The sequence below is a fragment of the Mesorhizobium sp. WSM4904 genome (assembly GCF_029674545.1).
Classification (GTDB): Bacteria; Pseudomonadota; Alphaproteobacteria; order Rhizobiales; family Rhizobiaceae; genus Mesorhizobium.
Genome location: NZ_CP121354.1, coordinates 1,290,044 through 1,520,729 on the forward strand (window position 1 = coordinate 1,290,044; position 230,686 = coordinate 1,520,729).

Annotated in this window: 168 protein-coding genes and 35 pseudogenes (1 of these 203 only partly in view); 128 read left to right on the forward strand and 75 right to left on the reverse strand. The window is 58.0% G+C overall.

Going from position 1 to position 230,686, the window contains the following annotated elements:
- The first annotated feature begins 5 nt into the window (after positions 1–5).
- Both QAZ47_RS06095 and QAZ47_RS06100 read left to right on the forward strand, forming a co-directional pair.
- A complete protein-coding gene (locus QAZ47_RS06095) occupies positions 6–1,040 on the forward strand; it encodes an LLM class flavin-dependent oxidoreductase (RefSeq protein WP_063169375.1) in 1,035 nt (344 codons plus the stop codon).
- Positions 1,041–1,294: 254 nt separating this feature from the next.
- Positions 1,295–2,497, forward strand: a pseudogene (locus QAZ47_RS06100) (IS3 family transposase).
- On the opposite strand, the pseudogene QAZ47_RS06105 reads toward QAZ47_RS06100, so the two are convergent.
- Positions 2,492–2,633: pseudogene (locus QAZ47_RS06105) on the reverse strand (transposase); the annotation flags it as partial. The pseudogenes QAZ47_RS06100 and QAZ47_RS06105 sit on opposite strands and share 6 nt — an antisense overlap.
- A 369-nt stretch (positions 2,634–3,002) precedes the next feature.
- Here QAZ47_RS06105 and queC point away from each other — a divergent pair.
- From queC to QAZ47_RS06240, 27 genes and pseudogenes are all read left to right on the forward strand, one after another.
- Positions 3,003–3,701 (forward strand): 7-cyano-7-deazaguanine synthase QueC, encoded by a 699-nt coding sequence (queC, locus tag QAZ47_RS06110; RefSeq protein ID WP_063170389.1) that lies wholly within the window; start codon positions 3,003–3,005, stop codon positions 3,699–3,701.
- Complete coding sequence (gene queD / locus QAZ47_RS06115) at positions 3,701–4,057, forward strand: 6-carboxytetrahydropterin synthase QueD (RefSeq protein WP_063169374.1); 357 nt, start codon at positions 3,701–3,703, stop codon at positions 4,055–4,057. The genes queC and queD overlap by 1 nt, the downstream gene beginning before the upstream one ends.
- Positions 4,058–4,062: 5 nt before the next feature.
- Positions 4,063–4,788, forward strand: a complete 726-nt coding sequence (gene queE, locus QAZ47_RS06120) for a 7-carboxy-7-deazaguanine synthase QueE (RefSeq protein ID WP_164548811.1) — start codon at positions 4,063–4,065, stop codon at positions 4,786–4,788.
- A gap of 770 nt (positions 4,789–5,558) precedes the next feature.
- Complete coding sequence (locus QAZ47_RS06125) at positions 5,559–6,311, forward strand: carbonic anhydrase (RefSeq protein WP_063169372.1); 753 nt, start codon at positions 5,559–5,561, stop codon at positions 6,309–6,311.
- Between the two features lie 160 nt (positions 6,312–6,471).
- A pseudogene (locus tag QAZ47_RS06130) lies at positions 6,472–6,668 on the forward strand (7-carboxy-7-deazaguanine synthase QueE); the annotation flags it as partial.
- A 1,097-nt stretch (positions 6,669–7,765) separates the two neighbouring features.
- The gene (gene nifH, locus QAZ47_RS06135) at positions 7,766–8,659 is read left to right on the forward strand and encodes a nitrogenase iron protein (RefSeq protein WP_024505261.1); all 894 of its coding nucleotides are present in this window, start codon (positions 7,766–7,768) and stop codon (positions 8,657–8,659) included.
- Positions 8,660–8,746: 87 nt separating this feature from the next.
- Positions 8,747–10,249 (forward strand): nitrogenase molybdenum-iron protein alpha chain, encoded by a 1,503-nt coding sequence (gene nifD, locus QAZ47_RS06140; protein ID WP_024505262.1) that lies wholly within the window; start codon positions 8,747–8,749, stop codon positions 10,247–10,249.
- A 129-nt stretch (positions 10,250–10,378) separates the two neighbouring features.
- Positions 10,379–11,920 (forward strand): nitrogenase molybdenum-iron protein subunit beta, encoded by a 1,542-nt coding sequence (gene nifK, locus QAZ47_RS06145; protein ID WP_024505263.1) that lies wholly within the window; start codon positions 10,379–10,381, stop codon positions 11,918–11,920.
- A gap of 61 nt (positions 11,921–11,981) precedes the next feature.
- Entirely contained in the window at positions 11,982–13,466 is a 1,485-nt protein-coding gene (nifE, locus tag QAZ47_RS06150; protein WP_024505264.1) for a nitrogenase iron-molybdenum cofactor biosynthesis protein NifE, read from the forward strand.
- Positions 13,467–13,474: 8 nt separating this feature from the next.
- Complete coding sequence (gene nifN / locus QAZ47_RS06155) at positions 13,475–14,827, forward strand: nitrogenase iron-molybdenum cofactor biosynthesis protein NifN (RefSeq protein WP_024505265.1); 1,353 nt, start codon at positions 13,475–13,477, stop codon at positions 14,825–14,827.
- On the forward strand, positions 14,824–15,321 hold the full coding sequence (nifX, locus tag QAZ47_RS06160; RefSeq protein WP_063169371.1) for a nitrogen fixation protein NifX: 498 nt from the start codon (positions 14,824–14,826) through the stop codon (positions 15,319–15,321). Before nifN ends, nifX begins: the two co-directional genes overlap by 4 nt.
- Positions 15,322–15,337: 16 nt before the next feature.
- The gene (locus tag QAZ47_RS06165; protein WP_024505267.1) at positions 15,338–15,817 is read left to right on the forward strand and encodes a NifX-associated nitrogen fixation protein; all 480 of its coding nucleotides are present in this window, start codon (positions 15,338–15,340) and stop codon (positions 15,815–15,817) included.
- A gap of 107 nt (positions 15,818–15,924) precedes the next feature.
- Positions 15,925–16,629, forward strand: a complete 705-nt coding sequence (locus QAZ47_RS06170) for a response regulator transcription factor (RefSeq protein WP_224571202.1) — start codon at positions 15,925–15,927, stop codon at positions 16,627–16,629.
- A 95-nt stretch (positions 16,630–16,724) separates the two neighbouring features.
- Positions 16,725–17,597 (forward strand): universal stress protein, encoded by an 873-nt coding sequence (locus QAZ47_RS06175; protein ID WP_063169369.1) that lies wholly within the window; start codon positions 16,725–16,727, stop codon positions 17,595–17,597.
- 842 nt (positions 17,598–18,439) lie between these two features.
- The gene (locus QAZ47_RS06180) at positions 18,440–19,738 is read left to right on the forward strand and encodes a SidA/IucD/PvdA family monooxygenase (RefSeq protein ID WP_063169368.1); all 1,299 of its coding nucleotides are present in this window, start codon (positions 18,440–18,442) and stop codon (positions 19,736–19,738) included.
- 13 nt (positions 19,739–19,751) lie between these two features.
- Positions 19,752–20,129, forward strand: a complete 378-nt coding sequence (locus QAZ47_RS06185; protein WP_024505270.1) for a hypothetical protein — start codon at positions 19,752–19,754, stop codon at positions 20,127–20,129.
- Positions 20,130–20,401: 272 nt separating this feature from the next.
- Complete coding sequence (locus QAZ47_RS06190; protein WP_063170388.1) at positions 20,402–21,547, forward strand: TlpA disulfide reductase family protein; 1,146 nt, start codon at positions 20,402–20,404, stop codon at positions 21,545–21,547.
- A gap of 320 nt (positions 21,548–21,867) precedes the next feature.
- Positions 21,868–22,311, forward strand: coding sequence for a DUF269 domain-containing protein (locus QAZ47_RS06195; RefSeq protein WP_224571203.1), 444 nt, complete (start codon positions 21,868–21,870; stop codon positions 22,309–22,311).
- A gap of 90 nt (positions 22,312–22,401) precedes the next feature.
- Positions 22,402–22,560, forward strand: coding sequence for a CCE_0567 family metalloprotein (locus QAZ47_RS06200; protein WP_224571204.1), 159 nt, complete (start codon positions 22,402–22,404; stop codon positions 22,558–22,560).
- Positions 22,557–22,872, forward strand: a pseudogene (fdxB, locus tag QAZ47_RS06205) (ferredoxin III, nif-specific). The gene QAZ47_RS06200 and the pseudogene fdxB (QAZ47_RS06205) overlap by 4 nt, the downstream one beginning before the upstream one ends.
- A gap of 79 nt (positions 22,873–22,951) precedes the next feature.
- On the forward strand, positions 22,952–23,143 hold the full coding sequence (locus tag QAZ47_RS06210) for an exopolysaccharide production repressor protein (RefSeq protein ID WP_127230899.1): 192 nt from the start codon (positions 22,952–22,954) through the stop codon (positions 23,141–23,143).
- A gap of 236 nt (positions 23,144–23,379) precedes the next feature.
- Positions 23,380–24,393 carry a 1-aminocyclopropane-1-carboxylate deaminase gene (locus QAZ47_RS06215; protein ID WP_024505903.1) on the forward strand — a complete coding sequence of 338 codons (1,014 nt, stop codon included), beginning with the start codon at positions 23,380–23,382 and terminating at the stop codon, positions 24,391–24,393.
- Between the two features lie 599 nt (positions 24,394–24,992).
- Positions 24,993–26,150, forward strand: a complete 1,158-nt coding sequence (locus tag QAZ47_RS06220; RefSeq protein ID WP_063170386.1) for a TlpA disulfide reductase family protein — start codon at positions 24,993–24,995, stop codon at positions 26,148–26,150.
- 324 nt (positions 26,151–26,474) lie between these two features.
- Positions 26,475–26,911, forward strand: a pseudogene (locus tag QAZ47_RS06225) (DUF269 domain-containing protein).
- A 46-nt stretch (positions 26,912–26,957) separates the two neighbouring features.
- Positions 26,958–27,161, forward strand: coding sequence for a CCE_0567 family metalloprotein (locus tag QAZ47_RS06230; RefSeq protein ID WP_063169367.1), 204 nt, complete (start codon positions 26,958–26,960; stop codon positions 27,159–27,161).
- Entirely contained in the window at positions 27,158–27,475 is a 318-nt protein-coding gene (gene fdxB / locus QAZ47_RS06235) for a ferredoxin III, nif-specific (protein WP_174800308.1), read from the forward strand. The genes QAZ47_RS06230 and fdxB (QAZ47_RS06235) overlap by 4 nt, the downstream gene beginning before the upstream one ends.
- Positions 27,472–27,678, forward strand: a complete 207-nt coding sequence (locus QAZ47_RS06240) for an exopolysaccharide production repressor protein (RefSeq protein ID WP_082826584.1) — start codon at positions 27,472–27,474, stop codon at positions 27,676–27,678. The genes fdxB (QAZ47_RS06235) and QAZ47_RS06240 overlap by 4 nt, the downstream gene beginning before the upstream one ends.
- A 597-nt stretch (positions 27,679–28,275) precedes the next feature.
- Here QAZ47_RS06240 and QAZ47_RS06245 read toward each other — a convergent pair.
- Positions 28,276–30,078 (reverse strand): ABC transporter ATP-binding protein, encoded by a 1,803-nt coding sequence (locus tag QAZ47_RS06245; RefSeq protein WP_063169366.1) that lies wholly within the window; start codon positions 30,076–30,078, stop codon positions 28,276–28,278.
- Here QAZ47_RS06245 and QAZ47_RS06250 point away from each other — a divergent pair.
- Both QAZ47_RS06250 and QAZ47_RS06255 read left to right on the forward strand, forming a co-directional pair.
- A complete protein-coding gene (locus tag QAZ47_RS06250; RefSeq protein ID WP_127262113.1) occupies positions 30,058–30,360 on the forward strand; it encodes a hypothetical protein in 303 nt (100 codons plus the stop codon). The two genes, QAZ47_RS06245 and QAZ47_RS06250, sit on opposite strands and share 21 nt — an antisense overlap.
- Positions 30,361–30,714: 354 nt before the next feature.
- Positions 30,715–31,461, forward strand: coding sequence for a LuxR family transcriptional regulator (locus QAZ47_RS06255; protein ID WP_063169365.1), 747 nt, complete (start codon positions 30,715–30,717; stop codon positions 31,459–31,461).
- A gap of 16 nt (positions 31,462–31,477) precedes the next feature.
- On the opposite strand, the pseudogene QAZ47_RS06260 reads toward QAZ47_RS06255, so the two are convergent.
- Positions 31,478–31,713: pseudogene (locus tag QAZ47_RS06260) on the reverse strand (transposase); the annotation flags it as partial.
- 719 nt (positions 31,714–32,432) lie between these two features.
- On the opposite strand from QAZ47_RS06260, the gene QAZ47_RS06265 reads away from it, so the two are divergent.
- From QAZ47_RS06265 to QAZ47_RS06295, 7 genes are all read left to right on the forward strand, one after another.
- Positions 32,433–33,149 carry an SPASM domain-containing protein gene (locus QAZ47_RS06265; RefSeq protein WP_224571099.1) on the forward strand — a complete coding sequence of 239 codons (717 nt, stop codon included), beginning with the start codon at positions 32,433–32,435 and terminating at the stop codon, positions 33,147–33,149.
- A gap of 1,064 nt (positions 33,150–34,213) precedes the next feature.
- A complete protein-coding gene (gene ectB / locus QAZ47_RS06270; protein WP_063169362.1) occupies positions 34,214–35,470 on the forward strand; it encodes a diaminobutyrate--2-oxoglutarate transaminase in 1,257 nt (418 codons plus the stop codon).
- Positions 35,463–36,302: a hypothetical protein gene (locus tag QAZ47_RS06275; RefSeq protein ID WP_063169361.1), complete on the forward strand. Its 840-nt coding sequence runs from the start codon at positions 35,463–35,465 to the stop codon at positions 36,300–36,302. Before ectB (QAZ47_RS06270) ends, QAZ47_RS06275 begins: the two co-directional genes overlap by 8 nt.
- Positions 36,303–36,468: 166 nt before the next feature.
- Positions 36,469–37,770 carry a diaminobutyrate--2-oxoglutarate transaminase gene (gene ectB, locus QAZ47_RS06280; protein ID WP_063169360.1) on the forward strand — a complete coding sequence of 434 codons (1,302 nt, stop codon included), beginning with the start codon at positions 36,469–36,471 and terminating at the stop codon, positions 37,768–37,770.
- 463 nt (positions 37,771–38,233) lie between these two features.
- Complete coding sequence (locus tag QAZ47_RS06285) at positions 38,234–40,063, forward strand: IucA/IucC family siderophore biosynthesis protein (protein ID WP_063169359.1); 1,830 nt, start codon at positions 38,234–38,236, stop codon at positions 40,061–40,063.
- Between the two features lie 390 nt (positions 40,064–40,453).
- Positions 40,454–41,020, forward strand: coding sequence for a GNAT family N-acetyltransferase (locus QAZ47_RS06290; RefSeq protein ID WP_158515808.1), 567 nt, complete (start codon positions 40,454–40,456; stop codon positions 41,018–41,020).
- A gap of 282 nt (positions 41,021–41,302) precedes the next feature.
- Complete coding sequence (locus QAZ47_RS06295) at positions 41,303–43,033, forward strand: GMC family oxidoreductase N-terminal domain-containing protein (protein WP_224571100.1); 1,731 nt, start codon at positions 41,303–41,305, stop codon at positions 43,031–43,033.
- Between the two features lie 81 nt (positions 43,034–43,114).
- Here QAZ47_RS06295 and QAZ47_RS06300 read toward each other — a convergent pair.
- Positions 43,115–43,258, reverse strand: a pseudogene (locus QAZ47_RS06300) (transposase); the annotation flags it as partial.
- A 456-nt stretch (positions 43,259–43,714) separates the two neighbouring features.
- On the opposite strand from QAZ47_RS06300, the gene QAZ47_RS06305 reads away from it, so the two are divergent.
- Complete coding sequence (locus QAZ47_RS06305; RefSeq protein ID WP_063170383.1) at positions 43,715–44,644, forward strand: 2-oxoglutarate and iron-dependent oxygenase domain-containing protein; 930 nt, start codon at positions 43,715–43,717, stop codon at positions 44,642–44,644.
- A 476-nt stretch (positions 44,645–45,120) separates the two neighbouring features.
- On the forward strand, positions 45,121–45,561 hold the full coding sequence (locus tag QAZ47_RS06310; RefSeq protein WP_158515807.1) for a GNAT family N-acetyltransferase: 441 nt from the start codon (positions 45,121–45,123) through the stop codon (positions 45,559–45,561).
- Positions 45,562–45,703: 142 nt separating this feature from the next.
- Here QAZ47_RS06310 and QAZ47_RS06315 read toward each other — a convergent pair.
- From QAZ47_RS06315 to ectB (QAZ47_RS06355), 9 genes and pseudogenes are all read right to left on the reverse strand, one after another.
- A pseudogene (locus tag QAZ47_RS06315) lies at positions 45,704–45,934 on the reverse strand (IS3 family transposase); the annotation flags it as partial.
- 117 nt (positions 45,935–46,051) lie between these two features.
- A complete protein-coding gene (locus tag QAZ47_RS06320; protein WP_063169356.1) occupies positions 46,052–47,221 on the reverse strand; it encodes a Xaa-Pro peptidase family protein in 1,170 nt (389 codons plus the stop codon).
- An 81-nt stretch (positions 47,222–47,302) separates the two neighbouring features.
- The gene (locus QAZ47_RS06325) at positions 47,303–48,571 is read right to left on the reverse strand and encodes an acetyl-CoA carboxylase biotin carboxylase subunit family protein (RefSeq protein WP_082826583.1); all 1,269 of its coding nucleotides are present in this window, start codon (positions 48,569–48,571) and stop codon (positions 47,303–47,305) included.
- Positions 48,572–48,884: 313 nt separating this feature from the next.
- Positions 48,885–49,328 carry an aspartate 1-decarboxylase gene (panD, locus tag QAZ47_RS06330; RefSeq protein ID WP_063169354.1) on the reverse strand — a complete coding sequence of 148 codons (444 nt, stop codon included), beginning with the start codon at positions 49,326–49,328 and terminating at the stop codon, positions 48,885–48,887.
- Between the two features lie 986 nt (positions 49,329–50,314).
- A pseudogene (locus tag QAZ47_RS06335) lies at positions 50,315–51,508 on the reverse strand (IS256 family transposase).
- A 756-nt stretch (positions 51,509–52,264) separates the two neighbouring features.
- Complete coding sequence (locus QAZ47_RS06340) at positions 52,265–52,732, reverse strand: transporter substrate-binding domain-containing protein (protein ID WP_224571101.1); 468 nt, start codon at positions 52,730–52,732, stop codon at positions 52,265–52,267.
- Positions 52,710–53,078, reverse strand: coding sequence for a GNAT family N-acetyltransferase (locus tag QAZ47_RS06345; protein ID WP_063169352.1), 369 nt, complete (start codon positions 53,076–53,078; stop codon positions 52,710–52,712). The genes QAZ47_RS06340 and QAZ47_RS06345 overlap by 23 nt, the downstream gene beginning before the upstream one ends.
- A gap of 328 nt (positions 53,079–53,406) precedes the next feature.
- On the reverse strand, positions 53,407–54,867 hold the full coding sequence (locus QAZ47_RS06350; protein WP_063169351.1) for an aldehyde dehydrogenase family protein: 1,461 nt from the start codon (positions 54,865–54,867) through the stop codon (positions 53,407–53,409).
- 225 nt (positions 54,868–55,092) lie between these two features.
- Positions 55,093–56,409 (reverse strand): diaminobutyrate--2-oxoglutarate transaminase, encoded by a 1,317-nt coding sequence (ectB, locus tag QAZ47_RS06355; protein WP_063169350.1) that lies wholly within the window; start codon positions 56,407–56,409, stop codon positions 55,093–55,095.
- Between the two features lie 621 nt (positions 56,410–57,030).
- On the opposite strand from ectB (QAZ47_RS06355), the gene QAZ47_RS06360 reads away from it, so the two are divergent.
- From QAZ47_RS06360 to QAZ47_RS06395, 8 genes are all read left to right on the forward strand, one after another.
- A complete protein-coding gene (locus QAZ47_RS06360) occupies positions 57,031–57,495 on the forward strand; it encodes an Lrp/AsnC family transcriptional regulator (protein WP_063169349.1) in 465 nt (154 codons plus the stop codon).
- 523 nt (positions 57,496–58,018) lie between these two features.
- Positions 58,019–59,656 carry a GMC family oxidoreductase gene (locus QAZ47_RS06365; protein WP_244514238.1) on the forward strand — a complete coding sequence of 546 codons (1,638 nt, stop codon included), beginning with the start codon at positions 58,019–58,021 and terminating at the stop codon, positions 59,654–59,656.
- A 770-nt stretch (positions 59,657–60,426) separates the two neighbouring features.
- Complete coding sequence (locus QAZ47_RS06370) at positions 60,427–61,548, forward strand: alpha/beta hydrolase (RefSeq protein WP_063169347.1); 1,122 nt, start codon at positions 60,427–60,429, stop codon at positions 61,546–61,548.
- Between the two features lie 224 nt (positions 61,549–61,772).
- A complete protein-coding gene (gene ehuB, locus QAZ47_RS06375) occupies positions 61,773–62,645 on the forward strand; it encodes an ectoine/hydroxyectoine ABC transporter substrate-binding protein EhuB (protein ID WP_082826582.1) in 873 nt (290 codons plus the stop codon).
- Positions 62,646–62,704: 59 nt separating this feature from the next.
- Positions 62,705–63,376 carry an ectoine/hydroxyectoine ABC transporter permease subunit EhuC gene (gene ehuC, locus QAZ47_RS06380; protein WP_063169346.1) on the forward strand — a complete coding sequence of 224 codons (672 nt, stop codon included), beginning with the start codon at positions 62,705–62,707 and terminating at the stop codon, positions 63,374–63,376.
- A complete protein-coding gene (gene ehuD / locus QAZ47_RS06385; protein ID WP_063169345.1) occupies positions 63,373–64,041 on the forward strand; it encodes an ectoine/hydroxyectoine ABC transporter permease subunit EhuD in 669 nt (222 codons plus the stop codon). Before ehuC ends, ehuD begins: the two co-directional genes overlap by 4 nt.
- 119 nt (positions 64,042–64,160) lie before the next feature.
- Positions 64,161–64,937, forward strand: coding sequence for an ectoine/hydroxyectoine ABC transporter ATP-binding protein EhuA (ehuA, locus tag QAZ47_RS06390; RefSeq protein WP_063170381.1), 777 nt, complete (start codon positions 64,161–64,163; stop codon positions 64,935–64,937).
- Positions 64,938–65,499: 562 nt separating this feature from the next.
- Positions 65,500–66,168, forward strand: coding sequence for a hypothetical protein (locus tag QAZ47_RS06395; protein ID WP_176477193.1), 669 nt, complete (start codon positions 65,500–65,502; stop codon positions 66,166–66,168).
- A gap of 248 nt (positions 66,169–66,416) precedes the next feature.
- On the opposite strand, the pseudogene QAZ47_RS06400 reads toward QAZ47_RS06395, so the two are convergent.
- A pseudogene (locus QAZ47_RS06400) lies at positions 66,417–67,487 on the reverse strand (IS5 family transposase).
- 715 nt (positions 67,488–68,202) lie between these two features.
- On the opposite strand from QAZ47_RS06400, the gene QAZ47_RS06405 reads away from it, so the two are divergent.
- The 8 genes and pseudogenes from QAZ47_RS06405 to QAZ47_RS06440 form a co-directional block, all read left to right on the forward strand.
- The gene (locus QAZ47_RS06405; protein ID WP_063170379.1) at positions 68,203–69,882 is read left to right on the forward strand and encodes an ABC transporter substrate-binding protein; all 1,680 of its coding nucleotides are present in this window, start codon (positions 68,203–68,205) and stop codon (positions 69,880–69,882) included.
- On the forward strand, positions 69,879–70,868 hold the full coding sequence (locus tag QAZ47_RS06410; RefSeq protein WP_063169344.1) for an ABC transporter permease: 990 nt from the start codon (positions 69,879–69,881) through the stop codon (positions 70,866–70,868). Before QAZ47_RS06405 ends, QAZ47_RS06410 begins: the two co-directional genes overlap by 4 nt.
- On the forward strand, positions 70,865–71,797 hold the full coding sequence (locus QAZ47_RS06415) for an ABC transporter permease (protein WP_063169343.1): 933 nt from the start codon (positions 70,865–70,867) through the stop codon (positions 71,795–71,797). Before QAZ47_RS06410 ends, QAZ47_RS06415 begins: the two co-directional genes overlap by 4 nt.
- Positions 71,794–72,804 (forward strand): ABC transporter ATP-binding protein, encoded by a 1,011-nt coding sequence (locus QAZ47_RS06420; RefSeq protein WP_063169342.1) that lies wholly within the window; start codon positions 71,794–71,796, stop codon positions 72,802–72,804. The genes QAZ47_RS06415 and QAZ47_RS06420 overlap by 4 nt, the downstream gene beginning before the upstream one ends.
- Positions 72,797–73,798, forward strand: a complete 1,002-nt coding sequence (locus QAZ47_RS06425) for an ABC transporter ATP-binding protein (protein ID WP_063169341.1) — start codon at positions 72,797–72,799, stop codon at positions 73,796–73,798. The genes QAZ47_RS06420 and QAZ47_RS06425 overlap by 8 nt, the downstream gene beginning before the upstream one ends.
- Positions 73,799–74,031: 233 nt before the next feature.
- Positions 74,032–75,765 carry a CocE/NonD family hydrolase gene (locus QAZ47_RS06430; RefSeq protein ID WP_244514363.1) on the forward strand — a complete coding sequence of 578 codons (1,734 nt, stop codon included), beginning with the start codon at positions 74,032–74,034 and terminating at the stop codon, positions 75,763–75,765.
- Between the two features lie 498 nt (positions 75,766–76,263).
- A complete protein-coding gene (locus QAZ47_RS06435) occupies positions 76,264–78,033 on the forward strand; it encodes a CocE/NonD family hydrolase (RefSeq protein ID WP_063169339.1) in 1,770 nt (589 codons plus the stop codon).
- An 88-nt stretch (positions 78,034–78,121) separates the two neighbouring features.
- Positions 78,122–78,459 (forward strand): annotated as a pseudogene (locus QAZ47_RS06440) (IS110 family transposase); the annotation flags it as partial.
- Positions 78,460–78,503: 44 nt separating this feature from the next.
- Here the strand turns inward: QAZ47_RS06440 and QAZ47_RS06445 are convergent.
- The 7 genes and pseudogenes from QAZ47_RS06445 to QAZ47_RS06475 form a co-directional block, all read right to left on the reverse strand.
- Positions 78,504–78,696 (reverse strand): annotated as a pseudogene (locus QAZ47_RS06445) (transposase domain-containing protein); the annotation flags it as partial.
- Positions 78,697–78,724: 28 nt separating this feature from the next.
- Positions 78,725–80,788: a recombinase family protein gene (locus tag QAZ47_RS06450; RefSeq protein WP_063169338.1), complete on the reverse strand. Its 2,064-nt coding sequence runs from the start codon at positions 80,786–80,788 to the stop codon at positions 78,725–78,727.
- Positions 80,775–81,077 carry a hypothetical protein gene (locus QAZ47_RS06455; RefSeq protein ID WP_063169337.1) on the reverse strand — a complete coding sequence of 101 codons (303 nt, stop codon included), beginning with the start codon at positions 81,075–81,077 and terminating at the stop codon, positions 80,775–80,777. Before QAZ47_RS06455 ends, QAZ47_RS06450 begins: the two co-directional genes overlap by 14 nt.
- A 49-nt stretch (positions 81,078–81,126) precedes the next feature.
- Positions 81,127–82,444: pseudogene (locus QAZ47_RS06460) on the reverse strand (IS66 family transposase); the annotation flags it as partial.
- A 69-nt stretch (positions 82,445–82,513) separates the two neighbouring features.
- Positions 82,514–82,866, reverse strand: a pseudogene (tnpB, locus tag QAZ47_RS06465) (IS66 family insertion sequence element accessory protein TnpB).
- Entirely contained in the window at positions 82,863–83,243 is a 381-nt protein-coding gene (locus QAZ47_RS06470) for a transposase (RefSeq protein WP_199489649.1), read from the reverse strand. The pseudogene tnpB and the gene QAZ47_RS06470 overlap by 4 nt, the downstream one beginning before the upstream one ends.
- 419 nt (positions 83,244–83,662) lie before the next feature.
- A pseudogene (locus QAZ47_RS06475) lies at positions 83,663–84,867 on the reverse strand (IS110 family transposase).
- A gap of 209 nt (positions 84,868–85,076) precedes the next feature.
- Between QAZ47_RS06475 and QAZ47_RS06480 the strand changes: the two are divergent.
- A complete protein-coding gene (locus tag QAZ47_RS06480; RefSeq protein ID WP_063169335.1) occupies positions 85,077–85,316 on the forward strand; it encodes an IS110 family transposase in 240 nt (79 codons plus the stop codon).
- A gap of 48 nt (positions 85,317–85,364) precedes the next feature.
- Here the strand turns inward: QAZ47_RS06480 and QAZ47_RS06485 are convergent.
- From QAZ47_RS06485 to QAZ47_RS06495, 3 genes and pseudogenes are all read right to left on the reverse strand, one after another.
- Positions 85,365–85,645, reverse strand: a pseudogene (locus tag QAZ47_RS06485) (integrase core domain-containing protein); the annotation flags it as partial.
- A 188-nt stretch (positions 85,646–85,833) separates the two neighbouring features.
- Positions 85,834–86,841 (reverse strand): ATP-grasp domain-containing protein, encoded by a 1,008-nt coding sequence (locus QAZ47_RS06490; RefSeq protein WP_063169333.1) that lies wholly within the window; start codon positions 86,839–86,841, stop codon positions 85,834–85,836.
- Between the two features lie 771 nt (positions 86,842–87,612).
- Positions 87,613–87,942 (reverse strand): ATP-binding protein, encoded by a 330-nt coding sequence (locus tag QAZ47_RS06495; protein WP_272482847.1) that lies wholly within the window; start codon positions 87,940–87,942, stop codon positions 87,613–87,615.
- A 2-nt stretch (positions 87,943–87,944) separates the two neighbouring features.
- Here QAZ47_RS06495 and QAZ47_RS06500 point away from each other — a divergent pair, with 2 nt between their 5' ends.
- A complete protein-coding gene (locus tag QAZ47_RS06500; protein ID WP_164548505.1) occupies positions 87,945–88,250 on the forward strand; it encodes a hypothetical protein in 306 nt (101 codons plus the stop codon).
- Positions 88,251–89,058: 808 nt separating this feature from the next.
- Here QAZ47_RS06500 and QAZ47_RS06505 read toward each other — a convergent pair.
- From QAZ47_RS06505 to QAZ47_RS06515, 3 genes are all read right to left on the reverse strand, one after another.
- Positions 89,059–90,492 carry an amidase gene (locus QAZ47_RS06505; protein WP_063169332.1) on the reverse strand — a complete coding sequence of 478 codons (1,434 nt, stop codon included), beginning with the start codon at positions 90,490–90,492 and terminating at the stop codon, positions 89,059–89,061.
- A 79-nt stretch (positions 90,493–90,571) separates the two neighbouring features.
- Entirely contained in the window at positions 90,572–91,759 is a 1,188-nt protein-coding gene (locus tag QAZ47_RS06510) for a M20 aminoacylase family protein (protein WP_063169331.1), read from the reverse strand.
- A 409-nt stretch (positions 91,760–92,168) separates the two neighbouring features.
- Entirely contained in the window at positions 92,169–92,636 is a 468-nt protein-coding gene (locus tag QAZ47_RS06515; RefSeq protein WP_063169330.1) for an Lrp/AsnC family transcriptional regulator, read from the reverse strand.
- 844 nt (positions 92,637–93,480) lie between these two features.
- Here QAZ47_RS06515 and QAZ47_RS06520 point away from each other — a divergent pair.
- From QAZ47_RS06520 to QAZ47_RS06560, 9 genes are all read left to right on the forward strand, one after another.
- The gene (locus tag QAZ47_RS06520; protein WP_063169329.1) at positions 93,481–94,659 is read left to right on the forward strand and encodes an aminotransferase class V-fold PLP-dependent enzyme; all 1,179 of its coding nucleotides are present in this window, start codon (positions 93,481–93,483) and stop codon (positions 94,657–94,659) included.
- Positions 94,660–94,695: 36 nt separating this feature from the next.
- Positions 94,696–95,844: a M20 family metallopeptidase gene (locus tag QAZ47_RS06525; protein WP_063169328.1), complete on the forward strand. Its 1,149-nt coding sequence runs from the start codon at positions 94,696–94,698 to the stop codon at positions 95,842–95,844.
- A gap of 401 nt (positions 95,845–96,245) precedes the next feature.
- Complete coding sequence (locus tag QAZ47_RS06530; RefSeq protein WP_063169327.1) at positions 96,246–97,424, forward strand: Xaa-Pro peptidase family protein; 1,179 nt, start codon at positions 96,246–96,248, stop codon at positions 97,422–97,424.
- A 973-nt stretch (positions 97,425–98,397) separates the two neighbouring features.
- On the forward strand, positions 98,398–99,876 hold the full coding sequence (locus QAZ47_RS06535) for an NAD-dependent succinate-semialdehyde dehydrogenase (protein ID WP_063169326.1): 1,479 nt from the start codon (positions 98,398–98,400) through the stop codon (positions 99,874–99,876).
- 13 nt (positions 99,877–99,889) lie between these two features.
- Entirely contained in the window at positions 99,890–101,293 is a 1,404-nt protein-coding gene (locus QAZ47_RS06540; RefSeq protein WP_063169325.1) for an aspartate aminotransferase family protein, read from the forward strand.
- A 145-nt stretch (positions 101,294–101,438) separates the two neighbouring features.
- A complete protein-coding gene (locus tag QAZ47_RS06545; RefSeq protein WP_224570030.1) occupies positions 101,439–102,332 on the forward strand; it encodes a polysaccharide deacetylase in 894 nt (297 codons plus the stop codon).
- Positions 102,333–103,071: 739 nt separating this feature from the next.
- Positions 103,072–103,269, forward strand: coding sequence for an SDR family oxidoreductase (locus tag QAZ47_RS06550; RefSeq protein WP_063169323.1), 198 nt, complete (start codon positions 103,072–103,074; stop codon positions 103,267–103,269).
- Positions 103,270–103,314: 45 nt separating this feature from the next.
- On the forward strand, positions 103,315–103,578 hold the full coding sequence (locus QAZ47_RS06555) for an SDR family oxidoreductase (RefSeq protein ID WP_199489661.1): 264 nt from the start codon (positions 103,315–103,317) through the stop codon (positions 103,576–103,578).
- Positions 103,566–103,772: an SDR family oxidoreductase gene (locus QAZ47_RS06560; RefSeq protein WP_199489648.1), complete on the forward strand. Its 207-nt coding sequence runs from the start codon at positions 103,566–103,568 to the stop codon at positions 103,770–103,772. The genes QAZ47_RS06555 and QAZ47_RS06560 overlap by 13 nt, the downstream gene beginning before the upstream one ends.
- Before the next feature lie 400 nt (positions 103,773–104,172).
- On the opposite strand, the pseudogene QAZ47_RS06565 reads toward QAZ47_RS06560, so the two are convergent.
- Positions 104,173–104,339: pseudogene (locus QAZ47_RS06565) on the reverse strand (IS21 family transposase); the annotation flags it as partial.
- Positions 104,340–104,920: 581 nt separating this feature from the next.
- On the opposite strand from QAZ47_RS06565, the gene QAZ47_RS06570 reads away from it, so the two are divergent.
- Complete coding sequence (locus QAZ47_RS06570; protein WP_063169321.1) at positions 104,921–106,576, forward strand: MFS transporter; 1,656 nt, start codon at positions 104,921–104,923, stop codon at positions 106,574–106,576.
- A 268-nt stretch (positions 106,577–106,844) separates the two neighbouring features.
- Positions 106,845–107,231, forward strand: a pseudogene (locus QAZ47_RS06575) (transposase); the annotation flags it as partial.
- Between the two features lie 505 nt (positions 107,232–107,736).
- On the opposite strand, the gene QAZ47_RS06580 reads toward QAZ47_RS06575, so the two are convergent.
- Together QAZ47_RS06580 and QAZ47_RS06585 are read right to left on the reverse strand one after the other, a co-directional pair.
- The gene (locus QAZ47_RS06580) at positions 107,737–108,954 is read right to left on the reverse strand and encodes a serine hydrolase (protein ID WP_063169320.1); all 1,218 of its coding nucleotides are present in this window, start codon (positions 108,952–108,954) and stop codon (positions 107,737–107,739) included.
- A gap of 447 nt (positions 108,955–109,401) precedes the next feature.
- Positions 109,402–109,686, reverse strand: a pseudogene (locus QAZ47_RS06585) (alanine dehydrogenase); the annotation flags it as partial.
- A gap of 458 nt (positions 109,687–110,144) precedes the next feature.
- On the opposite strand from QAZ47_RS06585, the gene QAZ47_RS06590 reads away from it, so the two are divergent.
- The 4 genes from QAZ47_RS06590 (at position 110,145) to QAZ47_RS06605 (ending at position 115,552) form a co-directional block, all read left to right on the forward strand.
- Positions 110,145–110,987 carry a transporter substrate-binding domain-containing protein gene (locus tag QAZ47_RS06590; protein ID WP_063169318.1) on the forward strand — a complete coding sequence of 281 codons (843 nt, stop codon included), beginning with the start codon at positions 110,145–110,147 and terminating at the stop codon, positions 110,985–110,987.
- A 60-nt stretch (positions 110,988–111,047) separates the two neighbouring features.
- Positions 111,048–112,022: an amino acid ABC transporter permease gene (locus tag QAZ47_RS06595; RefSeq protein ID WP_063170377.1), complete on the forward strand. Its 975-nt coding sequence runs from the start codon at positions 111,048–111,050 to the stop codon at positions 112,020–112,022.
- A 94-nt stretch (positions 112,023–112,116) separates the two neighbouring features.
- Positions 112,117–112,860 (forward strand): amino acid ABC transporter ATP-binding protein, encoded by a 744-nt coding sequence (locus QAZ47_RS06600; protein WP_135921822.1) that lies wholly within the window; start codon positions 112,117–112,119, stop codon positions 112,858–112,860.
- A gap of 352 nt (positions 112,861–113,212) precedes the next feature.
- The gene (locus QAZ47_RS06605) at positions 113,213–115,552 is read left to right on the forward strand and encodes a penicillin acylase family protein (RefSeq protein WP_063170375.1); all 2,340 of its coding nucleotides are present in this window, start codon (positions 113,213–113,215) and stop codon (positions 115,550–115,552) included.
- An 830-nt stretch (positions 115,553–116,382) separates the two neighbouring features.
- Here QAZ47_RS06605 and QAZ47_RS06610 read toward each other — a convergent pair.
- Both QAZ47_RS06610 and QAZ47_RS06615 read right to left on the reverse strand, forming a co-directional pair.
- Positions 116,383–117,839, reverse strand: a pseudogene (locus QAZ47_RS06610) (MFS transporter).
- A gap of 155 nt (positions 117,840–117,994) precedes the next feature.
- Entirely contained in the window at positions 117,995–118,150 is a 156-nt protein-coding gene (locus QAZ47_RS06615; protein ID WP_164548527.1) for a hypothetical protein, read from the reverse strand.
- A gap of 258 nt (positions 118,151–118,408) precedes the next feature.
- Here QAZ47_RS06615 and QAZ47_RS06620 point away from each other — a divergent pair, with 258 nt between their 5' ends.
- On the forward strand, positions 118,409–119,584 hold the full coding sequence (locus QAZ47_RS06620) for a Xaa-Pro peptidase family protein (RefSeq protein WP_063169317.1): 1,176 nt from the start codon (positions 118,409–118,411) through the stop codon (positions 119,582–119,584).
- A 2-nt stretch (positions 119,585–119,586) separates the two neighbouring features.
- On the opposite strand, the pseudogene QAZ47_RS06625 reads toward QAZ47_RS06620, so the two are convergent.
- Both QAZ47_RS06625 and QAZ47_RS06630 read right to left on the reverse strand, forming a co-directional pair.
- Positions 119,587–120,218 (reverse strand): annotated as a pseudogene (locus QAZ47_RS06625) (IS5 family transposase).
- 85 nt (positions 120,219–120,303) lie between these two features.
- Positions 120,304–120,474, reverse strand: coding sequence for a hypothetical protein (locus QAZ47_RS06630; protein WP_164548526.1), 171 nt, complete (start codon positions 120,472–120,474; stop codon positions 120,304–120,306).
- Positions 120,475–120,917: 443 nt separating this feature from the next.
- Here QAZ47_RS06630 and QAZ47_RS06635 point away from each other — a divergent pair, with 443 nt between their 5' ends.
- From QAZ47_RS06635 to QAZ47_RS06680, 10 genes and pseudogenes are all read left to right on the forward strand, one after another.
- Entirely contained in the window at positions 120,918–122,081 is a 1,164-nt protein-coding gene (locus tag QAZ47_RS06635; RefSeq protein WP_063169316.1) for a M20 aminoacylase family protein, read from the forward strand.
- Positions 122,082–122,143: 62 nt separating this feature from the next.
- Complete coding sequence (locus QAZ47_RS06640) at positions 122,144–123,250, forward strand: ABC transporter substrate-binding protein (protein WP_063169315.1); 1,107 nt, start codon at positions 122,144–122,146, stop codon at positions 123,248–123,250.
- A 190-nt stretch (positions 123,251–123,440) separates the two neighbouring features.
- Positions 123,441–124,529: an ABC transporter ATP-binding protein gene (locus QAZ47_RS06645; RefSeq protein ID WP_224570037.1), complete on the forward strand. Its 1,089-nt coding sequence runs from the start codon at positions 123,441–123,443 to the stop codon at positions 124,527–124,529.
- A gap of 20 nt (positions 124,530–124,549) precedes the next feature.
- Positions 124,550–126,328 (forward strand): ABC transporter permease subunit, encoded by a 1,779-nt coding sequence (locus QAZ47_RS06650; RefSeq protein WP_063169314.1) that lies wholly within the window; start codon positions 124,550–124,552, stop codon positions 126,326–126,328.
- Positions 126,329–126,352: 24 nt separating this feature from the next.
- On the forward strand, positions 126,353–126,595 hold the full coding sequence (locus QAZ47_RS06655; RefSeq protein ID WP_127273917.1) for a hypothetical protein: 243 nt from the start codon (positions 126,353–126,355) through the stop codon (positions 126,593–126,595).
- Positions 126,596–126,914: 319 nt separating this feature from the next.
- Positions 126,915–127,910 carry a succinylglutamate desuccinylase/aspartoacylase family protein gene (locus tag QAZ47_RS06660; protein WP_063169313.1) on the forward strand — a complete coding sequence of 332 codons (996 nt, stop codon included), beginning with the start codon at positions 126,915–126,917 and terminating at the stop codon, positions 127,908–127,910.
- A 453-nt stretch (positions 127,911–128,363) separates the two neighbouring features.
- Positions 128,364–129,617, forward strand: coding sequence for a methylaspartate ammonia-lyase (locus QAZ47_RS06665; protein WP_063170371.1), 1,254 nt, complete (start codon positions 128,364–128,366; stop codon positions 129,615–129,617).
- Between the two features lie 11 nt (positions 129,618–129,628).
- Positions 129,629–130,780 carry a CaiB/BaiF CoA-transferase family protein gene (locus QAZ47_RS06670; protein ID WP_063169312.1) on the forward strand — a complete coding sequence of 384 codons (1,152 nt, stop codon included), beginning with the start codon at positions 129,629–129,631 and terminating at the stop codon, positions 130,778–130,780.
- A gap of 133 nt (positions 130,781–130,913) precedes the next feature.
- Entirely contained in the window at positions 130,914–131,816 is a 903-nt protein-coding gene (locus tag QAZ47_RS06675; RefSeq protein ID WP_210326668.1) for a CoA ester lyase, read from the forward strand.
- Between the two features lie 24 nt (positions 131,817–131,840).
- Positions 131,841–131,965 (forward strand): annotated as a pseudogene (locus tag QAZ47_RS06680) (integrase core domain-containing protein); the annotation flags it as partial.
- A 55-nt stretch (positions 131,966–132,020) separates the two neighbouring features.
- On the opposite strand, the gene QAZ47_RS06685 reads toward QAZ47_RS06680, so the two are convergent.
- Both QAZ47_RS06685 and QAZ47_RS06690 read right to left on the reverse strand, forming a co-directional pair.
- Positions 132,021–132,395, reverse strand: a complete 375-nt coding sequence (locus tag QAZ47_RS06685; RefSeq protein WP_063169311.1) for a zinc ribbon domain-containing protein — start codon at positions 132,393–132,395, stop codon at positions 132,021–132,023.
- Between the two features lie 713 nt (positions 132,396–133,108).
- On the reverse strand, positions 133,109–133,456 hold the full coding sequence (locus QAZ47_RS06690; RefSeq protein WP_063169310.1) for a transposase: 348 nt from the start codon (positions 133,454–133,456) through the stop codon (positions 133,109–133,111).
- A 1,485-nt stretch (positions 133,457–134,941) separates the two neighbouring features.
- On the opposite strand from QAZ47_RS06690, the gene QAZ47_RS06695 reads away from it, so the two are divergent.
- The 10 genes and pseudogenes from QAZ47_RS06695 (at position 134,942) to QAZ47_RS06740 (ending at position 147,494) form a co-directional block, all read left to right on the forward strand.
- Complete coding sequence (locus QAZ47_RS06695; RefSeq protein ID WP_063169309.1) at positions 134,942–135,343, forward strand: hypothetical protein; 402 nt, start codon at positions 134,942–134,944, stop codon at positions 135,341–135,343.
- A gap of 167 nt (positions 135,344–135,510) precedes the next feature.
- Positions 135,511–136,437 carry a LysR family transcriptional regulator gene (locus QAZ47_RS06700; protein WP_063169308.1) on the forward strand — a complete coding sequence of 309 codons (927 nt, stop codon included), beginning with the start codon at positions 135,511–135,513 and terminating at the stop codon, positions 136,435–136,437.
- Between the two features lie 193 nt (positions 136,438–136,630).
- Positions 136,631–138,064: an NAD-dependent succinate-semialdehyde dehydrogenase gene (locus QAZ47_RS06705; protein WP_063170369.1), complete on the forward strand. Its 1,434-nt coding sequence runs from the start codon at positions 136,631–136,633 to the stop codon at positions 138,062–138,064.
- Positions 138,065–138,091: 27 nt separating this feature from the next.
- Complete coding sequence (locus QAZ47_RS06710; RefSeq protein WP_063169307.1) at positions 138,092–139,615, forward strand: fumarate hydratase; 1,524 nt, start codon at positions 138,092–138,094, stop codon at positions 139,613–139,615.
- Between the two features lie 493 nt (positions 139,616–140,108).
- Complete coding sequence (locus QAZ47_RS06715) at positions 140,109–140,606, forward strand: Lrp/AsnC family transcriptional regulator (RefSeq protein ID WP_063169306.1); 498 nt, start codon at positions 140,109–140,111, stop codon at positions 140,604–140,606.
- A gap of 1,402 nt (positions 140,607–142,008) precedes the next feature.
- Positions 142,009–142,869, forward strand: a complete 861-nt coding sequence (locus QAZ47_RS06720) for a DUF4231 domain-containing protein (protein ID WP_063169305.1) — start codon at positions 142,009–142,011, stop codon at positions 142,867–142,869.
- 9 nt (positions 142,870–142,878) lie between these two features.
- Positions 142,879–143,385 (forward strand): TIR domain-containing protein, encoded by a 507-nt coding sequence (locus QAZ47_RS06725; protein WP_063169304.1) that lies wholly within the window; start codon positions 142,879–142,881, stop codon positions 143,383–143,385.
- A gap of 483 nt (positions 143,386–143,868) precedes the next feature.
- Positions 143,869–144,289, forward strand: a pseudogene (locus tag QAZ47_RS06730) (transposase); the annotation flags it as partial.
- Positions 144,290–144,479: 190 nt separating this feature from the next.
- Positions 144,480–145,886, forward strand: coding sequence for an aminotransferase (locus tag QAZ47_RS06735; protein WP_063169303.1), 1,407 nt, complete (start codon positions 144,480–144,482; stop codon positions 145,884–145,886).
- Positions 145,887–146,756: 870 nt separating this feature from the next.
- A complete protein-coding gene (locus QAZ47_RS06740; protein WP_082826574.1) occupies positions 146,757–147,494 on the forward strand; it encodes a LuxR family transcriptional regulator in 738 nt (245 codons plus the stop codon).
- 175 nt (positions 147,495–147,669) lie between these two features.
- Here QAZ47_RS06740 and QAZ47_RS06745 read toward each other — a convergent pair whose 3' ends face one another.
- Together QAZ47_RS06745 and QAZ47_RS06750 are read right to left on the reverse strand one after the other, a co-directional pair.
- Positions 147,670–148,626 carry an IS481 family transposase gene (locus QAZ47_RS06745; protein WP_063169302.1) on the reverse strand — a complete coding sequence of 319 codons (957 nt, stop codon included), beginning with the start codon at positions 148,624–148,626 and terminating at the stop codon, positions 147,670–147,672.
- Positions 148,627–149,064: 438 nt separating this feature from the next.
- Positions 149,065–149,346 (reverse strand): DUF2285 domain-containing protein, encoded by a 282-nt coding sequence (locus QAZ47_RS06750; protein WP_063169301.1) that lies wholly within the window; start codon positions 149,344–149,346, stop codon positions 149,065–149,067.
- A 115-nt stretch (positions 149,347–149,461) separates the two neighbouring features.
- On the opposite strand from QAZ47_RS06750, the gene QAZ47_RS06755 reads away from it, so the two are divergent.
- Complete coding sequence (locus QAZ47_RS06755) at positions 149,462–149,695, forward strand: helix-turn-helix transcriptional regulator (protein ID WP_082826573.1); 234 nt, start codon at positions 149,462–149,464, stop codon at positions 149,693–149,695.
- Positions 149,696–150,133: 438 nt separating this feature from the next.
- On the opposite strand, the gene QAZ47_RS06760 is transcribed toward QAZ47_RS06755, so the two are convergent.
- Positions 150,134–150,400, reverse strand: a complete 267-nt coding sequence (locus QAZ47_RS06760) for a DUF2285 domain-containing protein (RefSeq protein WP_063169299.1) — start codon at positions 150,398–150,400, stop codon at positions 150,134–150,136.
- A 109-nt stretch (positions 150,401–150,509) separates the two neighbouring features.
- Here QAZ47_RS06760 and QAZ47_RS06765 point away from each other — a divergent pair, with 109 nt between their 5' ends.
- The 8 genes and pseudogenes from QAZ47_RS06765 (at position 150,510) to QAZ47_RS06800 (ending at position 157,340) form a co-directional block, all read left to right on the forward strand.
- On the forward strand, positions 150,510–150,728 hold the full coding sequence (locus QAZ47_RS06765) for a helix-turn-helix transcriptional regulator (RefSeq protein ID WP_029354714.1): 219 nt from the start codon (positions 150,510–150,512) through the stop codon (positions 150,726–150,728).
- Between the two features lie 684 nt (positions 150,729–151,412).
- Positions 151,413–152,330 carry a DMT family transporter gene (locus tag QAZ47_RS06770; RefSeq protein ID WP_245479914.1) on the forward strand — a complete coding sequence of 306 codons (918 nt, stop codon included), beginning with the start codon at positions 151,413–151,415 and terminating at the stop codon, positions 152,328–152,330.
- Entirely contained in the window at positions 152,327–154,309 is a 1,983-nt protein-coding gene (locus QAZ47_RS06775; protein ID WP_063169298.1) for an argininosuccinate synthase-related protein, read from the forward strand. Before QAZ47_RS06770 ends, QAZ47_RS06775 begins: the two co-directional genes overlap by 4 nt.
- Before the next feature lie 221 nt (positions 154,310–154,530).
- A complete protein-coding gene (locus tag QAZ47_RS06780) occupies positions 154,531–154,758 on the forward strand; it encodes an aminotransferase class III-fold pyridoxal phosphate-dependent enzyme (RefSeq protein ID WP_263485461.1) in 228 nt (75 codons plus the stop codon).
- Positions 154,719–154,967, forward strand: a complete 249-nt coding sequence (locus QAZ47_RS06785; protein WP_063169297.1) for an aminotransferase class III-fold pyridoxal phosphate-dependent enzyme — start codon at positions 154,719–154,721, stop codon at positions 154,965–154,967. Before QAZ47_RS06780 ends, QAZ47_RS06785 begins: the two co-directional genes overlap by 40 nt.
- 308 nt (positions 154,968–155,275) lie before the next feature.
- Positions 155,276–155,510 (forward strand): annotated as a pseudogene (locus QAZ47_RS06790) (aldehyde dehydrogenase family protein); the annotation flags it as partial.
- A gap of 68 nt (positions 155,511–155,578) precedes the next feature.
- Positions 155,579–156,234: pseudogene (locus QAZ47_RS06795) on the forward strand (IS630 family transposase); the annotation flags it as partial.
- Between the two features lie 977 nt (positions 156,235–157,211).
- The gene (locus tag QAZ47_RS06800) at positions 157,212–157,340 is read left to right on the forward strand and encodes a hypothetical protein (protein WP_263485462.1); all 129 of its coding nucleotides are present in this window, start codon (positions 157,212–157,214) and stop codon (positions 157,338–157,340) included.
- A 307-nt stretch (positions 157,341–157,647) separates the two neighbouring features.
- On the opposite strand, the gene QAZ47_RS06805 is transcribed toward QAZ47_RS06800, so the two are convergent.
- Together QAZ47_RS06805 and QAZ47_RS06810 are read right to left on the reverse strand one after the other, a co-directional pair.
- Positions 157,648–158,346, reverse strand: coding sequence for an OmpW family protein (locus QAZ47_RS06805; protein ID WP_063169295.1), 699 nt, complete (start codon positions 158,344–158,346; stop codon positions 157,648–157,650).
- Between the two features lie 38 nt (positions 158,347–158,384).
- Positions 158,385–160,547, reverse strand: a complete 2,163-nt coding sequence (locus QAZ47_RS06810; protein ID WP_082826571.1) for a prolyl oligopeptidase family serine peptidase — start codon at positions 160,545–160,547, stop codon at positions 158,385–158,387.
- A 217-nt stretch (positions 160,548–160,764) separates the two neighbouring features.
- Between QAZ47_RS06810 and QAZ47_RS06815 the strand changes: the two genes are divergently transcribed.
- Entirely contained in the window at positions 160,765–161,025 is a 261-nt protein-coding gene (locus QAZ47_RS06815; protein WP_095769041.1) for a hypothetical protein, read from the forward strand.
- Between the two features lie 93 nt (positions 161,026–161,118).
- Positions 161,119–161,319, forward strand: a pseudogene (locus tag QAZ47_RS06820) (SMC-Scp complex subunit ScpB); the annotation flags it as partial.
- A gap of 161 nt (positions 161,320–161,480) precedes the next feature.
- Here QAZ47_RS06820 and QAZ47_RS06825 read toward each other — a convergent pair.
- The 5 genes and pseudogenes from QAZ47_RS06825 to QAZ47_RS06845 form a co-directional block, all read right to left on the reverse strand.
- The gene (locus QAZ47_RS06825) at positions 161,481–161,717 is read right to left on the reverse strand and encodes a hypothetical protein (RefSeq protein ID WP_063169293.1); all 237 of its coding nucleotides are present in this window, start codon (positions 161,715–161,717) and stop codon (positions 161,481–161,483) included.
- A 116-nt stretch (positions 161,718–161,833) separates the two neighbouring features.
- Positions 161,834–162,517: pseudogene (locus tag QAZ47_RS06830) on the reverse strand (integrase); the annotation flags it as partial.
- Positions 162,518–162,760: 243 nt separating this feature from the next.
- Positions 162,761–166,294 carry an autotransporter domain-containing protein gene (locus QAZ47_RS06835; protein WP_082826570.1) on the reverse strand — a complete coding sequence of 1,178 codons (3,534 nt, stop codon included), beginning with the start codon at positions 166,292–166,294 and terminating at the stop codon, positions 162,761–162,763.
- A gap of 702 nt (positions 166,295–166,996) precedes the next feature.
- The gene (locus tag QAZ47_RS06840) at positions 166,997–167,629 is read right to left on the reverse strand and encodes a hypothetical protein (RefSeq protein ID WP_063169290.1); all 633 of its coding nucleotides are present in this window, start codon (positions 167,627–167,629) and stop codon (positions 166,997–166,999) included.
- Positions 167,626–167,904 (reverse strand): AlpA family phage regulatory protein, encoded by a 279-nt coding sequence (locus tag QAZ47_RS06845; RefSeq protein ID WP_063169289.1) that lies wholly within the window; start codon positions 167,902–167,904, stop codon positions 167,626–167,628. Before QAZ47_RS06845 ends, QAZ47_RS06840 begins: the two co-directional genes overlap by 4 nt.
- A gap of 975 nt (positions 167,905–168,879) precedes the next feature.
- Between QAZ47_RS06845 and QAZ47_RS06850 the strand changes: the two genes are divergently transcribed.
- Positions 168,880–170,811, forward strand: coding sequence for a potassium transporter Kup (locus tag QAZ47_RS06850; RefSeq protein WP_063169287.1), 1,932 nt, complete (start codon positions 168,880–168,882; stop codon positions 170,809–170,811).
- A gap of 307 nt (positions 170,812–171,118) precedes the next feature.
- Positions 171,119–171,579 (forward strand): annotated as a pseudogene (locus tag QAZ47_RS06855) (OB-fold nucleic acid binding domain-containing protein); the annotation flags it as partial.
- 512 nt (positions 171,580–172,091) lie between these two features.
- Here the strand turns inward: QAZ47_RS06855 and QAZ47_RS06860 are convergent.
- A pseudogene (locus QAZ47_RS06860) lies at positions 172,092–172,588 on the reverse strand (aldehyde dehydrogenase family protein); the annotation flags it as partial.
- Positions 172,589–173,199: 611 nt separating this feature from the next.
- Here QAZ47_RS06860 and QAZ47_RS06865 point away from each other — a divergent pair.
- Both QAZ47_RS06865 and QAZ47_RS06870 read left to right on the forward strand, forming a co-directional pair.
- Positions 173,200–173,538 carry a helix-turn-helix transcriptional regulator gene (locus QAZ47_RS06865; protein ID WP_063169282.1) on the forward strand — a complete coding sequence of 113 codons (339 nt, stop codon included), beginning with the start codon at positions 173,200–173,202 and terminating at the stop codon, positions 173,536–173,538.
- A complete protein-coding gene (locus QAZ47_RS06870; protein WP_063169281.1) occupies positions 173,528–174,844 on the forward strand; it encodes a HipA domain-containing protein in 1,317 nt (438 codons plus the stop codon). Before QAZ47_RS06865 ends, QAZ47_RS06870 begins: the two co-directional genes overlap by 11 nt.
- A gap of 569 nt (positions 174,845–175,413) precedes the next feature.
- On the opposite strand, the gene QAZ47_RS06875 is transcribed toward QAZ47_RS06870, so the two are convergent.
- The gene (locus QAZ47_RS06875) at positions 175,414–175,773 is read right to left on the reverse strand and encodes a hypothetical protein (RefSeq protein ID WP_126066776.1); all 360 of its coding nucleotides are present in this window, start codon (positions 175,771–175,773) and stop codon (positions 175,414–175,416) included.
- A 516-nt stretch (positions 175,774–176,289) separates the two neighbouring features.
- On the opposite strand from QAZ47_RS06875, the pseudogene QAZ47_RS06880 reads away from it, so the two are divergent.
- The 3 genes and pseudogenes from QAZ47_RS06880 to QAZ47_RS06890 all read left to right on the forward strand — a co-directional run.
- A pseudogene (locus tag QAZ47_RS06880) lies at positions 176,290–176,823 on the forward strand (IS21 family transposase); the annotation flags it as partial.
- Between the two features lie 10 nt (positions 176,824–176,833).
- Positions 176,834–177,147: pseudogene (locus QAZ47_RS06885) on the forward strand (ATP-binding protein); the annotation flags it as partial.
- A 192-nt stretch (positions 177,148–177,339) separates the two neighbouring features.
- Positions 177,340–177,969: a hypothetical protein gene (locus QAZ47_RS06890; protein WP_063169279.1), complete on the forward strand. Its 630-nt coding sequence runs from the start codon at positions 177,340–177,342 to the stop codon at positions 177,967–177,969.
- Here QAZ47_RS06890 and QAZ47_RS06895 read toward each other — a convergent pair.
- Positions 177,935–178,174 carry a tyrosine-type recombinase/integrase gene (locus QAZ47_RS06895; RefSeq protein WP_063169278.1) on the reverse strand — a complete coding sequence of 80 codons (240 nt, stop codon included), beginning with the start codon at positions 178,172–178,174 and terminating at the stop codon, positions 177,935–177,937. The two genes, QAZ47_RS06890 and QAZ47_RS06895, sit on opposite strands and share 35 nt — an antisense overlap.
- A 769-nt stretch (positions 178,175–178,943) precedes the next feature.
- Positions 178,944–179,255 (reverse strand): annotated as a pseudogene (locus QAZ47_RS06900) (IS256 family transposase); the annotation flags it as partial.
- A gap of 937 nt (positions 179,256–180,192) precedes the next feature.
- Between QAZ47_RS06900 and QAZ47_RS06905 the strand changes: the two are divergent.
- Positions 180,193–180,708, forward strand: a complete 516-nt coding sequence (locus QAZ47_RS06905) for a DUF2285 domain-containing protein (protein ID WP_224570032.1) — start codon at positions 180,193–180,195, stop codon at positions 180,706–180,708.
- Between the two features lie 784 nt (positions 180,709–181,492).
- Here the strand turns inward: QAZ47_RS06905 and QAZ47_RS06910 are convergent.
- From QAZ47_RS06910 to QAZ47_RS06940, 7 genes and pseudogenes are all read right to left on the reverse strand, one after another.
- Complete coding sequence (locus QAZ47_RS06910; protein WP_095769043.1) at positions 181,493–182,968, reverse strand: NAD-dependent succinate-semialdehyde dehydrogenase; 1,476 nt, start codon at positions 182,966–182,968, stop codon at positions 181,493–181,495.
- A 415-nt stretch (positions 182,969–183,383) separates the two neighbouring features.
- Positions 183,384–184,649 carry a pitrilysin family protein gene (locus QAZ47_RS06915; RefSeq protein ID WP_128311092.1) on the reverse strand — a complete coding sequence of 422 codons (1,266 nt, stop codon included), beginning with the start codon at positions 184,647–184,649 and terminating at the stop codon, positions 183,384–183,386.
- 9 nt (positions 184,650–184,658) lie between these two features.
- Positions 184,659–185,963 (reverse strand): annotated as a pseudogene (locus QAZ47_RS06920) (pitrilysin family protein); the annotation flags it as partial.
- Between the two features lie 1,950 nt (positions 185,964–187,913).
- Positions 187,914–189,242: a HAMP domain-containing sensor histidine kinase gene (locus QAZ47_RS06925; protein ID WP_063169275.1), complete on the reverse strand. Its 1,329-nt coding sequence runs from the start codon at positions 189,240–189,242 to the stop codon at positions 187,914–187,916.
- Entirely contained in the window at positions 189,239–189,898 is a 660-nt protein-coding gene (locus tag QAZ47_RS06930; RefSeq protein WP_024505389.1) for a response regulator transcription factor, read from the reverse strand. The genes QAZ47_RS06925 and QAZ47_RS06930 overlap by 4 nt, the downstream gene beginning before the upstream one ends.
- 619 nt (positions 189,899–190,517) lie before the next feature.
- Positions 190,518–190,950 (reverse strand): annotated as a pseudogene (locus QAZ47_RS06935) (helix-turn-helix domain-containing protein); the annotation flags it as partial.
- Between the two features lie 244 nt (positions 190,951–191,194).
- A complete protein-coding gene (locus QAZ47_RS06940) occupies positions 191,195–191,653 on the reverse strand; it encodes a response regulator transcription factor (protein WP_224570033.1) in 459 nt (152 codons plus the stop codon).
- 751 nt (positions 191,654–192,404) lie between these two features.
- Here QAZ47_RS06940 and QAZ47_RS06945 point away from each other — a divergent pair.
- Positions 192,405–193,526: a DUF418 domain-containing protein gene (locus QAZ47_RS06945; RefSeq protein WP_063169274.1), complete on the forward strand. Its 1,122-nt coding sequence runs from the start codon at positions 192,405–192,407 to the stop codon at positions 193,524–193,526.
- 1,543 nt (positions 193,527–195,069) lie between these two features.
- Entirely contained in the window at positions 195,070–195,282 is a 213-nt protein-coding gene (locus QAZ47_RS06950; protein WP_008874821.1) for a cold-shock protein, read from the forward strand.
- 228 nt (positions 195,283–195,510) lie between these two features.
- Here QAZ47_RS06950 and QAZ47_RS06955 read toward each other — a convergent pair whose 3' ends face one another.
- The 6 genes from QAZ47_RS06955 to QAZ47_RS06980 form a co-directional block, all read right to left on the reverse strand.
- Positions 195,511–195,981 carry a MucR family transcriptional regulator gene (locus QAZ47_RS06955; RefSeq protein ID WP_024505385.1) on the reverse strand — a complete coding sequence of 157 codons (471 nt, stop codon included), beginning with the start codon at positions 195,979–195,981 and terminating at the stop codon, positions 195,511–195,513.
- An 894-nt stretch (positions 195,982–196,875) separates the two neighbouring features.
- A complete protein-coding gene (locus QAZ47_RS06960) occupies positions 196,876–197,418 on the reverse strand; it encodes a tetratricopeptide repeat protein (protein ID WP_082826568.1) in 543 nt (180 codons plus the stop codon).
- A gap of 53 nt (positions 197,419–197,471) precedes the next feature.
- Positions 197,472–199,535 (reverse strand): type III secretion system export apparatus subunit SctV, encoded by a 2,064-nt coding sequence (gene sctV / locus QAZ47_RS06965; RefSeq protein ID WP_063169272.1) that lies wholly within the window; start codon positions 199,533–199,535, stop codon positions 197,472–197,474.
- Positions 199,536–199,767: 232 nt separating this feature from the next.
- Entirely contained in the window at positions 199,768–200,658 is an 891-nt protein-coding gene (locus tag QAZ47_RS06970) for a hypothetical protein (RefSeq protein ID WP_024505382.1), read from the reverse strand.
- A gap of 117 nt (positions 200,659–200,775) precedes the next feature.
- Positions 200,776–201,018, reverse strand: coding sequence for a nodulation protein NopA (locus QAZ47_RS06975; RefSeq protein ID WP_224570034.1), 243 nt, complete (start codon positions 201,016–201,018; stop codon positions 200,776–200,778).
- 71 nt (positions 201,019–201,089) lie between these two features.
- The gene (locus QAZ47_RS06980; protein WP_081714433.1) at positions 201,090–201,419 is read right to left on the reverse strand and encodes a hypothetical protein; all 330 of its coding nucleotides are present in this window, start codon (positions 201,417–201,419) and stop codon (positions 201,090–201,092) included.
- A gap of 1,348 nt (positions 201,420–202,767) precedes the next feature.
- Between QAZ47_RS06980 and QAZ47_RS06985 the strand changes: the two genes are divergently transcribed.
- Positions 202,768–204,882 (forward strand): hypothetical protein, encoded by a 2,115-nt coding sequence (locus QAZ47_RS06985; RefSeq protein ID WP_224570035.1) that lies wholly within the window; start codon positions 202,768–202,770, stop codon positions 204,880–204,882.
- Positions 204,883–205,407: 525 nt separating this feature from the next.
- Here the strand turns inward: QAZ47_RS06985 and QAZ47_RS06990 are convergent.
- The 12 genes from QAZ47_RS06990 to QAZ47_RS07045 form a co-directional block, all read right to left on the reverse strand.
- Positions 205,408–206,211: a hypothetical protein gene (locus tag QAZ47_RS06990; protein WP_024505378.1), complete on the reverse strand. Its 804-nt coding sequence runs from the start codon at positions 206,209–206,211 to the stop codon at positions 205,408–205,410.
- Positions 206,212–206,566: 355 nt separating this feature from the next.
- Complete coding sequence (locus tag QAZ47_RS06995) at positions 206,567–207,604, reverse strand: EscU/YscU/HrcU family type III secretion system export apparatus switch protein (RefSeq protein ID WP_024505377.1); 1,038 nt, start codon at positions 207,602–207,604, stop codon at positions 206,567–206,569.
- On the reverse strand, positions 207,601–208,419 hold the full coding sequence (gene sctT, locus QAZ47_RS07000; protein WP_063169270.1) for a type III secretion system export apparatus subunit SctT: 819 nt from the start codon (positions 208,417–208,419) through the stop codon (positions 207,601–207,603). Before sctT ends, QAZ47_RS06995 begins: the two co-directional genes overlap by 4 nt.
- An 8-nt stretch (positions 208,420–208,427) precedes the next feature.
- Entirely contained in the window at positions 208,428–208,703 is a 276-nt protein-coding gene (locus QAZ47_RS07005; protein WP_024505375.1) for an EscS/YscS/HrcS family type III secretion system export apparatus protein, read from the reverse strand.
- 2 nt (positions 208,704–208,705) lie between these two features.
- Positions 208,706–209,371 carry a type III secretion system export apparatus subunit SctR gene (gene sctR, locus QAZ47_RS07010; protein ID WP_029354851.1) on the reverse strand — a complete coding sequence of 222 codons (666 nt, stop codon included), beginning with the start codon at positions 209,369–209,371 and terminating at the stop codon, positions 208,706–208,708.
- Positions 209,364–210,392 (reverse strand): type III secretion system cytoplasmic ring protein SctQ, encoded by a 1,029-nt coding sequence (gene sctQ / locus QAZ47_RS07015; protein ID WP_095769044.1) that lies wholly within the window; start codon positions 210,390–210,392, stop codon positions 209,364–209,366. The genes sctR and sctQ overlap by 8 nt, the downstream gene beginning before the upstream one ends.
- A gap of 89 nt (positions 210,393–210,481) precedes the next feature.
- Complete coding sequence (locus tag QAZ47_RS07020; RefSeq protein WP_063169269.1) at positions 210,482–210,994, reverse strand: hypothetical protein; 513 nt, start codon at positions 210,992–210,994, stop codon at positions 210,482–210,484.
- Positions 210,970–212,328, reverse strand: coding sequence for a type III secretion system ATPase SctN (gene sctN, locus QAZ47_RS07025; RefSeq protein ID WP_063169268.1), 1,359 nt, complete (start codon positions 212,326–212,328; stop codon positions 210,970–210,972). The genes QAZ47_RS07020 and sctN overlap by 25 nt, the downstream gene beginning before the upstream one ends.
- Complete coding sequence (gene sctL / locus QAZ47_RS07030) at positions 212,325–212,948, reverse strand: type III secretion system stator protein SctL (RefSeq protein ID WP_024505371.1); 624 nt, start codon at positions 212,946–212,948, stop codon at positions 212,325–212,327. The genes sctN and sctL overlap by 4 nt, the downstream gene beginning before the upstream one ends.
- Positions 212,945–213,631 (reverse strand): nodulation protein NolU, encoded by a 687-nt coding sequence (locus tag QAZ47_RS07035; RefSeq protein WP_210326671.1) that lies wholly within the window; start codon positions 213,629–213,631, stop codon positions 212,945–212,947. The genes sctL and QAZ47_RS07035 overlap by 4 nt, the downstream gene beginning before the upstream one ends.
- Positions 213,576–214,439: a type III secretion inner membrane ring lipoprotein SctJ gene (gene sctJ, locus QAZ47_RS07040; RefSeq protein WP_024505369.1), complete on the reverse strand. Its 864-nt coding sequence runs from the start codon at positions 214,437–214,439 to the stop codon at positions 213,576–213,578. Before sctJ ends, QAZ47_RS07035 begins: the two co-directional genes overlap by 56 nt.
- A 9-nt stretch (positions 214,440–214,448) precedes the next feature.
- The gene (locus tag QAZ47_RS07045) at positions 214,449–214,958 is read right to left on the reverse strand and encodes a nodulation protein NolB (RefSeq protein WP_024505368.1); all 510 of its coding nucleotides are present in this window, start codon (positions 214,956–214,958) and stop codon (positions 214,449–214,451) included.
- Positions 214,959–215,145: 187 nt separating this feature from the next.
- Here QAZ47_RS07045 and QAZ47_RS07050 point away from each other — a divergent pair, with 187 nt between their 5' ends.
- From QAZ47_RS07050 to QAZ47_RS07105, 12 genes and pseudogenes are all read left to right on the forward strand, one after another.
- Positions 215,146–215,844, forward strand: coding sequence for a secretin N-terminal domain-containing protein (locus QAZ47_RS07050; RefSeq protein WP_024505367.1), 699 nt, complete (start codon positions 215,146–215,148; stop codon positions 215,842–215,844).
- Positions 215,845–216,145: 301 nt separating this feature from the next.
- Positions 216,146–218,080: an HrpF/NolX family T3SS translocon protein gene (locus QAZ47_RS07055; protein WP_024505366.1), complete on the forward strand. Its 1,935-nt coding sequence runs from the start codon at positions 216,146–216,148 to the stop codon at positions 218,078–218,080.
- Between the two features lie 1,056 nt (positions 218,081–219,136).
- Positions 219,137–219,481: a helix-turn-helix domain-containing protein gene (locus QAZ47_RS07060; protein ID WP_082826567.1), complete on the forward strand. Its 345-nt coding sequence runs from the start codon at positions 219,137–219,139 to the stop codon at positions 219,479–219,481.
- Between the two features lie 37 nt (positions 219,482–219,518).
- Positions 219,519–220,856, forward strand: coding sequence for a serine hydroxymethyltransferase (gene glyA, locus QAZ47_RS07065; protein WP_063169266.1), 1,338 nt, complete (start codon positions 219,519–219,521; stop codon positions 220,854–220,856).
- A 57-nt stretch (positions 220,857–220,913) separates the two neighbouring features.
- Positions 220,914–222,089 (forward strand): methionine adenosyltransferase, encoded by a 1,176-nt coding sequence (gene metK / locus QAZ47_RS07070; RefSeq protein ID WP_063169265.1) that lies wholly within the window; start codon positions 220,914–220,916, stop codon positions 222,087–222,089.
- A 100-nt stretch (positions 222,090–222,189) separates the two neighbouring features.
- Entirely contained in the window at positions 222,190–223,203 is a 1,014-nt protein-coding gene (locus tag QAZ47_RS07075) for an adenosine kinase (RefSeq protein ID WP_063170366.1), read from the forward strand.
- Positions 223,204–223,268: 65 nt separating this feature from the next.
- Positions 223,269–224,303 carry an L-threonine 3-dehydrogenase gene (gene tdh / locus QAZ47_RS07080; protein WP_063169264.1) on the forward strand — a complete coding sequence of 345 codons (1,035 nt, stop codon included), beginning with the start codon at positions 223,269–223,271 and terminating at the stop codon, positions 224,301–224,303.
- 714 nt (positions 224,304–225,017) lie between these two features.
- A pseudogene (locus QAZ47_RS07085) lies at positions 225,018–225,186 on the forward strand (transposase); the annotation flags it as partial.
- Between the two features lie 805 nt (positions 225,187–225,991).
- Positions 225,992–226,678, forward strand: a complete 687-nt coding sequence (locus tag QAZ47_RS07090) for a response regulator transcription factor (protein ID WP_063169262.1) — start codon at positions 225,992–225,994, stop codon at positions 226,676–226,678.
- Between the two features lie 71 nt (positions 226,679–226,749).
- Positions 226,750–228,171, forward strand: coding sequence for a type II and III secretion system protein family protein (locus QAZ47_RS07095; protein WP_063170365.1), 1,422 nt, complete (start codon positions 226,750–226,752; stop codon positions 228,169–228,171).
- A 12-nt stretch (positions 228,172–228,183) separates the two neighbouring features.
- Positions 228,184–228,744: a CpaD family pilus assembly lipoprotein gene (locus QAZ47_RS07100; RefSeq protein WP_063169261.1), complete on the forward strand. Its 561-nt coding sequence runs from the start codon at positions 228,184–228,186 to the stop codon at positions 228,742–228,744.
- Between the two features lie 83 nt (positions 228,745–228,827).
- On the forward strand, positions 228,828–230,686 hold the 5' portion of the coding sequence (locus QAZ47_RS07105; protein WP_063169260.1) for an acyltransferase family protein. It continues 13 nt past the right edge of the window; only the first 1,859 of its 1,872 coding nucleotides appear in the window; its start codon is at positions 228,828–228,830; its stop codon lies off the right edge, out of view.

The following is a 230,686-nucleotide window of genomic DNA, read 5'->3' on the forward strand; positions in this document are numbered from 1 at the left end:
ATTAATTGAAGAAAATTTCCGCTTCGGGCCTGACCTTCGGCATCTTCGATCATCTGGACGAAAACGGCGATGACATCGCACAACAATATGCAGATCGGCTGAGCCTAGCAGAAGCGTGCGATGGCTATGGCTTTTATGCGTATCATCTCGCCGAGCACCACTGTACGCCGCATGGCAGAGGTCCATCACCGAATTTGTTCTTAGCGAGCGTCGCCCAGCGAACCCGCAGTCTTCGTGTTGGTCCCATGGTAATGCTACTTGCGCTCTATCATCCGCTGCGTGCCTTCGAGGAGATCTGCATGCTTGATCAGTTGAGCGGCGGCAGGCTTGAACTCGGCATAGGGCGCGGCTCTGCTCCCACTGAATTGGGATACTTCGGGGTTGCTGTAGAAGCAGCACCAGAACAGTATGCGGAGGCCAGTGAGATTCTCATCAATGCGATGAAAGGCGGGACGCTTTCTTATCAGGGCCGCCACTTTGAGTTGAAAGATGTTCCGCTGACGTTGAGACCTCACCAATATCCCCGTCCGCCGACATGGATCGCCACCAATCGACCCGAGCCGGCTAGCTGGGCCGCTGCGAATGGGGCAAACATCGCCTGCGTCGGACCTTCCACTTCTGTTCGCAGCGTTACCGACGCGTTCCGCGCCGCCCGAATTCACGATGCTGACATTGGCCAGCAAGCGCCATTTCTTGGATTGCTCCGAATGGTGGTGATAGGGCGTTCTGAAACAGATGCGTATTTGCTCGCAGCACCTGCCTATGAACGATGGCTCAATAGCTTCAAATTTCTATACGAACTAAATGCCATTTCCACTCCACCAAACTTGCCTTTGAACTTCGATGCAGCAATTGAAAGTGAATTGTGCGTCGTGGGAACGGCAGATTCTGTCCGAAAAGCTCTCCTTGATCAGCTGGAAGAGGCAGGTGCTAATTATCTTCTGTGTCAACTGGCATTTGGGGATTTGCCGCTGGATGCCTCACTATACACCGCATCGGCCATTGGATCCGAAATCATGGCTCGAGTTGCCGCATCGTGAATCCGTCGTGTGATTGGAGGAGCAGCGGCAGCGCTGCTCCTCATTGCGAAACGGTTGTGGGGGCCGGACTCCTGTGTCAGGTGTAAACCATTGGAGCACGTCCTATCTGATCCAGGTCATATCCTGCGGCTTTGAAGTAGTTGGCACATTCGGCTGGGGTGAAGAGGTCGACGACCGCGCCGAGGCGTCCTGACCTTGCCCCTCTGATCTAATCCGGTTTGAAGTTCGTTCTGGCCCATCCAGAGGACCAGGACATGAAACGCAGCCGCTTCTCTGAAGAGCAGATCATCGGAATTTTGAAGAAACACGAGGCCGGGGTATCGGTTGGCGATCTGTGCCGCAAGCACGGGGTCAGCGACGCCTCGATCTACAATTGGAAGGCCCGCTTCGGCGGGATGGATGTCACCGAGGCTCGGCGACCTGAAGGCGCTGGAGGACGAGAACACGCGCCTGAAGCGGCTTTTGGCCGACGCCATGCTCGACAATGCCGCGTTGAAGGACCTTGTGGGAAAGAAATGGTGACGCCCGCCGCCAAGCGGAAAGCTGTCGCTCGCCTGAAGGAAGGCTTCGGGATGAGCGAACGGCGGGCGTGTAAAGCCATCGGCTGTTGCCGCATGACGGTTCGCTACCAGACCAGCAGGCCGGACGACCGCGAGGTTCGCGAGCGGATGAAGGCCGATCGCGCAGGAGCGTCGCCGGTTCGGCTACCGGCGTCTTCTCGTGATGCTGAGGCGGGAGGGCCTGGTCGTGAACCACAAGAAGCTGTTCCGGCTCTATCGGGAGGAGAAGCTCGCCGTCGCCGCCGTGGCGGCCGCAAGCGGGCGATCGGGACCAGGGCGCCGATGCTGGTGCCGCTGAGGCCCGACGAGCGCTGGTCGCTCGACTTCGTATCGGACCAGCTCACCGACGGGCGCCGCTTCCGCATCCTGGCCGTCGTCGACGACTGCACGAGAGAGTGCCTCGCACTCATCGTTGATACGTCTCTCTCGGGCATGCGGGTTGCCCGCGAATTGGACGGCTCATCACCGAGCGGGGCCGGCCCAGGATGATCGTCAGCGACAATGGCAGCGAGTTCACCTCGAACGCCATCCTCTCCTGGGCGGATCAGAACCGCGTCGAATGGCATTACATTGCGCCCGGCAAGCCGATGCAGAATGGCTTCATCGAGAGCTTCAACGGCCGACTGCGCGATGAACTGCTCAACGAGACGCTGTTCACCTCGCTGGCTCAGGCGCGCGTAGCCATCGCCCTGTGGCACGCCGACTACAACACCGCGCGGCCGCACTCCCCCCTGGCAGACCCCGGCCAAGTTCGCCAGCACCTTCAATCCGCGACGGTCGCTCGCGCTGCGCTATGCCAAAGGCTCCGCGCCAGCGCCCGTCGCTTCACCCGCCCAGCAGGGCACAACCCACGCCGGAAACGAACTCAAAACTGCTGGGGCAACGTCAGTCCCATAGAGCCTTGATGGTTATCTCGGCCTTTGCTCGCAGCAGCGCCTTAGGTTGGGCGAAGGCGTTCTCAATCGGATTGAAGTCGGGACTGTAGGGCGGCAGTTAGAGCAGGCTCGCCTGCGGCCTCAATCGCGCCGCGCAGGGTTCTCCAGGCGGATGTCGCCAATGTCAAATTTGCTGGCATCCATGTCGCCCTCGCCAACCGCACAAGCGAAGGCCAGAAAGCCAACATGTGTTCTGCGGCTTAATTAAGAGTCAGCCGATGTCGGCCGAACATCACCTTGTCTCGAAGTCGACGATCGGACAGCAGGTTGCGAAAGTTGGCGCGATGCGAAACAAACTGCTGAAGCGCTCAACTTTTATTGATCACGCGTGTTGGACGCGACGCACTCCCGTTCCAATCGGGCTGAGCGCAAATTCTCCCGGTTCACAAAACTGAGTCGCTGGAGTAGTGGGGGCGCAGAGAAATCTCCGGTCGCAGCCTTACCCGGTCAAAACAAGGATACCAATGATGAAGACTCTCGCCGTCTGCTCTGGCGGATTGGACTCCGTTTCCCTTGCTCACATGGTGGCAGCGGAGCACGAACTCACCGGCCTTCTATCTTTCGACTATGGCCAACGGCACAGGAAGGAATTGGGCTTCGCCGCTCTTTGCGCGCAGCGACTGAAGGTCCCGCACCAGATCATCGACATCGGCGAAATTGGCCGTGGCCTTTCCGGCTCAGCGCTGACTAGCAGTATCGACGTGCCGGACGGCCACTACGCCGAAGACACGATGAAGATTACGGTGGTGCCGAACCGCAATGCCATCATGTTGGCAATCGCCTTCGGTCTCGCCGCCGCCCACAGCGCCGAAGCGGTGGCGGCGGCCGTGCATGGTGGGGACCATTTCATCTATCCCGATTGCCGTCCGGCCTTCATTGAAGCTTTCCAGACAATGCAAGACCGCGCGCTCGACGGCTATGCGCAGATACGCCTCTATGCACCGTATGTGAATCTCGGAAAAGCTGACATTGTTGCGGATGGCGCAAGATACGGCACCCCGTTTGCTGAGACCTGGTCCTGTTACAAGGGCGGCGTGCGTCACTGCGGACGATGCGGGACCTGCGTCGAGCGGCGCGAAGCGTTCCATCTCGCCGGGCACGCTGATCCCACCGACTACGAGGACGCCGATTTCTGGCTTGAGGCGCTGCGCAGGAGGCGCGCGTAATGTTCCACATCAGCAAGGAATTCCACTTCTCGGCCTCGCATCAGCTCACCTCCTTGCCTCCCAACCATCAATGCGCGCGCCTGCACGGGCATAACTATGTCGTCGTAGTGGAGCTGTCGGCCAAGGAACTGGACGCCCACGGCTTCGTGCGCGACTATCACGATCTGGCGCCGCTCAAACGCTACATTGACGAGAGCTTCGACCATCGGCACCTCAACGACGTGCTGGGACATGAGAAGGTCACGGCGGAATGCCTGGCCAGACATTTCTATGAATGGTGCAAGGCACGTCTGCCGCAGACCGCGGCCGTGCGCGTTAGCGAAACACCGAAAACTTGGGCGGAATACCGTCCGTGACCGACATGCATCCCGCAATCCGTGTGAGCGAGATATTCGGGCCGACTATCCAGGGCGAGGGCGTGCTCATCGGCTTGCCGACGGTGTTCATCAGAACCGGCGGATGTGATTATCGCTGTTCATGGTGCGACAGCCTTCACGCGGTGGACAATCAGTATCGCCATGAATGGCTACCGATGCCGATCGATGCCGTGTGGCAAACCGTCCATGCGCTTTCCGGCGGCAGGCCGGTTATGGTCTCCTTGTCAGGCGGCAACCCGGCCATTCAGCCGTTCGGTCCCCTCATAGAACGAGGCCATCGCGAGGGCTATCGTTTTGCACTGGAAACGCAGGGTTCCGTGGTGAGGGAGTGGTTTGCGGATCTTGACGTGCTGACCCTTAGCCCAAAGCCGCCGTCCAGCGAGATGACGACCCGTTGGGCTGCGTTTGATGCATGCCTCGAAGCGGCGCAAGAGAAGCCGCAAATCGTGCTCAAGCTCGTCGTTTTCGACGAGAGTGACTATGCCTACGCCAAAGAAGTCGCGGCGAGATATCCGCACCTTCCGATCTATCTGCAACCCGGCAATCACACGCCGCCGCTCCCTGGCAGTGAAGACGCCTCTGTCGACTTGGACGGAATAATGATGCGAATGGAATGGCTTGTCGAAAGGGTGACTAGCGACAGGTGGTTCGAAGCCCGCGTGTTGCCGCAGCTGCACGTTCTGCTTTGGGGTAACAAGAGGGCGGTCTAGTCTGTGGCTTGCGTCGCACCGGAAGGCCGGGCTCCAACGGCTTGGCAGGCTCTCTTCGCGTGCCGAGTACAGCCGAGCTTTGTTCGCGTCAGCGGTCTCGCGATTGTGCGGCTGGAAACCGCCCGGACACCCCGCTGCCGGCGTGTGTCACCTTGACTCCGATGAGCTGTCGTCACGCAAAGTTGAAATCCGCAAGAACTGGCCTTCTCGCCCCACCTGCTCCGTCGCAAGCACGTCATCCCCTCATCCTTGTCCAGCTCTTATCGATGTATCTCATTGTCCGGCCTGACGCACGACTGTCAGCATGGGAATGCATCCATTGCGCAAATGCCTTCCATAAAGAAGATCGATTTCCTCATTGGCCCAACGTGAAATATAGCAACGTTTTCGTGGCGTGGGTCGGCTGCGTCGGGAGTAGCGATGAAAACGTATTGGGGTCGCCTGCGTCTCCTTGGGCAGCGAGTGTAAAGTATAGCGATGCGGCCTCCGGCGCGAACGGCAGCCGCGCAGTGATCACCTTCGCCTGTGCCTTTGCGGCGGGGGTCAAGCGCTGGTCTGCTAAAATTTTTTATCGTTTAGCTGGTTGAAACTGCCCCCGTTGCGGGCTGCAGAAGCCGGCCAGCCGAGAAACGGCAGCCGCACTTATGAAAGCACGCCAAGGCGTGCGGGCATCTATCAGTTGCAAAGGACAATACTGGCCGCGCCGATTGGCCATCACGCGTCCATTAGGGCAGCCACCAACATCAGTTCGCAAGAGGAGCAAAAGTAATATGTATCGTCGTCACCTGATCAAAGGGTTGGTTGCGCTCGGCGCATGCCGGATTTGCGTTCAAGCCGCCCAAGCGACCAGTGCCCATTGGGGGTACACCGGTCCGGTCGGACCGGAGCACTGGGCTGATCTGGATAAGGAAAATTTCGTATGCTCTGCCGGCACGCAGCAATCGCCGATCAATATCAACAGCGCGGTCAAGGCGGATATCCCGCATATCGCCATCGGCTGGCACAAGGGCGGCGGCAATATGGTGAACAACGGCCACACCATTCAAATCAATATGCCACAAGGCAGCACGCTGACCCGCGGCGATCGTGTCTACGAACTGGTACAGTTCCATTTCCATGCGCCAAGCGAACATCACGTGGCGGGCAAGAGCTTCCCGATGGAGGTGCATTTCGTTCACAAGGACACGCAAAGTGGTACTCTGGGCGTGCTGGGCGTCTTTTTAACGCCCGGCGCGACAAATGCCAGCTTTGCTGCCCTTGCTGCGGCCTTTCCCGAACTGCCGAATGGGGAGGTGACGATCGACGAGGTGAATCCCAACTGGCTTCTGCCAGCCTCGCTTGGCTATTGGACTTATGAGGGCTCACTGACGACGCCGCCGTGCACCGAAAACGTCGAGTGGATGGTGGCGATGGAACCGGTTGACGTTGATCCGGCAGACATCCAGCGATTTGCCTCACTCTACCCGTCGAACGCGCGCCCTATTCATTCACCCAATCGACGCTTCATCCTGCGCCAGAGTTGAGCGCCGCCCCAGCGGTTCCGCACGGTCCAACATTCTTGGCACAAGTTGGCGCGAAGCCTCCTCTTCCGGTCTGGCGGTCTGACGGCGCTCCCCAAGCTGGCTAGTCTAAATGATAGGGATTCGGTGCCGACACCACTCGTCCCAAATACGTCGCGGCGAGGTTTGTCTGCAACCCGGCAATCACACGCCGCCCCGCCGTGGTAATGAAGACGTCTCTGTCGAGTCCGACGGAATATGATGCGCATGGAACCGCTGGTAGAAAAGGTGACCAGCGACAGGTGGTTCGAAGCCCGCGTCTTGCCGCAGCTGCACGTTCTACTCTGGGGTAACAAGAGGGTAGTGTATACCTTCTCCTAGCTTCGCCGCCAACTACTCGGTTTTCCGAATTGCTCTCTATATTCTTGAAGACGATGCGTTCGTTAAAGACATGTGCTGCGCACCTGGTGTAAAAGCTGCTCTCATCATGCAGAGGTCAAGCCAGTCGGGCTCATCCGAGGCTATGGCCGTGAGCACTGTTCAGTTCGGCAGAGAGGGCGCTTTTGTACACACTTTGCGATCGTGGCGGCCCCGTGGGCAGATCTGCAAGCTGCCGCGACACTAACCTCTCGAAGCCCGCCCGCCCGCCTTTCGTGCAGCTTCCTCTGAACAAAACCACCGCTCGCCCTTCAATAGGTTGATGCGTGTCTCCCAGTAAGATTCCTGTCCAAGAACGTGATAATCTTCTTGCCAGTGTTGTAGCTGATGTTGCCCTTGATGCCGCAGCCTACCGCGGCGGGACCAAACTCAATGGCAAGCAGGCCGGCTAGGATCGTGCAGCCAGTCGCGAGCCTCGCCCACAACGGGGTCTCACGCGCATGAGGGCGCCGACCATGGGTTCGGCGGTTCATACGCGTATAACACGTATCTTTCTGAAAAAATCAATGCTCTCGGCTAAGCTACTGAATTATTTGGCTTCCATATAGCGCGTCGGCGGAACCAACTTGTAGACGGGCTATGAAAGGTTAAGCGCGGATGTCTATCGGCCGCCGGCGTTCCCGCTCTGTAAGCCTGCCTGAACTACCCGCGCCGCGGTCAAGCCCCAGGCTCCTGCTCATCCAGCGACCGCCCGATCAATGGCAGGCTGGAAAGACAAGAGCCGATGTCTTCCGATGGTCTCGCCATCAGCTTTGGGCTAACTTCCCCATTCTCCCGCTTCGAGCTCGACACACGGCGGTTTGGATGGCGCACGACAATCTGTGTCGGCTTTGTCGTGTCCGTGACAGACGCCTGAAAGGCCCGTTCGCGCGTTTTGCCGCCGTCTAAGCGGCTGGAATTTAATGACAAAGTTTCTTCTGGGATCGGCCGATCACGCTGGTACGCTTTTTGCGATGCTTGGTGTGAGGCGGCACGAGCTGCCTATCGGCACTTGTGTCGCGGGCAGTCGCGATAATTAGAACGAAGGAAGGAAAGCTATTATGTCAGGTCTGCGTCAGATCGCCTTTTACGGAAAAGGCGGCATCGGCAAGTCCACCACGTCCCAAAATACGCTCGCTGCCCTTGTCGACCTCGGGCAGAGAATCCTCATCGTAGGATGCGACCCCAAAGCCGATTCCACACGCTTGATCCTGAATTCGAAAGCTCAGGATACCGTCCTGGATCTCGCCGCACAGGAAGGCTCGGTGGAAGACCTCGAACTCCAGGACGTGCTCAAGGTGGGCTACAGAGGCATCAAGTGCGTGGAGTCCGGCGGCCCCGAGCCGGGTGTCGGTTGCGCCGGCCGCGGCGTCATCACCTCGATCAATTTCCTCGAGGAGAATGGCGCTTATGACGATGTCGATTATGTCTCCTATGACGTCCTCGGCGACGTGGTATGCGGCGGCTTCGCCATGCCGATCCGCGAAGGCAAGGCCCAGGAGATCTATATCGTCATGTCCGGCGAGATGATGGCGCTCTATGCCGCCAACAACATCGCCAAGGGCATCCTCAAATATGCCCATTCGGGCGGTGTGCGGCTGGGCGGGCTGATCTGCAATGAACGTCAAACCGACCGCGAACTCGATCTGGCCGAAGCACTGGCTGGCCGATTGAATTCCAAGCTCATCCACTTCGTGCCCCGCGACAACATCGTCCAACATGCCGAACTCAGGAAGATGTCGGTGATCCAGTACGCGCCGGACTCAAAGCAGGCAGGGGAATACCGCGCTCTGGCCGAGAAGATCCACGCCAATTCGGGCCAGGGTACGATCCCGACGCCGATCACCATGGAGGAGCTGGAGGAGATGCTGCTCGACTTCGGCATCATGAAGACCGACGAGCAGATGCTTGCCGAGCTTCACTCCAAGGAAGCGGCGAAGGCGGCGGCCCAGTAGTGACATTAGCGCTGCCATGAATCGGCGCGCCTTGCAGAGAACGGCGCCTATTCTTTGAGGCGTCACCCAACCTTGAAAGGGGGACTCATGAGCCGGGAATACGAGAATGACGGTGCTCTTCATGCGAAGCTTATCGAAGAGGTGCTGTCGCATTATCCCGACAAGGCGGCGAAGCGCCGCAAGAAGCACCTCAACGTCGCAAAGAGCGGCAACGAGGCTGGCGGGGAAAGCGAGGTCCTTTCCGAATGCGACGTCAAATCGAACATCAAGTCCATTCCCGGGGTGATGACGATTCGCGGCTGTGCATATGCTGGTTCGAAAGGCGTGGTGTGGGGGCCAGTCAAGGATATGGTCCATATCTCGCACGGCCCGGTCGGCTGCGGCCAATATTCTTGGTCGCAGCGCCGCAACTACTACGTCGGTACAACGGGCGTCGACACGTTCGGGACAATGCAGTTCACCTCCGATTTCCAGGAGAAGGACATCGTCTTCGGCGGCGACAAGAAGCTGGAACAGATCATTGACGAGATTGAAGTCTTGTTTCCGCTCAACAACGGCATCACCGTGCAGTCCGAATGCCCTATCGGCCTGATTGGCGATGACACCGAGGCCGTTTCTCGCAAAAAGACCAAGGAGTATGACAAGACGATCGTGCCGGTACGCTGCGAGGGCTTCCGCGGCGTCTCGCAGTCGCTTGGCCACCACATCGCCAATGATGCAATCCGGGATTGGGTCTTCGACAAAAAGGATGTCAAGTTCGAGGCCGGCCCCTACGACGTCAACGTCATCGGCGACTACAATATCGGCGGCGATGCCTGGGCCTCGCGCATACTGCTTGAGGAGATAGGGCTGCGCGTGGTTGGCAACTGGTCGGGTGACGCCACACTCGCAGAGATCGAGCGCGCCCCGAAGGCTAAGCTCAATCTTATCCACTGCTACCGGTCGATGAATTACATCTGTCGGCATATGGAGGAAAAGTATGGCGTCGCCTGGATGGAGTACAATTTCTTCGGTCCCTCCCAGATCGAAGCCTCTCTGCGCAACATAGCCAAGCATTTTGGGCCGGAAATCGAGGAGAAGACCGAAAAGGTCATTGCCAAGTACAGGCCGCTTGTTGATGCGGTCATCGCCAAGTACCTGTCGCGCCTGGAAGGAAATACCGTGATGCTCTATGTCGGCGGCCTGCGCCCCCGCCACGTCGTCACGGCCTACGAGGACCTCGGCATGGTCATCGTGGGCACCGGCTATGAATTCGCCCACAGCGACGACTATCAGCGCACCGGCCACTACGTGAAGAACGGCACGCTGATCTACGATGACGTGACCGGCTATGAGTTGGAGAAATTCATCGAAGGGATTCGCCCAAATCTGGTCGGCTCGGGAATCAAAGAAAAATACCCGGTGCAGAAGATGGGCATACCGTTCCGCCAGATGCATTCCTGGGATTATTCAGGCCCGTATCACGGCTACGACGGCTTTGCCATTTTCGCACGTGATGTGGATCTCGCCATTAACAACCCGGTCTGGGACCTATTCCACGCGCCTTGGAAAAGAAGCCGGGGCGATGAGCGGGCGATGGCTGCCGAATAAACATTTGCTTCAGCCCCAGTCTCCCACTGAGACGGTGAACTCCCGCGGCCTCTGATCCGCCGGAGCCTGGAACGTCTTGACGTCCTGAGCTGCCGTCCCGCGCAGCCAGATGCAAAAGAGGTAATCATCATGCCGCAGTCGGCTGAAAAAATTCTCGATCACGCTCCCCTGTTCCGCGAGCCGGAATACAGAAAGATGCTCGCTGAGAAGAAGCTAAACTTCGAATGTCCGCACCCCGATGAAATCGTTTCCGATCAGCGCGATTTCACCCAGACGTGGGAATACCGCGAAAAGAACCTCGCCCGCAAAGCGCTTGTCGTGAACCCGGCCAAGGCCTGCCAGCCGCTGGGTGCGGTATTCGCTGCCGCCGGCTTCGAGCGAACCATGTCCTTCGTCCACGGCAGCCAAGGTTGCGTCGCCTATTACCGCTCGCACCTGTCGCGCCATTTCAAGGAGCCTGCCGCGGCGGTCTCCTCCTCAATGACCGAGGATGCGGCGGTGTTTGGCGGCCTGAAGAACATGGTCGACGGGCTCGCCAACACCTACCAGCTCTACGACCCCAAGATGATTGCCGTGTCGACGACCTGTATGGCAGAGGTCATTGGCGACGACCTGCACAGCTTCATCCAGAACGCCAAGGACGAAGATTCAGTCCCGCGCGACTTCGACGTGCCCTTTGCCCACACCCCGGCCTTCGTTGGCAGTCATGTCGACGGCTATGACAACATGGTCAAAGGCATTTTGGAGCACTTCTGGAAAGGTCAGGAGCGTACGCAAATCGAAGGAACCATCAACATCATTCCGGGCTTCGACGGCTTCTGCGTCGGCAACAACCGGGAGCTCAAGCGCCTGCTCGATGTAATGGGCGTGTCCTATACATTGATCCAGGATGCCTCTGACCAGTTCGATACGCCTTCGGACGGTGAATACCGCATGTATGACGGGGGCACGAAGATCAACGAGGTGAAGAAGGCCCTCAACGCCGAGGCAACGCTTTCGCTGCAGCATCACAACACCCGAAAGACACTGGGCTATTGCGAGGAGGTCGGGCAGGCGACGGCCTCGTTCCACTATCCGCTCGGCGTTCAGGCGACGGACGAATTCCTGATGGAGGTCGCGGCGATTTCCGGCAAGGAGATTCCCGAGGCAATTCGCCTCGAGCGCGGCCGACTGGTAGACGCCATGGCGGACAGCCAATCCTGGCTGCATGGTAAGAAATACGCCATCTACGGTGATCCCGACTTCGTTCACGCAATGGCCCGCTTTGTCATGGAGACCGGCGGCGAGCCAACCCATTGCCTCGCCACCAATGGCACCTCGGCATGGGAAGCCGATTTGAAGAAGCTGCTAGCATCCTCGCCTTTCGGCAAGGCTGCCCAGGTTTGGGCGGGCAAGGACCTGTGGGCGCTGCGCTCGCTGCTCTTTACCGAGCCGGTGGACCTTTTGATCGGCAATTCCTACGGCAAGTACCTGGAGCGCGACACCGGAACGCCGCTGATCCGGCTGATGTTTCCGATCTTCGATCGGCACCATCATCACCGCTTTGCGCTCTTTGGCTACCAGGGCGCGTTGCGCGTGCTGACGACGATCCTCGACAAGATCTTCGACAAACTCGATCGCGAGACGAGCGAGACGGGTGTGACGGATTATTCCTATGACCTCACGCGCTAAGAGCCGTGGCCGGCTTTTCGCCGAGGCCATTCCTTGCCCAATGGACTGGGGAGGCTGAGCGATGTCCTCCCTCAGCGCCAAAATCAAGGACGCCTTCGATGAGCCCGCCTGCGATAAGAACCGTGGCAAAGATGCCAAGGCGCGCAAGGAGGGCTGCTCGAAGTCGCTGACACCAGGGGCGGCAGCCGGCGGCTGCGCCTTTGACGGAGCCAAGATCGTCCTGCAGCCGATCACCGACGTTGCGCATCTGGTCCATGCGCCGCTCGCCTGCGAGGGCAATTCTTGGGACAACCGTGGTGCGGTTTCGTCAGGGCCGACCTTGTGGCGGACAAGCTTCACGACCGACCTCACCGAACTCGACCTGGTGATGGGGCAGGGCGAGCGGAAACTCTTCAAGGCGATCCGCGAGATCAAGCACACATACGCGCCGCCGGCGATCTTCGTCTACTCAACTTGCGTAACGGCGCTGATCGGTGACGACATCGAGGCCGTGTGCAAACGCGCCACGGAAAAGTTCGGTTTGGCCGTGGTGCCGATCAATGCGCCTGGCCTGGCAGGCTCCAAGAACCTCGGCAACAAGCTCGCCGCCGAGGCGTTGCTCGATCATGTCATCGGCACGGTCGAACCCGACGACCCCGGGCCCTACGACATCAACATCCTTGGCGAATTCAACCTCTCGGGCGAATTCTGGCTTGTAAAGCCGCTCCTCGATCGGCTCGGCATCCGGGTGCGCGCCTGCATTCCCGGCGATGCGCGTTACCGCGACATTGCTTCCGCGCACCGCGCCCGGGCGGCAATGATCGTGTGCTCGACCGCGCTGATCAGTCTTGCCCGCAAGATGGAGGAGCGCTGGGACATCCCGTTCTTCGAGGGCTCCTTCTATGGCATCTCCGACACATCGCAAGCTCTTCGCAACCTTGTCAGGCTGCTGGTGAGGAAGGGCGCCGATCCGGAGATCCTCGAGCGCACGGAGACGCTGATCGCGCAGCAGGAGGCGATCGCGTGGAAGAAACTCGAATCCTACCGGCAAAGGCTCCAAGGCAAGCGCGTGCTGCTCAACACAGGCGGTGTGAAGTCCTGGTCGGTTGTCCGTGCGCTGATGGAGATCGGAATCGAGATCGTCGGCACCTCGGTCAAGAAATCTACGGTGCAGGACAAGGAGCGCATCAAACAAGTTCTCAAGCACGACAAGCATATGTTCGAATACATGGCTGCGCGCGAGCTGTACGCCATGCTCTCTGAACACAGGGCCGATATCATGCTGTCGGGCGGTCGCACGCAATTCATTGCGCTCAAGGCCAAGACGCCCTGGCTCGATATCAACCAGGAGCGCCAGCACCCTTATGCCGGCTATGCCGGCATGGTGGAACTCGTACGCCAGATCGACCTCGCCATTCACAATCCGGTCTGGTCTCAGGTGCGCCAGCCGGCCCCGTGGGATTGCCAGCCTGATCTAAAAGACGAACTGCCATGCACGAAGAAGGAGTCCGGGCACCTGTTCGATGAATTCGCCGGCGCGACGGCACACGAGTTCAGCGAGTGTTGAGGCGACCGATGGCCCGCATCCTTCCCCAGACCAAATCCGCGGCGGTGAACCCGCTGAAGTCGTCGCAGCCGCTGGGTGCCGCCTTTGCCTTTCTTGGGGTCGACGGCGCGATGCCGCTGTTCCACGGCAGCCAGGGATGCACAAGCTTCGCGCTCGTGCTCTTCGTACGGCACTTCAAAGAAACGATTCCATTGCAGACAACAGCGATGGATGAGGTGGCGACCATCCTCGGCGCTGCCGACCATCTTGAAGAAGCCATCCTCAACCTCAAGAACCGCACGAAGCCAAAGCTGATCGGGGTGTGCACGACCGCGCTGGTGGAGACGCGTGGCGAAGATTGCGCGAGTGATATTGCGAACATCAAGCTGAAGCACACGCAAGAGCTTGCGGGTACGGAGGTCGTGCTGGCCAACACGCCGGATTTTGACGGCGCGATCGAAGAGGGCTGGGCCAAGGCAGTCACCGCAATGATCAAAGGGATTACAGGCTCGGGCGAACGTGCGCGGCAGCCGAAGAAGATCGCGATCCTGCCCGGATGCAACCTCACTGTCGCCGACATCGAGCATATGCGTGACATGGTTGAAAGCTTTGGGCTCAAGCCGGTTATTCTGCCCGACATTTCAGGCTCGCTCGACGGTACGGTTCCTGACCGCTGGGTAGCGACCACATACGGCGGCACCAGCGTCGAAGACATTCGCGAGTTGGGCACGGCCATGCAATGCATCGCCATCGGTGAGCACATGCGCCGCCCGGCGAAAGCGCTGCACGGGTTGACCGGCGTGCCTTACGTGTTGTTCCAGTCACTGACTGGGCTGCAGGACACGGACCGCTTCGTGTCGCTGCTGTCTGCGATTTCGGGCGCGGCGGTACCGGCCCGCGTGCGCCGGCGCCGGGCGCAATTGCAGGACGCGATGCTCGACGGACATTTCCATTTCGGCGGCAAGAAAATTGCCATCGCTGCCGAACCAGACCAGCTGTTCCAACTTGCGACCTTCTTTGCTGGCCTCGGCTCCGAGATAGCCGCGGCCGTCACAACGACCGACAGGTCTAAAATTCTCGAGAAAGTCCCGGCGGTTTCGGTTCAGATCGGCGATCTCGGCGATCTGGAAAGTCTTGCCGTCGGTGCTGACCTGCTTGTCACGCATTCGCACGGGCGCCAAGCATCGGAGCGGCTCCGAATTCCGCTCATGCGCATCGGGTTCCCGGTCTTCGATCGACTAGGCAGCCAGCACAAGCTCGCAATTCTCTATCAGGGCACCCGCGACATGATCTTCGAGGTCGCCAGCATCTTCCAGGCCAACCAACACGCGCCCACTCCTGAGGCGCTTGATCCACTCCGTAATCGAGAAATATCACGATGAACGCTGTTCGCCGCCTCTCGCTGGTCAGTAGTGAGGTTTTCGCCCCGATGCCTGAACGACGTAAGGGCGCATTGCGCGTTGCGATCGCCACTCAGGACATGCAGGACCTCAACGCCCATTTCGGGTCGGCCAGGCGCTTTGCTGTCTACGACGTGACGCGCGAGGAATGGAATCTCGTAGAAGCCGTGGCCTTCGATGACGTGTCCGATGAAAGCGGGGAGCATCGGGCCGAGCGCGATGATCGCATCACGCCAAAGGTGGATGCGCTCAAGGGCTGTCAGATCCTGTTTTGTCTGGCAATTGGCGGCCCTTCGGCAGCCAAGCTTGTCGCGGCAAAAATCCACCCGATCAAAGTGGCGGAGCCCCAATCGATCCCACAGGTGCTCTTGCGCACGCAGATGATGCTCAGGACGTGTCCTCCGCCTTGGCTGCGCAAGGTGCTGGCGCGAGCGGGCATTGCCGAAAAGAAACCGTCCTTCGAGGACGAGGACTGAAAAGAGGAGGACGCCAATGCCTGACCCCGCAATCCCCCCAGCTGTCGCCGAAGACGAGGCGGCTCTTTGCACCCCGTTCGTCAAATGCCTCGTGCGGCTGATCCGTTCTCAGGATTCCTATGGCTCGTGGGAACGCAAAGCGGACGCTGAGCTGCTGGGCGACTTCATCATTACCAAGGAACAGCGCCGAGGGATCCCAATCATCGGAGATCCCGATCCCGACGTGCTGTGGAGGCTCGACAAGTACTACGCCGCCATCGGGCTTGCGATCGAGGAGCGCTGCGGCCTTATGGCATCGCCGATGATCCAGGTGAGCCATGAGGGTTTTGGTCGGGTGCTTTTCACGACCGGACGGCTGGTCGTTTTGTCCAAAACGCTGCGCGATGTCCACCGGTTTGGCTTCGAGACGCTCCTGAAGCTCGCCACGGCCGGTACGAAGCTGGTCGACGATGCGATTTCAGTCATCGAAACCTTTCCCCACGTGGCGCTGGCATGATGGGCGCGATTTTCGAGAAAGGCCATCATGACGGACCCGAGAAACTATGTTGGCCAGTCCCCTCGATCCAGGGACTCGAGGCCGACCAGGTTGTTGGGGTATCGCCGATGAAGAAGCCGCTGGTCCTGATCTGCTCGCAAGATGCCGAGTTCTATCTGCTCTACAGCCACATACTGGAGGTTGACGGTTTCAGCAGTGAGACGGCAGACGGCGCGAAGGCTGCGCTGGCCTTGGCCGAACAACGGGAGCTTCAGGCCGTAGTGCTGGATTGCGACCCAGCCAGCATAAACGGGTCCGCAATTTGCGCCCACCTCAAGCGGGAACCGCGCACCACCGACCTGCCTATCATCGCCCTGATCGCGCCTGGCGCCGAGCACCAGCACCTCGATCTCTTGAAGGCAGGCGTTGAGAGCTTTGTGCGGCCGGTGGCTCCGGCCAAGCTGCTCGACTGCCTGCGGGCGAGGCTCGGGCTGACCAAGCGTGGTCCGAACGGGGTTGAAAACGACAGTTGGATTTGTTGTGGAGGCCTGGAGATGAAGCTCGATGCCCATCGGGTTCGCGGTAATGGCCACGACATCCATCTCGGACGGATCGATTTCAACGTGCTGCGGCTTATGATTGAGGCCCCCGGCAAGGTCTTCAGCCGGGACGAGCTTATCGGGGCGGCCTGGCTGCCCAACATTCATGTCGGTGCACGCACCGTCGATGTCCATATCAGCCGAATCAGGAGGGCGCTGAAAACGGCCTTGCCCGGCAGCGTCATTCGCACCGTCAGGTCGGCCGGCTACTCGCTCGAGAAGCCGGACGACTGAAATCGGTGATCGAACGTGGTGCCGCTCTCTCTTCCTCCTGAGAGCGGTGTTGCCGCTTTGAGGCGCTCCTAACGAAGACCAGGAGAAGCAGGCAAATGGAATTTAAAAGCATATTCAGTGTGACGGGTGCTGATCATTCTGATGAGGACCTCACAACAGCTGCCGGACTGTGTGCCGAGGTCGGCGCGCACCTATCGGTACTCATTATACCGCCTCCATTGCTCTTGATGTCGTCTCCGCCCCCCGAATGGAATACAGGACGTGCACAGGCAATTGCAGTACCGAACTATCGATTTCAGCAAATCGAGAAATTTTCACAGGACGTGACCAGAATGGAAAGACGGTCCGCGGATATCCTCAAAAGGCTGAAAGCTATGTCGCTTTCCTGTGACGTTGACACCGACTATTGCGATCCGGCTAGCCTCGGTGAAGTGGCACGACAGCGGGCGCTCTGCGCTGACCTGACGATCGTTGGAGGAGACCTCCTCAACGATGAGACTCTCGGACCTCCTGTTGTCAACGGCTGCTTGTTCGATAGCGGAAAGCCGGTGCTCATCGTGCCGAAGGGCGTTAAGGCGACGCTGTCGCCTCGACGCGTGCTGGTCGGCTGGGATTCGCGTGTAGAGGCCTCGCGTGCGGTTCGGGAAGCTCTTAGTATCCTATCCGCTGCCAAGGAAGTCTGTGTCGCTATGGTCGATCCAAAGGCGCAAAACAACGGGAAAGGCGCGCAGTCTGGAGCTGACATCGCTGCCTATCTTACTCGGCACGGTGCTCGGGTCTCCGTTGACCTGCTTAAGAGCGCCGGCAAATCGGCGGGCACAGTGCTGACCCAGCACGCGAACGACATCTGTGCTGACATGATGGTTATGGGTGCTTATGGCAGCCGTGGGCTGCGTGAGCGGATTTTCGGCGGTCCGCCGAGCTGGAGCTTTGGGAAGACCACATTGCCGCTGTTTTTGGCTCGCTGATCAGCTCCGTAGGAACACCGATCAGGTCGTAGGACCGCCAACCAGTCCGAAGTCGTCGTCGGTTACCGGTCGGATTGCGGAGACATGGCTGGATCCGCGAACATCTTGCGACGCTTGTCAGAGCCAAACCGGACGCCTCGACTGCTTCACGACGCTCTCGTGAACCAACTCGTGCGAGATCGTCCGCAACGGGCAGTAAAGACGAACGGCTGCAGCAGACCGCAGCCAAGCCACAGGGCGGGTGTACCAGGAGACCCCGCCTCGTGCGCGAACCCTGTTGGAAGGCCCCTTATCAGTACCCGGACGCGCGTCAAATCGGCGGCTGTCCCTGTCAGCCTGCGGTGTGCAAGGGCCGCTGCCGCGGAGCTTCCCCTGCCCGATCGTCGGGCGTGCGACAATGTCGGATTCCAGACGAGCTGGAACTGCGCGAACTCGTTGGTTTGACAGGTCTTTATCCGGCACGCCGCATGCATGGGAGTCTCCGAAAGCATTAAGAGCCGTTATCCATGGTTACGCCCCTCGAAAGAAAGAGCCGCTTCCGTCGTGGCAGGGAAACAGCCACTCCTGGGGTGGAGGCCGGCGCTAGAAGCCGCCGTAAGATCCGGAAGAGCCGCGCGACAGCATCACACACTTTCCTTCTGCTCTTGGGTTCGGATCACGCCGCGCCGCTGTCGATGCCGCCGACATTGAGCCCAAGACCTGGAAGGCGGCACACGCTTTTGCTGTCCTCTCAGTCGGGACCGCGGCTCAAGCATGCCTGTGAGGTTCGCATTGCTCAATGCCCGGCAATCGACGTCAACATGCCGCTGAGTTGGAAAACACTCCTAGAGGAGTAAGGATAAGTGGACCTCTTTTGTATTGGTGTGGGTGCTGGACCATCTAATTTGAGCCTTGCGTGTCAGATACAGGAAGAGATTGCGCAAGGGGCACTGTTCCTGGACCGGGAGGTCGATTTCCGAGGACATCCAGGCAGCGCTTTCGATTGCGCGGAGCTCCAGGTCGGCCACTTCCAGGATCTGGTTACTCTGGTCAATCCGCGATCAGCCTACACATTCGTAAACTACCTCCACGAGAACGGGCGTCTTTACAATTTCCTCAATGCGCAATTTCACGGGGTGCTTAGAGCCGAGTTCGCCCAATATCTCAACTGGGCGTTCCAGAAGAATCCGCTTGTCCGTGGCGGCGAGGCCGTTCGCGAAATCCGCTTTGACGGCGAGTTTCGCGTGCGGACGGACAACGCGGTCCTTGATGCAAGAAACCTCGTCATCGACATAGGCAAGCAGGCGCAAATTCCGCCTCAGTTTCATGGCTGGACTGGACCCAACCTGTTCCACTCATCTGAGTTGGCCCACATCAATCCTGAGGTGCAAAAAAAGCATGTCTGCGTTGTTGGCGGCGGACAGTCGGGAGCCGAGCTGCTACTGCACCTTGTCGGCCGGCCGAAAGAACGGCGGCCCGCGGCGATCACATGGGTCTTGACGCGCGAGATGCCTTTCGACGACCACGCGTTCACAAACGGGCTGTTCACGCCATGCTTCTCGGATCGTTTTGCTGCGATGAGCGAGGTGCATCGACAGCTGTTCCTGCGGCGTTTCGCGCTTGCCTCCGAGGGCATTTCAGAAAGCAAGTTGCGCGCGGTCTATCAGGCGCTCTACCACCACGCCTTTCTCGAGCCACACCAATGCGAGATCACATTGCGGCCAAGTTGCAACGTGTCGCGCTGCATCAATGCCGGAGCAGGGCACAGGCTCACGCTGCAACGCGGCTTGGACAACATCGGAGAAGTAACCGCCGATATCGTCATCCTGGCCACCGGGTACGAGAAACCGCTGCCGGGTTTCCTAGAACCGATCGCAGATCGCCTCGAACAGATCGGCAATGAGCTCGCCATCGGCGAGGATTTTTCGGTGTACTGGGACGGACCGCGAGACCGACGCCTTTTCGTTCAGAACGCCTGCCTTGGACAGCGCGGGCTGGCTGATCCGAACTTTGGGCTGCTGGCCTGGCGAGCGCGCCGCATCCTTGACAGCCTTCTGCGGCGCGCGCCATGCGCCAATCCCGAGCATCTAGGGTTCATCAACCGTCCCTTGACGGAGTGCTGGCCCGACCTCGGAGTCGAACAAATGGGCAGCGGGATATGATTCGTCGATATTGATGATCGGCGGTGGCATTCAGGAAAGATTTCCGCCTCTGGCGGCAAAAGCGGGACGAGCAATATTCCTACGGCGTCAGATCGCTCTGCTCGCGCTTGAGCAAGGTAGCGTCGCGCGACTCCTGCTTGGCGTGAAACAGCAAAGGGCATTCAATCACGATGCAGCTTTACGTGCTGTCGGGCTCAACGCCACGTGGATCGAGCCCAACGCCGCCGTTGGCAACCGCGACGCGAATTATGACGCCGGGCCACATGCGGCGGTGGCTGCAAGGGTACCGAGCCTCTCCCGCACTTTCGACCCCATCGCCGAAGTGCGACTACTCCAGGACGCCGAAGCCGGTCTTATCGCCAGCGGGCCAGCCAAACTCTCACCTTCCTAAACGGCAGCCGCTAAGGTGAGCCGTCGAAAGCCGACATTCAGGTTAACGTCAGCTGGCCGTGTTAGGGCTCGCTTATTCAAGGCGGTACCGGCGCTTGCCGAAGCTAAGAAGGGTTGGCATGCCCTTTGCCGTGCTTGATGTGCGGCAACACGGTGAGAGCTCCGCTGAAGCAAGCGAGAGGGAGCAATGCCCTCGAGACCGTGTCCGATTTTGACTGGAAAATATTCCGCGACAAAAGAGACGAAAGGTGTGGAATGACTTTGGACACCAAGATGGAACTGCGTATGGGGTCCCCGGCTCCTGCGCTGAAAGTGGAGAACTGGCTGCGTGGCGAGCCCCTCACGAGCCTTCGGCCCGGCAAGGTCTACCTCGTTGAATTTTGGGCGACTTGGTGCCGACCATGTGTCCACGCCATGCCCCATTTGATCGAACTGCAGGAGAAATATAAAGACAGCGGATTTGAGATTATCGGAGTCGCAGCTTGCGAAAAGGCTGCAACCGCGGACGAAGCGCGGACCAACGTGGATGCCTGGCTGACCGAGAAGTTCCCGAATCTGAATTATCGGACAGCGTTCGATTGCACTGGCGAAATGAAAAAGCTCTGGCTGGAACCCAGCTCTTCGTTCGGGATTCCCACCTCGTTCGTGGTCGACCGCGACGGCCACATCGCTTATATCGGCCACCCGGCACCTCTCGATGACGTTTTGCCGAAAGTCCTTAACGGCAGCTGGCGCAGCAGCTATGAAGCGAAAGCCGTCGATGCAAAGCGAATCTCGCGTGTGCGCGAATCGTCGCTGAGTCAGCCGATATACGCCAAACTTGGGCCGGCGATGCAGGACGAGGATTGGGCAGCGGCACTATTGGCCATCGAAGAAGGCCTCGCCGTGATGCCAGACTCTTTTGATTTTCGGCGGGTTCATGCGGATATTCTGCTTCACAAGCTGCGCGACATCAAAACCGGCTTGCCGCTTATGCGCGAATTGGTCGAGGACGCGATCAACAAAAAGTTCGAAGCGATGTCTTGGGTGGTGATGGCGCTGAACCAACTCTTCCATCCCACGATCGACAACTCCCATCTTCCGCATGATGATCGCTTTGCGATGGGCAAGGAGCTCTCCGAACAGATCCTGGAACTTAATCCTCCGCAAGGCGATGGAGACTTTAAATTCGGGTGTTACTTTCCGGTCGCTCAGTATTATTACGAGAGCGGCAACAAGGACCGGGCGATCGAGTTGATCGAGGTGGCAATCAAATCGCTGGACCATTCGGAGCCAGTGCCGGACCAAACCAAACAGCGCTACCTCACCTCGTTGCTCCAAGCCCTGGCCAACTACACGGGTGAGCCTGCCTGTCACGCGGGTCTCTGTGTGGCTCCGCAAAACAAGACTTCCGAAACTCAAAACGCTGTCACTTCCTGAGCAAGGATCGCGAAGGGCATGACAATTGGAATTGAACACCGGCAAATCCGCCCGCCCAGGCGCACTTCGCAGCAATAACGTCGATGCCGCAAAAGTGCGCGGCTTGCGGCAGGTGGAATTTCCATTGCGTTTACCTCGGGTCGAACCGCGGCGCAGGCGTTCGCGCCGCGGTGAAAGGTCTCGCATTGGTGGACGTGCTCGAGGTCGGCCACGGGACACTGTTGCGTGGGATCGGCTCGCCCAAGCCATTCCCCGCCCACGCAAGCGCCCGAACCACACATCGCAGAAAAAGAGATCGTCCTTCAAGAGGAGTACTGAAATTGGGGAAAAGCGAAATTCCTCATGAACCGGTTGGCCCTGCTGTCCACGGGGACGACGAGGCCCTTGCTTCCCCGTTCGTCAAATGCCTCCTGCGGCTCATTCGTACTCAGGATTCCTTCGGCTTATGGGAAGGCCATTCGGATGCCGAGCTGCTGGCCGAGTTCATCATCACCAAGCAACAGCAACGTGCGGTACCCTTTGGCGGCGATCCCGATCCTGACGCGCTGTGGAGGCTCGACATGTTTTACACCGCCGTAGCGCTTGCGATCGAGGAGCGCTCCGGCGTGTCGACGTCGCCGACAATAGAAATGAAACCCGTGGGGGCTTCCGGCGGTTGGGCGTTCTGTCGAGACGTCCACCGGTTCGGCTTCGAGACTTTCCGCAAACTTGCTGAGGCCGGTACGAAACTGGTCGACGATGCGACTGCAGCCATTGAAGCCTAGCCCGAGATGGAGCGCATCAAGAAACCATTGTTCCAGGAAGGATCTATGTCAGACCTAGATAGGATGAGGAAAAAAGTCTGAAAGCTCCAGTTGCGTGCAGCTATTGCCAAGATGGCATTGCAGGACCTCGTCGAGGGTCTGCCGGGCAAGTGGGCCGACATACAGGAAGTCGCCGAGAAAACCCAAGCCGTTTATGCCGAGTTGGATGTTGCCAAGAGAGAACTCGCTTCAATGAAGAATTTAGGATGATGCGCACATTCACCACCCGTGACGGCTCCATTTGGATGCCGCCGTACCTGACCTCCATCGATAGCAAATCTGCATCGGCTGCTGCCGTTGTTTCAAGGTCTGCTCGCGCGATGTCATGCATCTTCACGGCGTTGATGATGCGGGTGAAATCCTCGCCCCTGCGATGACGAGGACGACGATTTCGACGGCAAGCTCAATCGCATGATCATGGTTGTCGATGATGCCGGCCGCTGCATAGGCTGCGGAGCCTGCGGCCGCGTCTGCCCCAAGAACTGCCAGACGCATGTTCCGGCCGACGAGCTCGCAACATGATCTGGCGAAAACCAGGGGAGCGGCGTGCACTTCATCTTTTTGTCGGCTCGTGGGGCTGGTCCTGTGCAGCAATGCGTCGATGGTTTACTTCGCTTTGGATTCGCTCCGTGTGGCAGTCGTCACGACGCTGGCCTGTTCGCTGCTGCTTCAGGCCGGCTACTTCGGCCGCGTGCTCTTTCTGATCTGGCAGTCCTCTAGCCGCGCTCGTGGAACTCGCCACAGGGGCCAGCATGCCGATGGTTACAGGAAAGCTCGGGTACCAGTCGTCTGACTCTGATCAACTGCGGAATGCAATTTTCAGCTGTGTCCCGGCTTGGTCGAATGCCCAGCATGTGCTGCTGCTTTGATGCGCGGATGACAGGATCAGTGCTCAGACCCACACCAATTTTGGTCACCCTCTGATGACTGAGCTGATCGTATAGGGAATCTGTGTTCGGCTAACACGCGACCATACCCCTGGGCTGACCGGTGCGTAGCAGGTTCAGGTACTTTTTTGCTGGAGATAGCATGCTGGAAAAATTCGAACGTTATCCGCTCACCTTTGGACCCACGCCGATCGAGAGGCTCGACCGCCTCGGCAAGCATCTGGGCGACAAGGTGGAAATCTACGTCAAACGCGAGGACTGCAACTCCGGTCTCGCGTTCGGCGGAAACAAGCTGCGCAAGCTCGAATACATTGTGCCCGACGCGATCGCGTCAGATGCCGATACGCTCGTCACAATCGGTGGCGTGCAGTCCAACCATACGCGCATGGTCGCTGCGGTCGCCGCCAAGATCGGCATGAAATGCCTCCTGGTCCAGGAGAGCTGGGTCCCACATGATGATGCTGTCTACGACCGGGTCGGCAATATCCTCTTGAGCCGCATCATGGGGGCAGAGGTGCGCCTGGTTGACGAGGGCTTTGACATCGGCATCCGCCGCAGCTGGGAAAAGGCACTTTATGAAGTCAAGGCAAGGGGCGGCAGGCCATATGCGATACCTGCCGGCGCCTCTGTCCACAAATACGGCGGCCTGGGCTATGTGGGGTTCGCTGAGGAGGTGCGTGCCCAGGAAGAGCAGCTTGGGTTTGCCTTCGACTATATCGTCGTCTGTACGGTGACTGGTTCAACCCACGGCGGCATGCTCGTCGGGTTCGCCAAGGATGGTCGACAGCGCAACGTGATCGGTATCGATGCCTCCGCCATGCCCGCCAAGACCAAGGCGCAGGTGCTTGGCATCGCCCAAAATACAGCGAAGCTCGTCCACCTCGGAGCGGAAATTGTCGAGGCAGACGTGGTGTTGTTCATGGACTACGCGTACCCGGGTTATGGCGTTCCATCGGAGGAAACCAAAGAGGCAATCCGTTTGTGCGCGCGGCTCGAGGGCATGATTACGGACCCCGTTTACGAGGGCAAATCGATGCAAGGGATGATCGACCTCGTCCAGAGGGGCTTCTTTCCACAGGGATCGAGGGTCCTCTACGCACATCTAGGCGGCGCACCGGCGATCAACGGGTACGGCTACACCTTTCGCAACGGCTGACGTTCGGCAGTCTGCGATTCCGCGGTCGCGCTCGAACGTGGGTAGGTAGCGTCGTTCGAGCGCTTGGCTGGAGAAGTGGAGGCAGCGACGGGCATCCACTAATTGGTACCATTACGTGCTGTCGGTGCTCAACGCCACGCGCATTGAGCGCATGCCGCCGTTGGCAACCGCGAGGCGAATTTTGACTCCGGGGCAAGAATCCACACGCGGCGGTGGCGGCACGAGGACCAAGCCGGCGAGTTCGCGCTTTCGAACTGGCGCCAAACTGCCACTGCTCGAGGGCCGAGGCCAGTCTAATCACAGGCGAGCCGTCCAAGCTCTCAAGAGTGATAGGGCGAAACCCGACAGCGGCAGAAGACATGTCGGGTTCACGACAATCGGCCGCATTTGGCCTCGTGGAGAATTTCAAAGCATTTCCCGCCGCTTACCGGAGCTGAGGGAATTGGCACCTCCGTTGCAGCTTGATGTGCGGCAACACGGTGAGAGCTTCGCTGAAGCAAGCCAGAGGGAGCGATGCCCTCGAGACCGTGTCCGATTTTGACTGGAAAATATTCCGCGACAAAAGAGACGAAAGGTGTGGAATGACTTTGGACACCAAGATGGAACTGCGTATGGGGTCCCCGGCTCCTGCGATCAAAGTGGAGAACTGGCTGCGTGGCGAGCCCCTCACGAACTTTCGGCCCGGCAAGGTCTACCTCGTTGAGTTTTGGGCGACTTGGTGCGGACCATGTGTCGACGCCATGCCCCATTTGATCGAACTGCAGGAGAAATATGAAGGCAGCGGATTTGAGGCGGTCGGAGTTGCCGCCTGCGAACAGGGTCCTACCGCAGACGAGGCGCGGACCAACGTGGATGCCTGGCTGACCGAGGAGTTCCCGAATCTGAATTATCGTATCGGGTTCGATTACATTGGCGAAATGAACAAGCTCTGGATGGATCCCAGCTCTTCGATTGGGATTCCCACCTCGTTCGTGGTCGACCGCGACGGCCACATCGCTTTTATCGGCCACCCGGCGGAACTCGATGACGTTTTGCCGAAAGTCCTTAACGGCAGCTGGCGCAGCAGCTATGAAGCGAAAGCCGCCGATGCAAAGCGCATCGCGCATAACCAACTTGCAGCGCGCGAAATGTCGCTTACCGGGCCGATATACGCCAAACTTGAGCCGGCGATGCAGGCCGAGGATTGGACGGCGGCGCTCTTGGCCATCGAAGAAGGCCTCGCCTTGATGCCAGACTCTTGTGAGTTCCGGCAGATTCATGCGGATCTTCTGCTTCACAAGCTGCGCGACATCAAGACCGGCATGCCGGTCATGCGAGAATTGGTCGAGGACGCGATCGACAAAACGTCCGACGCGGTGTCGTGGATGGCCTTGGCCCTCAACCAACTCTTCGATCCCACGATGGACAATTCCCATCTTCCGCGCGCGGAGCGCTTTGCGATGGGCAACGAGCTCTCGGAACAGATACTGGCACTCAATCCCCCGAACGGCGATGGCCCGTTTAAATACCTCCGGTACCTCCCGGTAGCTCAGTATTATTACGAGAGCGGCAACAAAGATCGCGCAATCGAGTTGATCGAGGTGGCACTGAAATCGGTGGACCGGCTGGGGCCAATTCCGGACCACACCAAACAGTACTATCTTACCCCATTGCTCGAAGCACTGGCCAACTACACGGGTGAGCCTGCCTGTCACGCGGATCTTTGTGTGGCTCCGCAAAAGAAGGCACCCGAAACTCAAAACGAAGTCACTTCCTGAGCAAGAATCGCGAAGGGACTGACAATTGGAATTGAACACTGGCCAATCCGCCCATCGAAGCTCTCTTCGCAGCAAGTATGTCGATGCAGCAGGGCGGCGGCTTGCGGAAGGTTGGATTTCAATTGCGTTGACCACCGGTCGGATCGCGGCGCAGACGATGTGCGCCGCGAATTCGCGCCGCAGGTCTCGCACTCGTGGACATGTCGAGGTCGGCCACGGGGCACTCTTGGGGTTGGCCCGCCCAAGCCATTCGTCGGCCACGCAAGCGGACCCGGAGTGGGCATCGCAGGAAAAGGAAATCGTACCTCGAAGACGAAGACTGAAATGACGAACAACGAAATTCCTCCGGTTGGCCCTGCTGTCAACAATGACGACGAGGCCCTTGCTTCCCCGTTCGTCAAATGCCTCCTGCGGCTCATTCGTACTCAGGATTCCTTCGGCTTATGGGAAGGCCATTCGGATGCCGAGCTGCTGGCCGAGTTCATCATCACCAAGCAACAGCAACGTGCGGTACCCTTTGGCGGCGATCCCGATCCTGACGCGCTGTGGAGGCTCGACATGTTTACACCGCCGTAGCGCTTGCGATCGAGGAGCGCTCCGGCGTGTCGACGTCGCCAATAATTGGAATGAAGCCCCTGCGGGCTTCCAGCGGTTGGGCGTTCTGTCGAGACGTCCACCGGTTCGGCTTCGAGACTTTCCGCAAACTTGCTGAGGCCGGTACGAAACTGGTCGACGATGCGACTGCAGCCATTGAAGCCTAGCCCGAGATGGAGCGCATCAACAAAACCATTGTTCCAGGAAGGATCTATGTCAGACCTAGATAAGATGAGGAAGAAAGTCCGAAAGCTCCAGTTGCGTGCAGCTATTGCCAAGATGGCATTGCAGGACCTTGTCGAGGGTCTGCCGGGCAAGTGGGCCGACATACAGGAAGTCGCCGAGAAAACCCAAGCCGTTTATGCCGAGTTGGATGTTGCCAAGAGAGAACTCGCTTCAATGAAGAATTTAGGATGATGCGCACATTCACCACCCGTGACGGCTCCATTTGGATGCCGTCGTACCTGACCTCCATCGATAGCAAGACCTGCATCGGCTGCTGCCGTTGTTTCAAGGTCTGCTCGCGCGATGTCATGCATCTTCACGGCGTTGATGATGCGGGTGAAATCCTCGGCCCCTGCGATGACGAGGACGACGATTTCGACGGCAAGCTCAATCGCATGATCATGGTTGTCGATGATGCCGGCCGCTGCATAGGCTGCGGAGCCTGCGGCCGCGTCTGCCCCAAGAACTGCCAGACGCATGTTGCGGCCGACGAGCTCGCAACATGATCTGGCGAAAACCAGGAGAACGGCGTTGCACTTCATCTTTTTGTCGGCTCGTGGGGCTGGTCCTGTGCAGCAATGCGTCGATGGTTTACTTCGCTTTGGATTCGATCCGTGTGGCAGTCGTCACGACGCTGGCCTGTTCGCTGCTGCTTCAGGCCTGCTATTTCGGCTGCGTGCTCTTTTTCGCGGACGTCGATGATCTGTAGAACTGTTCATTCGCTCCGCAGAGGGCCGGCGAATCCAATCTCTTCCTAAGCCCGTTGGCCGTAATCGAAAGACACGGGGCCGGCGAGTTCGTGCTCAGCTGCCACTGTGCTAGCAAGGGAACGGAATCCAATCCCGGAGCAGATGGCCAGAGTTGAGCGAAGACTGCGGTCGGAGCTCCTGCGCTTCCGGGTCTCCAAGGGGACGACTTTGCGAACCGAAGGGACTTTGAACCGTTGACGTGGCCAGCGTGCGGTAGGTTGGGCCAGCGACAGGGATCCCGGCCGGCCGGGAAGCACCGCCCTCTCAATGTGCGTTGACTTCGCTTCCTTTGGCGAAATGTGGGTAACGGCGAGGGCCGCACTCTTCCCGGGCCGTCGACATTCCCGCCCTTTTGGTGCGTGCGCCGTTAGGCGCGACAATTCGGTGCCCGCGTGTAACTGCGCGCATTCGCCGAAGCTTAGACGTGGTGCATTCCCGCTCGCCCGTTTGGCGGACAGTTCCGGCCGTGCTGGTTTTGCCGCCTAACGCCCGCCGCTCGTCACTGCCACACCCCTCTCCGGCAACGGCTCGGCGCATCGCGCAAGCCGGTTTAGCGATCAGGCCAGGCCCTTCGCGAGTTCCAACGCCTGCCGTTCGAAGAGGCGGCGGTAAATGCCACCATCGAGATTGATCAGGGCGGCATGATCGCCGTCCTCCATGATGCGGCCACGGTCGAAGACGAGCAGCCGATCGAGCGAGCGGACCGTCGACAGCCGGTGTGCGATGACGAGTGTGGTTCGGCCCACCATCAACCGATCCACCGCTTGTTGAATGAGCACCTCGGATTCCGAATCGAGGCTCGATGTGGCCTCGTCCAGAATAAGGATCGGCGCGTTCGCGAGGAAGGCGCGCGCGATCGCCACGCGCTGGCGCTCGCCGCCGGAGAGCTTCAAACCCCTTTCGCCGACCAATGTCCCATAGCCCTTCGGCAGGGGCGCGATGAATTCGTGGGCACTTGCCAGTCGTGCCGCTTGCTCGATCTCGGCCTGGCTCGCGCCAGGCCGGCCATAGGCGATGTTCTCGGCAAGCGACCTGTGAAACAGGATCGGCTCCTGCTGCACGATCGCGATCTGCGAACGAAGGGACTCTTGGGTCACCTCCGAGACGTCCTGACCGTCTATCAGGATCCGGCCGCCGCTCAGGTCGTAGAGTCTCTGGATCAGCTTCACGAATGTTGTCTTGCCGGAACCGGAGGGTCCAACCAACCCAACCCTTTCGCCAGCTTCAATCGACAGCGAACATTCGCTATAGAGCGGCAGGGGATGGTTGGCGTAGCGGAAGTGGACGTTCTCGAAATCGATACGGCCGTTCGTGATCCGGATCGGCTTGGCCTCTGGACGATCGGCAACATCCACCTGCTGATTGTGGATGGCCACCAGTTCTTCCATATCATTAACCGAGTGCTGCACGTTGCGGACATGCATGCCGGCATCACGCAGATAGCCCTGCAGGACGATGAAGGACGTGAGAACATATGCTATCTCGCCCGGCGTTGCCTGTCCATGCGACCACAGAAGCAGGGCATATCCGACCACCGCCACCCTGAGCGCAACCAAAGTTACGCCTTGGGTTGAGCCGATGATCGTTCCGCGCACCCAGCTCCGGCGCGCGCGGTGCCGCCATTTCGTCATGATATTTGCAAGCCGCTCGTCTTCGCGAACCTCTGCGCCGAAGCCCTTGACCACAGCGTTGCAACTGACCGCGTCCGCAAGCGCGCCGCTGAGCCTTGTGTCCCATCGGTTGGCAAGGCTCGCCGCTGGCGCGACATAGCCGAGCGACAGCGAAATCGAAAACGCAAGGTAGACGAGAGAGCCGCAAGCAAAGATCACGCCCATGACCGGCCAGTGCCAGCCGAGCAGCACCGTCGAGCCGATCAAGATGACAAACGACGGGAGCAGCGTGACGAGTATCGTGCTGTTGAGGAGGTCGAGCGCCCACATGCCGCGCGTTATCTTGCGCACTGTCGAGCCGGCGAAGCTGTTTGCATGCCAGTCTGTCGAAAAGCGCTGCACATGATGGAACGCTTCGGTCGCGACGTCGGAAATCATTTTCAACACCAGGTCGCTCAGGCCAATGAAGGCGACGTGGCGCATGGCAATGCCACCGAGTGCCAATGCAATCGGTACAGAGAATGCTGCAACAGCTGAATCCGAAGCTGGTGCTGCCGCATTAGCAGCACGAGAAACAGCGTCGATGAGTCGGCCAGAATAGAGCGGCATCAACACGTCAGCCAGCGTGGAGGCGAGCATCGCGGTCATGATGATCGCGAGCCGGGCCGGCTGCCTGTTCCAGAGGCGAACAGTGAAGGCGAAAACGTCGCGACAAGTGGCGCCGCGCCCATGGACGGGGAAACGTCTCATAGTTTCCAAGCGGGCGCATCAACACGCTCGGTCCCAAAGACGATAAAAGACAAAACTGGAATTTCGACCTCCCCCATAACAGCATCAATTTTGGCGGGCAGCTCTTGCCGCCTCACGACGGTGAGTTCAAAAGTCGTGCCAACTGAGCGGGAACATCCGAAGGACAAATTCAGCAGGTTACCGAGCCTGGAGAAAGTCAGCCGCCATCCAGTCGATACGATTGCTACGGCTGCTCAACTCGGGAGATTGGAAAAGAAGGTCGATGTATCGATTGAATTTTGAGCTTGTTCTTGCCTCGATCAAATAAGTACAGTTGCAATGCAGCTTTCTCAGGCCCGGCACTTAGGTGCTGATTTCAAAAGCGCGCCGCGAATACTTTCCTGCCCATATTCCGTCAATCGAATGCTCGACTGTCGGATTGTGCGCTCCCCGACACAGTGCTGTCGGTTCGCCTCCTGGGTACCTCCCCCGTCGATTGACGACCTGAAGGAGAAGCTTCGCTCGCAAGCTGGCACGACTCTTGAGGGTACTCCAGGTGGCGGAAGGAACTCCGGCTCGAGTCCCGTTGACTTCGGATGTTGCGAGGCTGGGTTGGAGCAAACTGTGCACCAATGAGAACGCAATGAAGGAGACATCATGGAACTCCGGCGGATTGCGGTGGAGTTAGACCTATTCCTCAAGATGACTGATGATGTCGCTCAATCCGAACAGTTGTTCGAACTGTTGTCTGCGTTTGCGCTGAATTTCGATTGCCCGTGGATTGCCTATGGGCCGCTCGCATCAGAGAGGGCTTTCAAGCCGAACCGGGAGGGTTCTGTGGTGATGTGGAATTATCCTGCTGAATGGCAGGAGCGCTACTCGAGAATGGGCTATGCCAAAATAGACCCCCTCATCAAGAAAGGTCGAAAGGAGGCGGGACCCTTTCGATGGAGCGAGGTGTATACTGATGAAAACATAACTGAAGATGGACGCCGCGTCTTGGACGAAGCAGCAACATTCGGCTTGAGGTCAGGCGTTACCGTCCCATTACATGGCCCTGGTGGCAGCTTTAGGTTTGTGAGTTTTGCTCAATCCTCGGACTGCGAATTGCAGAATAGAGCGATCACCTACCTGCAAATGGCCGCGCTGCGGTTTCATCGGATGGTTACGAAGTTCGACACTACGACTGCGTCGGAACGAGCTCATAACCTGTCTCCGAGAGAAATAGAGTGCATTGATTTGGTGTCACAAGGAAAATCATCTTGGGAAATAGGAACTATTTTAGGCAGATCACGAAATACGATAGATTTCCATTTAAAAAATGTAATGCGGAAGTTGGATGCGACCAGCAGAACGGTAGCTGTTGTAAAAGCTTTGAACCTTGGGATTATCCAACCGCCGTAGGTGCGCAGCTAGTTCTCCGCCCGTAGTAGCGCGCGTGATAGCCGAGACGCTCCGGCGTGCGCTCGCTCTTCGAAGCACCCAGCGCCTCGTCCATCTCGGCCTCGAGCACCTCCTGCATCACGGCGCGAATCACCTCGTGCAATCCATCCGGCTTCGAAAGCAAAATGTCGTTGACGCTGCTACGGCGGATTTATCTTCAGGCTTGGTCCTGGTGGCGATGCTGAGTTCGCTTCGCTGAGATTGGGCGGTCATGACAGGGTGGTGTTCAATGTCACCGATTCCTGGAAGAAATTACCATCCGTATTAAGCGACTGACGATGAGTGATGTGTGTCCAAAATCTGACAGCTGTCAGAAAACATTTCGGGTTCAATACAGCGGAGCGTCTTAGCCCTGTCGGGCTTTTCGAAGCCTATCTCGCAGTAACTGCGCGCCAGGCGCACTAGCTCGGCCTTTGCTGGTCGATGTGCGGCAATATAGTGTGAGGGCTGACCCGCATGAGAACACGGAACTCGCTCGATGAAGGATGATCGACGGCATCCAGAAAGCTTCTCTCCGGCGGGTTCGAGGGTGCTGCGCGCGCATCTCGGCGACGGGCCAGCGACCAACGGTTGAGGCTACATCTCCGGAGCGAGTGATGCCTCGAAAGATGCAATGCTGTCTCTGGTCCGACGCGCTGGAAGTTTGTGAAGGGTCGGCCCGGCAAATCGGTGAACCGGGCGGCTTAGGCTGCCAAAAAGGGTAGATGTCTGCGTTGCCTCGGTAGATCAGCAGGCGGTATCAGAAAGCCAAAGGCACACGCACACCATCGTGGCGCTTCGCAGGAAGTAGATGGGAGTAATCACCAGTGATTTTACCGGAACTTCGCTCAGCAAACACAGCCGGCAGGGTTTTGGAGATAACGACGACCACGGGATGCGTCGTAGGATGTTCATATTGTCCCCAGGACAAGTTCGCGGTCCGGCAAAGAAAAGTGTCTCATGCGAGTCATCTGGATCTTGAAGATTTCAAGCGGTGTCTGGCCCGCGTACCGACTTCCGTCGACATTGGTTTTGCGGGATACTCCGAACCTTGGCTCAATCCGGACTGTACCGAAATGGTGGAGCACGCCTTCGCCAAAGGCCATGGCATCAGGATTTTTACGACGCTGGTGGGAATGAACGGGCAGGACCTGCAGCGATTGCAAGCCTTGCGCTTGGGCGTATTCGTGGTCCATGTTTTCGATGACGGCACCTACATGAACAGCCGCCTGGTCGGAGACAAGTATCGCGATCTGGTTCGTCAACTCGTCGACGCGGACATCCCCTTGATCCGATTCGTGGCCTTGGGCGAGCCCCACCCAGATATAGCCGACATTATTCCTACCGAAGCCCTGATAAAAGCGCGGCCGGTGAGCAGTAGGGGTGGAAGCGTCGACCCTAAGATCGTTGCACCACGTCAGCCAGTGGTCGGAGCCCTAACCTGCGTGGACGCACGACAGTATCGGAATGTTCTTCTTCCAAACGGCGACGTTACCCTGTGCTCTATGGATTTTGAACGGCGTCACGTATTGGGCAACCTTCTATATGAGGGTTACTCCGCTCTGTTTGAAAAGCCAGTTTTTCGCGAAATCGTCGACCGCATGAATGGAGCAGATGGTTTTCTGCTTTGCAGGATGTGTGAATTCGCCGACCCAAACGACCGGACCTGAGTGCATGCCGGCCGAGAGGGCGTGCCTGGCAGTGCGGATGGCCCCACGACAGATGCACCTGCCCGCGACGCCATCGTGTTTTCACGTTACGCCAGTATGTTCCTGTAGGCGCGGCAGTGGGCCTCGAGCATTTCGGAGACGAGCTCATCGAAAGGTCTTCGCCTTCCAACCGAGCTTGTCGGCCTGCCTAGCTTGAGGTAACGCCGATCACAGGTCAACCATCGGTCGGATGGAAACAGTGTTAGTCGATCCCGATCAGAGCTTGATTGCTTACTCACGGCTCACCTCGTCAACGCCTTCACCCTCCCGGACGATCTCCTTTTCGACTCGCCTGAAGGCAGCAGCCCAGCTGCGGCCGGGGATGGTTGCCGTCGCGGTAGTGGACGTTCTCGAAACCGATGCGGCCCTTCGCCAGCGCGTCTCCCGGTTGCTTCCGCCTGGCCTACGAACGGGCTTTCCGTCAAGGGGGTCCACGGCGGCCCCGCCCTCTTGATCCGGCGGCTCGGGCCAGTCATCGCGCAAGAGATCGGAATCCGCATTCTTCTCAAAGAGAGCGTGGCTTTCGCTGTGTCATCGGTCATCAAATAGTTTCTTGAATCAGGTTGGTGTCCGCAGCCCGAGGTTGAACGGCGAATATTGATGACCGCCGCGAAGCCGCTCGCTCGCTACGGCGCTATTGAGGAGCGCGCTCGCGAGCGGCTTCGCTACCGCCGAGCGACACAACCTCTGGCGACGCGACCCTGCTGATCTCCTTGGACTCATTCATTTGTCCGGAGCGCTATGGGCAGCGAAGGGTGGGTACGTCAACTACCTGATGCCATAGTAGCGATGCTTTCGCGGAAGCTTTAGAAGCCATCCTGTTGCAGCACATTCGAAAGCATCCGAATGGAGGGCAACGCAACCCAACAATATTTGATGAGGATGCCGGCATCACCAGACCAAACCCAGACCAAACAAAGCTGCCTCCGGCATTCTGCTTCAACGTTAAGCGACGAACATCTGCCGCAAACCACTAGCCATTAAACAGCTCTCTTCTTTGAAAGACTATGTGCAGAGGACTTGATATGGACACCGACGCTTTCACGGCTCATGAATCTAACGTTCGTCGTTATTGCCGGGCGTTCCCCACCGTCTTTACGAAGGCCCTTGGGGCGACGATCTGGGACGAGACGGGTAAGCCCTTTATCGATTTCCTGGTGGGTTCCGGCGCACTCAACTACGGGCACAACAATCCGGATATTATGGCGCCAGCGATTGAATATCTCGTCGGTGAGAACATTCTTCTGTCGCTTGATATGCATACGGCGGCAAAGCGTGACTTCATTGAAGGGTTCGTCGATTGGATCCTGAAACCCAGAGGCCTTTCGTACAAGATTCAGTTTCCCGGGCCGACCGGCACGAACGCCAACGAAGCGGCGCTGGCGCTGGCGCGAAAATACACCGGCCGCTCGAGCGTCATGGCCTTTACGAATGCGTTCCACGGCATGTCGCTCGGCTCTCTAGCGGTGTCGGGCTCGGCCTCAACCAGGGAACTGGGAGGCGTCGCTCGCCACGATGTGATCCGTGTTCCCTATGACGGCTATCCGAGCCAAGCTTTCGATTCCGCCAGTTACATCGACAGCGTTTTGAGCGACCCGGGGAGCGGCATAGAAAAGCCTGCCGCAATCATTCTGGAGACCATCCAGGCCGAAGGCGGCATGAACGCCGCATCCGCAGCTTGGCTCACGGAAATTCAGCGCATTTGCCGTACGCACGGCATTGTTTTTATCGTCGACGATATTCAGGCGGGTGCGGGCCGAACTGGCGATTTCTTCTCATTCGAGTCCGCGAAAATCGAACCGGATATTGTGTGTCTTTCCAAGTCCCTAAGCGGTTCAGGTAGTCCGTTGTCCATCGTTCTGATTCGACCCGACTTGGACATATGGAAGCCCGGAGAACATAGCGGGACCTTCAGAGGCAACAATTTCGCCTTCGTGACGGCAGGAGCCATGTGCAAGATGTGGTCGGATAGGAAATTTACTGCAGGTGTCGAGCGGACAGCCGTCAGGCTGCAAACGCACCTCGATCGCCTGGTTGCGAAATTTCCAAGATACATCGAACAGAAGCGCGGCCGCGGTCTGATGGCCGGCCTGAAATGCCGTTCACCGGCAGTTGTCGGCCGCGTGCACGATGTCGCATTCGAAAATGGCCTTCTTATCGAATCCTCGGGGCCAAATCGCGACGTTATCAAAGTCCTCCCACCGATAACCATCACCGATGCCGAACTCGATCGTGGCATCACCATCCTTGAACACGCACTACAGGAGCAAGACAATGCCTAGTCAGATATCTCAAGTGCCAGCCATCTCGCCGGTTTCGATCAAAGAACGGACCGGGTCGATCAACACGGCGGAGATCATCTCGGTCCTGAAAGGTGAGCTCACCGCTCTGCACATCAAGCAAGCTTTCAGCACCGAAGTAGCCGAGGAGATCACTACGAACTTTATTGGAAGCTCTGGTCTCAGAGAGCGTAAAGATGGTGTGCCCGGACAATATGTCGGCGCATCTCACTACAGGAAGGATGCAGCCACCTATTTCGCAGACGCCGAAAACGCGCGGCCGTACGTCGATGCCCTTTTTAAGAATTTGGTTGACCCGGTTCGAGCAGTATTCAGGGCGTTGAAGCGAGAGCTTCACAACCAGGGAATCGAATTGCGGCTAGCCCGTTCCGAACACGGCCAGGCCAATGTTTGTCGCGGCCTCAGTTGGTCGGGCACAGGCACATTTTCCTTGGATCCCCACGACGACGTCGCTCAAGTCTTACGTGCTGGCGATGATTACGAGCTTTCTGCGGTGGCGCACAATACGGTCGCAGCGCTCAACCTCTATCCCAGCATGCCTGAGGAAGGCGGCAATCTGAAGCTCTGGAGCCACAAGCCGACGGTTGCGGACCGGATATCGCAAGGTGTGGAGACCACTGGATATCCCTATTCGGCAGCCTATCTGGAAGCCGTCCCTTGCCGCGAGTTCGAGCTCAAAACCGGGGATATCGCCCTAATCGATGGCGGCTTCGTTCACGGGGTTACCGGTCAATTAGGCGACGGAAAGCGTCGCCTAGTGCTGAATTGCTTTTTCGGATTTGCGCGGCCTGATCTTGTTCTCTGGTGGACGTGACGTTGGACCTCGCAGCGATCGACTGGCTTGGGCCGTGAGTTGGCGTGGCCAGGCGTGTGACTGCTCATGCTGCCGTCATACAAGCCGAACCTCGAACCGATTGAAATGGCCTTCGCCAGACAGTTTGGGCTGATGCCTTTGCAGGCTACAATTCAGGACTCGCCCTATGAAGAAGCAGTTTACTCCTACAAACGATGTAAGCCTCGCGATCTTTGATCGTCTTGAGTCTGAGGTGCGGAGCTACGTCCGTGCGTTCCCAGTTCTGTTCGATCGAGGCGTCGGCACTGCCCTCATAGCTACAGACGGTCGGGAATACATCGACTTCTTGGGAGGCGCGGGAGCCTTGAATTACGGGCACAACAACCCAGCCTTCACGCGGGCGTTGTTGGACTACATTGCGCGCGACGGAATTGTGCACGGGCTCGACCTTGCTACGACCGCCAAGAAGGCCTTCATCGAAGCTTTTGAGCAGTTTATTTTGAAGCCCCGCGGTCTGTCTTATAAATTGCAATTTACTGGCCCCACAGGTACGAACGCGGTCGAGGCGGCTCTGAAGCTAGCTCGCCAAGTGACCGGCAGGTCAAACATCGTTTCGTTTACGAACTCGTTTCACGGAGTCAGCGCTGGGGCGTTGGCGGCAACCGGAAACACGAAGTTCCGAGATGCTGTCGGCTTTCCCCTCGCGCACGTGACATCGTTGCCGTACGAGGGCTATCTCGGCGCTTCAGACACGATCGAGTATTTCGAGAAGCTTCTCGATGATCCTAGCAGTGGTCTCGGCAAACCCGCTGCGGTGATCCTAGAAGCAGTGCAGGGCGAAGGCGGTGTCAATGCTGCTACCGTTGAATGGCTGCAACGGCTGCGTGATCTGACCTCTCGGCACGAGATCCTGATGATCCTCGATGATATTCAGGCTGGTGTCGGTCGCACAGGGAAATTCTTCAGTTTCGAGGCGGCTGAGATCGTGCCGGACATCGTTACCCTGTCAAAGTCGTTGTCTGCAATTGGAACGCCTATGGCCCTTGTCCTCATGAAGCCTGAACTTGATGTCTGGACGCCGGGTGCGCACACCGGCACGTTCAGGGGCAACAACTATGCTTTCGTCACTGCTCGTGCGGCCCTTGAGACTTACTGGTCCGACTCCAAGTTTGAAGATGAGATTGCTCGCAAATCAGCCATCTTGGCTCAAGAACTCAAGTCGATCGCAGACGACTTCCCCAGCCTTGCTCTGAATGTCCGAGGCCGCGGCTTGATGTATGGACTCGTATCACCAAAGCACCACTCATTGCCGGGGCTCATTTCCCGGGAAGCTTTTCGTCGCGGCTTGGTGATCGAGATCGCTGGCTCGTATGGTGAGGTGCTCAAGTTCATGACAGCCCTTACCATAACCGAGGCTGAACTGCGCCGTGGTCTGTCGATCGTACGCGACAGCATTGGCGCGGTGCAGGACAGCATTTCAGCGGAGTAGGCATTCACTCAGTCCCCCCTACCCAGTCTGGGCTTATCAAGCAAAGGAAATTCCGCTTTAGACGTATGCGATTGTATGGAGACGGACAGCAAAAATGGACACTCGGAGAGCTCAAACAATGGACACCGACCGCTTGACGTGATCGAACGACAGTACGGCATGTGCAAATCAATACACACTTCTTGCTCGTTGCAAGATGAAGGACGACGTCCAGGGCCGGTGAAACCGGTATTCTAATATATTATATAAGTAAGATGGTAATATTGCTGGTTTATCACGAGCGAAGACGAACGGTACACAACACATTAGAAATTAACTTGTATAAGAGGTCCGGTATTTCTTATCCTTTCTGATGAAAAATAGAACGGATTTTGTGCGACGTCGAAGTTTGGCGAGACGAGTGTAAGGCGCGTTCGCGAACCTTACACCGTTACGTTCTGAAGGAGTTGAGATCGTGAGTGATATGACAGCCCGAGACGATGAGATAAGCCTAGCCGAACGCGTAACGCAGCATTTGAAACCGCATTTATGGGCAAAGGCCAACCGGCTCCTTATCCGTAAAGCAATCAGCGAATTTGCACACGAGTTGCTAATTGCTCCTCGACTCCAGCGAATGGAAGGCGACTGGGGGAAGTATGTGCTGGAAAGCGAGACCCCTGGGTTGGAGTATTGGTTCCAGGCTCGGCGCCTCCTGCTAGATCACTGGCAAGTGGACGCCGGCTCTCTGGAGAAAAGGATTGAGGGCAGGCCGGCCCCCCTGGATGCGCTTGATTTTGTTATTGAGTTCAGCCGCCATCTTGGCATAAAGGAAGAGATGATGCCGGTTTACCTGCAGGAGATCAGCAGCACGCTGTATGGCAGCGCGTACAAGCAGGCCAAAACAGAGATATCCGCCGCAGAACTGGCTTTTGCCGATTACCAGATCGTTGAGGCTGGCATGACGGAGGGCCACCCGACCTTTATCGCGAATAACGGTCGCATTGGCTTTGACGCGCTCGACTATAGTCGCTATGCGCCGGAGGTGGGCAGTTCGATAAGACTCATATGGCTGGCCGTCCATAAAGAAATGGCAACGTTTAAGTCCATTTCAACGCTCGACTACGACCTTCTCATGCACGAGGAACTCGGTCGACAGGCGCTGGAACAGTTCGACGCAGCGTTGCGTCAAAAGGGACTAAACTCGACCGATTACATCTATATGCCAGCGCATCCTTGGCAATGGTTCAATCGGCTCTCAACTATCTTCGCGGCGGATATCGCCAACCGGCACATTGTCTGCCTAGGCCAGGGGAAGGACATATATCATGCCCAGCAATCGATCCGCACACTTTTCAATATAAGCGATCCGCATAAACGGTACGTGAAAACGGCGCTGTCGATACTTAACATGGGGTTTATGCGCGGCTTGTCACCGACACACATGCTGGCGACGCCCGCCATCAACGAATGGTTGAAGAATTTGCTCGACAGTGACTCCTATTTAGCCGCCAACGGCTTCAGCATCCTTCGCGAGGTCGCGACGATTGGCTATCGCAATCGTTGTTTCAACACCGCCCTCAAGAAGGACTCCCCTTACAAGCAGATGCTTTCTGCGCTGTGGAGGGAAAGCCCCCTTCGGCAGTTGAAAGAAGGGGAACGTCTGATGACAATGGCGTCGCTGCTTCATGTCGATTACAATGGTGAAGCACTCGTGACAGCCCTCATCAATGCCTCGGGGTTAGACGCCGCCGCTTGGCTACGCCGCTATTTTGAATCTTATCTGGCGCCGCTTCTCCACTGCTTTTATGCTTACGATCTAGCGTTTATGGCACATGGAGAAAATATAATTCTAGTTATGAAAGATCACGCTCCGACGCGAGTTATCATGAAAGACATTGGCGAGGAGCTTCGTATTCTAGGCGGAGATCTCAACGTGCCGGAGGAGATTAAGAGGATCTGCATTCAAGTAAATCGCGACATGAAGCACGACTTCATTTTCACCGACGTTTTCGACTGCTTCTTTCGTTACTTGGCTGTAACACTCGAAGAACATCTTGATTTTCCGTCGACACACTTCTGGCAGCTCGTAAGCGAGTCCATCCTTGGCTACCAGACGAAACATCCGGAATATGACGAAAAATACAGGCAGCATGACCTATTCGCTCCAGAATTTCTGCGACGATGTATGAATCGACTGCAGATACAAAAAAACCAGCAAATGGTGGACTTCGGTGATCCGGGAGAATACCTGCACACCGTCGGCACGCTGAAGAACCCACTGGCGGGCATTCGCAAAGTGACCAGTGCAGGTTAAGCTTGAAGGAGGCGCGTATTTTAAATGAACAATGTAGTTAGCCGGTTTTGGGCCAATACCATACCCCCCCCTTGGGGTAAGCAACCCCTTGCGTAAACGCCGCCGCAGCATGTTGCGCGTATCAGGCGCCCGCTCACCAGCGCGTCGCCTGCTTCCATTCTGAAAGGAGGCGCCTAATTTTTTTATCGCCTTCGGGCCGGCTTTCCAGGTGCCGTCAACACTGACACGGTTAGGCGCCCAAAGCTTGATTTGTGTAGACCTCGCTACCTTAAGCATAAACCTCGTCGAACGCCTTCAATCAAGCACTGCGGCCTTGACGCTCATGCTAGGAGATCATGGCCGCGTTGGAGGTAAGTGCGGCTCTAACTTATGGCTAGAAGGGAGCTTCTCATGTACATTCTAGAAACGCCGCGCCTAATCCTAAGGCCACCGTCGCATAGCGACGAGCTTCTTCTACATGAGCTTCATAGCGATCCATTTGTGGTAAATGCCATGTGGGATGGAGTCTATCCGACCCGAGAGCAATCGAAAGCTAAACTACAACAGTTCATCCATCATTGGCAGAGCAATGGTTTCGGCTTATGGATGGTGTTCGTAAAAGGCGAAGGCCAAGTCGGAAAATTCGCAGGCTACTGTGGATTGATGTACAGTGGCCCGTATCTGCCCGAAGATCCCACTAATGTGGAAACCGTATCGTGCCTCCACCTTGCGTCTTCCGGTAAGGGGATCGCCGCAGAGGCCGGCAGGGCAGCGATCCAGTTTGCTTTCGAGAACCTAACGCTCGAGAAGGTCACTTCATTCATTCGCCCAACGAACACGCGTTCGCTTCGGAAAGCACCGAAAGTAGGCCTTCGCTATGTAAGAGACCGGGTCTACAATAACGTAGTTATGCGATATTTTGAAGTGACAGTCTTGACTGCTGTAAAAATCGAAAAAGTCGTCGTTATCTCTTGTTAGTATCATTGTTTCTCGGAAGACGGTGATGCAAGAAACCGTAGGCGAGCGCTGCTCTCGCCCTACGAACTTGCAATCATTCACACCGACGCACCGGCGTGTCCGGAGATGCATGTGCCCTGGAATTGAGAGCTTGTCGGTTCAGAGATAGTTCAGATGGGTCGCTCGGTCTCGCTTCGGGCATGCCCTCGACCGATTTGGCGATCAAATCGCTCCGTTACAGACGGCATGATGTGGAGCTGCCGCGCCGTAAGTGACCATATCTCAGGCGGTAGGAGGAGCGCTTTGCTGAAGAAGCCCATCACACTTGGTACCTTGATGGGGAGTTGCGTGGTTTTCGATTATATCGTCGTGGGTGGTGGCTCCTCTGGATGCGTGATGGCGAGCAGGCTCTCCGCCTATGGCGCTCGCGTGCTGCTCATTGAAGCTGGCCCTGATACGCCGCCGAATGCCATTCCTGACGACATCCAGGATGGCGACCCAACGCGTGCTTACCTTAATCCCGGTTATCGATGGCAGTCACTCCACGCGACAACGGTGCGAGGTGGCCGCAAGCCTGTCCATTACGAACAGGCGCGCGTCATGGGTGGCGGCTCCAGCATCAATGCCCAAGTCGCCAACCGCGGCGGGCCCGGAGATTACGATGAGTGGGCCTCAAGCGGTGCAACGGGCTGGGGTTGGGAAGACGTGCTGCCCTACTTCCGTCGTCTAGAATGCGATTTGGATTTCGGCGGGGAATTTCATGGCACGAACGGCCCCTTGCCAATCAAACGTGTGCGCCAATCAGACTGGTCGGGCTTCATCCGGGCAATCTCCGATGCTTACGATGCTTTGGGGCTTCATTTCAGGCCAGACTTCAATGGTGCATTCGGTGATGGCTATTCAGTTGTCCCATTGACCAACCGCAATGGTCATCGGGTCTCCTCCGCGATGGCGTACTTACCCGAAACCGTCCGCTCTCGCCGCAATCTAACGATTTTATCCGAAACGACAGTTGCGCGGCTGACCTTTTTGGGAACAACGGTAACGGGGGTCGAGACGGAGAACAAATCGGGCGTGCAATCGTATAGCGCTTCTTGCGTTATCCTGTGCGCAGGAGCACTCCATTCACCCGCCATATTGATGCGCTCCGGGATCGGCCCCGCGAAGGAATTAGTACAATTCGGAATCCCTATCGTTGCAGATTTGAAAGGTGTGGGCCAGAATCTTCAGGAACACCCCACGATTTGCGTTTCGGCCTATTTGAAGCCGGCCGATCGCTTGTCACCCGGCGTGAGCGAATATATTCAGATGCACGCCCGCTACTCGTCGGGTTACGAAGGCTGCCCGTCGACCGATATGGCAATATCGACTGTTGCCAAATCATCCTGGCACCCGCTGGGGAGGCGCCTCGGCACTCTCGCCGTGTGGGTCAATCGCAGCTACTCGACGGGAACTGTGGCGCTCAAGGGTAGTTCGCATAAAATAGAGCCGGAGGTCGATTTCAACTGGTTGAGCGACAAGCGGGACGCCGAGCGCCTCAAGCAGGGCTTTCGCTTCATAGTCCGCCTGCTGCAGCAAGATTCGCTGTCCTCTGTGGCGCTGGACCCGTTTCCGTCAGCGTTGAATGCGCGAGCGAAGCTGGTGAGCAAGGTCACAAGCACAAACTATGCACTCACGTCATTTCTGGCGCTGCTCATGGACGCGTCGCCGCGGCTGCGCCGTGGGCTGATTAGGCGCGTCATAACGGATGGGGATAGCATTTCCGATCTCGTCAACGACGAGAAACATCTGGATCGGTATATTCGCCAGAACGTCATCCCAAGTTGGCATCCGACGTCGACCTGCAGGATGGGGGCAGCCGCGGATCCTGGCGCTGTGACCGATCCGTCGGGACGCGTTCATGGTATTTTGGGTTTGAGGATCGCCGACGCTTCCGTCATGCCATTTTGCCCTCGGGCGAACACAAACATTCCGACGATTATGGTGGCTGAGAAATTGGCCGACACAACCTTGAGAGACGGCAGACGGAGCTAAATCGCTGCCTGCTTTGCTGCTCGGCTAGTCGTCTCGTCGAGACGGCGGATAACGTCGACAAGCGCTTCCTCAGCTCATGTGCTCCTTGGTGCCGCCAGGCAGAACGCCGAACCCGATGTAGATGGCTTTTTTGCGAACGAAGTCTTCGTCCCTGAGCTTGACCGCTCGACCCGGATAGCGTCGAAAAAGACTATGGGATAGGAAAATTTCGAGCGGTCGGTTTCTGCCATTCGGCCATCGTCCGGGACGGCGTGTGTGATGGACGAGCTCAGGTAGCTGGCGATACCTCGCGTCATAGAGCTCTTCGAGATGGCCGATCCTGCCATGAAACCCGGAGGTCGGCGCTGGTCTGGATTGAGCCTGGAAGTCATAAAGCAATTCAGAATTGTAAATCGCTCTTAGTATCTTGGCCGTGATAATGTTAAACTAACCGCGACGGATGTAACAATATATACAACTATATTAACATACAAATCGTTGTTATCTTCACCAGGAAGCGCTAGAGATCAATTGCTAAGACGGAATCACCGCCCAGCCATCGGCTTAGCCTTAGAATGGGACATCATGTCGACTTTCGTTATTATTGGAAGAGACGGCGCGTTGCCCACATCCAAGGAACTGTCGACTTTGAGAGCCGCGGCAAACACTAATCAACTTAAGCGCCCAAAAAGGGGATTGACTATGACCACGCTGCCGAAAATTTCACTTTCGAAATTGAGAGACGATGCAACGCGACGTGACGAGCGCCAGCGCCTGCAAATGGCATGCCAGGAATACGGGTTCTTCTACCTTGTCGAGCACGGCATCCCCGGGGAACAGATCGCGCAAGCCATTGAGGCTTCCCGGCGATTCTTCGCATTGCCACAGTCGGTTAAGGAACGCTACGGGCACGCCTTTCAGGACGTGTACCCCACTGCCGCCCGTGGATACAGTCCTTTACACGGCGAAATGCTACATCCTGAGGCCGGCTTCGATCCAAAGGAGGTATTCGACCTCGGAATTGAGAACGAAGGCGACCGGCGTCCGTTCTCCGGCCGCACGCGCCTTCCGGATGAAGCCTTGGCTCCTGGCTTCGCAAGAAACCTGCTTGCTTTGCAGGCTACCGTGCTCGCCGGGATTGTCCCCCAGATCGGGGATGCGCTGGCGGACCTGATAGGTATGGAAGAGGCATGGTTCCAACGCCATTTCAGCACGCCGACGCTTGGGCAACGCGTGATACGGTATCCAGCTCGCGGCGGCACTTGCGCAAAGCACACGGATCATGGCTTCTTCACGCTGCTGCTGCAAGAGGAACTCCCCCTGCGTTCCTTGCAGGTGTGGTTCCGCGGTCGATGGATGCCGGTGCCGAGCCTGCCCGATAGTCTCGTAGTCAATCTGGGCGACCTCCTTCAGGTCTTGAGCGACGGCCGCTTCAAGAGTACGCCCCACCAGGTCGTGCATAGTGGTCCGACTGATCGAATTTCGCTGCCCTTCTTTATTTATCCCGAGATCGACGCTCGCCTGACTTCGCGACAAGGGCAGCAAGTTAGTGTTGTAGAAATGATGCTGCGCAACGTTGAGTCAATATGGGTGACTGGGAATGGCGCCGGACGCGCGCGCGAACTGCAATGATTGTCTGCTTTTCTAAAGCATGCGCAATTATGGCGCCGACGCGGTGCAGATCTCCGTGGTAAGCTGGAAGAACTCTCGCATCCGCTAGATTGTCCCGCCGTCGCGCGTGTAGCGCGGCGGTCGGAAGCCCGCTTCGGGATGAATGCACCTATGGTGTCAGATTGTTTGCATCGTGTGGTCGCAGGGAAAGATCGCACTAGATCTGCACCGCTGTCGCAAACGTGCTGCGGGAAAACCTGAGGGAACTTGATCCCATGATAACGCTCGCCCAACTCGCGCTTGACGTATCGCGAACCGAGCTCCCGGGAACCAGTTCCAGCGCGACCACGACGCCGTCACAGGCGGAAAGATCTTATAACACCCGGCGGTCGCGTGCTGCACGTCTTGCGGGCCGGTGGCAGTTATCGCAAGCCGTCAACCTTTCAGGCCGAACACCTCGCGCCCTGGAGCCCATTCTCAGCCGGAGCCCGCCCCTCATGGAGATTCGTCTCGCAGGCACTGCCGACCGCGATGCATGGCGGTCCCTTTGGTACGCATATTGCGCCGACCAAGGTCTCAATTCATCAGAACAGGCGACAGATAGGATCTGGCGGCGCATCGAGCGCCCAGACGAACCGATTAACGCGCTGATCGCGGTCTCAGCAACTGGCGTTACCATAGGTTTTGCTACCTTTGTCATTCACCCGTATACTCTTAGCGATCGTCCGGTCTGTTTTCTCGCAGATCTCTATGTCGACGAGTCTTCGCGGCGCCAGGGGATTGGCCAAGCCATGCTCACGAATCTGGCCTCCTACGGTCGCGACCAAGGCTGGCTGAGAATCTATTGGAATACGGACAGATCAAATTATCATGCGCGGGCGCTCTATGACAAGATCGGTAAATTGAGTCCATACCTTACCTACTACTATGACCTGTAGACTTGCTCTGAGGTCGTAACGAAAGCGCATTGACCTGCCCCAGTCTTTTAAACAGTGGCGAGTAGACTAGAGGTGCAGCCATTTATGTTGCGCACATGGGCTTGCAGCGGAATGTATTTTCGGCGCGATGATCCATTGATCAGGCAAGGACCGTGTTCGAGGTAAACTCCGTGCGGTGGTCTGCGACGATCATGCCGGGCTTGCCGCGCTGGGCGATCAGGTCGTCAGTTCGCGAGCAACGCGGCGACCAGAGATCTGTGTCCGGAATCGCGTAAGGCATTCGCGCGTCACGTCGTCGACGAGTTGATCGGCCGCAGGAGAACTGGTCGTACAGCGACCAGCGTGCGTTCGGCTTCGCCTCGACACGGATCGGCCCCGCATGCCGACCGCCGCTCGCCGTCCGCACTTCAACAAGGTAGGCGACATCTCGTCGACCGGCAAGATCTATTCCGGACGTCCGCGCTGTCGTTATGACAAGCCATATTCTAATTTAGATCTCAAAAATCTTCCGGGGAGCAGTGGTCAGTACCTCGACGCCGGAGTCTGTGACACGGAACGTTTCGCTGATGACGTATCCAAAATCCTCCTCGATCCAATTACCTAACATCAGGTGAAAGGTCATGTTTGGTAGCAACTCTGTCATATCGCCATCCTTAAGGCTTGCGGTCGGCTCCAACCAACCAATGCCGTGTGCATAGCCGCAACGCGTCTCCTTTTTGAGGCCCCGCTTCTCGATGCTGCGATTGAAGGCGTTGGCAACATCGCTGCAAGTCGCTCCTGGCCGTATCGCATCAAGAGCGACCTCAAGGCCGGCGACTTGGATCTCATGCACGCGACGTAGACGATCGGAGGGTGAGCCGATCGTGTAAGTGCGCATAAGCCCAGCACAGTAACCATATCGCGCACCGCCGATTTCGAGATTCACCTGCGATCCATAGCGAAAAACGTCCTCGCTCCACGGAATGTGGCACGTTCCCGTTCGCGGTGATGAACACAAACTTATTCCCTCGATCCCGCTTCCTGGCTTACCGTTTGCGCCGCGCACCAACGTTGCCACAATTTCCGCGCACGCGTCTGCTTCACGCACCCCGGGGCGTATTACCTCAGCAGCGCGTCGAATCGCGGCGTCTGAGATTGCCGCCGCCTCCCGCATTACAGCTATCTCGAGATCTGACTTGATGAGCCTTTTCCAAGTGACCGCCTTAGTAGCATCGACGATCGTGGCACCAGGCAGGCGCATCCTAAACTTTTTCGCCGATTGCGATGGAAGGCAGCATAGCTCGATTCCTATGCCTCGACTCGCGAGGCCGACGTCCTCCAAGTAATCGACTACCGCGTCATAGCCATCCTTGTCAGGATTTCCAATATACGCTTCGGGGTATGCGACGATTTTGTCGCGCTCCATAAAACATTGATGAATGGCTGCCGGCGCATCACAGCGGCGCAGAATGAACGTCGGTTCCTCTTCTCGTATCGAAACCACAACGGCCTGAGGAACATAGGCTGATAGCGCGGTGTACCCCGTGAGATAGGTAATGTTATGTTGGTCGGAAACGACGAGCGCGTCGATATCGCACCGACCCATTTCGAACTTCACCGAGCCGAGCCGGCGAAGGTATTCACTTCTAGGGAATGCCTGGGGTCCCTTGGATATATTCATAAGTTTGAACTCCAGCTATGCTTTTGACAACAAGGCGAGCTATTGCGGGTAAGAGTTCTTATGCTGGCGACGGATCACCTCTCAGTTGGGGGGGAGTCGTGGGGCTGCAGATCGCTCCTGTTCGCCCGACGGCGGTGTGATAGACCAAGCGATTAAGTCGACAGCTCGTTGGAGTATCGCTTCGGTCTGAGCAAGGCTGGGTGAAACGGCGACGACATGTCCTATCCAGTCTCGAAAATCGCCTTTCCTGAAGATCGGCGCGTTGGGTTCAACATACAATTTGATTTCAGCGACACCTGGTACCGCGATCGCCTGACTGCCGCCATCGATCCAATCGAGGGTGCCGTCGCAATCAGCAACTAGGAACCGCGCGGCTGCGGTCTGCAAATGCCTTCTGCGCAAATCCCATTCCTCGCCGACGACAAGCTTGATGTGCTCGGTGACCAGATCGACACCGCTCGCCAGTTGGACCAGTTCAGGCTCAAGCGCACCAGCAAGACGCGGATTCACTTCGATTACAACCGGGCCATGATTAGTCAACCGGAGCTCGATGTTCGTTGGCCCCCAATTAAGGCCAAGAGCTTGCAAGCACCTCAGCGAAACATCAACGATACGGTCATGATCGTCTTCCGCAAGCGGGGCCGGGAAGGTCGTTTCACGGAAGACGAAATGCGGTGGGGGGCCGAAATCAACGGCGACAATCCCAATAACCTCATTGCCCATTATCTCCACGCTATAAAAAGGGCCGCGCGCGAATTCCTCAACCAATATCCTCGGCGAAGACGGCCAGATGTGCTTCCCACCCAACAGATAGGTCGTGTGGTCAGCTAACTCATCGGCGTTGCGGCACAATCGGACACCGATGCTACCGCTGCCGATTGCCGGCTTAACAATTACGGGAAAGCCGATCTCCGCGACAGCGCTTTCTACTTCTGCCACATTCAGCGCCATGCGATAAGCGGGTATCGGAACTCCGGCTTCCGCAAGTAGCTGGCGCTGAGAGAATTTGTCACAGCATCGTTCAATCAATTCGGGGTTGGGTCCCGGTAAGTCGAAATGCCGACATAGTTTGCCAACGGTTGCATAGACCGACTCGTCGATGCCCGAGAAGCCCGTGATACCAGCGATGTCATTGGTCTCACGCAGCCTGGAACATTCGCGAATCAAGGTATCAAGATTGGTTGTATCGACACGGATTGCCTCGCTTCTTTCCGCCGCAAGATACTCGTACTGTGTTGGATCAACTGATAGTGTAATTGGATGAAAGCCAAGACGCCGGGCCGCGTGGATGTATCGTATTCCATTACCTCTTGCATGGCCTTCAACCAGGATGAGAGCTTTCCTTGACATTGGCTGTTCTCCACTCTGCGTTTTTGTCGATAGGTCGTTTTGCCATCGTGGACCTCAGACTTAAAGACAACGATCCAAGGCCAAACATTCCGTGAAATTGGTCGCCTCTACCCGCAGCCGCTGGCTGAAGCTGAAGTTGCCTTTGGCGCAGCAAAATCGTCTTCCCAGATCTGGGCAGAACCGATTGGGCTTGATGGCAACTGACCGAATAGTGGCCGAGTGGGATAATGCACTGTATCGCGTACCAGAGTACTGGGGACGAGTACGCCCTTGACCGGGACCCGGCGCCACGAGCTGTCACCGAAAGGCCCTACTAGGGAGTGAGTTTTAGCGCGTTATCGCCGGGAGAGCCCTCGCGAATCGAGAACGTTATCCTTCCATCGTCGTCTATTGCACCCTCGTAGAACATGTGGTCGCAGATAGAATTATCCCGGTGGAAAGTCAGCACTCGCGGCTTGATCTCCACCATCTGATGCTCCTCGATGTATGCGGAGGAGCAAACGATTATTTCGTCCCCGACCTGACAGGTGCGAGCAGCGGCTCCGTTCAGCACGCAGCAACGAGAACCCCGCTCTCCATAAATCACGTAAGTGCTGATTCGAGCGCCCGATGATTTATTCCAGATTTCAACGAATTCCATTGGAAGGATGCCGGCTTCGTCGCAGTGATCTGGATCCAAAGTTATTGAGCCCCGGTAGTTCAAATTCGCGTCGGTCACAGTTATTCCATGAAGCTTGGCGGCAACAAATTTTCTCATCTACATTTCCTCTCGGCGGTGGGACACTGCGTCGACAAGCGATTGCTGTGTCTTGGTTTCAGGATGGATGGATGGACGTTCTGCGATTTGTCGTATTGTGGTTCTTAGGACAAAATTGATTACTCTGGCGTGGCCAGCACGAGACAGTCAGGCGAAGGCTGGTTGTGGTGGGCGGAGGCATTGCCGGCCGGCTGTCCCCCATTGGTAATGCCATCCGATACAGTTCCGACATGTTCCGTTCCTTTAATTAGTTGTGATTTCAGGTGACTGTGCCAATCGGCCCGTTCAACTGGATCGCACACAAAGTTGCAAACCTCGTGCCAAACTGGCTAATCAGGCCGGAAACAGAAATGCGTGATCTCTTTCAGCTATTTAGGTGAGCAGACCACGGATCGGATCAAGAAGGCACGTCGCGGACGCGACAAAATGTTGAGTGTAGGACGGGTTGAGGTGGCGCCCTTCTGCTGGTGGTCGTGCGGCCGATCTGGGCATCGTTGACTTCTGGCGGCGGGGATGTCGAGGACGCTCGGGTATTGGCTGTTCGGATCTTAGACGCGTGCAGCCTCATGCCTCGAATGCGGCCGTTTTACTTGTCCCAGTCGAGGCCTGCCTAAATGTTTGATCTCAGGTTTTGATGGGGCATCCTTATCTTCCGAATCAAAGGATGCACTATGGGCCAGGTTCTTCATGGGAGCGCCACGACGACAGAGGCGGTCCGTCGGGCGCCCGCTGATCAAGGGTTTGTTTTCAGCGATGGGATGGTCGCGGGGCTTACGCTCCTAAGGACGACCTTAAGAGCCCAGCCTCGCTACCGTGCCATGATCGCGCAAGGCGGCCCTCGCCGGAGGCGTACCCGAGGATCGCCCCTGACCAACAAGGAAAAGCCGGATCGACGCGGTCATGTATCCTCTAAGAGTTGTCATGACGCTTACCTCCTTCAGGTTGTGTGCGTCAAGTTCTGCAAAATGGGGCGGCCACGATGCTGGTCATGCGGCTTGGCGTAGAGCGAGCTTCTTGTGCTCGCGCAGATCGTCCATGTTGATGTAGCGGTTGGCCTCCATCCAGTTCTCGTTGGTCTCGCAGCCAGCGCCCTGACGAGGCGCAGGCAGCTTTCATTGGGGAAGATGCGCATGACATTGGTGCGCCGGCGGATTTCCTCATTGTGCCGTTCAAGCATGTTGGTGCTCTTGAGATGCTTGTGATGCTGGCGCGGCAGGCAAAAGAAGGTCAGCGTGCGCTCGATGGTCTCCTCCACCCAACTCGTCAGTCGCGGATAGCGGCCCGACCATTTGGACAGCCATGCGGCGAGATCGGCCTTGGCCTCGGCGAGATCGCGCCGGTCATTAGAGCCAGCGCAAGTCCTGCAGGCAGTCGGCGCCGTGCTTTCTCGGCAGGTGATCGAGCGCGTTCCTGAGGAAGTGGACGTAGCAGCGCTGCCAGGCGGCTTCGGGGATCACCTCGCCGATCGCCGCGACCAGGCCGGCATGATTGGCGGAGACAACCAGCTCGACGCCCTTGGGGCTGCGCGCCTTCAGCGCGACGAGGAAATCCCTCCAGGCCGAGCGGCTTTCGCGATTGGCCATCTCGACGGCCAGGATCTGGCGCCGGCCGTCCCAGTCGATGCCGACAGCGATCAGCACCGCCTGGCTCATGACGACGCCGGCCTCACGCACCTTCTCTTAGCGCGCATCGAGGATGAGGTAAGGAAACGGCTCTTGAAGGGGGCGCCTGGCAAAGGCAGCGAGGCTCTCGTCCAGCCGCTTGTTGATGGCCGAGATCGACGAGGCCGAGAACGCATGGCCGCACAGCTCTTCCGTGATCGCCTTGACCTTGCGGGTCGACACGCCCTGCACATACATCTCCGCAAGCGTCGCCACCAAGGCCCGCTCCGAACGCTGGTAACGCTCGAGAAGCTCGGTCGAGAAGCGGCCGGCCCGGTCCTGCGGAACCCGCAGCTCAAGCTTGCCGACCCGCGTGACAAGGGTGCGGCCGTAATAACCCGAGCGGTAGCCGAGCCGCTCAGGTGTGCGCTCGCTCTTCGAAGCCCCCAGCGCCTCGTCCATCTCGGCCTCGAGTACCTCCTGCATCACCGCACGGATCACTTCGTGAAGTCCGTCCGGGTCCGAAAGCAGAATGTCTTTGATGGCAGCGCTGCCGGTCTTACTTTCAATCTTGGTCATGGTGGCGTTCCTTCGCGGGAATCGGTGACGTGAACAATCACCAGCCTGCCATGACCGCCCTCTCTCAGCGAATTTGCAGAACTGTCAGCACACACCCTCCTTCATCACAAACCCAACCGAACAACTGGGCAGGTGTTCCAAAAAACGCCGAGTTCCAATAAGGACTCAGGTCCTGGTCCGCTATTGTCACCCCTTCCAAGTCGATGTGTTCGTCACAAATCTTGCGCAATTGAGAAAGGTCGCCCGGGCGTACAACTCTGATTTCCACAGTATTCTCCTGCTTCTCGTTCCGGCACACGTCAGGGGATTTGCTTGCGCAGTTGCCTGATGTGGCAGGTGAGCCAGCCCGCATATTGGCCGTCGTATTGTGGGCCGCGACGCTCACATGTGCGCACCCGATGAAGTGTAGATGTGTTTGTTTCAGGCAATGAGGCGCGTCTTGTGAGCACCGCCACGGTGGACCTGAAATCGCCTCACAGACGCTTGCCCACTGAACACGTCCCCGCCATGACCGGGGACGTGTTAAGGCACATTGCCTTCAGCCTCTGCAGAGGTCAGCGGTCTTGCTGCCGTCCGCAGGTTGTCTTTGCCGTAGCCGTATTTGCCGAATACTGCCATCATTTCGCCAGAGCCAACATAGTCCTGCATACGGCATTGAACGCGTCGACCGCAGCCTGCTCGTTGAGCTCGAAGGCGATAGCAGGATAGTTGGCTGGCGCGATGAACGAATCGGCCAGCTCAAGGCTGTGGTCCTTCTTAACAAGTCCAGTCGCTGTAAAGTAGTCGAGGGCACCGGCGGCGGCGCGACAGCCTGTCCGCCGGCGGTCCGGCGACCTGCATGATTTTGTCGTCGGCGATGCCTGACTTTTTCGCGTCCTGGACCGCGGTGTAGCCTGTATCACTGACGAAGGTGAGTCCCTTGTCACGCACATCCTCATAAGAATGCAGCCCTTCCGGGTTGCCCTTAGGCACCAGCAGTGCGCCTCTCTCCGTAGCGATCGGTTCGCTGAACAGCACGTTGCGGCAGCGCTCCGGCTTGATCCACATGCCGGCCGTGATGAAGTCGAAGCGGCTAGCCTGCAGGCCGGGGACAAGTGAGCCCCATTCGGTTACGACCGGCTCGATTCTATTCTCGTGTTTTTGCGCGACGCACGCAAATGCCAGACAATCCGATCCCCAAATTAATTCCCAGCACCGCAGGTTATTTGGTGTCCGCTTTTTCAACGAGACGCTCCATGAGCGTGCTGTAGGCGACAAAACCGGTGTGAGACCAGAAGGTCTTGCGGCCAGGATTGGTCTCCAGCACGTCGAGGAAAATCCTTGATTTGTTGTGGAAACGAGACCGAATAAGCAGCTCAAGGGTCCTGCAGCCAATCTCCGAACGTCGGTGTTGGCAGCTGACGTAGAATTGCCTCAAAAAGACGCGTTGCCCACTCGGCTCCGCATTGTCTGGCTCCAAACGATGAGTGGCGAGGCCCACAATCTCGCCGTTCTGGCTGAAGAGGTCGACCATCCAAATTTCGCGATTCACCAACTGAATAAACCGCTCCTTGAGTTCTGAAACCGTCATCGGGGTTTCGATGCTTCTCGGCCTCGATCAACTCGCGGTTCAACATTGCCAACTTGTCGAAATCTTCGGCGGCAGCTCTGCGAATCTCAATTGTCTCTGAAGCACTGTGATCCTCTCCTGACCCATGCGACCCACGCAGCGGGCTAGGCAATGCGCTCCTACATGTCCGTGGTGGGTAAAGCCCGTCCGCAGCCAAAAATCCTATGATTAGAGTTGTTCTCGATGACCTCCGATACGGATTCTCTCGCCGGGCTTATTTCGATTTGGTCGAGGTCATTGAATCCTGCATCGCCCGACAGCCGCGCCGTCGGTAGGGATCAGCAAGCGTTCAATTTCCAGATGGTGGCTGCGAGAGGCGGATACCAACGTTTCTCGTCTGAACGTAGCCGTCCAGCGCTTCCTGACCCTTCTCCCTGCCGTAGCCGGACTGGTTTATCCCACCGAACGGTGTTTCCACCCCGCCCACATACCACCCATTCACGTACACTTGACCGGCCCAAAGGCGGTCGGCGGTCCAGAGGGCCCGGTCAATATCCCGCGTGAACACGCCCGCTGCCAGACCGTGAACGGTGTCGTTCGCGAGATTGACGGCCATTCCCGGATTATCGAACGTGGTAACGGCAAGAACAGGACCGAATACTTCTTGCTGGAAGAGATTGCTGTCTCGCGCGACATCGGCAAACACCGTGGCCGCCATAAAGTAACCGCTCCGCTCCGAAAGCGCAGTCCCGCCGGTTACGAGTCGCGCGCCCTGCGAGAGGGCCGTCTGGCAGGCCCGCTCAACTCCTTGTCGTTGGTTTCGGGAGATCAACGGGGTGATGTCGCAGTTTTCGCGTCCTGGACCGACCGACAGTCCTTCGACGCAGACCCTCACTCTTTCCACCAGTTTGTCTGCAATAGAACGTTCCACAATAAGACGTGTAAGGTTGTTGCAATTCTGGCCTGCATTCAGAAAGGTCCCGACGCGTACCGCTTCCACAACGCAGTCGAGGTCGGCATCGGAATACACAACTGCAGCCGACTTTCCGCCCAGTTCCATTATGCAGGGCACGATCCGATCCGCTGCCGTCTTGAGCACCGTCCGCCCAGTAGTAATCGAGCCCGTGAAGACGATGTGGCGAACGTCGGGATGTTCGATCAGCGCCTGGCCTGCCGTTTGGCCGTATCCAGTGAGCACGTTGACCGCTCCGGCAGGCAGCCCCGCTGTCTCACAGGCACGCGCAAGTTCAACTCCGGAAAGGGGAGCTAGTTCCGGCGACTTCACCACGACTGAGTTGCCGGTTGCGATGGCGCAGGCCAGCGAGCGGGCCGTCAGTTCAAGTGGACCATTCCACGGAACGATCTGGGCGGACACGCCGAAGGGACTTCTGACTGTGTAGTTGACCAGGTTGGCCCCGCGCGGGATCGAGCGCCCTTCAAGTTTGTCGGCCAAGCCACCATAGTATCGCAGGTATCTGATGGCGGTCTGAACCTCGCCATCGGCAAGTTCCAATGCCTTCCCCGTCTCCGCGCAGTTAATGGCTGCGATCTCGTCGAAACGCGCTTCAAGGGCGTCGGCAACGCGAAACAACATGCGACCGCGATCATACGGATGCATGTCTATCAGCACGCGGTCGCGAAAAACGCGGTGAGCAGCAGTAACGGCAAGCTCGATGTCTTGGGGTCCTGCTTCAGCTACGACAGCAATCGTTTCGGCGCTCGCCGGGTCATCGACCTCGATGCGTGTGCCGGACACAGAATCCCGCCACTCGCCATCGATATAATTTTTGACTACGTCGTTGCTGGCCATCCAGTCCTCTTTCTTATCGCTCGATTTTCTTCGAATTGGCGCAGCGACAGTGGTCGGCGCCGCAGGAAGAACGGCAACCGTGGTATCGGTCCGGCAGTGAAAGCCCTAGTCTGCCGTTCAGCCGCTCCGAGTTCGCCCACTGCCACATGCCACGGAACGGCCTTCCCGTTCCGTGACTGCGAGCGGCCCGATTTTGGACCTGCTAGTGGCCCGGTGCTTTGTCGGCTAGCGAGCCGCGCCTCCACCGTCGAGGGTAGTCGCTACTGCGCCAATGCTGTCGCGAATGATGGACAGACCACGCCGAAGGTCAGCCTCGGCGATGGTGAGGGCAGTCATGAACTTAAGCACCTCACCGTATGAGCCGGCGATCTCGATCACCAAGCCCCGACGAAAAGCCTCCTGGGAGACCAGACCTGGCAAGGAGTGGTGCTTCGGTGAAACGAGTCCGTACATCAGACCGCGGCCTCGCACGCTCAGGCCGAGGGTGGGGAATTCCTCGGTAATCGCGTTGAGTTCTTGGACCAAGATCGCAGACTTGCGAGCGATCTCATCCTCGAACTTGGAGTCGGACCAGTAAGCTTCGAGGGCCGCACGAGCAGTGACGAAAGCATAGTTGTTGCCTCTGAAGGTCCCGGTGTGTGCGCCCGGGGCCCAGACATCAAGTTCAGGCTTGATGAGAATAAGGGCCATTGGGGTTCCGATCGCCGACAAAGATTTGGACAGGGTAACGATGTCCGGCACAATTGCAGCCGCTTCGAAACTGAAGAAACTGCCCGCGCGACCGACCCCGGCCTGGATGTCATCGAGGATCATCAAGATTCCGTGCCGCGACGTTAGCTCGCGCAGCCGTTGCAGCCAAGTAACGCTCGCAGCATTGATGCCGCCTTCACCTTGGATCCCTTCCAGGATCACCGCGGCAGGTTTGTCGAGGCCACTGTTGGGGTCATTGAGAAGCTTTTCGAAGTAATCGATTGTGTCAACTGACGCCCCCAGGTAGCCTTCGTATGGCAACGATGTCACATGGGCGAGGGGAAACCCGGCAGCGGCCCGGTGCTCCTTGTTTCCCATCGCTGCCAATGCTCCAGCGCTTTCCCCATGGAACGAGTTGGTAAACGAGACGATGTTCGATCTCCCGGTCACCTGGCGAGCCAGTTTTAGACTCGCTTCGACCGCGTTCGTACCTGTGGGGCCGGGAAACTGTAATTTGTATGTCAGACCACGAGGCTTGAGAATGTATCGCTCGAAAGCTTCGATGAAGGCTTTCTTGGCCGTCGTGGCAAGGTCCAGCCCATGCACAATTCCGTCGCGCTCGATATAATCCAGCAGCGCCTTCTTGATGACGGGGTTGTTGTGCCCATAATTCAAAACGCCTGCACCGGCGAAAAAGTCGAGATATTCCCGACCGTCTGCAGCGATGAGAGTGGTCCCGACTCCGCGATCGAATAGGGCGGGGAAGGCGCGGACGTAGCTGCGCACCTCAGACTCCAGGCGATTGAAAACCGCGAGACCTGCATCCATTTCAGGTGCGAATTGCTTGCTCATAGGCGAACTCCTCAATCTGAAGCCTGCAAAGCCAGGCCTCTTCTGCTTTATGAAGTGGCGTGTAGGTGCCGTTGTGAGACAATAGCGCGCTACATTGGGCGCCTTGCGCAAATTCTGAGCGGCGGGATGCAGTAATTATGCGAAATTGCCGGCAGGTTGCATAAGGCCGGCGGTTTGTGTGGCTGCGGTGACGATTTTTCCCAACCACCTCAAGACGGCTGCATTTGATGCAGCAACCGGGGCAGGCGAACCTAGCGCTCGATTCCCTATACACAGATGAGACTCTTGGCAGCGTGAGCCAACGAATGGAAGCCGAAGCGCGGAAATAGAGGTCCCCCCTATCATCATCGTCCAGTCGGCTTAGCGTTTAAGTTCCGAGACGTTTCCTCGGCCGAACTGGGCGCAAGGCCTCGGCTTTTGACCGTCGGCTGCCATTGTCAGTTGGGCGATGGTGGACAGCACTCTTCGGCCAATGGCTATAACTGACGTCGAGGACGATAGCCGACTTTGGTCCCATGCCTGGCCTGATCGTTTGGGCTTCCGTCTGCGCGGGGTTGAGGCTACAGTCGAGTGCATATCGCAGTTTTTCTGCGCAAATTGCAGCTATTCCGGAGAATGACCATGGAATTGGATCGGATAGATCTGAAAATCTTAAGCGCTGTTCAGCGCAACAATCGCCAAACAACGGAAGAATTGGGCCAACTGGCCGGTATATCGCCCACGGCCTGTCAGCGGCGATTGAAGCAGTTGCGACAAATTGGCGTAATTGAGGCTGATGTTGCAATCGTGTCGCCTGAGGCGGTGGGCAGGTCCCTGATGATGCTGGTCTTGGTCGACATTGAGCGCTATCGTTCCGACGTCATCGATCGCTTCAAGCAGTCTCTACAGAAGGCGCCTGAAGTAATGAGCGCGTATGCGGTCACCGGTAACGCCGATTTCGTTCTCCTTCTCTCCGTGCGTGACTTGGCAGAGTACGACGCATTCTCGAGGCGTTTCTTCTTTGATAGCCCGGCTGTTAGAAATTACAGCACGATGATTGTGATGGATCGCACGAAGGTAACCTTGGCGGTGCCAATCGATGTATAGAACGCGCAATCTTACGCGCATTCAACAACTGGTTGATCCGATTCACCGATGACTGGCGCAAGGGTCAGCCGCCTTGCCCGCCGGCCATGATTGGGACGGGAGTTTTCGTACCGCTAAAGCGGCGATGGAGCGCAAGGCGAAGCATCATTCTGCTCCTTACAACGGCCTCGTCAGCGCGATGCTGCAAAAGCACTTCTGGACCTACCGGGCTGCATTCTGATGTATCTCGCGATAGGTTTGTCCCCTTCAGTCGCGATGCGCTTTGTCCACTTAAGTCACGACGCTCCGGCATCGCCTTCAGCCCTGATGGACTGCTGGCAAGGTCATGTTTAAACGTTCCGCCCCGTTGGGAGGCCGCCATAATGCGAATCTCTTAAGAATGCGCTGATTTCCTGCGTCCTGCAAGATAATTGCGCGTTTTTGCTTGCTCGCCGTCTGCTAGATTTTTGCCCGACTCAGACATTTGCGAGTTTGCGTGGTTTTCGATTATATCGTCGTGGGTGGTGGCTCCTCTGGATGCGTGATGGCGAGCAGGCTCTCCGCCTATGGCGCTCGCGTGCTGCTCATTGAAGCTGGCCCTGATACGCCGCCGAATGCCATTCCTGACGACATCCAGGATGGCGACCCAACGCGTGCTTACCTTAATCCCGGTTATCGATGGCAGTCACTCCACGCGACAACGGTGCGAGGTGGCCGCAAGCCTGTCCATTACGAACAGGCGCGCGTCATGGGTGGCGGCTCCAGCATCAATGCCCAAGTCGCCAACCGCGGCGGGCCCGGAGATTACGATGAGTGGGCCTCAAGCGGTGCAACGGGCTGGGGTTGGGAAGACGTGCTGCCCTACTTCCGTCGTCTAGAATGCGATTTGGATTTCGGCGGGGAATTTCATGGCACGAACGGCCCCTTGCCAATCAAACGTGTGCGCCAATCAGACTGGTCGGGCTTCATCCGGGCAATCTCCGATGCTTACGATGCTTTGGGGCTTCATTTCAGGCCAGACTTCAATGGTGCATTCGGTGATGGCTATTCAGTTGTCCCATTGACCAACCGCAATGGTCATCGGGTCTCCTCCGCGATGGCGTACTTACCCGAAACCGTCCGCTCTCGCCGCAATCTAACGATTTTATCCGAAACGACAGTTGCGCGGCTGACCTTTTTGGGAACAACGGTAACGGGGGTCGAGACGGAGAACAAATCGGGCGTGCAATCGTATAGCGCTTCTTGCGTTATCCTGTGCGCAGGAGCACTCCATTCACCCGCCATATTGATGCGCTCCGGGATCGGCCCCGCGAAGGAATTAGTACAATTCGGAATCCCTATCGTTGCAGATTTGAAAGGTGTGGGCCAGAATCTTCAGGAACACCCCACGATTTGCGTTTCGGCCTATTTGAAGCCGGCCGATCGCTTGTCACCCGGCGTGAGCGAATATATTCAGATGCACGCCCGCTACTCGTCGGGTTACGAAGGCTGCCCGTCGACCGATATGGCAATATCGACTGTTGCCAAATCATCCTGGCACCCGCTGGGGAGGCGCCTCGGCACTCTCGCCGTGTGGGTCAATCGCAGCTACTCGACGGGAACTGTGGCGCTCAAGGGTAGTTCGCATAAAATAGAGCCGGAGGTCGATTTCAACTGGTTGAGCGACAAGCGGGACGCCGAGCGCCTCAAGCAGGGCTTTCGCTTCATAGTCCGCCTGCTGCAGCAAGATTCGCTGTCCTCTGTGGCGCTGGACCCGTTTCCGTCAGCGTTGAATGCGCGAGCGAAGCTGGTGAGCAAGGTCACAAGCACAAACTATGCACTCACGTCATTTCTGGCGCTGCTCATGGACGCGTCGCCGCGGCTGCGCCGTGGGCTGATTAGGCGCGTCATAACGGATGGGGATAGCATTTCCGATCTCGTCAACGACGAGAAACATCTGGATCGGTATATTCGCCAGAACGTCATCCCAAGTTGGCATCCGACGTCGACCTGCAGGATGGGGGCAGCCGCGGATCCTGGCGCTGTGACCGATCCGTCGGGACGCGTTCATGGTATTTTGGGTTTGAGGATCGCCGACGCTTCCGTCATGCCATTTTGCCCTCGGGCGAACACAAACATTCCGACGATTATGGTGGCTGAGAAATTGGCCGACACAACCTTGAGAGACGGCAGACGGAGCTAGGCCAGGCGGCATGTACATTCTGCCGGAGCGCTGCCGCAATGTGGTGTTCACCGAGCCGCTTGCTAAGTTCACCGAAGCCCTGCTCATGCCGAATGGCAATCCCAAAAGACCAGCACTCCTTTGACGATATTCGTGATAAGGGCCTAACGCTGGTCACCACCGCCGGTTCCGACACGGTCACGACCGCCAAAGACGCGGGCATTCCGGAGGATCGTGTCATGCAGGTCGCCGGCCAGGCCGAATTCTTGCAGGCAGTGAAGGTCGGCCGCGCGGCGGCGGGGTCGCTAAACTACTTCACGGTAAGGAGCTCGCTGACAAGGTCGACAGCGTTGAAATGGCAGATCCGTTCACCCCGCCGGCTGGGAAGGCCGGCTACCCAAGTCTCGCCTTCCTGCCCAATCAGCAGGCGGTCGATGCCTTCAACGAGGTATTGAATACTTATATCGGCTCCGACCAAATGATGCAGTCGGTCAAAATACGGCTACACCAAAATCAATCTGCCGGACGGCACCAAGACCGGCGACCTGTGCAAGGGTTGAAATCTTGCGGGGAATGCCACCCATGCACCTAAAAGGCTCCCGGCCGCAGTGGCTGGGCGACGACAGAGCAAAGTGACAAGACGCGAGGCTCCGGGGTGCCGATTTCCGGTATTCAGACGAGATAGTTCGGCAACGTGGCATGTGAGGCTGCTACGCTCAGGAGTGAGCAATGGCAGTCCATCTCGCATGTCGCAATGCCGACCTGATGCCCCTCCTTTTGCCGAGGAACCGATGATCACCAAGCATCGCGTATCGGTTGATGGTGTCGAGACATCGTACTGCGAGAACGGAGCTGGTAGGCCGATTGTTTTCCTGCAGGGGGCGGGCTTCCGTGCAGAGGCTAAGAGTTCCTTTGTTCGGCAGCTGAACGGGCTATCCGATCAATTTACGGTAGTAGCGATTGATCAACTCCATTTTGGGGGAACGGATTATCCTGCTGACTGCAAATACATTAACCGGCTCGGTCGTGTGAATCATGTAATTAGCTTCCTCCAACAACTGGGTTTGAAGCAGATCACGCTAGTCGGCCATTCAGAAGGATCATTCGTCGACGCGCGGGTCGCGATCGTGCGTCCCGATCTTGTTTCTAAGCTTGTCCTGCTGACCGCTAACTCCGTGTCGCCGGCGTTCGGAGATGACCGTGACGAAGCTTGGCTGGAGGCCTGCCGGCAGGCTTACGGCTGTTCCGGCCCGATGCCGAGCGAAGAGGAATACATCACCGCACGGCGGAAAAGCTGCCGCGCCCACGGGCAGGATGTGGAATGCGCCGAGCGAGAAGCCTATCGGCGGGCCGCGGCTCGGGGACAATGGGAGATCTGGCAGAGATTGCCGGAAGACGAGACAAACCTGCATCGTTATCCACTGCTGCAGCAGAAGTATATCTTCCCCTACCTTGATCAGCTTCAGGCCCAGACGTTGATCATCTGGTCCAAGAACGACCCTACCGCGACGCCGGAGCAAGGGATCAACCTGGCGAAGCTGATCAGGAATTCAGATTTCCATCTGCTCAATAATGCCGGCGATTCCGTCCAGGTTGATCCGGAGCGAAGCCGTGAACAGACTCATCCGTCAATGGCACGAATGATCAACTGTGACGGGAACAATGCTCGGGCCAGCGTCTCCGAGGCGAATCTCTCAGCGGCGTGTCGCATACGACGAACTTGTGCCCTGCCATGGCAACAAGGGCATAGCCCAGGCGGTGGCGCCCATCCAACCGGGCAGGGCAGGAGTCATGCAAGACGTGGTGTGCCTCAGTTGGCCATACCACAGCTCGCGATTGTTCACTTCCAACGAACCACGGGGATGACGGAAATGTGCGTATGCACCCAAAAATCACCGAATTTCTGCGAATAACTTGCATTTCTCGCACAAAGCACCACAGCTGCGCTGCTACGCTCACGAAGCATGCACAAGTGGCGTAGCAAAGGATCGACTGGAGGAATCTATACCTAAGTGGGGACCCTGCAGCTCACACGATGATGGGAACCGCCGGACTACAAGCTCAACAAATGATGCAATGGTCTTTTCCCGAGGCATATCGGGAGACCATCGGCGATGCGAAAACGGAGGACTAACCAGTGGTCAAGTGGAAACTCGACGAATGCTTTAAGGCTGCAATCTTGAAGAGGATTGCCGCGCTCGGCCTGGCGGCGATGACAATCTCGTCCTTTGCCGGTTCGGCCTCGGCGGAGTCGCTGCTCGATAAGATTAAGAACGGAGAAACGATCCGTCTTGGCTTCACCAATGAGCCTCCCAGTGCCTATCCTGGTGCGAACAACGAGCCGCTTGGCCTGGTCAATGTGATGACACTGGACGTTCTGAGAAAGATGGGAACGACCAAAATCGAGCCGGTCGTAACCGATTGGGGTTCCCTTGTCCCGGGCCTCCAGGCTGGTCGCTTTGACATCATCACGGGCGGCATGTGGATTAAGCCGGAGCGGTGCCGCAACGTCCTGTTCAGCGAACCGATCGCATCGAGCAATGATTCGATGATCGTGCCGAAGGGCAATCCGGAAGCGCTGCATTCCCTCCATGACGCTCAGAAGAAGGGGCTTACCCTGGCCATCATGACGGGTACCACCGCAGTCGAGCAGGCGAAGAAATTAGGTTTCCCTGACGACAAGGTTATGCAGGTCGCCGGACCGCCCGAGGTCGTACAGGCTGTAAAGGCCGGCCGCGCCGCTGCCGGCTCGCTCTATAGTCTGAACGCGACGACTCTTGCCGAGCAGGATCCCAGCATTGAGGTGGCTGACCCGTATACCCCGCCGGGACCGAATGAACATCCCGCCATAGCCTTCCCGCTCAGCGAACAGGCTGCGGTAGACGCGTTCAATGCTGTGTTGAAAGACTATATTGGCTCTGACGAAATGATGGCCGCGGTCGGCAAATATGGTTACACCAAACGCGATCTCCCGGATGGCAGCAAGACCGCTGATCTTTGCAAGGGCTGAAGCTATGCGTCTGACCGCTCCCCGGCCCTTGGCCGGTAGGCGGTCAGTGGGGAGGGCATATGAGTAAGGTCGATCTCAGCTTTATCTTTGCCGTGCTCACCAAGGGCGTCATGACTACGGTCATCGTCACTCTTGGCGCCTGCGTCGTAGCGATCGTCCTTGGGCTTTTCGTGGGCCTGACCCGAGTCTCTCCCCGTCGGCAGTTGCGCTGGTTCAGTATCGCCTACATCGAATTCTTCCGCGGGACGTCCATGCTGGTTCAGCTCTACTGGTGGTTCTTTGTATTGCCGATTTTCGGTATTTTCCTGTCGCCGTGGACTGTCGGAATTTTGGGGATCGGAATGAATGCCTCTGGCTACGCAGCCGAGTATGTCCGCGCCGCCATTCAGGCCGTTGATAGGGGCCAGTATGAGGCATCTACAGCGCTCAATTTTTCGCGGCTCACCATGATGCGGCGTATTATCCTCCCACAGGCAATGCGCGCCATGCTGCCGACCTGGGGTAACATGCTCATCGATGTGCTTAAGGGTAGCTCGCTCGTCTTCTTCATCACCATTCCCGAATTTACTAGCGCCGCCAAGCAGGCGGCCGACGCAACTGGCGATTATATGCTGTTCTTTGCGGTTGCACTATTCGGTTATTACATCATCGCGCGCGCCCTCATCACTCCTTTCGTGCGCTGGCTGGAACGCCGCGTCTCGCGCGGTTTCGTTCGGGAGCAGGTGGCTTGAAGATCTGGGATTGGTCTTACGTATGGGAGGCTTTCCCATATCTCTATCAGGGAGCGATCGTCACCATTGAGGCTACGCTGCTCGGGTTTGCGATCGCGCTGATATTGGGTCTTGTCTTCGCGATGATTCGCCAGTCGCCAAACCGCTACGTCTCGACCACCATGGCGGAGATCGTGGAGTTTATCCGTTCAACGCCCTTGCTGCTGCAGTTGTTCTTTGTCTATTTCGTTGGTCCGCAGATCGGAATCTTCATTCCTGCCTGGACGGCGGGAGTTGGCGTGCTGGGGATCCACTATGCAGCCTATTGTTCCGAAGTCTTCCGCGGCGGCATCGAGAATGTGGATGGCGGCCAGTGGGAGGCCTGTACGGCACTAAACCTTTCGCGAACGCGGACCTGGCGAACAATCATTCTGCCGCAGGCGATCCCGCCCATGGTGCCAGCTCTGGGCAATTACTTCATCGGCATGTTCAAGGACACGCCGGTCCTGGCGGCAATCTCGATCTTCGAGATGCTGCAGCAGGCGAAAAATTTCGGGGGCAATAACTATCGATACATAGAAGCGATCACTATGTGCGGCTTCTTCTACTACGTGTTCAGCTTGGTTGCTTCCGCTATCGTGCAGTCGGTCCGCGTCTGGCTCAACCGCCGCTACCATCTGCAATAGGGAGGCCTTATACTATGAGCGAATTTGTGCTTCGCTTCGAGGACGATCTCACGAAGCGCCCTAGGGCATCAGCCAGGCGGGACGAGCTTGACCTCGATATCAGGCGCAGCGAAAAAGTCATGAACGAACCCATAGTTCGCTTCGAGAACGTCACAAAGCGCTACGGCGCGTTGACGGTGCTGGACGAACTCAATCTCGAGATCGCACGCAACGAGAAGGTGTCCATCATTGGTCCGTCCGGCTCGGGCAAGACCACCGTTCTGCGCATGCTGATGACGCTTGAGCACATCAACGGGGGGGTGATATGGGTCGACGGTGAACCGTTGACGCATACGCAGAAGAACGGCCAAATAGTGCCGGCGAGCGAGCGTCATCTCCGTCGCGTGCGTGCCAAGATCGGTATGGTGTTCCAGCACTTTAACCTGTTCCCGCATATGACTGCTCTGCAGAACTGCATGGAGGCGCCGATCTCCGTCCTTGGGCTCTCGAAGAAGGAGGCGGAGGCCCGAGCGGCAGAGCTGCTCGACTTGGTGGGCCTCGGCGACAAGAAGAACCATTTCCCGATCCAGCTTTCCGGGGGCCAGAAGCAACGCGTGGCGATCGCTCGGGCGTTGGCCATGCGGCCCAAGGTGATGCTGTTTGACGAGGTGACATCAGCGCTTGACCCGGAACTGGTTGGAGAGGTGCTCAACGTCATCCGCAAGCTCAGCGCCGAACATGACCTCACAATGCTGATGGTCACGCACCAGATGGGCTTTGCCAAGGAGTTCTCCGATCGCGTGTGCTTCTTTTCTGGCGGTAAGATTGTCGAGCAAGGCCCGCCCAGCCAGCTTTTAGGCAATCCGCAAAACGAGCGAACGCAGCAGTTTCTCAATGCGGTGCTGGAGACGAGGTGAGTTGCGGGTTGTGCCGCTAGTTGAGTTATCCCGTGGGTGGCTTCCGGGCAGGAACTGGTCCGTTCGGAGCAGGCTGCCCTGCGACGAACCTACGCGCGGTTTTTCAGGGCCGGGTTGATGTCGAGGTTACTGCCCCAGTTCATTCAGGACTGCATAACTAGGATCGTCCGGTCCAAGCCCCAGATTGGTCGAGTTAGGTAAATAGCGCTGCCCGTTCGGCAGTTGCGAGCTTGAAGATCTGATGTGCGTTCAATCTGCCATTCAGGGCATCTGGGCTCTGGAAAGTGCCCTAACACGATTGTCTGACGGCGGACGCAAACCCGGTATCCTACAGGCCCGGGGAGGGTCGCACAAGCGTTCTGCGGTTTCCCAGTTTTTACGGCTTTCATGCGAATGCACCAAAACAATGCCGACTTACTGCGCCTGGAAAGGCATGTTTCTCTGAAACAGCCGTTTCGACGCTGTTAAATTCGTGCATTCAGAGAGAACCTGTATCGCGCAGGTGATGGGCATTTGCTGCCGAAATCACCATCTTAGCTGCTTCCAGAAGAAGGATGCTTCCGTGACAACTCAACAAAGGGCCCTCGGAATTATTGGGCTGGAGATCGGACTTCCGCCTCGTGAATTTCCGCCACCGCAACCGGAGTCGGTCTTCAACCCGGCAACTTTCGACTTCCCAATTATAATAGAGACCGCGGCCGGGGCTTTGGAGGAGAGGGTCATTCCCGGTGATGCTTCTCTCGAGCCGGCCTACATTGCAGCTGCCAGGCGGTTGGTCGAGCGCGGAGCAGTCGCGATAACCGGGGACTGCGGGTTCAGTATCCGGTACCAGGCTGCAGTGGCCGCGTCTGTCGAAGTCCCGGTGGCCATGTCGAGCCTGCTACTGGCGCCCACGCTACTCCGGCAGCTTCCAGCTGACGCAAAGCTCGCCGTTGTGGCCGCAGACTCAAGACACTGCGGCAAAGAGCTGCTGGGCATAGATTCATCCGCAGAGGCAAGAGTAGTCATCGGCGGCATTGAAGGTGACGCGTGGCCGGCTGGTGTTGTTGAAATGGAGTCGGAGGTTGCAGCCTGTGTCGCGCGACTTGGCGCCGCACATCCGGGGATTGCCGCCCTCCTATTTGAATGTACATTGTTCCCGATGGTGACGTCAGCAATCCGTCGTAGGACAGGACTGCCCATCTATGACGCCGCGACCCTTTATCGGATGACATTCGCGTCCGTGGCTTGACCGCTTGGAGGCCACTATCCCAAAATATGAGCTCATGTCTGGTATGAGTTGCGGCTCGTTATTGTAACACACGTCCGCATCTTGTCGAATACTCTGTCGAGACTGGATCCTCGATTTCCGAGGTCAGGACGCGGTGCCTGAGATGCAGGTTGGATTTTTGGAACTCGTGCTGGTCGACCGTGATCCAGACGCTAAGCGGCGACCGACTTCGGCCGGAGTTGAAGCAGGGCGATCAAGGGCCACAAAAATCACTTCAGCCACCTGAGCAGGAGGGAGAAGTTGTATCCGGCGGCGGCCAGGACGGCGTTGAGGGCGTCGCCCTGCTGGCCGGCGAGGTAGTTGCGGCCCATGCGGTGTTCGTTCTTGATGTGGCCGATATGACGCTTGCCAGCGTGTGGCCGTCATAGGGATTGCCGGGCAGCGCTTTTGCATGCAGGGCGAACTGGCCGCCCTTGGAGCGCTTCAGCGTGGTGGCCACCGACACCTTCACACCGAACTCGTAGGGCATATGCGCCTTGCCCTTGCCAATGCATTCCACCTCGTGCGCGTGCAGGCTGTAGATCTTGCGGCCGCGCTGGCGCTGGCGTTGCTAGAGAACGGTGGCGGCCTGGTAGAACGGCCATTTGAAGAGCGCGTCCAGCCCCGCATCGCCGGCGATCTGGCGAGAAATGTCGCGAATGGTCCGGCCGAGATAGGTCTTGAGCCTGCGCAGCGCCTTGTTGGCCCGCTTGAACTGCTTGGCGTGGGCATAGCGCTGGTGGCTGATCAGCGCCAGCTGATAGCTCTGGCGCAAATGGAGCTCCTTCCCTCTTGGCCAGCCGCACCAGCCGTTCGCGCGCCCGGTTGATGAGCTTGGCGTCGGTCGGGAACATGACGTTCTTCGGCTGCACGGTTGTGTCGACGATCACCTGGCGCGTGTCGGCCGGCTTCATCGCCCCGGTCTTGACCGCAAGGCTGAGGCTCTCCTGCAACAGCGCCACGATCCGCTCCTCGCCCATGCGGCTGCGCCAGCGCGTCATCGACGAGAGGTCGAACGGCAGCGTATGGCAAAAGAACGTCTCGCCGGTGAGATACTGGAAGTAAGGGTTCTCCACCCAGCGCTCGCACAGCACCTCATCCGACAGGTTGAAGGTGTGCTTGAGGATCGCCAGCCCCGCCATCAGCCGGGTCGGCAGCGGCGGCATGCCGGGGCCGTCCGAATAGACGGCGCCGAAACGCTCCTCCAGCACCGGCCGGTCGATCGCCTGCTTCATGTTGATGATCTGATCGAGCCTGGAGCGGAACAGGTCCTGCTCTCCCGTCTCGCGTGGCTTGGACATTCGCCGTCCCCTCGATTCGCCGCCGCCGAACCGAGTGAATCACGCTCCGCAGCACAAGGGAATCGCAAAACCGAATTGCAGGAAAACAGCGTCCAAATACCGCTAATCCTGCAATTCAAAAGACGCTATCCGCCTCAATCAAAAGGCCAGATCAATGGCTTGCGGATAGTTCACGGTCGACGAGCTGGCGGCCACGCATCAGGCTGGAGATCCATCAGCGTTTACATCGTTTTTCAACGGGCGGCTCAAGCTCCGTGTTGTTGCGCGGCGCGCAGCTTGTCGAACGCCTCTTAGACCGTCGTGTGCCGGAAGAGGATATCCTCTGGAATTTCGGCATCGACATTCCGACATCACACATCCGTGATAAAGGCGTTTGCGGCTCGACGGGACCCTCCAACCCGAGGTCGCGAACAGAACCTGAATGACTGCCTCGTTTGCTATATGCGAATTGTCCGTGGGCGCCGCCAGGAGCTGGAACCGGCCAATCGACTTTAATTCTGGCTAGCTGTGCCCAGAATCGAGAAAAACGCCGGATTCATGCAGGCACAGCGGCCAATTTGCAGGAACCACCCCCCTGGGCACTGCTACTTATCTGGAATGAGGGGACTGTGGAGCTTCCGTCAAAAGGAAGCCAGATGTTCCGGGTTGAGGCCGTAGATCATCGTGGTCGTGTGAACATGAAGTGATGATAAAGCCGGCAAACAGGGAGGATAAAATGAGCCAATACTCATATAATCGTCGTGCGCTTATGAAGGCAATGCTGGCGATTTCGGCGACCCCTTGGGGGATTAACTCGAGGGCGTTCGCCTCGTCGTGCGACGATCGCATCCTGCGAATCGGCGGACTGGGTGGAGGCCCTGATTCGATGAACCCCTTCGCCACTTGGGGCTCCTTTTGGCCCTTGGCTATTTGCTATGATTTCTTGGTCTGCATAGACGCCCAGCGATACGACGATCGAAAGGGCTTTGCCCAATCTTGGTCCGTCGCCGACGACAACCTCACTTGGACCTTCAAGATCTGGCCCGGCATGAAGTGGTCGGACGGCCAGCCTGCTACCGCTAGGGACGCGGCGTTCACTTATAGTTATTTGCACGATTCCATAGGCAAGCCCGACGAGCTAAACGTCGGGTGGAACAGCACCAGCGGTCTTGAGAACGTCGAGTCCATCAAAGCGTTCGACGACGAGACTTTGCAGATCGTGACCAAGTTCCCCGCGACCTGGCCAATAGACAATATCATAATGATCGTTCCCGAGCACATTTGGAAGGACATCAGCTATGCTGACGCACGCGTAACCTTCCGCAACGATCCGCCTTTGGTGGGTACGGGACCTATGATCGTTTCGGAGTTTCACCAGGGCCAGTTTACACGCCTGACGCCGAACCCCTATTTCCGTACGGGGAAGCCCCAAATCGCGGGGGTGATCCTGCGGTCCTTCGATGCCGCCGATCCGATTGCGCAAGGTCTTAAGAGCGGGGAACTCGATTATGGCAACTACCTGACGTCCGCCCAGTGGGCTGATCTCTCGAAGGATCCCGACATTGTAGTCGGTGAATCCCGCATAGCTCAGAAAACCTATCTCGCCTTCAACACCGCTTCGGGAGATGGCGCAGGTAGCACCAAGGCTCTGCAGGATCCGGCGTTTCGCGATGCGCTCGGCTACGCGATCGATCAGAAGGCCATCGTCGATCGAGCCATGCGCGGACACGCCGACCCTGGTGTCGGACTCGCAATGCCGGTGGCGGCCGATTACTATTCAGATCTGAACGACATCAGGCGCCACTTCGATCTCGCCGAAGCCAACCGCCGGCTTGACGCCGCAGGGTACCGGGACACGAACGGCGATGGCATTCGGGAGGACAAGGACGGGAAGAGTTTCCAGCTAGAGCTGGTGTCTGGACCTTCAGCAAATATAGAGATGCCGGTCGCGGCAGTGCAGTTTATCGCTGGCTGGTTGGAGCAAATCGGTATCCCTGTATCGGTGACTCGGCTCGACTCCGGTGCGCTGAGCGCCCGCGCCGCAGCTCCGGCGAAAGGCGGCGGAGGGTGGGATCTGCTCATTTCCGATACCTGGCAAGGCCCAACACCTAAAGACCTGCTCATCTTCGGCAGCAGCAATTCCATCGGCATCAAGAACAAGGCGTACTGGACGAATGCGGAGTTCGACAAACTGTTCGCGGAGGTGCAGGTCACCGTTGACCTCAAGAAAAACCAAAAGCTGGTCGACCAGGCAGCGCGACTAATTTATACTGAAGCGCCTTACATCGTACTATGTTACCCCACCCTGCTCGAAGCCCACCGGAGGGATTGCTTCGAGGGTTGGGGAAAGCAAGGCATCATGTCGATGGACAGCTACTTCCCATTCGATCGCTTGAAGCCGGTGCCCGCGCCGTGAACGGAGGGGGAGGGAGCCGTCACATCCTGCGCATCATCGTCAGGGCCTCTATAACCCTCCTGATGGTGGCAGTCCTGAACTTCATCCTATTCCGAGTTATTCCAGGTGACCCTGCATCTCTTTTGCTTGGCGGGGCGCGCGTCAGCGTCACCGCCGAGCAGATTGAGGCGCAGAACCAACGTTGGGGCCTTGACCGGCCGCTGTTCCCGGACCAGGCGGTCGACTACCTGTCGGCAACACTCCGCGGCGATTTCGGCTACAGCTTCAAGTTCAGGGGCAGGCATGTCGCAGACCTGATAGCGGAACGCCTGCCGGACACCATAGTCCTAGTCGGGGTTGCTCAGATAATGGCAATCGTTATTGGGGTGATGCTTGGGATCTACGCAGGCTGGCGCCGGGGAGGAGCCGGCGACCGTATCGCAACCGGAGCCTCTCTGGCGCTCTATTCTACGCCGGCTTTCTGGCTCGGCATGATCCTGGTGGTAATCTTCAGCACGGCATTGGGTTGGCTCCCGGGCTATGGTGCATACTCGCCCGGCCTGATCACGGGCTCTCTTGGTTCGTTCCTCGACTACCTGCAACATCTCACGCTTCCCGCCACTGCGGTGGCGCTTGGGCTAATCGGCCAGTACGTCGTCGTCGCTCGTGCCGCAATGAGTGACGTACTCACCGAGGATTACATGGTAACCGCACGGGCGAAAGGGCTGACCAACGGTCAAATGCTGATGCGTCATGCATTTCGCAATGCAATGCTACCGGTCGTGACCTTGATCACCCTCAATATTGGCTATGTGGTCGCCGGGGCCATCACTGTCGAAGCCGTTTTCGCCTGGCCGGGTATCGGCGGGCTGACGGTGGAAGCACTCAACGCACGGGACTACCCAGTCCTTCAAGGCATATTCCTGTTGCTTGGCGTTTCAATTGTTCTCGCAAACCTCGTAGCCGATCTTGCCTACAGCCTTCTAGATCCGAGGGTCCGACAATGAGCGACAATATTGTTCGATATTGCCCGCGAGGCCGGGCGCGCGCAATAAAAGGCTTTCTGCGTCAATTTCTCAGCTATGGCGGTGCTCAGGTGGGCCTCGTATGTCTGGTATTCTTTCTTGTTGTGGGAGCGGTCCCCAATATTCTGGCGGGACCGCTCCAGACTGCGATCAATGCAACTGGCGATTTCCTCGCACCCCCATCAGGCGAGCATCTGCTCGGCACGGACGAAATCGGGCGGGACGTGCTCAATCTGGTCCTCCATGGTGCCCGGATCTCGCTTACGATTGCGCTACTCGCGACTGTGATCAGCCTCGTCGTTGGGACTACAATCGGTACGACCGCTGGCTACTATGGTGGCAGGGTCGACGTCTGGCTGATGCGCTTGACAGACTTCTTTTTTGTCATGCCGTCCTTCGTGCTGGCGCTGGTCATTACACCCGTGGTTCTCGAGGTGATGGGGCGCGGTGGAGAAATCCTGGGCTTCCGTCCTTCTCTTTTCGTGATCATTGTCGTTATAGGCATGACAAGCTGGTCCTTTGTTGCACGTATCGTCCGGAGTCAGACACTGTCGCTTAAGGAGCGACCATTCATTGATCGTGCGCGCGTTGCGGGTAGCAGTAATTTCGGCATCATGGTGCGGCACATCCTCCCCAATCTCGTGCCGCAAATCGCAGCCAATGGTGCGCTGGTGGTCGCCAGCGCAATCTATGTCGAGACATCGCTCTCATTCCTTGGACTCGGGGACCCGTTGCAGCCTTCATGGGGCACTTTGCTTTCGCTCGCTCAGCGCGCCGGCGCGGCCAGTGCTGGAGCCTGGTGGTACCTCGGCGCCCCAGGACTGTGCGTACTCACGGTTTCGCTTAGCTTCGTCCTGATTGGCAGTGCCCTTGACGACACGTTCAATCCACGGCGGAGGGTGATCCCATGACCAGCTCCTCCCAGGACAAAACACCGCTTCTGGAAATAGACCGGCTCTCTGTCGATTATGGGCTCAAGGGCGTTTCATTGCGAGCAATCGACGGCGTAAGCTTCGCGCTCCGAGCCGGAGAGGCCGTGGGCCTCGTCGGAGAATCGGGCAGTGGCAAGACCACGACCGCGATGGCGATCGCTGGTCTACTATCACCCAACGCGCGGGTCAGCGGCGGCCAAGTGCGCTATCGTGGCAACCGACTGCCGATCGACGATGATGCGGCGATGCGGCCACATCGCTGGAGCGAAACGTCCGTTGTCTTCCAGGGCGCGATGAACGCACTTAATCCTGTTCACCGCATTATCAAGCAGATCGCCGAGCCATGCATGCTGAAGCTCGGCATGTCGCGGGGCGAGGCGACCAAGCGGGGAAGTGAGTTGCTTCAACTGGTCGGCATCCCGGCGGATCGTGGTTCCGCCTACCCTCACGAGTTGTCGGGCGGAATGCGACAAAGGGTGATGATTGCCATGGCGCTCGCGTGTCGACCTTCGATTATCATTGGTGACGAGCCCACCACAGCGCTCGACGTCATCACTCAGGCTCAGATCCTTAACCTGCTAGGCGACTTGCGATCGCAGTTGAGCCTCGCCCTGATTTTGATCACCCACGACCTTTCTGTGGTGGCTAAGTGTTGTGATCGCGTAATGATCATGTACGCGGGCCGCATCGTCGAGGATGGCACTGTCGCCGAGATTTTCGCCCAGCCCAAACATCCCTACACCCGACAGCTGATCGAATCGATCCCGAACCCAGCGAGCGGCAAAAAGATGATCCGGCCAATACCGGGTGATCCTCCCAACTTGGTGAATCGACCCTCGGGCTGCGCTTTCCATCCGCGTTGCCCGTCGGTCATGGGGGGGTGCGCGACCGAAGTCCCCAGCCTCAATAAGTTCGGGCGGGGACGTGTCGCCTGTCACCTTCACCGGTCCTTGACGCAAGAAGACAAGGTCGCTGTTCATGCCTGACACTGCCGGCATCCTGCGTCTCGAGAGCCTGCAAGTTCATTTTCCTATCCAGGGCGGTCTGTTCGACCGTGTCCTGGGCCGATCTGTCGGCGCCATGCGCGCGGTAGACGGGATCGACCTCAACGTCGGGCGGGGCGAGATCGTCGCCCTGGTCGGCGAATCGGGAAGCGGCAAGACCACTGTGGGCCGCGTCATCACCAAGCTTGCCAAGCCGACTGGCGGCAGAATGCTGTTCGAAGGCCGCGACATGAGGTCGGTAGAGGGCTTCTCGGCTCTACGTCCGTACCGGCGTCGCGTGCAAATGATCTTCCAGGACGCTTATCAGGCCCTCAATCCGCGACACACCGTGTTCGACATCGTGGCGGAGCCGTTGCAGTCCCTGCGGCTGGTCGGTAACGCCACTCAACTCGCCGACCGGGTGAGTGAAGCGCTTGCGGCCGCTGGGCTCAATCCTCCCGGCGATTTCTTCGCCCGCTTCCCGCACGAGCTATCCGGCGGGCAGCGCCAGCGCGTCGTGATTGCAGGAGCGCTTGCCGTCCGGCCGGAACTCATCGTTGCTGATGAACCTGTATCGATGCTCGATGTCTCGATACGCGCTCAGATTCTTCAGGTCCTGGTTGACTTGCGCGACAGGCACAACATGGCGCTGCTGTTCATCACCCACGATTTGCCCCTTGCCTGGCTGATCGCCGACCGGATTGCGGTCTTGTATCTTGGAAAATTGGTCGAGATTGGTAGCGCCGACGAGATCACATTCAACCCTCGCCATCCGTATACCGTCGCCTTGCGCAACGCCACACCGCAGATTGGCGGCAACGCAGGTCGCGCCGAGTTGCCGGCCCTGCAGGGCGAGGTTCCAAGTGCCGCGCGCGTGCCGAAGGGCTGCCGTTTCCATCCTCGTTGCCCGCTTGCCTTCGACCGTTGCAAAGCTGAGGAGCCGCCGGCGATCGAAGTTGGACCACAGCACCTGTCAGCCTGCTGGCTCGCTAAGTGAAAGGCATGCAATCAGCGCCACCCCAATGAGCGTATTCCATCTGGTATTGCACAGGCAGGTGGGCTGGAACACCACCATGCAGATAGAATGCTGAGACCCGTCGAAATTGGCCACTCCATCTTGAATCAGTCTCAATGTCTGGGAGGCACTCTGAAGTGTGTAATGAACTAGGCCCGATTAAACCGCCAACGCCGCGATACGAAGTGGTTTTGCAGACCGGCTTGCGCGTTCCAATGCGGGACGGCGTTGAGCTCGCCACGGACCTGTATCGGCCTATTGGTTACACTGGGGAACTCGGGTCAATCCTTATCCGAACTCCATACGGTAAGACGCCCTATCGCTGTCCGGTTGAGCCTCGCCACAAAGTGGCAAGAATGTTTGCTGGACAAGGGTTCGCTGTACTTGTGCAGGAGCGTCGTGGCGTCTTCGATTCCGGCGGCGTATACGCTAGGGAACATATAGGGGACGACGGTTATGACACGCTGTCCTGGATTTCGCAGCAGCCATGGTCGAATGGACGCGTGGGCACATATGGGTGCTCGGCGCTTGGTATCGCGCAGGTTTTGCTGGCGCAGTTGTGCCATCCAGCCCACCGATGCGCAATTGCGCAGGGATCGGGCGGCGCGAACGGCTCTGCCGGAGGGCGATATCGCAACGGGGATCTCCGTCTCGGCGGTGCGGTGGAGGTTGCCGCGTTTGTCCCCTGGTTCCACCAAACCGCAGCGAAGGACCGGTCCCGAGTGCAACCGAAAAGCGATGAGGAGTATCAGCGGGCTTTCGCGTCGCTGCCGCTCGTCAACATGCTTAAGAGCCTTGGGGGACCGCCGACTGACTGGGAGGACTGGGTCTCGCGTGACCCAGGCGATCCCTGGGGGGATCGGAATGGGATGCTTAGCGAGGACTCGACCATCGACGTCCCAGCCCTGTTCGTGAACTCGTGGTACGACGTGGGGGCTGCCGACGCGCTTCACCAGCAGCGCGTTTTTAGTGCTCGCGGATTGAGCCCGGCGGCACGCGATCACCAACATATCATTCTGTCGCCAGCCACGCATTGTGGCACCGAGAGTCTCAAAGCCCCGACGGTTATCGGCGAGCGCGAGCTGGGCGACGCGCGCCTGGATTGCTGGCAGATCTACCTGGACTGGTTCGACTGCTGGCTGAACGACAAGCCCGACCGGATCGAGGGAATGCCCCGCGTCCAGTACTACGTGATGGGTCGCAACGAGTGGCGTGCCGCGTCAGAATGGCCCCCTCTTGGTGTGGAACTGCAGCACTGGTTCCTCCGCAGCGGCGGGAATGCCGCGACCCGTCTAGGCGACGGGACTCTTGATGTAGAGCCTCCGAGTGCCGACGAGCCGGCTGACACGTTTACCTACGACCCTGGGGATCCGGCGCCGTTCTTGGGGATGGACGGCGGGAAGTCAAGTGGAACTACTATAGGACCCCGCGATTACCAGGACGTCCAGCTTCGTCCAGACGTCCTCTGCTTCACTTCACCGCCCCTCACAGAGGGCATGGAGGTTACCGGATTTGTCCGGGCGGTCCTCTTCGTCTCTTCTTCGGCCCCGGACACGGACTTCGTGGCCAGACTGTTGGACGTACATCCCGATGGCCGTGCGATTGACGTGGTGGACGGGATACTGCGCGTCCGCTATCGCGAGGGCTTTGATCGGGCTGTTTTCATGGAACCGAGCGTTATATGCAAAATCGAGATTGATCTCGACGCCACAAGTAATTGGTTTCCGGCCGGCCATCAAATTCGCCTGGAAATCACTAGTTCGGCCTTCCCGCGGTTCGACCGCAACCTGAATACGGGAGGTAACAACTGGGACGAAACTGAATGGGTAGTGGCTCGGAACACGATTCATCACTGCGAGCAGTTCCCCTCCCACGTACTGCTTCCTGTGATGACAGCGATGGGGTCCCATGCCGGCAAGGCGAATTTGAACAGCTTGCCGCCTGGCTAGCCTACCTCCACTATTTCAAACAAACGGTGATAACAAGCTGCGATCGGTCGGGGAGCCCGTCGCTTCTCACATCAAGCAGCTTGCCCCATCGGCCCGCGTCAATCAGCATGGAATGGGGGTCCATGGATCGGCACATAATGGCGGTGAGACTCACAATTGATGTTTTGCACAGCGGCGTAGGCGCGCTGTCACATTGATTTAAGCAATAGGGAAATTGGGGTGGCAACGCGCCATCATTGAGTGCCGGACCTGCTAGAGAAGCACGGTTGAGTTTCTTTTCAAACAACTTAGCAACGGCACAGAGTTCATCGTTGTACTGTGAATGCGACGAACACACCACCGTGCAGATAGAATGCTGAGACCCGTCGAAATTGGCCACTCCATCTTGAATCAGTCTCAATGTCTGGGAGGCACTCTGAAGTGTGTAATGAACTAGGCCCGATTAAACCGCCAACGCCGCGATACGAAGTGGTTTTGCAGACCGGCTTGCGCGTTCCAATGCGGGACGGCGTTGAGCTCGCCACGGACCTGTATCGGCCTATTGGTTACACTGGGGAACTCGGGTCAATCCTTATCCGAACTCAATACGGTAAGACGCCCTATCGCTGTCCGGTTGAGCCTCGCCACAAAGTGGCAAGAATGTTTGCTGGACAAGGCTTCGCCGTACTTGTGCAGGAGCTTCGTGGAGTCTTCGATTCCGGCGGCGTATTCACCCTCATGGAGAATGAAAGGGACGACGGTTATGACACGCTGTCCTGGATTTCGCAGCAGCCATGGTCGAATGGACGCGTGGGCACATATGGGTGCTCGGCGCTTGGTATCGCGCAGGTTTTGCTGGCGCAGTTGTGCCATCCAGCCCACCGATGCGCAATTGCGCAGGGATCGGGCGGCGCGAACGGCTCTGCCGGAGGGCGATATCGCAACGGGGATCTCCGTCTCGGCGGTGCGGTGGAGGTTGCCGCGTTTGTCCCCTGGTTCCACCAAACCGCAGCGAAGGACCGGTCCCGAGTGCAACCGAAAAGCGATGAGGAGTATCAGCGGGCTTTCGCGTCGCTGCCGCTCGTCAACATGCTTAAGAGCCTTGGGGGACCGCCGACTGACTGGGAGGACTGGGTCTCGCGTGACCCAGGCGATCCCTGGGGGGATCGGAATGGGATGCTTAGCGAGGACTCGACCATCGACGTCCCAGCCCTGTTCGTGAACTCGTGGTACGACGTGGGGGCTGCCGACGCGCTTCACCAGCAGCGCGTTTTTAGTGCTCGCGGATTGAGCCCGGCGGCACGCGATCACCAACATATCATTCTGTCGCCAGCCACGCATTGTGGCACCGAGAGTCTCAAAGCCCCGACGGTTATCGGCGAGCGCGAGCTGGGCGACGCGCGCCTGGATTGCTGGCAGATCTACCTGGACTGGTTCGACTGCTGGCTGAACGACAAGCCCGACCGGATCGAGGGAATGCCCCGCGTCCAGTACTACGTGATGGGTCGCAACGAGTGGCGTGCCGCGTCAGAATGGCCCCCTCTTGGTGTGGAACTGCAGCACTGGTTCCTCCGCAGCGGCGGGAATGCCGCGACCCGTCTAGGCGACGGGACTCTTGATGTAGAGCCTCCGAGTGCCGACGAGCCGGCTGACACGTTTACCTACGACCCTGGGGATCCGGCGCCGTTCTTGGGGATGGACGGCGGGAAGTCAAGTGGAACTACTATAGGACCCCGCGATTACCAGGACGTCCAGCTTCGTCCAGACGTCCTCTGCTTCACTTCACCGCCCCTCACAGAGGGCATGGAGGTTACCGGATTTGTCCGGGCGGTCCTCTTCGTCTCTTCTTCGGCCCCGGACACGGACTTCGTGGCCAGACTGTTGGACGTACATCCCGATGGCCGTGCGATTGACGTGGTGGACGGGATACTGCGCGTCCGCTATCGCGAGGGCTTTGATCGGGCTGTTTTCATGGAACCGAGCGTTATATGCAAAATCGAGATTGATCTCGACGCCACAAGTAATTGGTTTCCGGCCGGCCATCAAATTCGCCTGGAAATCACTAGTTCGGCCTTCCCGCGGTTCGACCGCAACCTGAATACGGGAGGTAACAACTGGGACGAAACTGAATGGGTAGTGGCTCGGAACACGATTCATCACTGCGAGCAGTTCCCCTCCCACGTACTGCTTCCTGTGATGACAGCGATGGGGTCCCATGCCGGCAAGGCGAATTTGAACAGCATCGCTAGGTGTTTAGATTGTGGTATTCGGCTTTGCCCCCCGCCTTGAACGGGTTGTTTTGAAGTGCTGCGCTTCGAGATGATGACAAAACGTGGTCTGTGTGAACAGCCACAAGCATCAGGAAAGGAAGCGCAGCATGAAAAATTATGCCGGACTGGACGTCTCCGTGAAAGAGACCACCGTTTGCATCGTGAGAAGGGCGCCGAATTTGCCGAGAGATGAAGGTTGCTAGTCATCCGGACGATCTTGCTGACGCATTGAAGAACCCCGCATGGAATCTCGCCCGGATCAGGCTTGAAGCCGGCCCCTTATCCCAATGGTTGGTCTGGCGGCAGCCGGACTACGTGACCTGTATCGAGCCCCGTCATTCCAAGGCGTTCTCAAGGCACAGGTCAACAAGACCGACCGCAACCATGCTCGCGGCATCGCGCAGATATGCGGGTTAACCTGTTCCGGCCCGTGCATGTCAAGAGTAAGCGGTATTCTCGGGCCACGGCCTTGAGCTCGAGCTTGTTGATGTAGACCCAAGGCAGGAGATCGTCGATCTGGCTGTTGGGGTGGCCGTTGACGATCCTGGTGAGGACATCGGCGAGATAAGCCGAGCGGTTCGACACCATTGAGCTTGCAGGTTTCGATCAGCGAGGCGATGACTGCCCAGTGTTCGGCGCCGCCGTCAGAGCCTGCGAAGAGCGCGTTCTTGCGGTTGAGCGCGAAGACTGATTCATTATGCACCCCCTCTTCAAATGGCGGGAAACAGCGATTTCTGATTATCGTCGTTGATGATACGCGGAGATTTGCGCGCCAAATCGGCCTTGATCCGTTCATCTTCAAGGTCGCTGGCGCGGATCTGGTAGGGCGCGCCGCGCATGACCTGCTCGGCTGGTAATATGCCGTCCCTGACGAACCGGCGGATTTTGACGTGCGACACGCCAAGCTTCGCGGCCGCGTCCGACATGGTAAGCCACTCGCCGTTCTTGTCGGAAGACCGATAGCCGCTGATCTTGTGCACCGTGCGCAGGGATTGGACGCGTCGCGCCGTCCAGGTCTTTCCCTGACCCGTCTTCATGCCCATGCGGTTGAGTGTGGCGGCGATTTCGGCATCCGACCATCGCGTTGCCATGGATCGCATGACCGCCAGAGCCTCCTCAGGCGTACTCTGGCCATGCTCTCCGGATTTGGACTTGCGAACCCTTACCTGGGAATGCTGGCCCCCATGCCAATGGATGGTCAGGATCACATCGCGCGCGTCGTCATCGACGTCCGCCACAATGTCCTTGATGAGCGCGCGCAGCAGTTGCTGACGGAACCGCATATCGACACCCGGCGCATTCCAGGCGGCTTCGAGATCCTGGGCGAGGCCGGTGAAGTCAGGGATCGCGTCGACAGGCTCCATACGCTGGACTTCACTGAGCCGGGCCTCGCAGGTCTCCACGCGCCTGAGCCTAGCTTCCCAGTTCCTCTCGAGCTGGGCCGCTATAAGCCGGTTCTCCGGGTCGCAGGCGGCGTAGCGGCGCTCGGCGAGCGATGCCTCATAGCGTGCCTGCTGCAGGTCCATCTCGATCATCTGCCGCCGCCTGGCTTCGCTCTCCAGCTGCATCTGTTCAGCCTCCAACGCCGCCTCGATCGCCATCGGCGCAACCGCCTCCAAGGCTTCGCGGGCCACCGCCGCATCGGTGCGAAAGCCGTTGAACGACATGCATCGCGCCTGCGCCATCATGGTGTTCTCGCAACGATAGACCGGGTAACCTTGGCCACGTCCGGCATACGTGACAACCAGTCTTCGCCCGCATCGACCACAGGAGAGAAGACCCGGGAGCAACGCGCGACCGCCGCGGCCCGACTTGACGCCGCCGGCTTTGCCATAGGCGTTGGCGGCGAGAAGTTCCTGGTTCCGTTCGTACTCGCTCCATCCGATATAGCCTTCGTGATGCTCCTTGAGCACCACCGCCCAATCGCTGGCCGGCTTGTAATGACCATAGCTCTTGCGGACGCGGCCATCCACGATCTCGGTGCGCTTCTCGCTCTTACCATAGACATAAGCGCCGGCGTAGAACGGGTTCTTCAGGACGGAGATCACGTTGCGGTAGCGGACCGGAACCCAGGCGAAGGACACCATCTTCTTGCCGTCGGAGGGTCTGGGGAAATGCACGCCATCGTCGATCATCGAGATCAGGACCTGGCGGGCACTGCCGAGTTCGCGGAAACGCGCGAATATCAGGCGAATGGTCTCCTGCAGGCGTATATCGGGATCGAACCCGAGACCGTAATCCCGGTGCCAGACGTAGCCGAAGGGCACAGAGATGCGCAGTTCGCCGCGCTGTGCCTTGGCGCGGTCAGCTTCGTACATGCGAGCACGCAGCACCCCGAGTTCGAACTCGCTTATGCTCCCCTTCATGCCGAGCAGCAGGCGATCGTTCGGCAGTCCCGGATCGTAGACTCCGTCCAGATCGATCACCCGTGCATCGACTTCGCCGCACAACTCGAGCAGCCGATGCCAGTCCGGTCCGTTGCGAGACAGGCGGGACGCCTCCAGGCAAAGCACAGCGCCCACATGACCGGTGCACAGATCGTCGACCAGGCGTTCGAAACCGGGACGTTCCACAGCTCCACTTGCGGTGCGTCCCAAGTCCTCGTCGATCACCTCAACCTTGCGGAATCCCCAGCGCCGCGCGACGTCGACCAGCTCATATTGCCGACGCTGGCTCTCAAGATTGAGCTGCACTTGCGCCTGCGTGGACTGACGTACATAGACAACGGCCTTGCGCTTGAGGATGGTGGCCGGAATCAGATTACGGCTCGTCATCGCGGCTCTCCTCCGTCACGATACCGGCGGCGGCCATCAGCACATTGGCGAGCCGGGCGATCACGATCGTTCGTTGCGCTGCGCTCAGCCCGACTAGCTTGTGCGAGTCGAGCGCATGCTGAGCTGGCGAACGATCACGAGAGATCGTGTCGGTGGCGGCAAGGTTCTCATTTTGAGTCTCCCCGATGATGAAACCATCCGGAGAGCCTCGCCGGAAACGGCGCTGGATCAAGAGCTTGTTCAGTTCAAGCAGTGCAGCAAGCGACGCGCGCGGGGAGCCCAGATCCATTGCTGCGCACGGGACTTCGACCTCCTGCCCAACATGGGCAGAATGACCCCGAGATTGCGATCGGACGGATCGAGCGTTCGACGGTGTTGCTGTCGATCTCGATGCGGCCGTCGTCAAGGAAGTGCGAGAGGCCTTCCCAGCGTGAGAGCGTGTAGCGGATTGCCTCTGCGAGCTTGGTCTTCTGACTGATCAGGCCGAGCTTCTCACGCAGCCAGGGTTCGAGATCGGCGACGATGGCGCGGCTTTTGTCCTGACGCATCGCGCGGCGCTCGTTGGCCGATCGGCCACGGATGTCATCCTCGATCTTGTAGAGTTCGGCGATCCGTCTCAGCGCGTCACTGGCGATCGGCGCGGGACCGGCTGCTGCCAGTTCATAAAAGCGCCGACGGACATGCGCCCAGCAGAAGGCGAGCGTGACGCCGCTTTTGTCGGCCAGCACGCGATAGCCGCCATAGCCGTCGACCTGCAAGATTCCGGTGAAGCCTGCGAGATGAGCGATCGGACGCTCGGCCTTTCGGTCCGGCGCATAGACATAGGCGACGCCCGGCGGGTCGCTCCCCTCCCATCGTCGGTCATCGCGGGCATAGGCCCAGAGTTGACCTGTCTTAGTCTTGCCGCGGCCGGGATCGAGCACCGGCGCGGTCGTCTCGTCGGCGAAGAGTTTTGCCGAGGACTTCAGCTTGCCAAGCAGCCGCTCATGCACCGGACGCAGGTGCCAGGCGGCGCGGCCGACCCAGTCGGCGAGCGTAGAGCGATCGAGATTGATACCCTGCCGGGCGTAGATTTGCGCCTGACGATAGAGCGGAAGGTGATCGGCATATTTTGAGACCAGCACCTGGGCGACCGTTGCCTCGGTCGGAAGACCACCCTCGATCAGCCGGGCCGGCGCCGGAAGCCTGAACCACGACGTCCTCGCAGGCGCGGCAGGCATATTTGGGCCGGCGCACGACGATTACACGCAGCTGCGCCGGAACGATGTCGAGCCGCTCGCTCACGTCCTCGCCGATCCGATGCAAGCCATTGCGGCAGCATGGGCAGGCATGGTCCTCGATGTCGACGACCATCTCCACGCGCGGCAGATGGGGTGGCAGCGCGCCCCGGTTGGCCCGGCGCCTCGTGGCCTTTGCTTGCCGCTCGGCGGGAGCAGATTGCTCCTTCTCTTCCTCACCGGCGGCCTCGATCTGCTCCGCCTCTTCGAGCCCCAGCAGCAATTGATCCTCGGGGAGCGTCTCGGCACGCCGGCCGAAGCGGTGACGCTGCAATTCCTTGATGATCTGAATCAGACGGGCATTCTCGACGTCGTGCGCCAGGACCATCGCCTTCAGCGCGTCCGGATCGTCGGGAAGCTGGTCAGCCGTCATCGCCATGAACGGATCAGACCATATTCGCCGACAGCCCGCGACAGCGGAATCTAGGCTGATTCACTTCGTCGCGGGTCAGCCCGCCTGGGCTGGCACGCGGGTCCGGCGCGCCTCATGGACTCGCCGCCAGTCGAGACCTTCGAGTAGCGCCGAGAGCTGCGCGGCCGTCAGCCGCATCATGCCGTCATGCACTTTCGGCCAGCGGAACTCCCCATCCTCCAAACGCTTAGCAGGCAAACCCCGGTGCCATCCCAGAAGATCAGCTTGATCCGGTCAGTCCGCTTCGCCCGGAAGACGTAGACGGCCCCGCTGAACGGATCGGCCCCCATTGTCTCTCGCACCAGCGCCGCCAATCCCTCCGCACCCTTGCGGAAGTCGACGGGCTTCGTCGCCACCATGACCTTGACCGCACCCGTCGGCCCGATCACGACGTCGCCTTCAGCGCGCGGATCACTGCGGCCACCGTCTTGGTATCGGCGCCCCGGCCGACGCGCATCGCGATGCCGTCGATCTCAAGCTCGATCATGCCGGCATCTCGGGTGGCTTGCCGTTTCCGCTGCTTCGGTGAACGGCTGGCTGCAGGTTCCGCCGCCGCCACAACCGCCGGCACAAAGGCAGGAGAATCTTGCTGCACCGAAGCGGCCTGTTTGCGCGCTTCGCGGCGCCAGGCGAAGACCTGCTGCGGCCTGAGACCATAACGGCGGGCGACCTCGGAAATGATCGCATTCGGCTCCAGCGTCTCTGCGATGATCCGCGCCTTGTCATCCACCGACCAGTGACGCCGACCGCCGGCACCGTTGATCACCTCGAAACGCCGAAGCTGCCGCTCCGGGTCAAGCGTAAGGTCAAGTCCAGACACAAGCCGATCTCCGATCCCAATACAGGATCGGCAACCTCACAGATCGCGACCACTCCCGAAAGGTGGTCCGGAAACACCGCTCTGATGTCCGCTGTCAAGGTTTGGAACGCATGAGGTCGCCCGATCCGAGGAACGGCTGCTCATTCTGATGATCGCGCATGGGTGGGGAGGCGGAACTGAAGGACGTCGGTGATCAAGCTCTGATGCGCGGGTTGGCTACCGCATTCCCGATTGTGCGTCCGGGGCTGTTCCTATCTTACTGCGGGCGTCGGTCGATTTGCCGGCCACAAAGCGTCTGACGGGCATTCCCCTGCCGTGGTCCCGCCTCCGCCCATGCGCGATATGTGCGCCATCGCGGCGAGCGATCAGGTGACGCGCGCCTCCCTTGCGACTGCCCACATAAAGCCGACCAGTTCACGGGCGATCGCGGTGCAGACGACCGTTGTCCGTTTGCCCCGAGCGCTCAGCATGCGGTAGCGGGCTGTCAGGCGGGACTGCGCCTTCCAGGCGATCTCACGCACCTTCGGTGACGCCTGCTCCAACCGGTATAGCTTCGCCTTCCCGACCTTGGGCGGATGTCGATAGGTCCAGGCGCTCTCGACCAACATGTGGCGAACCCGACCGTTGCCTGCCTTTGTGATGCCGCCGCGCCGGACTGTCTCCCCGGTTGAGCGCTCGCCGGGGACCCGACCGAGATATCCCATGAGCTGGCGTGGGCTTTCGAACCGGCTGGCGTCGCCGACTTCGGTGACGAACGTCACGGCGACAATTAGGTCTACCCCACGCAATGTCTGAAGCGCCCACACGATCGGTGCCAGCGACCAGGCCGGGACGAACTCTTCGATCACACGCTCCAGCCGCTCGACCCGCTCTTTCGAGACGCGCACCGCCTCGACCATCTCCTGGAGTGCGATCTGATGCGCGGGATGATCGAACCTTGTTCCTGAAGCCAGCGTAGATAGCGCATCGTCCAGCTCTTCTTTCGCGGATAGCTACGGCCGTGCTTGAGCATGAATGCGCTCACCTGCTGGCGATGGACCCGCAGCGTCTCGACCGCGCCCGCCCGCGCGCGAACAAGATCCCGTATGGACTCGTGCCCTTCATCGGGAACCCACACCGCGGTCAGCTCGCCGGCGCGCAATAGTCGGGCAAGGGAAATGGCGTCTCGACGGTTCGTCTTCACCCGATCGCCGGGCTTCCTTGGTATCAATGATGGTGCAACCACGGTGCACTCGTGCCCGAGCGACCGGATCAGGCGATAAAGGCCGTACCCGGTCGGCCCAGCCTCATAGCAGAAATGCACGTAATCAAAGCGGCTGGCGATCCGGCCTATGACCCGCCGCATGCTGGTCGCCGACGCGTCGACCTCACCGAAGAACCGAACCTCTCCTTCCCGGCCTGCCTCCGCAATCGCAATAGCGTTCTTAAGCTTCGCAACATCGATTCCGACAAATGCTTCTCTATAATCCGCCACGGCTCGTCCTCCTGTGGTGAGGATCGGCTCGGCCCGTCCGAGCAACCCTCGGACGCGCAGTGTAGGGCGAGCCACCTCATCGGCAGAGGCGGACATACGGTCTTACTGTCAAGACGCTGACGACCCAGAATCGCCGGGCGCTGCTGACGGCCCTCAAGTCGCTTCAGGAAAAGGCCATCGCCATCGAGAACGACATCCGTGGCCTGTTTCGTAACTTCGGTCTCAAAGTTGGCATTGTCGACGGCCGGCAAATTCGCGGATCGCATCCGGGACCCTTCCGGTGACATTCCGGAACTCGAGACATCATGGAGACGTTGCTCACCGCCCGTCGGAAACTTTGCGAGCAGTTCACGGTGCTACACGAAAGACTGTTGTCGATCGTGAGGGGTGACACGGTTTGCAGGCGGTTGATGACCGTGCTGGGCGTCGGCCCTATCGTTGCACTGGGTTTCAACGCCACGGTCGATATTCCTGCCCCCTTCAGGAATTCGAAGGACGTGGGGCCGTATCTCGGTTTGACGCCGCGGTTACATCAATCAGGCTAGGATAATCGCGTCGGCAGGTCAGCCTAGGAAGCTTGAATGGGATTGACTTCAACACGCCGAATAGACAAGTCCAGGCATTTGGTGGAGCGGATTGAGAGTGAAGCGCTCGGGCTGGGAAGCCCATGCCTTGCAGATGAACTCGTAGGGTGAGACCTTTGAGGGCCTTCAGCCTGCGGCCGAAATTTGTAGGCCGCAACAAAGTCGGCAAGATGCCGACGCAGTTGGTCATGATCGTCGTAGTGGAAACGCTTGCCCGTCGCGTCCTTGATGGTGCGGTTCATTCGCTCGACCTAGCCGGTGGTCCAAGTATGCTTTGGCTTCGTGGTTCGAAGCACAGCGCGACGATGCGGCCCCCGAACGTGCTTGCGGGCTTCCTGGCGCCGCGACGAGCGCTTGCAGGCGCTGACGGTCGCTGGCCAAAACGGTGAAGGGGGATGCTATTGCGCATGCATCTAACTCGCACGCCAAACCGCAAAACGGAATCCCGAAATCGGACTCTTTTGATCCGATCAATCCACTATGAGACGCCGATTCCGAAATAGCGGGTGTGGGCGACATTGAGGATGCGATTGATCAAGCTTACGAAGCTGTGTCCGCCGGCCGTTGCAGCTGTGCCATAACTGGAGTGTATACCAAGGGCCGGCACCGAGTTCATCTCTAGGACAAACGGTTGGCCTGAGCGATCGATCCGGAAATCGACGCGGGCATAGTCCCGGCAGTGGCAGGCACGGAAGGTCGCAACCGAAATATCCCGTAACATCGTCTCAAGCCCGCTCTCGATTTTCGCCGGGCAAATCTTGGGCACCGCTGCGGCCGCCACGTACTTCGCATCCCAATTCATAACACGCGTTTCGCGGTCACCGAAGTCCTGCTCCACTAGAGGCAAAACTTCGGGCTCCCCGTTTCCGAGCAACGCAACGCAGATTTCCCGCCCCTCGATGTATTCCTCCACTAGCGCATCCTGAGCATGCTGCGTGACGATCACTTCGACGGCCTGCCGCAACTTAGAGTGTTCATGTATGATCTGCAATCCGAAGCTGCAGTCCTCCTCCCGCGGCTTCACTACCACTGGGAATCTCAGGTCGCCGGTGTTCTCGGTGCCGCGACGCATCACGCGAAAGTTCGGAGTCGGCACGCCCTGATCGCGGATGAGCATTTTGGTAATGACTTTGTCTCCCGTCAGCCCAATCCCGAAGGGGCTACATCCAGTGTATGGAACACCGGCCATCTCAAGCATGGCAGGAACATGAGTGTAACGCTTTTCGCCCTGAATTCCCTCCGCCAAGTTGAAGACCATTCCCGAGGGGCGACCTTGCGGATCAGGTGGCATGAACCGCTCGAGACTGGCGAGCAGTCCTTTATCGCCTTCACACACTACCGTCTCGTGGCCGCCCTCTTGAAGTGCCGCCACCACATCTTCCAACGTGCCGCTATGCGGCCAAGGCTGCGGCGGCTGCGGACAAGGCTGACCGAACCGGTTAATCACACCGTTGAAATCACTGTTCGTTACGATGGCTACTCGCATGAGCTATCTCCTTTGACGTTTGTCTGCTGTCACGAAACCAATGAAAACTGGATGGAGGCCAACCGCTATATCAACATTGACGACCTGCACGAGTACAAGAGGCTCGAAGCACCATGGCTGACCCTTTTCACAACCCCCTCCACAAACATAGGTCCACCACCCGGTTCCCTCTCCGGTTCCCGACCCTTTCCGCTGGCGGTGCTCTTTTTGCCCAAGTAGCTCGAAAGACGGCGAGTTGGGTTGCGGTACCATCAATAAAGCCTTATGCAGGGTTTATGCCAAAACAGATGATAACCGGCGGATGAGAGCGCTCCGACGCGAAATGATCGCTTCAAAAACCGTGCCAACCTCGCAAAATGCACGTCGGCCAGTGCTTTGAGTTTGATATCAAACTTACGGTCATATCAGGTACTAAACTGGCCCGCACAACCACTATGTCGCAGGCGCGACAAAATCCGACAGAGATCGTATCCCAGGGGACGAGCGGCGACCCATCCGCAGTCTTTTGACGCTCGCCGGTCCCTTACATCGAGCCCTGGCGTCCAGAATTGAAGTTGGGCGAAGGCGATCCGCATAATCGTATGCCCGGCCTGGCCGGCTTCAACGTGCGAGCGCTGCAGCAGTTTCAACAATGATGGCGAGTCGGCATAAATCTTCTTGAGAGGCTGGCGCTTAATCCCGGAACAAACGCGGCAATCAGCACTTCGCCTTGCTCATTTCGATGACGGCCATAGTGTTATTGCGCGCTTCAAAAGCTGGACAGCGATTCCGCTAATTCCCGGACAGCGTTTTCACAAAAGTCCGACAGTTCGTCGAGGTTGGTCCTCGGCAGCCTGGTTGCTGTAGGGCTGATTGATTTCGGTGTTCTCGGAGTCGGTCAAGAGGGCCGAGGCTTTTTTCTTCGGATGCTCTCGCCCTGAAGGGCGATGCGGTGTGCATTGTGCACGAGCGGTCGTGTATAGCGTCGGCGACCGTGCTGTCGTTAATAAGGTCGTGCCAGCTTGCCACGGGGACCTGGGCGGTGATCAGGGTGGATTTTCTCTGATAGCGCTCCTCGACGATTTTCGAAGAGGTGGAAGCGCTGCTGATCGGAGAGAGCATGGTTGCCGAAGTCGTCGTGGATGAGCCAAGTGGACACGGGTGAGCTTGTCGATGAGGCGGGGAAAGGAACCATCGATGCGTCGCTCTCGAACAGGATAACAGTGCGGCTTCGGAAAAGTCCGGACAGGCTTTCCGGTAATCTCAATGATGAGATCCGCGCCCGCCGTTCCAAAAAAAGGTTCGGCACGAAGCCCGCATTTTTTGCACTGGGCTTACGGCGTGCTGATCCACTGTTTCGTCATTACTATTCCCGAGCCTTGCAACCGAGCCGGAAGCGTCAGGCGAATGCAGGATTCCTGCGCTCGTAGAGCGTCCCAGCTTGGTCAGCACAACCTGACGATACGCGCCATCTTGGCGGCAAAGGCATTTGACGCAGCTGAATTGTCACGATCAGACGGCAGTTGGATCCTCATTGGATGGCCAGTGTTGCAAAAATCACAGGCTGGAGATCGGACTTGCGCCCTGGTGAATTTCCGCCACCGCATCGGGGTCGGTCTTCAACCCGGCAACTTCGACTTCCCAATTATAATAGAGACCGCGGCCGGGGCTTTGGCGGAGAGGGTCAGTCCTGGCGATGCCTCTCTCGAGCCGGCCTACATTGCAGCTGCCAGGCGGTTGGTTGAGCGCGGAGCCGTCGCGATAACCAGGGACTGCGGCTTCAGTATCTGGTGCCAGGCTGCACTGGCCACGTCTGTCAAACTTCCCGTGGCCATGTCGAGCCTGCTACTGGCGCCCACGCTCCTCCGGCAGCTTCCGGCCGGCGCAAAGCTCGCCGTCTGGCCGCAGACTCAAGACACTGCGGCGAAGAGCTGCTGGGCATGGATTCATCCGCAGGGGCAAGAGTAGCCATCGGCGGCATCGAAGGTAATACGCGGCCGGCTAGTGTTACCGAAATGGAGTCCCCGGGTTGCAGTCTGTGTCGCGACTTCGCGCCGCACATCCCAAGATTGACGCACTCCTATTTGAATGTACATTGTCCCCGATGGTGACGTCAGCAATCCGTCGTAGGACAGGACTGCCCATCTATGACGCCGCGCCCCTTTATCGAATGACATTCGCGTCCGTGGCTTGACCGCTTGGAGGCCGTCAGGTGCTTGAGCGCGGCAGTCTCAAGTTTTAAGGGGTGGCAGCGTGGAATCTGCTCCTCGCGAAAGAAGGAAGCCCCAGGCGACTTTCGATCGTATATGCCGCGGCTAGGACGGAGGTGTCGGAATAGCGCGCGCCGACCAGTTGTAGCCCGACGGGCAGCCCTTGATCATCCAGGCCCGATGGAATCGATGCTGCTGGTTGCTGGGTCAAGTTGAAAGGGTAGGTGAAGGGCGTCCAGTCCACCCACCCCTTGTAACTATCATCCGGCACATTTCGCCCGACGGGGAACGGCGCGATAGGCATCGTCGGTGTGACCAAGAGATCGTAATTTTCGTGGAACTTCGCCATCAGAGCGGAGAGCTCGAACCGCATCGCCTCAGCTTCCTGAAATTCGGTAAGGGTGATCTTCAGCCCGCGTTCGGCACCTTCCAGAAAGCCAGGATCTAGTAATTGTCTTTGCTGTTTGTTCATTCGTGACACAATACGGGCGGCGCCAGCGAACCAGAATGTAGAAAACACCTCCACCGGATCCGCAAATCCCGGATTGACTTCGGCCACCTCGGCCCCAAGAGCTCGAAGCTGGTCGATCGCATTATCGGTAACGTTTTGGATATCTCGCGCCACCTTGACATAGCCGAGGTTCCGACTGTAGCCGATCCGCAGGCCCCTGATGGTGGTCTTTGCTGGATCGGGGTCGAGACCTAGGTACGCCGGACCCGCATAGCCATCGCGAGCGTCCTTTCGTGCAATCACATTCATCATCAGGATCGCATCCGCAACGGTGCGGGTCACCGGCCCCAAATGAGACAGCGTTGTCATGGCGCTAGCTGGCCATTGCGGAACGATGCCGAAGGTTGGCTTGAAGCCGAAGGTCCCCGTGAAGCTCGCCGGTATCCGGATTGATCCCCCGCCGTCGCTACCCTGATGAAGAAAGCCAAGGTTGAGCGCAGCCGCAACTGCCGCCCCTCCCGACGACCCGCCTGGTGTCAGGTCAGGATTCCAGGGATTGCGGGTGATCCCGTAGACCGGGCTGTCTGTTACCCCTTTCCAGCCAAATTCTGGAGTGGTTGTCTTGCCCAGGATAACGCCACCGGTCTCACGGATACGGGCTGGAACAGGGGCGTCTTCAGTCCAGGGTCCCTCGGTGCTGCCGGACAATGAGCCACGTCTTGTCGGCCAGCCTCGTGTCAAGGTGAGGTCTTTGATGGTGGCCGGAATGCCATCTAGTACTCCGGCTGGTTCCCCCTTCATCCATCGACCCTCCGAGGCCCGGGCAGCAGACCTGGCCCCTTCGTGGTCGACGAGGCAAAATGCGTTCAGCGCCGGGTTGTTGGCGTCGATGCGGCTGAGACAGTCATCGACGACTTCAACAGGCGAGAGCTGCCGCCTTCGGTAGAGTTCCAGGCATTCGCACGCCGACAGACCCTCAAGAGATGTTGGCACGGATGAACGAGTTTTCATTTTACGAGGTCCGCTACATTCAAGCCTGGCATAAGACGGCAGTTATTCATTCGTTCTGCGGCCCTTGTCAGACCGATCATCAAGACGTCGGACGGGATCCCAACGTGTTCTCTACGAGCTTGATCCAGTACGATGTTCCATAAGGAATCGCCTCGTCGTTGAAATTGTAGGCAGGGTGATGCAGGCCGGCGCTGTCACCGTTCCCGCACCAGACGAAAGCACCCGGCCGCGCCTGCGCCAGGAAGGAGAAATCTTCCCCCCCCATTACCGGTGGCGTCTCGAGCACATTGTTTTCACCGGCCACGCCCTTGGCCGCGCTTCTCGCAAGGTCGGTCTGCTGGACCTCATTGAAGAGAATTGCGTCGAAGCTCTGAAATTTAATATCTATCTTCGCGCCGGTTATCTGGGCGATGCCGGCGACCACTTCGCCCACCCGCTCCTTCACGAACTTGCGCACCTCCGGCTTTAGCGTCCGCATGGTGCCCACCAACTCCGCTGTTTGCGGAACGACGGGGACTAGTCTCTGCCCGGACTGGAACTGGTGGAACGAAATTCCTGCCGAGTCGACAGGGTCAATGTTCTGAGCCAGGATATGCTGCAGGGCCGTCACAAGCTGAGCGCCGACCAGAATCGGATCGATGCATTCATGAGGCCTTCCAGGGTGCCCCCCTCGCCCTTCAATGCTAATTTCTATGCTATCAGTTGCCGCCATCACTGGACCTTGCCGGATTCCGAAGACACCTACCGGCAAGCCCGGACGATTGTGCATTCCGTAGATGTGCTCGATGCCGAACCGCTCCATCAAACCGTCATCTAGCATGGCAACGGCGCCGGTACCGATCTCCTCGGCAGGTTGGAAGATCATGACCGCCGTTCCAGCGAAATTCCGAGTATCGGCAAGATAGCGCGCGGCACCCAACAGCATCGCGGTGTGGCCGTCATGCCCACACGCATGCATCAAGCCCTTGTTCTTGGACGCATAGGGCAGATCGGTCGCTTCGTTGATCGGCAGCGCATCCATGTCAGCGCGCAATCCGATAACCTTTGGGTTACCGTCGCTCACGACGCCGTTGCCCTTGATGACGCCAACGACGCCGGTTTTGCCGATGCCGGTCGCGACGGCGTCGCAGCCGAATTCGCGCAGGCGCTCGGCGACAAATGCCGAAGTACGGGGGATGTCGAAGCCCAGTTCGGGATGTGCATGGATGTCCCGGCGCCAAGCCACTATCTCGGGGAGAAACTCTGCGACGCTATTGAGAATTGCCACGGGGACTTTCCTTTCTTGCCGGTTGCAGGCGAATTTCACGCTTTGTCCTTGCGAGAGCCGGGAGACCCGTTTCCGCGCTGCCGGGAGCACAGCATCCTCTGTGCGACGTAGGCACCCCAGCTATTCCGCCGACTGAAGCCGCTCCAATTAGCCGGGGACCGACAATCCTGAATTCCGCTCCGCCCAGAATGTAGCAAGTGCCAAAGAGCTTGGTTGCGCGAAGGGCGCCTTGGTCCCGCAGAATATCATCGTTTTTTGGTCATTGGCGCATAACACCTGCAGGCTGAGAGGAGGTGCCCTGGTATATATGCGGGACCATTCAAAATAGGACAGCCGACATTCAGAAGTGCGGGACAACTGCGACCCGCGGAAGGCGCGTGGTGGTTGCCTGGGCGGGCTCTTTTGAAGGCTACTCTTCAGCAATTGGCAGAGCAAACGACGCCTTGATCCGATCCATTACAACGATTGTCTTGAACCCCTTTACTTCAAGATGTTCGTAAAAAAAACGACGGGTAAACGCCTCGTACTCGGCCATGTCCTGAGCAGAGACCGTAATAATAAAATCCGCTTCACCCGTAACGTAGTAAGCGTTCATGATCTCAGGCGTCCGCCGAATTGCCTGCTTGAAACGATCGATGATATCGGCGCGATCGCGCTCGAGAGTGATGGATACCAGCAGGAGCAGGGGCCGACCGACGGCTTCCGGTGAAACTATGGCAACGTCCGCTTCGATGACGCCAGCGTCTCGAAGTCGCTTTAATCTCCGCTGACAAGCGGTAGCCGATAGTCCGGCAAGTTCGCCCAATTCCTCTGTCGTAAGGCGATTGTTGCGCTGCACGACGTTGAGAATCTTCCGGTCAATTCGATCCAGATCCATTCACAATCTCTGCTCATGATGATATCGGCCAATGCCAAGGCCGCCAGTCCGTACGTCCAAAATGTAGCAAGTGCCAAACGCCCTCTCGGCGCTAAAGTCGGTCCAAGTCGCAGAAAATCGGCGTTTCTTTCGCCATCTGCGCACAATACCGGCATAGTATAACTATCTGAGGGGTGCCGCTGAATCGATGGGCGTTGCTGGTGAGCAGTTGCGGGCCAGCGCAAGAACGGCAGATTCGATCGGGTGGGGGCGATCCCCGGTCGAAAAGATCCTACCGATCTCGTTGCTCAGGCGCAGAAAACATGAGTTGCAGCACGCTCGCATCAGTTCGAGGCAAGCGTGTTAGGGAGCGACATCACCAAGGGTGTCGGCGTTGCAGCATAAATCGGAGACCATGAGAGTCAGGCTATGAACCGGCCCCGGCTTTCGGATGCCTTACGGCCCTCGCGCGTCGGCCGCGAGTGAACTATGATCCGCATGGGTGTGGGGCTGGAGGAGAAGGTCGTCGGCTCAGTCAGGCTAACGTCGCTCCAAGCACTGGTAAGAAGCCCTATCCGCGGTCTGAGAATTACCCAAATTGATCTCTCGTGAGGCAGTTGTTGCAGCTGCATTCCGTCGAGACGCTTCAGTGATCCGCGAGAATGGCTCGCGATCTCTGCGTGAATCGCGGTTTGGCGCAGGAATGCGGCGTGGGAGACCGAATGTTAGACCAAAGTCGGCACGAGCACCGTGTAAAATGGGCAGGTCAGCGCAGACCAGTCTGGCGGCATTCTTACCCTTGCCGGAACGATCGCCTGAACAAGGTAGCTCAACCGCCGTCCGCACTCCCAGGAGAGAAAGCCATATGCTTCCCTTGGACATCCTCCGAAAGGAGTTTCCAGCCACAGCAAACGCCATCTACATGGATGTCGCGAACCAGGGCCTCATATCAAGCACAACATTGGCTTCAATCGAGCCTCATTTGAACAATCGGCTGCATGGCCTAAACGACGAAGAAAGAATGCTCGAACACGTCGAGCGTACTCGCGCTAGGTTCGCACAATTTATCAATTCAGATCACGATGAAATTGCAATTACCAAGAATGCATCGGAAGGCATCAACATCATCGCTAATGCGATCGATTGGAGAGATGGAGACAACGTCGTTCTATGCCCAAAATTGGAACACGCAAATAATATCTTGCCATGGATTCAGATCAGAGACCGCTACAATGTCGAGTTGCGAGTCGTAGAGCCGGATAACGGCTCAATTCCCCCTGATGCATTCGTAAAGGCGATTGATTCTCATACCCGCGTTGTTGCCTTGGCGACGGTGACGATGGTTCCGGGGTTTCGGACCGTCATGGAGCAGATATCCGAAGCCTGTAGGCACTACGGTGCATTTCTTTTGGCGGACGCGACGCAATCTGTTGGGATACTCCACACCGACGTCAATCGACTTGGCGTAGACGGTGTAGCAGTGTCCACTGTGAAGGGTTTGATGGGTCTTTATGGATCGGGTTTTTTATATTGCCGTAAAGAATGGGCCGATCGGCTGAGCCCGGCCTATCTTGCGCGCTTCAGCGTAGATTTCGGAAACGCGCCAGAATCAGCTCCGGTACCTAGTTTTGTAAAGTTGCGCTCTGGCGCGCCCCGCTTTGATATCGGGCATTACAACTTCCCTGGCATGTTGGCTGCATATGCATCAATGGGCCAGCTACTTGATATCGGAACCGAGGCGATCGACCAGAGCGTTACCTCACTCGCAAAACGTATGGCCACTGGTCTCTTAGATATCGGGCTTCCGGTCTGCGGCGGGCCACCAGGCGCTCACACTGGAAGTATCGTAGCCGTTGGCGATTCCAGCGATCTTGTTGAAGGGCGCCCAGTCGACGCCCGCATTCGGTCGCTTCACGAGCATTTCACGAAGAACGGGGTAATCGTCTCAATACGCAGAGGCATGCTCCGGTTTTCCCTGCATCTTTACAACACCGCCGATGAAGTCGATCGCGTAATCAATCTGGCCAAGAGCTGGTCGAAGTAAGAGCGACACGGCTAGTTCATGCACACAGGAGAGTACATGTCGACCCAGAGCGCCGAGACTATCGGACTTCTCCAAGATCTTATAAAGATCGAGAGCATCAATCCATCGCTGTCGCCAAAAGGTAGTGGAGAGCAAGGTGTAGCCAAGTTCCTCGAGGGTTTTTGCAAGGAGCGGAAGCTGGCTTACGGGATACAGGAGGTGGCCGATGGTCGCTCGAATTTCCTGACCTGGGTACCTGGGAAAGAACCCGATAGGCGTATTCTATTCATTGCTCATATGGATACCGTTCCTATCGATAGGTGGGAATCAGATCCATTCTCGGGTGAGCAACGGGACGGGCGAATATATGGGCGAGGTAGCTGCGACACAAAAGGCTCACTTGCAGCTATGTTGATTGCGCTTAGCTCACTTGGTGAACGGCAGCCCCGGGCCACGGTTGTTGTGGCAGCCAGCATTGACGAAGAGTACCGCAAACTTGGCGCCCGCGCTATAGCCGATTCCGGTGTCGCTTATGAGGGTGCGGTAGTCGGTGAACCCACCGAATTAGAGCTCGTTGTAGCTCACATGGGTTCTGTCCGCTGGCAAATCGAGGTTCAGGGTGTACCGGCTCATACGTCGAAGCCTCATCTCGGAGTGAACGCGATCACGGGCATGGCCAAGGTGGTATTGGCACTTGATGAGCACCATCGATCCCTTGTGTCTCGGGCGCAGCACCCATTGGTAGGGTCATCACAGCTGACCGTGAGCCTCATCGAAGGAGGTTTGGAACTTACCACTGTACCGCCGGTATGCCGTATCTGGGTCGATCGGCGTCTCATACCCGGGGAGCGGCCGCAGGACGCGTTGGCGGAGGTAGAAAGCATACTGGAAGGCCTTCGCCAGGGCGAAGACAAGATCAATGTTCGGTCATTGCTTCCCGCATTGGAAGACCCGCCTCCAATCAGTTCCGGGTCGAGCAAAATTGCAGCAGTCGCAGGAGCGGCTTGTGCCCACGTCGCGGGGACCGGAGAGCAGAAGGGAGCCACCGGCGGCTCGGATGCAAATCAGCTGTCATTGGCTGGGATCCCGTGTGTGATTATCGGACCCGGGCGTACTGCCCAAGCCCATACGAACAACGAGTTCGTTGAAATCGATCAACTGACCAAGGCTGCTGATTTGTACCAGAGAATCATGCTCACATATTAGGAGTGGCCGGCCTGATGGGGGTGCTCAAACCCCGTCCATTGGGCCGCGGACGCCCCGGATGCTGCATGAGCGTGGCGGCCGCAACGTCCCGATCTTCGCTGGTCTCGTCGGCGCTTCCCACGTAGATCTTGCCGCCCGTGCTTGAAATTCTGTTGCGACAGGCAGAGTGCGTCTTCACCATAGGGAGGGCATGATCTTCCACCGGAGACGCAGAGCCACCGAAAATTTGGCGCTCATATGCGGATAACGTACGGCAAGTGCCTAGGAAATGCAGATTTTCCGCGACAAGAAGAAATCCTCGGGGAAAACAGCCTCTTGTGACGTGATACGAAGAGAAAGTATGCGGACAGGACGAATGCCTGATCCGTTCGAGGAATGCCTGTTTTGAAGGACTCGACGAGATGAAATATGAGAAGCCATTTCCGCCCGAGGAGTTTCGGCGTCGTGTTCATGACGTGAAGCAGCGGATGGAGCGAGCGGGGCTGGACTTGCTGATCTGCCAGGATCCCGCGAATATGTATTGGCTTACCGGCTTTGACGGCTATTCGTTCTACGTGCCTCAGGTGGTCTTAGTGCATCTCCAGTCGGACATGCCCCTCTGGTTCGGACGTTTCGTCGATGTAAATTCCGCTTATATAACGACGGATCTGCCTAGAGAAAATATAAGCTCATTTTCCGATCATAGACTTCAACATCCAGAATTACATCCATTTGACGATCTTTGCGAGCTTATCAATTCGCGCGGCTGGGGATCTGATCGAATCGGTGTCGAGCTTAACGCCCACTTCTATACTGCCCGAGCACATCAACATCTCGTCAAAGGCCTTCCGAATGCAAAATTCTCTGATAGCCGCGAATTAGTCAATTGGGCACGGCTTATAAAATCTGACCTTGAACTAGTCTACATGAGAGAAGCGGGCCACCTTGCAACGCATACGATGCAGACGGCAATCGCTAACCTAAGGCCTGGAGTGCCGCAACATGAGGTCGTCGCGGAGGTGTACCGGGCCCAGACACGAGGGGTGGACGGTAAATATGGCGACTCTAGCGGTCCTCCTCTTATCCAGACTAGCGAACAAACGAACGCTCCGCACCTCAGTTGGACCGAGGAGCCCTTGCCGACCTCTGGCCTGGTTCTCATGGAGTTCGGCGCCACCCGACGCCGCTACTGTGCGCCGCTGTGCCGCACCGTCCACATCGGAAAGCCACCCGCAGAGGTCTCGCGTCTTGCTGAGGTTATAGTGGAAGGCGGGGATGCTGTGCTCGAGATGGCAAAGCCTGGTACCGTCGTTGAGGAGCTTAATGCGGTGTGGCAAGATATCCTCAAGCGGAACGGGTATATCAAGATAGGCCGCTCCGGCTATTCAATCGGACTCAACTTCCCGCCGGAATGGGGCGAACGCACGGTTAGTATTCGCGCGGGCGACAAGACCATCCTACAACCAGGAATGTGCTTCCATTTTCAGTCGGGGGTTAGGCTCGAAGGGTTCGGCGCCGCCATCTCTGAATCATTTATTGTAACCGAAAGGGGCGGTGAGCGATTGGCAGATGTTGATCGCCGCTTGATCGTCGTGGACTAGGTGATTTGGATGTGACCCAAATCGTTTTGCGATCTCACTGGGTCCGTTCGAAGCCGGTTGAAATTTGTTTCTGCGGCGAGCGGATGAACGGATCTAGCTTAAGGACGGCGCTGTCTGAGAGGTGCGGCATGCCCAACCTCTGGGACAGGAGAATCTCGCCTAGCACATGAGTTCTCTGCATCAGCGGAGATTAAGATCCGTAGGCCGAAATGAGCCACCTGTGACGCGAGCGCGGCGTGAACGTTGCCCCATTCTACAAATGCGCGGATGACGCAAGAGGACTTAGCTTTTGAGGAGCATTGAGGACGAGTTTACGCGCGCCTGAAGCGGGCTCTTGCCAACCCTGCGCGCCGGTGGGAACGCGAGTATGGTCCGCCCCGTCCGTGCAACACGTCGCGACATCAGCACACGTTGTTCCCGATAGATGGCTCGGCAGCGAAGCTCGCCTTTTGCCCGGGGCTCGCTTCATCCTTTTCTGCTGTTTCGTGCGACTTCACCACTTCACCAAGTGAATGTCTGGGTTATCGCGGGGACCTCAATTTCGGGACCCCAAGACCTCCTTCCGAATGAAGTCGTCCGCGATGCCATCGTGTCTGAAGCGGTCGCGGTCACCCTGCACAGTGCCGGACGAAAGTAGCCTTGCGGCGAGTTCCGTCTAAGATTCGAGGCGGTTGCGCCTGCGTCAGTGCGCCTGATCGGTGTCGGTCGAGAACTTAATGCCACGAGGCCAGATCGGGAACTCGGGATCGGGAGATCGGCGCTGGAACCAACTACTTTCCGCGCCGCCGGCGACCAGCGCGACCTTCGCTCGCGGTCGCTAAGCCTCCTGGCAAGTGAAGTTGTGAGCCGTGTCCAATTCTACGCGAATTGGCTGCTGTTTGCAGGAATGCAGCTAAAGGGGCATCAACTGCGCTGCCGATCGGCGCTGTGGCAGCAATAACCTAAAGGCATCAGCATACCATTGGAGTCTTAGATGAGGGGTACGTCAATCACGGCATTACGCAGGCTCAAACGGCCAGACCTTTTGCGTGGTGATGCGTATCTGAACGGCGCCTGGCTCTCCAAATCAGATACTCTTGCCGTGTTTGATCCTGCCAGCGGTGACGAGATCGCTCAAGTTGCGGCTTGCGCAGACGCCGACGTTGACGACGCGGTCCATTGCGCAAGAGCAGCGTTCCTCAAGTGGCGCGACATGCTTCCGTTACAGCGTGGTGCATATCTGCGGAAATGGGCGGCAGGCATGCGGGAGAGCGCCGAAGACCTGGCTGTCATCATAACGGCCGAGCAAGGAAAACCGATTGCTGAAGCCCGCGGCGAAGTTTCATACGCTGCCGGCTTTTTAGATTGGTTTGCAGGGGAAGGGGAGCGGGCTTACGGCGAAACGATTCCCAGCCATCTCCCCGCAAGCAGGCTGGCCGTGCATTTGCAGCCGATCGGGGTGACTGTCGCCATTACGCCATGGAACTTCCCAGCGGCAATGATCACCAGAAAGGCTGGAGCTGCACTGGCCGCTGGCTGCACAATGATTGTAAAGCCGGCACCCGAAACGCCACTGTCGGCCCTCGCGCTTGCCCGCCTTGCCGGGGATGCTGGCATTCCGCCCGGCGTGTTTCAGGTGATCACGGGCGAAGCTCCGCCACTTGCCAAACGGCTGTTGTTGCATACCCACGTGCGTGCGTTCTCTTTTACGGGCTCCACCGAGGTCGGCAGAATCCTTCTCGAGCAATCCGCGAAGACAGTGAAGAAAGTCTCGCTCGAACTTGGCGGCAATGCTCCTTTCATCCTTTTCGGCGATGCGCCGATCAACGCTGCGGTCGCCGGTTGCATGGCAGCCAAGTTCGCGACATCCGGTCAGGACTGTCTCGCGGCAAACCGGATTTATGTGCAGCGAGAGATTTACGAGCATTTTACGGAAAAATTTGCCGAGGCCACCAGTAAACTAAAGGTCGGGCACGGATTGGAGCCAGGTGTCGACATCGGTCCGATGACAAAGACGTCTGGTGCTGACAAATGCAGGCACCAGGTTTCTGAGGCTCTAGCAGCCGGGGCTCGAATGGTAGCAGGCGCACAGCACAATTCGCTTGGCGGGAACTTCGTCACGCCGGCCGTGCTTGCTAATGTGACCGATGACATGGTGATTGCGAAGGACGAAACGTTTGGACCTGTCGCTGCAATCCTGCCCTTCGACGACGAACGGGAGGTGGTCGCGCGAGCCAACAATTCCGAGATGGGACTTGCGGCCTACGTCTATACCCAAGATCTCAACCGAGCCATGCGGCTCTCCGACCGGCTCGAATATGGCATGGTTGCCGTGAATACTCCAAAATTTACGGGGCCGGGCATTCCGTTCGGCGGCTGGAAACAATCCGGCCTTGGTCGCGAGGGCTCAAGGCACGGTCTTATCGAATATCTCGAACCCAAATACCTCTGCATCGGCAACATCGCGGCCTGAAAGGAAGCATTCAATGACCATCAACATCAAAGAGATCACCGAAAAGGACCGCAACTCGGTCTTGCATCCTTTCACTCAGCTTAAAGATTTCGCCACTGGCAAGCTCGGCGACCCAACGATCGTGGTGACAGGGAAGGGGATCCGCATCCAGGACGCGCATGGCAACCAATTTATCGATGGCTTTGCCGGCCTATACTGCGTCAATGTCGGGTATGGCCGCACGGAAGTCGCCGATGCGATCTCGCGTCAGGCCTATCGCTTGGCGTATTACCACTCCTATGCGGCGCACACGACCGACGAGCTTGCGATCCTCTCCGATCGCCTTGTGAAGATGGCGCCGGGCAAGATGAGCAAGGTGTTCTATGGCATGTCCGGCTCGGATGCGAACGAGACCCAGGCCAAGCTTGTTTGGTACTACAACAACCTGCGTGGCAAGCCGACCAAAAAGAAGATCATCTCCCGTGAACGCGGCTATCACGGCTGCAGCGTCGTGTCGGGCTCGATGACGGGCATGAGCTTTTATCACGACCACATGGACCTGCCACTTCCGCAGATTGTTCACACGGGTGTTCCACATCATTACTGGGGCGCAACCCCGGGCGAAACCGAGCGCGAATTCTCCGCTCGCCGCGCCGCCGAGCTTGATCAGTTGATCGAGCGGCTCGGCCCGGACAACGTCGGCGCCTTCATTGGCGAGCCCGTCCTCGGCACAGGTGGTATCACGCCTCCGCCGGAAGGCTATTGGGAAGCGGTACAGACGGTCCTCAAAAAACATGATGTGCTGCTGATTGCCGATGAAGTGATCACAGGGTTCGGCCGCACCGGTTCCATGTTCGGCTCACAGCACTATGGCATCGAGCCAGACCTCATCACGATCGCTAAAGGTTTGACGTCGGCCTACTTCCCGCTTTCAGCGGCAATCGTCGGTGAGAAGGTGTATAAAGTCCTGGAGGATGGAGCCGACAAGGTCGGGGCATTCTCGCACGGCTACACCTACTCTGGTCATCCGATCGGCGCCGCCGCGGCCAACGCGGTCCTCGATATTGTCGAGAAAGAAGACCTCCCCGGCAATGCGCGTGACGTCGGCGCGTTTTTCCAGGCGCAGTTGCAGGAGAGGTTCGCGCAGTTGCCGATCGTCGGCGAAGTGCGGGGCGTCGGTCTTATGGGCGCAATCGAGTTCGTTGCCGATCGCGACAATCGGAAGCGTTTCGATCCGGCGCTCAAGGTAGGTGCGCGAATCTCGAAGGCCGCCCGTGACCGTGGTCTTATCGCTCGGGCCATGCCGCACGGGGACATTTTGGGCTTTGCTCCGCCGCTGGTTACAACCAAAGCTGAGGCGGAGGAGATTGTTGCAATCGCAGAAAGCGCCGTGCGCTCGGTTATGGATGAGCTTGTTCGCGAGAGTGAGAAAATCTGAATGAGTTGGGCCATCTTGTCGTAATCAAGGCGCAAACTCAAGCGACGGCCTGATCGGCTTGCGGGGCTGCCAGCTGAGCTGGTGCCGCGTTCCGCTCATTGAGTTTTCGGCGGAATTCAATGCAGACACTGCTCAGGAGGAACTGGTGGCCAATTCGACCGCACTCAATCCCTGGGAATGGCCTGAAAGCCATTGGCGGCGGCGCATCAACAAAGTCAGAGCGGGCAAGGCACTAAGACCAATGTGGCCCGGCGGTAAACGCTGTGCCTTCGCCATCTCGTTCGACGTCGATCATGAGTCGAACGAATTGCGCAGGGGAGGGCGATCGCTAAGCAGATTATCCTGGGGTCAGTACGGGAGCCGACGAGGGATGCCTCGGGCTTTGGAACTCTTGAGAAAGTACGACGTTCCGGCGAGTTTTTTCGTTCCCGCTGTGATCGCTCAGTTGTATCCAGACGAGCAACGCGCAGTTGTCGATGAAGGCCATGAAATTGGCATGCACGGCTGGATACACGAGCTAAACTCGGAACTGAGCGCAGAGAGCGAGCGCTCTTTAATGATGAGGAGTGCCGACACTCTTGAAAAAATCACTTCCAAACGCCCGACGGGAATTCGAACGCCTTCCTGGGATTTTTCCGACGCAACTCTACGGATCATACGTGAAACCGGATTGACATACGACTCATCCCTTATGGCCGATGATAGTTGCTATGAGCTGCTGGAAGACGAGGAACCCACGGGAGTGATTGAAATACCGGTCGAATGGATTCGAGACGATGCCACTTATCTTTGGATGAGTCCCGATGGGTCTTCACGGCCAGATTTATCAGTCGACGACGTGCTTTCTGTATTTATTCGGGAGTTCGAAGGGGCCTATCAAGATGCCGATTTATTTCAGCTGACTCTGCATCCACACGTCATTGGATATCGCTCACGGATCTGGATCGTAGAAGAATTAATTCGACGCGCCAAAGCAAAGGGTGACGTTTGGTTCGCCACACATCATCAGGTCGCCGAGCGTGCGTCCTCATGTCTCTGAAAACTCTCAGACAGGAACGCCGGTAGAGTGCGGTGTTCTTGGGGCGGCGCAAGCCGTCCTGCGCCTCGACCGTTGCGGCGGTCACCAATGGATTTGGAATGACGCGGATCATCCGCTGTCCGGTATTCGCTTTCAGAGCGGGTACAGTGGGAGTTCTTATCTTGGAGGAGGACTACAATCTTGATTGACACGACCTTTGCCGGAAAAACGGTGCTGATTACCGGCGGGTGGCGCGCTTGGCCCGGCCAGTGCCAAACTGCTGGCGGCGGGTGGAGCGGATTTGGTGTTGGCTGACCTGTCGCAAGAGGCTCTGGACCAAACTCTGGCCGCCTGTCCTGGTGCCCGTTGAGTTGTCTGCGACGTGACCGATCCGGCGATGCTGGAAGGGCTGGTCGACCTCGCCCGCGAGAGCTTTGGCCGGCCGGTTGAGGGCTTGGTCGCGGCCGCTGGCATTACGGTGCGATGAAGCGGCTGATAGACGTGAAGGGTACGAAGCCATGTTCAGCTTCAACGTCGGGGCCATTTGGCGAATCTGCAAGCTGCATCCCGCAGATGCGCGAGCTTGGCCGCGGATCGGTGGTGCTCTTCAGCTCGACTGCTGGTCTGCAGGCCTCGAAGGACGTGCCGATCTATTCGGTGACCAAGGCGGCGGTTGTGATGATGACTCGCACGCTGGCGCTGAACCACGCGGCAGAAATATCCGCGCAAACTGTGTCTGCCCCGGAACCATCGCCAGCCGTTGGCCGAGGCCGGCGTCGCCTTCGCCCGGGGAGAAGCGGCACAGGTCGAGCGCCGGACGAAGATCATCGCTGCGCATCCGATGGGCCGAATGGGGTTGCCGTCCGAGGTGGCGACAGCTGTCGGCTATCTGCTGGACGATGCGGCGGGCTTCACCATCGGCGCCGCGCTTACGGTCGACGGAGGCAGCCTTGCCTAAGCTCCGGTCAGAAACACTGTCGTCGTCACCGGCGCGGCGCGCGGGATCGGTGCCGCAACAGCGGCGTGGCTTGGCTCGGAAGAGGCGTGGGTGTTGCTAGTGGATGTTCTGGATAAAGTGCACGACACAGCTGCGGGCCTTGGCCAGACGGCGCTCGTCTGCGATCTGGCCATGCCCGACGCCGCAGGGCGGGTTCTGGCCGCCTTGGATGCCGCAAGGATCGAGACGCTCGACGTCCTCGTGAACAATGCCGGCATTGGCGGTTCGAAGTCGCTCGCCGATACTGACGATGCCTTTTGTTCCCGCTGATCGATATCAACTTGCGTGCAGTCATCAGCCTGACCCGCGAGTTGCGGCCGCGGATGCGCCAGCCGGGCGGGCGGATCATTAATGTCAGCTCGATCCTCGGGCTTACGGGCTATCCCGGAACGGTAGGCTATTCGGTGGCCAAGGCCGGGATCGCGTATCTCACGCTCCAGCAGGCCGGCGAGCAGGGCCTGTAGGGTATAACCGTGAATGCGGTGGCGCCCGGCGTGGTCCCCACCGACATGACTCGAGCGCTGCACGTACGCAGCTACCAACGCCTGATGGTCGCGCCAATCCGCTCGAGCGCGTCTCCTCGCCGGAGGAGCAGGCGGCGGTGATCGCCTTCCTGCTTCGGACGACGCGTTCTACGTCTCGGGCGCAGTGATCCCCGTCGACGGCGGCTCCCGCCTGTCACAGTAGAGAAGAATAGCGCAATTTAAGCCTATACACAGGATGGCCCTGCAATTCCCGGATGCAGACCGACTCTGCCGGTAACCGGTTCCGGTGGTCGATCCTGTTAGCGGCGCCATTACCCGGCGCACATTTGATCGCGGTGGTGGGCAAGTTGAATTTACCCTTCGCGCGCTTCCCAGCGATCAATATGGCAGTGTCGTACTGCTCGGTCATTGTCGCAACGGTCGCGTTCAGCGTCGGCGCGAACCACAGCGCCTTGGCCACACCAGGTTGTAGCAGACGGATCGCCTCAGTGACCCGCCGAAGAAGCTGAGGCCGTCAATCCAGTCGGGCAGCTTTTGAGTCAGAGTTGGCAAAGGCTGCTCGAACTGAACGACTGTTGAGGAAAGCCTTTGCAGGCGCGGCGGGCGCGAGCACCGCGGGGAGCCGCAAAAAGGCACGCGGAGAGCTCTGCTGAGGCTGCAGTCAACTCAGCGTCCTTGGGAGCATATTGAAGTAGTATTTGCCCATCTCTCCCTGTTATGGCGATTTGAGAAGCAAAAAGCCCGTTCAGCGTTTAGCTTGGAGAATGTGCCCACTGCACTGCTCGCCCGCGAATCACCGATATTATGCAGATTTAGGAGCTCGACGCCGATCTCCTGCATTTGTTGGCGAGGATTGCTGGAAGAGTACCCATTCAATGCACTAAAATCCTGGAGTGGTCTGATCCTCATATTGTAAGTGTAGGCTGGCCTGATGCGGCTGGTTCCAAGTCTTCACAAAGGTTCCAACTACGCCTCCTCCCAAGGCGCATCGGCCCGGCAGCGAGTTCAATCTCCTGCCGGGCGTTGTAACTATTTGCGCACATTGGCCGATTCGGACCTTCAACGGGTTGGGCGGCTGCTGGCTGTCGGAGCAATGTAAAACTGGCTCATAGGCAAGAGTTAGATTGATGAGCAGTCTTGCGGACCAAGTCGCCGATCCAAATTCGCCAGGAGCATTTGCGCCCCTCAGAAATCCGAGCTTTCGTTCAATCTGGTTCGCCACGCAGGTCAGCTCGCTCGGCTGGTTGATGCAGACTGTTGCCATCAGCTGGCTGATGGCTACGATTTCGACTTCCGATCTGATGGTCGCGCTGGTTCAGGCTTCTTCAAACCTGCCAGCGTTCATCTTATCCGTCTTCGCCGGGGCCTTGGCTGATAATTTCAGCCGGCGCCGGGTCATGTTCGCCGGCCGGTGCCTTATGGTATTGGCATCTGCGATGCTGACGGCTTTTGTGGTGCTGGGCTTTGTCGATCCGTGGATGATCCTCGGCTTCAGCTTCTTGATCGCATGCGGCGGCGCTCTCCACGATCCAGCCTGGCAGGCCTCGGTTGGCGATATGGTGAACCGACGCGACGTTCCCGCCGCCGTCACGCTCCTCTCCGTTGGCTTCAACACTGTTCGGACCGTAGGCCCGGCGCTCGGTGGCATAGTAGTTGCCTCTTTTGGGCTGATGACGGCTTTCGCCGTAACCAGTCTTACCTATCTGGTCCCTTTGGTAACCATATGGCGCTGCAAGTGGATGGTTCGCTCATCACCTCTCCCACGTGAGTCGATGAGGACGGCGATCTATGACGGGCTACGCTTCACGGCGATGTCGTCGGAGATTAAGACGGCGATCACTCGCGGAACCCTCTTTGGTCTGGCGAGCATCGCCATTCTCGCGCTGCTGCCGCTGGTTGTCCGCGACCAGCTGGGAGGCGGACCGCTCGCCTATGGCACGCTCATGGCCGGATTCGGGACAGGCGCCGTCTTCGCCGGCATCTCGAACAGCGTGTTCAGACGGAGCTTGTCACAAGAGCGGCTGATGACGCTCGCATGCGTCGCCTGCGCGGCATGCTCCCTTTCGCTTGCGCTGACTTCTTCGATTGCAGTGGCGGCAATTGCACTCGCCATGGGTGGCGCGGGCTGGGTCACCGCCTGGTCCGGGGTCGGCGTGACCGTGCAACTGGCAAGCCCGCGCTGGGTCGTGGGGCGCACCATCTCGATTTACTATGCATTGATCGATGGCGGCATCGCAGCGGGCAGTTGGGTGTGGGGCACGGTGGCCCAGAACCATTCACTGACCTTGGCACTGGAGGGCTCCGCTGGAGCCCTTCTGCTGGTCGCCGCCACGGGCCTCCTGTTTCCCCTTCGCGAGCGCCGCGAATCCGATCCAGATGCTTTGGAGGACTTCGACGCACCGGCAGTCGCCCTCAATCTCAAGCCAAGAAGCGGTCCCATCGTGGTCAAAGTCGAGTACCTAGTGCCCGAGGAAAATCGCGAAGCATTCCTGGAACTCATGCGGGCGCGCCGGCATGTGCACAGTCGCGTCGGCGCTCGTCATTGGACTCTCCAGCGCAACCTTCAGGAGCCTATGCAATGGATAGAGACATTCCGCACGCCGACCTGGACCGACTACCTTCGCCTGAACCATCGTCTCACGGAAGCAGACAAGGAATTGGGTAAACAAGTGCTGAAATTGCATGCAGGACAGCTTCCGCCTAAAATCATGCTTTTTATCGAGCGACCAACAAGCTCGGCCCTAAAGTCCGATGAATCAGCACGTTATTTTCTCCGACACTGACTCTTCGAGGTTAACCCCTTGTATCTGCACGCAGAGGACTTTGTGCGATGGAAGCGACTGAGCCTCGAACCGGATGGCCATCCGGTTCGAAGCAAGGCGAAGTCGCCCGACACCCTCCGGCCACAACCGTGGGTGAGCCTGGGATCTTCGCCTTCGTCACGTACGACCGAATAGTCGCTTGGCTCCAATCGCACGCACAAGGCAGGTTACCGTGAACAAGACTATCTGTGGAGTGGATGTTTCGAAAGACTGGCTCGATACCCATGTCGTGCCGAGCGGAGCGGCGGGCCGCTTTCGCAACGATGCGGCAGGCATAGCCGAGCTTGCTGCCTGGTGTTAGGTCAATGGTGTCGAGCTCGTCGTCATGGAGGCCAGTGGCGGCTACGAACGGCTTCCCTTCCTGCTGTCGTGGGAGTTGGGAGTAGCCTGCGGCATGGCCAATGCGAGGAGCGTACGCTGATTCGCCGAGGCGATGGGCTTCCTGGAGAAGACCGACAGGATCGACGCCGCCGTCATCGCCCGCTATAGCGAGGTCAAACGGCTGCAGCCGACGCTGCCGCCGAGCGCGGCCCAGCAGCGGCTCAAGGCGCTGGTCGCCCGGCTTTCCCAGGTAACCGCCGATCTCACCGTCCAGAAGCAGCGCAAGAGCGCTGCCACTGATGCCGATACCATTGCCTGCGTATTCCGATGAAGCCGGCCACCGATTCCGATTTGAAGCCGGCCAGTCATTCCGATTTCATTCCGGCCAGCATTCCGATTTGAAGGCGGCCATTTTTCGGTCTGATCCTGGGTCTCGTTGATGTTTGGGTTGGGTTTTGTTTCAGGTCAAGCTGACGGATAAGCCCGAAAGCGGCACCATGCAAGAATACAATAGGTCCACCGGTTCCATTCTCGCAATACAAAGTCGCGACGGCCCCAATCAATATGCAATGTTCGGTGATCATTGTTTCCTCAGCAAAAGCGAGCCAGATCGGTCTGCATTATGCATATGGGAAGCGAGGCTTCTGGTATTTACTTCATAAGCGTAGCAGCGTCTACAGGCCTTTTGCGCCAATTGCCCCCTAGCCGAACGCAGGAATTCGGCGTAGGCGCCCCAGTTCTTCAACCGCGAATTTGCAGGAAATTCCTAAACAAGCGCGGTGACCGTCTAGTGCATCAAGTTACGCGCGGAGCATCCTCCCCAATGCCTGCATCTGCGGCCTTCTAATCCGATCAATGTGGTCGCAAGCGGGGTGCGACCCGAAGCGCGCAATCACCATCTCCGCCTTTGGCGCTATGTACAGGTTCTGGCCGTAAAGGCCCCGACCTTCAATAGCATCAAGCTCGTCGTGTGATACCCACCATTGGCTTCGGTATGTATAGCCGAATGGGAGGTCCGGCTTGGCGGGGTGGTCGAGATCTTGAAGGTCGTAGACAACACTCGCGGGAACCAGTTGCTTGCCATTACACGAGCCTTCACATCGCATCAGCTCGCCGAAACGCGCCAAGTCGCGCAACGTCACATTGAGTCCGCTATGCGCCCTCGGCATACCGTTTGTCGGGTCGATCTCGACATAGGCGTCTTCTTCGCAGCCCAGTGGCAACCATAAGCGCTCCTCCAACAGTTGTGCGAACGACCGGCCCGTTGCGCGCGACATAACCCAAGCCATAACATTGGTATCGACGCCTTTGTAGACAAATTTGCCGTGCGCCCCTTCCTTTCGTATGGTACGCAGGTATTCGCATCTATATGACTTGTCTACACTTGTGTAATCTTCAGTAAAAGCAACGTTAGTTTGCATGTCCATGACTTGGCGGAGCGTTGCATCTTCCCACCCTGTACCTCGTAATTCCGGCACAAACTGCGATATTGTCTTCCTGTCGTCGAGAATGCCCTCATGCACCAACGCCGCGGCTAGGGTGCCCGCATACGATTTGGTGATTGACTGACACGAATGTTGTACGTGCGGCGCGAGTGCGCCGAAGTATCGTTCGTATATGATCCGCCCCCGATGCAGGACCAAAATGCCGTCGGTGTAGGTGTCGAATAGCGCCTCCTCGAACCGGTTGGTGCGGTCGTCCATGTCGACGAACGTGAGCCCATCGATTTCGGTAGACCTGTTGCTGCACTCAAGCTGCGACGGTCCGCCCCGCCCTCGCCACACTTGGACTGTGGGCCGCAGCTCACGCATATGCGATAGCGACCAGCGAAGCTGAGGAAAGGTCCAAACAGTTTCATTCTCGAATGTTACACGCTTGTCTGGCGGCGGCGGCGCACCGCGCATCCAGCCAAATTCGCGAGGATCCGATGCACGGCCGTCCAGGTATTGCTGTCCGTCGAATTCGAGTACGCTCTCCGACGCGTTACCGACGGTTTGCCGTTGTTTGAATTCTGTCATACATGGGATCCAATTTCATGCCTAGGCGCCCCCGGCGCCAGCTGGCTATCGAGAGTTGCGACCCAACCTCGGGAGTTCGGACTGGACTAAATCACAACATGTTATGATCATAGCAGCGGCAGGCGCGCATTCTATGCGAAATGTCCTCGACAACGCAGCAAATCAGCGTTGTATTGCGGCCGGCGCATACTTGCGGCCCCGCTCTCGCGTGGCAAGTAGGACCTAACTTGCCGAACGCTTCCAGCTACAAGAGGCATGAGCCATCATGCGCAGTATGCCGAGTACATCTCGATTAAACCGGGTCCGAACGGGTTGACAATTGTAACGCGTCTCCGCTGTCCGAGCTACGATGAGTCAAAAATTCTCTGGTCTATCAACGATGTTGACCCAGAGGGATACGTGCGAACTCGCAAGGCAAGAAATCGCGAAATGGCATGGGCGACTCTGCATGTTGGCGACGCGATAGTGGATAACGCCGTCGCCTTCGTAGGTGGGCTCGGCTTGAGTCGTCGCATGCGACGTCTCGAAGCAACCGCCCTGGTCAATAGCGACGTCGACCAGCTCCGAGCCCTTCTTCATGCCGGACATCATTTCGCGGGTGACGAGCTTTGGCGCGGCAGCACCGGCGATCAGCACGGCCCCGACCACGATGTCGGCAGAGAAGCATTCTTCCTCGAGCGCCCCGACGGTTGAGTAGCGGGTGCGCACACGGCCGGCGAAGAGGTCGTCGAGATTAGGGAGGTCGAGATTAGGGAGGTCGAGATTAGGGAGAGAGAGGGGCTTGGACCGCAGTTCCCACGTGACCAGAGTCAGCCCTGCAAGGTGTAATTCAACGCGCCAGTCCAGTTTAGATCCTTCCAAACAAGACGTCTTGTGGCGATGCAATCTGCAGCCTTCGGAGTCCAGCGAGTTGGCGAGTTCGCCGACCTCTCTGAGGCCAGGGTATCCGTGCTTTGTGAAATCGCCAGAGCGATCCGGCGAAAGCCAAGGGTAGTTCGCAGGAAACCTGCATCATCGAACTCGATTTCGCTGAATGCCAACAATGCAGAGCGATAAGGTGTCGTTCGTTAAATGACGGACCGGGATGGGTCCAATCAGCAGGGAGCAATGGCGCACCGCTAAGACACTCCTCTCGGTGGCGACGAAGGTAGCTTTCAAGAAAATAAGAACGAGAAAAAAGGGAACTATAGATGAACAATCATGTAACGACGGTCGTAGTTGCAGTCTCCATGGCGGTTGCGTCGATGTCTTTGTCAGCCAAGGCTTGCGCCGGCGAAGTCCTTGATCGTGTGCTCGCGGCACAGACATTGACGGTAGCGGTCGGGTCCGACTGGGGAGCCTTGTCTCACTTGAACGACCAACATGAACTCGACGGTGATGATGTAGAGGTCGCGAAGGGCATTGCGGACTACTTGGGCGTGAAGATCAAATTCGTGACCCCGGGCTGGGATATCATTCAGGCAGGCCAGTGGGGGGGGCGTTGGGACATGGCCATGGGTCAAATGACGCCGACCAACGATCGCGCCAAAAAATTCGCCTTCCCGGCCATGTACTTCTACGAAGGCGAAGTCGCTGTCGTTCACAAGGATAGCAAAGCGACGAAGCCTTCCGACCTGGAGGGCAAGATCGTCGGCGTCCGAGCGGGAACTCTTGGCGATTTGTATGCCAATCACAAGCTCACACCGGCATGGATCGGCGCTAAGCCAATACAATATCAATTTACAGCGGGCCAAGTGAAGGCTTATCCAAGTGCTAACTCTCTTACGCTTGACGACCTGCGCCTCGGCGATGGTGTTCGTCTCGATGGCGTCATTACTGAAGGAACGACGGCGGCTGCGGCAATCAAATCTGGCTATCCATTGAAGGTTATTGGCGATCCCTTATTCTACGCCCCGGGCGCTGTCACAATCGAGCGTGGCGATAAGGAGTTTATCGACAAGGTCGCTGCCGCGGTCAAGAAGATGAAGGATGACGGCACTCTTGCTAAACTCTCGGTCAAGTGGTTCGGGGGGGATTTCAGCGTCGATAAATAACATGACACAATCGTGGGCGTCCCCTTCCCGGGGGCGCCTCTTCTTAGGAAGAAAATGCTTATGCTTTACCACGATACAGTTGAATCTGAGGTGCTCGTCCACAAGCCATGGTTTATCGGCTGCATATTTGCAATTGTGCTCGCGGTTTTTCTTATCTTCAACGTAGCGGGCACCACGATGGGCGAACTCCTACGGCCCGTGATTGGCGATCACGCACAAGTGAAGTTTTACAGTCGCATTGCGATCGCTTTTGTAATTGCCGCAATGTTCTGCCTCAACCTCGTGCTGATTGGTTTTGTCCCGCTCAAAATCCAAATCGGGATCGTATGGTTTGAGTTGGTGCTACTGTTCCTTTCGCTCTTCGCGGCATTTGACTTAAGCATGCCATTTATTTGGGCAAACCTGCCATTTCTAATTACGCAGGGGGTAGTTACTACAGTTTACGTATCAGCGATGTCACTGCTATTTGCGTCGGCTATCGCAATAATCGGCGCGATTGCGAAACTGTCAAGCAACGGCATGGCTTACGCGATAGTCAGCTTCTACACTTCATGCTTCCGGGGTCTGCCGCTTCTCATGCAGGTTTATCTGATCTACATGGGCTTGCCCCAGGTAGGTTACGTTATTAATGCCGTGCCTGCAGGCGTGTTGGCGCTTTCGCTATGCAGTGGTGCCTACATGACGGAGATCTTCCGTTCGGGCATAGCCAGCATCGATCGCGGCCAGTGGGAGGCATCCCGGTCATTAGGTTTCGGCTTTGCGCTCACAATGCGCAGAATCATTCTGCCGCAAGCGCTTCCGGTTATCATTCCCCCGATGGGAAACACGTTCATCTCAATGCTCAAAGACAGCTCTCTCGTTTCGGTTCTTGGCGTTTGGGAGCTGACGTATCTAGCTCACTCACTCGGCCAGCCAACCTTCCATACTATGGAGATGCTAGTAACAGCGGCAATGATTTATTGGATTTTATCCGCCTGCCTGGAACTGGTCCAATCCCGGATCGAGGACCATTTTGCCAGAAGTAAGAAGCGATGATCGTGAATTCATTGGTCAAGCTAAAAAAGACGTCTAAGTTGGTTCGGCCATTTTCAAGGCACTTACAGATGCGCCAATGAACAAGAGAGATGCAATATTGAGCGACGAAGTCATCGAAGCTAAGAATGTATCCAAATGGTATGGTGCCTTCAGAGCACTAACTGACATCAACCTAACCGTCCGCAAGGGCGAACGTATCGTCATCTGTGGGCCCTCAGGCTCGGGAAAGTCGACGCTGATCCGTTGCGTCAATCGGCTCGAAGCGCACCAGGATGGCGAGATTACCGTCACTGGGATTAGGTTACATAACAAAATGCGCAACGTAGCTGAAGTTCGCAAAAGCGTCGGCATGGTTTTTCAGCACTTTAATCTTTTCCCGCACATGACCGTGCTGATGAACTGTATGGCGGCGCCGATGTGGATAAAGGGCGTTCCAGAGGGTGAGGCTAGAAAGATCGCGCTTAAATTCCTAGAGCGCGTGCGCATTCCCGAACAGGCGAACAAATATCCGGCTCAGCTCTCCGGGGGACAGCAGCAGCGCGTCGCAATTGCCCGGTCCCTCTGTATGGAGCCTGCAGTCATGCTCTTCGATGAGCCGACCTCCTCGCTCGATCCAGAGATGGTCGCTGAAGTGCTCGAGACTGTGACCGGACTCGCACGCGACGGCATGACCATGGTATGCGTCACCCACGAGATGGGCTTTGCGCGCGCCGTGGCCGATCGAGTAATCTTCATGGATCGAGGTGAGATCGTCGAAGAGGGTACACCGCACGACTTCTTCAGAAACCCGCAGCACGAAAGAACGAAATTGTTTCTCAGCCAGATCTTGTCGCATTGAGGGAGCCATCCTTCAACGAGGCCGTTCGACCGAGTTACTGTGTATCGAATGCGTTGCCTCAGGCCAGCGAGACAACATGTGCGGATATTGTATTCGTACGTATTGGCTGACATACATCAGAGCGTTCTCGGCAAGCGCCTCGTTCCCGGAAGCGCGAGAGTAGGATCCCGCTGAGCTTGTGCGCAGCCCACCGTGCCAGTTCGCGTCCAGGCGCGCTGAGGATTGGCTCGCCACACATGATCAGGTTGCAAGAGTGCGGCCTCAACCCTCTGCCCGCAACCGACCACAATCTGCAGACGTCGTCCTCTGGCAGATTCCCGACCATCTTTGGGTGAACCAAACGGATCAACACATGTTAAAGAACATAACCTTCGACCGCCACAGCTCCGACAAGCTTAAGAGTGAGGTCACGATCGACATTGATAAATGGGGGGTTCCTCATATCAAGGCTCAGAACTTGCACGACCTATTTTTCGCGCAGGGTTGGAATGCAGCTCGAGACCGCCTCTGGCAAATTGATATTGCGCGCAAACGAGGTCTCGGTCTCCTGTCACGAGACTTTGGCCCCGGATATTTGGAGCAGGATCGGGCGGCGCGTCTCTTTTTATTTCGCGGAGCCATGAGTGCAGAATGGCAGGCGTACGGCCCGGATTCCGAAGAGATATGCTCAGCGTTTGCCGAGGGGATCAATTCCTACGTAGACAGTTGCCATGACGGTTTGATTGCCTTGCCACCCGAGTTTGGCCTCCTCGGTCACACTCCCGACTATTGGAAACCCGAAGACGTCGTTCGCGTGCGAACGCACTCACTAACCCGAAATGCGATTTCGGAGCTTCTGCGCTGCAGGGTGATGGCATTGGCAGGTGTGGAACGAGGTACCCGCCTCGACAGGTTGAGACAAGAATTGTCACCTCCGATAGCGCCACGACCAGCGGAGGGCCTTGACCTCGCCTTTATGACAGATCGAGTACTGCAGGATTTTCGCTTGGCAATCTGTCCCGTCTCATTCTCGAGGGAAAGACTTGCAGCAAGTCTTCAGGAAGCTGACCGTTGGACCCGCGTAACACCGAGTGATGAGATCATGCAGACGGTGTTCCAAGAGGGCTCAAACAACTGGGCCATATCCGCAACAAAAACCACAACGGAGCGACCAATCCTTGCTCTAGACCCGCATCGCAAGCACGTCCTTCCGTCCATCAGGTATCTTGTACACCTGAGTATGCCCGGGCTCGATGTAATTGGCGCTGGAGAGCCTATGATCCCAGGAATCTCCATGGGTCACAACGGGACAGCCGCCTTTGGTCTGACTATTTTCGGCGCTGACCAAGAAGATATTTATGTTTACGAAACCAAGAGTGAGGGAAATAAATACTTATATAAAGGGGCCTGGGAGCAGGTGAAGACTATACACGAGAAAATTCCAGTTCGCGCCCACACCGACCAGGAGGTAAAGCTTCAGTTCACACGCCATGGACCCATTTTAAACCAAAATGCTGAAAAAGACCGCGCCTTCGCACTGAGAACCGTATGGATGGATCCCGGCATGGCACCTTACATGGCCAGCTTGGCCGTAATGCGCTCTAAGACATTTTCAGAATACACCTCCAGTCTAGCAAACTGGGGTTGTCCTTCAGTTAATCACATCTATGCGGACACGTCGAATGTAATTGCGTGGAAACCGTCAGGTGCGGCTCCGGTCCGAAGAAATTGGGACGGCCTGCTTCCGGTTCCAGGAGACGGTCGGTTCGAATGGGAAGGGTATTTGTCACCGGACGATGGGCCGTTCGAGATGAACCCCGCCAAAGGTTTTGTCGCCACTGCCAACGCAATGAATGTTCCGGAGGAATGGAGTAGATCGCATCCTGCTTTTGGCTACGAGTGGTCTGACAGCAGCAGACATGATACCCTTCATACAACTCTCTCACGATCAGAGAAGATCTCGTTGCGGGACTGCATGTCGCTGCAATGTTCGGTGTATTCGCCGATAGCAGTTCGTATTCTTGCGAAACTAGACACTCTTCTCGGTTCGGTTGCAAACATGCCTGCGTTGCACTTATTTTCTAACTGGGACCGGCATTTGGATGCGAGTTCGCCAGCCGCCGCGTTCTTTGAGATTTGGCTTAGCAAACACCTTGGCCCGACAGTAGCTCGCTTAGAAAGCGCTGACGATGAAGTGTTGGCACTGCTCGTGCCTTTACAGCCTTCGGCCATAGCCTCTTGGCTCGAACAGGCAGAGCCTAGTGAAAAGTTGAAGCATTCCATAATGGAATCCCTAACTTCTGCCTGGAGTGAATGCATATGTCGATTTGGCGACGATTCTGCCTCATGGGCATGGGGCAGTATACATAAGCTTGATTTGCGCCACCCTCTGCAGGCACTGACGTCTGAACAATGGTCGTTGGGCGCCATAGCCCTCGGCGGAAGTAGCTCAACGCTCAATTTTTCGAGTTACCGAAGCGGCCAATTCTCTGTTTCAGAAGGACCGTCAGTGCGGATAATCATGGACGTTGGGTCATGGGATGACAGTCTCTTTATTAACAATCCAGGTCAGTCGGGTGTTCCGATCTCAAGTCATTATCGTGACCTCAATCACGATTGGCAACGGGGCGAATACAAGCCCTTGTTATATTCAGAGGAGTCCATACGGAGGGAGCTCGAACATAGGGTCGTCCTGTCTCCCGCTGACTGTTGAGGATGCGACAGTATAGGCCGCTTACCATTGTAGCAGGAACATATCGGTCGAACTCACCTGGCGGCAAGGTGAGGATCGACACTTTAGCGCCCGCCGGCCGACTTTGATATTGACAGCGGAACGCCCGGCCGGAATCTGGATGCGCTTGTGGGGCAATGATCCCGCTGGTGTGCGGCGACCACCCCTGATCGTCACGAGCAGGGCCGTCGCGGCCTCCAATAATGTTGCAGGAGACTTAGAAGCGGGATGTCCCGCATTGGCAATTGCTCTGCCTTGGGGCCATAGGGAAGAGGGGTAAGGTGCTGGCCCGACCACCGGAGAGCGCGTCTGTTACTACAAGGCTCGATCGCGGCCGCATCACGGCCCTCGGCGGCTGCCGATAACGCGCGCTTCGGGCGCTACCAGTACGCATTGGCGATAATCGCATCTGCTGTAGGAGAGCACTTGATTCGAGACTGACAGTGCGACGGTCAACAGGGTTCGCTATCATTGTCGAGCCGAGTTCAAGAATGGACACATACCTCAGGGAGGACCTTTCAGGGGGCAGACCATTGTCTGTCTCCTCATCCGAGAAACAAGCTAACCTCGCAGAGAGTGGCATCAGGGCAACACGTCATTGTCCTTCGATGCGACTGAATATCGACGACTTCAACGCGGCTTGCCGCCTTCGCGTATAGCCGCAGGACCTTGAATGCCGGGAACCAGCCGAGAAATGTTGGCGGTGGGTGAGCGCCTTTCATTTTTCAAGTCCGCTACATTCTGTCTGTCATATACCCGAAGGCGGCGATGCTTGTTGCCCGCCCGATGTGGTTAGCAGTTGACGTGCCTTCTTATGTATCTTCATTCAGCCTGCGGTGGCACGCTGGCCGTTTCGTTGAATGGCGGGGGAAAAAAGGCGTTGATGACTCAGGCTTGCGTGGAGCACTCGTGGGGCGCTCGATTGACAATGTTATTCGTGGAGAATGCTTTCCTTTGTGGAGGAGGATGATTCTCTCGTCCAGTTCCTTGTCGGCCTCGGTAAGGCGATGATTCAGGCGAAGGTAGTCGGTCCAGGTCGGCGTACGGAATGTCTCCGTCCATAGCACAGGCTCCTGAAGGTTGCGCTGGAGAGTCCAGTGCCGAGCACCAACGCGACTCTGTACATGCCGGCACCCGCGCATGGCGAGGAATTCTTCTAGATTTTCCACGAGTATGAGGTACTCGACTTTGACCACGATGGGGCCGCTTCTCGGCTTGAGACTGAGGGCGACTGCCGGCGCGTCGAATTCCTCCAAAGGGTCGGGCTCGGCCTCGCGACCCTCGCGAAGGGGAAACAGGACGCCGCTCGCAATGGAAGAGGCAGTGCCAGAAAAAGGGAGCACGCCGCACAGGCGACGCATGCCAGCGTCATTAGTTGCTCTTCTGACAAGCTCCGTCTTAATAGGCTGTTGGCGACGCCAGCCATGACGGCGCCTGTGCCGAAGCCGGCGATGATGGTGCCATAGGCGAGCGGTCCTTCGCCCAGCTGATCGCGGACAACCAATGGCAGCAGTGCGAGTATGGCGATGCCCGACAGGCCAAAGAAGGTTCCGCGGGCGATCGCCGTCTTGATTTCCGATGACATCGCTGTGAAGCGCAGCCTGTCATAGATGGCCGTCCTCATTGACTCACGTGGGAGAAGTGAGGAGCGAACCTTCCATTTGCATCGCCATATGGTGACCAAAGGGATCATATAGGTGAGTGTAAACATAGCGAAAGCCGTCATAAGTCCGAACGACGCAATCATGATGCCGCGAGCGCCGGTCCCACGGTCCGTGCAGTGTTGAAGCCAATGGAGAGGAGGGTGACGGCAGCGGGAACTTCGCGTCGGTCCACAATATCGCCAACAGAAGCCTGCCAGGCGGTATCGTTGAGCGCGGCACCACTTGCGATCAAGAAGCTGAAGCCGAAGATCATCCACGGGGCGATAAAGCCCAGCACCACTGAAGCCGTAGCATCGCGGATGCTATTACCATTAGGCATCGGCCGGCGAACATGACTCTTCGACGGCTGAAGTTGTCGGCGAGAACCCCTAGCGAAAATGGACAAAATGAAAGCGGGCAGGTTAGACGAAGCCTGCTCGAGCGCAACCATCAGATCGGAGGTCGGAACCGTTGCCATTAGCCAGCTGATAGCAACGGTCTGCATCAGCCAGCCAAGGGAAGAGACTTGAGAGGCTAAACCAGATTGAGCGAAATGTCGTATTCCTGAGCGGCGCAAACGTCTTCGGCGAAACTACATCCGCATCTGCGCCCGCCGCTTTGCTCATTGCTCCGACCGATTCGGTTCCGCCAAGCTTAACCACTTCGCGCGACACGATCCTCTTACACGTCGGATGCGCCAAATGCAGTCTTTGTATTAGTGTCATCTGGTAGCGAGATGCGGAGGTGGCGGCGGAGAGCCGTCGCTGGTGTCGCAGCGGCCTTACATCAGTGCAAACATGCTGTTGCGTGGCGCCGGCACAGTTCCCCCGGCGTCGGCGGCTTCGCCGGCAAGAATGCGAAGGCGCGCCGACTCGCTGCCAAGCTCAAGGTCGTCAGCATGGTTCTTCTGGCCGAGGCTGACGAGCTTGCCGAGCAACTCGGCGCCTTTGTCGGCGATCCTCTGGCGAGAACAAAGCTGTCGGAGACCAGCGTTGCCTGCATTGAGCGGCCGATGAAGGCACTATGCGCATCTCGCTGCGAGATGCAGCCGATATAAAAACAGCATTTGACGCTAGCCGCCAGGAAAGGGGATTGTCACCCCGCATGAGCCGGCGAAGCTTTTGTTCAATTTCGAACATGGACGCGATCGCGCGTTTTGCGCAACCAAACCACGACACACTGATTGAGGTGAGATATGGCGACGACACGCTCCGCAATTCCTCTGACTGGTGTACCGTTTCCGATATCAGAGTATGAGCGCCGGCAAAACAATGTGCTGGATGCGGTTGCTACGGCAGGCTTGGACGCAATCGTAGTAACGGCGCACGGCCACTTGAAGTATCTCAGCGGCTACGATGGGAGCGGTGGATATTTCGCGCCTTTCCCTCTTATTCTGATGCCGGGTCGGGTCCCGATATTTGTTGTCCGAGAATATGACGAGCAGGCAGTACGTTCATATAGCTGCATCGAGGAAATTGAAACCTATACACATCAGCCTGATTTTGGCAGGGTCTGCGCCGATGTATTGCGTCGACTCGGACTGGACAATAAGCGAGTCGGTTTCGAGCTTGGCTGCTGGAATCTCGCGCCCGCCGACGTGCGCGCAGTCCAAGACCAGCTCCCGGATCTGAAGATTACTGACGTCACCCGACTGGTCTCGTCAGTGTCAGCAGTGAAAGGAGAACTTGAGTTGGCGTGTATGCGCGATGCTGTTCGACTCACTGACGTGGCAATTCGAACCTTTCAGCAATCGCTTCGTCCCGGCATTACGGAGATCGAAATGGCAGCGGCCCTAGCTGCGGCGGTAACAAACGACCCCAGCAACGCCGCTGGGGATATCGGGCTTGCGCCGGGTACCATTTTGTTTGGAGAGCGAGTGAAGTTGCCCCATGCGCCAGCGACCCATCATCCTCTCAGCAACAACGAACCTGCCTTTCTGGAGATAGGGGCTTCGAAACACGGGTATACAGTGGGAATGGTTCGATGCGCAGTCCTTGGCAAACATCCCGAAACCGAATCTTTGCACGGCTTGGCTGAAGAGGTCATTGCGGCCCTTGTCTCCTCGATTCGACCAGGTGCTACGCCGGCGGACGTTCACGCTGCTGGGGGCGAGGTGTTGAAGCGATCTGGACGCAAGGGCGTCTTCCGCCAACGAACAGGATACCAAACTGGCATCAATTGGACTGAGCGCGGCGACCTAAGCCTGGAGCCCGATGTAAATGAACCACTCCGAGCTGGCATGACCCTGCACATGCCAAACATTTTGTGCAGCGAAAGTGGCTACCTATTTGGTGCCGGCGCACACGTGCTCGTGACAGAGCGCGGCGCGGAACTCCTGAGCGAAATCCCGCCAACACTTTATCGGGCGTGATGCTAGGCGGCGTGGACAAATTTGAGCCAGTATCTGGCGGTGGCTAGGTAGACCATTCCGAGGAAGCTATTGGCCAATTGATCGTAGCGGGTGGCAATGGCCCGGTTGATTTTGAGGTGGCCGAACATGCGCTCGATTCGGTTCCGCTGCTTGTAGAGCGCCCGGTCATACTCGATCTTCACGCGGCGGTTTGATCGGCCGGGTATGACGGGTTTAATCTTCCGCTCGGCGAGATCGGCGCGAATGGTATCGGCATCGTAGCCCTTGTCCGCAAGGAAGGCGTCCGGTGCACGAGTCCCCCTTTTCCGCCCGCTGCCGAGACATGGGCGCGAACTGTGGTGCTGTCGATGCTGTAGTGGCCGCTGTCCGCCATGACCTCGGCGAGCATTACCGCCACGGTCTCCCAGACCCCGGCCTCGCTCCAGCGTCGGAACCGACGATAGATGGTGTTCCAACTGCCGTATTTGGGCGGGACATCCCGCCATGGAGCGCCGCAGCGGAGCCGCCAGAGAATGCCGTTGATGATCGAACGATTCTGCTTGGGAGGTCTACCTCGGCCGCGTTTGTCAGGGTCGATGGGCAGCAAGCCCTTGAGAACACGCCATTCTGCTTCGGTGAGATCGCCCCTGCTCAAACCTGCCTCCAAAAAGCAGCCTTGAATCAATCCTCTTGGGCTACGTCAATCGCATCGACGTCCGAAATTCCGTAAGGCGGATATACTATTCCGCCAAGGTGATGGACAGTTCGAGAGGGCTGTCGCTATCCGCGAAAAATCGGCTGCCATCCTCAAACTCGATCACCACCTCTCCATCGCGGTGGCGCATGACACGGCGAACAACCTTGCCAATCAGCATCGACGTAGCTCGTTCGCTCTCTTCTTCCAGTGTCATTCCCAATGCTAACAACCCGATCGCAGGAAAGCGACCCTGCTAACATCGAATTTGTCCACGCCGCCTAGGGTCTGCGGTTTGCGGATTGAGTGGCAAAGCGCATGCAGTCCTGGAAAGTAGGTCGTGGGAGGGGGAGGAGTGTCGCGATGGTGACAGCTCTTCCTACTCAGACCTTTGCCATTGGCCGTTGCCAGCAGAGCCAGAGTTTATGATTGCCAGCACTTCGCAGCTGGTCCTCTAAGGCCGAAGCTTATCCATTTGAGGGCAAACGGCTTGTTATCGGGTCGCAGTCGCCGGCGCCAACACCGAGGCCTGAACGCGGGGCTATCTCGGTTCTAGATGGTTACGATATCCAAACTGCATTTGACGAAAACACCGGTGGCATCGATCATTAATTACGCACCGGCGCCTGATCCAAATTACTCAAATGCGGGAACGTGCCTATGGTTGGCGTTGACAGGTTCAAGGAGATCGAGATCGAAGCGATGACTTGGCGCCGGTACCTGCACGAGAATCCGGAGCTTGACTATCGGGTGAATGACACAGCGGCATTTGTGGCGGAAAAGCTGGCTTCCTTCGGGATTAACCACATCGAGTGCAGGATAGCTGAAACCGGCGTGGTTGCGTTGATCCAAGGTCAACTCGGAGATGGGCCCACTATCGGGTTGCGGGCCGACATGGACGCTCTGCCTATACTCGAAGCTTCAGGCAAACCTTGGACGTCGAAAAGGTCCGGACAGATGCACGCGTGTGGTCACGACGGGCATACTGCAATGCTCCTTGGCGCCGCGAAATACCTCGCCGCGACCCGGAACTTCAAAGGGTCCGTTGCCCTGATCTTCCAACCTGCCGAGGAAGATGGCCGCGGCGGCCAAAGAATGGTCCAGGAGGGGATCATGGACCGTTTCGGGATATCTCAGGTCTTTGGCATGCACAATTGGCCAGGCATGGAGGTTGGTGCGTTCGGCATTTGCGAAGGTTCGATTTTTGCCGCGCTCGACGAGTTCGATATTGTGGTCAAAGGCAGAGGGGGTCACGCGGCCGCTCCCCATCTGACAATTGACCCCGTCGTTGTTGCAGCTCAGATCATTTTAGGCTTGCAGACACTAGTCTCACGCAACACGGACCCCACCGAGTCCCTGGTGATCTCCGTCACAAAGCTGAACGCCGGACAAGCTTACAACATCATTCCCGAACGCGCGGAGATTGCCGGAACAGTCAGGACACTGTCACCGATTTTGCGCGACTTCGCTGAAAAACAGATTGAGGCGTGCGCGGAAAATATTGCACGCGCTTCCGGGGCGAAGGTCGAGTTTCAGCATCGCCGCCTGGAGCCCCTCACTGTCAATCATCCCGATCAAACGCGTCGGGCAACAGAGGTGGCGCGTGCTCTGGTCGGCCATTCATCGGTGAACCCCAAAGTCAAACCTAGTTTGGGGTCAGAGGACTTCGCGTACATGCTAGAGGCGCGGCCGGGGGCATGTATACTGCTTGGAAATGGATCGACTGCTGCTCTCCATAATCCAACCTACGACTTTAACGATGAAGCACTGCCATACGGCATTGGATACTGGGTCAACTTGGCCGAGGCTGCTCTAGCACCATGACATTGTCCAAGCAAAACAACCTTGGCTAATCAAGGCTGAGATCACAAGAAGAGGGTAACGACATGAAATACGAAATAAATCGCCGACGATTGCTGCAGGCGACATCGACCGCCATGGCGGCTGGCGCTCTGTCTTCAATTGCGGGCCGCGTTGCGGCCCAAACACCCAACCAGATCAACGTAGTGCTAGGCGGCGGCGATTGGGGAAAGGCTAACATTGAGGCTTACGCTAAGCCATTTGAAGCTGAGACCGGTATCAAGGTCAACCCAATCACCGACGACATGGGTATGGGACAGGTCGAGTTGATGGTAAAATCGGGCAATGTCACGGTAGATGTCGGGGCGCTTACGCAAGGGTCCGGCTTGGTCGCAGCTAAGAAAGGAATTCTTGAAGAAATTGATTACTCCTTGTTCAGGAAAGAAGAGCTAGACGGAATTTATGAATTTGCCAAGCAACCGTTTGGCGTGGCAAATTTGATTTACTCATATAATATGGTATATAGCACAGACGTATTCCCAGCTGATAAACCCCGGCCGACAAACTGGGCTGAATTCTGGGATGCTGATAAGTTTCCCGGCGTTCGCACCTTGGTGTCCGGCCAGTTTGGTTCAGAAGGACCCTGGGAAGAGGCCCTGTTAGCGGACGGTGTATCTCCCGATAAGCTCTACCCGATGGATATCGACCGGGTGTTTGCCAGTTTGGACAAAATAAAGCCGCACATCCGTAAGTGGTGGAGCAGCGGATCAGAGATTCAACAGATGTTGCATGATAAGGTCGTTGACATCGCTCAATCGTATGACGGAAGAGCTCTACTGTTGATCGATCAGGGCGCCGCGACGGAGATCAATCGAAACCAGGCGAAGCTGCAGTGGGATTATTGGGTCATTCCAAAGGGTTCACCCAACGCGAAGGCTGCGCAGAAGTTTATCGAATTCGCCACTCGCGCGGAACGTCAGGCAGCATTTTGCCAATTGTTTCCTGAGGGACCAAGCAACGGCAATGCGTTCAAACTTCTTCCCGAGAAAGTTGCGCGCAAGCTCCCTACCCACCCAGATTACATCAAGAGCAGCGTTTCCATCAACGGCAAATGGTACAATGAGGTAGGCCCCAGCGGTGTTTCCAACACTGAGATGCTTATCCAGCGGTGGAATGAGTGGATCCTGCAGTAGGGTTGGTTGAAGTGCGAAAGTCCGGTCGGGGTAACTCCATACCGGGCTAAAGTCGAAACTGATGCTGAAAATGTGACGGGGAGCGGGGTAGCCCACTAGCCTCTCCGCTCACGGCATCGGGTACGACGGCAGAAGGTACGGCAAATGCCTGCTAATGCACGCCAGCGATGGTGGAGGAGCCACAGTGAACATGCACGCAATGAATACCGCCCCCCGTTCGGAAGTTGACGCTGCAGATGTGAACCAATCGGTGCCACAAATTCAGTTCAGCAGTGTTACCAAGATGTACGGGAGTGTTCCGGCGGTCAGGGATCTGTCGCTGACCGTGCGTCGCGGCGAGTTCTTGACGATTCTCGGCCCGAGCGGCTCGGGTAAGACCACTACCCTGATGCTCTTGGCCGGCTTTGAGGCCCCGAGTTCGGGTGATATTATGATCGCCGGCCATTCAGTGGCTTCGGTCCCGTCCTACCGGCGCGATCAAGGAATTGTGTTCCAGAGCTATGCGCTGTTCCCGCATCTCACAGTGGCTCGAAACCTGGAATTCCCTCTCGAAATGCGGGGCATGGCTCCCGATCAGAGGAAGGTTCGGGTAGCCCGTATGCTTGAGCGCGTGCATCTAGGGGAATTCGGCGGTCGCATGCCATCCCAATTGAGTGGCGGTCAGCAGCAGCGCGTGGCGCTAGCCCGCGCGCTGATTGCCGATCCACCCTTCCTATTACTTGATGAACCGCTTGGCGCACTCGACCGTAACCTGCGTGAGCAGATGCAGATCGAGATGAAGAGCTTGCACAAGGAGTTCGGTATCACGACGGTGTGCGTTACGCATGACCAGGAGGAGGCGCTTACTCTGTCAGACCGGATTGTTGTAATGCGCGCAGGACGTGTCGAGCAAATCGATACACCAGAGGCCCTCTATGATCGGCCATCATCGTGCTTTGTCGCTAAATTTCTGGGTGAGGCGAACATTCTCGAGGATGCCTTGTTGCTGGCCAGAGGGGGCAACGCGCCGCAAATCGGCACCGTTGCGATGATAAGGCCAGAGCGCATCAGTGTACTTCCGAAGACTGCGGAGTGGGCTCAAACGGACCAGCGGCAATATGTTGCCGGTGCGGTCGACGATATGATTTTTGCCGGCCCTCTGCGAAAATACCATGTTCGCGTTGGCAACAATGTTCTCATCGTCCGGGAACATGTCGCGGCAGACCAACCTGTTTTCCAGCCAGGCGAGGAGGTTTGCCTCACGTGGCTGCGGTCAGACATTCGCTTCGTTTCGCCATAAGCGATTGATAAGGGATATCCATGAAGCTTTTGCGCAGAATGGCCAAGGTGCCACTTGGGTTAACCGCGCCCGCGTTCGCGCTTTTGCTTGTGGTTTTCGGTGCCCCTATAACCTTGCTTTTCCTAAGCAGTGTCAATGCCCCCGATTTCTCGTTCCAATACTACGGAGCGTTTTTCGCCCAGCCAGCTAATGTGCGGGTGCTCTTTCAAACGATAGAAATAAGTCTGGTCGCAACTGCCATCTGCTTAATCGTAGGCTATCCAACCGCGTATCTGATCGTCACGGCATCCAAGACTCTGCGCATGACGCTCATCGCTCTCGTGATCATCCCCTATTTGACCAGTGGGCTGGCGCGTACCTACGCATGGATTGTTATTCTTGGGGATCGCGGGGTCATCAACAACATCTTGCTGGACGTCGGATTGATCGATCGACCTCTGCAACTCATCTATAACCGAACCGCGGTCTATATTGGCATGGTCCACATCATGCTGCCGATGATGATACTTCCCTTGGTTAGTGCGATGATGGGGATCGATCGGTCCTTGATGGCTGCTGCACGCAGTATGGGAGCGGGACCTTTCACCGCTTTCAGGCGTGTATTTCTCCCCCTTAGCATTCCAGGCGCACGGAGTGGCTCGCTCCTAGTTTTTGTGTTCTGCCTAGGATTCTATATCACGCCGGCGGCACTTGGGGGATTGCGCGATGCCATGCTTTCAACCTTCATTGCGGCCGAGGTGAATAGCTCGTTCGATATTCCGCGCATTGCCGCTGCGTCCTTCATCCTTCTCGGGTTTGCCATTGTGGTGCTTTCCATGGTCGGGCTTGACCTCTCCGGCAAACAAGAGCAAAGCCAAACTCGAGCTCCGAAGGGCTCGATGTCCCGACTACCCATTGTTCTTGTTATCAAACGAAACTTCAGCGAAATTCTGCGTCCCTATCGTGTCAAACGGTGGACGGGACGGCGCTACGTGCCTGGGGCGGAAAGGCGATGGCCTAAAGTCGTCGCGATCGTTTTTATCGTTTTGGTGATGGCCTTTCTTTTATTCCCAGGGATAATCGTTGTCATCATGTCGTTCAGTTCCGGGGCATTTTTGCAATTTCCGCCTTCGGGCCTGTCGCTTCAATGGTATCGCTCGTTTTTCGGCGATGCATCTTGGAGCGGAGCAGCTTGGACCAGCGTCGAGATTGGTGTCGAGGTAGCTGTTATTTCTACTCTATTGGGAACACTTGCTGCTTTCGGATTGAGCCGAATAAGCGCAAGACTTCGCGGCGTGCTGACAATGATCATAATCACGCCTATCACCTTTCCAGTTATCGTGGTCGGTATCGCGACTTATCTGGGTCTCATCCAGATTGGTCTAATCGGCACAAAGGGTGGTATCGCCCTCGCTCACAGTATCGGCGCTGTTGGAATTGTGGTGGTGATCGTTTCTGCGACGTTGGCCAACTTCGATCGGACGTTAGAGCAGGCGGCCAAGAGTATGCGTGCCGGACCACTGCAAACGTTTTTTCGCGTAACACTGCCGTTAATCAGGCCGGGAGTGATCGGCGGCGCCATGTTCGCATTCCTCCAGTCATTCGATGAAGCGGTCATAACGTCTTTGGTCGGCGGTCTGTCGGTGCGGACGTTGCCCTTGAAGATGCTGGAGAATATCCGCCACCAAATCGACCCGACGATTGCTGCAGTCGCTTCTCTTTTGATGCTTCTGCCTTTAATCTGGATGCTTGTCCTCTATGCCGTCTGGTGGCGTTCTCGACCGAGCATGCAGCGAACATTACAGGAAGCCGCTGCCTAACTGGCGTGGCAGATCCACTTCCTGATGATGCGTCCGACCTATTCCTACGGACTGGCGACAAGCATCTGTTCGGGGCTTCAACGGGCGGATAAAATGGCCACCTGGTCCAAAACGGAAACCAGTAAAGCTCTTGCAATTATCATCTGGCACATGCGGATCAAGGATTCGGACTATGTCTGGGATCGGCCGGCCTTGCTCGCCAGCAAGCTCAGACCTGCCGATCCTCTTGCTGCGCGCCAGGATGGAATTCGAGGTCAACGGCGCTGACCGGATCGCACAGATCCTTCGCCCGTCTGAACAACGAACAGCTAGCCAACGTCAACCGGCTGATCGCGCGATTTCTGAAATCGGCTACCCACCGCGACTTTGACCTTCCTCCTCCCTTAGTGCACCGGGATCAAGGTGACGAACCAAGGGACAGGTCAGCAGAGCGAGCCCTGGTCATCTGAAAACGCGATGGTGCCGTCTCGGACATTATATTGGCGAAGTGGTGACCGCGTGTGCATAGTTCCAGGCGAAAAAAATAGCCGTGTACAAGACCATATGCCCGGTCAAAGTCGCCAGATCACCCGCAATAGGTTAAGCAATGAACGAAGCACCACATCTTACGTTTGATCTCGATGCGCATGGCGTGAGCAGAGGACACCTCGTTGTGCCGGGAGGCGCCGACCATGAAGAGTTCTCGCTTCCGGTTTTTAGTCTTAATAAGGGCGATGGACCGCGCCTTCTTATCACCGGTGGGAATCATGGCAATGAAATGGAGGGGCCATTAGTCGCGCGGCGGCTTATCGAGTGGCTGCCACAAGCGCAAACCAGTGGTAGGATCATCGTGCTGCCAGTGCTTAATCCATTGGCAGTTCAAGCATGGAGCCGCAATACTCCGCTTGATGGTTTGAATCTGAACCGCGTGTTTCCGGGCCGTGCCGACGGGTCTGTTACGGAACGAATCGCGGATGCGGTTTCACGCGTATTGTTGCCAAATGCCGACATCGTTTTCGATCTGCACAGCTTCGGCCCAACGTGGGATTTTCCCCCGGCGGTCATCACGCATCCAATTGCTGATGCGGATCTCATGGCTAAGACGCTCGCAATGGCAGCGGCATTTAAGCTGCCCGTAACATTGCTCTGGCAACATGACGACACGGCTGGGATGTTCGACAGTTGGGCACATAGCCTAGGGAAGGTATTCGTTTGCGCGGAATTCGGCGGTGGTACGGTTAGCGCAGAAGCTCTAGCGATTTATGAAGCTGGAGTTCGCAACGCGCTCGTTATGCTTGGACTCGTCGAAGGAAAAGTCGAGGACGTGTCTTTCCGTAACAAAAGGTCCAGTCAGACCCTTGAGACGCTGATATCAGACGAGTTGAAATCGCCCGCGCAGGGTATCTTCGAACCTCGCTGCTCTGTGTTGGATGAAGTGAGGTCGGGAGATCTTATAGGTATCCTACACTCTATGGATTCTGTTTCCGCTCCGTCCATTGACATCCGAGCGCCTGGGCCATCAATCGTCCTAGCCATAGGATCGGGCGCGCATGTCGACCGCAATGAAGGGGTAGCCATCCTTGCGCGGCCGCTGCATAACTAGAGGTACAGATTAGCCGCGCCTTGGCCAGCTGTAGTAACTCCGGTATGAAGGCACTGGCCTCGACTGGAGCTTATAGGCCAGCTCCTCGGATCGATCAGCGGCTGATCCTGTCTTCCAAAATCATGCCAAAAAGATTGCTTGATCCTTGATCGCTTGGTTTATACTAACCATGGTTGAAAGTGGCGGTCCGAGATGGGAGCTGGCCGGACGGATTGATCGCCTAGCTTCTGTTATGGAAGCAGGGGCGACGATCCGGCGCACCGCGACCAAGAGGGGAGGCGGACGGTGCCGTCCCCGCTGACGCCCGTAAAACAACTTTATCGTATCTTAAAACGAGATGGGCACGTTCGGGGCTTTATATTGGCAAAACCGATTCCGAACGGGGCATAACTTAGGACAGAGCGCGCAAATCCGGCCGCAGCTCATAGCTTGGCCAAACTCGAGTATAATTCAGTGCAGATCAAAGACGTCATTCTCACGCCCGGCAACGGCGCCTTCTTTTATGACGATCAAGCTGCCATTAGGGCAGGGGTTGGCCAGGACGGTTTTGTTTACGTCGGCGAGCCATTGACGCCCGGCTTCCGTGATATCCGTGTTCCGGCAGCTTGCTTAAGCGTCGGGCTTGTCCTGGAAGACGATATGGTCGCCTGGGGCGATATGATGGGAGTGCAATACTCAGGGGCTGGCGGGCGTGACCCCCTGTTTGACGTCGGAGCCATCATGGATCTCACGTCACGTGTTGTTGTCCCGCGGCTCTTAAACATTGATGCGTCCAGCTTTTTGACAGCCTGCTCCAGTGTCTTCGATCTCCATACTGGGAAACGACTCCCACTATGCATCGAATATGGGGTCAGCCAAGCCCTTTTAAGCGCTGCTGCCCATGCTGCGCGTCGTACCATGGCGGAGGTGGTTTGTTCGGAATTTTGCCTATCCATGCCGCATCGTCGTGTCCCAATTTATTGCCAGAGCGGTGATGCGCGCGAAATCAATGTCGATAAAATGATCCTGAAGGGGGTGGATGTGATCCCGCATGGCCTCATCAACTCGCGTAGCAAATTCGGCGTTGGGGGAGAAACCTTTCTGGATTTCGTCAAATGGGTGGCGCACCGCGTCAAGCAAATCGGCCAACCAGACTATTCTCCGGTGCTGCATTTCGATGTGTACGGCTGGATCGGTATGGAGATCGGGCTCGACGTCCAGCGCATCGCCGACTTCATCAGTAAGGTTGCTGACGCGGTTCCGGAGTTCACGGTGAATATCGAATCGCCAGCCGACTTCGGGTCTACGCCGGCGCAGGTCGAAAATTACGGGCAGATCGTCGGCATTCTGAATGCGCGCGCGTCACGTGCGCGCATCGTTGTCGATGAACGCTGCAACACCTTAGAGGATGTGCGTCTGTTTGCGGAGGCTAAGGCGACCCATCTCGTGCAGATCAAGACGCCGGACGTGGGCTCGATCGCCGACAGCGCCCGTGCGGTGCTTCTGTGCAAAGAGAACAACGTGGACGCCTATGTGGGAGGCAGCTGCAGCGAGACGGATCTCTCCGCGCGAGCGACGGTTCACATTTCGGTGGCAACACAGGCGGACATGATGCTCGCGAAGCCTGGCATGGGCATCGACGAAGGTCTTTCCATTGTAGGCAACGAACAAAATCGGTTGCTCGCCATGCTTGATCGGCGTCGGGCACAAAACCTGAAAGCCGCGTAGGAAGCGCCCTGATGCTAAACAGTCTCAAGGACATCACGGTTGTGGCGGTCGAACAGGCCGTTGCAGCTCCCTACGCATCGTCTCGCCTTGCTGACGCAGGCGCCCGGGTGATCAAGGTCGAAAGGCCCGAAGGGGACTTTGCCCGAAACTACGACAAGCTGGTGCGGGGGCAGAGCGCGTACTTCGTCTGGCTCAACCGGGGTAAGGAGTCGGTCTGTCTAGACCTGAGGTTGGAGGCGGATCGCGCCGTCCTCGACACGCTCATTGCCAGTGCTGATGTCTTCATCCAGAATCTAAAGCCGGGCAGCATAGAAAAACTGGGGTTCGCGTCCGCTGATCTGCGTCGACGATATCCGCGGCTGATCACCTGCGACATTTCTGGTTTCGGGGAGTCAGGGCCGTATTCCCATTTGAAGGCCTACGATCTGATCGTCCAGGCCGAAACAGGTCTATGCGCTATCACCGGCAACCAACAGGGGCCTGCGCGTGTAGGGGTCTCGGTTTGCGATATCTCGGCGGGCATGACAGCGCACAGCGCCATTCTTCAGGCACTGTACCACCGCGAGGTCACCGGCGAAGGGACCAGCATCCAGGTGTCACTGTTTGATGCCGTCGCCGACTGGATGAACGTGCCGGTTTTGCAAAATGATTACAGCGGCTACCAGACGGTACGCGCAGGCGTGAAACACCCGTCGCTCGCGCCGTATGGTGCCTATCGCTGTGCCGACGGCAAAGAGGTCATCTTTTCGGTTCAGAATGACCGCGAATGGGTGAATTTCTGCGAGAAATTCCTGAAGCAGTCCGGGCTCACACGCGCACCTGGTTTTGCTGACAATATGGAGCGCCTCGCTCATCGTGCGCAACTTGATGAGATCATTGAACAGCGGTTTTTTGAACTATCCTGCCACGATGCGATGCAGGAGCTCGAGGCGGCCGGCCTGGCATATGGCCGACTGAACGAAGTGGTGGATGTTTCAAAGCATCCACACATTCGCAGGGTGCAGGTTGGAACACCCGATGGAGCCGTCGAGACGATAGCGCCGGCGGCGATTTTCAACTCGGAGCTCCCCTCGCTTCGCCCAGTCCCGGCTCTTGGCTCTCATACCGAGGCTGTCCGCGAGGAGGTGCGGGCGCTTTTGCGCGAAAGAGCCGCGTCAGCGTGAGCGCGCGTTTCAGTAAGGTGAGACTGCTCGCGGTTTACAAAATGCCTGTGTACCTCGGATCATTTCAGCGCACCGGCCGCCTAGAAAGCTCACTGGCAGCGCCCGCGCTAAAATCGGCCGCAAAGGCGTCTCCATGATCAAGGACACCTTTGCGGCCGTTGAAGGCGCGATGTCTGTACCGCGCTGGAGATCCCTGCTCTTCGTTCCTGTTCACGTTCCGCGCTTTGTAGAGACGGCCCATGAGCGGGGCGCAGATGGCGTCATTCTCGACCTGGAGGATTCCGTGCCCCAGGATCGGAAAGGAGAGTCACGGCAGCAGCTTCCTGAATGCGTGGCAGAGGTGGGCCGGAAAGGCGCATCTGTTTTGGTCCGCGTGAATCATGGTCTGCGCGCCTTGGCGGCCGATCTCGATGCAGCCGTGATGGCGGGTGTTGACGCACTGGTTCTTCCGAAGACGGATTCGGCAGAGTGGGTTATAGAGATCGCGAATGCGGTTTCGGAACTAGAACGTGAAAGAAATCTTCCGCAGGGAGGCATCCGGTTCCTTGCCCAGATTGAGACCCCGGGCGCCTTGCAAAGGCTTGCGGCCATTGCGTCGGCGCATCCAAGGATGGTCGCAATGGCGCTTGGCCCTGAAGACTTCAGCGCCGCTGTTGGCGGCGCCCCAGGATTCGACCTTCTTTTGACGCCGAACCTTTCTGTTCTGTTTGCCGCCCGCGCGGCCGGCTTGCTCCCGCTGGGCTTCATAGGAAGCATCGGCGAGTTCTCGGACACGCATAAACTTCGTGAGGCCGCGGTGCGGGCGCGGCGGCTTGGCTTTGCCGGAGCTTTGGCGATCCATCCGACACAGGTGGCCATATTCAATGAGGCTTTCTCGCCAAGCGCCCAGGAGCTCGAGTGGGCCCATAAAGTTGTCGCGGCGGCAAATGATGCCGCCACGCGTGGACTGTCCGCATTCTCGTTGAATGGCAAAATGATAGATCCGCCAGTGGTGCGGCGCGCCCACGAGATCCTGATTCTTGTGGGCAACAACTGACTGGCCTGTTATCAGCGGCTGAACAGGAGCGAATGGCACTACACCGCGCCGGGCAAGCCGATGCAAAATGGCTACGCGATTCCCTCAACGGCCGAATGCGAGACGAGCTGTTGAACGATGGCCTGTTCTTCGGCCTCGACCACGCCCGCAGTGCCACTGCCGAATGGAGGCAGGACCTAAATCCTGTTCATAACACTCATCTGTCTATGTCATTTGAGTGAATAGGTTTTGCTGATCTGGATGCGATCCCATGGGGTATTTTGGGTTTTGCCGCGCGCGATGAACGATGCGCTGAGCCGCCGGTTCGTCAAGCGTTGATCGGCTGAAGACCCATGGACCGTCCGGCAGAGGATGAACGCCTTCGATCGACGCGAGTCCACCGAAGGCGATGCAACGCGGCTCGCCATTGTCAAGCAGACCACGCCAGCAGGAATAGCGCGGAATGTTGTGCTTGGTTCCCGTGTAGCGGACCGTCAGCTCGCGGCCGCAGCGCCGGCAGCGGACAAGGTCGGCGAGCAGAGCGTCGCCATGCTTGGGCGCCCCGTGATGCCGGCTCGTGGGCACGTGGTCGCTCACCATCTTGCGGATCGCTTCCGCCTTTCCCAGCCGACGTAGCCTTCGTGTGCACCCGGAATCAGCGCCAGCATCTCGCGCCTTACGGCGGCTGCGCGAGCGAATGGCGGCATCTGCGCGGTCTGCGCGTCGTGCGGGTTGGAGAAGATCGAACTGATATGTCGTAGGCTGGCGCGGTATGGACCTCTCCCCGGTTCGCTTCGTGAGGACCCGATGCTGCGCCCGAATCCTCCAATTGCGATGGGGTGTGGGAATTGGCCGTCGGGTCCTGCAGCAGTGTCACCAAGACGCCAAGCGTTCTGGGATCGATATGTGGGGCAGGGCAATGCGCCACGCGGTGCAGACCGCGATCAAACATCCAGGCCGGAACTTCCAGCCACCGATCGGAGGCGTGGCGGGAGAGACTGCAGCGGAAAACCTCCCGGTCGGCGTTCTCGATCACCTCATGAACGTGAACACAACGCCCGGCCCAAGGATGCCACGGATAAAGAAACTTGCGTTCCTCGGTCCTGTGGGTGTTCTTTCCTGGTGTTGTTCAACACCGTGAGGCCGCATTCCTCGCTCGCTATTTGACCCCGGCGGTCTTCGCCGGAACCCTCGCCGCAACCGGCTCCGACGCTGCACTCAATGAAGGCTTCGCGCCTCCGCCCGTTGCTCAAACCGCGCCATAACAGAAACGGCCGAGGCTAATCGCCACTGGTTGAAAGTTCAGTGGCAGGTCAGAGGGTCTGGCTCGACGGCCTTAGCTTCAGGCTATCCGGCCAATCCCGGCGATCACCCAGCGACACGATGACTGACCAGTGCTCAGCGCCACCGCCGGAGCTGCAAAAAGAGTTGCGTATGATTGAGCGTTCGACCACGTTGCTGTCGATCTTGATATGGCCTCGTCCAGGATGCGCGAGAGGCGCTTCCCAGCGCGAGAGCGTGTAGGGGATCGCCGCTGTGAGCTTGGTCTTCTGACTGATTTGGCCGAGCTTCTCTAGCCGCCCTGGGTCCAGTGCCGTGATGGTTGAGCACTTTTTGCCTGCGTGCAGCAAGGCCTCGTTGGCCTCGGCTACGGATGTCATCCTCGATCTTTTAGAGTTCGCGGATCCTTCTTAGCGCCTCGATCGGGCGCGGCATGGCAGAAGGCGAGCGTGAAGCCGCTTTTCGTCGGCCAGCAAGCGATGGCCCGCTATAGCCGTCGACCTGCAAGTTCCGGTAGAGAGCCTGCGAGATGAGCGATCGCACGCTGGGCCTTTTCGGTCCGGCGCATAGACATAAGACGCCCGGCGGTCCGCTCCCTCCCTAATCAGTCATCGCGGGCATAAATCCAGAGTAGGCCTGTCTTCGTCTTGCCGACCCCGGAACGAGCACCGGCGCGGTCGTCGCACGTCGGCGAAGAGTTTTGGCGAGGACTTCGGTTTTGCTAAAGCAACCGTTCATGGACCAGACGTAGGTGCCAGTCCGGCGCGGCCGACTACCGGCGCTGCCAGCAGCCTGGGCAAGCGAACCAAATTGTAGCCCGCCAAGTTATGCCGCGCCCGCGGTGGCACATCCTCGCAGCTTGACCTTGGCCATGCCGTCTGAGGTCTTGACTGACCGAACCCTCCTCTGACCCCTTAGGGCAGTGCTGACTGAGATCATAGCCCGGATGGCGCTTCGTGCGGTCATCGATCGCTATACGCGAGGCTTGTTGCTTTCTGCTCAAATGGGCGTTGAAGGCAACGCGCGGCGTGATCTTGCTCTTTGCAGGTCCTTGACTGGCGCGTCCTAGGCTTCGCCAGCGCCAGTCGATGCGCCGTCGCGGCGTCTGCGGTCCAACATAGCGAGAGCGGCATCACGCTCGCCTGTGCCAGGCCTGGGTATGAAACTTTCCAGTCAAGCCGGATTGGCCAGCACCTGGGTGCATAACCAACCTGTTGTCGCGGCTTCATTAGCATGAGGTGCCCGGAAACGAAGATACGTATGGACCCCGCCCCGCTTTCCAATTGAGCCTAGGGGCTGCTGATTCCTTCTTCGCCAAGGGTCGTGAACGGCGTGATCGACCAATGGATTAGGTTGATGGGACGATGAGTGTCGCCTCGGTCGAGCAATGGTGGATGAAACTGCGATGACATGTCCGATAGGATCTCTGTAATCGCCCTGCCTGACGCCCTGCCTTCAGGTTTTCGACATAAAATTTCACCTCGGTCACACCTGATCTTAATGTCGCCAGCGATCTAATCCAGTGTGCCAGGAATGAGGTACCGTACGGCCGCACTGCGAGAATGCCTTCTTCGCAAATCCCAGTCCTCGCCGTGACTGCTAGGTGCAATACTGCAAGCCAGCTGAACCAATTGAGGATCTGTCCCCTCATCGAGGCGCGGATTGACTTGGATGACGACGGGTCCAGGCTTCGTCCACGGAGTTCAATGTTCGTTGGCCCAGCTGAGGCCGTGAGCTTGCAAGCAATTCTGTGACACGTTGACGATACGATCATGCTCGTCATTAGTCAGCAGGGTTGGTTGGACAATTCACCTCTCGGAAGAGGAAATGGGGTGGCCGGCCGAAGTCCGCCAGCGGCAATAGCAATGACCTCCTTTCCCATCTTGTTAGCGCCGCTGGTTGCAATGGCGCTTGGTACTGAAGACTTCAGTGCAGCTGTTGGCGGTGCCCCAGAACTCGACCTGCTTTTGACGCCGAACCTTTCCGTTCTGTTCCCCATGCGGCAGTCTCGGCTCGATAGGAAGCATCGGCGATTCTTAGACAATGATAACTTCGTGGGGCCGCAGGCGATCCATTTAAACATCGATGGGGCTTTTCACCAAGCGCACAAGAACTCGAGGGACCCGTCGTGTCCTCGCGGCGAAAAAGATGCGACGGCGCAAGGCAAAGGCGCGTTCACATTGGACGGGAAGATGGTCGATCTACCGGTTATTCGAAGGGTCCGAGAAATCATCTCCATGGATCAGGGCGCCGAGTTGGCCGGTTGAAGCCTCGGCGGGTTGGGTCCATTCTGGACACATAGGTTACGGTTTTGGTCAAACCACACTGAGATGACACGACAGTTAGGCGTCATGTCGCTCTGCAATTATTGCTGTCGCGCCATCACATTTCGAGATAGATTACATCATTGCAGTCCGCCCTCGGAAGAGTACCCGTGGAAATCAGGCAGTTAAGATACTTTGTTGGCGTGGTCGAAGCAGGCAGTTTCACGAAGGCCGCTGGCTTTCTGAATGTCGCCCAGAGTGCGCTGAGTCTGCATGTGCGCCAATTGGAGGAAGGCTTCGGCACTCAGCTGCTGATACGCGACAGGACCGGCGTGAGCGTGACGGCGTCAGGAGCCAAACTCCTGGAGCGGGCGCGGGCGATTCTCAAAGAAATTCGAATTACCGAGGTGGAATTGACCAACACAGCCGCTTCCCCCGCCGGGGAGGTGACTATTGGCATTCCGTCTGGAGCTGCTCGCGTCCTGAGCGGTCCGCTGCTTGAGACGGTAAGACACGAACTGCCCAAGGTGTCCCTCAAGATGGTCGAGGGTATGACGGGACCGCTAGAGGAATGGATGGCGGCTGGACGCTTCAATCTGGCGGTTCTGTACCGCACTGCGGACAGTGTGGGGCGAATGACTGTGCTAGCGCGCGAAGACCTTTGTCTGGTGGTTCCGTCCGGCGAGCCACCGTTTGAAGATGCGATATCTCTGGCCGACCTGCATGCATTCCCCCTGGCGGTTCCCATGCGCAACAACAATGTCAGGCGTTCGGTGGCTGATGTCGTCGCACAACACGGTTGCGCGATGGACGTCAAGTTTGAAGTGGACTCGCTCTCAACGATCATCAACATGGTCGTAGAGGGAAAAGCGCATTCTATTCTCGCCCCGTCTGCCGTTCAGAAAGAAGCCTCTCAAGGGCTGGTCCGGACGGTCAAGATAGTCGATCCGGTAATTACCCGCTCCGTGGTGCTTGCTGTAAATCCCAAAGATGAGCGTTCTGCGGCCGTTTCTGCGGTCCGCAAGCTCATTCCGAAGGTCGCCAGAGAATTGATTGAGAGCCGGGGCTGGGTAGCATCGGCTCCTGACGCGACCTGAGAACCATCGATCTGTAAACAACGGCATGACTTCCTTCCTGTCGGAACAGATCGATCTGGATTCCAGATGGATTTAGGCACTAATCGATATTTGACCCGCTGCGACCATCGCGATGAAACTGGCTCAAGCGAGCTCAGCGGCTTCGAAAATTGAAACGGCGCTCGCATGGCCAGAATCACAAGTGGAGCCCGCGATGTCCCACGCCAGGAGCTACGAGCTCTTCATTAATGGCAAATGGCGAGCCGGTGGTAGCCGAGCCACTTTGCCGGTGATCAACCCGGCGACGGAGAAGGTATTTGCCTCAGTGGCCTCGGCTACGGTTCCAGACTTGGATGAAGCTCTTGCTTCGGCAGAACGCAGCCGCAAGGCGTGGTCCTCACGCCCCGCCAAAGAGCGTGGCGAGATCCTCGTCTCTGCCGCCAGCAATCTGGCTGAGAAAGCTGGCGCCGCAGCCAGGGACCTGTCGTCCGAACAGGGAAAGACGATTGCCGAAGCAACAGGAGAGTACGCGCGCGCAGTCGAAACGCTGGAATGGAATGGCCGGCATGCCGATGAGTTGTCGACCCCGATTCCGTTGGGTCCGAACAGGATGATCGTCCCGGAGGCCCTCGGTGTCGTCGCTGCCTTTACGCCGTGGAACTATCCAGCCGTTCTCATCGCCCGCAAGCTCGCCCCCGCGCTGGCGGCAGGCTGCCCGGTGATCCTCAAAGGGGCCGAAGAGACGCCAAGCGTGGCTGTCCATGTCGTGGAATCTTTGCGTCAAGCAGGGATACCGGAAGGCGTGGTCAACCTGGTGTTCGGTGTTCCTGTGCATATATCACGGCATCTGCTCAGTTCGCCAATTGTCAAAGTCTTGACGTTCACGGGGTCGACCGCTGTTGGGAAACAGCTGGCCACACTGGCCGCGAATAATCTGCAGCGCTGCATCCTTGAGCTCGGTGGACATTCCCCGGTTATTGTGTGCGAAGATGCCGACCTGGCAACGGCGATACCGGCTATTTCGGAATACAAATTCGAGTGCGCGGGCCAGAGTTGTAATGCGCCCAGCAGGATTCTTGTCGCCCGATCCCGCTATGAGGAATTCCTGTTCCGGATGACGGAGGCGGTCCGAAAAATCAGGATCGGTCCACCGGATGACCCTGCAACGCAGATGGGTCCCATGGCAAACGCGCGGCGAATCGAGGCCATGCAACGCCTGACCAAAGATGCGGTAGAGGGCGGCGCCCAAATCGAGACCGGTGGCATCCCCCTTGACCGACCGGGGTTTTACTGGCCGCCAACCATCCTGACTGGCGTACCGAAGGAAGCGAGAGTGCTTCATGAAGAGCCGTTCGGACCAATTCTCACCGTGGCTCCTTTCGATACGATCGAAGAGGCGATCGATGAAGCCAACGCCACGGAGTACGGTCTGGCCGCCTACTTGTTTACTGGCGCGGCCGATACGCAACAGAGGCTTGTGGGCGGTCTTTCTGCGGGCGCTGTTAGTGTGAATTACCTGAAAGGGGTTTCCGCTGATGCCCCTTATGGAGGAGTCAAACAAAGCGGCTATGGATATGAAGGCGGCGAGCAGGGGGTGCGAAGCTTCCAGATTCTGAAAATGGTCAATGGCCTCGGTTCATTTGGATAAAATCCGGTGGGAAACAGAACACGGACCATGGCCGGTAGCGACATCACAAGGAGCGTCGCCGACGCCCTTCAGTACATCTCGTACTATCATCCTCCAGATTATATCCGGTCTCTTTCTCACGCATACACGCGAGAACAGAGCCCGTCGGCGAAGAATGCCATAGGTCAGATTCTGCTGAACTCCCGCATGGCGGCCTTTGGGCGGCGCCCGATTTGTCAGGACACCGGACTTGTGGTTGTCTTCGCAAAGGTCGGCATGGATGCCCGCATTAAGTCAACAGCCAGTTTCGCGGATCTTGTGAATGAGGGCGTACGTCAAGCCTATCTCGATCCGGACAATCCCCTTCGGGCATCGATCGTTGCGGATCCCCTCGCTAGACGGGTCAACACCCGCGACAACACACCGGCAGTTGTCCATGTCGACCTGGTGCAAGGTAACCAGATTGAGATCACCATCGCCGCGAAAGGCGGCGGGTCGGAGAACAAGGCACGTTTTACCACCCTCAATCCCACCGCCTCCGTTTCCGACTGGGTGGTCAATACCGTTTCGACCCTTGGCAGCGGGTGGTGTCCACCTGGACTGATCTCTGTCGGCATCGGTGGTAGCGCTGAAAAGGCGATGCTGCTGGCCAAGGAGGCCATGAACGAGCCCATAGATATGGCGGAACTGATCGCAAGGGGGGCGTCAAGCGCAGAAGAGGGGCTGCGGATTGAGCTTTATGAGCGGATCAACGCGCTTGGTATCGGCGCCCAAGGCCTTGGTGGTCTGACGACAGTCGTTGACGTCAAGGTTGCGACCTATCCTACTCATGCAGCGTCCAAGCCTGTGGCGCTCATCCCGCAATGCGCCGCCAACCGGCACCTGAAGTTTACTTTGGACGGCTCTGGACCCATCAGCCTCCAGCCGCCCGATTTGCGCGAATGGCCCGACATCGGAGCCGACGAATTGAACCCAGCCGGCGTCCGGCGGGTCAATTTAGATACGCTTACGAAGGAAGAGACGGCATCGTGGCGCTGCGGTGAAACGCTCCTGCTTTCTGGAAAGATGCTGACGGGCCGTGACGCTGCCCACAAACGAATGGTCGAACTGATTGATGCCGGCAAGCCGCTCCCAGTCGATCTGAGGGGCCGCGTGATCTACTACGTCGGTCCCGTCCGGGCAGTGAGGAATGAAGTCGTTGGACCCGCCGGTCCAACAACCTCCAGCCGCTTGGACGATTTTACGGACAAGGTGCTCGCCGAAACCGGCCTTTTCGCGATGGTGGGCAAAGCGGAGAGGGGACCGGCGGCCATCGCGTCGATTGTAAGACACAGAACGCCATACCTTGCTGCAGTGGGTGGCGCTGCGTACCTGATTTCAAAGTCGATTAAGGCGGCGCGGATTGTCGCCTTTGAAGACCTGGGCATGGAAGCCATCTATGAATTCGATGTGCAGGACATGCCCGTCGTCATGGCTGTCGATGTTGAGGGAAACTCCATTCACAATTCCGGGCCTCTTGAGTGGCGTAAGCGTATGGCAGCCGACAGCATCGCACGCAACATCGGTGTTTGAGTCTTTCCGGTTGGGCGATTTCGGCCAGACCCGAGCGCCAAATTATCGGGCAAGCCATAAGACGAGCGGCATTTGCGGTGCCCTGCGCCTCGGCGAGCCGGCCAAGCAAGGCCTTCAATTCACCCTAATAGTTGAATGTGCGAGTGAATACTGCATTGAGTATGCCGTCCATGCGATCGAGGGTCGAATGCAGTCGCGCGTCTATCAAGTACGGCAGCGAGATTCAAGAAAATCGGTTATCTATTTATCATGGTCTCCGCCGCCGCCGACTATTCTCTCCAGCTGCACCATTGCCCCGTTGGGCGTTGGGGCGATAGCCAAATTACTTCTGCAGCTTTTCTCAGCGGATCGCTCACCCTCAGCTGATTTTCGTACCCCATTCTGGCACATCTCGGGCCTGGAACGGATGCCTTCCACTGCTACATTCGCTCGTTTCAATTGATGATAGAATTGATCGGCACACAACGCGATGTCATCGCTGAGAGCATAGGTTATGAAGTCGAAACCCGATCCCGTGCAACTCGACAGTTGGGACCTGCGGATCCTCTCCGAAATTCAGGCAGACGGTCGGATTTCAAAAAGTGAGCTTGCAAAACGAGTTCATCTTTCGGCGTCCGCCTGTTCGGAGCGGCTCCGAGCACTCAAGGCCGCGGGGATTATTGAGGGATTTTATGCGCGGCTGAGTCCTGCCCTCATCGGCGGCATGATCTTTGTGATGGTGGAGGTCGTGCTGGATCGTCATCGTCTTGAGGACCAACGACACTTCGAAACTGCTATCCAAGACATTCCGGAAATCCTGGACTGCTGGGCAATTGGGGGGCGCGTGGATTATCTGATGCGGGTCGCATCTCGTTCTATGGCCGCCTATCAGGATTTCATGGAGGGACTGCTGCAGGCAGGCTTGGGGATTGATCAATACTATAGCCTTGTCGTCACGAAACCAGTGAAGTCCAATTCACCGATACCTTTGTCCGCCCTGAGGCAACGGTAACCCAAAAGCTAAGTTTCAACGGCGTTTGGCACGGATCCCGTAGATTCGTCGGCAAAAGGCACCCATTCCGACGAAACTCAAGGGACATTTGCGGTATACTAATTGCTGGAAAAAGGTGGCCGAGCGCTATCCGCCAGTTGATCGCGAGCAAGGACGATGCGCTTGAGCAATCTGGAACCGATCTATTCCAGGAGAGGATCGAAGCAGCCATCGGACGCACTTGCCCAGCACGGTTACGGCGAGAAGCCAAACCGGATCGTGCCTGGTTGAGGAGGCGTCCATATCTAAGATGCGAAGTGCCGAAAAATGCCTCTACCGCTACTTCAAGGGGGGAACTTTCGCCCTGGATTGGCGATCAGTGGCGATTGAGCTTAGTCGCGGTCAGCGCATCCGTGTAGGGGGCGAAATCTACAGCGAGGGTTTGGCAAGCCGACGGGTAGCGGGAGTGCAAGCTGGCCCGCTCGGCCTTGGCGACCAACCCGGCCCTCGACGCCTGCGGACATTCGGAGATCGCGTTTTTACGTCCTAAGTTCGTTGCTGTTCGAGATTAGGAGATCGTCTGTCCTGTTTGACATTGCTGGTCTCCGCAGCCTTCTAAGCGAGGAGCATGGCTGTGCCGGGATCGCGTAGGTGGGTGACAAGGCCGGTCACTCCTGCCACCCGACGTGGTCTTTGAGAAGGTGGAGGTTGCGCTACCGGCTGGAGAGCATGGTGCCAGTTTTCACAAGACAAGGGTCGCTTAATCGAATGGGCGTCAAGTTCATAGATTGCGAACAGATCATGGGGGGATTTGAATAGTGCTACTGACCGAGGCAGAGCTGAAAAGAGTTGCGAATGCCAGTCGAGGACATAGAGCCGCATCGATCGTTCTAAAGGAAGAGACGGCCGCAGCTACAGCCAGATCGTCATTCGACGTTTTTCTGTCACATTCTTTCAAGGACGCAGAGATCGTTCTCGGTGTGAAGCGAATTTTCGAGGAGCTTGGGTTCACTGCTTACGTAGATTGGGTCGAAGATTCACAACTGGACCGCACAAAAGTCTCCTCGGCCACCGCCGAGTTGCTGCGGACCCGTATGAGGCAGTCAAAGACGCTAATCTATGTGCATTCAAACAATTCTCCAGGATCCAGATGGATGCCTTGGGAGCTTGGCTTTTTCGATGGGTTTCGGACCGCGGTAGCGGTTCTGCCCGTGGCAAAAAATTCTTCGGAAACATTCTCCGGGCAAGAATTTTTGGGCCTATACCCTTACATTGATGGGACAGGACCTGCATTCCTGTTTATGAACAGAGGGACCGCGCCTCGCTCAAGAATAGGCTCTGTAAGCTCGACTGCTAACCTCACGTTTGCCAAATCCTGGCTTAAAGAATTTACCGCCACAAAATAGACTGGTGTGCTTCAAAAATGAAATATCCTGGACTCTATAATAGCGCCGACGTGGCATCCAACGAGCAGCAGGCGACGTTTCTGCGCCTGATCCGGGCAGAGTACGTTCTTCTTTTTTTAGCGTCGGTGCTCTCTTTGGACTTGTCGCCATCAAAAGCCTATTTCGGTGTCTATGCTGCGGTATTTCTTTGCTCAATGGGAGTCCTCATTTTCCGGTCGGTCACAAAGCCCGAGCAGGTCTGGTATCAGGCTCGAGCTCTGGCAGAGTCGGTGAAGACATTGACTTGGCGCTTCGCGATGCGAGCACAGCCGTTCGATGACGCGCGCGCCGCTGACGCCAGAGCTGATTTTCGAAAGCTCATGGAAGGTATCCTTGATAGCAATCGTCACCTTGGTAGCGCGTTGAGCGGCACCGATTCAGCATCCCCCCAAACAACCGACCAGATGATGTCGATAAGGGACTCCCCGCTAAAAGAAAGAAAAGACCTATATCTGCAGAGACGAATCTGCGACCAACGGAAGTGGTACGAGAAGAAGGCGCGCTCGAACAAGAGGTCCGCGAAAGTCTGGATGGGCCTTGGTATTTTTGCATACGCTCTGGGATTCTCGTTCATCGTAGTACGCATCGCTGACCCCGCGATGCCAGGCTGGCCGACCGAGCCGCTAATTGTCATCGCCGCCTCCCTTATTGGGTGGACCCAGATCAAGAAATTTAACGAATTGGCATCGGCTTACACGTTGACAGCTCACGAGATCGGCTTGACTGCCGACCTTATTACGGACGCCAACTCGGATGAGGCATTCTCCGCCGCGGTGAACGAAGCCGAACTGGCTTTCTCACGGGAGCACACCCAGTGGGTTGCTCGTCAAAACAACTAAGAGACAACAATGGCATACAGCGATCCGACCTATGTAATATTTGACGGCGATGAAGACGCTTGGGCATACCGCTTTATGAAAGGGTGGAACGCCAGCGAGAATGTGAGTTTTGAATTCGCGAACGCTCACGATCTGGACAATATGACGAGCCGAGCACAGGACGAAGATTATGTTAAACGCAATCTTCGCAACAGAATGAATGGATCGAGCCAGGTACTTGTCCTGATCGGTGAGAAGACGAAAAACCTTTTTCGCTTCGTGCGCTGGGAAATGGAATTGGCTCTTGATCTAGGTCTGCCGATAATCGCAGCAAACCTTAACGGCTCGCGGCAACAAGATGTGAGCTGTCCGCCTATCATCAGGGACAAATGTGTTGTGCACGTGCCGTTCAAGATGAAGGCCATCAAGCACGCGCTAGCCAATTGGCCGAGCGAATTTCATCGGCTTTCAAACGCTCAGCGTGGCGATGGCGCCAGGAGCTATGGCGAAAGCACCTATCGCGATCTCGGCTTATAATCGCCACCTAAAAGCACTTAGCCGCCCAAACATCCTCGCCATCCGCTGGCGGCGACTAGCCTTAGCAACGTCCGCCAGCGTGTTCCGAGCTTGCCGAGCGATGATAAGAAGAGCACGACGTCCGATTTGCTGAGTTTGGCTGAAAGCTGCAGGTCATGTGCAACCTATTAGAGGAGCCCCGCTCGAAGCGTCGGATCGTCAGACAAGATCATGTCGCGCGAGGGCGCTGGTTTCGCGAGGAAAAGGAGCGGCTGTTCGATGTTTGAGGCTTGATCCAGCGTTTCGAGACTGCACGAGCGGCCAGCATTGATGGAGGCAGCTTTTCAGGCCGCGCAATTCTGTCGGCTCGCCCCCTCCTGCGAGCCGCAGCTCGGCTCGCCCTGCGCAGCAACCACGAATTTGCGATCGCAAGAAAGGCAACACGCTGACGATAGAACTTGGCGGCGCTGGTCGGCTGCGAATCAAGATGTCAATGGCAAGGAGCTCTCGCCGCGCGTCTTTGCCGGGCCGAACCTTCTGGCTATGCTCCTTCGAGAAGTCTGCCGAGCACCAGCCGCCGCACCGCCAAAGCTATCAATATGCGCGAGGGCACGACCTCAGCCTCTCAGCGCTGGCCAACCAGGTTGGAGCCTGTGCCGCGGCACGGAACCCGCTGCCTGCTGATCGAGGCGAATGTGCTTTGCCCCTGATCACCTCATTACCACCCTTGGGAAGGGCAAGACCGATCCGGACCGTCAGAATGTAAGGGATGACCGGCAGTTCGGCGGAACATGGCCGCCGGCGCTCTATCGTGCCTCGCGCGGCCGGCGGGAACAGCGTCCCGAGCGCTATTCATCCGTCAATATCGCCCGCTAATCGGGCACTATGCTGGGCGCATGCGCGTCGTAAGCTGTTCGTGTTTGCAGGACGCGCCCCCGACCCTCGGCTAAGGCGAAGGTGACGCCTTAGTTTTCACGGCAATTCGGGCCGATCCCGCGAATTTCACGGCGAATAACCTGCATTCCCGAGAAACTCAAGGGACGTTTCCGGTATGCTATTTGCTAAACAGGTGGCTGGCCGAGTGCCCTCCGCCAATTTATCGCGAGGAGAGGGACATGCGCTTGAGCAATCTGGGAACCGAGCAACTCCGGGAGAAGGATAGAAGCTTCGTCTTCCATCCTTCTACGCATCTGGCCAAGCACAGCCGAGGCGAAACGCCAAATAGGATTATGGCCGGTGCGGAAGGCGTCTATATCTGGGACACCGAAGGCCGAAGGAGCCTCGACGGTTTCGGAGGACTCTACTGCGTCAACATGGGATATGGATGCACGGAGATCGCCGAGGCCATTGCCAGGCAAGCACACGAATTGCCGTTCGCGCACGTCTATGCCAGCCAAGGTACGGAGCCGGTCGCCCTGTTGGCAGAGGCCGTGGTCGAGTATTTCGGTCAGAACATGCGAAGGGTCTATTTCGGCCTCTCCGGTTCCGATGCCAACGAAACCAACATCAAGCTGGTCTGGTACTATAATAACATTCTTGGCCGGCCCGAAAAGAAAAAGATCATCTCGCGAAATCGCGGCTATCACGGGTCTGGATTGGTCACGGGTAGCCTAACTGGCCTTCCCTTCTTTCACAATTTCTTCGACCTGCCTCTGGATTTGGTGCGCCATACAACCACGCCGCACTATTACCGCCAGGCGCGTGTCGAGGAGAGCGAGGAAGCGTTCTCCCGGCGCTGTGCCGATGAGCTTGAAGCCTTGATCCTGGCCGAAGGACCGGAAACGGTTGCAGCTTTTATCGGAGAGCCGGTACTTGGGACAGGAGGTATTGTGCCGCCCCCCAAAGGGTACTGGACGTCCATTCAAGCGGTGCTCGACAAATACGATATCCTTCTAATCGCGGATGAAGTGGTCTGTGGCTTCGCGCGAACCGGCGAGAAGTTCGGTTCCCACCTGTATAACATGCGTCCGGATTTCGTGACCATCGCAAAGGGTTTGAGTTCCGCCTACCTCCCCATCTCCGGGTCAATCATTGGCGACCGTGTCTGGTCGGTTTTGGAACAAGGAACTGAGAAGCACGGCGCACTCGGCCACGGCTGGACATATTCGGGGCACACGCTTTGTGCCGCAGCCGCGCTCGCCAATATTCGACTGCTTAAAGAAAAAAATATTCTGGAGCATGTCCGCGATGTTGGACCGTATTGGCAAGACCGGATGAAGGCCGAGCTGGCGGGACATCCCATCGTTGGTGAAGTTCGCGGAGTGGGTATCCTGTCGGCCGTAGAGATGATGCGGGACCCAAAACAAAGGATACCATTCGAACCCGACCTTCAGGTCGGGGTGCGCACTGCAGCTGCTCTGTTTGAGAATGGTGTCATCGGACGGGCCATGCCGCATGGCGACATCCTCGGTTATGCCCCCCCCCTGATCATTACCCGAAAAGAGATCGACATCATTGTCGACGCGACGGTAAAGTCGGTCGATACCACCTATCGCGCGCTGAAGGCCGAGGGTGCCGTATGATTTTGCGATCGCGAAGGAGCGAGTCCGGAGGCAGGCATGTCCCTGCGCGCTACTGCGCCGAGCAGACCCAAAACTGTTGAATTCCAGATATCTGATCTTGAGCATGCTCCGGGCTATTTCAGTCACGATTTGTAACCGAATCAGTTCTGCCGCCGCTGTCCTGTTGCCCAACGACCAGGACCTCTGTGCGGCGCGCCCTGCGGGTGTACCTCCCCGCCGGCAGGGCGCCCTTTTTGACCCACGTAATCAGTATCATTATGGCCCGTGCGGGATCGAGGGTCTGGTAAAGGTCATCTGCACGTTCCGATGCAGATTGAGCTTAGACGTGCCCTTTACATCATTGCAGCGGGCCATAATCATTGCGGTGAATTTTATCACGTCAGGTATATAGAAGGACGATACTCACACGCCACCCCGTTCACAAGGAAAGGCATTTTAATATTGTTGAGACGATTTGCCTATCAAAGAAAAGAAAGCATCGCAACACTTCTTTGCGGATCACGGCGCCCCGGGTGGGGGATGAGCGGCTATCCGAATTGTTATGCTAATGCCGACCCAAATTCCTGCAAAAGCTGGGGTCAATGATGGCTTTTGGTCAGCGCAGGATGATTTCTCCTGATTTGGTCGGTGCAGGGGCGGTCATGATTTAATGCATGGAGATTCTCTGATTGAGCTGTTGAGATCATGAGGCGTCTGCCAGACGCCCATCGGGTGAGCCCAGCATGATTGGGATGACCGACGAAGATCGAAAGTGTGGCAGCATTCTGGAGCCCGGTCAGCCCAGCGACGCCCGCGAATTCAATCACGTTTGTCGGGACATACACGACGCAGCCGGAAGGCGTGCAGAAAGAGGAAGAATCGAGCGCGACGATGACGAGGCACATGCCACTTGTTTTCGAGACATTCCTTGAAAGACTGTCACAGAGTATCGATGAGGCAGATTTCCGGGATGCCATGGCTGAGGCGGCCGGACGACTTGACCTAATCTTCTTTGCCTACCTCTCCTTGCCAGCACGGCCTTCCGGCAAACCGAGGTTAATTTCAAACTATCCACCCCGCTGGACCAGACAGTATCTGGAAAATCAGTATGAGAAACTCGATCCTGTGGTCTTGCGTGCTCGAAATGGCGGCTGCCCGTTTCACTGGGGATCGAATTTGGGAGGCGATAAAATGTCGCCGGCTCAACAGCAGCTATTCGATGAGGCGGCTCAATTCAGCATCTGCTGCGGTTTGACGATCCCAATTGTCGATCTCCGCGGCCGCATCGCTGCGGTTACTTTTGCCGCCGATGAGCCTCGTCCAGTATTTCTTCGGGTCGCTGAGCGGTACGAACAAGCTCTTCAACTGATGGCGGCCTGCTTTCATCGTTGCGTTCGCCGCAAATTGCCGAGCGATCGAACAGTGGATGGGGTTTCGCTGACATCCCGCGAATATGAGTGCCTGAGGTGGGCAGCGCGGGGTAATTCAGCCTGGGTGACCGGCCGCATCTTGGGTATCAAGCCACGCACGATCGCTTTTCATTTGGACAATGCCAAGAAGAAGCTAGGCGTGCGAACCCAAAATCAGGCTATAGCCCTTTTGGGGTCCGAAGGGTCCTCAATTGTCTGAGAAGCTTTTTGATCCCCTTGTGCTCGGGCCATTCGATCGCGCGCTTTGTATCGAGCGTTGACTGGATGCCGAGATCTTCTGTTCCGCCGGCTCGGGCGATGCAGCCGTATTCTTCCAGTCCGCGCCGGTGATCATAGTCTATGGGTGCTCGAGCGGGTGTGTCGTCGCTGACGAGCTAGTTGTGGAGCCTCAACAGGTTGTCCTCGGTTAGAGCGAGGCGACTGATAGGTGTTTTGGACTTTAGGCTCCCGTGGGGACGGTGCCAATTGTATCTGTGCAGCCAGACCGGCAACTCTGCGGCGCGGTGATCTGAAGTCGGATAAGCGATGGCATAAGCCCATTCGCGCAGTGCTGTCTGGATGAAGCGCTCGGCCTTGCCATTGGTCTTGGGTGTATAGGGTCTTGTCCTGACGTGCTTGAGGCCGAGATCGCGGCAGGCCTTGGCGAAGGCCTTTGATCTGTAGCAGGAGCCGTTGTCGGTCATGACGCGGGCTATCGTGACGCCGAGGCTGGCGTAGTAGGCCACCGCCGCCTTGAGGAAGGCGATGGCGCTTTCTTTTTTCTCGTCGGGCAGGATCTGCGAGAAGGCGATGCGGGAGGCGTCGTCGATGCAGACATGGACGAACTCCCAACTGCTGCCGCGCGAGCTGGCATTGCCGGTGCGCTTGCCGGTAATGCGATGACCGATGCGCTCGAAACGACCGAGCTTCTTGATATCGATATGGATCATCTCGCCAGGATGCTCGCGCTCGTAGCGTCGGATCGGCTCGGCCGGTTCGATATCCCGCAACCGCGACAGTCCGGCACGCTTGAGAACCCGGCTAACGGTGGCGGGCGAGACGCCGACCTCATGGGCGATGTGCTTGCCGGTCCAACGTTGCCGCCGCAGCGCCATGATGCGCTCGGCGATCAACGCAGCGGTGGCCTGCGGCATATTGGCGGGCCGCGAGGAACGGTCGATCATGCCGGCCCGCCCTTCGGACTTGTAGCGCTCGACCCAGCGCGCCACGATCTTGGCCGACACGCCGTAGACACGCGCCGCATGGGCTTTGGAGAAAGCGCCTTCTATCACCGACAGCGCCATCTCCTCTCGACGCAGCGGTGTGAGACGGGCATTCTTATGGATGTTCATTCGGACCCTCCGGTGAGTGCTGAAGCTTGGTAACTCCAGTCTCCCCGGTCCGGTCCGAATGGACAACCTCCCGAAAGCTCACAGCTAGTCGTGCGGTTATATAGTTTCCGAGGATGGCCCGCTTGCATACCTGCCTGCCGGTAATCTCTAACCCTTGACTTAGGGCGATGGCTATCGGTTATGCGGCTTGAAAGCGAAGAGGTGGACCCTTCGTCGAGCGCCGGTACGATATGGAGTGCTGCTCCGGGCTAATACCCATCCAGACAGAGCGGAACCTTCTATCACGTCAGACGCTCGGACAGTTGCCAAACCCCGATTTCCTGGGAACTGAATTGTGCTCGCCACCGGGTCCATTTTGCCGGCGCGTCTGTGGTGCAGGCCCCGATCAGCCTGACCAATGGCACAGGAACGCTTCTATGACCGAGCACTGCGAATTTGTCAGCTGGCGAACAATTCCTTGTAGCCGCTCGTCACCATCCAGTTCGCACGGTCGAGATGACTACGAAGCGCCTTCCTGGCGCGCTCCGGTTCAAGTGCCGGATCAATGCCGAGGATCAGTTGGGCCATTTCCTCTTCGGGCGCCTCATCGGCTGAGGCGTCCAGGAGCCTCATATAGATGGTAAAGTGCGCCCTGTCGTAGGCGGTAAGACGGTCAGACCAAGGGACTTCGTCGAGCAGTGTTGAGCTTTGAGTCCTATCTGTTCCCGTTGATTGATTCATGTCTGCCGCGAACCTCGCATGTTGATCGCTGGATCCAAGGCAGAATATCCCAAAATGGGATAATCCGAAACGGGGATTAGTCGCTGAGCCGGTCTCTACCTGCCGGTTCACCTAAATGCCCAAATCTCTTCGATCTCCCCGCCACCAGCGGTTTCTGGCCCAGTTGATCTCACTGCGCAATGTCAAAGGGCTGACGCAGGCGCAGGTGGCTGAGAAGCTTGGTCGTCCGCAATCTTTCGTGGCGAAATATGAGGGTGGCGAACGGCGTCTCGATGTCATTGAGTTTCTCGACGTAACTGCGGCCCTCGATGCTGATCCGTGTGAGATTCTGTTGAGCCTGCGCACGTAGTGGGCGCCCGCGCCCATCACCGCGCGTGCCGTGTGCCGGTGGGTCGAGCCCCGATTTTCTTGGCTCTGGCGTCTCGACCATTCCGCTGCGCCTCCTAGCGCGTCGTTAGACTCTCGCAATTCGCTCTGTTTTGTGCCTTTCTCAGCAGGTGGCGCCGCATCCTTCTAGGCCCGCCGCGGCGTCCCGCAACCCTTAGCCAGCTGTGAGCTTTCAGTAGGTTGTCCATCCGGCCCTTCGGATGCGGTGCGGCTCAGACGGCGGACCCGTTCCTGTCATGATTCGCCGCCGCACCCATTCCTGGGAAGCAGCCATTGGCGAGCGGAGGACAAAATGATGAGACAGCGAAGCGCTGGGCCATCCGCGCTGTGGTGATACGTCGATGCATGGCGGTTGCGCGACTTCGTTGCTTGAAGCGAAGCGACCGCACCGCCCATTTCGTCAACTGGCGAACAAATCCTTGTAGCCGCTCGTCACCACCCAGTTTGCACGGTCGAGATGACTGCGAAGAACGTTGCGTGCGCGCTCAGGTTCGCGTGCCGGATCAATGCCGAGGATCACTTTGGCCATTTCCTCTTCAGTGGCGTTGTCGGCCGAGGCGTCCAGGAGCCTCATATAGGTTGTAAAGTGGTCCTTGTCGTAGGCTGTAATGCGGTCCGACCAGGGGACCTCGTCGGCGAACGGCGTGTTCGATCTGGGCTGCAACATCGCTAATTCTATCTCCGGCCAATGGACCCGCGAAGCCCTGTGCCTGCTAAATGTGGATTACATATTATAGTTGATAAACTCAAGCCGCCTGATCCGCTGGCTTGCGTGCATGGATATGCGCAAGTTGGTCGGACGGAATGTGCAGAGGATCAGGCAAAGGAAGCGCCTGACGCAGGAGCAGCTTGCGGAGATTTCCGGGTTCAGTCAGCAGTACATCAGCGGCTTGGAGAAAGGCCGAAGAAATCCGACAATTATCACGATCTATGAACTGGCATTGGCCCTCGGCGTCAGCCACATGGATCTGGTTCGGCCCGACAAACAGGCATGATACACCCGCCCTCCAAGTAGCTGGCCGCCTGATGGCGCGCGCCGGGTGCTCGTGAACCCAGGCTTTTCTTAGGGTCCCCCGGCAGCCCCTGCCATTTGGCTCGCCCTGGCCCGGCGCACCCTATTGGACAGTCGGCCGCTGCGGTTTTTGTCAGCCTTTCCTGGGGCGGTCGGCATTGCCTTTTAGGCCCGCCGCGGCCTCCCGCAACCTTCGCTCTCGCTTCAGGTCCTTCTCTTGGTTACGATCCTTCGGATGCGGTTCGCCTCTTTCAGCGGGCCTAATCGCTTTCTGCCGCCCACCCCACGGGGACAGCCACGCGAGACTAGTATGGAGCGTTGCGGTTAGCGCACGAACAGCAAAGGAACTGAAAAAACAGGCAACTGTCGAAGCATGGCTGAACCAGCCATCGTGTCGGCATCTTGGAGCCGCGTGTTCGCCTTGAGGCCCTGCCGGTAGGATCCCTGCAGTTGAAGTCATTGTCGGCATTCTGACAACAATGGACATGAACCGCCGAACTATCAAGGCGACCAGGTTGTTGTCTAGCAATGGTTTTCCGAATCGGCACGGCACTTGCGTTACCAAAAACAAGTACGCCGCGGCACGGATCGCCCAAGAGGCTGAACGACCTGATCTGTTTGACCCTCGCAGCAGGGGTGGATGGCTAACACAAAGGAAACTTTGAAGGTGGACGTTTTCGAAAGTTCTCCAATACCTGTCAGGAAAACACGGACGCCATCTTTCTCGGTGGATCTAGCCTTGCTGGGAGTCGCATTCGTTTGGGGGGCGAGCTATCCGGTCGGGAAAGGCGCACTGTTCTACGCGCCGGTTTCGATACTTGTTCTTTATCGCTTCCTGATTACTACGATCATTACGGCAGTGGCTGCAAGACATGAGATCGCATTGGTCTCCTGGGGCGATTTCATCCGCGGCTTCGCATTGGGAACAATACTTTTTTGCATCTTTATTGCTGAAACTTACGGCGTTGCATCGACAAGCGCAATGAACACGGCCTTGATCATATCGCTTTGTGTGATTTTCACGCCGAGCATCGACTATGGGCTATCACGGCGACTTCCACCTACGGGCATTTTGGCAAGTGCTGCCATAGCGTGCATCGGTGTCGGCATTCTCACTGGCGGGATCAGCAGGTTCAGCCCGGGTGACGCGCTTGTCTTGGGGGCCGCGATTCTGCGAGCGGTTATGGTCGTTTCCACCAAACGCCTTCTGGCCGGCCGGCAGATTTCATCTGCAGCCCTGACGGCCATCCAAGGATCGACGGTGGCAACACTTACTTTCGTTTTGGCCGTCGCTCAGTTCGGAATTTCAGGCCTTGTTGTGAGGGCCACCCTTCAGTTTTGGGGCGCTGTTGCCTTCCTTGCACTCTTCTGCACCCTCGCTGCATTCTACATTCAAAATGCCGCAGTGAGAAAATCCACACCGACACGGGTTGGCTTCTTGATGGGAACAGAACCTTTTTTTGGTTTCGTTCTAGCGCACCTTCTTCTGAATGAGCCTTTGACAGTACCGAGCTTGATAGGCGCAGGCCTCGTCCTCGCTGCGACGTTTGCTGGCATCTGGTTTGAGAGCAGGACATCCAAATGAACCCCATCTTGGCTTCCACCAAACCCGCCATCGGCGGCATTTCGAGTTTTGAAGATCTGGAGGCTTTTCCGGACCGAACCGCACCAGTTGCAACCATGTTCAGCGGCGGTCTCGACAGCACCTATCTTCTCTACAAGCTGCAAAGCCTTGGCTTTGCGAACATTGAAGCTGTCGCAGCGGATGTCGGAACGCGCATCGATCAGCCTTTGTTGGAACGGACGGCAGCCATGTTCGGCGCGCGCTTTGTCTGCCTCGAAGGGCGGGATGCCTTTGTCGAACAAGGCGTGAAATCAGCCATTCGAGCCCACGCCAAGTACCTTGGCATCTATCCGTTGAGCAGTTCGTTGAGCCGTCCCATAATCGCATCTTTGGTTGTTAATCATGCTAGGTCAATCAACTCACGGCTGGTTCTTCATACAGCAAACCTTTCTCAAAACAGTCTTCCGCGCCTTAACAATAGCATTAAGCGCTCAGGATTTTCCGGCAACTTCGGCAGTCCGTATGAATGCTCTGTGATATCCCGACAACAGAAGACCTCCGACCTGTCCAAGTGTGGAGCGACTTTTGTGGCGGACCGCACGTGGAGCGCGGACGAAAACCTCTGGTGTCGGGAATTCGAGTCGGGGCCTTTGGAAGATCCCGAGAACTTTTCCATCCCCGAGGAGGCATTTGCTTGGACGCGCCACATTCCCGCAGAGCAGCCGGTAGAGATCAAACTCGGGTTTGCAGACGGAAGTCTCGTGTCAATTGATGACCGTGATGTTGCATTGGTCGACGCAATCCCGTTCCTGAATAACACGGTCGGCAAATTCGGGCACGGCCGCTTTGTCGGGCTTGAACACATCACAACCGGCCAAAAGGTTCTCGAAGTCCGCGAGGCCCCTGCCGCGGCCATTATCTTCGACGCGCTGCGTCACCTCGAAACCGCTTCTCTTGACGTGGCATCAATCGTTTTGAAGCAAGGGCTTGAGCAAGCCTGGTCCCAAGAGGCGGTTTCAGGTGCATGGGGCAGTACTATTCACCAGATGTGCGAACGGGCCATTGCATCCGCCCTCGAGGGCGTTAGCGGGAGCGTCAGCTACATAGTCGATCACACACGCTTTTTACCTCGGTCGATCCGAGCCAGGACGCCGAGATACATTAGGGACCGCGACCTTTGGGAATACCAAGCCGCAACCCACATAGCGTTGTCCAAAGCGTTCCGTCCTCGCCAAGTCACCAAAAGGGAGACACCCGTGGAAAACAACGCACCCCAGGCGCCGGCCAACCTCAGTCAACAATGCACTGACGGTCTGGTGACAAATGGATGGTGGTTTTCAAAAGGCGAGCGCGCCGAAGCCTGCTTTGGCATCGAAATTGATGCAGCCTGGAAGAACTTTGCTGACCATTGGAATCGACTTCTTCTCGATGAATACATGCGTGACGGCGGAACATATCGTTACCGGCGCTATAGCGCTTTTGAATATGACGCGACTGACGGAATCTTTAGGCTCCTACCCCACGCCCCCTACGAACAATCAAAAAGTGTCAATCATCTGAATGGCGGCTTCAAGCGCCACTTCGAGCCCCTTGAAAACTCCTTTATAGACCATCCCGTCTTAGAAAAGATTCTGACAGGTTTCTGCAGAATTCTATGTGAAGCCGCCCGACATGATCGTTGGAATATCAAGATCCATCCCTACCGGATTGTCGCGCGCGATGGTGTAAATGGCAAACCGGCACCCGAGGGCCTTCACCAGGACGGGGTGGACTTCATTGCTTGCTATATGATTGGGCGGGTCAACGTCACCGGCGGCATGAGCATGATCACCGACGCCTCAAAGGAGTTCCTCGGCGAGGTCGAAATGAACTCCCCGAATGATTTTGTGATCTGCAACGACCGCGAAACCTTTCACGATGTATCGTCGATTGTGGCCGAAAACCTGAAAATGCCGTACGCTTATCGCGACGTCCTTGTGATCGCCTTCGAGAAATTATAACGCCCAGCGCGCCGAGAGCATTTTCAACAAGGTTCAATACTGCTTGGTATCCTCTCGGGTGTTCCTGGTGCGGGAACAATGCAGGATTAATTTCTTGCATCTAAACACCTAGATAGCAGTTTCGCCTCTCTGGTATGATGGTTTTTGGCCTCGCGGATCTCGCGTAATACGAATGACCGTGGACACCCCCGATCTTCGCAAGAAAGTGAGAAATTATCCTCATGCTGTCCGACGAGGTGGTCTGCGGCTTCGGAGGCACCGGGAACTGGTTTGGTAGCCAGACATTTGGGATGGAACCGGACATGCTCTCGATCGCCGGGGGGCTTTCATCCGGTCACCTGCCCATTGGCGGCGTCATTATCTCGACAAGATTTATCAATGCGCCGCTGACGAGGCCCACAAGGTCGGCGTGTTCGGTCACGGTTTCACCTACTCCGGTCATCCGGTGATAGCGGCCGTCGCCGCCGAGGCGATCAGGATCTACAGCGAGATCGATTTCGTGACCCAGGCGCGTCGTCTCGGCGATCACTTGCATGGAGCCCTCGCGGACGCGCTCGGCGACCATCCGCTTGTCGGTGAAGCCCGCGGCCGCGGCTTCATCGCGGGGGTTCAGATCGTCGAGGATCGTGCGCCCGTCGCGTCTTCGCGCCCGAGCTGAGGATCGGCGATGTCGAGCGGCGGTGCCGCGAGCACGGCGTCATGATCCGCAATATGGGAGAAGTGCTTGGAATCTGTCCGCCCTATATAATCACCGAAAGCGAGATCGACCCCTTGGTTGACGGCATTCGTTCTGCACTCGACGGCGCCGCTGCTGCGAATTCCCGGGTCGGTCGGGTGGCATGAGTTCCAGCATTAAGACCGACTGCTTCACTTCAGTGGATATTATCGAGCAAACGCTCACCCGAGGGGTGCACTTCATCCGTGTCCGGTACAAAACGTCACCCATGTCTCAGGTCGGGCACGCCGCTCGCCAACGACACCGAGTTCGGCCTCGCGGCCTACTTCTACACCGGCGATCTCGGTCGCGCCTTCCGCGTGATGGAAGGACTGAAGTACCGGCGTCAATGAAGGCCTGATCACCACGCCGGAGGTGCCGTTCCGCGGCGTCAAGGAATCGGGCCTCGGCAAGGAAGGCGGCCTCCAGGGCATCGTGGATTATCTCGACACCAAACATGTCTGCATCGGCGGTCTCGGCGTCTAGTGGTTCCCGCCTGACATAGGAGTCCAATCAGAGATTCCCTTTCTGGCCTGCGCGTGCGAGTCTGGCGCATGCGCACAGGAAGATCGTTCACCGTTTCGTCGGCCGATCGCGTCCGTCTGACGGCGCTGATCAGGGATCGCAACGCCCCGCAAAAGCATGTCTGGCGCGCCGAGATAGTGCTTTTGCCCGCCGACGGCGTCGGCACCGGCGAGGTCATGCGCCGCATCGGCAAGTCGAAGACCGACGTCTGGCGCTGGCAGGAGCGCTTTGCCGCGGAAGGCTGTGACGGGCTGCTGCGCGACAAGACGCGACAGTGGCGCATTCCGCCGCTCGGTCCCGATGTCGGCGAGCGCGTCGTGGCACTGACGCTTGCCGATCCGCCGGGCGAGAGGACCCACTGGACCGCCGACATGATGGCGCAAGCCGCCGCAATCAGCGCCAGCGCCGTCAGGCGCATCTGGAAGGCGCATGGTCTCGCACCCCACCGCTGGCGCCAGGTTCAAGCTCTCCAATGATCCGAAGTTCGTCGACAAGTTGCGCGCCGTCGTCGGCCTCTATCTCGATGCGCCGGCCCATGCCATCGTTCTGTCGGTCGATGAAAAGAGCCAGATCCGGCGCTCGACCGCACCCACCCGGCCTGCCGATGAAGAAGGGGCGGCTCGGTACGATGAGGCACGACTACAAGCGCAACGGCACCACCACCCTGTTCGCCGCCCTCAACGTCCACTATTGTCCCGTTGACGAGAATATCATCTTAGTTGCTTGTAAAAATTTGTTCTCCACTTCCGTCTCCATCGTATCTCAGTCAACGCGATGGAGCAGGAAATGACTACAAACATTGTGAAACTGGAAGAAGGCAGGGCAATCGGCTCTAATCGTGACGTGCCGCTGTCAGATCATGAGGCGGAAGCCCTAGGGCATCTTGCGGTGGCGCTGAGTGGCATTTCGACGACCATTCGGTCCGCCGCCTACAAACACGCGCTAAACTCTAGTCACGCGATGAAGCCCCTAAAGGAGACGGAGGACGCGCTTACCGACTACGACGCCTTGGCGAGGGCGGCGGGCCGAAAGCAGCCGAAAGCGGCGGAGGAGGACGACAGGAAGGGGGACGCCCTAGCGAGAGAGGCCGCCGCACAGGTCAGCAGGGTCGATCAGACCCGATCTTCCCGCTGGAGCAGACCGCGAAGGGTACCGGTGGCATCAACGGACTACGTTCGGCAGGTGGTCATGGCAGATAGTCAGCTTGGAGCAGTGTCGGCACTGGTAAACGCGCGGCGAGTGGCTCCAGAACGCTTCCATGCTTCTGTTCCCAGTGTAGATAATAATCCGGATGCTCCGCTTCTGACCTCTTTTTCGGACTATCTGAGCAGGGTGTGCGGACTGGAGTCAAAGTCCCGCGAAGGCGTTCTCCTGGGCAGCCGCCGCTTTCTGGATTGGTTCCATCACCACCATTCCCGGCCAAGCCCTCGGCGCGTTGACGGCTGAGCATGTCCTTGCCGCTGTCGAACATCGGCTGTCACTATCGGCGACCTCCGGTACCCGCACCGGCAGCAACTTCTCACATCGTATTGGGCTGGCCACCACGACCAGAATCTCGCGCGCGTCGTCCCCAGGACGCCCCACTGGCGTTTGGCTCATCTAACCCTCGAACTCGGCTACGGCCCGTCGACGGTCTTCTTCACATGGGTCGGATTCGACGAAATGGACGAGGTCACAGGCGACGGCCATGCTGAACTGCTCGACGACGGCTCCATCGACATCACCTTCTATCACAACGGCGACGAGGCAATCCTCAAGGCCAAACGGGACACTTCTTCAACGGCCTGCTAGGAGATCCGTGTTCGCCTTGCGCTGACAAAGAAGCTCACACATGACGTCCGGGAGACGATGCTGGCAAATGGTCTGGCTGAAGCATTCCACCCACAATACCAAAGCCCGTCCCGATCCAAAGCGCTTCTAAGCACTCCACCTCAGGCGCAAGGCCGGTTGGCCAGTGCATCTTCTTGGTCCGCCGGAAGAGAACCCCGCCCGACAATAGCTTCATGAGGTCTTGCGCTGCAGTGTCGACCGTAAAAAAGGGCGCGCGAGGCGCCCTTCATTTAAACCGGCAGTCGGGAAGCAGACTTCACTCTGATATTCAAAAGCGGTAGGTGACACCTGCGCCTATCAGCCAGGGATCGAGCTCCGCCTTCCCCGTCAGCTTCGCGCCGGTCACCGTGACGTCGAAGTCCGGCTTCAGGAAAAGCTTCTTCACGTCGAAGTTGAGGCCCCAGTGCTGGTCCACCATGTAGTCGAATCCGACCTGCAGCGCCGTGCCGAACGTGTTCTTCACCTTGAGAGCATCAGCGCTGCCAGTGTCCTGGTTGTAGAAGATCGTGTAGTTCACGCCGGCGCCGACATAAGGCTTGAACGCGCCGAGATCGGTAAAATGGTACTGCAACGTGAGTGTCGGCGGCAGCAGCCAAACTTTGCCGATGTTGCCCAACCCTCCGATCGTCCCTTGGCCCGCGATGTTGGCATAAGTGGTACCGAGTATGAGTTCGGCGGCGATGTTGTCGGTGAAGAAATACGAGATATCGAGTTCCGGCGTCACCGTGTCCGAATACGAAAGACCGGAGCCGGGAAGCGTATCAACGTAGCCCAGATCTTTCGTAACGACGCCCAACGCCCGCAGGCGGACCTGCCAAGGGATTGGCGCTTCGGTGACCGAGGCTCCCGTCTCCGCCAGGACGGTCTCTGCTTGCGCAGGCTCCGCGGCGACGGCCTGCTGTCCCACCATGATCAGGGCCACCGCCGCTGCTGTTGCCCGCGCTACGCCCATTCGCGTTCTCGCCATGAGATTCACTCCTTGATGTTCAGAAAGGATGCACTGCACTATTTCGTCTCCTGCTCGAATGAATTGTTGATGGACCTCAAATGCCCCTCTTGCGTTGCAACGCGTTCCGCCGTCTCCGGAGGGTGATCGTTGAAGCCGATTGCGCTGCGGAGAAAATTGGTGCCTAGACTGATGAATGCGGCTTGCTCCCGATTGTCCTCGCCGCAGCCGTGCCCGCCTGCGCTGGCCTCGTAGAAGTAAGCGGGATAGCCAAGAGCCTGCAGTTTTGCGGCCATCTTGCGCGCATGGCCCGGATGGACGCGGTCGTCGCGTTTCGTGGTGGCGATCAGGATAGGCGGATAGGGCTGTCCCGGCGCTGCGGCGTGATAGGCGGAGATTTCCTTCAGGAAAGCCCAATCGTGAACCTTGTCCGGATCGCCATATTCGTCGATCCAGCTCGCGCCCGCCAAGAGCTTGGTGTAGCGACGCATGTCGATAAGCGGTGCTGTGCAGAACAGAGCCCCGAAATGCTCAGGATAGCGGGTCAGCATGTTTGCGATCAGCAGGCCGCCATTTGAGCCACCCTCGGCGGCAATCCGCCTCGGCAGGGTGATGCCCCTTCGCACGAGGTCGGAGGCAACGGCGGCGAAATCGTCGTGGGCGAGACGCTTGCCCTCCCTGCGCCCGGCTTCGTGCCAGCGGGTGCCGAACTCGCCGCCGCCGCGGATGTTCGCCTCGACACACGTGCCACCGCGCTCGAGCCACAGCTTGCCCAGCGGGGAGTTGTAGTAGGGCAGGAATGATACGCCGAACCCGCCATAAGCGGAAAGGTGAATCGGAGCATCTCCGTTCCCGTTCGCCGGACCAACCTGCGTATAGGGGATCAGCTCATGATCGATAGAGACTGCCTCGTGGCGCGTGACCACCAGTCCGGATGCATCGAAATTCTCCGGGCTGCGCTTCAGGATTGCTGAAGCGCTGAGAGACGGCGCGGCATTCAGATCGAACAGCAAGAGCTGCGGCGGCGTGATCGGATCCTGAGCACAGATCAGGACCTCTCCATTGGTCTCGTGAACTGCCGCATCGAATGACCAGACGTCGACAGTACCTTCGGCGGGCAGGGTGTTCAGGACTCGGCGCGTCCATTCCTGGTGGCCGGGAGTGAACATCTCGAAACGCGGTGCGAGATTGACGAGGTAAGAGATAATGAGCTTCCCGTCATTCCAGAAGAATGACTGCATGGAGCGCCTTTCCCCTGGTTGAAACAGGGTCTCAAAACGGCGTCCGCCGGCGAGGAAAGTGGAAAGCGAGATGACGATCAGCGCGTCGGCGGGATGGGTGGTGCCTCCCACCGTCCAGGGCTTGCGCGGCCTTACCGCCAGCCAGTCGCCGAAGACCCGCCACGACGCGTCGCGAGGAAGATCGATCTGCCTCCTCGGCCCGCTCCTATCGCCGATCCAGCTGATCTTCTCGAAGAAGGCCGGCTGCTCGATGAACCAAAGGCGCTCGCTGCGGCCGGTGCGGTCCGAATGACCAGACACTTGGAAGCTTTCGAACCCGGCCTCGAAGATTGCCGGCGTGGTGAGGGGATCCGCGTCACGCTTCCACAGTCGAACTGTGCGCGCATAGCCGGAGCGGGTGGCCATGCCATTACCAAGCGCACTGGAAAGCAGAAGCGTGTCAGGGTCCAGCCAATTAACGTAGCCTTTGGCCTCGGGGAGGTTGAAGCCGTCGGCGACAAAGCTCAGAGAAATCAGGTCGAATTCGCGATGCACGACCGCGTCGCTGCCGCCGCGCGACAGGCGCAGAACGGCTCTTTCCCGTCTCTCCGGCTCGATGGACGCGCCGTCCCAGATCCAGTCCTCTCCGTCGCTAGCCGCGAGAGCATCCAGATCGAGCAGTAGCTCCCATTGGGGATCCGCCTTCATGTAGGCGGCAAGGGTGGTCCGGCGCCACAGTCCGCGTGGATTACCGTCATCTCGCCAGTAATTGTAGAGGTACTGACTACGGCGCGCGATCAGGGGAAGATTGTCGCGATTGTCGAAAATGGCTGTCAGAGCCGCGCGGTCGCGCTCGAACTGCGTTCCACCGAAGTGCTTCAGAGTCCTTGCCGATTGGCCGGCGGCCCAGGCAAGTGCCCGCTCGCCCTCTACATCTTCAAGCCAGACATAGGGATCGTCGTCGGGAGCATCAAGCGTTGGACGGACATCAAATGCGTTCATGTCCGGACAGCCTTCAGAAAGAAGGGATAGAGGCTTCCGTCGGCTCGGGAACGCTCAGTGTCGGTAGCGGCGCCCACATGTTCGAAAAGCGTGATCATTGATGAGTTCTTCCAGTCGGTGCGGCATCGCAGTGCTTTTGCGCATAGGGCCGCAACCTTCGTGCCAACTGGGAAAATCGTTTCGGAACAATGCGATCGCTCTGGAAGCGTTGTGTCACATGTCCGACATCGTCGAGAATCCGACAACGAGTGCTCCTCCTAATCACCGGATCAACCTCCGGCGCCAGTCGTGGACACTGTGCAGAACTCGAGAAGTGAAGCTCATTGGAGTGAACCTGGTTGACGCCCAACATCTTCGCTCTGGAGCGCTTCACGCACACGGATTCATGGCAGACACCATGATGCGATCGATGCTGTTAGAGACCAAGCTGGCTGCGCCTGTGAGTTTCAGCCGCCAGCTGGAAGCAGCGGAGTTCTGAGGAGAAGGGTGGGGGGCCCAAGCCCTGCCGCAATCTTGGCCTGCACCGTCCCCTTGATTGTTGTGGGTCAACGTCTGCCTGCCCGCTGAATTTGGCACGCCTTACACCTACGTCACGACCAAGACCTTCCTGTTGCACTTCGGCCTCGACACACTGCGGGATTTGCCCGATTTCGAGGCGATTGAGGTTGCCGCGCTGCTCAGCAAGGAGAAGCTGCTGGCGGGCGATACTCCCATCGGGCTGGTGAGTGGTGGAGGAGGTGAGGAGCGACACTCCAAGGCCAGGACGGGCTAGCGCAGCAGATACATGGAAGTAATCGCTTGATATGAGCGGTTGAGAGTCGAATCAGGGAACTATGCGATCACTATCGATAAGAGGTGGCAATATCGATCGTGATTGTATCGGGCCACTCTACGGCGAAGGAGGCGGCAACTTGTGTCTCCGACCCGAAACGATTACCTTGCGGCCATTATGAGCAAGCATTTGGCATCCGTCTTGACGACGTGAACGCGCCCTGCAGCGTACAGCTGGACGACGCGGCGCTGGCCGATTGCTTTGCGGATCTCGATTTGGCCAAGCAGCATCCCGCTCATGTCAGCGCCTTTCTCGGCGAGGTCCCTCTCGCCCAGCAAGTCGAGTTCGCAACCGCGCACCACATTCGCGGTCGACGAGATGAAGGCTTTTGCCGCCAAGTTCTCTGCCTGGTCCGGCGAAAGCTATCCGCTCGCCGCATAATGGCTGGACATGATAGCCGACGCCCGTCCCGAATGGCGGCGGCTTTTTCGTATTATATCGACCTGATCGACAAGATGCGGCGGAACAGGGGTCCACGTGCGATGCGGCCAAAGCGGATCCAGCTCTCGAGCGCGACTACGGGGTAGGTGTGGTCGCTGGAGCCGCGGCCGACCTCGACCTCGCGCCAGCCGGTCTTGCCGCGCAGGGTGACCAGCAGCCCTTGCCGTCAAAAATCTCGATCCAGCTGGCGCCATCGCTGTTGTCGTCGCGCATGACGTCGAGACCGACGATCTCGGAGCGCCGCAGGCCGCCGCCACAGCCCAGGAGCAAAATAGCGCGGTCGCGCAGGCCCTGAGGTCGTGGCCGAGCGTGGCGATCATCGCCAGCAGATCGTCGCCAGGACCGCCTCTTTCTGCCGCGGTGGCTTTGCGTGCTTGCGGCGAATGCCGGCAAGAACCTTATAGATATGCCGCTCCGCGCGGTCCAACGGCCGGCCGCGCTGGGTAAAGTTCCAGGCGAGGCCGGAAAGCCGCCGCTCGATGGTCGCAAACTAAAGGGCAGGGGCGCCACGCTTCGGATCGCCGGCGGCGGTGCCCGAGGCACAGGCGCTGATATTGAGCCTGATCACCTTCGAGCCCGGAGGCAGGGGATCGAAGCCAGCGCGCCGGCACCAGGAGGAAAAATGCCGCCAATCCTTGGGGTAGGCGTCGCGCGTGTTCTCCGAGGTGGCGTTGTAGCCCCTCGCGGTCTCGACCAGTTCCTGGACATGCGCCGGGACTCTTTGAGCCGGGTCTCCATCTCCTTGTAGAGCTTGTCAAGCTCGCCATCGACTGGCTTCAGGTCGTCGATTGAACATTGCGTCATCATAGGCTTTGTGCCTTGTTGTAGCAGGCATCGTCCGTTCGCGCGGCGGACACAGACATCACCGTCGCTGAGCCGAGAACGACGGTAAAAGAAAATGCACTCACTGACTTCATAACCAATCTCTTTTGCGGGTGATTTAGAAACGGACGCCGAGCTTGGCGCTGAACCCGTGTGTCTGGGCATCCGAGGCGATCTGTCCCTGATAGGCGATGCCGAACGTCGCGTTCTCGGTGATGTTTACGTCAAGCCCAGCTTCGAGCAGAGCTGCGTTCTTTGCGATCGGCACGCCCTTGATGGCGAAGGAGGAACCGCCAGCAAAGGCAAGAGCGGTATCCGGCCTGACGTCGCCGAAGGCGTGGCGCCAGCCAAGACCGCCGCGCGCGGTAGCAGTCACGGTGCCGAGGGTCAGTACCGTCGACGCACGCAGACCTAGCGTGGTAAACGCCGTGTCGCTCGAGCGATCCCCGCTCGACAAGGCGGCTGCGCCGCCATTCTCGGTGAAGCCATCGGCGTCAAAATTCACATAAGCGAGATTAGCGTAGGGCTCGAAGGAAGCCGAAGCCGTATTGATACGGTAGCCGAGCTCGCCAAAGGCCTGGAACGTGCCGGCGTCGTAATCGGCCGAAAGGCTGTCGGCGAAGCCTGGAAAGACCACGGACCTGCCGGTCTCGATGCTGTGCCAGGTATAGGCAAGGCCGGAACGAAAACCGAGATTGCCGTTCTGCGTGCCGGCAAAAAGACCGAGATGGTAATTCTCGCTCGAGCCCGACGACGCGCGATCGTCCGCCTCCAAGGAGGTATGGCTGTAGCCGCTGATGAGGCCGAGCCGCCAGCTTTCGCCGACAGCCGCGTCACCGCCAGCCAGAAAGCCGCCTGTCGAGTGATCGAGACCGGCGGCATTGCCGTCGCTGTCGAGATGACCCCAGGCGCCGAAGCCACGGCCCCATACGGCGAAATTCTCACTCGTTGCCGGGGCCAGTTCCAGACCACCCAGCCCATAAGTCATCACCGGAACGCTGGAGGCACCGACGCCGTCGAACGCCGCACGGATCCGTTCGCTCGCGGCATCGCGTACAGAATGACTGTCCTCGATGAGGCCGCTATGAATGGAAGCATGAACCTCGCCTGATAGCATATCGAAAGCGTTGCGGGCTTCCGGCGCCGTCAGGAACAGGATGTTGTCCTGGATCGGATTACCGCTTCCAAGCGCCTGAGCCGCTGCGGCGACCGAGCGTTGATTGAAGGTGCTGGCTACATCGGCAAACGCCGTCGATGTGCGGCTGATATCGAGATAGACATTGTTGGCATCGTAGACGAGCTGGAAATCGACGAAGGGCGTCGCGTCTGTCGCCAGAGCCCCCGTCAGCCCGCCATAGGTGCCGCTTACGCCGCCTGCTGCGGAGAGCAGAGTATATCGGGCATCGACCGATAGCGTTCCCTGCCGCAGCAGCTCGATCTGCGCGCCGCTGTCGATCGCCGCTGCTCCGCCAACATCGATGAGATCGGACGACCTTGCGAGGTCGACCTGATAGATCGATCCGGACTGCTGCGCGAAATCGCCCGTGACAGTCAGTGTGGTGACGATCCTGCTCGGATCGGTCGCACTGCCAGGAGCGACCGTGCCGCCCTCGGAAATGGTGACCGCACCGTAGGTGCCGCCGCCTGCGACGACACCGCCGCTGTTTGCGATAGCCGTGCCCCCGATCTGCCCGTCATTCCCGAGAAAGCCGGACGTGGTCGCATCATGGGAAAGCACACCTGTATCGGCAAGCAGCAATCCCGCGCCGGAACCGACCGTCGTCATGCCGGAAAAATTGTTCTTTCCGCTCAGCGTTTGCACGCCACCGGCAACGAATAGTTTGCCGCCCATATTATTGTTATCAACGTCGAGGTCGTTGATGCTGCCGGCGAACGTGTCGTTCGAATCCGTTAGCACCAGGGTACGCTTGCCCAGTTCGACCGTTCCGCTGCCACTCAGGCTACGAATACGGGCATCGTTGTAGGCGTCGGAGATTCCCCAATAGTCGCTGCCATTTCCATGTTCGGAGATATCGAACGTGCCGTCTGCAACGACTTTCGCTGACCGTTGGATGTTGCCGAGCCCCGCAAGCGAGAGATAGGCATCCTGAGCAATATTCGTCTCGCCGGTGTAGGTGTTGACATTCGTCATCCGGACCACCGTCTTTGTATCAAGCGTCAGCGATCCGGAGCCGGAGACGACACCCGCTATGCCGAACCCGCCCTCATTCCCCATGCTCGTCGTGATCCTGCTCAGACCGGTCCCTTCGGGTGCGGATGAATCGGTAGAGAAGTTGCTGGCAGTGACGAAATGTGACGTATAAGCGGTATACTTCTTCTCCAGATCGAAAATGACCGATCTGTTTTTGAAGAAGTCAAGACCGGCAACAAAACTGGTCTGGTCATTGGGTTGTTCCGTCGTGCCGCTGGTGTAGGTGAAGTCGATATTGTCCAGCCTTACCGGATCGCCATCCGTTCCTGCGATTGTAACGCTCGGGATGTTGCCCGATGCGCTTACGATCTCGCGTTGCTCATTTCTCCGAACATTTTTAAGTTTGACGCCCGCATCCTGAAATTGCTTCAGCATCGCATCACTGATCTCCAGACTGCCACCGCCCGGTGTGCCGGTGTCGAGCAATACCGCGGTCTTGTTGGGGTCGGTGATTGGTGGGGCTCCATCCTTAACCGTGTACTGCAGATTGTAGCTGCCTTCGTATTCGGTCGAGGCATTGGCGCCAGAGCCAGGAAAATTCTGATAAGAATCCTGATCTTTTTCCTCGGGTTCTCCCCATGGCATGGCATTAGTATATTGGGCCCGGAGGCTTGGATTGAGGTTGACAATCGTGCAGGGGGAACAGCCAGGCGTTTGGTCGCTCTCGGAATCCGGATTCACATTGGCGGAGACCACGTAGCCAGACCTGGTGACACTGCCCATCATGCCCCAGACACTTGTCTTGCCAAGAAAATCGCCGGCCCCGAATGTACCTGCGAAATCGCCGCCTTCGTCTGCCATCTTGCCAGCGGTCATTTTCGCCCGCTGCTCCTTATCGGCGTGATAAGGTTCTTGGAGATCCTGACCATACATATCTTTAAGTCCATCCGTCACGGATCCCGGCGTGCACTTAAGATTGTTGTCCTTGCAATACGCATGGGTATAGACAAAATCGAGAATGCGAGCAGCCCGGTATTTCTTATCGCTTACAGACGGCCCGTCGATTGTTATCTTTTGATCTGGATCGACATATGTAAATTTATCAATTTCCACGTTCTGAAGCTTATTACCATACGTTCCGTCCCCGTACGTATATACGTAAGGCGTGTCGGCAATCGGGCGGACCCCGGTCACCTCTGACCCGATCTGCGTGTTGAGCTGGTCCGAGCCCGTGTCGAATACGTATCGCTGCGCGTTGCCATTGTTGATCTTGGCCCAGATGCCCAGGCGGTCATGGCCTTCCCCGACATACTCCAGCGGGATCGAAATCGGGTCGTCGGCCAACGCTTCTCCAGTTGGAAATGCTACCAGACCCACCCCGAGAGACACAGCCGGCAGGAATACCGTCGTCATCGCGGTGGTTGCCGCCAGAAAGTTCTTTGTCCTGAAACAAGCCTGCATACCTGGTCCTCGAAAAAGTCTCGCAAACTGATTGTTCATTGGAACGGCCTCCTGAATTGTTTAACGAGACCCTTTATGGCGGCCCTGGCTGACAACAGCCTGAAAGCTGCAAGCGGCCTGCGAGAATGGGGCGATCCTGAATGACGACAGGTGCTGTCAACAATGGATGAGTGCTCGGCCTGAAAGCTGAGCACGCTTTATGCTCAGGCTGCTGACAAGGCCAAAGCAGCGTAAGTGCGGAGTGAAATCCAAGGTCCACATGGGTCGTCGCGCTTCCCGTGCGCCTGGGAAGGCGCCGGCCCGGCCAAGCTTTCCCAGATCGTCCGGATGGCGCACAAGATACCGGTTCAGGTCGATCGAGATGGAGGCCGAGGCGTATGCCAAGGCGGTCGACTGCCTGACGAAAGATCAGAATGCGTCGCTGGCGCTCTACGATTTCCGCCGGCAGCGAGCTCAGCTCCTGCCGGGCATCCGTGTTTACTGGCGACGAGACACAAGATGTGCCCAAATTGCCACCAGACCGTCACCTGCGATGAGTTTCGGCAACTGATTTTGTCCTTTCAATCGTCGCCACTTCCTGGCCGCGGCCAACATGGGCCACTCGAAGGCAGCAGACTGGCGGCTATATGGACGGGCTGTGAGCCCGCACCGGAGACATTGGCGAAATCTACGATCTCTATAGCAACGTCAAGGAGAAGCGCGAGGTGTTGCAGATGTGGTCAAATCACATCGAATGGCTGATCAAGCAGGCTGCGGATGACGCTCTGGCGGCGTAGCTGCTGGCATGGGCGGAAGATGCGGCGCAACAATCGTCAGAGCCTCATCGAATTGGAGATCATGCTTGACCAGCAAATGCGCGGCCAATGCTTCGATGGCTGACCAGTGATCGAGTACTAGCCGGGCCGTGCGATCTTCGATCCGCCTCCAACGGGGGCGGCGCGGCATCAGGAACCGCAACTCACCATAGATTCGCTTGGCATCCGCGTAGTCGCTGCTCCCCTCATTCCCATCGGACGCATTCATCGCCATATCGCGCGGGTCCAGATAGCCTTCGAATGCGGATTCTGCAAAAGGACCTGCCAGACACGCAACTATCTCTTGGATCGCTTCATCGCGTTGGAAATGTCGATCCATATCGTTCTCGAAAATCGGCTTTAGCTCCGAGGTGAATCCTTGCGCTGAATAGAAAACCGTGCCTTCGACAAAACCACCGCACTCTCCGTCACCGGCGTCGGGGTAAATACTAACACTTGAGAAAGCAGGGAGTTCACGGTCGTCGTCGAACATCTGACGGTGCAAAACGATGGCGGCCACCGCGTGCCCGGCTTCGTGATGCGCCACAGACGGGAGAAGATATTGGGAGGCTACATTCATGCGGTGCGGCTCTCAGATCTAGTTTCCATCCAAGCCCTGATATCGGATTCAAGCCATGCGACTCGGCCGGGGGAGATGCGACGCCGCTTAGGGAACAGGCCTGCCTTCAGAGTCGCGCGGTCGCGCTCGAACTGCGTTCCACTGAAGTGCTTCAGGGTCTTTGCCGACTGGCCGGCGGCCCAGGCAAGTGCCCGCTCGCCTTCCACATCTTCAAGCCAAAGATAGAGATCGTCGTCGGGAGCATCCAGCGTTGGACGGACATCAAATGCGTTCATGTCCGGACAGCCTTCAGAAAGAAGGGATAGAGGCTTCCGTTTGATCGGGAACGCTTAGTGTTGGTAGCGGCGCCCACATGTTCGAAAAGCGTGATCATTGATGAGTTCTTCCAGTCGGTGCGGCATCGCAGTGCTTTTGCGCATAGGACCGCAATTGTCGTGCCAACTGGGAAAATCGTTTCGGAACAACGTGATCGCTCTGGCAGCGTTGTGTCAGATGTCCGACATCGTCGAGAATCCGACAACGAGTGCTCCTCCTAATCACCGGATCAACCTCCGGCGCCAGTCGGTGACACCGCATTCCTCTGTCTTTCCAGGAGACGGCGTGGACATCAATGCCGTTCCTCACCGAACCCGCCTCCTAGCCCTTCGCCCATACGTCACGGCCGCCCCCCGGTTTGGCTTCAACCTGAAGGATTACGGCGTCCTCTTCGCAGAGAAGATCGGGTTGTTCGTGGCGCGCGCAGCGGAGCCCAAGGAGCTTTTCTGGGTTGCGGATACTGGCATGTCGATATTACGACCGTGTGTCCTTCGACAAGCTTGGTGGCTTCTTCAACCAGAATCTCGCCGCGGAGATCGAATCGTTATCTGCGCCGCAAAGTGCGGCCGGTGAGCGGCGTGGCCCTGCGTTCCAGTTGGCCACGGTCCTCGCTGGGACGAGCAAGTAAATGGCTTGCGCAGCAACGGTGCGATCACACCTGGAGCACGGCGTCATCAGGAAAGCGCCATCCTTGTGCGCCCACGACACCCTGGTCGCCATCGGCCGCATCGCGGGGGGGCACTGTGGGCGATAACCATTCATTGATCTGGGCGATTGAGGGTTCTGCCGGGGCGCTATTGCTGCTCGGTAGGGCTGCGGGCTGGCGAGTCTACCAAGGCGAGCAACGACAGGCGAGACGGCAGACATTACGTGACGGAACTTGATATTGCAGTGCAGCAAGCGTAGAGCACCGCGCGCTTATCGGAGTGTCGTCCATGGCCCTTACCAATGCTGGTAACGAGGCAGAACCTGTCGAACAATCGAGCCATTCTGAGGTCGAGCAGCACAGCACCAAGGCGCTGATGTTGGGCGCACTAGGTGTCGTTTATGGCGATATAGGCACCAGCCCGATCTATGCATTTCGCGAGGCGTTGCATGCATCAGCGGGTGGCAACGTCGCCAGCCGTGGCGACATCCTCGGCGTACTCTCGCTGATCATCTGGTCCCTGACGATCACCGTGACGATCAAATACATCATGTTCGTGCTCCGCGCCGACAATCGAGGCGAGGGCGGAGTGCTGTCGCTTATGGCGCTGGCGCGCAACAGTTTCCCGACCTGCTCTGCGGTGATCCTCGGCATCGGCATCGGCATCGGCATCGTCGGCGCGGCGCTTTTTTTTGGCGACGCCGTCATTACGCCGGCAATCTCGGTACTGTCGGCGGTCGAAGGTATGAATGTCGTCACGCCGACGTTCCAGCCCTATGTGGTGCCGCTGACACTGGCCATCCTGGCGATCGTGTTTGCGGTACAGCGGTTTGGCACCGGCGGCGTAGGATTGGTGTTCGGACCCGTTACCGCGCTGTGGTTCCTGGCCATCGGCCTTTCCGGGCTCAACCACATCATGGACGACCCGGAAATCCTGCTGGCAATCAGCCCGCATTACATCGTGTCGTTCCTGGTCAACTCGCCTGACGTCGCCTTCGTTACGGTTGGTGCAGTCTTCCTCGCCGTCACCGGAGCCGAGGCGCTCTACGCCGACCTCGGCCATTTCGGCCGCAAGCCGATCGTGCTCGCCTGGCTGGCGATCGTGTTCCCTTGTCTGTTGCTCAATTATGTCGGGCAAGGCGCCTTCGTGCTGGCAAATGGCGGCGTTGTCGGTCATCCGTTCTTCGAGATGAACCAGGGCTGGACGCTTATTCCGATGGTCGTGCTTGCCACGGCGGCGACCGTGATCGCCTGCCAGGCGGTGATCTCCGGCGCCTTTTCGCTGACCAGGCAAGCGGTACAGCTCAACATGCTGCCGCGTTTCGTCATCCAGCACACGTCGGAAAAACAGTCGGGCCAGATCTATCTGCCGCGCATCAACCTGATGCTGGCGCTGGTGGTGATGCTGCTGGTGGTCGGCTTCGGCGAATCCAGCCGGCTGGCCTCGGCCTACGGTATTTCGGTGACCGGCAATATGCTGGTGACGAACATACTGCTTTTTGTTGTGATGACGCGCATCTGGAAATGGCCGCTCGGCGTCGCGATAGCCTTAATGGCGGTGTTCGTCTTCATCGATACCGGCTTCTTTGCAGCTAACATCGTCAAGGTATTCGAAGGCGGCTGGGCCTCGCTTGCCATTGCCGCAGTGATCGTGATGACCATGTGGACTTGGATAAGAGGCAGCAGGTATCTATTTGACAAGACGCGCAGGAACCAGATTCCGCTCGATTTCCTTGCGGGCAATCTGTTGAAGAAGAAACCGCAGCTGGTGTCCGGTACGGCCGTGTTCCTGACCAGCGATCCCGCCAGTGCGCCGACCGCGTTGATGCACAGCCTGAAGCACTACAAGGCGCTGCACGAACAGAACGTCATCCTCTCTGTGGTGACGGCGCAGCAGCCCGTGGTGCCCGACAGCGAGCGGATCAAGATGGAAACGATCAATGAGCTGTTCATGCGGGTGACACTGACCTTCGGCTACATGGAACAGCCTAACATCCCGCGTGCGCTGGCGATCTGCCGCAAGCAGGGTTGGAAGTTCGACATCATGACGACGTCCTTCTTCCTGTCGCGTCGCTCGCTCAAGGCGTCACCCAACTCCGGCATGCCGGTGTGGCAGGACAAGCTGTTCATCGGCTTGGCGCGCACGGCCGCCGACGCGACGGAGTATTTCCAGATCCCGACCGGACGTGTGGTCGAGATCGGAACGCAAGTGGCCGTTTAGGTATGCCCGGTTAAGCAGAATCAATTGGCATTTCGCGAGCCGGTGAATGCCTGACCGGGCGGAGGCCACGATGCTTGCGCCAAACTGGGGTCCGGTTCCAGGCCTGAAGCTTCCGGCCCCGAAAGCCGTCCTTTACGCCTGCGATCATTTCCGTTCCGCATTGTCTTGCCGACCCACCAGTCGAGATGCGCTGAAACGACCTCGCCGGGCAGCAACTTATCATTTGAACCTAATCGATGTGCCGCAAGTCCGACCTTCATTCTTCAGTTCACAGGCTAGCGTTGCCAAAATCGGCGTGCCGCCTAACCGGCGCCGCACCGTGACCTGTCAGGATGCTATGCAGGCGCGAGGCAGAAGCTGGCTCGAGGCCGCCGGCCTGGTGCTGGTCCGGCAGCGGCCGGGCTCGGCCAAAGGCTTCATGTTCCTCTGGAGGATGAGACGGGTGCGGCAAACGTCGTCGTCTGGGTCAAGATCTCTCGAGAAATTCCGGCGCGTGCTTCTTGCTTCGGCCATGCTCGGCGTCCGCGGACGCATCCGACGGAAGAGGAGGTGGTGCACCTCGTCGCCCACGAGCTGACCGATCTGTCGGCCGGGCTGGCCAGCGTGGGAAACCGCAAGACGCCGTTTCCGTTGCCGCACGGCCGAGGGACGAGGCTCATCACGGCGGATCGGGCATCGATCCGCGCGGCATGCCGAAGGGGCGCGACATCGTCGATGCAGTATGACCATATCGACCCTATCAAGTTCAAGACGCGTAACTTCCGGTAGCGCTTCCGGAGGCCACTTCAGCAGCATGTTGTGCACACTTTTGTCGGACCCTGTTAACTGCCGATTGGCAGCAGGTCACCCCGTGCCGGATCCCAAATGTCGTCGCTCTCAAGCGCAACGACTGCCCGCACCCTTTTTAAGTCAGCGAGCACCTCCACCGCCGGACGCCGCCCCGTTTCCTGAGCCGCGGCGTAACGGGTGTATTTGTGACTGTCCGGCTCAAACCACTTCAACGATTCCAAAGTAGCCATGGCATCGCCCTTGCGGCTGCGCGTGATGCGAATGATCGTGATCCCATCCTAAGCGCTCGCGTCGAATGGAGACACGCTGCCAACGCTTCATCTGCTCTACCCCATCTTTGTTCCAAGGCGGTCGGATCATCTCAATGAGCCCTGCCTCGGGGTGGCCAAAGCATGCATATTTATCGTTCGGCCCCGCATCGAATTATCATCTGCGATGTGGGACTCGATCTTGGGTTGGCGACGGCTTCGCTCCGGGAGTAGACGTCGGACCACTGATAAGTGCCGGACCTTCTCCACAATTTCTCGGCGGACTCATCGTGAACGCTCGATTGGACGTAAATGCGGTTCGCGGAAACGCAGGTCTGGCCGGCATTGCGGAACTTCGCCTGGACCGCACCGTCAACAGCACCGTCAATGTCGGCATCATCGAAGATGATGAAAGGTGCATTGCCGCCGGTTTCAAGGCTGACCTTCTTGATCTGGTCAGAGCACTGACGCATCAGCAGCCGTCCGACCTCGTTCGAACCGGTAAAGCTGATCTTTGGAATTGGTGCAGAGTTCACGGCCCACGCGATCACCTTCGGACGCATAGATCAGGTTGACCACGCCATCGGGAAAGCCGGCCTGATGGCGAGAGCAAACATTGCACCTAGCCACGCCACGATAAGATCGAGCGCGGCTTCGTTGCGTGCGGGTCTGTGGTCAGTGGAGGGCGGAGGAAAAGCGCTCGGCGTGCTCGCCCTCGCGATACCACTGGTTCGCGCCGGCAAGCGCCAGTTTCTGAGGCAAATCGCCGAACAGCTGGTAGAGCCTTACTCTCAGGGCTTGGCATCTATGTCGCCTACGACCGCCACATGCAGCCCGTCGCGTGCGAAAGCGGCTTTGTGGAAGGCGCTTAGATCGGAGGGCGTTACGCTAGTCAGCCTCCCTTGGGCGGTCTCGAATACGGATGCGTGCGTAGATTCCGCGCCGCCAGGCCAGCTCGGCGATCGCATGAGGTTCGCGCTCATTGGCAATGATTTCGGAGAGAAGCTGGGCGCGTATGCGGTCGAAAAGTGCTGGTGTAGCCGGATGCGGGTCCCGCCGCCGAGAATGTCGGCCAGCAGTCGAGCGCCGCGGCCCCGCACCAGGGACCGCCCATGAATGACTCATGCGAGGCGTCTCAAGGCTGTCCGCGATCCAGCGCCAGATCTCCGCCTCGCCCGAGACGCGCAGAGCTGGCCGGTTGTGCAGGAGCCGTCGGCAATATCCGCCTTCCTCGTTCGGATGGGTAACGCTTGCGATACGGAGTCTTGACTTTGGCAGTCGCTCTGTGACATTACCTATATAAAGTTCGAAAGAAGGCGATATGGATCATGCATAGGTCACAGAGACCCGAATGAAGGCAACGTATAAACGCACCTATTCGCGCTACGCGATGGAAGCGCTTGGCCTTTTCGGTAAGACCATCCGGCTTGGCCGGATGCAGCACCGGTTAACCGCACAGGAGTTAGCCGAGAGAATCGGTGTTTCACGCAGCACCCTGCAGCGCATCGAGAAGGGCGATCCCAAAGTCGAAATCGGACTGATGTTCGAAGCTGCTGCCATTGTCGGTGTGAAGCTGTTCGATGCCGACGGCAATGGCATCACAGCCCTCACAGGCCGCATGGACGATCGCATCGCGCTGCTGCCGAAGCACGTCTACAAGGCCGGCAAGCAGATCGTCGATGAGTTCTAAGGTCCCCAAGTACGACGAAGCCTATGTCTGGGTCTGGCTGCCGGGCGAGACCGCGCCGGTTGTCGCCGGGCGGCTATATGCCCATGACGGACTCGTCAGCTTCAACTATGGCAGGAGCTTTCGTGAACTGGGAAGCGCGATCCCGCTTTATCTCCCGGAACTGCCCCTGAAGGCAGGCGAATTGCCTTTGCTTCCTGGCCTAACCATGCCGGGATGCATCCGCGATGCTGCCCCTGATGCCTGGGGACGACGGGTTATCCTAAACCGCAAATTCGGTGTGAAGGGCGATGAAATCGCGCGGCTCGATATTTCAGAACTGACGTTCTTGCTGGAATCAGGCTCGGACCGCATCGGCGCGCTCGATTTTCAGTTTTCGCCAATGCATTACGAGCCGCGCGCACTGGCCAATGCCACTCTCGAAGAGCTTGTCCAATCGGCGGAGCGGGTAGAGAAAGGTATTCCGCTCACCCCCGAATTAGATCAGGCGCTGCATCACGGCAGCTCGATCGGCGGCGCAAGGCCAAAGGCGCTGATCGAGGGTGACGCCGTCAAGCATGTCGCGAAATTTTCCTCGTCTGCCGACCTTTACAGCGTCGTCAAAGGAGAATTCATAGCCATGCGGCTTGCCGCCTTGTGCGGCATCAGAGCGGCATCCGTCTCGCTCGTTCGCGCCGCAGGCAACGACGTGTTGCTCGTCGAGCGATTCGACCGGATCAAGGTCACGGGCGGCTGGCAACGCAAATCCATGGTCTCAGCGCTGACGATGCTCGCGCTCGATGAGATGATGGCGCGTTACGCCAGCTACCAGGATTTGGCGGAGATCATTCGCCACCGATTCACCGCGCCGTCGGAAACTCTGCGCGAGTTGTTCAGCCGCATTGTCTTCAACATACTTTGCGGCAACACCGACGATCATGCCCGCAACCATGCGGCATTCTGGGACGGCGCTAAGCTCACCCTCACGCCTGCGTACGATATTTGTCCGCAGGCCCGCAGTGGCCAGGAGGCCAGCCAGGCCATGCTCATCAGCGGCAATAACCGCATGAGCCGGATAGCGTCCTGCCTTGAAGCGGCGCATCACTTCCTGCTCAGCGCGCCGGAAGCTCTTGCGATTGTTGAAGGCCAGCTCCGATGCATTGCGGAGAATTGGCCGCGTGTCAGCGAGGAAGCTACGCTATCCGGCACAGATCGCAATCTGTTCTGGGGCCGACAGTTCCTCAATCCCTACGCTTTTACGGCGCTGGAAGGAAGCGCCGACGTTCTCCGCGCTCTGGCTGACGAACTACGCAACAGTGTTCACGCCTGATCCGGCGCTGGATTTCGGACAAGCTCGGCAAGCGCAAGACGCCCACAATATCGACAACCCTTGCCGTGCCAGGACGAAGATTGAACAAACGGCTCTTCAACAGTGACAACGTGCACTGCGGAGAGATGTGGAGCTGACACCGCAAAAGCCCAAGACGCGCGACTTCCCGCGATACAACTCCACATAACTGAGCGTCTACAAGCGGTGCAGCCAGCCAAACATCCAGCCATCAAAGCGATGATCGTCTGATCTTTTGCCGATGACATCACGTCGGGGAAGCCTTGTTCGAGCGCTTGCCGCTTCATATCGATACCGGCCTGGGCGTAGCGCATCGTTAGTTCAGCCCGAGTGGCCTGGCCATCGACTGATGGTGGCGATGTCAACACCCGCCTTGACGAGGTGGATGGCCGTCGTGTCCCGCAAAGGGCGATGATGGATGCTTTTTTCCGCCATGGTGGTTCCTTCGCCCGCAGCCATGTGTGCGCAGCAAGTATGGAACACCGAACCGGGTGAGCAGTGTGGGGCGGTCGTTGCTTTGCTCGGCGGGACAGGGCGATACCAGACGAAGGTCACAATCGAAGATTCAGGATCCCTGAACTCGTGCATCCGTATTGAACATCAGCGAAAACAGAGCGTAATCCCGCTGTCCAGAAGGCGTGCGGCGGACGATACGCGCCAGGACGCTCTTGATTTCCGGGCTCATCGAGATATTCGACAGGTGCCACCCACGCGCCCTCTTGAAGGGAAGTGTCACCACCAGTTGCAGCGTATCCTAATATTCGGGGTGCTCCGAAATCAGGAACCGCGCAAAGGCATGCATCGCCGCCAGCCTTGCATTGCGGGTCGCAACTGCCACGCTCGACCTCAAGTGATGTGAGAAAGCTGCCCATCCTGTCGGTATTGATGTCGGAGACCGCTTCTTCTTTCAAGAATATCTTCCCGCTCTCCCGCGGCATGAGCCCGTGGCATGCTTCGGCCCAATGCTGTGGATTGATGTTTCTTCATGCCACAACCTCGCTGACGAGACCGCCGAAAGCCCCTTCAAAGCGGTCGGTGGCGATCTCTCGCAGCTTTGGAAGGTAGTGCATTGATTTTTCGTGGAATGGGGACCCTGTTTAAAGGGTGATTTTCGTCCAAACGGGACCCCTTAACGATGGGGTCATCAAGATGCCTCCGGCTTGATCGGAGGCATTTGTGTTTTGGATGTTGGTTTTAGAGACGATTGCAAAGATACGTCGGCTGTCGCTGGTCCAGGGGAAGTCGATCAAAGCGATCTGCCGTGAGCTGAAGATCTCGCGCAAGGTGGTGCGCAAGGTCCTGCGTTCTGAGGAGACGCAGTTCCGCTACGAGCGCAAGCACCAGCCCTATCCCCGCATGGGAGCTCGGCGTGAGACGCGGGACCGGCTGCTGTCGGCGAATGCGGCCAAGCCGCAGCGGGAGCGGCTGCCGGTCGCTTCGACGGCTTCCATTGCATTCCCCCGTCGGTGTCGAAGACCTGCACGGTGCGCTTCGACAACAACAAATACTCGGTGCTGTCGAGTGCCGTCGGTCGGCCCATCGAGATCCATGCTTATGTCGATCGGATCGCATCCGCCAGAGGATGGCGTGGTCGTGGGAGAACACGTTCGCTCCTTTGGCCGCAACGAGGTCGCCTACGATCCCTGGCACACGGCGCGCGCCGTTCCTTGGCTGGGTCGTGCGGTCGGCAATGGAGAAGGTGCGGCGCAGCTCAAGGCGGTTGATGACGTCGACCGGCAGATGGTGTTGATCCTCACCTGGGTGCTGACCGACGGATTGAGCGCGGTCGAGGCCGCCTGTCAGGAAGCCATCGAGCACGGTGCATCGTCGGCGCCGGTGATCCTCAACATCCTGGCCCGCAGCCGCGATCCGGCGCCGGGCACGATCCTTTCCATTCCCCAAGCGCTGAAGCTAGCTCACGAGCGGTCGCCGACTGCACCCGCTATGACAGTCTCAGGAGGACAAACAGCCATGGAACGCACCGAGGTACTGGAACTGATGGGAGCGCTGAAGCTCTACGGAATGCGCAGAGCCTATGACGAGATCATGGGCGCGTCGCCATCAAGCGACGGCACGAGCCGCCCAGGATTGTCGGTGATCTCTTGCAGGCCGAGATATCGGAGAAGCAGGCCCGCTCCATCAAATACCAGTTCGCTGTCGCCAAGTTGCCGCTGGCCAAGGACATCGACGACTTCGACTTCGCCGACACGCCGGTCACCCCCTGATGCGCGATCTCGCCCGGCCGCGCCTTCGTCGCCGATCAGCGCAACATCGTCCTGGTCGGCCGCCTTCACGGGTCACCCAACTCGCGCGGAAGGTCGACCGCATTGCGACGGGCGCGTGTCGACTTCCCAACAATGTCAGACAGGAGACGCAACGCTATCGGAGCGATCGCATTGCCCGAAACGATTTTCCCAGTTGGCACGACAATTGCGGTCCTATGCGCAAAAGCAAACTAGACCTGAGAGCCGCACCGCATGAATGTAGCCTCCCAATATCTGCCGCTTGTGGCGCATCACGAAGCCGGGCACGCGGTGGCCGCCATCGTTTTGCACCGTCAGACGTTCGACGACGACCGTGAACTCCCTGCTTTCTCAAGTGTTAGTATTTACCCCGACGTCGGTGACGGAGAGTGCGGTGGTGTTGTCGAAGGCGCGGGTTTTTATTCAGCGCAAGGATTCACCTCGAAGCGAAAGCCGATTTTCGAGGACGATATGGATCGATGTTTGGAACGCGATGATGCGATCCGGGAGATAGTTGCGTGTCTGGCAGGTCCTTTTGCAGAATCCGCATTCGAAGGCTATCTGGACCCGCGCGATATGGCGATGAATGCGTCCGATGGGAATGAGGGGAGCAGCGACTACGCGGATGCCAAGCGAATCTATGGTGAGTTGCGGTTCCTGATGCCGCGCCGCCCCGATTGGGGGCGGATCGAAGATTGCACGGCCCGGCTAGTACTCGATCACTGGTCGGCCATCGAAGCATTGGCCGCGCATTTGCTGGTCAAGCATGCTCTCCAATTCGATGAGGCTCTGACGATTGTTGCGCCGCATCTTCCGCCCATGCCAGCAGCTACGCCGCCAGAGCGTCATCCGCAGCCTGCTTGATCAGCCATTCGATGTGATTTGACCACATCTGCAACACCTCGCGCTTCTCCTTGACGTTGCTATAGAGATTGTAGATTTCGCCAATGTCTGTCAAGGACGCCGCCTTGTGATTCAGTATGTGCTCGATGACGTGTGGCAATACCTGCCGCCTGCCGAGATTTGTCGCGAGCGTCCTGCGCAGATCGTGAAGGGTCCAGTTCTCCAAAGCCACCCCGTCAGTATTGACCTTGCCGTCTAGAGCCTTCTTGCCCTTCGCGTAGCCTGAGAAGTGGCTTCTTTCGTTGCCCCTCGCAGGGAAAAAAACGTGTCATTGGTCTTCGGTACCGTCTGGGGGACCGACACCGCCAGTGTGGACAGCGGAATAAGCGTAGGCTCTTCGTTCTTCGTGCGGTCACCCGATAGTTCCATGTTCCGGCTTCAAGGTTGAGGACCAACGCATCGCGGCAACTTCCGTACGCCTCTGTCCGGTCAGAATGAGCAGCTTGACGATGGAGCCGAACGAATAGCCGATATCGCCCGGTTCGGGCTCACAGCCCGTTCATATAGCCGCCAGTTCGGCATCGTTCACCACTCGCTTGCGCTTGACGATCGGGGCCGGATCCGGATTTTCCAATCCCTCGCGGGGAAACCGCGGATGAGCCGTTGCGGCGGTTTGCGACACCAGTTGAAAAATGCCCGCATACACCAGAAGGCCGTGTTAGCCGCTTGCGGGTGACCCCCGGCGACGATCTTCTTGGTGATGTTAGCAATGTCGGTGTCGATCACATGGTGGATAGAGCGACTCCCGAGGGCAGGCACAAGATACCGGTTCAGGCTGGCCTCGACCAGTGCGGTGTTTTGAGGGTCGTTACTCGGCGGCCTGGAGGTGACCGCCATCGCCGTCCTCGGTATCGTCAGCGCTGATATGCGCCTGATCGGCAAGGAAGGCTGGCAGTTCCGATGGAGCTATGCTGGAATTTGGGTGACGAGGCTGATCAAGCGGCGCTCTGCGGCTTCGTTTCGATGACCTGGATTCCGTCCAGGAACCTGGCACCTGCGATGAGTTTCGGCAACTGATTTTGTCCTTTCAATCGTCGCCACTTCCTGGCCGCGGCCAACAGCTTGAAGACCATCAGCTGGGCGGTTTTCGAGGATAGCGAGCCCTTGGTACGCACCGTGCGATAGCGAACGGTTGCAAAGACGCTTTCGATGGGATTGGACGTTCGCAGATGATCCCAGTGTTGGGCGGGGAAATCGTAGAGCGCCAGCGACGCAATATGATCTTTCGTCAGGCAGTCGACCGCCTTGGCATACGCCTCGGCCTCCATCTCGATCGCATGCGCAAGCAATTTGCGCGCGCCGCTGCGAAGTACATCCGTCAGGGTATCATCGATTTCGTCGGGCTGACGAAGGCGAACAATGTGTTGATAGTCTCGTTCATGGCGTATCACTCTCCTTGAGAGGTACTGGCAGGCTTCATCACCCGCCTCGATACGCCGCTCTCCTCAAGCCGCCATCATCCAGTTTCCGCCATGGCTCCCCCTGATTGATCCGCTTCACCTGTGCAACTGCACAGGCTGCCCTAGCGGGGAGATTGGCCTCCAATGGCGAAAGCTTGCCGCAGGAGACCCTCCGATGACCGTGCCTATGGCGCCGCCGCTACGACAACTTGCCGACAAGCAGCGTGCGATCCACTGCCGCGCTACTGCGCCTTCAAGGGACGTCTGGATCGCGACGCAGGAGCCGATGACCGTTACGGGATCAATTCCAGGTCGCGCTGGCCGTCGCTGTGCCAGTTCGACGGTCTGGTGGCAATTTGGGCACATCTTCTGTCGCCGACAGTGGCGATGGCTGACGCTTCAACGAAACGGGGTCTTCGACGTCTGCTGCCTTCGCCGATGCTTTGCGAAGTGGCATAATGTTTCGACGCACGCAGGCGCGGGCAGGGGATGTCAGTCATGAATCTCCTGACTGGCGCGGATCAGGCCGATTGGCGGGATGAAAGATCATACGACTACACCGCTGGCCTGACGCTGCGGGAGTGGGCTTGGGAGTTCTTACGCCGCAATCCAGCGTTCCAGCGCGATCTGACCGCTGCGCGCCAGCATTGCAAGACTTGGTCTCTCCAATCCTTTCTCGATATGGTCGCGTCGGCCGGCGACCTGTCACGCTGGGGTGTTCTGTTTCGCGGAGTCTTGTGGCCGCGCTTCGGTCGTATTCTGGTGTCCGCTCTGGTGCGTCCATGTGCTGCCGGTCATTGCGGAACGGTTGCCTGCCTCGTCGCCGACACCGCCGTTCGAACTCTCGGCATTGCCCTGTCGTGCAATCGTCCTGCTGGCGCCCGACAAGAGCCAGCATGTTCTTCTTCGCAATGCGGACCACGCGCTGCAGCTCGCCGTCTCGGGCGCGAATATCCTCCACCCTGTTTGCCTGCATACGCAAGCCATCTGGCCCGCGGTGCTTTTAAAGCATCGACTGAGGGGACTGGAGTGCCTCAATGCTCTCAGTCTAGGGCAACAGTTGCCCCCCCGCTTGTTTGCGCCGGAAAAGCGCGGCGTTCGTTTGTCCTTCGTTCTTCGTGCGCTCGACGGTTCGCTCGCCGGAGCACCTCATCGCGAGCTCGCCGAAGTTCTCATCGGTCAACGGCGCGTCCATGCCGACTGGGCGGATCCTCGCGATCATCTGCGCGACCGCATCCGTCGGGCCGTCTCGCGTGGCCGCGCGCTCATGAATGGTGGCTACAGAGATTTCCTAATTTGAAAAGCGACAGTCCGCGCTGTGCGTCGGTGGATGAACGTTCGCTCGCAGCTGTACCCGTCACCAACAGTTCGCCCGCCGACAGGACTGCATGGCGCCTTGCAAGTGCGCTCTGGTCTAGCTTGTCGATGCCGAAATGAGATGGGCGAGGGTGCCAAGGCGGTGGTTCATTAGGGCCGGCCTCGACCTGGACGCACATCATTGGTCGGAAAGCGGCGTGCACCGCAATGTCGCCATAGCAGCCAAGATCCTTTGAGGCCGGACCTGCAGTCCTGTTGGACCGGCGGGTGCAACAATATGGAGGGATCTGAGGCCTCACACCGTTCCCTGGTCGACAGCTCGGTCAACATAGCACCCACCGCTTGATTATGGAAATGGTGTGCCTGGAGTGCAGCGAGTAGCGGCTTGCTGCGCACTGTCCTAAGAATAGCAGTCATGACCCGTCTGGGGTTCTGCAACACGACGATTCAACCGCTTGGGCATTGTCGCATATCCCACAATGTAGAATGCGCAACAGGGCAAAAGCTGATCCATCGGCGGTTTATCAATGCTTTTTGGCTTGGCACGGCACATGCAACGCAATCGGCAAAAGGCGCACGAACTGAGTGGCCCATCGGCCCTAGGAGCGCTGACTTATGCCCTCCCAAGGCATGTCCGGCCCGACAGCGAGCTCAGTCTCCTGCCGGGCATCCGTGTTTCAGGTCAACGGCGTTTGGAACTTCCAATTAGGTGGCGGCATTGACCGCAGGCCGCCCCCCGGTGGGGCGGAGAGACAGTGCAGCAGGTTTCAAATCCCGCCCATGCAAAGATATTTCATTTCCAGATAGTCCTCGAGGCCATGACGGGAACCCTCCCGCCCGATGCCGGATTGTTTGATCCCGCCAAACGGTGCCGCCTCCGAGGACATGCGTCCCGTGTTGATGCCAACCATGCCATATTCCAGAGCCTCTGCCACACGCCAGACCCGCTTCAGGTTTGAGGCATAGAAGTATGCGGCGAGGCCGTATATCGTGTCATTGGCCTCGCGCACGACCTGATCCGCATCGTTGAAGCGAATGATCGGCGCGAGCGGCCCGAATGTCTCCTCTTGCGCGACTGCCATGACGCTGGAAATCTCGGTGAGGACCGTGGGTTCGAAAAACGTGCCATTCTTGCCGATACGCTGGCCCCCGCATCGTATTGTGCCGCCTTTCGCAATGGCATCTGCGACGTGAGACTCGATCTTGGCCAGAGCATGCTTGTCGATGAGCGGTCCGATGTCCACTCCGGCATCGAATCCGTCGCCAACCGACAAGTGCCGGATTCTTTCCACGAATTTCTTGACGAACTCATCGTGAACGCTCGATTGGACGTAAATGCGGTTCGCGGAAACGCAGGTCTGGCCGGCATTGCGGAACTTCGCCTGGACCGCACCGTCAACAGCACCGTCAATGTCGGCATCATCGAAGATGATGAAAGGTGCATTGCCGCCGAGTTCAAGGCTGACCTTCTTGATCTGGTCAGAGCACTGACGCATCAGCAGCCGTCCGACCTCGGTCGAACCGGTGAAGCTGATCTTTCGAATCTTGGAATTGGTGCAGAGTTCACGGCCCACGCGATCACCTTCGGACGCATAGATCAGGTTGACCACGCCATCGGGAAAGCCGGCCTGATGGGCGAGGGCGAACATTGCGCCAGCCACGAGCGGCGTCTGTTCAGCGGGCTTGAGCACGATTGTGCAGCCCGCAGCCAAGGCCGGCGAGATTTTGCGCGCCACCATGGAGGCCGGGAAATTCCATGGCGTGATCGTGCCAACAACGCCGATGGGCTGCTTGATCACTAGCATTCGGCGGTCTGTCGAGGGTGCCGAGATCGTCTCGCCATAGACGCGATTGGCCTCCTCGGCATACCATTGCAGATACGCCGCCGCATGCGATACCTCTGAAATGGCTTCGGCAAGCGGCTTGCCCATTTCCGCAGTCAGAATCGCGGCGAGATCGCCTGCATGGTCGATGATCAGCTGATGCCATCGCCAAAGAACGTCGCTACGTTCTCGGGCCGTCAACGCGGCCCATCCCGACTGCGCAACATAGGCCTTGTCTACCGCAGCACGTGTCTCCTCCACGCCCATATCGGGAAGCTCTGCCAAAACTTCGCCGGTCGACGGATTGACGACCTCGAACGTCTTATTGCCAACTGGTCTGCCGAGTGCCGGCAGGCGGTCGATGGCTCCAAACAGGTGCGGGGATTTCAGACGGCGGATCATCGGCAGGCACAGGGGCAATACCGGATTCCTCCTCAACGCAGCGAACATCCAGGTCGACAGGCCGTCAGTGTGTATTCTGCACCAGTGGGTTCGTCGTAGGGCCTCGGCAAAGCAGCTGGTAGACCACGCTAGCCCGATGAAAAGACAGCAGTTTCGTTAGTTTGAGTGCCCGCGGTTCATCAATTGATGGATTAAGCAGTCGGATGTTTGCTTCATCCACCATGCCTGCTGGTGGCATGCGACTGAATTCTGCAAAAAGGCGGCATACATGCTGAGGAGCGCCATTTCGGCGAGAGGCCGCCGGACCGCCAATGCCGCGCAAGGTCGGCGAAAACGACTCCGCGCGTCTGCATGATCTGCTTGGCCCACGGGCCTCCACATTCGCTCTTCCCACGAGAAGCCCCGATGAAGAAGGAAGGTGAGATGAGTTTCTTTACTCATCCTTGCCGCCCAGCGGCGGGCCGACCACCAAAATGGCGGGCTCGGCCGAAAGCAGCTTTTTGGCCGCCGCCTTGACCTGTTTGAGCGTCACCCGACCGATGCTGCGGGCGCGACGCTGGTTGTAGTCGACGTCGGCCTTGTGAATCTGCAAATCCAGGAGCCGGTCTGCAATCGAGCGGGTCGAGCCCAGTTGGTCGATGGCATAGGCGCCGATCAGGTGCTTCTTCGACGCCTTGAGCTCGGCCCCGGTCGGTCCTTGCTGCGCCATCTGCTTTACCACATCTCGCACGATGCTCAGTGTTTGGGCAGCGCAGTCCGAGCGTGTCTCTGTCGTAACCAGAAGCGAGTCAAGGGTTAGTTCAGAGCTGACGTGATAGGCAAGGCCGCGTTTTTGACGTACCTCCTCGTAAAGGCGGGAAGTCAAGTATGAGCCGCCAAGGATGTCGTTCAGCAGCACGGCCGCGTAGAAATCCGGCGCGCTAGGCTTCACGCCAGGCCAGGCCAACGTCAGCGAAGTCTGCGGCAGGTCGTAGTTCTCCTCCACCAGTTGACCGAGTTTCGGCGCGACATCGTAGACGGGGACGAGGGTTTGTTGCTCAGGCAAATCACCAAACAGCTGGTCAAGCCTTTCCCTCAACGTGTTCGCGTCAATGTCACCCACCACGGCAATATGGAGCCCGTCGCGAGCGAAAATGGCCTGGTGGAAGGCGCGGAGGTCGGACGGCGTGATGCCGGGCAGGCTCTCTTTTGTGCCTTCTCCCAGCCTTGAACAAGGATGCGCGCCATAGATCGCGCGCAGCCATTTGCGCTGAGCGATGGCGTTAGGGTCTCGCTCGCTGCCGACGATGCGGGAGACAATCTCGGCGCGGACGCGATCGATCGGCCCCTGCTCGAAGCGCGGCGCGTTCAGCGCGAGCCGAAGCAGGCCGAACGCCGCGTCCTGCTTTTTGGAAAGCATGCACATCGATCCGTAGATGTCGTCGCTTTGCGCGTCCAAACTCATTTCGGCGCCGGCATGGTCGAGCTTCACCTGGAAGGCACCGCTGTCGTAATGGCCAGCGCCTTCGATGAACAGGCCGGCCATCAGTTTGGCCATCCCCTCCTTCCCGACCGGGTCCTGCTTGGTGCCGCCCTTGAAGGCAAAGCCGATGTTGACGATTTCCACTGTGTGGTCCTCCACCAGCCAGGCGATGATGCCCTTTTCGGACTTCACCTCCTGGATGTTCATCGCAGCATGGGGCCGAGCGCCGAGCGTCATCTCTTGATTCTCCGTCTTGGGCAAGAGATAGCCCGTGGTCGAACGGTCGAACGCGAGATAGCGGGCGGCAACTGCTTTGATTTGCTCGGGGGTAACCTTGCGGATGCGATTCGGCCGTTCCTCGACATCCTTCACGGTACCGCCGGTGGCCAGCGTCGAGCCGTAGATGCTGGCGAGCCAGTCCAGGTTGTCTTCCGCAAAGATCATATTGAGCAAATAGTGGTCCTTGGCCTTGCCTAGTTCCTCGTTGCTGACACCATCCTCGGCAATGCGGGCAACTTCGGCAGCGGCCGCCGCTTCGAGATCAGCCAGCTTGGCATCGCCGCGCGGTGCGCCATAGATGGCGAACTTGGTGTCGTCGAGCATAGTGCCCTGGAAATAGACGCGGGCGCTGGAAGCGATACCTTGCTGGACAGCGAGCGCCTGGTAGAGCCGGCCGCGGTTACCGCCGCCGAGAATTTCGGCCAGCAGGTCGAGCGCTTCGGCCTCGCCCGGCTTGGCGGTGTGGTAGGACGGCACCACCCACTGCGTCGAAAAACTGGGCACGCTGACGCGGGCGTCTGAGAGCGTGACGGTGCGCCTGGTGTTCTGCTCGGGCTCAACCGGCCGGATGCGCGGCGGCAGGTCAGGTCCGCGCGCCACCTTGCCATAGGTCTTTTCGGCCAGCGCCCGCACCGTGTCCGGTTCGACATCGCCGGCCACGATCAGCACGGAGTTGTTGGGCCAGTAGTACTTTTCATAGAAGACGGTGGCGTCGACGCGGTTCAGCTGCTCGATCTCCTGCATCCAGCCGATGATCGGGATGCGATAGGGGTGGTTCTGCCACAGCGTCGCGTCGATCTCCTCATGGAGAACGTCCTGCGGGTTGGTGTCGGTGCTTGAGCGGCGCTCCTCGATGACCACATCGCGCTCGGTCTTGACGACATCGTCGGTCAGGATGAGGTTTCGCATTCGGTCGGCCTCGAAGCTCATCATCAGCTCGAGCGCCGACGGCGCCACTGTCTGATAGAAGGCGGTGTAGTCGGAGGAGGTGAAGGCGTTGTTGGAGCCGCCGATCTCGAACACTGCGCGGTCGAATTCGCCGCCCGCATGGTTGGTCGTCGCCTTGAACATCAGATGCTCGAAGAAATGGGCGATGCCGGATTTGCCCGGCGGCTCGTCGGCGCTGCCGATCTTGTACCACACCATGTGGGTGACGATCGGCGCCCGGTGGTTGGGAATGACGACCACCTCCATGCCGTTGTCGAGCACGAAATCCCTCGCCTTGCCGTCCTCCCATGCGACGGGGATCGGAGCCGGCCCCGCGCCGACCAACTCGGACGCAACGGACGTCCTGCGAAGCCCATGAGTGCGGGGCTTGCTTGGTAGTTCTGGTAGGGAGAGTGGGGTTATGGGCTGCGTTCCTGGCAAAGTGATCTGTTCCTCATTTTGAAGGATCTATGTCTCCCGAACGCCTATTGGGAGAAAGTGGATCGGCACGCGACGCCGAGCCACATGAGCCGTCAGCGTGTTGCTGGGCCTGACGCGAGCCTCATCTTTGGATGCGTCCGGGAAACTTTCGGCATGGTGAGGCCATGGGAAGTCTGCTCGTTATCCATTGGGTGTTTGCGGATACCTGAGCATGCCCCGTGCCAAGTAAGAAAGCCCCGATTCGCAAGGTTTGATCCAACCTTGATACTTGCGATATCCGACATTGTCGGGCATCCGACAGAAAGCGCCTTTCGCCGGCGCGCCGGCTATGACGCTCGCCTCCTCCGGCGTGACGACGATCCTTTGGCGGGCGCCGCGCACACCGATCTGCCCGCCTATCAGCACCGCGACATCGAAGGACAGCGCGATCGTGACTGGATGGGTCTTACGCAAACATGCAGCAGTGCCACCGCGATCAGGACTTCATCCGCCCCACAAAGACCCGAGCGCGAGGGACGACGTGTAAGGCAACATGTCATCCTCGATAATGATGCCGCGCATAAAGAGGTAAGGTCCCTCGTCGTACCGGCGAGCCCCTTCGCTGGGTCTCGCGAGGGTCTGGTTTGCGAACGTCGACCGACAGCATCACGGCATGGGCGGCCCCATCGGTAGGCAAGCATTGACCGTGCCATCAGCGTTGAGGCAGCGCAGAGCCCAATTTCCCGGTGCCAGCCGGTACGTTGGAGCTTCAACTGTGGCCAGCCAAGCGGGCCGAGGCCGTGAAACTCCTGATACCCTGGACCGTCCGGATTGCAACGCACGACGCCTTGGTCTCGCGCCAACGTCCATTGACGCTCAGCGAAGCATCATGCGGACGAGCTGGGAAAGCTTGGCCGGGCCGGCGCCTTCCCAGGCGCATGGGACGCGCGACGACCCATGTGGACCTTGGATTTCACTACGCACTTACGCTGCTTTGGCCTTGTCAGCAGCCTGAGCATAAAGCGTGCTCAGCTTTCAGGGCGAGCCTCTTTCATGTTGATAGCATCTGTCGTCATTCAGGATCGCCCCATTTTCGCATGCCGCTTGCAGCTTTCAGACTGTTGTCAGCCAGGGCCGCCATAAAGGGTCTCGTTTAACGCATTCGGGAGGCTTCATCACTCGACCACATTAATTTCGGGCCGTTCGCCGGCGCTCCGAATGGCACTTAACACCAGATCCTCTCCAAACCCGTGATGATCCAAGAGGAAAACGAAAAATCCCTAAATCATAAAAAAGCACCGATACGGTCGGCTCCAGGCTGATGAAATTGCGGTCTCACTGGCCACGCACGATACTTGCGATGGCGATGGCCATTGCAAAGGCCGGTCAAGCACCCAAGACGCTGACAAGCACGCCTCCGACCAAAGCTCGATCGTTGGCAGCCTTTCTAGCCGTATACTTGGGGCATTTTGGGACGGCGATCCGGACGCCGATTAAAACCTGCCGGTCGTCTAAATGGAATGGTTGGTCCGGGTCCTTACTGGACCTGCGCCAACCCGATCGGGCCGGCGCACAGGGGCACCCAGACAATTGGACACGTCGCCTTTGCGCGGCGGCTTGCACTTTCTCGGATGGCCTTTTTTCTCCCCGGGCGAAATCGAGCGAGCGGTGAGGCGGAGCCTTCGATTTTGCCGATCATGTCGTGTCGCTTCGATCGAACTGCTCAGACGATGATAGCGGCATTGATTGCCGCGGCCGAAATGCGTTGTGTGAAGTACGATTTCTACGCCGTATACATACTGCCGTACAGTTCGCCCTGTCAGCAGCCTTGCCAGCAATCCGCCCTGTGTCCAACTGTCGTCGAATTCACCGGTGTCATTGAGGAATTCGTATGATCGCCTCGAAACCATCATTGCGACCGCGGGCGGGCGACGCAAGCTCTAGACTGCCACCGATCCGCTGGATAACCATGTTAGCGATATGTAGACCAAGGCCTGAGCCCGCAGCAGGAGTAGCACCACGACTAAATCGCTTTGTAAGCCCTTCGAGGTCGGGGAGGGGCACCACCGGTCCGGCGTTTGCAATAGCGATGGTTCCATCAGTTTGGACGGAAACTGTTGTCGGAACAGTGGGCAGTCCATGTATCAGCGCATTCTCGATCAGGTTACGAAGGAGGATCCCAAACGCATCGACATCCACTTTGCGCATCAAAGTGGGGCAGCCGTCGACGTTAAGATGCAGGCGTCCGGCATATTGCGGCTTTTTCCTCAGGTCATCGATTTCCAGCCGAACCGATCGGACAAGATCGATCGCGTGATCCGCCATGCCAACCCCCGATTCGGCTTGAGCGAGCTGAAGCACTTTTTCGACAAGGCGGCCAAGGCTCGACAGCGCTTGCTCGATGCCGCGCGCACGCATTTTGGCCGACCCATTGGGAAGCTCGGCCACTAATCTCTGCATCTGAGCGATTGAACCTGCGATCGGCGTGCGCAGTTCATGCGCACTGTTTGCGGCGAACTCGCGTTCGGCCTCGAGAGCCGCCCGCAGACGATCGAGAAGCCGATTGACGGATGCCGCGATTGGAGCCAACTCTGCCGGGAAATCGCCCAAGTCCATTGGTGACAGATTGCCGCCGTCGCGCGATCCGATCTGCTGTCGCAGTACCTCGATTGGCCGCAGCGAGCGCCGGATCACGATCCACCAAACAGCTAAGCTAAAGGGCAGGAGCACGAGTGTCGGAAGGAAGACAAAAAGTGCGCCCTTCGCGATTGTGGTACGGCGGCCATCAAGCGGTTCGGCCAACTGATGATACACGCCGTCTTGGATCTCCTCTGTGTAGACGCGGTAATCAGCGTTTCGCCAAAAGCCGTTACTCAGGGGAGCATCAGGGAAGGGCTGCTGACCCTCTTCCGGTTCAGAAATAAGCACTACCCCGTACTTATTAATAACCTGCTCACGATAGGTCCAGTACTTTTCATAAGTTGGCAAGTGGTTATTGTATTGATCAACGTGTTTTCCATTCAAGACCTTGATCAGCTCTGGTTCTCTGTACTCTGCGCTCCCCTGGAGCAAGTCATCCGAACTTTCGTTTACATTATTGCAAAAAATGAACGCAGCAATGGTTGGGGCGGCGATCCAAACCAGGAGCGTTGCCCCGCCTAACCACGATATCAGCTTTCTCGTCATGCTGTTCGAGTTCGTCATGTGACCACGAGCCTGTATCCGGAGCCACGCACGGTTGCTATTCTATCCCCGCCGATCTTCTTGCGGAGCCGGCTGACATAAACCTCCACTGTGTTGCTCTCGAACTCCGAATTGAATGAATAAAGCGCGTGCTCGATCCTCCCCTTTGAAACGACCGAACCGGGCCGGCGTAGAAGGCAGTCGAGCACCGCCCATTCGCGTCCAGACAGGTGGACCTCCTGCCCGTCGCGGAAGAGGCGTCGCTCGGCTGCCTGTATGGAAAGCGTCCCAACCGAAAATTGCGGCTCCGGAAAATGCCCTTGGCGACGTGCCACTGCACGGATGCGTGCCGAGAGTTCCCCCAGATCGAACGGCTTGACCAAATAGTCGTCGGCGCCAGCGTTGAGCCCCTCGATGCGATGCGAAATCCGATCGCGGGCTGTCAGAATGATGACCGGCGTTGTATCAAGCCCCTTGATCAGCTCCCGCAGATAGTCGATGCCATTGCCGTCCGGCAGGTGAACGTCGAGCAAAATAACGTCGTAGCCGGCCACAGCTGCATGACCGCGCGCTCCGGACAGGCCCTCGGCCCAGTCGACCGCGTGGCCACCAGCCACCAAATGATCGTGCACAGCACTTCTAAGGTCGTCGTCGTCTTCAATGAGCAGTATTCGCATCAGGCTGCCGAGCTCCGGTATGAGGGCAAGGCTCCTGCCTTATTGATCGAAGCTGACAGTAGGCTGAACCGGCGCCAGCGAATATCTGGGGGCTTTCAGGCTGCTGTCAGCTACAATTGCAAGAAAGGGGTCGTTAACAAAGCCAAACGAAGAGGCCTTATGAAACCCCTCCTGATCTCGGCACTTTTGCTCAATGTGACCACCGGCGGCTGTACACTGGTTGGCGGGCAATTCGACGTGGCGGTCAACGAATGGCAGCCGCGCCACGCGTCAATGTCCAGGCTTGAAACTGACAGGTGTCTTAAATACGAGGGCACCGTAGCGGGTGCCTCCAGTTATCGAACAGTGCCTAGCAGGTCAGAAGTGCACTTTGACCATAGGGGTCGTCCGTATTTTCGGCGCTCGCGAACAGAGTCGACGGTCAATCGATGCGCCACTGCCAGAGTCTGGAACGGTCAAGTGTTTGTTATCCCCCGTCCGGGCCATATTCTCTGCCGAGGACCAAGAAGGCCCTATTTTCGGTGCCCACGAACAGAGCCAACGGTCAATCGATGCGCCACTGCCAGGGTCTGGAACGGTCAAGTGTTTGTGATCCCCTGTCCCGGCCGTGTTCTCTGCCGAACTCGCCCTTGTAGTCGGCACACCAAAGATCGTTAGGGCGACAGCCGTTTGAAAGTGGTGTCCCCGTCGCCCTGTTGCGCCTGCGCTTGCGGCGCTCGACCATGCCGTGGCGGTCGAGCACGGCATGCACGGCCGAGATCGCGGGCCGGTGCACATCCGGATACAGCCGGGCCAGCCGCTCGCGTATCTTCGGCGCACCCCATGTCGGCTTGTCTTGCTTGAGGCGCACAATCAGCTTCTCGATTTGAAACGGAAGCTGATTGGCGTGGCGATAGGGCCGCCGCGATCGGTCCGTCAGCCCTCCAGGCCGCTGTCGTTGTAGCGCGTGAGGATCTTGTAGCCGGTCTTGCGCGAGATATCGAACTCCCGGCAAAGCACCGCCATCTTCTCGCGTCCAGCAGCCGGGCGACGAACTTCAGCCGCTCTTCCATGACGTTACACTCCTTCCAAGGCACCTTGCTCTCCTTGCAAAGGGCCGAAAGTGTAACCCATCTATCCGGAATGAACTGTCACCCATCTCTCGGGAAGGAAAGTCATGGCCAAGGCAACTGGAAGCCGAATTTTCTTTTAGAGTATGAATCAGCGCCGTCTGCCGAAAAGCGCGTCCACGATCTTCCCTTTTGAAACGACCGTGCAGGGCTGGGGCAGACGGTAGTCGAGCACCGCCCATCCGCGTCAAGTCAGGTAGACCTCCTGCCCGTCGCGGAAGAGGCGTCGCTCGGCTGCCTGTATGGAAAGCGTCCCAACCGAAAATTGCGGCTCCGGAAAATGCCCATGGCGACGTGCCACTGCATGGATACGCGCTGAGAGTTCCCCCAGATCGAACGGCTTGACCAAATAGTCGTCGGCTCCAGCGTTGAAGCCCTCGATGCGATGCGAAATCCGATCGCAGGCTGTCAGAATGATGACCGGTGCCGATTCAAGTTCCTTGATCAGCTCCCGCAGATAGTCGATCCCATTGCCGTCCGGCAGGTGAACGTCGAGCAAAATAAGGTCGTAGCCGACCACAGCTGCATAATCGCGCGCTTCGGACAGGTTCTTGGCCCAGTCGACCGCGTGGCCACCAGCCACCAAATGATCGTGCATAGCACTTCCAAGGTCCTTATCGTCTTCAGTGAGCAGTATTCGCATCATGCTGCCGAGCTCCGGTATGAGGGCAAGGCTCCCATCTTATTGGTCGAAGCTGACAATAGGCTGAACCGGCGGCAGCGAATTATTTGGGGAGCTTTCAGGCTGCTGTCAGCTACAACTTGCAAGAAAGGGGTCGTTAACAAAGCCAAACGAAGAGCCCCTATGAAACCCGTCCTGAACTCGGCACTTTTGCTCAATGTGACCCCCGGCGGCTGCATCAGCAAATTGATTTGGGAAACAGGCGCGCCGGTTCTAATGACCGACGCAGGCCGAGGTCTGGAGCTGGACCAGCGAACGGCGTCTTCGGTTTTTCAGGCAACAGCCACATGGAAGAATATGATTGGCTCGACCATGCGCCGAGCTTTGTCGAACGGATTGGTCGCGGGCGCACTACCACAGATTATGGCAGGTTTACGCCCTGGCCTTGACACCCGGGGTGATCGTCACCGGCGGAGCCGCGGCGTACTGATCGGATATCTAACGTCGCTGAGTCTCTCGTCGGTGCAGTGGATCTCTCGGCTTAGCCATCATGCAAAAAACGACGGTTCCGCGACACCACTTTTCAGGTCCGTGACACAGGCTTTGTGAGCCGATCTGTTGTTCTTACCCCAGGCTAATGGCTGAACAGCTCTGTCGCCGGCTCGATGCGCCAGATGGCGCGATGTTTTGAACCCTTTCACGAGGCGACGGCAGCAGCCGACCGGCTCTCCTATCGCGGCTCCCGCGATCCACACACCCAACAAGGGAATCTACCATGGTAATGAAGGCACCGGTTGCCGACGCTAGGAATGGGTCGGTAGTAGATCGGCTGGTCGGCATCGACCTCGCTCGGGGCCTGGCTGTCTTCGGGATGTATGCCGCCCATCTCGGTCCCGACCCCGGCGAAGGAGGACTAGTCGGGTTTCTGATGGAACTAACCCATGGGCGGCCGTCGGCCCTGTTTGCCGTATTGGCCGGTTTTTCAATCCTCCTGATTACAGGTCGCAAGGCGCCGAAGTCGGGGATAGCCGGTAGACAGGCCATCGCCAGAGTCGCAATTCGTGCCCTTGTTTTGCTCGCGCTTGGCTCAATCCTGGGCTGCCTCGGTACCCAGGTCGAAGTCATCCTAGAATACTACGGAATTTGCTTCTTGTTGGTATTGCCGCTCCATCGGCTCAGCGCATATCAGCTGGGCTTGATCGCTGCCGCTACGGCATTAGTTCTCCCGCAAGTCCGTTCCTCCCTTCTGTCGGTTGCCCCCAACCTCCTCGACCCGGTCTTCAACCTCATGGTCAACGGCTACTATCCCGCGGTGACCTGGGTTCCTTTCCTCATCGCTGGCATGGCCATCGCGCGCCTTAATCTTAATACGCTAGCAGCGCATTGGCGCCTTGGTCTGGCGGGGGTCGCGCTGGCCGTGTTGGGCCATGGGGGATCCTTGCTCGCGCTGAGTTCCCGCGCTTTGACTGAAACCTCCTTGTGGTGGTCTGACGTTGACGGCGCTTTTGAGCCTTCCAAGTCGTCATTTATAGTCAAGTCGTCATGGATAGCCGCACCTCATAGCGAAACGACGCTTTCGATCGTGGGCAGCACCGGTTGCGCAATGATCATCTTGGCGGCTTGCATGCTCGCTGTGGATGCGCTCCCGCGTCTGCGAAAGCTGGTCTGGCCAATAATCGCAGTCGGCTCGATGTCTTTGACGGCCTATGTGCTGCACATTGCGGGAATAGCCTATCTTATGAAGATAAACATTTTCAAAGACGAGAGCCTGTCCACGCTCTTTGGCTTCGTTGTGGTTATCAGCACTTTTGCGGTGCTTTGGCTGCGCATCTTCCAGCGAGGACCGATGGAAGTGCTGATGGGTAGGGTCGCAGATCTCGCGCGTCACATCCGCTGAGCACCGCCGCGCCCCGGCCTCCCGATCACATTACGGACAAGGTGGGGCTTTGTCCAAAGCTTGTTCGCGGCAGGGGAGGGTACTTCCTCCCAGCCTGCCGCCTTGTTGATGGAAGCTAAAACGGTCGCGCAGGCGCTAGAGTTGCATCGGCATAATCAGCTTAAACTCGCGAAGTTAAACCCGCGGTTGGTCTATCTCGGCCCGCCTCACCTGAAAGGCTAAGGTATCCGTTTCGGTCAAGGGTTTTAGGGGCCATTTTCGCTGCGCCTTGAGGAGAGCGTTTGCTAGGATGAGGAGCTTTCGCAACAAGATGATGACCTTTGCGGGTTTGCCTGCCGCCTTTAGCGCCTGGTATTTTGCCTTGAGGTCGGGGTTGAAGCGCAGGGCGAAGGGCCGGGCATGTAGAGGGCCTGGCGAACATTGGCCCGGCCGCCCCGGATGAAGGCGCGGCCGCTCCATTTTGCCGAGGCCGGCGAGGCTTGCGGCCTTTGGTTCCGAGTTCCGGCATGTCGATGGTGAGTGTGCAGGCGGTGGCATCCGATGCGCCATATGCTGGTCAGGATTTCGCGGCGCTGGACAGCGTCGGGATCGGCTTTCATGAGGGTAAGCATCGTCTGATCGATATCGCTGAGTTCACGTGGATCTGCTTCCAGCCACTCGTTGTTGTGGCGCCTGAGCAAGGCAAGCGGTCAAGGTCTGGCTCTGGTGCTGGCTGCGGTGCGATCCCCGCACGGGCCAGGTGCCGATCGTGTCGACGATCCACCTCGCCGCGACCAGAGAGCTGCTACTCTCTTCCGCTGTTCATTCTGGCCTCTTCGCAATGAATGTCATAAAATCACCTGTCGCAATTAATGGTTTTTGATTTGGCTCCTACAGCTGGCAGATATCGCCGAGAGTTCCGCAGAGAGCGTCGAAAGTTTTGGCCGCCTTCTTCCGCAGCCGCGCCTTGAGTTTTGAGCAGACCTGTCTTGATCGGGTTGAGATCGGGCGAGCATGGCGGCAGGATCAGGAGCCAGTGCCCCTTTGGCCAACCAGTGGGCGGCGCGTACCTTGCCGACAATCTGGGGTTCCGAACCCGACAGTTGGTTTTCAACCCGACAGTGGCCCGCCTCAGAGCAGGCTACCGCCCTTCGGAGCAGGCAGAAGCTAATCGAGGTTCGCGGGTTCCGGTTTGAATGTGCAGGTCGCTGCGCGCCTGATCTTTCGGTCTGGCGGCACATGACAAAAACTCTCATTTTGGCCGACGATACCCGGTCAGGAGCGGGTATCGCAGTCGAGAAGCGACCCGAGCACGTCCACAAGATGTGCCGAGTTTGCAAGGTGTGTCATTGTTTCTGTCAACGTTCGAGCGACAGCGCACGACGAAACGTCTGGCATACGCCTCGTCTGGCACGCGCCTCGCATATGTTGCAGTTGCTGCTGGAGATCAGGCGATCGAGTGGGCCTTGCAATTTTCCGATTTTGATGCGCCTAAAGTCTCGTGTACAAATCAGGCTGGCGTGAATGGCCTGCCTAAGTTGCGACTTATTACAAAGGAATGGATATGGCGACTGGAACGGTGAAGTGGTTCAACAGCACGAAGGGTTTTGGTTTTATTCAGCCTGACAACGGCGGTCAGGATGTCTTTGTCCACATTTCCGCTGTTGAACGAGCGGGCCTGTCGACCCTTAATGAGGGCCAGAAGATCAACTACGAGGTGGAACAGGATCGCCGCACGGGAAAGTCCTCTGCAGGCAGCCTCAGCAAGGCTGGCTAACGGTCCGGGAAAGCCTTGGCAAGGTTCGTCATCGCCGGAACGCATTGACGGCTCGAAACCCGGGCCGGAGCATGCAAGTTAATGCCGCGGCAGGGATTGCTGGAGCCATCATGAATTACTCTGGAAATGAGGCTCTTGGACGGGAAAGGCGGGGCTCATCCCCGCCCTTTGATTCCGCGCAGATTGGGCCAACGGCTGCTGCGCGTCCGAACGACTGTTGATACGGATTTAGGCTGCGACCTTCTTGCGGGTCCGTTTCGCCGGCGCCGTGGCTGGGGCTTCCGGCTCTTTCGGTTTGCGGCCGAGTCCCATGGTCTTGGCCAAGGCGGAGCGCGCAGCGGCGTAATTCGGCGCCACCATGGGATAATCCGACGGCAGACCCCATTTGGCGCGATATTCGTCTGGGGTCAGACCATAGTGCGTCGCCAGATGGCGCTTTAGCGATTTGAATTTCTTGCCGTCTTCAAGGCTAATGATGTAGTCCGGTTCGATCGACTTTTTGATCGGGACAGCAGGTTTTTTTACAGGCACAGGCTCTTCTGCCGGTATGAGTCCAGCCGTGCCGTTTAGAGCCCCGTGCACTTGGGCGATCAGGGCAGGAAGCTCCCCCGCCGGGACGGGGTTGTTGGAGACGTAGGCTGATACAACATCGGCAGTGAGCTCGATGAGGATGTCGGTCTTGTGGGGTTCTTCTGTCATAAACTTCTCCGGGCAGCTTGAAACACAGTTGGGCGAAGTGTCGCTTCATAGTGGCGGTTGCCGCTGAAAGCAAATGGATCGACGGGTGCGCTGCTCCTCCACCATTGAAGTCTCGGCGACGCATCCCGTCATCGTCCATCGCTAAAGGCAGCGTATTGAATTATGGGAGCGGTCGCGCCCGCCCCACCATAGCGATACAGCAAGACAATCAAAAAAGCCGGTCTTTGCTTGGCCCCAAATCTTTTCTCCTTTCGTGAACGCTGAGCTGCCAAGCTGCTACAGTTCACCTCGCGGGGCAACCGTGCACAACACAGGAGTTGCCCGAGCGATACATTCTTCACTTGCCGCTTATCAGCGCTGGTGATTGCACTTTGCAGCCTGCCTCCGGACCCGCAGCGCTCACGCTGTTGGTTTTGCGCCTGCAGGCGTCGGAAGTCGGATCGCCGCAGCTAATTTCCTCAGGCGGACGAATTCAACAAATCGATTGTTTGGATCGAAGGCATCCACACCATCGATGCCTCTAGAATATGATCCAGCTACAATCACCGTGCTGTAATGGCAGGGACGGCCAGCACAAGCGCGACACGATCCGGCGGGTCCATCGCTGCGTTACGTATTCATGGCTACTGCATCGGGCGCTCGGTCGACCGCCTTAAGCCAGGTCGCCGCATTGCGAGACGGTGACCGGCGAGGGAGAGGGCGCTCTGGCAACGAAGCGAGGCGGGTGGCCTTGCGGGTGGCCGCGTGATGTCATCCGGCTCTCCTGCCGATCTCTGCCGGCCAGATCTGGAGCAACTGTTTTGCATAGATATGGCTCTCTTCAGGGGGCCATCTATGATGGGAGCCGAGCGCGTGTTCGAGCCGGGGAACAGGCTGCGCATGCACTGTGCCCACCTATTGCGATCGTGCTAACCTTGGTTGTTCGGACTTGCCGTTAAAGGCAAGCGACAGATTGAAGTTATGCTGCACCATCTGATTGCCTGGCTCGTTTTCGAGAGCTCGCCGATACAGGGCCTGTGCCGCGTCATGCCGCCCCTCAATGTCCAAAATCACGCCCTTCGCATTCAATGCACGTACGTTTCCTGGGGCTGCAACCAAGACGCTGTCGAGCACCTCAACCGCTTCGTGCGGGCGCTTCTGGCCCACCAAGGCATTTGTAAGTCGTATCGCCGCATCAACATTGTCCGGGTGCTGCTTCACCTCATCCCGCAAAGCCCGCTCTTGAACATCCTGACCAACTTCGCGCAAAATGCGTTCGCGCATAGCCGGATCGATTTGATCGGCGCTGAGCAACTCGGGGGAAGATGTCTCCTGCACGGAAAGAGCCGGCTTTTGCCAGCTGGCGCAACCGCCCAAAGGCAGAATGGCGAGTACGGCAAAAAGAAGTGAGTTCCGGCGCAGAAACATAGGCGATGGAGAAACTGTATTACTATTCATGTTATCTCTCAGTTATCGGGGAGGCGCGTGGCGTTCAGTTAGGAAAGGTGGGACTACTCTAACAATCCGCTGTTCGATCCGTGCGGGAGTGTGACGGATCCTGCGGGGCGAATTGTAAAGTCGGAGGCGAGGTCTTGATAAGACAGCACGGCGAGATCAACCCCGTTTCGCGTCAGAAAGCCGCGGACGAAACGTCGGACATCCATCGACGTCAACAGAATAGGGCGGGTTTGACCCGGTTCTGCGTTCGAAAGGACCTGACGTATCTGTGATAGCATCGCTTCGCTTTGCCGATCCTCCAGTGCGAGATAGGGGCCTGCATCCGAATCTCGAACCGCGCCACGCATCACATCCTCGCTCTCGCGCTCGACGACCAGGGCGGACACGATGCCCTCCGTGTTGGCATGGCGGTGGCAGATCTGTCGCTTCAAACCAGAACGGACATATTCCGTCAGCAGGGCAACGTTCTGCTCACGCTCGCTCCATTCGGCCAATGCCTCCAACACGAGACGGGTGTGGCGGATTGGGATACCTTCCTCCAGGAGGCGGCGCAGAACATCGGCAATCCGAGGAATCGGCGTCGTGCGTAGCACCTCTTTCACAAGCTCAGAATATTCCTGCTCCATTCGGCCCAGGAAATGTCGGGTCTCTTGGATGCCCACCAATCGCGGTGCGTAGCGGGTCAACGCTGCATGGACGCGCAAGGCGAGGAGTTCGCCGGGAGCCCTATGCTCCGTGCCGGCGCCCGTAAGGGCCTTTGCAGGGGTATGTTCAACCGGGAGTCTGTCCGTTTTCGGCTCACGTCTAAGGGGGACACCGCTCGAGTCGACGTGCGCTACATCGGCTCGGAGCGCCATCTGGTTTGGATCTAAGGCGTCCTGTTCGACTGGCACGCCCTCGACATCAATTCGGAATTGCGATTCAGGCAGCTGCTCGTCAACCAAGACAGGGATGCGAGGAACGATAATGCCCAGATCGGCTGTGACCAGGAGCGAAACGCGCCCAATATGTTTTTGCAATTCGGCTTGATCGACCGCCTGCATAAGATCTGGCGCTAGAAAAAATGCGATCGGGAATTCCTTCGCAGGCGCGGCTTGCTTAGGCTCCGCTGCAGTTCCACCTTTCGCATCGGCAGTGCCGGCGCCCAGCACATCAGCCTTGACAATGCTTACCGCAGCGAACACTGCGGCCAGCATCAGAAAGACGGGGAGGGGAAACCCAGGAACGAACCCCATTACAACCAGGACGCCGGCCGCCAGTCGCAAGGCTCGAGTGCTGGCCGTGAGCTGACTGACCATTTCTGTACCGAGGTTGATCCTCGCCGTCCCAGTCACACGGGTGACGATGGTCGCCGCAGTAATGGAGAGCAGAAGGGCCGGAATCTGCGATATCAATGCATCGCCTATCGTCAGCAGAGTGTAGTGATGCAGTACCTCGCCGAAGGACATGCCCTTGGAGAGCAGGCCGATCGAAATTCCACCCAGCATGTTGATGCAGATAACCACCAGCCCGGCGATGGAATCGCCCTTCACAAATTTCATCGCGCCGTCCATCGCGCCATAGAGTTGGCTTTCCTTCTCCAATTCGGCGCGCCGCCGGCGGGATTCGTTGGCATCGATGTGGCCGTTGCGTAGCTCTGCGTCGACCGCCATTTGCTTGCCCGGCAGAGCATCCAGCGTGAAACGCGCCGCCACTTCTGCCACCCGTTCGGCACCCTTCGCGAGGACCATGAATTGCACCATGGTGACGACCAGAAATATGACGAAACCCACCACGATATTGCCTGAAATGACGAAATCGCCAAAAGTATGAATAATGCTGCCGGCCTCCCCCTCGGCCAGGATCAGTCGCGTCGTTGCGACCGTGAGCGCGAGACGGAATACAGTGGAAATCAAAATAACGCCGGGCAAAGAGGAAAAATCAAGTGGAGTACTGACATACAGGGCAACCATCATCAGCAGTATGGCCAACCCCATATTGAATCCTATCAGGGCGTCGACCACCACGACCGGGATAGGCATGACCATCATCGCGACAGCCAGAAGCAGCATCAACGCAACCATTAAATCCGGGCTGGCCGGCGCACGCTTGATGAAGTCACGCAGGACGTTGGCCATCGAGACACCTTTGCAATCGGTTGAGACTTACTCTGCTGTTACGCCATGAAACGTGGCTTTCGAACTCCGAAGGCGCCTCAGCCTTGGCCAGCGCGTGACCCTGCATGAGAGCCACAAGCAGGCGCGAAATGGCTGGGCAGCAAATGTTTCCAACGCAGCCAGCTTGTCAGCACCGAGCGCGACAGGATGTTTGGCTGGCCATAGAGTGCTGCTTGATGGGGCCTGCGAGCTTTCAATATTGGAGAGCAGCAATGCGGCCATTCCTGCTCAGCAGCACACGGCTGTCCTCAATACGTTCGACCACCCATCCATCAGCCAAAATGGCGCCGACAAAATACTTCTCGCTGTCGATGACAATATATGGTTGGACCCCATGCCACACAGCTTCGACCGCGATTGCGGATGGCGCCTTCTCCTCTTTGATGAGCACTCCGTTCACCAGTGTTAGAGTACCCTTGGTGCGACGATCGAACGATTGCTGAAGCTTCTGCCAACTGATGACCGATTCAGACGTGACGGTGCCTTCGGCGGTCACAACACCCTTTGCCGACCCAATCTTGACGTCGAGAAGACCCGCTCGATCGACTTCCTCCTGCAGCTCTTGGGCCGCTGCCTCCGTAAGTTCATTGTCAGCGCGGTGACTGATCGTTCTGGACGCGACTTCAGCCCGAAGTGAATTGGGGCTCGATCCACTTGCATTGCCAAGATAGGAGATCGTGCCTGAAAGCGCGCCGATCCCGAGTGAGCTGATTATGACCATGGCGAGCACACCGATCGGTAGGCGCGGTATGCCGGTCGAACCAGGCGGCTCTGCATCCTGCACGGACAAAGCAATGGACATCTCGCCTACGAGCAGGACGACAGGAAGGGGCACAACAACGGACTGGCCTGCGGCGATATTCCGGTTGCCCTCGATACTGAGTCCGGGTGCAAGCGCCTCCAGTTCGATCGACTTGCCAAGAAGAGTTACACGAAGGTGATGCGGTGCCAGTCCCTGCTCGACAAAGACCAAATCGGCATCGAAGCCGCTGCCGATTAAACACTTTTGAAGATCCGTCTTGCCGGTCAGACCGCAATAGTGCCCCGAACGCACTTCGAAACGGAGGGAAACGGCGTCATCCACAGAGCATCTCTCAAACAGGATAGAAGCCGCATGGCAATTGCCATGCGGCTCATTTCGGGACTACGTCGCGTCAATAAGGAGACGCGCTAGGGGGCAGTCTAAAACCCGCTTCCGACATTACGAAACGCGTTCGTCGGCGGCCTTCTTGATGGTCTGGAGATTGGTCGTTAGAGTGCGCAACTGGACACTCCTTTTCGTCGCCTCCAAGCTAACATTGGTTAGTTCCTGCACTTGCGCCTGAAAAGCAGTAGCATCAGCTCCGCTTGTATTGCCGGGAGTGCCACTGTTAGTTTTATCGGTATTGCCGGCGCTACTGGTATTGGTATTGCCTGATTTTTTATTATTATCAACTGCAGCCATGATCATTCCTTTTTCTGTTGGAGTTGTGCCGTCAATAACGGCCTGTATGACCTCACGCCGGATTTCCCGCGTCAGGCATCTTCTGTGTCATCCAAAGCTTCATCGGCCTCAGCCATCGCATCGTTCGCGAATTGGAACGCGAACGATCGCAGGATACTTTGGAAGGCTTCACTTTGTGCTGCAGACTGTGAGTTGTCTTGAAGTTGATCATTTGAAACGGTCCGGTTATCCGCCCGATCGTTCCCGCCAGCTGCCTTGCCATCATTCCCACCAGCTGGCTTGCCATCATTGCCATCAGCCGGCTTGCCATCACCAGAATGCTCGGATTTCGAATCCCCATGGCCCTTTCGGATCAAGGAAGTCCCGAGGTTGCCAACTCCACTCCCAATTGCTGCTATCATCAGGTACTCCGGCATTTGCCATTGGCGGCGACGTGTTAAAGGTTAGCCTCGATCAAGCTAAGGGCGGGAGCTTTCGAGAACCTGACGGCTTTTGACAAAAACCGGCCAGCGCAAAAACGTATGCTCTGCAGGATGTTGCTCTCGCATCGAACAGTCGACCACGATCTCGGCTGTTCGGCCAATCCCGCCGTCCACGCATGCCGCGACCGAATGGCAGCCGCAGCAGCTCGTTTGCATCCTCGATGCTGTGGTGTCGAACAGGAGACACGGTCCACGTGCTGCATGACCGCAATGACCGTATTCTTGCTGGCTCCACGGGCGCACGCAACGAGCAGGAACTCGGTCTTTGCATCACCATTCTCTCGCCTGCACATCACGGCCCGGCGCGGTGAGCTCATTGGCTTCGAGAAGGTCGGCGACCGTACGAACATGGGATGGTCTGCCGGCTTTGGGAGGCCGGTGCGGATCCTCTTCTCACCATATCGAAAGCTTGAAGCGGTCGGATTTTCTTGCCCTGTTCGTGAGAACTCCCATCGTCAGCTAATCGTCAGCCAAGCGGTCTATCTAGGCCGGCCGTGCCTGACCTTCGGATCCAAAGGTCCCGTCTCGACACTTTTTGTAACTATAGATCGAAATGGTCCGCGTGATACGCAACGCACACGCTTCTCTGAAGCAAATGTGTGACTTTGTCGGTGGCGAACGAGAGGAGTGACGCATCAATAAAATCGTCAGGCACGTGTCTAGGAAGGGGAGCTAGCCGAGTTGGTCTGATTTCATTCGCTGTTCCTGGAAATCGGCGGACTGAAGCGCTGATAATCTCAGGACATCGATGGCAACGTTGCGAAAGTCCTGTGAGCTCGGGCCAATCTTGGCCTGCTACTGAGAAGCACTTTGGCGGGAACATTACGCCGTCGCGGGTCTGGCTGACCGTGACGTTAACCGAAAGATGCCGCTGGTCTCGTCAGCCGCCAGCACAATAGCAGCACATTCTCGCCTACTACGGAGACGCAATATGAAGGGCATTGGCCGACCACGGAAATCGCAGGCTGAAACTGGAGCCAGCCGCGCGGGGCGGGCGAGCAGTTCCCTTTCGCAATCAAGTCTTGCTGCGGGAGAAGGTGGACAGTCATTCGATTCCGTTGTGGAGCAGATGCGCTCTGGGGACGCCGATAGGAGGCCCTCCTCCCTTCCAGTTGCGCGCGGTCCAGGCGATGCCCGCGAAAGTCTGCCAGGCGCCTCGATTGGCGAAGATCAAATCCTGAACACACCGCCACGTGGAGCCGCTGCGCCACCACGCGGAACCGTAGCGCCACGTGGCGCAGCCGCAAGGCGGCGCGGTTCTCCCTCCATGTCTGAGGGCGAAGCCATGGCGCCGGTCGGTAGCCAACTATCAACCGCGCAGGTGGAAGGCACCAGCTCATCGTCAAATAAAGATATCAGTCCGACACAGCTCAGAATGAACAGTCTTGTTCAACAACTGACTGATTGCGAGGCTGCGGCCAGGAAAACCGACGTCCCCGAGGAGGCGGTGGAGCTGATCAGTGGGGTCGTCGATGCAGCCTCAGCAATTCTGGAGTACCGCGCTAGCCTGCCTGCGGCTGAGGCGCAGACAATTATGCCAGACGACAAGGTGCGTAGATGTTGCCAGATCGTGTGCGACGCCGCGAATGAAGTAGACAAACTTGGCCTGTCGACGATCACGAAATTGGACAAAAAGACCAAGAAAGCGGCAGGTATGGTCGATAAACTCTACTCCTACTCCCAGGCGGACCGGCAGGAGCTGTTGATTTTAAATGTGGAGAACCACCATACGGCGGCAATTAAGTGGTGGGAAAAAAAGGCATGGCGCTCCGAACGGCAGCGATCCGCCTGCGCTGCCACCGCTAGCCTATCCAGTGGAACGCCCGTGATGCGGGAAGCCGAGCGGTGCGCACTGCGGCTGCGTGCCGGCTCGGTACTGAGTGTCAGGATCTGGCTGGTCCGTGAGCGGATCGGTCTTGCGCGGGCCAAGATTGAACTGCGGGCGAGCAGGTTCGAGCCAGATTTGAAGGAACTCCTCGTCGGTCGAAATGGAGTGGTGCAGCTGATGGCAAGCGCCGCTCAAGAAGCTCTTCGCGCCCTCTCTTTGGCGAAGGGCATAATGGATGATGGCAAAACACTCAACGCTCATGATTGCGCGGTTGTAGAAAAAATCATGGAGCGGCTTTCGGATTTTGGATTGGCGTTGCACGAGGTGCATACCAAGCTAAGCCATACCTACCCAGATGCCGGCCTCCCATTGAAACTGTTCGAACGGATCGTGGACGATGCATGGATCACTGCGCACGATGCCATGCACTTGTTGAACCTGCAGTCTCCGCCGTCAGCCATCATGGCGCCACAGGCCCAGGCGGGCGCTGCGATGCCGGCCAGGGCAGGCGCTGCGATACCGGCTGACACTGCTGGTACGGCTGCAGTGTCAGAAGGCACTACAGCGCGAAGGAAAGGGAAGTCAAAGCATAAGTCGGCAGCTCGCGCCGGGACTTCTGCCGCCGGGCAGCCATCAACACCAGTCGCTGCGAACGCCGGCACAGTGCCAGCAGCCAAGGTTCTCGCGCGCTCGGATCAAGTTGCGAGTACACAGGTGAGAGCGCAAGAGGTGGCTGCGAGTTCGTCGGGGGCAGGCTCGACAATCGGGGGCGCCGCGTTGTCAATGGAGGTATTGACGGAGCGGCTCAAACGATTGGACGAACTTTTGCAGTTCGATCTGGCCGGTCAGCAAAGCGTCGTCTCCCAAGTGCGCCAGATGAAGCCTGAGGAGGCCGGTAAGGTCGTGGACGATGTGGCCCAGTACCTGCGAGCCCAGGCCATTGAGATGCAAACCTGTCTCGCCGGGTTGCAGGGGCGTAATGTACGCCTGCTACTCACCTCCACCCAGCTACCCAAAGTGCACGAACGCACAGACCAGCTCAAAGGGTTGCTGAACATGGTGCTGGGACAGGCCAACGCATTGAATGAAGGAAAAGCCGGCATTACGACTGATTGCATGAAGACCTACGCATTTCCGGCGCAAAAATACCTGGAACATTTGTGCAATGCCGACGAATTGATGCCGCCGGAGGCACCGGTCGCGCTGCGTGGCGAGCCAGGAAAGCTGTTTGAGATGAAGCTGCAGCCCAAGATGCTGGTCAATGGTGCGATGCCGAGCCCGATGTGGGTGCACATCCACACGAGTCGCCCCGTCATGGCCAGAAACTTGGAAGGGCTGGCTGATTCCGAATTCACCGCTTGCCACGTTAAATCCAACGAACAGCGCGGCTACAATCGAGAGCGAGAGGAAGCCGATGCTAGGTCCGGTCGCGAGAAGGTCATAATTCATCGCGGCAAACTCACCCCCGCTTTCTGTAAGTCCTTGTTGACCTCAGGGCTTGGCCGCCAACCACGCCATTCGCGTGCCGAGCTCCCGTCGGCGCAGGCTGCATGACAGGGCACTCAGAATGCGGCCGGCCACGCTGTGAGTCAGCGAGCATTTCTCCTGGCCAAACCGCGAATGCCGCTGCGCGAGTTGCGGTCCGGCGATTGGAGTCGATCGGCTACCGTCAGGGCCGATTTGCGATGTCGCGTTACCGGCTGTTGACGTGGCGGCGTATCTTGCCTCCCATCCAACTTATCGCCGAGATCGCGCCGCCAAGATCGAGGCGGAAGGTCTTCCTGCGAGCGCGGAGCAGGCATAGCCGATCCGATCGGGATCGGCGCATCGCAACGACCCAACGGTGTGGTGGAGAAAATTGGATTCGGGAGAGCTCGGTTCCAAGAGGCGGAGTTCCGGCCCGAATACAATCCGCTCGCAAGCACCCACGATGCGCATCCGCAGTTTATTGTCTGGGAGATGGGCTGGATTGCTCGGCGGCGCTGGCGCTAAGGCGGGGCTGTCGCCGGACAATTAGCATTCACTGCCAACAGCCTTGCAACCGTCACCAGTTGCAAGGCTCGGCGGCGGGTCGACAAATCACATGAAATCGTCGTCGGACCCGCTATCGCTGCTGTCGCTATCCTCGGTTTTGTGGAGATAGAGTGGAGGTTTGCCTGCACGCTGCCACTCACCGGCACTGTTCTTCGTCCATTTGTCGGGATGCTGCGTAGGGTCAAGCACCAGGTCGCCATGATCCACTTCAACAAACCCCATCGTCTGCGCGCGCGCTTGTGCTTCCGGATTAGCCGCACGCCAATTCAGCAACGGTCGGTCGCCGTCTATCCGAAGTTGATGCTCCAGCAGAATATCGCCCGCATTTTCGACGAGCGGATGGGCGACTTGAAGATCCACTATGGAAGTGACCTCAGTTCGACCAGGAAATTGTTCCCGCCAACTTTCCGATTCGAACTCGTTCATGCTGAATCCGCCTTCCATTCTCAGCAGTCCGGCACTCCGGTCTCCCAATTGGTAACTGAAATATCGCGCGTGCTCCGTATCTCGACGGATGCCATATTGCTGAGCAACGTCCGCGGTGCGCCTGGCTCGTGACGATACGAACTCCGAATACTCTTGAGGATTGTCGGCGATGTGCGTGATTTCATCACCATGAAATTGCCTCACCTGTCTCCTGAAGGAAGTCCTGTTGATCTCCACCACAGGAGGTCGGGAATTGAGGGAGTATGCTTGGGGAGCCGCCGATGATGAGGCGCCGCTACCTTCCGATCCGGATAAGTGCATTCGGGCAAATGTGTCCGCGAACCCTTCGCTTCCTGCATCCGATTGCTCGCCGGCATTATGCGCGCGGTAACTATCGGATGAGCCACCAATTCGACCATACATGACGATTCGTACTCCTATGTTTCGCAACCGAGCTCAAGTTAGCACGGCTGTTCAACATAGGGCGCTTAGTTGACGACTAGCTGACGAGGGCATTCCAACGGCTGCACCAATCAAATCCGCACTGCCGGCCTCAAAACCTCGGACTGCGCCACGCACCGGCCAGCAGAGGCTGCAAGGTCATGCCCGGAGGACTTGCCGTAGTTGCTGGGTGGCAGATCCGAGGGGAGTGATTGCCCCAGGCCCGCGGTTGCGCGGTTGGCCTGACAGAGACACTGGGGCACGGATGGCCAGCCGACATTTGCCACTAGCATGGAGCCAGGTCAGTTTTGAACTGGGCAGTCGTGGACTTCCATGACTAGGCCAAGCCTGCGGCAAAGAATGCTTTCGCGACAGGCTGGAAATATTGCATAGGAACCGCGTGGCCGAGTTTTGTAGTGCCTATCAGCTGACGCGCTAAGACATGGTCATGGACGATCGTCAGGCGTAGTGCCCGCGCCTCGCTCAACACATGTGAAACGCGCTCACCTTCGGCACGGCAAACTAAGAACGGCACCCCGGTTTCACCGCGAACGTAACGCAGACCGATCAGGACCGCCCTTCCTGTTAAGACCAGCGTGGCGCGATGCACGCCAAGCGCAGGCTCGTCGGCCGCCTCCTCGCGGATGCGACGCTGTTCACCTTTCAACTCTGGCGCTCCTTGCTGATCCTTCGACTCGCGCGTCACTTCGGTATTGGTCATGCGCATTTCGCGCAGATACAACGCGCGCTGGAGCAGAAGATCGATCAGTCCGCCGACCAGCAGTGCGCCGGCGCCAATTCCCATCAGCAATTTTGTCTCCATAAAGATGAGGCCAACACAGCCCATGCCGCAGATCGGCAGAGGGACCATTGTCTTCCACATCCCGAGAAGGACAATGGAAAAGGTTGCGCTGAGAACCAATACCTTGAACATGGTCTTGCAGACTTCGACCATGGAACGAGCAGACCCCAAGCGCTTCAGCCCTTCAAAGGGGTCAATTTTCTTAAAGCTGAGCTTCATCGGCTCCAGAGAGAAGACAAATCCACCATTGGCTAGCAGGCTGGCCAAAATCACCGCGGCGACAAGGGTTCCAAGCAGCGGGCCAACAGCCGCGACTGTGAGTTGGACGAGCACAACCAATGCCTGCGGCACCGCGGTATCGAAAGGTAGGCTCTGCAACTTGGTGGCTAATAGGAGCGCTTCCCGGCATTTGTCCTCGATCACGCTGCCTCTTAGCCAAAGGTAGCCGAGCCCAGCGCAAGTCCCGACCGCGCGGACGAAATCGGAGCTACGTGGCAGCTGTCCTTTTTTGCGCGCTTCACTTAACTTCTTCGGGCTGGCGGCGTGTGTCTTCTCTTCACTTGTGTCGCTCATGGCAGCAATTTGTCGAACCACTCCAGCACGCCGTTGGCACGTGTGACCTCCAGTTTCATGCTCTCCACCAGATAGGCAGCGTAGGTGACCATGAGAACTGGAAAGACAATGTTCTTGATTGCCGGAGACAGTTGGCTCGCCTTAAATTGCGGGGCAAAGCGACGCAGCAGCATCATCGATATATCAATCAGTATCAGGAAGAACACGACAGGCCCCGAAACCAATAATGCCGTGCGCATTATGCTGTCGAGAAGCCCCAACAACTCCATTGCTCCTGGCCCGCTCAGTGTCGGGTGAAACTGATACACCGGCCAGATCAAGTAGCTGCGGTACAGGACACTGATCAAAGTTTCCAGGCCTCCTGATCCGACGAATATGGCAATCGCAGTGATCCCCAGAAAAACGCCCATCGCGGAAGCCTGACTGTTCGTCGCGGGATCGGCCGAAGCGGTCGGGCTGCTGATGCCGCGTTGGTTGTCGATAAGCTCCCCGGCAGCCTGAAGGCCCCAAAGCGGAATGCCAAGAAAAGTGCCAAGGAGTACACCGACAAAAACTTCCTTGAATCCGAGCAGGGTTAGCTGGATCAGGCGCGTATCAGGATCCAGCGCCGGCAATCCGCCGCTGACGTGTGCCAGGCATGGTAGTGCGAAGCCAACAGCCAAACAGCCCCGGATCAGCCCACTGATCTGCGAGCGTGTGAATACGGGAAAGATCAGCATGATGCCCATCGCGCGGGCTGCCCCAAGACCTGCCGCAACGACGAGTTCGAAAGCCGTCTGGATCAGAATTTGAATATCGGCCGATGGCGCGTCCATGGGGCGGACTAGTAGCTAAGTGTCATTGCGGGAAACTCGGTGAAGATCTGATCGGCTAGCTCTATGAGCGGGGCGCTTAGCACAGGAGCAAACAGCCCAATCACCGCGACAACGACCAGAAGCTTCACGGTGAGCGGCAAGCTTTCATCCTGGATCTGCGTCGCCGCCTGGAGGATGCCGATGACGAGGCCGACAACCACTGATGCAATGAGCGGCGGTAGAATCCAGATCATGAAAACCACCAGTGATTGGCTCATAAGAGTAATGATGCTGGATTCAGTGATGATCAGCCTCCCGGTAACGTATAACTCAGCACAAGCCCATGCATCAATTTTGACCAACCATCAATGGCAACAAACAAGAAGATCTTGAACGGAACAGATATAACAGTTGGTGAGACCATCGACATACCCATTGCCATCAAGATAGTTGTCACTATCAGATCTATAACAATAAAAGGCAGATAAAGTAGAAATCCTATCTCAAATCCGCGCTTCAATTCTGATAGCAAGAAAGATGGTACAAGTATTGCAAAGTCATCAGGCGTGGCTGCAGCGTGCATTTCCTCTGGCCAGACCTTTTCTGTCGAAGATAGGAAAAATCGCCGCTGCTCTTCATTTGTGAATTTCTTGAGATGCTCGCGCAAGGGCTCACTTCCGGCTTTAGCGGCGCTTACCCAGTCGTCGAATGTCTGATAGTGGAGCTTGGGATCCGACATGCGGTCATAGGTCTGCTCAGCAACGGGCGCACTAACGAACATAGTGAGGATCATCGCCGCGGCGTACAGCACCACATTGGGTGGTATGGTCTGGGTCCCGAGCGCATTGCGGACGAGGAAAAGAACAATTGATACCTTTACAAAGGCCGTTGTCGTGGCAACTGCTAAAACCAGCAGACCGAGTCCGGCGGTAACCGCAAGAAGCGCCAGGATTGTCGGCTGAGCTTCACTCATTGCATGCAAACCCGCCACGGAGCCTGATGCCCAGCTCTTCTCCGATGCGGACAATGTCGCCACGCCCGATACGCTGACCATTGGCCACTATGTCGACCGGGCCGTCGATCGGCCATCCAAGTTCAAAAATATGCCCTTCGCCGGCACTTCTTAATTCCCCAAGAGAAATAGGCCAGCGGCCGCATTCAAAGACAAGCACGATCTCGACATCGTCGAGATCCTTAGTAAGCTCCAGTTGCGATCCGGGTTGTGTCATATGCGCACTCTCCAAAGGACACGGTCGCGGGCGGAAAGGCCCCCGCAAGATTAATTCATCGCCGTCAAGATCCGCCTCGGCGCACAACTGGCCGACAGCTAGGGTGATCTGGCCGCGGCCGAACGGCGCAATATCGGGCAACAATGCATCACCGACACATGCGCTTCGAAGAAGCGCCGCAGGAAGGCGAAGCGTGCCGACCTCTCCTGCAACAATGAGCGGGAGCTCTGGAGGCAGCCCGCCCAGCTGCCGCGGCAACTGGGCAAGCAGTTCGCCTAGCGCGCGAAACGCAGGCGGTACTAAGCCGTCAAGTGGCGTGAACAGGAATAGACGGCCCTTGCCCTTGACCGCGCCGAAAATGATGTCGAGTTCAAGATGAGGAGCCAGCATCGTGGCTTCGCATACCCGCACGAGTTGCACGTTCAGACGCGTCGTCTCCTCCAGTCGAGTGACAAGCGGCTCCAGAGCGAGTTCGAGAATTAGCGAAGCAGTTGGCTCGGAAGGGAAGGCCAAGCCGTTCTGCACTGTCGTGATGAACTCCTCTACGAGCGGGCGCGACAGTGACAAGATGACCGTTTCGGCTCCCACTCTCCAGACGCAGTCAAGCATCGGAATGGCAGCAGGTTCCTGCTGCCAGACAAGCCCTGCCGTTCGCACCGATAGCGGCACCTCGTTGATCCGGCTTTGAAACGGCGTGCGCGGCGCTGCTGTATCATTGAGCCACGAGACAACCGTGTGGGACAGTTTCAGAACTGGTTCGAACATGGCGGGTGTGACCGCAGCGCCTATCAAAGACTGCACGGTCGTGTCATTCGGACGACCTCTTGCGACCGTCGGATCCGGTTGCGCGGCATTTAGGCAAGCGACCCCCTCGCATATTTCAGCAGTATCTCATCGTCGGCCTCGATCTCGGCTGCGGCCTCCGAATGAGTCTCGACGGCGCGCCGCACGTCGTCCTCGATTTGTTGCCATTTGTCCCTTGCCGCCGAACATATGACCCATAGCTCCCTCGTCCTGGACGCCGCCATCTCAGCCTCCTCTTGAGCGATTTGGGTATCATCAAGCATCTGCCGTCTGGAATTGATCTCAGCGGCAAGTTGTTCAGTGTGAAGGCGGTGACGGTCGAGCGCTGCGCTAGACAAGTTGTCGAGTGACATCAGATGCTGATAGAGCGCTGCTTCTTTTCTTGAACAATGTTGCTGTATCATTGCAAGCTCCCTAGAGGCATTTTGTACGGCTGAGGCGGCCACATCGCGCTGGGCTTCCTTCTTGGACAGCTCGCCAAGGGCACGACGCTCTTGCATTTCCTTCAGAAGCCGTATACTCGAAGACTGAATCCAGTTTACGCGGTCAGACGCGACATCCATGCGACCGTCTCCTCGAAATCTGACGCGTCATCTTCGCTCTGGCGCAGAAACTCCCTCAGTTCGTCGATTGACGCGACAGCCCGGTCAGTCAGGGGATCTCCACCTGGCTTGTATTCGCCAACATTGATCAAGAACTCGGTCTCGGCATAGCGCGACAGGAGCTCGCGGAAAATGGATGCTGCCTTGCGATGTGTCCCCGAAACGACTGCATCCATGACGCGGCTGCGACTCTGCAGCACATCAATAGCGGGGAAATGCGATCGCGCCGCAATAGCGCGTGAGAGGATGACATGGCCATCGAGAATACCACGCGATTCCTCGGCGATTGGATCACCCGTGCCATCACCCTCTACAAGCACCGTATAGAAGGCCGTGATTGAGCCCCGCTCACCCATGCCGGCGCGCTCGAGCAGGCCTGGCAGCATGCCAAAAACGGAAGGAGGAAAGCCCCGTCGCGTCGGCGGCTCACCCGCAGCAAGGCCTATTTCGCGCATAGCGCGGCAGAAGCGCGTCAGCGAATCCAGCATGAGAGCAACGCGTAGGCCTTGATCGCGGAAATATTCCGCGAGCGCAGTCGCCATTGGAGCGCATTGCGCACGCTCTACCGCCGAGCGGTCGGATGTTTCAACCACGACGACCGTACGGAGAAGGCCCTCTTCACCAAGATTCCTTTCGATGAATTCACGAACTTCCCGTCCACGTTCGCCTATGAGCGCCACTATGACGACGTCAGCGGCGGCACCCTTTACGATCTGTGACAACAGCGTCGACTTGCCACCACCTGGCTCGCCATAAATCCCGATCCGCTGGCCCTCGCCGCACGTCAGCAGACCATCGAGGACACGGACCCCAAGCGGGAATGGCCGCTCAATCATGCGCCTCGTCATCGGATTGGGGGCTCTGCCATGCAGGGGCCGAGTTTCGACGGTCTTGATTTCGCCTTTGCCGTCCAATGGGCGGCAACGACTGTCGATCACGCGACCGAGCAAATCGCCGCCGACGGGCACCTCACGCATTCGGCCAGTGGCCACGACCTCTGCGCGGCTGGATAGGCCCACCAAGTCCCCGATCGGTGTCAGCAATACACCATCACCCGACAGGCCGATCACCTCGGCCTCGAGCGACAGCCCGGTTCGCGGGTCCTCTAGGAGGCAAAGTTCCCCAATACGAGTGTCTGGCAAGACGGCATGAACCAGTGTGCCGATAGCCCGCGTGATCCGACCGCGCACCGCACGCGTGTCAATTCGCTTGGCCGCAGCCCTCAAAGACGAGATTGCTGGAACGAGAGCTCGAGTGTGGGCGTCAGCGTTATGTTCTGGGACGGGCTTTCTCATAGCTCGCCTTTCTCACAGAGCGTCCCGAAACCAAGGCGCAGCGCGCGCATCTGGGCGTCAAGTCCAAGGTCAACATTGCCGTACTCGCTCCACAGCACGCAGCGTTGCGGCGACAATGTCGGGTCGGGCTCGATCCGCACCCTTGGTCGACCATCCTGGCCGTCGCATCGAGCAAACTCTCGTGCAAGCATGTCGACTTGCATGGGAGAAACATGAAGGCAAACGTCGGCGCCGCTGTATTGACACTCTATGGCGTGACGAACAGCCCTCACCAATAGCTCGCCCGGATCGAAAGCGCCGATAAGATCGCTCAATATTTCCATCACGAGCTGCGGCAATTCCTGCTCCAGAGCCGCCTTTCGTCGCGCGATTTCGGAGATTGTCTCCGCAATCAACCCTGCCATCTCCTCGGTGCCTGCATTCGAGCCCTCCATGTGGCCGCGCGCCCACGCCCGCTGGTAAACCGCGCGTGCCCAGTTTCGAACGCGCTGCCGATGCCGTTCTGCCGCGGCAAGGGCTTGCGCGGCGCTGTGCCAGGTTTCGAGCTCGCTCGCGGGTATCAGTGGTCCGACTGGACGCATCTGCGGCGCTATTGGCCCCTCGGAAAGTTCGACTGTCATTTCACCGGGGTCTCTGTCTCAAAATGAGCTACTACAAGTGAAAGCAATTGGCCGGCGGCGGTCCAATGCTCATGTGCTGGAGTCTCCGCGGCAGTCCCCTCGGGCAATCGAAGAAGCACGCGGTTACGCTCGGTCGCTGAACTGTCCTGGAGCCAAGCTCCAAGACATGCGTGTCCATCGTATTCGATTTGCTGAGCGAGTTTTTCTGGGTCCGAGATCAGTCTTTTGTCAACAGCATGCAGCAGGTGTCGGATTCCGAATGCGTGTGCATCCACGCCGATGCGTTTAACAAGGATGGCAAGCTCAGGCTGAGAGACAAACGCGACCAGCGAACGGGCATGCCAGATACTACCAGCAAGAAGGGTCGCTCGATATGGATCATGCCCGCGTAGAAGGTCCGGCCTGCAGCCGATGTGGTTCAGATCCACGTCATCGTTGCCCAGCAATTCTGCCAGCCTTGGATGCAGTCTGGAACACTTCTGCAACTTCACTAACGTTTCGGCCGATAACGCTGGATCAAGACGCGCCGCAAGACGGGTTGGATGGGCCGAAGCCGCAAGCTCGCTCGCGCCCGGAAAGTGCGGACCATCAGGTCGGGCGGTCTGTATAGGCATTGGCAATGAGATGTCACCCACGTCCAATTGCAGGCATTCTTTTGCGAATGGCCTCGACAGCAGAAGCATCCCGGCGCCCCTCGACCTTGGAAACGCCGGTTGATTGCTTGCGCCGACGCGTAACAACGCCGATCAAGAGATAACAGGCCACGGCGAATACGGCTGCGGCAAAACCTGTTACGGTCGCCAGAAGTGGCGCAGGAAGAGGTAGTGATGCTTGTGGCAAAACAGCAGTCGGATCGGGCCGTTGCTCGTGTGCGGAACGTTCTACCGGCACCAAAACCACTTCCACCTTATCGTAGGACAGGCCTTCGATGCTGTCGGCTACAAGCATCTTTATCTTTGGCAGCAGAGCCGCGACATTTGTTTTTGCGTCGTGCCTGATAAACACCGAGGCCGAGGATGGCGTGGCACCGGCTCGCACAAGGTCGTTATGCGGCAGCACGACGTGAACACGTACAGAAAAAACGCCATCGATATCGCTGATCGTCCGCGACAACTCTTCGCTCAGGGCATACACGTAACGGGCACGCTCTTCGGTCGGCGAGGCAATCAGGCCTGATCCTTGGAATATCTCACCGAGGTTCTTGAAGGATTGGCGCGGCAGCCCCTTGGCGTTCAGAAGGTTGATTGAGAAGGCGAGCAGCTTTTCGTCAACCTGGATCGTGCTGGTTCCATCCTTGGCGACCACCCGGATCGCGGCGACCCCGTTGTCTTCAAGAAGTGCGAGCATTTCATTTGCCTCACGCTCTTGCAATTGCGTGTAGAGGTCGGCTTTGCAAGCAGTGAGGGCGACGAGAACTGGCAGCATGACAAGTCTAACCGACCGCCACCCTGACAGGCCACGCATGATTTCGCCCTCGGCCAAGCCAATCATGCGCGCGGTTCAGCCTTCCTTCAAAAGTTTATTCACGGATGATGTGACGCCGCTGACGCCTTTGGAGATAAGCGCCACCTGGGTGACGCCGTTGTAAACATCCCGAAGACCAGCCATCATCGTTTCGAAGTCTTGCCCTTGTTGGGGAATGCCCGAGATTCCGGTTCCCGCCTCACCTGGAACGGGAAGCTTCTGCGCCGGTCCCGGTAGAGCGCCCTTCGAAAGGGCTATGTCATGGTCGAGCGCGGGGAAGGAAACAGTGTTGTGTGGATATAGGGAGGAAATCGTCTGCAACACGCGATCGCCCATGCCGCTCGTCGGCGCAGCCGCGCGCTGAACATCCATCGCCGCAGCAACTGGCGCCGCACTCGCTGGCCCCGCGGCGGCATCGTTTTTCAGCGAGTCGGCTGCATGCCCTAAGGCGCGCTCAAACTGGGCCTGCTCGACAATCGACGGTGATCCGACCCTGGGGAGGCCAGCCGTTAGAGTGGCAGAGATCGACGTGACAGGCATCATCATGTAAGGACTCGGTTGCTCTCTCTGACCGGGCGAGCCCCGCCCATTCATCACCCGGTGTCGGCGCAACACTCCTAGGGGGGCAAGCTGACAACAAGCTGACTAACGGCGGCGTCATTTCGACAATCTAAAATCTCTTCGGCAATTTAGTCACTTGTGATGATTTCAGCGTTTGGTTTATCAGTGCGACATGCCGAGAACGCTTATCCAACCCGTCACCCTGCATGTTTTGAGACTTCTTTGTGCCGGGTTTTTTCTGTCCACCGGGATTCACCCGGCGCATGCAGTCCCGCTGTCCCTTCCGGCGACACCCTATAGATACACGGTTCTGGATCAGGAGCTCGCTGCAGCGTTGCAGGAATTCGGCAACAACCTGAATATCAGGGTCAACATCAGTCCTGCGGTGAAGGGGCGAATTCGCGGACGTATGCCTGATTTGCCACCGCGCGCGTTCCTCGACCGCTTGACGAACCTTTACGGTCTACAATGGTACTATGACGGCCTTGTGCTCTATGTGTCTGCTGCACAAGAATCGCAAACTCGAATGCTTTTGATGACGTCGATTCGCTTCGATGCGTTCAAGGGGGCTCTCGACAAGCTTGATATCTCCGACGAGCGCTATGTGGTCAAACCCGTGCCAGGCAATGGCCTCGTCTTCGTTTCCGGTCCACCGCGCTTCGTCGCACTCGTGGAGCAGACCTTTAACGGCTTGGTGGCGCAGGCGCAGGCGCAGACTCACATAGCGGCAACGCCAAAGGAATCAGTGCTGATCTTGTTTCGCGGCTCCTCCACTACGGTCGTTCGCGACGGACGACCGGATGCTTCTTATTCTTCTGACATCCCACAACAGGATAGCGTTGGCGGGAAGCCTGAGCTGGGCAAGAAATGAACATTGAGGATTTCCCGCAGCTCTGAAGAACATGACTGCGGCTACCCCTTTGTGAACTCTTCGCAAACTCGTCAGTTTCTCGAAAGCTAATCCGCTCATGATGAGTCCCGGCAGCTCTCGCGGTGACTCCGGCCATTGTGTTGGACCGAACCTTGGAGCCGGCCCGGAACACAGCAATTGAAGGCAGGGCAGGCGCATTCGTGACCTGCCGACGCTTGGAATTGTCGAATTTTGTGAAACGCAAGGGATCTTCTGTCGGGGTCTCTTGTGGGGATTTCAACGTCACGTCTGAGGATGCATAATGTCGGCCAGTAATCTTTCAACTTTCTACCGCTCAAATTCGCTACAGTCCGCAAGGGGTTGGCCGGGCCTGAAAGTTTCCCATTTTGCGACCCAGCATCAGCAAAGTGCATCGTGCTTCGAAGCGATGCTGTCCACTTGTGTGCTGGCAGACAAGCCCGGCTCTTTCGCGCAAGGGGATCTGCCAGCGTCGAATCTTGATTCGACAATGGATAAATTGCGGCAGGACCCTTTGGGCCATCTGGCACCGGATGTCTTGACATTGAATGGCTTGGAGCAACACCCACTGGATCTGCTGCCGCCAAATATGAGGGCGGCTCTCAAGGAGGACCAATCGCAACGCTCCAAGGCGACTGAAGCCCAACATCTGCTCGGCGTCACTCCGAAGATCGAGCCGGCTCCCAGGCCGAGCCCCGGAATCACGTGGAACGGTGGGTCGCTGACCACGGCTGAGTTGCAGATTGTTGCGGTACTCAACCGTCACAAGGACCAATGCCCGCTTACTTGGAAGTCGTTGACCGACAAAGCCAATGATCCCTCTACGCCACCGGATCTGAAAGCGGCGATCCAGGGACTGCAGCAGGATTCGGGACTTTTTTATGCGATTGGCTCGCAGGGCGACGGCCGCTGTGGAGGCAAGATCAACGCCAAGGACTTGGCCGGATTTTCAAACCACCACCCACAAGTTGCTGCATTTCAGGAAGCCCAAGCGCGAAGCTACGAGCAGAACTACATACCATCCGACGGCAGCGGAGGTTTGCAGCCTTCGGTCATGACCTTGAGCGATGCCTTGCGGGAGTTTTACCGGTACTCCGAAAATCTGTCCAAGGACCTGAGTCTGGATGAGTTCAAGAAAATGGTCGGCGGCGAATCGAAAAACGGCAAATTTCCGCCCCAGGTCATTGCGGCGGCGCAATATTTCCTCGATCACCCCGATGCTTGGAACCAGTTGTGCGGTGGCTCGAAAGGGAAGATGCACAAAGAGGATTTCCTGCAAGTCGCCTCATCGTCGATGAGCCTCACGCAAACTGAGCTGAATACGGTCGAGATGATCAAGGACCATCAGGACACGTTCTTTGGAAGCGGTGTTCTGACTCGCGACAAACTGGCGAAAATGAAAGACGACAAGAGCCTTGATCCGAAAGTGCGGGAAGCAGCCTCTCAGCTCCTTTCAGATCCTCTTTTGTTTGGCCTCCTGAACAATTCGATCACGGGCTATAAGACCCATCATAAATTCTTCGACTTTGGCGGCGGGCATACGGTTGATTCCGGCAATATCAGCAAAAAAGACTTTGCCCATTTTTGCACAAACATGTCGTCTGCGAACCGCAACGTTCAGCAGCCAATCACCCACGGCGCCCAAACCGCAGAAGAGCAGAATGCCGTCGCGGACATGAAGATGGGCCTGATGGACCAGCCTGACATTAAGTCAGCCAAAAAGAACGGCGGGGCCGTCATGCACGTCGTCGACTCCGTGCTCAAAATCGAGACGAAAGTGCTCGACTTGGCGGCAACGGCGGTGGGACTGCTCAGCTTCATTCCGGGCCTCGGACAAGTAGCCGATCTTGCCTCGATGGTTCTCGAGGCTGAGTCGCAAGCAGCCAATCTCCTGCGTACGGCCATTAACGGAGGCGATATGAAGCGAGCGCTGGAGGAAGCTGGCCTCAATATGGCCGCGCAGGCGATCGGCCTTATCGCAGGCCCCGAGGTCAAGCTGGCCATTCGAAATGGGCTCGTAAAGCACCTGATGGAAGAGGCCTTGGCGGCAGGCATTGATCTTTCGGTCTCGACGGCGCAGGACTACGCAGAAGGCTATGTGAATAACCTCAAAGCGCGCCTTGCAGGCGGCCCTGAGCAAAGCCTAGGCCTTCCGAGCATGCCATCATTCCAGAGTGTGGCAAGCAATGTGCCCTTCGTCGGCATTGCCTTATCCTAGCCGTCGCCTTGCGCGGAAGCTTTGGCTCGCGCGCTGACATAAGGGTCATTGTGGCACAAGCAGGGGTTCATCCGCATCAACGCAAGCGGTGTTCCTGACGCCATCTGGATCGGACTGTGAGGGGGATGTCCGAAGTCTGTGAAGACTTCGGTATATGACGACTTCAGAGTTACGCTGAGCCCAGCCATCTCGAGCCGGTGCGCCGGGTCGAGGTTTTCACGGGCGCCGGCCGGTAGCGGGAATGGTCTCCGGAAGGCACGGCGCGGATGGTGGCGGAGCGGCGCAGCCGAAGGAACGGCTGTCGCGCGCCCAGGGCGGCCTCCCGAACAGCAGACGATGATCTCCTGCCTTGGGCCTATATCCTCGTGCCACGCTCAAGGCAGTCGGCTGAAAACAGCGCTGATTTAAAACAGCATTATCCTGCACTGCACCCTCGATCCTTGCGCTCACCGATCGCTCGTCGACACGCACGCGGTCAAGTCGTTATCGGCGCTATGCCGATGGGCTTCGAGAGCAAGGTGGACGCTGAGCGGTGCGTCAGCCTCAGGGCGCGGCTGGCCAGCTTTGGGTCTCACGCTCTATGACGGCAACACCCGGCTGATCCACTTGGCCTGTTCGCGGGCTCCCGGCAGCGGCGCGGAAGCCACGGTCCGCCTTCCTCGGCTTCAGGCCAAAGATACCGCAGCATGCTCCAGAGCTATGTCTGCCGCCTTCGCCCCATCGTCGCTGGTCATGTGGAAAGGACAAGCAGGCTACGCACCCTATAATCCCGTCGGGCAGGATTCGACAGTCGACGGCGAGACATTCGCCAAACCTCCCCCTTGATTCTCAGCAACGTTAAAAAAAATTCACATAATGTTCGTGAGTGTAGTCTCCTGTCAGGTGGTACATTAGCCCCAATATCTGGCGTCTTAGTCGTAGAAAGGACTGTGATCTATCTTCCATTAGCATCCATACCAGCGGATTTACAGCAAATGACGAGAGAGGTCTCATGCGGATTGATGGGGATAGAAGGGCTAGCGGCTTGCTGCATCCCGTCCGGGTTGATGCTAACCAATGTTGACACTGGTAAATCGCCTAAGGACGGCAGCGCATCTTGATCGCCTTCGAATCCTGGGCCTTTGCGCGCATGCGGATCTAACCGTCGGCGAGCTGGCCGATATTACCGGTCTGCCTCGCGAGCAGGTTCGACGCCACGTTCGGCGGCTGGTCAGAGCCAACTTTCTTTGCTGCAACGAACAACGTCCGCAGTCTTCGTACCATATGCAAGCAGGAGGCAAGGATGGCGAGCTGGCTCAATTGGTGGTCGATCTCCTGCCCCACGATGATGGCCATCATAAAAGAGACCTACAACGCCTGGAAGCAATACAAGACGCGCGGTTGAAGGGACCGCCTGCTTGATCGTGAAATAGATCAGTCCAAATGGAGCGCGACTACCATGGATAACTCCGCCGGCGGCGCCATCGCGCAGCCCGACACTTACGGGCGGCCTCACTTAGCCGCCGTCGACTCCCGCGTTCACGAACTGCTTCTAAGACAGGAGCGTCAGGAGCGGACAACTCTCAAACTGATCGCCTCCGAGAACTTTGCCTCCTCGGCGGTGTTGGAAGCGACCGGGTCGATTTTCACCAACAAGTATGCCGAGGGATACCCCGGTGCGCGCTACTACGCCGGAAACGAGATCGTCGATGAGCTTGAGACCCTCGCGATCGAGCGCCTGAAAGCGCTATTTGGCAGTGAACATGCCAACGTCCAGCCTTATTCAGGCTCGCCAGCCAACCAGGCTGTCTATCGCGCGCTTTTGAGCCCCCGTGACAAAGTCATGGGCTTGCCTTTACCCGAAGGCGGCCATCTGACTCACGGTTGGTCCGTCAATTTTTCCGGCAGCGATTATCAGCGCGTCCCGTACAGGCTGCACGAAAAGACACAGCAAATTGACTATGACCACTTGCGCGAGACCGCCAAGCGGGAACGCCCGAAGCTAATTTGGGTCGGCGGAACTGCTTATCCGCGTATTTTTGACTACGCGGCAATGGCCGAAATTGCTTCGGAGGTGAACTCGTATCTGGTGGCTGACATCGCCCACATCTGCGGCCTGGTTGTCGCAGGAGTGCATCCGAACCCCGTGTCCCATTGCGATGTGGTCACCAGCACCTCTCACAAGTCGATCCGCGGTCCCCGGGGTGGCTTCATTTTATCAAGGAATGAAGACCGTTATCAGCCCCTCCATCATCCGAAGAGCAAACACAATCTGGCCAAACGTATAGACCGCGCCGTGTTCCCTCTTCTGCAAGGCGGACCGCATATGAATACTATCGCCGCGCTTGCCGTCGCTTTGCAGGAAGCAGCGAACTCGTCCTTTCGTGTCTACGGTCAGCAGATCGTCCACAACGCCAAGGCTCTGGCCCAGGCACTTCTGGAGCGAGGTTATGAACTCGTCACCGGGGGCACTGACAATCACATGCTGATCCTTGATCTTCGGGACCGGTCGCTGTCAGGCAAAGCCTATGCGGAGCGCTTATCGCGTGCAGGCATCATTGCGAATTTCAATATGGTCCCGGGCGACCGGCGGCATCCGGCGCTGACAAGCGGCATCCGCTTAGGGACACCAGCGGTGACGTCCATGGGCATGCGCGAAACGGAGATGGTGCAGATCGCCGCTTTCATCGACTCGGTCTGCCGCCAGCCCGATGACCAGGAAGTTCATGCGAGCGTACGAAGAGACGTTGCCGACTTCTGCACTGCGTTCGATGTTCCCGGCATCCCCGACCGATAAGCCACCCCAATCCAGAAACTCCTCACTAACTCCAGCACTTGAAGCGAGGGCATTTTTATGACCAGGCAGTTCGTGTTCTCTTCCGAATCCGTCGGCGCGGGACACCCCGATAAGATGGCAGACAACATCTCCGATGCCATTCTCGATGCGGTCCTGCGCACCGATCCGAAGGCGCGCGTCGCCTGTGAAGTGTTGGTGAAGACGGGGATGGTCGTTGTGGCTGGCGAGATCACCAGCCATGCCCACATCGATTACAGCCAAGTCGCCCGCGATACGATACTCGATATTGGCTACGACGATGATGCGATTGGCTTTGATGGTCGACGTTGCGCCGTCGTTCTGGCCCTCACCGAGCAGTCGCCCGACATAAGCCAGGGCGTTGATGAAGGACGAGGGCAGGATCTCGGGCAAGGGGCAGGGGATCAGGGCATCATGTTTGGATTCGCATGCAACGAGACGGATACATTGATGCCCCTGCCGATCCAACTCGCTCACCATTTGACGAAAAGACAGGCCGAGGTCCGGAAAGCGGGACAGCTTGGCTGGCTGCGTCCGGACGTGAAATCTCAAGTGTCGGTACGCTACGAAGGGCTCCGCCCGGTGGCGCTGGATACCATAGTCCTGTCAACGCAGCATGACGAAGCGGTCTCACAAGCCACGGTCCGCGAAGGCGTCATTGAGGAGATCATAAAACCGGTCCTGCCGGCCCACCTGGATACTTCGGGGATCAGATTTCTGGTCAACCCAACAGGGCGGTTCGTGGTCGGTGGGCCTGCCGGCGACTGCGGCCTCACAGGACGGAAGATCATCGTCGATTCCTACGGTGGGACCGGGCGTCACGGCGGCGGTGCCTTTTCGGGCAAGGACCCATCCAAGGTTGACCGCTCGGCGGCCTATGCCGCCCGGTATGTCGCGAAGAACATCGTTGCCAGCGGCCTTGCGGAGGTCTGCGAGGTTCAGCTTGCCTACGCGATCGGCGTGGCCAGTCCGGTTTCTGTCATGGTCAATACCTTCGGAACCGCAAGGATCGAGGAAAAAAGGATCGAGCGCCTTGTTCTCGAGGTTTTCAATCTCCGACCGAAAGGCATCATCAAGATGCTTGATCTCTTACGGCCGATATACCGCAAGACGGCGACATACGGACACTTCGGGCGTGAAGAGCCTGAGTTCACTTGGGAGAAGACGGACAAAGCTGACGATTTGCTGCGTGAAGCCGGACCGGCAGCTGCGTGAGGGCGGCTGGATCAAGCGCATGCGGCAACCCATTTCAACTCGCGAGACCACGCCCGGCCGGCGTGGCAAGAAGCCGGCTCGGGTTTTGGCGGAGATTTTGATGCCGGATTATGACGTGCTTTGCATCGGCAATGCCATTGTCGACATCATCGCCCAGTGCGACGAGGAATTCCTCGAGACCAACGGCATCATCAAGGGCGCGATGAACCTCATCGACACACAACGCGCCGAACTGCTCTACAGCCGCATGGGCCCGGCGATCGAAGCGTCCGGCGGCAGCGCCGGCAACACGGCGGCCGGCGTCGCCAGCTTTGGCGGCCGCGCGGCCTTCTTCGGCAAGGTCTCCAACGATGCGCTGGGCGAAATCTACGCCCACGACATCCATGCGCAGGGCGTCGCCTTCGGCACCACGCCGCTCAAGGGTGAGCCGCCGACGGCGCGCTCGATGATCTTCGTCACGCCCGACGGCGAGCGCTCGATGAACACCTATCTCGGCGCCTGCGTCGAGCTTGGCCCTGAGGATGTCGAAGCCGACAAGGCGTCCGGCGCCAAGGTCACCTATTTCGAAGGCTATCTGTGGGACCCGCCGCGCGCCAAGGAGGCAATCCGCCAGACGGCGAAGCTGGCGCACGCGGCAGGCCGAGAAGTGTCGATGACGCTGTCGGATTCGTTCTGCGTCGACCGCTACCGCGACGAATTCCTCGACCTGGTGCGCTCGGGCACGGTCGACATCGTCTTTGCCAACAGCCACGAGATCAAGTCGCTCTACCAGACATCGTCGTTCGACGAGGCGCTGGCCCAGATCCGCAAGGATTGCCGGATCGCCGCCGTCACCCGCTCGGAAAAAGGCTCGGTGATCGTGCGCGGCGACGAGACCGTGGTGATCAAGGCGACCGCCATCAAGGAACTGGTCGACACGACGGGCGCCGGCGATCTCTATGCCGCCGGCTTCCTGCATGGCTACACGCAAGGCCGCGACCTGCAGACTTGCGGCGACCTTGGCTCACTGGCAGCCGGATTGGTGATCCAGCAGATCGGCCCCAGGCCCCGTCAGAATTTGCGCCGCGAGGCTGAGCAGGCGGGGCTGACCATTCCGGACGTTCAAACGAGTTAGTGGCCTACCTTCCCGTTGTGCAGGCTATCTCGCCAGAAGCGCAATCACGGAATAGGGAAATCCTGATGTCGAACATGATGAAGGCGCTTGTGAAGGCCAAGGCCGAACCGGGCATCTGGATGGAAGAGGTGCCGGTGCCGGAAATCGGCCCCAACGACGTGCTGATCAAGATCAAGAAGACGGCGATCTGCGGCACCGACGTGCACATCTACAATTGGGACCAGTGGGCGCAGAAGACGGTGCCGGTGCCGATGGTGACGGGCCATGAATTCGTCGGCACCGTTGCCGATTTCGGCGCAGCGGTCACCGAATACAAGGTCGGCCAGCGTGTATCGGGCGAAGGCCACATCGTCTGCGGCCATTGCCGCAACTGTCGCGCCGGGCGAGGGCATCTGTGCCGCAACACGCTCGGCGTCGGCGTCAACCGTCCAGGCGCCTTCGGCGAGTATCTGGCGATCCCGCAGCACAATGTCGTGCCGATCCCCGACGATGTGCCCGATGAGATTGCCGCGATCTTCGATCCCTTGGGCAATGCCGTCCACACCGCATTGTCCTTCGATCTGGTCGGCGAGGACGTGCTGGTGACTGGCGCCGGGCCGATCGGCATCATGGGCGCGCTCGTCGCCCAATGCGTCGGCGCGCGCAAAGTGGTCATCACTGACATCAACCCGGTGCGGCTGGCGCTAGCCAAGAAACTCGGCGTCCAGCATGTCGTCGACGCCTCGAAGGAGAAGCTGCGCGACGTCATGCCGGTGCTCGGCATGACCGAGGGGTTCGACGTCGGCCTCGAAATGTCAGGCGCCGCCCCCGCTTTCCGCGACATGATCGACACCATGAACAATGGCGGCAAGATCGCCATTCTGGGCATCGCGCCGACCGGCTTCGAGATCGACTGGAACAAGGTCATCTTCAAGATGCTGCATCTCAAAGGCATCTACGGCCGCGAGATGTTCGAAACCTGGTACAAGATGATCGCGCTTGTGCAGGGTCCGCTGGATGTCTCCGGCCTGATCACCCACCGCATCGGCATCGACGATTTTCAGATCGGTTTCGATGCGATGAAGAGCGGCAGTTCCGGCAAGGTGGTGATGGACTGGTAGGGATTGCCTTGGCCGCTATTCAGGAAAAGCTGACGACAGCACCTCTGGTCCGCCGGACATTTTCCAACTAGGGGAACATGGCTGGGTGGAGAGCTATGGCTCCGCTACGTGCGCTCGCTAATCATATACGGCGACGTATCGCGGCCCACCCGGTGACGGTCGATGGGGCAATTCGCTTCAGTCGATGACGGAAACCCGGTGAACCGATGCTGAGGCCCCGACGCGATCGTCTATTTCCTATGATCTGCGATTGAGGTCGAGGTGTTGCCGCTTTCAGCGGGTAAGATGCGATAGACGACTTCCGGTACCCTTCCGGTCAGCGAAAAGGAAGGCAACGAGCCGCATTGCCTCAAGCAAAATGTTACCAATAGTGTCCTGTTCCAAAGGGGATGGACAGGTCGTGCCATTCCGGTTCGGGGGAAGGATGGCGCGGCTCAGCATGGCGACACGGTGAAGCGGCGATCGTGGAGCTTTATTGCGGCGTTGACAAGCGGCGCATTCTGGATGAGTTCGAGGCGGTAACCGGCTATTATTCGCAAGCGCGCGATCCGTCTTATGAACCGTCGTGAGCAGAGGCCGTCTGCGGGCAAGAGCCGCAGCCGCTGTTACGGCAGCGATGTCCGCGACGCGCTCATCGTGTTGTGGGAGGATTCGGAGCGGCTGGGTCCGCATCGACGCTCGCGGCGGCCAGCGCCGCCGGGCAGGAATGAGTTCGCAGTTCGCCGCTCGGTGCCAGCCCGCACCTTCGGCGATTGGAAAGATCCGCCGCCCGGCTTTGTTGAGCGCATTCGGGCACGTCTTCGTCAGGGAGCTTCGTGCAGACGATGGTGCTGACCGGATTGCCGCCGGCTGGACCGATTGCATTCCGCTCCGCACGCGCGACAGCGGCAATGTGATCATGGCGATCAAGCAGGCCCGCTCCCGGTTTCGCTGACCCTGTGCTGCTGTTTGCCGGCATCCGCCCGCACAGGAAGAGCTTGTAAAAGTGCGGAAATCGAGGAGCCGTTGGTCGTCGATCTTCAGCCTGAACGCGGTCGTTTGCTGGTGCCGCAAATCGGCTGTTGCATGTACATCCCTGTCAGACGTCAGTTTTCCTCGCCTATTTTGGTGTCGAGCGCGAAGTGCTCCAACCAGATTGCAAGGCTTTTTGGAAATGAGAGCGGCTTTGCGCAGGGCGCTCCGTTGTTGAGCATTCAAGCTACCAAGCCAATGACGCGCAGGTTCCACCAGGCTCGCCAGCCTTGAAGGACAGCGAAAAAAGCAGAGCACGACAGACACAACAGTGCATCAGGACGCCGCAGTCGTTGAAGATGGTGCGCTGCATCCATACCGTGGATGCATTCGATCCAAATAATCGATTTGTTCAATCAGTTTCTCGAAAGCTAACCCTACCCTCTGTGGGAATCGGGCTCTGAGCCGCGACGCTGCCTTGCGAGCGCAGGGGCTGCACGTAGGAGAGATGATGCAACGAGAAATCGCACGCGGGTTGCTGGCCTCGTGGGTTCGCCGACCGGCGTATTTGAGCCCGTCAGTTGGTCCTCACCCGCGCCTATTGCCACCGAGCGACTTGCATGTCCCTCCGACTCGGACCAGTTCCGAGAGCTGCGACGAGTTGCGCGCCGTGTGCTCCGATCAGATGGCCGCCGGTGACGCGTTCGATGGGCCGTCCCTCTTCGAGAGGAGATGAAATGCGAACGCTGCTCGTGGATCATCATGCGGATCTTGCGCGCGCCATGCGACTTGCGCTCGGGGATGGCGGCTTCGTCGTTGATGTCGTTGGTACTCTGGAACTGGCTTCGAGTGCATTTTCTTGCGCCAGCTATGAAATTCTCCTGCTGGAATTGGCTCTGCCAGATGGCGATGGCTTGGGTTGGCTGAGGCAGTTGAGGACCCACGGGCATTCAGTTCCTGCCGTCATTATGAGCAGCCTTAACGATCTCGATAAGCGAATTGCGATCTTCAACGGTGGTGCGGACGACTTTCTGCTCAAACCCATCTCTACCGATGAGCTTATTGCCAGAATGAGAGCCATTCTGCGCCGGGCGACACAGATGACCGACCTGAGGCTCGTATTTGGCAATCTCGACTTTGATCCGGTCGCCCGCCAGGTTTTCGTTGATGGGCACCCAATGATGATCGCACGTCGCGAACTCTGTGTTCTAGAGCACCTGCTTAACCGGGCAGGCCGCATCGTGCCCCGTGCGCAATTGGAAGATCACCTCTATTCATTCAACGACGACGTGTCTGCCAACGCGCTTGAAGTCGGAATTTATCGTTTACGGGGACATCTGACCAGATCAGGTGCAACGCCACGGATCAAGACCATCCGAGGCATTGGTTACATCCTAGAATTGACTGACGCCTCGTCCGCATAGTTTGTCGAATCGAAAGAAGATCTATTTTGCTGATCCTTCAACATCCTTGCGCTGCGCTCAATTGGCGGGCGATCGCCAACAAGGTTACAAGACCTGCAGTGCCCCGTTACCTGGGCCATCTCCTCTGCGCGCTTATTGTGACTTTCCCACTTGGTGTCGCGGCGCAAAACAAGCAGGACAAAGGCCCGCCGCATGCGGCTTCGAATAGCATCAACGCCACGCTGACCCTTTCCTCTTCGCTCGGGGAGACCGTTCATCTGCCCGGGCCAGCCACGACCATCTTTGTTGCTGACCCCACGATCGCGGATTTTCAGGCGCCATCGAGCAAAACAATCTTCGTCTTTGGCAAGAAATCGGGGCGGACCAGCCTATTCGCCTTGGATGGCAATGGCGAGCCTCTCGCCGAATTGCGTATCGTTGTCACGCAACCGATCGGGGATTTACGCGCCATGTTGCGGGAGCAGGTCGGCGACTATCCCATCCGCGTCAACTATACGCCGCGCGGCGCAATCCTTAGCGGGACGGCGCCCGACGCAGAGGTCGCCGACACCGCAAAAAGAGTCACTGAGCAATATCTGGGCGACGGAGCGCAAGTCGTCAACAACATCAAGGTCGCTGGATCCCTGCAAGTTAACCTCAGCGTGCGCGTAGCCGAAGTCTCACGCAGCGCCATGAAGTCACTCGGCGTCAACTTGTCCGCCTTCGGTCAAATCGGCAATTTCAAAGTGGGCGTTCTAAGCGGAAGCGCTGCAAGCGCTGGGTCTGGTTCAACCCAGGGTGGCGGTACAGCAGAAATCGGATTCGACAACGGTGCCGTCAACGTCAGCGCGGTTCTCGACGCGCTCGCCAAGGAGCATATAGCTTCCGTCCTGGCTGAGCCGAACCTCACCGCTATGTCGGGTGAAAAGGCCAGCTTTCTCGCGGGCGGCGAATTTCCCATTCCTGTCCTGCAGGAAAACAGGCAGGTATCGGTTGAATTCCGTCACTTCGGCGTCAGTCTGGAATTTGTGCCGACAGTTCTCAGCAACAATCAAATCAACATTCACGTAACGCCCGAAGTCAGTGAACTGTCGACGCAAGGTGCCGTGCAAATCAACGGAATTTCCGTGCCGGCAGTTTCCACGCGCCGAGCCGATACGGTCGTCGAACTCGCCAGCGGCCAGAGCTTCGCAATCGGCGGTCTAATCAGGCGGAACGTCAACAATGATGTCAGGGCCTTTCCCTGGCTCGGAGAACTGGCGATCCTGGGACCGCTTTTTCGCTCGACCTCGTTTCAAAAAGAGGAGTCAGAACTGGTCATTCTAGTTACGCCTTACATTGTAAGACCAGGCTCCAACCCAAACCAGATGAGCGCACCGACCGAGCGGGCGGCACCGGCTTTGAACGGAGGGGGCGCTCCGACGAATTCCGTGACAAGTCCCCCGCGAGACCGCGCTGCTATCCGTGCGGGCGCGCCAAGCGCCCAGGGCGGTCTCGGCTTCATCATCGAATAGTGTCATCCAAAGATGTTGCGTTTTATAATCCTCTTTGTCGCTCTGGCACCAAGCGTAAGTGGCTGCACAAGCACTACGCCAGTTGATGTCGAACCATCGGCACCAATGCTTGTCCGAGAGGAGACCACCGTCCTGACGTTGCAAAGCCTGCGCGCTTCCGAACGGCAGCGTTTGCGTGTTTTCCTAGACAAGGCCAGTCGCGGCCGGTTCGATGCCATCCACCTCCTCATCAGCGGTTCGCCCCAGCTCAGCGCAGGGGTAGCCCATCAGGCCAGGCAGTTGGCAATCGAAGAAGACAACATTCAATTGCGCGATCAACACGACGCCGGCTCAGTGCGAATTGAGGCGATTGTCTATCACGCCCGTCCGCCGGTCTGTCCCTCATATGGTGCCTTACCCAATGAAGAATCCTTCAAACAGCCGCTTGGTTGTTCGACAGGACATAACCTGGCCGTGATGGTCAACGATCCGCGCGATCTGCTCGACAATCAGGCCGTCAAGGCCGGCGATGGCGATCGTGCTTCTGTACCAGTTGCAACTTACAGAACATTCGGGACGGATAAAGGTGGCTGATACCGCCCTTATCTCGGCAGCACTCCTACCGGAGATTGAAAGCTTCCAATCGCGTCCTGATCTAAAATAAAAGGAACCGCTGGATGCAATATAGGCGCTATATCGAGGGCCTTAGGGCCGTTGCTGTACTTCCGGTCGTACTCTTTCATTTCGGAATTTCGGCGATCCCGGGTGGCTTTAGCGGGGTCGATATCTTCTTCGTCATCTCCGGCTACCTAACCAGCGGAAGCCTCCTGGATGACCTTGAACGCGGCCAATTTTCCATCGTCAACTTCTACTGGCGCCGTGCCCGGCGCATTCTGCCGGCGCTCGTCTTTGTGATGCTTCTCACCTGCATTGCGGCATTGTTCATTCTTCTGCCACCGGATCTGCGCGGATTCAGTCTTAGCATCATAGCTACCTCGACCTTCTGGTCGAACGTTTTCTTCTGGAAAACGTCAAGTTACTTCTCTATCGATGCCGCGCTTCTACCACTGTTGCACACTTGGCCGCTTTCCGTAGCGGAGCAGTACTACATCTTCGCACCAATCCTGATGTTCCTAATCTATCGCTACATCGGGAAGCGCTGGCTGACGACACTTCTTCCGATAATTCTCTGCAGCTTCGTAGTGGCGGTGATGGCGACATCGCTGGCACCCACCGCCGGATTCTATCTGCTGCCGACCCGAATCTGGGAACTCATGTTGGGCGCCCTGCTCATGCTCAAATGCCCCTCGCCGCTGGGCAACCGACTCCTGATGGAGTCGGTGGGGGTGGCCGGATTTGGCCTTCTCGCCATCGGGTTCTTCGCGATTTCGGCGAGTGATCCGTTCCCAGGCTACAACGCCTTGTATCCATGCATCGGAACGGCCCTTCTGATCTATGTTGGCCAAAATACCCCCTCGACGGTCGCCACCCGCATGCTCGAAGTCAGGCCGCTGGTCTGGATTGGGCTCATCTCGTATTCGTTGTATCTTGTTCACTGGCCTCTCAATGCGTTCGCGCACTATCTTTCGTTCCAAAAACTCGATCCGTTGATGACCGGTGCGATGTTGGTGGCAAGCCTCGCATTGGCTGCATTCTCCTGGAAGTTTGTAGAGCAGCCGTTTCGACAGAAGAGGGCCTTCACCTCCCCGGGGCCTATCTTCGCCTTTTCAGCGCTCGCGATCGTTGTCCTTTGTGCCGGCGGAGCGGCGGGGGCGCTCGGCAACGGCTTTCCGCAACGGTTTCCGGACTATGTCCAGCGGCGCATTTCCGTCGGGGACTGGAGGAATGGCATCTGTTTCAACGAGGGCACCAGCCGGATCGAAAGCTGGAATATGGAGGATTGCACGCGCACCAGCGGTTTTCCAACAACGGTTTTTTTGTGGGGCGACTCCTTCGCCGCGCACTATGTTTCCGGCTTGGGTGCTAACATAAATCGATTGCAGGCGAACATCGTTGAATATACGTACGCCAGCTGCGCGCCGATACTCTATTACTACCCGTACGATCGTCTTGATTGTGTCCGGTTCAATCGCAAGGCCTTGGACGTCATCTTGGAAGCGGACATCAAGACGGTTATCCTCAGCGGTAGATGGAGTGACTATGAGGTCAGAGGTTTCGACGGTCTTCAGCAAACAATCGCTACGCTTCGTGCCCTGGGCGTGCGCGTGTTTGTCATCGGCCAGTCTCCGCAGTTCCCAACTGACGTCCGGAAAATTGCGTTCTTCGCCAAGCGCCAAAATCTGGACGATACGTCCTGGCCGATCGCGATGGACCCCGACGTCAACGAACGTGTGCGCTCATTTACCAAAGGCGCCACATTCATCGATCCGCTGAAATTCCTGTGCAGCGCAGGACGCTGCGCCTATTTCGATAGAGGAGAGTTTTTATATTTCGACTATGGTCATTTCTCTTCAGCCGGCGCCACACTGGCAATCTCGAAATACTGGCCGGCTTTTGGCAAGGACAATGCTCTTCC

Excerpts from the sequence above, each read along its gene's own strand:
- QAZ47_RS06890 (WP_063169279.1), top strand. The coding sequence starts at position 177,340 with ATGAATGTAGCCTCCCAATATCTGCCGCTTGTGGCGCATCACGAAGCC.
- QAZ47_RS06285 (WP_063169359.1), top strand. The coding sequence starts at position 38,234 with ATGACAGCCCGAGACGATGAGATAAGCCTAGCCGAACGCGTAACGCAG.
- QAZ47_RS06670 (WP_063169312.1), top strand. The coding sequence starts at position 129,629 with ATGCTAAACAGTCTCAAGGACATCACGGTTGTGGCGGTCGAACAGGCC.
- QAZ47_RS06425 (WP_063169341.1), top strand. The coding sequence starts at position 72,797 with ATGCCTGACACTGCCGGCATCCTGCGTCTCGAGAGCCTGCAAGTTCAT.
- QAZ47_RS06975 (WP_224570034.1), bottom strand. The coding sequence starts at position 201,018 with ATGGCTGCAGTTGATAATAATAAAAAATCAGGCAATACCAATACCAGT.
- QAZ47_RS06815 (WP_095769041.1), top strand. The coding sequence starts at position 160,765 with ATGTCCGACATCGTCGAGAATCCGACAACGAGTGCTCCTCCTAATCAC.
- QAZ47_RS06580 (WP_063169320.1), bottom strand. The coding sequence starts at position 108,954 with ATGACAGAATTCAAACAACGGCAAACCGTCGGTAACGCGTCGGAGAGC.
- QAZ47_RS06845 (WP_063169289.1), bottom strand. The coding sequence starts at position 167,904 with ATGAACGCATTTGATGTCCGTCCAACGCTGGATGCTCCCGACGACGAT.
- queE (WP_164548811.1), top strand. The coding sequence starts at position 4,063 with ATGCATCCCGCAATCCGTGTGAGCGAGATATTCGGGCCGACTATCCAG.
- QAZ47_RS06405 (WP_063170379.1), top strand. The coding sequence starts at position 68,203 with ATGAGCCAATACTCATATAATCGTCGTGCGCTTATGAAGGCAATGCTG.
- QAZ47_RS06620 (WP_063169317.1), top strand. The coding sequence starts at position 118,409 with ATGGCGACGACACGCTCCGCAATTCCTCTGACTGGTGTACCGTTTCCG.
- QAZ47_RS06840 (WP_063169290.1), bottom strand. The coding sequence starts at position 167,629 with ATGAATGTAGCCTCCCAATATCTTCTCCCGTCTGTGGCGCATCACGAA.
- QAZ47_RS06210 (WP_127230899.1), top strand. The coding sequence starts at position 22,952 with ATGGTTTACTTCGCTTTGGATTCGCTCCGTGTGGCAGTCGTCACGACG.
- QAZ47_RS06645 (WP_224570037.1), top strand. The coding sequence starts at position 123,441 with ATGCACGCAATGAATACCGCCCCCCGTTCGGAAGTTGACGCTGCAGAT.
- QAZ47_RS06995 (WP_024505377.1), bottom strand. The coding sequence starts at position 207,604 with ATGAGCGACACAAGTGAAGAGAAGACACACGCCGCCAGCCCGAAGAAG.
- QAZ47_RS06290 (WP_158515808.1), top strand. The coding sequence starts at position 40,454 with ATGTACATTCTAGAAACGCCGCGCCTAATCCTAAGGCCACCGTCGCAT.
- ehuA (WP_063170381.1), top strand. The coding sequence starts at position 64,161 with ATGAACGAACCCATAGTTCGCTTCGAGAACGTCACAAAGCGCTACGGC.
- QAZ47_RS06250 (WP_127262113.1), top strand. The coding sequence starts at position 30,058 with ATGGACGGGGAAACGTCTCATAGTTTCCAAGCGGGCGCATCAACACGC.
- QAZ47_RS06165 (WP_024505267.1), top strand. The coding sequence starts at position 15,338 with ATGCCTGACCCCGCAATCCCCCCAGCTGTCGCCGAAGACGAGGCGGCT.
- QAZ47_RS06925 (WP_063169275.1), bottom strand. The coding sequence starts at position 189,242 with ATGACGAACTCGAACAGCATGACGAGAAAGCTGATATCGTGGTTAGGC.
- QAZ47_RS06570 (WP_063169321.1), top strand. The coding sequence starts at position 104,921 with ATGAGCAGTCTTGCGGACCAAGTCGCCGATCCAAATTCGCCAGGAGCA.
- QAZ47_RS06365 (WP_244514238.1), top strand. The coding sequence starts at position 58,019 with ATGGCGAGCAGGCTCTCCGCCTATGGCGCTCGCGTGCTGCTCATTGAA.
- QAZ47_RS06955 (WP_024505385.1), bottom strand. The coding sequence starts at position 195,981 with ATGACAGAAGAACCCCACAAGACCGACATCCTCATCGAGCTCACTGCC.
- QAZ47_RS06745 (WP_063169302.1), bottom strand. The coding sequence starts at position 148,626 with ATGAACATCCATAAGAATGCCCGTCTCACACCGCTGCGTCGAGAGGAG.
- QAZ47_RS06800 (WP_263485462.1), top strand. The coding sequence starts at position 157,212 with ATGGACGAGGTCACAGGCGACGGCCATGCTGAACTGCTCGACGACGGC.
- QAZ47_RS06915 (WP_128311092.1), bottom strand. The coding sequence starts at position 184,649 with ATGACGCTCGGCGCTCGGCCCCATGCTGCGATGAACATCCAGGAGGTG.
- QAZ47_RS06980 (WP_081714433.1), bottom strand. The coding sequence starts at position 201,419 with ATGATAGCAGCAATTGGGAGTGGAGTTGGCAACCTCGGGACTTCCTTG.
- QAZ47_RS06480 (WP_063169335.1), top strand. The coding sequence starts at position 85,077 with ATGGAGACGTTGCTCACCGCCCGTCGGAAACTTTGCGAGCAGTTCACG.
- nifK (WP_024505263.1), top strand. The coding sequence starts at position 10,379 with ATGCCGCAGTCGGCTGAAAAAATTCTCGATCACGCTCCCCTGTTCCGC.
- QAZ47_RS06325 (WP_082826583.1), bottom strand. The coding sequence starts at position 48,571 with ATGTCAAGGAAAGCTCTCATCCTGGTTGAAGGCCATGCAAGAGGTAAT.
- QAZ47_RS06345 (WP_063169352.1), bottom strand. The coding sequence starts at position 53,078 with ATGACGGTTTCAGAACTCAAGGAGCGGTTTATTCAGTTGGTGAATCGC.
- nifX (WP_063169371.1), top strand. The coding sequence starts at position 14,824 with ATGAACGCTGTTCGCCGCCTCTCGCTGGTCAGTAGTGAGGTTTTCGCC.
- QAZ47_RS06595 (WP_063170377.1), top strand. The coding sequence starts at position 111,048 with ATGCTTTACCACGATACAGTTGAATCTGAGGTGCTCGTCCACAAGCCA.
- QAZ47_RS06940 (WP_224570033.1), bottom strand. The coding sequence starts at position 191,653 with ATGATGCGAATACTGCTCACTGAAGACGATAAGGACCTTGGAAGTGCT.
- glyA (WP_063169266.1), top strand. The coding sequence starts at position 219,519 with ATGGATAACTCCGCCGGCGGCGCCATCGCGCAGCCCGACACTTACGGG.
- QAZ47_RS07050 (WP_024505367.1), top strand. The coding sequence starts at position 215,146 with ATGCCGAGAACGCTTATCCAACCCGTCACCCTGCATGTTTTGAGACTT.
- QAZ47_RS06495 (WP_272482847.1), bottom strand. The coding sequence starts at position 87,942 with ATGCTCTCTCCGATCAGCAGCGCTTCCACCTCTTCGAAAATCGTCGAG.
- queC (WP_063170389.1), top strand. The coding sequence starts at position 3,003 with ATGAAGACTCTCGCCGTCTGCTCTGGCGGATTGGACTCCGTTTCCCTT.
- QAZ47_RS06240 (WP_082826584.1), top strand. The coding sequence starts at position 27,472 with ATGATCTGGCGAAAACCAGGAGAACGGCGTTGCACTTCATCTTTTTGT.
- QAZ47_RS06220 (WP_063170386.1), top strand. The coding sequence starts at position 24,993 with ATGGAACTGCGTATGGGGTCCCCGGCTCCTGCGATCAAAGTGGAGAAC.
- panD (WP_063169354.1), bottom strand. The coding sequence starts at position 49,328 with ATGAGAAAATTTGTTGCCGCCAAGCTTCATGGAATAACTGTGACCGAC.
- QAZ47_RS06185 (WP_024505270.1), top strand. The coding sequence starts at position 19,752 with ATGATCGGCGGTGGCATTCAGGAAAGATTTCCGCCTCTGGCGGCAAAA.
- QAZ47_RS06435 (WP_063169339.1), top strand. The coding sequence starts at position 76,264 with ATGCGGGACGGCGTTGAGCTCGCCACGGACCTGTATCGGCCTATTGGT.
- QAZ47_RS06525 (WP_063169328.1), top strand. The coding sequence starts at position 94,696 with ATGTCGACCCAGAGCGCCGAGACTATCGGACTTCTCCAAGATCTTATA.
- QAZ47_RS06590 (WP_063169318.1), top strand. The coding sequence starts at position 110,145 with ATGAACAATCATGTAACGACGGTCGTAGTTGCAGTCTCCATGGCGGTT.
- QAZ47_RS06740 (WP_082826574.1), top strand. The coding sequence starts at position 146,757 with ATGACGAGGCACATGCCACTTGTTTTCGAGACATTCCTTGAAAGACTG.
- QAZ47_RS06640 (WP_063169315.1), top strand. The coding sequence starts at position 122,144 with ATGAAATACGAAATAAATCGCCGACGATTGCTGCAGGCGACATCGACC.
- QAZ47_RS06930 (WP_024505389.1), bottom strand. The coding sequence starts at position 189,898 with ATGCGAATACTGCTCATTGAAGACGACGACGACCTTAGAAGTGCTGTG.
- QAZ47_RS06245 (WP_063169366.1), bottom strand. The coding sequence starts at position 30,078 with ATGAGACGTTTCCCCGTCCATGGGCGCGGCGCCACTTGTCGCGACGTT.
- QAZ47_RS06950 (WP_008874821.1), top strand. The coding sequence starts at position 195,070 with ATGGCGACTGGAACGGTGAAGTGGTTCAACAGCACGAAGGGTTTTGGT.
- QAZ47_RS06870 (WP_063169281.1), top strand. The coding sequence starts at position 173,528 with ATGAGTTCTAAGGTCCCCAAGTACGACGAAGCCTATGTCTGGGTCTGG.
- QAZ47_RS06780 (WP_263485461.1), top strand. The coding sequence starts at position 154,531 with ATGCTGTCCGACGAGGTGGTCTGCGGCTTCGGAGGCACCGGGAACTGG.
- QAZ47_RS06450 (WP_063169338.1), bottom strand. The coding sequence starts at position 80,788 with ATGACGAGCCGTAATCTGATTCCGGCCACCATCCTCAAGCGCAAGGCC.
- QAZ47_RS06835 (WP_082826570.1), bottom strand. The coding sequence starts at position 166,294 with ATGAACAATCAGTTTGCGAGACTTTTTCGAGGACCAGGTATGCAGGCT.
- QAZ47_RS06990 (WP_024505378.1), bottom strand. The coding sequence starts at position 206,211 with ATGTATGGTCGAATTGGTGGCTCATCCGATAGTTACCGCGCGCATAAT.
- QAZ47_RS06960 (WP_082826568.1), bottom strand. The coding sequence starts at position 197,418 with ATGAATAGTAATACAGTTTCTCCATCGCCTATGTTTCTGCGCCGGAAC.
- QAZ47_RS06685 (WP_063169311.1), bottom strand. The coding sequence starts at position 132,395 with ATGGTGAGCGACCACGTGCCCACGAGCCGGCATCACGGGGCGCCCAAG.
- ehuC (WP_063169346.1), top strand. The coding sequence starts at position 62,705 with ATGAGTAAGGTCGATCTCAGCTTTATCTTTGCCGTGCTCACCAAGGGC.
- QAZ47_RS06530 (WP_063169327.1), top strand. The coding sequence starts at position 96,246 with ATGAAATATGAGAAGCCATTTCCGCCCGAGGAGTTTCGGCGTCGTGTT.
- sctT (WP_063169270.1), bottom strand. The coding sequence starts at position 208,419 with ATGGACGCGCCATCGGCCGATATTCAAATTCTGATCCAGACGGCTTTC.
- QAZ47_RS06850 (WP_063169287.1), top strand. The coding sequence starts at position 168,880 with ATGGCCCTTACCAATGCTGGTAACGAGGCAGAACCTGTCGAACAATCG.
- QAZ47_RS06175 (WP_063169369.1), top strand. The coding sequence starts at position 16,725 with ATGGAATTTAAAAGCATATTCAGTGTGACGGGTGCTGATCATTCTGAT.
- QAZ47_RS06320 (WP_063169356.1), bottom strand. The coding sequence starts at position 47,221 with ATGAATATATCCAAGGGACCCCAGGCATTCCCTAGAAGTGAATACCTT.
- QAZ47_RS06655 (WP_127273917.1), top strand. The coding sequence starts at position 126,353 with ATGATGCGTCCGACCTATTCCTACGGACTGGCGACAAGCATCTGTTCG.
- QAZ47_RS06255 (WP_063169365.1), top strand. The coding sequence starts at position 30,715 with ATGGAACTCCGGCGGATTGCGGTGGAGTTAGACCTATTCCTCAAGATG.
- QAZ47_RS06725 (WP_063169304.1), top strand. The coding sequence starts at position 142,879 with ATGGCATACAGCGATCCGACCTATGTAATATTTGACGGCGATGAAGAC.
- QAZ47_RS06360 (WP_063169349.1), top strand. The coding sequence starts at position 57,031 with ATGGAATTGGATCGGATAGATCTGAAAATCTTAAGCGCTGTTCAGCGC.
- sctL (WP_024505371.1), bottom strand. The coding sequence starts at position 212,948 with ATGACAGTCGAACTTTCCGAGGGGCCAATAGCGCCGCAGATGCGTCCA.
- QAZ47_RS06515 (WP_063169330.1), bottom strand. The coding sequence starts at position 92,636 with ATGGATCTGGATCGAATTGACCGGAAGATTCTCAACGTCGTGCAGCGC.
- queD (WP_063169374.1), top strand. The coding sequence starts at position 3,701 with ATGTTCCACATCAGCAAGGAATTCCACTTCTCGGCCTCGCATCAGCTC.
- QAZ47_RS07060 (WP_082826567.1), top strand. The coding sequence starts at position 219,137 with ATGTTGACACTGGTAAATCGCCTAAGGACGGCAGCGCATCTTGATCGC.
- QAZ47_RS06690 (WP_063169310.1), bottom strand. The coding sequence starts at position 133,456 with ATGACATCCGTAGCCGAGGCCAACGAGGCCTTGCTGCACGCAGGCAAA.
- QAZ47_RS06505 (WP_063169332.1), bottom strand. The coding sequence starts at position 90,492 with ATGAAAACTCGTTCATCCGTGCCAACATCTCTTGAGGGTCTGTCGGCG.
- ectB (WP_063169350.1), bottom strand. The coding sequence starts at position 56,409 with ATGAGCAAGCAATTCGCACCTGAAATGGATGCAGGTCTCGCGGTTTTC.
- QAZ47_RS06695 (WP_063169309.1), top strand. The coding sequence starts at position 134,942 with ATGACCTCCTTTCCCATCTTGTTAGCGCCGCTGGTTGCAATGGCGCTT.
- QAZ47_RS06190 (WP_063170388.1), top strand. The coding sequence starts at position 20,402 with ATGGAACTGCGTATGGGGTCCCCGGCTCCTGCGCTGAAAGTGGAGAAC.
- QAZ47_RS06490 (WP_063169333.1), bottom strand. The coding sequence starts at position 86,841 with ATGCGAGTAGCCATCGTAACGAACAGTGATTTCAACGGTGTGATTAAC.
- QAZ47_RS06535 (WP_063169326.1), top strand. The coding sequence starts at position 98,398 with ATGAGGGGTACGTCAATCACGGCATTACGCAGGCTCAAACGGCCAGAC.
- QAZ47_RS06455 (WP_063169337.1), bottom strand. The coding sequence starts at position 81,077 with ATGGATCTGGGCTCCCCGCGCGCGTCGCTTGCTGCACTGCTTGAACTG.
- QAZ47_RS06755 (WP_082826573.1), top strand. The coding sequence starts at position 149,462 with ATGCCCAAATCTCTTCGATCTCCCCGCCACCAGCGGTTTCTGGCCCAG.
- sctV (WP_063169272.1), bottom strand. The coding sequence starts at position 199,535 with ATGGCCAACGTCCTGCGTGACTTCATCAAGCGTGCGCCGGCCAGCCCG.
- nifE (WP_024505264.1), top strand. The coding sequence starts at position 11,982 with ATGTCCTCCCTCAGCGCCAAAATCAAGGACGCCTTCGATGAGCCCGCC.
- QAZ47_RS06125 (WP_063169372.1), top strand. The coding sequence starts at position 5,559 with ATGTATCGTCGTCACCTGATCAAAGGGTTGGTTGCGCTCGGCGCATGC.
- nifD (WP_024505262.1), top strand. The coding sequence starts at position 8,747 with ATGAGCCGGGAATACGAGAATGACGGTGCTCTTCATGCGAAGCTTATC.
- ectB (WP_063169360.1), top strand. The coding sequence starts at position 36,469 with ATGAAGAAGCAGTTTACTCCTACAAACGATGTAAGCCTCGCGATCTTT.
- QAZ47_RS06650 (WP_063169314.1), top strand. The coding sequence starts at position 124,550 with ATGAAGCTTTTGCGCAGAATGGCCAAGGTGCCACTTGGGTTAACCGCG.
- metK (WP_063169265.1), top strand. The coding sequence starts at position 220,914 with ATGACCAGGCAGTTCGTGTTCTCTTCCGAATCCGTCGGCGCGGGACAC.
- QAZ47_RS07020 (WP_063169269.1), bottom strand. The coding sequence starts at position 210,994 with ATGGATGTCGCGTCTGACCGCGTAAACTGGATTCAGTCTTCGAGTATA.
- QAZ47_RS06170 (WP_224571202.1), top strand. The coding sequence starts at position 15,925 with ATGAAGAAGCCGCTGGTCCTGATCTGCTCGCAAGATGCCGAGTTCTAT.
- sctJ (WP_024505369.1), bottom strand. The coding sequence starts at position 214,439 with ATGATTGGCTTGGCCGAGGGCGAAATCATGCGTGGCCTGTCAGGGTGG.
- tdh (WP_063169264.1), top strand. The coding sequence starts at position 223,269 with ATGTCGAACATGATGAAGGCGCTTGTGAAGGCCAAGGCCGAACCGGGC.
- QAZ47_RS06215 (WP_024505903.1), top strand. The coding sequence starts at position 23,380 with ATGCTGGAAAAATTCGAACGTTATCCGCTCACCTTTGGACCCACGCCG.
- QAZ47_RS06985 (WP_224570035.1), top strand. The coding sequence starts at position 202,768 with ATGTCTGAGGGCGAAGCCATGGCGCCGGTCGGTAGCCAACTATCAACC.
- QAZ47_RS06750 (WP_063169301.1), bottom strand. The coding sequence starts at position 149,346 with ATGAATCAATCAACGGGAACAGATAGGACTCAAAGCTCAACACTGCTC.
- QAZ47_RS06310 (WP_158515807.1), top strand. The coding sequence starts at position 45,121 with ATGGAGATTCGTCTCGCAGGCACTGCCGACCGCGATGCATGGCGGTCC.
- QAZ47_RS06765 (WP_029354714.1), top strand. The coding sequence starts at position 150,510 with ATGGATATGCGCAAGTTGGTCGGACGGAATGTGCAGAGGATCAGGCAA.
- sctN (WP_063169268.1), bottom strand. The coding sequence starts at position 212,328 with ATGAGAAAGCCCGTCCCAGAACATAACGCTGACGCCCACACTCGAGCT.
- QAZ47_RS06605 (WP_063170375.1), top strand. The coding sequence starts at position 113,213 with ATGTTAAAGAACATAACCTTCGACCGCCACAGCTCCGACAAGCTTAAG.
- QAZ47_RS06630 (WP_164548526.1), bottom strand. The coding sequence starts at position 120,474 with ATGACACTGGAAGAAGAGAGCGAACGAGCTACGTCGATGCTGATTGGC.
- sctQ (WP_095769044.1), bottom strand. The coding sequence starts at position 210,392 with ATGTTCGAACCAGTTCTGAAACTGTCCCACACGGTTGTCTCGTGGCTC.
- QAZ47_RS06370 (WP_063169347.1), top strand. The coding sequence starts at position 60,427 with ATGATCACCAAGCATCGCGTATCGGTTGATGGTGTCGAGACATCGTAC.
- QAZ47_RS06805 (WP_063169295.1), bottom strand. The coding sequence starts at position 158,346 with ATGGCGAGAACGCGAATGGGCGTAGCGCGGGCAACAGCAGCGGCGGTG.
- QAZ47_RS07090 (WP_063169262.1), top strand. The coding sequence starts at position 225,992 with ATGCGAACGCTGCTCGTGGATCATCATGCGGATCTTGCGCGCGCCATG.
- QAZ47_RS07100 (WP_063169261.1), top strand. The coding sequence starts at position 228,184 with ATGTTGCGTTTTATAATCCTCTTTGTCGCTCTGGCACCAAGCGTAAGT.
- QAZ47_RS06415 (WP_063169343.1), top strand. The coding sequence starts at position 70,865 with ATGAGCGACAATATTGTTCGATATTGCCCGCGAGGCCGGGCGCGCGCA.
- QAZ47_RS07055 (WP_024505366.1), top strand. The coding sequence starts at position 216,146 with ATGTCGGCCAGTAATCTTTCAACTTTCTACCGCTCAAATTCGCTACAG.
- QAZ47_RS07075 (WP_063170366.1), top strand. The coding sequence starts at position 222,190 with ATGCCGGATTATGACGTGCTTTGCATCGGCAATGCCATTGTCGACATC.
- QAZ47_RS06230 (WP_063169367.1), top strand. The coding sequence starts at position 26,958 with ATGTCAGACCTAGATAAGATGAGGAAGAAAGTCCGAAAGCTCCAGTTG.
- QAZ47_RS06720 (WP_063169305.1), top strand. The coding sequence starts at position 142,009 with ATGAAATATCCTGGACTCTATAATAGCGCCGACGTGGCATCCAACGAG.
- QAZ47_RS06715 (WP_063169306.1), top strand. The coding sequence starts at position 140,109 with ATGAAGTCGAAACCCGATCCCGTGCAACTCGACAGTTGGGACCTGCGG.
- QAZ47_RS06540 (WP_063169325.1), top strand. The coding sequence starts at position 99,890 with ATGACCATCAACATCAAAGAGATCACCGAAAAGGACCGCAACTCGGTC.
- nifN (WP_024505265.1), top strand. The coding sequence starts at position 13,475 with ATGGCCCGCATCCTTCCCCAGACCAAATCCGCGGCGGTGAACCCGCTG.
- QAZ47_RS06865 (WP_063169282.1), top strand. The coding sequence starts at position 173,200 with ATGAAGGCAACGTATAAACGCACCTATTCGCGCTACGCGATGGAAGCG.
- QAZ47_RS06705 (WP_063170369.1), top strand. The coding sequence starts at position 136,631 with ATGTCCCACGCCAGGAGCTACGAGCTCTTCATTAATGGCAAATGGCGA.
- QAZ47_RS06430 (WP_244514363.1), top strand. The coding sequence starts at position 74,032 with ATGCGGGACGGCGTTGAGCTCGCCACGGACCTGTATCGGCCTATTGGT.
- QAZ47_RS06305 (WP_063170383.1), top strand. The coding sequence starts at position 43,715 with ATGACCACGCTGCCGAAAATTTCACTTTCGAAATTGAGAGACGATGCA.
- QAZ47_RS06275 (WP_063169361.1), top strand. The coding sequence starts at position 35,463 with ATGCCTAGTCAGATATCTCAAGTGCCAGCCATCTCGCCGGTTTCGATC.
- QAZ47_RS06735 (WP_063169303.1), top strand. The coding sequence starts at position 144,480 with ATGCGCTTGAGCAATCTGGGAACCGAGCAACTCCGGGAGAAGGATAGA.
- QAZ47_RS06810 (WP_082826571.1), bottom strand. The coding sequence starts at position 160,547 with ATGAACGCATTTGATGTCCGTCCAACGCTTGATGCTCCCGACGACGAT.
- sctR (WP_029354851.1), bottom strand. The coding sequence starts at position 209,371 with ATGAGTGAAGCTCAGCCGACAATCCTGGCGCTTCTTGCGGTTACCGCC.
- QAZ47_RS06760 (WP_063169299.1), bottom strand. The coding sequence starts at position 150,400 with ATGTTGCAGCCCAGATCGAACACGCCGTTCGCCGACGAGGTCCCCTGG.
- QAZ47_RS06520 (WP_063169329.1), top strand. The coding sequence starts at position 93,481 with ATGCTTCCCTTGGACATCCTCCGAAAGGAGTTTCCAGCCACAGCAAAC.
- QAZ47_RS06675 (WP_210326668.1), top strand. The coding sequence starts at position 130,914 with ATGATCAAGGACACCTTTGCGGCCGTTGAAGGCGCGATGTCTGTACCG.
- nifH (WP_024505261.1), top strand. The coding sequence starts at position 7,766 with ATGTCAGGTCTGCGTCAGATCGCCTTTTACGGAAAAGGCGGCATCGGC.
- QAZ47_RS06710 (WP_063169307.1), top strand. The coding sequence starts at position 138,092 with ATGGCCGGTAGCGACATCACAAGGAGCGTCGCCGACGCCCTTCAGTAC.
- ectB (WP_063169362.1), top strand. The coding sequence starts at position 34,214 with ATGGACACCGACGCTTTCACGGCTCATGAATCTAACGTTCGTCGTTAT.
- fdxB (WP_174800308.1), top strand. The coding sequence starts at position 27,158 with ATGATGCGCACATTCACCACCCGTGACGGCTCCATTTGGATGCCGTCG.
- QAZ47_RS07035 (WP_210326671.1), bottom strand. The coding sequence starts at position 213,631 with ATGCTTCTGCTGTCGAGGCCATTCGCAAAAGAATGCCTGCAATTGGAC.
- QAZ47_RS07045 (WP_024505368.1), bottom strand. The coding sequence starts at position 214,958 with ATGATGATGCCTGTCACGTCGATCTCTGCCACTCTAACGGCTGGCCTC.
- QAZ47_RS06635 (WP_063169316.1), top strand. The coding sequence starts at position 120,918 with ATGGTTGGCGTTGACAGGTTCAAGGAGATCGAGATCGAAGCGATGACT.
- QAZ47_RS06775 (WP_063169298.1), top strand. The coding sequence starts at position 152,327 with ATGAACCCCATCTTGGCTTCCACCAAACCCGCCATCGGCGGCATTTCG.
- QAZ47_RS06350 (WP_063169351.1), bottom strand. The coding sequence starts at position 54,867 with ATGGCCAGCAACGACGTAGTCAAAAATTATATCGATGGCGAGTGGCGG.
- QAZ47_RS06945 (WP_063169274.1), top strand. The coding sequence starts at position 192,405 with ATGGTAATGAAGGCACCGGTTGCCGACGCTAGGAATGGGTCGGTAGTA.
- QAZ47_RS06660 (WP_063169313.1), top strand. The coding sequence starts at position 126,915 with ATGAACGAAGCACCACATCTTACGTTTGATCTCGATGCGCATGGCGTG.
- QAZ47_RS06420 (WP_063169342.1), top strand. The coding sequence starts at position 71,794 with ATGACCAGCTCCTCCCAGGACAAAACACCGCTTCTGGAAATAGACCGG.